We start from the raw sequence: 230686 nt of genomic DNA, 5'->3' as shown, positions 1-230686 counted from the left end.
GATGAAATCGCGGGAAACGAGCCCGGAGGGCCTATCCCGCGATATGAGGCGCCATCAGGCCGCCCCGCGTTCTGATCCTGGCCGATAACGCACTACGGGGCGGGCCGTCCGGTCCGGCCGGACCCGCCCGCCCCGATCAGCCTCCCCGGTTCAGGTGAGGTCGAACTCGCCCTCACGCGCGCCCAGGACGAAGGCGCGCCACTCGGCCGGGGTGAAGATCAGCGCCGGGCCCTCGGGACGGCGGCCGTGGCGCATCGCGATGAATCCCTCGACGAAGGCGATCTCCACATCGCCCACGCCCTGGCTGCTCGACTGCCACTGGGCGCCCGAGAGGTCGAGTTCGGGCTTCTCGCCGCTTCCTGTCAGTGGCTGTTCGGTGGTGGTGGTATCGGCCACGTCGGCTCATCCTCCCGGATCGTCGTCCGCGCCCCACCCTAGCGATCGTGACCGGTGCCGCACAGGCCACGAAAGGAGGAGTGAGCAGGAGACTCAACCGGCGGGTGACGTGTCCGCGACCACCCACATCGAGAAGAACTGCGAGCCTCCGCCATAGGCGTGGCCGAGCGCCTTACGGGCGCCGTCGACCTGGTGTTCGCCCGCCCGCCCGCGCACCTGGAGCGCGGCCTCGGCGAACCGCAGCATGCCGGACGCCCCGATGGGGTTGGTGGACAGCACCCCGCCCGAGGGGTTGACCGGAAGCTCGCCGTCGAGCTCGGTCACCCCCGACTCGGTGAGCTTCCAGCCCTCCCCCTCGTCCGCGAAGCCCAGGTTCTCCAGCCACATGGGTTCGTACCAGCTGAAGGGCACATACATCTCCACCGCGTCGATCTCCCGGCGCGGGTCGGTGATCCCGGCCTGGCGGTAGACGTCGGCCGCGCAGTCCCGGCCGGCCCTCGGCGAGACGAAGTCCTTCCCCGCGAAGAGCGTCGGCTCGCTGCGCATGGCGCCGCCGTGCATCCAGGCGGGCGGATACGGGGCACGGTCCGCGCCCGCGCGGTCGGTGAGCACCATGGCGCAGGCGCCGTCCGAGGAGGGGCAGGTCTCGGAGTAGCGGATGGGGTCCCACAGCATCGGGGACGACCGCACCTGGTCCAGCGTCAGGTCGTGCTCGTGGAGATGCGCGTAGGGGTTGCGCAGCGCGTTGCGGCGGTCCTTGTAGGCCACGAGGGCGCCGATGCCGGAGGGCGCGCCGGTGCGCCGCATGTACGCCCGGACGTGCGGGGCGAAGAAGCCGCCCGCCCCGGCCAGCAGCGGCTGCTGGAAGGGGATGGGCAGGGACAGCCCCCACATGGCGTTCGACTCCGACTGCTTCTCGAAGGCGAGGGTGAGGACGGTCCGGTGGACACGGGCGGCGACCAGGCCCGCGGCCACCAGCGCGGTGGAGCCGCCGACCGAGCCCGCGGTGTGCACGCGCAGCATCGGCTTGCCGACCGCGCCGAGCGCGTCGGCGAGGTACAGCTCGGGCATCATCACGCCCTCGAAGAAGTCGGGGGCCTTGCCGATGACGACGGCGTCGATGTCCGACCAGGTCAACTGGGCGTCCTCCAGGGCCCGCACGGCGGCCTCCCGGACCAGCCCGGCGATGGAGACGTCCCGGCGTGCGGCGGTGTGCTTGGTCTGGCCGATCCCGACGACGGCCACCGGCTCCTTCGTCATGAGGCATCCCCTTCCAGGACGGCCACCAGGTTCTGCTGGAGACAAGGGCCCGAGGTGGCGTGGGCGAGGGCCCGGTCGGCGGCGCCGCGGTGGATGGCGGCGGCGGCCTCGCCGAGGCGGATCAGCCCGGCGGCCATCATGGGGTTGGCGGCCAGCGCCCCGCCGGACGGATTGACGCGTACGTCCTTCCCCAGCCGCAGCTCATGGCGGAGGATCAGCTCCTGCGAGGTGAAGGGCGCATGCAGTTCGGCGAGGTCGACGGGGGTCTCGAAGGCACCCGCGCGCTCGGCGGCGAGCCGGGTGGACGGGGAGCGGGTGAGGTCCCGTACGCCGAGGGCGTGCGCCTCCGTCCGGTGGTCCATGCCGCGGATCCAGGCGGGGCGGCGGCAGAGCCGGCGCGCGGTGTCCCCGGCGGCGAGCACGACGGCGGCCGCGCCGTCGCCGACCGGCGGGCAGTCGTGGCGGCGCAGCGGCCGCACCAGATACGGCTCGTCCAGGAGGGCCTCGGGCGGCGGTGAACCGGCAAGCTGGGCATGGGGGTTGTCCTCGGCCGCGGTCCGGCTGCGCGCCGCGACCCCGGCCAGCGCCCGCTCGTCTGCGACGGTGTCCCCGGTGTCCTCCGCGTCGAGCAGCGCCTGGGCCTGGAGCGCGGCGAGGGAGACCGAGTCCGGCCACAGGGGCGCCACGTAGTACGGGTCGAGCTGGCGGGTGAGGACCTCCCGCAGATCGCCGGGCGAGGACTTGCCGTAGGAGTAGACGAGCGCGGTCTCGGCCTCGCCCGTCAGCAGCCTCGTCCATGCCTCGTACAGCGCCCAGGCGCCGTCCATCTCCACATGGGACTCCGAGATGGGCGGCCAGGCGCCGACGCCGTCGAGGGCCATGGTGAAGGAGAAGGCGCGGCCCGCCAGGTAGTCGCAGGAGCCGGAGCAGGTGAAGTCGATCTCGCCCGCCCGGAGTCCGACGGCGTCGAGCACCCGGTGGAGGACGGGCATCAGCATCTCGACCTCGGAGGTCTCCGCGGTGTCGCGCCGGTGGTCGCTCTGGCCGAAGGCGACGATGGCCACCTCTCGCATCTACAACATCTCCTTGTAGGTGTCGTAGTCGGCGTCGGGTTCGCCGGTGGGGCGGTAGTGGTCGGGGTAGCGGCCGTCCTCGCTCCATACGGGCTCCACGCGCAGCCCCATGCGCACCTCGTCGTAGGGGATGCCGCCGATGCGCGCGTGGAGGGCCAGATCGGCGCCGTCCAGGGCGATGTGGGCGTAGACGTAGGGCACCTCGATGTCGAGGTTGCGGGCCTTGATGTTCACGATGCAGAAGGTGGTGACCGTGCCGCGCGGGCCGACCTCCACCTGCTCGTCGGTGGCGACACCGCAGGTGGGGCAGGCGCCCCGGGGCGGGACGTACACCTTGCGGCAGGACGGGCAGCGCTCCCCGTAGGTGGTGCGGTCGGCGAGGGCCCTCAGATAGCGCGACTGGGCGCGGCCGGGCGCGTAGGTGTAGTCGAGGCGGGCGGGGGCCACGATGCCGCTGACGGGGTCGGTGAACGTACCCCTGTGCGGCACGGCTTCGCCGCCCTCGGCGCCGTCGTACGGCTCGAAGCAGGCGATGTCGGTGATGGCGCCCTCGCGCTCCCCGGCCCAGCGGATCCGCACCCGCATCCCGGTGCGCACGGCGTCGGGGCCGGGTGCGTCGAGGGCGTGGAGGAGGGCGGTGTCCGCGCCGTCCAGCCGCACCAGCACCCAGGCGAAGGGGGTGCGCAGGGGCTGGCCGCGGCGCGGCGAGGGGTTCCAGGCCCAGGTGGTGACGGTGCCGGTGGGGGCGACCTCGACGAGGTCGGACAGCTCGTCGGCGGTGACCGGGTCGTATTCGACGGGCGGCACCAGGACCCGGGAATCGGTGGTGCGCACGCCGAGCACGGTGCGTGTCCGCAGTCCGGTGAGGAAGGCGCTCTGGACCGGGCCGAGGGAGCGGGTGAACGGGAACTCGACGACCAGAGGCGCCTGGAGCACCTCGGGTGAGGGGGCCGGGGTCATGGGGGTGCGTCTCCTTCCGAGCGGCCGCGGGGTGGGTGCGGCGGCCTGAGGTGTGGGGGTCACGCCCGGCGGTAGACCGGCGGCCGTTTCTCCGCGAAGGCTTTCGAGCCCTCCTTGGCGTCGGCGGTGTCGAAGATGGGCCAGCCGCGCTCGAGTTCGGACTTCAGGCCGTCGGTCTCGGTCATCTCGGCGGTCTCGTAGACGGACGCCTTGACCGCCTCGACGGCCAGCGGGCCGTTGGCGTTGATCAGTTCGGCGATCTCCAGGGCCTTCTCCAGCGCCGTGCCGTCCGGGACGACATGGCCGATCAGCCCGATCCGCGCCGCCTCCTCGGCCGGGTAGGGGCGCCCGGTGAGCAGCATCTCCAGGGCGTGGGTGCGGGGCAGTTGGCGGGCCAGCCGTACGGTGGAGCCGCCGATGGGGAACAGCCCGCGCCGGACCTCGAAGAGCCCGAAGGTGGCGCCGCGGCCCGCGACCCGGATGTCGGTGCCCTGGAGGATCTCGGTGCCGCCCGCGACACAGGGGCCCTCGACTGCGGCGATCACCGGCTTGCGCGGCCGATGGTGGCGGAGCATCGCCTTCCAGTGCAGATCGGGGTCGGCCGCGAGGCGGTCGCGGACGTGCTGTCCGTCCATCCGGCCGCCGCCCGCGAGCGCCTTGAGGTCCATTCCCGCGCAGAAGGCCCCGCCGGCGCCGGTGAGCACCACGGAGCGCACGGCGTCGTCCTCGTCGGCCTCGGTCCAGCCGTCGTACAGCCCGACCAGCATCGGCAGCGAGAGCGCGTTCCTGGCCTCGGGCCGGTTCAAGGTGAGCACCAGGGTCGCGCCGACGCGCTCGACGATGAGGTGTTCGGTCCCGCTTGTCACGACGTCCTCCCGTCTCGAGACCTAGAACAGGTTGCAGCAGCCGGGGACCGACTTCAAGAGAAATCTGATGCTCAGTCAGATTTCTTGTTCCGCGGGCCTTCCCACCTCATCCCGGCGCGGCTCTAATGAGCGCCGAGCCGCCGGATCGAGGGGTCAGGAGGAGTCGTGGAGTACAACCTTGCCGACCTGTTCGAGTCGATCGTCGACACGGTGCCCGGCAGAGAGGCGCTGGTCTACCTCGACCACCCCGGCACCGGAGCCGAGCGACGGCTCAGCTACGCCCAGCTGGACGCGGCCGCCAACCGGCTCGGCCACCATCTGATGGACAGCGGTATCGCCCCGGGCGAGCATGTCGGACTGCATCTGTGCAACGGCGTGGAGTACCTCCAGACCGCGCTGGCCTGCCTGAAGATCCGGGCGGTGCCGGTGAACGTCAACTACCGCTACGTCGAAGACGAGTTGGTCTACCTCTACCGCGACGCGGAGCTGGCCGCGCTGGTCTACGACGCCGAGTTCGGCGAGCGGGTGGCCGCCGCGCTGCCCCACACCCGCACCCTGCGCCATCTGGTGCGGGTCGGCCCCGGGGACGGCACCGGCCCGTCCGTGGCGTTCACCGACGCCGAGGCGTCCGGGTCGCCCGAGCGCGGGTTCCCGGCGCGGTCCGCCGACGACCGCTTCATCATCTACACCGGCGGCACCACCGGGATGCCCAAGGGCGTGGTCTGGCGGCAGGAGGACCTCTTCTTCTCCGGGCTTGGCGGCGGCGCCCCGACCGGCCAGCCCGTCGAGCGCCCGGAGGAGCTGGCCGAGCGGGTGGCCGCGGGCGGCGAGGGACTGGTCTTCTTCCCCACCCCGCCGCTGATGCACGGAACCTCCACCCTTACGGCCTTCATCGCCTTCAACTTCGGTCAGAAGGTAGTGCTGCACCGGAAGTTCGTGCCGGAGGAGGTGCTGAGGACGATCGAGAAGGAGAAGGTCACCGCGGCCTCGCTGGTCGGCGACGCGATGCTGCGGCCCCTGGTGGACGCCCTGACCGGCCCCCTCAAGGGCACCGATCTCTCCTCGCTGCTCAGCGTCAGCAGCTCGGGCGCGATCCTCTCGGAGACCGTACGCGCCCAGTTCGCCGAACTCTCCCCGCACACCCTGCTGTTGAACAACTTCGGCTCCTCGGAGTCCGGGTTCAACGGCACGGCCACCGCCGACTCCGGCCCCGAGAAGGGCTTCCGGCTGCGCGTCAACGCCCGGACGACGGTGGTGGACCCGGCGACCCTCGCCCCGGTGGCGCCCGGTGAGCCCGGCCGGATCGCCCAGCGCGGCCATGTGCCGCTCGGCTACTACAACGACCCCAAGAAGACCGCCGAGACGTTCTTCGAGGCGGACGGGGAGCGCTGGGTGCTGCTCGGCGACATGGCGACCGTCGACGAGAACGGTGTGATCACCGTCCTCGGGCGCGGTTCGCAGTGCATCAACACCGGGGGCGAGAAGGTCTATCCGGAGGAGGTCGAACAGGCCCTCAAGGCCCATCCGGATGTGTACGACGCGCTGGTGGCGGGCGTTCCGGACACCCGCTGGGGCCATCGCGTCGCGGCCGTCGTCCAGCCCCGTACGGAGGCGTCCGGACTCACCGCCGACGCGGTCCGCGACCACTGCCGGGAGCGGCTCGCGGGCTACAAGATCCCCCGTACGGTCGTCTTCACCGACCGCATCCAGCGCTCCCCCAGCGGCAAGGCGGACTACCGCTGGGCGCGGGCGGTGGCGGAGGGAGCGGACCAGGACACCCCGTAGGCTGACCGGGTGATCGTTCCCTCTTCTGTGTCCCTGGCCGACGGGATCACGATGCGGACCCCCGTCGAGGACGACGCCCAGGCGCTCGCCGACGCGTACACGCGCAACCGCGAGCATCTGCGCCCCTCCAGCCCACGGCGGGACGAGAGCTTCTTCACCGCCGACGGCCAGGCCGCCCGGCTGCGGGACCAACTGGAGCAGTGGGAGTCCGGCCGGATGGTGCCCTGGGTGCTGGTCGGCGGCGAGCGGATCCTGGGCACGGTCACGCTGTCGCACATCGTCCTCGGGCCCTGGCGCAACGCCCATCTGGGCTACTGGATCGACGCCGGGCACCTCGGCCGCGGGCTGGCCACCCTGGCCGTCCGGTCCGTCTGCCGGACGGCCGATGAGCGGCTCGGACTGCACCGGATCGAGGCCAGCACACTGGTGGAGAACGTCCCGTCCCAGCGCGTCCTGCTGGGCTGCGGATTCACCCGGATCGGCATGGCGCCGGACTATCTGCACATCGCCGGCGCCTGGCGGGACCATCTGCTCTTCCAGCGCGTCCTGAACGACCGCCCCGCGGCCTGACCGCCGCCTTACGGCGCTCCGCGCTCGCACACCGACGGCAGCGAGCGGCCCAGCGCCACGGTGTGCAGCGGGTCCAGATGCCGCCCGTGGACCACGGCGGCGGCCCCGGCCGTGAGGTGTCCCACGCAGGAGGGGGACTCCCGCACGGCCGCCGAGTCCGCGATGGCGCGCACGAGTTCGCCGTTGATCCGGTTGATCTCCAGCCGGACCCGGCCGAGGTCGGGGCGTTCGGTGGGCGCCTGCGCGGGGTCGGCGTCCCAGCGGCTGTACAGGCCGCGCTGGACGACCTTGCTGGCCTCGATCTGGTCGCGGAAGATCCTCGATGTGGCCACGGGGTCGGCGCCCAGCTCCTCGGCCTGCCGCGCCACCGCCTCCAGCACCTCCCGCTCCCGCGCCGGGTCGTCGATCGGACTGTCCGTGCCCCACTTCGCGGCGGCGACCTCATCGGCCACCAGCACCCGCTGCGCGGACAGTTCGACCAGCGGCCGCAGGGTGCCGTGCTGGACACGGGCCGGGCCGGCCGGTGCGGCGACGGCGGCGGTGGCCCCGGTGGCCAGCACGGTGGCGGCCAGCACGGCGATCAGCGCATGACGCGGGGACGGATGCGGTCGCATGGGCGGGGATCCTCTCTCGGCGGTACGGGCGGCCCGCGCCATCGTCCAGGCGGCCCGGGTGGCGGGTTCTGGAACGATAGGGCGCCCACCGCGAGCACGCCACGGGGCCGGTCCCGCGGGGAGCGGAACCGGCCCCGTAAGCGCCGGCCGGTTCAGGCGGGCTGGGGCGGCCGGGCCAGCTCGGCCTGGCCGAACAGCAGGGCGTAGCCCTCGGGCAGTTGGCCGAGGATGCGGCGCAGCAGCTCCGGGCCCGCCACCCGCCCGACGATTCCCAGCACCGATCCGGCGTCCCAGCGGGCGGTCGCCCGGGTGGATCCGGGGGTGTGCGCGGCGATGTCCTTGACGAACCCCCAGCCGGTCAGCCGCTCGGAGCCGGGAATCTCGGCGGCGAGCACCCGCGCCGCCCTCCGGGGCAGTGCCGCGGCGAGGGCGACCCGCTCCTCACCGGTGAGCTGGCGCCCCAGGGCGGCCAGCACCGTGCGGGTGACCTCCTCGGCCCTTTCCCGGGTGGAGTAGAGGCCGTCGTACCGCACCGCCTCGATCAGCTCGTCGTACGTCATACCGGGCTCCTGCCGCCCCGGGCGACGCTGCTGGAACATGGGTGTGAAGGTGCCTTTCTCGTGAAGGGGTGGGGATGCGTCAGGCGGTCAGCTGGCGGGGCGCGCCCGTCCCCTCGCTGATCTTGATCTTGCGCGGCTTGGCCTTCTCCGAGATCGGCAGGCGCAGGGTGAGGACCCCCGCGTCGTACGAGGCGTCGATCCCCTCGGTGTCGAGGGTGTCCCCGAGGATGAGCTGACGGGTGTGGAGGCCGGAGGGGCGCTCCGAGGCGATCATCTCGGCGCCCTCGGGGGCCGGGGAGCGGCGCTCGGCGCGGACGGTCAGCACATTGCGCTCGACATCGAGGTCGATGGTGTCCGGATCGATGCCCGGGAGATCGAAGTGGACGACGAACTCGTCGCCCGCGCGGTAGGCGTCCATCGGCATGGCGGCCGGCCGTACGGCGGTGCCGAGCATCTGCTGGGACAGTCGGTCGAGCTCCCGGAAGGCGTCGGTGCGCATGAGCATCACAGATCACTCCTTTTCGTATCGCGCTGCGTGCGATGCCCTATGCCTTTTTATATAGCGCGACCGACATTAAGTTGACAACCCCACGCTCAATGCGGGGCCTGACCTGCGTCGACCGCGCCTTCCCAGTACGGCTCGCGCAGCCGCCGCTTGTAGAGCTTGCCGTTGGGGTCGCGCGGCATCTCGGCAATGAAATCCACCGACTTGGGGCATTTGTACCTGGCGAGCCGGGTGGTGCAGTGGGCGAGGATCTCCTCGGCCAGGCCGGGCCCCGGCGCATGCCCCTCGGCGGGCTCCACGACCGCGATGACCTGCTCGCCCCAGTCCTCGTGGGGGATCCCGAAGGCGGCGGCGTCGGCGACGGCCGGATGGGTGAGCAGCGCGGCCTCGATCTCGGCGGGGTAGATGTTGACCCCGCCGGAGATGATCAGGTCGATCTTGCGGTCGCGGAGATAGAGATAGCCGTCCTCGTCCAGGAGGCCGAGGTCGCCGACGGTGAAGAAGTCGCCGATGCGGTTCTTCTCGGTCTTGGACCTGTCCTTGTGGTAGGCGAAGCCCCCGGTGCTCATCTTCATGTAGACGGTGCCGAGTTCACCGGCCGGGAGCCGGGTTCCCTCGTCGTCGAAGATGGCGATCTCGCTGATCGGCCAGGGGCGGCCGACGGTCCCCGGCTTCTTCAGCCAGTCCTCGGCGGTGGCGAAGGCGCCGCCGCCCTCGCTGGCCGCGTAGTACTCCTCGACACAGCCGCCCCACCAGTCGATCATTCCCCGCTTGACGTGGTCGGGGCAGGGCGCGGCGCCGTGGATGGCGTGGCGCATCGACGAGACGTCGTACGAGCGCTTGACCTCGTCGGGGAGGGCGAGCAGCCGGTGGAACTGGGTGGGCACCATATGGGTGTGGGTACAGCGGTGGGTGTCGATCAGGCGCAGCATCTCCTGGGGCGTCCACTTGTCCATGAGCACCAGGGGATGGCCGATGTGCAGCGACGAGCTCGCGAACTGCAGGACGGCGGTGTGGTAGAGCGGTGAGCACACCAGATGGACGTGGTCGGGCTCCTCGGCGCGCGGCCTGATGCCGAAGAACCGCAGGAAGCCGCCGAGGTGGCTCTCCTCGGGGAGCTTTCCGGTCAGCGCACGGCGGATGCCGCGCGGCCGGCCCGTGGTGCCGGAGGTGTAGTTCATCACCCAGCCCAGCTCCCGGTCGGCGGGCGGCTCCTCCGGCTGCCCCTCGAGGAGTTCGGCGTACGGGCGGAAGCCGTCGATGGCGCCGACCGCGTAGCGGTGGGACGCGGGCAGCCCGGCCTCGTCGGCGGCCGCGGCGGCCTGCCCGCCGTAGCGCTCATGGGCGATCAGCACCTTGGCGCCGGAGTCGGAGACGATCCAGGCGATCTCGGGGCCGACCAGATGGTGGTTGACCGGCACCAGGTAGAGCCCGGCCTGGGTGGCGGCGAGCGCGGCGACGAAGAACTCCACCCCGTTGGGCAGGACGACCGCCAGGGCGTCGCCGCGGCGCAGTCCGGCGGCGCGCAGCCCGCCGACGAGCCGGTTGCACGCGCTGTGCAGCCGCCCGGCGGTCCACTCCTCGCCGTCCGGGGCGATGAGCACGGTGCGGTCGGGCTCGAGCGCGGCCTGGGCCCAGAAGCCGTTGGGTGTAGGGGACATGGCGGTCCGGTCCTCCTTCTGACGGCGGGGTCAGGGGAATGTCGAACAGGGGTGGACGGGGTGGTGGAACGGGGGTGTGCGGGGCGGGCGCGGTCAGACGCGTCCGGCGATGCGGTTGACGCGGTCGATGGCGCGCTCGAAGCCGCGGGTCAGCTCGTCGAAGACCGCTCGCACCGGGCGGACGGAGTCCATCCGGCCGACGATCTGGCCGACCGGCGTCCCGAGCAGCGGCTCCACCTCGTACTTCTGGATGCGCGAGACGGCCTCGGCCACCAGCAGCCCCTGGAGCGGCATGGGCAGCGGACCCGGGCCGTCCGGGTCCTCCCACGCGTCGGTCCACTCGGTGCGCAGTTGGCGGGCGGGTTTGCCGGTGAGGGCGCGGGAGCGCACGGTGTCCCCGGATCCGGCCGCCAGCAGCTTGCGGGTGAGGGCCGCCGAATGCAGTTCGGCCTCCTCGGTGGTGAGCCAGAGGGAGCCGATCCACACGCCCTGGGCGCCCAGCGCCAACCCGGCGGCGATCTGCTCACCGCTGCCGATGCCGCCCGCGGCGAGCACCGGCAGCGGGTCCACGGCCCGCACCACCTCGGGGGTGAGCACCATGGAGGCGATCTCGCCGGTGTGGCCGCCCGCCTCATAGCCCTGGGCGACGATGACATCGAGCCCCGCCTCCTTGTGGTGGAGGGCGTGGCGGGCGCTGCCCGCGAGGGCGGCCACCAGGATGCCGTGGTCATGGGCGCGGGCCACGACATCGGCCGGGGGTGAGCCCAGGGCGTTGGCCAGGAGTTTCACGGGGTAGTCGAAGGCCACGTCGAGCTGGCCGCGGGCCACCTGCTCGAGCCAGCCGGTGATCCGCCAGCCGGACGCCTCGCCCTCGGCGAGCTCGGGGACGCCGTGCTTGGCGAGGGTGTCCCGGACGAAGGCGCGGTGGCCCTCGGGGATCATCGCCTCGATATCGGCCTCGGTGACCCCCTCCACCTTCTTCGCGGGCATCACGACGTCCAGGCCGTACGGTCTGCCGTCGGTGTGCGCCTCCATCCAGTCGAGGTCGCGGGCCAGCTCCTCGCCCGCGCCGTAGCGGACCGCGCCGAGCACACCGAAGCCGCCGGCCCTGCTGATCGCCGCGGCCACGGCGGGGAACGGCGTGAAACCGAAGACGGCGTGCTCGACACCCAGCCTTGTGCTCAGCTCCGTCTGCATGGGCGGCAGGATGCCGCAGGGCGCCGGACGAAGGAAGAGTTTTTCTGACGCTACGTCAGATTCGGAGCAAGAAAACCGCGCACCGGGCCGTCCGGAGGGACCGCGGGGGGCTCCCGGGGGTCACTTCTCCAGCACCGCCATGGCCGCGTTGTGCCCGGGGATTCCGCTCACCCCGCCGCCGCGCACCGCGCCCGCGCCGCACAGCAGCACATTGGCGTGGCGCGTCTCCACGCCCCAGCGGCCGGTGCCCTCCTGGGCGTACGGGAAGGCCAGGTCCCGGTGGAAGATGTTGCCGCCGGGCAGCCGCAGGTCGGCGTCCAGGTCCAGCGGGGTCTTGGCCTCGATGCACGGCCGCCCGTCGGCGTCATGCGCCAGACAGTCGGTGATCGGCTCGGCCAGATGGGCGTCCAGCTCCGCGAGGGTGGCGCGCAGCAGCGCGGTGCGCGCCGCGTCGTTGTCCTCGGTGAACAGCCGGGCGGGGGTGTGCAGTCCGAACAGGGTCAGGGTCTGATAGCCCTCGCGCGCGAGCTCCGGGCCGAGGATCGACGGATCGGTCAACGAGTGGCAGTAGATCTCCGACGGCGGCCGGTGCGGCAGCTCCCCTGCGGCCGCCTGGTGGTACGCCTCCTCCAGGGCGCCGTACCCCTCGGCGATGTGGAACGTCCCGGAGAACGCCTCGCGCGGGTCCACCTCGCGGTCGCGCAGCGCGGGCAGCCTGCGCAGCAGCATGTTCACCTTGAGCTGCGCCCCTTCGGCGGGCGGCGCGGGCGGCTCCTCGCCCAGCAGCCGGGCCAGCTCGCGCGGTGCGGCCCCGACGAGCACGTGCCGGGCGGCCGCGGTGCCCTCCCCCGCCTCGCCCTCGTACCGCACCTCCGCCGAGGTGCCGTCGGTGGCGATCGACGTGACCTCACGCCCGGTCGCGATCCGCGCGCCCGCCGCGCGGGCGGCGTCGGCGAGGGCGTCGGTGAGCGCGCCCATGCCGCCGACGGGCACGTCCCAGTCGCCGGTGCCGCCGCCGATCACGTGGTAGAGGAAGCAGCGGTTCTGACGCAGCGACGGGTCGTGGGCCCGCGCGAAGGTGCCGATGAGCGCGTCGGTGAGGACCACGCCCCGGACGAGGTCGTCGTCGAACGCGGCCTCGATCGCCTCCCCCAGCGGCCGCTCGAACAGCGCCTGCCACGCCGCGTCGTCCCCGATCCGCGCCCGCAGCTCCTCCCGGCTGGGCAGCGGCTCGGTCAGCGTGGGAAAGACCCGCTCGGCGACGCGCTGGGTCATGCCGTAGAACCGCTCCCAGGACGCGTACTCCCGGTCCGACCCGGTCAGCCGCTCGAACGCGGCGCGCGTCCGGCCGGTGGCGGCGGTGTCCACCAGCAGCCCGGTGGGGCGCCCGCCCCGGACGTCGGGCGTGTACGAGGACACCGCGCGCTTGCGCACCGCGAAGCGCAGTCCGAGGTCGTCGACGATCCGCCGCGGCAACAGGCTGACCAGGTAGGAGTAGCGCGACAGCCGTGCGTCCACCCCGGGATAAGGCCGCGCGGACACGGCCGCGCCACCGGTGTGGCCGAGGCGCTCGAGCACCAGCACGCTCCGCCCGGCGCGGGCGAGGTACGCGGCGGCGACCAGACCGTTGTGACCACCGCCGACGATGACGACGTCGTACGCATCGCTGTGAGACATGCCCTCTGGTTAGCACGCGGTGATCGCCGGGGCCAGGCCGCACCGGGGGCAGCTCCGGGGCCAGGCCGCCGGGGGGGGGGGACGCCTGCCGCGAGGCCGCCGGGGCACGTCTGCCGCCAGACCGGAGGGACGACTGCCGCCAGACCGCCGGGGTCACGCCTGCCGTGCCCGCCGCCCCGCCGTGTCGGCCCTCTCGGCCGTGTCGGCCGCGTCGGCCGTCTCGTCGCCGCGGTGGCCCAGCCGCTCCAGGCAGTGTGCCTCGTCGCCGCGGCTGACGAGGGTGTCGGGATGGTCGGGACCGAGGACGCGGACGCGGGAGCGGGTCACCCGGCGGTAGCCGGCCAGCGCGTCCGACCAGCGGCCGAGCCAGCCCAGGGCGACGGCCACCTCACGACGGCTGACCAGGGTGTCCGGGTGGTCCGGGCCCAGGGCGCGCTCGCGCAGGGCGCAGACCTCCCGCGCCTCGGCGAGCGCCTCCTCCCAGCGGCCGAGCCGACCGAGGCCGACGCCGAGGCCGTGCCGGGCGCGCAGGGTCTCCGGATCGGCCGGGCCCTGGGCGCGGGTGCGGTCCTCGACCAACGCGCGGTAGACCTCGAGGGCCTCCTCGCCCCGGCCCAGCAGACCCAGACCGACGCCGATCTCGTAACGGGCGGCGAGGGTGTCGGGGTGGTGGGGGCCGAGGACGCGGGCGCGGGCGGCGGCCACCTCGCGGAAGATGCCCAGGGCCTCGCCCCAGCGGTCGAGGCGGCCGAGGGCGCACGCCACCTCGTAGCGGGTGACCAGCGTGTCGGGGTGGTCGGGGCCCAGCACCCGGGCGCGGGCCGCGGCCACCCGCTCCGCCATCCGGTACGCCTCCGCCCGGCGCCCCAGACAGCCCAGGTTGAAGGCGAGGTTGTGGCGGCAGCGCAGGGTGTCGGGGTGGTCGGCGCCCATGGTCCGCTCGCGGGCGGCGAGCACGGCGGTGTAGACGTCCTGGGCCTCGGTGAAGCGGCCGAGGCGGCCCAGGGTGAACGCGGTCTCCTGGCGGGCGGCGAGGGTGTCCGGATGGTCGGGGCCCAGGACGCGCCGACGGCCCGCGGCGACCCGCTCGTACTCGCGCAAGCCGTCGCCGGGACGGCCCAGGACCCCGAGGGCGAAGGCGATCTCGTAGCGGCTGGCGAGGGTGTCGGGGTGATCGGCGCCGAGCGCGTGCTCGCGCTCGGCGGCCACCGCGCGGTGGGTTTCCACGGCCTCCGCCCAGCGGCCCGCCCGCCCCAGGTCCAGCCCGGCGCGGTGCCGCTCGGCGAGTCGGGCCCGTACCCCGGGCGGGGTCGACGGGGTGGGACGCACCGTGACGCGGCCGCCGGTCCAGGCGCCGGTGAGCGCGGCCGTCGCGTCGGGCGGGGTCGCCGACAGCAGTCCCGCACCGCCGGTGTGCGCCGTGGACCCGGTGGTCATGCGGCGGGCCCAGGCCGGGAGGCGGGGAGCCGGCGGCCCGGCGGTCAGCAGGCCCGGAGCAAGCGGTCCCCCGGCCGGGAGCGCGCCGCGCGGCCCGGGGAACGGCGGCGGCCGCCGGGATACCCGCCCCGGGGCGATCCGCCCGGCGAACTCGGCGGCGTCGGGGGGACGGTCCTCCGGGGCCTTGGCCAGCAGGTCGAGGACGGCGCGCTCGAACCGCTCGGGGAGTTCGGGCCGGTGGCGGCGCGGCGGGGCGGGCGGGGTGTGGCGGTGGCCGACGAGGATCGCCCAGGCGTCGTCGAGGGCGAACGGCGGCGCCCCGGTGGCCAGTTCGTAGAGCACACAGCCCAGCGAGTACAGATCGCTGCGGTGGTCGACCGGGTCGCCCGCGATCTGCTCGGGCGACATGTAGTGCGGGGTGCCCATGGCGACGCCGGTGCCGGTGAGCCGGGAGGTGAAGCCGACGTCATCGCCGAGGCGGGCGATGCCGAAGTCGCAGAGCTTCACGGTTCCGTCGGTGAGCCGCATGATGTTGGCCGGCTTCAGATCGCGGTGCACCACGCCCTGGTCATGGGTGTAGGCGAGGGCCTCGGCCACCTGTCCGGCGATGTCCAGCACCTCGGGGACCGGCAGCGGCCGGCGCGCGTTGTCGCCCAGCAGCCGGCCGAGGTCACGGCCCTCCAGCAGCTCCATGACCAGGTAGAGCACGCCCTCGTACTCGCCGAAGTCATGCACCACGGTGACCCCGCGGTGCTGCAGCGCGGCGGCGACCCGCGCCTCCCGGCGGAAGCGCTCGCGCACCACACCGGTGAACGAGGGGTCGTGCCGCGACCCCAGCGGCTTGAGGCATTTGACGGCGACGCGGCGGCCGAGCGACTCGTCCCGCGCCCGCCACACCTCGCCCATTCCGCCGCGCCCGATCCGGTCCAGCAGCCGATACCGGCCCTGGATCAGCCTGATGTCCGCCATGCTCCCCCTGCCTCGGCGGAAGTCACCTCCCGCCGCCCCCGTGGAGACCGGCCGTGAACGGCCGCGCCCCCGTCGCATCCCCGCTGTCCAGTATGGCCGCGTTTCTGCGCAGTTTGTAGGGCGAGGGGCGGCTGCCCGGGCCGAGCCGTTCGACCGCCCGCATGATGTGCTTCGGCGGTAGCTGCCAGCGGGCCGTGGGAGGGATGCAGCGCAGCGCCCTGCCCATCGCCCGCAGCCTGCGGGTGACCACCCGCGGCGGGGGCGCCGGGCGCCCGTAGAGCGCATGGGCGTACGGGGGCAGGGTCCCGTAGGCGAGCGAGGCGAAGCGCCCCCAGATCACCTCGCGCGCCGGGACGAGCAGGGCATGGACCGGGGGCCGCCGCAGAAAGGCGTCCACCTCGCGGGCCTCCGGGGTGGCGGCGAGTTCGGGGCGCACCGTCGCGAAGTACGCGGCGAGCGCCGCCGTATCGGCCGGTACGTCGGCGGGGTCGAGGCCGACCAGCCGGGCGGACACCACGTTCTCGGCGACATAGGCGTCCGCCTGGGCGTCGGTGAGCGGATAGCCGGAGCGCCGCATCACATGGAGGTAGGAGTCGATCTCGGCGCAGTGCACCCACAGCAGCAGCTCGGGCTCGTCGACGCCGTGCCGGACCCCGGTGACCGGGTCGGTCAGGGAGAGCCTGTGGTGAATGCCCCGGACCTTGGCGCCCGCCCGCTCGGCCGCCTCGGTGGTGCCGTAGGTGATGGTGGCGACGAACCGCGCGGTGCGCAGCAGCCGTCCCCAGGCATCCTTGCGGAAGTCGGAGTTCTGGGTGACGCCGCGCACCGCGAGCGGATGCAGCGCCTGGAGGTACAGGGCGCGCACGCCCGCGATCCACATCACCGGGTCGCCGTGCATCTGCCAGGTGACCGACCGGGGGCCGTAGAGCCCCGGGTCGCCGTCCGATCCGCCCCGCCGTATGGCCGCCGCCATGGCCACCACCTCCCGGCGGCCAGCCTAAGCGCTCCGCTGGAAGCCCCTGACCTGCCGTCGATCGTCCGCGGCGCCGTCGTGGCCGGTCACCGACCTGCCTGGGCTCGTCGGGCCCCGGGCGGGGAAGGACTCACTTCTTGAGCGGCTGGGTGAAGCGCAGCAGATTGCCGGCGGGGTCGCGGAAGGCGCAGTCGCGGACACCATAGGGCTGGTCCATGGGCTCCTGCAGCACTTCGCCGCCCGCGGTGCTGATGCGCTCGAAGGTGGCGTCGCAGTCGTCCGTGGCGAACAGGACGCCGCGCAGCAGGCCCTTGGCCATCAGCTCGGCCATGGCCTGCTTGTCGTCCTGCGAGGCGTTCGGGTCGGCGAGCGGCGGCTCCAGGACGATGTTCACGTCCGGCTGCGAGGGCGACCCGACCGTCACCCAGCGCATCCCCTCGAACCCGACGTCATTGCGCACCTCGAGGCCGAGCACATCGCGGTAGAAGGCGATCGCCTTGTCGTGGTCGTCGACGGCGATGAAGCATGTGGAAAGGGTGATGTCCATACCGCTCACGCTACGGCCGGGCGGCGGGGCTCGCTTCTCCGTTCCTGACCGGCCGGGTATGGATCTTGGCCATGCACGCCGGGATGGCGGCCCCGTCATCATGGCTCCGGGCCCGGTAGCCGCTCGGGCTCTCGCCGACCAACTGTGTGAAGCGCGAGCTGAACGACCCCAGCGAGGTACAGCCGACCGCGATGCAGACCTCGGTCACCGTGAGGTCGCCGCGTCGCAGCAGCGCCTTGGCCCGTTCGATGCGGCGGGTCATCAGATAGCTGTACGGGGTCTCGCCGAAGGCGGCGCGGAAGCTGCGGGAGAAATGGCCCGGCGACATCAGGGCGCCCCGCGCCAGCGCCGGGACGTCGAGCGGCTCGGCGTAGTCGCGGTCCATCCGGTCGCGGGCCCGCCGCAGCCGGACGAGGTCATCGAGATCCTGCCGTTTCACCGGCTCAGTTTCCCACAGCGGGGGCCGGTGCGGACCACGGGCGACGGTCGTCCGGACCGATCAGGAATGGAGAAGCCCCGGTCAGGGAGGCGTGGCTAGCGTCTGTGCCATGGACCTCACCATTCACTGGACCTTCCTTCCGCATGACGACCCGGACGCCTCCCTGGCCTTCTACCGCGACACCCTCGGCTTCGAGGTGCGCAACGACGTCGGGGACGGCGGGATGCGCTGGATCACGGTCGGCCCCGCCGGCCGGCCCGGGACATCCATCGTCCTGGAGCCTCCGGCCCTCGGCCCCGGCATCACCGACGACGAGCGCCGCACCATCGTCGAGATGATGGCCAAGGGCAGCTACGCCCGTATCACCCTGGCCACCGCCGACCTCGACGGCGTCTTCGAGCGGGTGCGGACCAGCGGCGCCGAGGTCGTCCAGGAGCCGACCGCGCAGCCGTACGGAATCCGCGACTGCGCCTTCCGCGACCCCGCGGGCAACATGATCCGCATCAACGAGCTGCGCTGAGCCGTACCGCGAGAACTGCCATGACCTGCGATTCGGACGTATTGTTCGAAGCCGGTCAGGTCGATTCGGGCGACACCGGCGGGGGCCGCGCGGGCGGCCTCCGCCCGAACAGATGGAGACACGATGAGCAGGGCCACGGACACGGACACGCGGTCGCCTGAACCCCATGCCGCCGACAGCCACGATCTGATCCGGGTGCACGGCGCGCGCGAGAACAACCTCAAGGACGTCAGCATCGAGATCCCGAAGCGCCGGCTGACGGTGTTCACCGGCGTCTCGGGCTCGGGCAAGAGCTCGCTGGTGTTCGACACCATCGCCGCGGAATCACAGCGGCTGATCAACGAGACCTACAGCGCCTTCCTCCAGGGCTTCATGCCGAACCTGGCGCGCCCCGAGGTCGATGTGCTCGACGGGCTGACCACCGCCATCACCGTCGACCAGCAGCGGATGGGGTCCGACCCCCGCTCCACCGTGGGCACCGCCACCGACGCCAACGCGATGCTGCGCATCCTCTTCAGCCGGCTCGGCACACCGCACATCGGCCCGCCCGCCGCGTACTCCTTCAACGTGGCCTCGGTCTCGGCGACCGGTGGCTTCACGGTCGACCGCGGGGCCGACAAGACGAAGACCGAGAAGGTGAGCTTCAGCCGCACCGGCGGCATGTGCACCCACTGCGAGGGCCGGGGCACGGTCTCCGACATCGACCTCACCCAGCTCTACGACGACTCCAAGTCGCTCTCCGAGGACCCGTTCACCATCCCCACCTACACCGGGGACGGCTGGGTCGTACGGGTCATCTCCGAGTCGGGCTTCTTCGACAAGGGCAAGCCGATCCGCGAGTACACCAAGAAGGAGCGGCACGACTTCCTCTACCGCGAGCCGACCAAGGTGAAGATCAACGGGGTCAACCTCACCTACGAGGGGCTGATCCCGAAGCTCCAGAAGTCGTTCCTGTCCAAGGACCGGGAGTCGATGCAGCCGCACATCCGGGCCTTCGTGGACCGGGCGGTCACCTTCGCCGAGTGTCCCGAGTGCGACGGCACCCGGCTCAGCGAGTCGGCCCGGTCCTCGAAGATCGGCGAGGTCAACATCGCCGACGCGTGCGCGATGGAGATCCGCGACCTGGCCGACTGGGTCCGCGGGCTCCAGGAGCCGTCGGTGGCGCCGCTGCTCACCAAGCTCCAGCACACCCTGGACTCGTTCGTGGAGATCGGCCTCGGCTATCTCTCGCTGGACCGGGCCTCGGGCACGCTCTCCGGTGGCGAGGCGCAGCGCACCAAGATGATCCGCCACCTCGGCTCCTCGCTCACCGACGTGACGTACGTCTTCGACGAGCCCACCATCGGTCTGCACCCGCACGACATCCAGCGGATGAACAACCTGCTGCTGCGGCTGCGGGACAAGGGCAACACGGTGCTCGTGGTGGAGCACAAGCCGGAGACGATCGCCATCGCCGACCATGTCGTGGACCTCGGCCCCGGCGCCGGGACGGCGGGCGGCACCGTGTGCTTCGAGGGCACCGTCGAAGGGCTGCGGGCGAGCGGCAGCGTCACCGGCCGCCATCTCGACGACCGGGCCACGCTCAAGGAGACGGTCCGCAAGGCCACCGGCCACCTGGAGATCCGCGGCGCGCGGGCGAACAACCTGCGGGACGTCGACGTCGACATCCCGCTCGGGGTGCTCTGCGTCGTCACCGGCGTCGCCGGCTCCGGCAAGAGCTCGCTCGTCCACGGCTCCATCCCGGCCCCGGAGGGTGTGGTCTCGGTGGACCAGACCCCGATCCGGGGCTCGCGCCGGAGCAACCCGGCCACGTACACCGGGCTGCTGGACCCGATCCGCAAGGCGTTCGCGAAGGCCAATGGCGTCAAGCCGGCGCTGTTCAGCGCCAACTCCGAGGGCGCCTGCCCCACCTGCAACGGCGCCGGTGTCATCTACACCGACCTGGCGATCATGCAGAGCGTGGCCACCACCTGCGAGGACTGCGAGGGCAAGCGGTTCAGCCCCTCGGTGCTGGAGTACCACCTCGGCGGCCGTGACATCAGCGAGGTGCTGGCGATGCCGGTGACCGAGGCCGAGGAGTTCTTCGGCAGCGGCGAGGCGCGCACCCCCGCGGCCCACAAGATCCTTCAGCGGATGACGGACGTCGGACTCGGCTATCTCACCCTCGGCCAGCCGCTCACCACACTGTCCGGTGGCGAGCGGCAGCGGCTCAAGCTGGCCGTGCACATGGCCGACAAGGGCGGGGTCTACGTCCTCGACGAGCCGACCACCGGGCTGCACCTCGCCGATGTCGAGCAGCTGCTCGGTCTGCTGGACCGGCTCGTGGACTCCGGCAAGTCGGTCATCGTCATCGAGCACCACCAGGCCGTCATGGCGCACGCCGACTGGATCGTCGACCTCGGTCCCGGCGCAGGGCACGACGGTGGGCGCGTCGTCTTCGAGGGCACCCCGGCCGACCTCGTGGCCGCCCGGTCCACCCTCACCGGTGAGCACCTCGCGGAGTACGTCGGCGGCTGACCGGGGCAGCCTACATCGGCACCGGGATCCTTACGGGAAGCGCCGCCGTGCGGCGGCTCAGCGGCGCACCCGTGGCATCCCCAGCCCGATCCAGGAGATGATCTCCCGCTGGATCTCGTTGTTGCCGCCGCCGAAGGTGAAGACGACGCTGCTGCGGTAGCCGCGCTCCAGCTCTCCGTGGAGGACCTCGCCCGCCGAGCCCTCCTTGAGCGGACCGGCGGCGCCGACGATCTCCATCAGCCAGGCGTAGGCGTCGCGGCGCGCCTCGGAGCCGTACACCTTGACGGCGGAGGCGTCCTGCGGGGTGAGGGCCTCCCGTTCGAGGGCCTCGACCATCTGCCAGTTGAGCAGCTTCATGGCGTCCAGCCGGGCGTGGGTGCGGGCCAGCCGGGCGCGCACCCAGCCCAGGTCGATCACCCGGCGGCCGTCGGGGAGCTTGGTGTCGGCGGCCCACTGGCGGACGCCGCGCAGGGCGCGGATGGCCATGGTGCCGTGGGCGGCGAGGGTGACCCGCTCGTAGTTGAGCTGGGTGGTGATCATGCGCCAGCCCTCGTTCTCCGCGCCGACGCGGCGGGTGGCCGGGACGCGGATGTTCTCGTAGTAGCTGGCGGTGGTGTCGTGGGAGGCGAGGGTCTTGATGAGGGTGGAGGAGTAGCCGGGGTCGTCGGTCGGGACCAGCAGGATGCTGATGCCCTTGTGGGGTTTGGCGTCGGGGTCGGTGCGGACCGCGAGCCACACCCAGTCGGCGGTGTCGCCGTTGGTGGTCCAGGTCTTCTGGCCGTTGACGACGTAGTCGTCACCGTCGCGCACCGCGCGGGTCTTGAGGGAGGCGAGGTCGGTACCGGCGTCCGGCTCGCTGTAGCCGATCGCGAAGTCGATCTCGCCGGAGAGGACCCTGGGCAGGAAGTACGCCTTCTGCTCCTCGGTGCCGTACCGCATGATCGTCGGCCCGACCGTGTTGAGCGCCATCAGCGGCAGCGGCACCCCGGCCTGGGCCGCCTCGTCGAAGAAGATGAACTGCTCGACCGGGCCGAGCCCGCGCCCGCCGTACTCCTGTGGCCAGCCCACCCCCAGCCAGCCGTCGGTGCCGAGCCGGCGGATGGTCTCGCGGTAGAACCGCTTCTGCCCGGTGGAGTCGGCATAGCGGGCGTAGGCGTCATCGGGGACCAGTTCGGCGAAGTACGCGCGCAGCTCATCGCGCAACCGCCGCTGATCAGGGGTGTATTCGAGGTCCACGGCCCCTCCTGGAGTCTCGCGTGCGCCATGACGGCGGGCTGGGAGCGTCCTGGGATCGAGGGGCACGGTAGAACGTGTTCCAACAATACGGAAGGGCCGTGGACCGGGCCGTCGGCCCGGTCCACGGCCCCAGACAGGCCCTAGGTCTCAGCCCTCCGCCCGGGGCGGGGTGTCGTCGCCGCCCGGCCGTACGACCCGTACCGGCTGGCCCGGACGCCAGGTGCGCAGCACCAGCTGCCCGTTCTCCAGGGCGGTGTGCACCACCTCGGTCACCTCGGCGCGGAAGAGGTGGAAGGGCTCGGGCGGCCGGATCTCCTCGACGAAGCGGGCGATCGTCTCGGGGTCGGTCACCTCGACCGCCCGGCCGCTCACCCGTACGTCGCCCTCGGCCAGGTCCTCGCTCGGGCCGGGGTTGGCCTGCACCGAGAACCGCGGATCGCGGCGCAGGTCCAGCGCCTTGCGCGACTCCGGCATCATGCCGAGCCACAACTCGCCGGAGAGGAAGTTCACTTCGAGCGGGGTCACCCGCGGGGAGCCGTCCTGGCGCAGGGTGGCCAGCACATGGTGGCGGTAGCGCCGGAAGCGGTCCTGGGCGTAGTCGGCGAAGGCGGGCTCGGCCGCCGCGAATCCGGCCCAGCTGGTGGTCGGGTAGGTCATCGTCATGGCGCCCATGCTCGGACCGTTTCCGGACGTCTCCTGTCGGGATTTCCGGGCTTCCCACTCCCGCGCCTGGTCCGGTGGCAGATACGCGTTCCACTCGGTGCCCGGCAGCGGATAGGCGACCCAGGTGCGGGCGTAGGCCGGGGGCCGGGCCCGGCCGCGCCGCAACAGCAGCGCGGTCGGTTCCCGGGCGGCGCGGCGCAGCAGCGCGGGCAGGGTGGTGGACCGGTTGTTCCCGCTGGTCTGGGCGGAGGAGCAGCCGGCGTGGTACGCGACGGGCAGGGCGCGGTCGCCGGTCACCAGGCAGGGCGGCCGCAGCCCCAGCCGCTGGAGCCCCTTGGCGGCGGTGCGATAGCGGCCGGTGGTGGTGTCGGACTGCTCGGCGGTGTGGTTGAGGACGACGACCTGGCTCGCCAGATGGAGCGTGATGATCACCCCGAGGGCGACCGCCAGGTGCTGCGGTGAGCGCGCGGCCCGTACGGCGCGGAACACCAGCCCGGCGATCGGCAGCGCCAGCAGCGCGTAGGCGGGCATCAGGAAGCGCGGTGCGGAGTAGCCGATGAGCAGCAGATAGGGCAGGGCGAGGGTGGCCGCGCAGGCGACGGGCAGCACGGTGAGCGGTACGGCGGGCGGCCGGGCGGCCGGGCGGCCGAGCCCCACCCGCACCCGGCGCAGCTCCTGGCGGTCGCGCAGGGTGGTGTGTACGGCCAGGAGGGTCAGCACGGGCAGCGCCAGCCACCACACGGTCAGCTCCGGGTGGCGCAGCGGCACCTCGCAGGGACGGCACAGCTGGGGCCCGTTGAGGCTGCGCAGCGCGGCCCCGACGCTGAAGTGGAGACCCATGCCGCCCTCGACGTCGCTGGAGGCGGCCAGCCGCTCCCCGATGCCGCCGAAACGGTCGTACGCCTCCCCGATCCACTGGGCGGCGCCGAGCAGCGGTCCGCCGATCAGCGGAAGCAGGGCGGGCCGCCAGGTGCGCACCCCGATCGCGCCGATCAGCAGCGGCAGGGTGAGCCATCCCCCGTCGGGGGTGCGCACCAGGGTGACGCCCGCGAGGACGGCGCCCAGCCACCAGCGGGCGTTCGGTTCGTCCGGCACCCGGAGGAACCAGCCGACGGCGGCGACGGCGCCGATCGCCACCCAGAGGTTGGGCATCACCGCGGGCCCGCTGATCTGGGTGATCCACAGCCCCGAGAACAGCAGCGCGGCCAGGGCCACCTGGGGCGCGGGCAGCAGCCGGGTCCAGACCCGGAAGGCGCCGTAGAGCGCGCCCGCGGACAGCAGCATCAGCAGGATCCGCAGCGCCGGAATGGAGTCGGTGGCGGACACGACGGGCGCGACCAGGAGACTGACGCCGCGCGAGCGGGGTGCGCTGAAGTACGCGGGCGGGGTCCGCGGATCGACCTGGGAGACATACACGGACTCGTCCCAGCCCAGCGCGTGGCCGGTGTGCGGGATCACCATGGCGAGCTGGACCACGGCGTATCCGATGGCGACCAGCCCGAGCCAGGGGGCCGGACGGCGGTACCGCTGCGGCGGGCGGGGCTGGGGGCGCGGGGGCAGGACGGCGGCCGCCGATGCGGCAGTATTCTCCATGCGCGCACCATATGATGTCTATGTACCTTTTTCGTCCTATTAGGCCGTTCGGCTCAGTGTCCAAGGGGTGCCTTGGGCGCGGCGGATCCGTACGCTGTTGCAGCGGTGCACACCCCCATCCGGCGGAGGACGGACACACCTATGAAAATGCTCATCAACGTCCCCGAGACCGTGGTCGCCGACGCCCTGCGCGGACTGGCCGCCTGCCACCCCGAGCTGATCGTCGACGTCGACAACCGGGTGATCGTCCGGCGGGACGCACCGATCGAGGGCAAGGTGGGACTGGTCTCCGGTGGCGGCTCGGGGCACGAACCGCTGCACGGCGGCTTCGTGGGGCCCGGCATGCTCGACGCCGCCTGCCCCGGCGAGGTGTTCACCTCCCCGGTGCCGGATCAGATGGTGCGCGCGGCGGCCGCGGTGGACAGCGGCAAGGGCGTGCTGTTCATCGTCAAGAACTACACGGGCGACGTGCTCAACTTCGACATGGCCGCCGAGCTCGCCGAGGACGAGGGCATCCAGGTCGCCAAGGTCCTGGTCAACGACGATGCGGCGGTCACCGACAGCCTCTACACGGCGGGCCGGCGCGGCACCGGGGCCACCCTGTTCGTGGAGAAGATCGCGGGCGCGGCGGCCGACGAGGGCGCGCCGCTGGAGCGGGTGGAGTCGATCGCCCGGCGGGTGAACGAGCTCTCGCGGAGCTTCGGTGTGGCCCTCAGCGCCTGCTCCACCCCGGCCAAGGGCGGCCCCACCTTCGATCTGCCCGCCGGGGAGCTGGAGTTGGGCGTGGGCATCCACGGCGAGCCGGGGCGTGAGCGGCGGGCGATGATGACCTCCCGCGAGATCGCCGACTACGCGGTGGAGGTGGTGGTCGAGGACCTGCGCCCGGACAACCCGGTGCTGCTGCTCGTCAACGGCATGGGGGCGACCCCGCAGCTGGAGCTGTACGGCTTCGCCGCCGAGGTGCACCGGGCGCTCGGCGAGCGCCGGGTGGCGGTGGCGCGTACGCTCGTCGGCAACTACGTCACATCACTCGACATGGCGGGCGCTTCGATCACGCTGTGCCAGGTCGACGAGGACCTCCTGCGGCTGTGGGACGCACCCGTGCGGACCACCGGGCTGCGCTGGGGCGCCTGAGGCCGGCCGGCCCCCGATCCGTACGCTGTCGCCGTTGGCTACACCCCGAGGAGGCGTCTGTGTCCAGCAGTGAACCCGCCGTCGACGACGTGCTCGACACCCCTTTCTTCCTCCGATGGCTCACCGCCGCCGCCACGTCCGTGAGCCGTGAGGCGGCCCGTCTCACCGACCTGGACTCCGCGATCGGCGACGCCGACCACGGAACCAATATGCAGCGCGGCTTCGCCGCCGTGACCGAGGCTCTGGAGAAGGAGCCGCCGGGCTCGCCCGGGGCGACGCTCATCCTGGCCGGGCGCCAGTTGATCTCCAAGGTGGGCGGGGCCTCCGGACCGCTGTACGGGACGCTGCTGCGGCGCGCCGGCAAGGCGCTCGGCGACGCCGAGCAGATCACCCCGCAGCAGCTGGCGGACGCGCTGCGGGCCGGGGTGGACGCGGTGGCGCAGCTCGGCGGCGCCGCGCCCGGCGACAAGACGATGCTGGACGCGCTGCTCCCCGCCGTCGAGGCGCTGGGCGCGGGCACCGGGTCGTTCGCGGCCGCGGGCGAGGCCGCCGAGAAGGGGGCGCTGGCCACCGTGCCGATGCTGGCCCGCAAGGGCAGGGCCAGCTATCTGGGTGACCGCAGCGTCGGCCACCAGGACCCGGGTGCCACCTCGTCGGCGCTGATCATCGGGGCACTGGCGGAGGCGGCCCGATGACCGAGGAGAGCGGGAAGGTCGGCATAGTCCTGGTGTCGCACAGCGCGGCGGTGGCCGACTCCGTCGCCGAGCTGGCGAAGGCGCTGTCCGGCGGCGGCACGGCGCCGGTCCGCGCCGCGGGCGGCACCGCGGACGGCGGCTTCGGCACCAGCCCGGAGCTGATAGCGGAGGCGGCCCAGGCGGTCGACCGGGGCGCCGGAGTGGCGGTCCTGGTGGACCTGGGCAGCGCGGTCCTGGCCGTCAAGGCGCTGCTGGCCGAGGGCGACGAACTGCCCGACGGCACCCGATTGGTGGACGCGCCGCTCGTGGAGGGCGCGGTCGCGGCGCTCGTCACCGCCTCCACCGGGGCGGATGTGGACGCGGTGCTCCAGGCGGCCTCGGAGGCGTACGACTACCGCAAGGTCTGATACCGCCGCGCGCTATTGAACGGGCCCCGCCGGTGACGGCGGGGTCCGTTCCGTCCGCGCCCTGTTCAGTCCGGGCACAGTTCACTCCGCAACGAACACTCCGGGTCCATATCGCGCTGCCGCTTATTTCACTGATACTCGGCGCGTACGGGGCGAGTTGCCCGGTTTCGGACCGCTCCGGGCACGGTGACAGCACCCCGCCCCTTCGGCCGTCAAGTGATAGGCGAGATACCAGAACGGGCTTCCGAATCCGTCGATCTTGCGTCTAGACTGCTCATGTCCGAGTGGGGGGACCGGCGGCATTCAGGGGGAATAAATGGACGTAATTGAGTGTGCCCGCGTACACCTGGCATCCATCGAACCGATGATGTCGACGCGGGTGTCGCAGCGACCGGGGCCCCTTTGCGGCCCGGCCCGGATTCCACGCGCGGAAATGACCCGCCCGCGCCGACCGCACGATTCCCTCAGCGTCTGAACCTTCGCGCCCGTCACGGGCGTTCGATATATCGACCATGGGGCGGCGGTCGTGTCTCACGTCCGCCTTCATGGTGCCGTACAGAGCACGGACGGCAATCCATCTTTTTCCATACAAAGCAAGGGTTTCCGCGTGCCTGTTTTCTTCTCCTTAATCAACGGATTTCGACATTTCGACGTGGAGGAGTCAGTCGCATGACCACACCCACGCTCAGCCCCGGCCGCTTGGATGCGGATGCCGTCCGTGAGTCGGTGGACGTCGTACTCGAAGATTTTCTGACGGCCAAGGCCCGCACCACCCCACAACACCATCTGCCGTATCTCTCCGGGCTGCTCAGGGATTTCCTGTCCGGCGGAAAGCGCATACGGCCCCTGTTGTGTGTCACCGGCTGGCAGGCCGTCGGCGGCGGCGAGGACACCGAGGCGGTGTTCCGGGTGGCCGCCTGTCTGGAGATGTTCCACGCCTTCGCGCTGATCCACGACGACGTCATGGACGACAGCGACACCCGCCGCGGCCGGCCGACCATCCATCGCACCCTGGCCGCGCTGTGCGCCACCGACCGCAGACCCGATCAGATCGAGCGGTTCGGGGTCAGCGGGGCCGTGCTGCTCGGCGACCTCGCCCTCACCTGGTCGGACGAACTCCTGCACTCGGCCGGTCTGACCCCCGTCCAGTTCGACGCCGTACTGCCGCTGCTGTCGGAGATGCGCACCGAGGTGATGCTGGGCCAGTACCTCGATCTGCAGGCCACCGGGGAGCTGACGGACGACGTCGAGGCCACCCTCACGGTCAACCGGTACAAGACCGCCAAGTACACCATCGAGCGTCCGCTGCACGTCGGAGCCGCCGTCGCGGGCGCCGGCCCGGAGGCCATGGAGGCATTCACCGCCTACGCCCTGCCGCTCGGTGAGGCGTTCCAGCTCCGCGACGACCTGCTGGGCGTGTACGGCGATCCGGAGTCGACCGGCAAGTCCCAGCTGGACGATCTGCGGGCCGGGAAGAACACCACCCTGATCGCGCTCGCCCTGCGCGGCTCCGACAGCGCCCAGGCGGCGCGGCTGCGCAGCCTCATCGGCAATCCGCTGCTGGACGAGCGGGACGCCGCGACCATTCAGGAGATCTTCGCCGCCACCACCGCCCGGGAGGCCGTCGAGCAGATGATCGACGACCGCCGGACGCAGGCCCTGCGGGCCCTCGACGACGCCCCATTCACCGCGGACGCGGTCAACGCGCTGAAGCAGATCGCCCGCCTGGCCACTGTGAGGAACTCATGACGACCGGACTTTCCACGGCCGGGGCCCAGGGCATCGGCCGGAACAGCGTCCGCCCGTACCTGGAGGAGTGCACCCGCCGCTTCCAGGAGATGTTCGACCGCCATGTCGTCACCCGGCCCACCAAGGTCGAATTGACCGACGCCGAACTGCGCGAGGTCATCGACGACTGCAACGCGGCGGTGGCTCCCCTCGGCAAATCGGTTTCCGATGAACGCTGGATCTCCTATGTGGGGGTGGTGCTGTGGTCCCAGAGCCCCCGCCATATCAAGGACATGGAGGCGTTCAAGGCCGTCTGCGTCCTGAACTGTGTGACGTTCGTGTGGGACGACATGGATCCCGCACTCCACGACTTCGGTCTCTTCCTGCCCCAGCTCCGCAAGATCTGCGAGAAGTACTACAGCCCCGAGGACGCGGAGGTCGCGTACGAGGCGGCGCGTGCCTTCGTCACCAGTGACCATATGTTCCGCGACTCGCCCATCAAGGCGGCGCTGTGCACCACGTCCCCGGAGCAGTATTTCCGTTTCCGGGTGACCGACATCGGCGTCGACTTCTGGATGAAGATGTCGTATCCGATCTACCGGCATCCGGAGTTCACCGAACACGCCAAGACGAGCCTGGCCGCGCGGATGACCACCCGGGGACTCACCATCGTCAACGACTTCTACTCCTATGACCGCGAGGTCTCCCTGGGCCAGATCACCAACTGTTTCCGGCTCTGCGATGTGAGCGATGAGACGGCGTTCAAGGAGTTCTTCCAGGCCCGGCTCGATGACATGATCGAGGACATCGAGTGCATCAAGGCGTTCGACCAGCTGACGCAGGACGTCTTCCTCGATCTGATCTACGGCAACTTCGTCTGGACCACCAGCAACAAGCGCTACAAGACGGCCGTCAACGACGTCAACTCCCGCATCCAGTGAGGGAACGGGGATCCGTGACTCCCGCGAAGAGCTCCGCACAGCCGGAGCGCTCCTGGACCACCGGCACGGCACCCGGCTCGGTGCCGCTGCTGGGGCACACCCTGGCGCTCTGGCGCCGTCCGCTGCAGTTCCTGGCCTCCCTGCCCGCCCACGGCGATCTGGTCGAGGTCAGGCTGGGGCCCAGCCGCGCCTATCTGGCCTGCCATCCCGAGCTGGTCCGCCAGGTGCTGCTCAATCCCCGGGTGTTCGACAAGGGCGGGGTCTTCGACAAGGCGCGGCAGCTGCTCGGGAACAGCCTCTCGGTCTCCCGGGGCGAGGACCACCGCTACCAGCGGCGGATGATCCAGCCCGCGTTCCACACCCCGAAGATCGCCGCCTACACCGCCGCGGTCGCCGATGACACCCGTGCCGCGATCGGCTCCTGGGAGCCGGGGCGCACCCTGGACATCAGCGACACCATGCACGCCCTGCTGATGCGGGTGGCCGCGCGGACGCTGTTCTCCACCGGGATCGACGAGGCGACGATCGACGAGGCGCGCCACTGTCTGCGCATCGTCTCGGACGGCATCTACAAGCGCACCATGGCGCCCTTGGGAATCATGGAGAAGCTCCCCACCCCGGGCAACCGGCGCTATGACCGGGCCAATGCCCGGCTGCGGCAGATCGTGGACGGGATGATCCGCGACCGCCGGCGCTCCGGCGCCGACCACGGCGATCTGCTCTCCACGCTGCTGCGCGCCGAACACCCGGAGACCGGGAAGGGCCTTGACGACGGCGAGGTCCTCGACCAGGTGGTCACCTTCCTGGTGGCCGGGAGCGAGACCACCGCCTCGACCCTCGCCTTCGTCTTCCACCTCCTGGGCGCCCACCCGGAGGTGGAGAAGCGGGTGCACGCCGAGATCGACGAGGTCCTGGAGGGTCGCATCCCCACCTTCGAGGACCTGCCGTCCCTGGAGTACACCCGCGGGGTCATCACCGAGTCGCTGCGGCTGTATCCGCCGTCCTGGATGGCGATGCGGGTCACGGCGGCCGAGACCGAGCTCGGCGGCCGGACGATCCCGGCGGGCACGATGATCCTCTACAGCGCCCAGGCGCTGCACCACAACCCCGGACTGTTCCCCGACCCCGAGCGGTTCGACCCCGAGCGCTGGCTCGGCGACCGCGCCAGGGAGGTGGAGCGCGGGGCGCTGCTCCCGTTCGGCGCGGGCAGCCACAAGTGCATCGGGGACGTCCTGGCGCTGACCGAGACCGCCCTCATCGTGGCCACGATCGCGAGCCGGTGGCGCCTCCGCCCGGTGCCCGGGACGACATTGCGCCCCGAGCCGAAGGCGACGCTCGAACCCGGCCCGCTGCCCATGGTGTGCGAGCCGCGCTGACGACGTCCGGTCCGGGGCCCGCCCCGGACCGGACGCCCCGCACCTTCCGTACCCCACCTCGCGAGTGAAGGACATCTTCCGCATGAGGACCGCGCAGCAACCGGCGACGCGCCACTGGCGGCACGCCATCGCTCCCGGCGGGCTTCCGCTGGTCGGCCACGCCCTGCTGATGGGCCGCAAGCCGCTTCAGTTCCTGGCCTCCCTGCCCGCCCACGGCGATCTGGTCGAACTCCGGCTGGGGCCCCGGCCGGTCTATCTGCCCTGTCATCCGGAGCTGATCCAGCAGGTGCTGGTGAACGCGCGGGTCTACGACACCGGCGGGCCGGTCAAGGAGAAGGCCAAGCCCATCCTGGGCAACGGCCTGATCACCTCCGACTGGGCGGACCACCGGCGGCAGCGCCGGCTGGTGCAGCCCGCGTTCCACGCCGCCCGGATCGCCACGTACGCCGAGGTGATGGAGCGGGAGTGCGAGGCCGAGTCGACGGCGTGGGCCGCGCGCCACCCCATCGACGTCAGCCACGAGATGCTCGCGCTCACCGCGCGGGTGACCGCCCGTGCGCTCTTCTCGACCGATATGGCGCCGCATGCCGTGGCCGAGATCCAGCACTGTCTGCCCATCGTCGTGGAGGGCGCCTACCGGCAGGCGATCGACCCCACCGGGCTGCTGGCCAGGCTCCCGCTCGCGGCGAACCGGCGCTTCGAGGACGCGCTCGCCCGGCTCAACCAGCTCATCGACCGCATGATCGACGACTACAAGGCGTCGGACGACGGCGACCGCGGCGATGTGCTGTCCGCGCTCTTCGCGGCACAGGACGACGAGACCGGCGGCACGATGTCGGACCAGGAGATCCACGACCAGGTCATGACCCTGCTGCTGGCCGGGATCGAGACCACCGCCTCCGCGCTGACCTGGACCTGGTTCCTGCTCGGCCGCAATCCCCGGGCCGAGGCCGCGCTGCACGCCGAGGTCGACGAGGTGCTGGGCGGGCGCGCCCCGGCTTACGCCGACGTCCCCCGGCTCGCGTACACCCAGCGGGTGTTCAGCGAGGCGCTGCGGCTCTTCCCGCCCGCGTGGCTGTTCACCCGGACCACCACCGAGACCACCGAGCTCGGCGGGCGGCGGCTGCCCCCGGCGTCGGACGTGCTGATCAGCCCGTATGTGCTGCACCGCGATCCGGCTCTCTTCCCCCGCCCGGAGTCCTTCGACCCGGACCGCTGGCTCCCCGAGCGGGCCAAGGAGGTGACGCGCGGTTCGTATCTGCCGTTCGGCGGTGGCAGCCGCAAGTGCATCGGCGACGTCTTCGGCATGACGGAGGCGACACTCGCCCTGGCCGCGATCGCGAGCCGCTGGCGGATGCGCCCGATTCCGGGGACGAAGATCCGGCCGAGGCCGCAGATGAGCCTCACGGCCGGTCCGCTGCGGATGATTCCGGAGCCACGCTGAACGCCGCGCCCCGCAGACTCGACGGACCGCGGTGGGGGGCCACCGCGGTCCGTCGAGTGCTCCTGGCCGGGAGCTCAGGCGTCCGGAGCGGGGGTGAAACGTACCGGCAGTCGCCGCAGCCCGCGCAGCATCAGGCTGGGCCGCCAGGCGAGTCCGGCCGGATCGGCCTCCAGGGCGAGATCGGGGCAGCGCTCCAGCAGGGCCCGGAAGGCGATGGCCGCTTCGAGCCGGGCCAGCGGCGCACCCAGGCAGTGGTGGACACCGTGGCCGAAGCCGAGATGGCCGCGCGGTGCGCGCCGGATGTCGAAGCGGTCCGGCTCGGCGAAGCGCCGGGGGTCACGCGACCCGGCGGCCAGGGCGACCGCCACCGGCTCCCCGGCCGGAATGGTCGTACCCGCGATCTCCACCGGCTCCCTGGTGAAGCGGAACGCGGCGCTCTCCACCGGGCCGTCGTAGCGCAGCATCTCCTCGATCGCGCCCTCCAGCAGCGACCAGTCGGCGCGCAGCGCGGCCAGCTGCCCGGGGTGGCGGAGCAGGGCGAGGGTGCCGCTGGAGATCAGGTTGGCGGAGGTCTCGTACCCGGCGACCAGCAGCACGAAGGCCATGCCGAGCATCTCCTCGTCGGAGAGCGCGTCGCCGTCCCCGTCCATGGTGCGGACCAGGGCGCTGAGCAGATCGTCGCCGGGGGTGCGGCGCTTGGTCTCGATGAGCTCCGCGAAGTATCCCGTCAGGGCCTGGGCGGCGGCACCGGCGGCCTCCGGGCGGGTCAGATCGGTGCTCTCGAGGTACCAGTCGTGGAACGCCTTGCGATCGGTCTCCGGCACCCCCAGCAGCTCGCAGATGACGGCCAGGGGCAGCGGCAGCGCGTAGTCCTCGACGAGGTCGGCCCGGCCCAGCGGGGCCATCGCGTCCAGCAGTTCGTCCGCGATCTGCCGGACGCGGGGGCGCAGGGCCTCGATCCGGCCCGGGGTGAAGGCACGGGCCACCAGCCCCCGCAGCCGGGTGTGGTGCGGCGGGTCGGTCTGCACCATGTTCCGCCCGATGGCGTTGCCGCCGTCGTCCTGCCACGTGGCCGAGTGACGGACGTCATTGCTCAGCCGGGGGTCGGTCAGCGCGGCGCGGGCCTCCTCGTGGCCGACGACGAGCCAGAACTCCCCGGAGGCGTCGGTGCGCACCCGGTGGAGCGGGCCCCGCTCCCGCAGACGTGCGTAGACCGGATACGGGTTGACGACGAAATCCGCGCCGAGCGCGGACAGATCCTGGGGCATGCGATCCCCTCAGTCGGTTGGCGGCTTCCCCCGAAGCCAGAACCGGGGATCGTTCCCCGCCCTGGCGATGATCTTAACACCTAACCGGAGAGATTCCCCCGGTTAGTGTTAGGGTTGCGGGCCATGGGCAGCCGTGTGGAGAAAGAGACACCGTTGCGCCGAGACGCACGGCGCAACCGCGAGATGCTGATAGCTGCCGCCCGGGAGATCTACACGGATCAGGGTGTGGACGCCCCGCTCGACGACATCGCCCGTCGGGCCGGAGTCGGCAGCGCCACCCTCTACCGGCGGTTCGCCGGCCGGGCGGAACTCATCGAGGCGGTGTTCGGCGATTCCCTTCGGGACATTCTGCGGGCGGCCGAGGAGGCCCGCTCCGCGACCGACGCCTGGGCCGGGCTCACAGCCTACCTGGAGCGCATCTTCGGGCTGCTCGCCGCCGACCGGGGCACCAACGACCTGATGACCACCGGCATCCAGGGCGTCCCCTCGCTCGACGCGCTCCGTAAGGAGAACCACAAGACGCTCGACGACCTTCTGGGCCGCGCCCAGGAGCAGGGCAAGGTCCGGGCGGACGCCACCGCGGAGGACCTCCAGTTCATGCTGGCCGCGCTCGGCCGCGCGGTCCCCGGCTCGACCGTGGCCGCGCCACTGGCCTGGCGCCGCTATCTGGCCCTGCTGCTCGACGGGCTGCGCCCCGAGGGGTCCCATCCGCTCCCGGCCCCCTCGCTCACCCCGGAAGAGCTCAACGCCGCCATGCTCCAGCTCGGCAAGGTACGGCGGCCGCGCGCGGGACGCGCCGACTAGGGTCCTTCTGACGGATCTCCGTGGAGGAAGGAGCGGCGTCCGGGGCGTGCTCTCGGCGTGCCGCGCGGATGCCCTCGTAGCGGAGCTACTTGGGCTTTCGCGCGGTGCGGCGAGAGGGCGTGCCGGGCGTCGCTCCTTCCTCCACGGAGATCCGTCAGAAGGACCCTAGTGACCTGAGTCAGAGGTTCGTCGTTGGTTTGGTGTGAATCGTCGTGGACCGAAGATCCCGCCATTGTCGGTAACGGATGCCCAGCGTGCTGTGCTTGAGGGGTGGGTGCGTCGCCGGTCGACAGCTCAGGCTCTGGCCTTGCGGTCCCGGATCGTGCTGGAGTGTTCCCAGGGACACTCGATCATGGAGGTGTCACGGCGGCTGAAGGTCGCTCCGGACACGGTCCGCACCTGGCGAAGGCGCTTCCTCGACCGCGGTCTGGACGGCCTGTCCGACGAGCCCAGGCCAGGTGTCCCCAGGAAGATCACCGATGGCGATGTGGAGCGGGTCATCGTCAAGACACTGGAGGAGAAGCCGACGAACGCCACGCACTGGTCGACCCGGTCGATGGCGGCAGCGACCGGGATGTCCCAGTCCGCCATCTCAAGGATCTGGCGTGCCTTCGCCTTGGCCCCGCACCGCTCCGAGACGTTCAAGCTGTCCACAGACCCGCTGTTCATCGACAAGGTCCGCGATGTGGTGGGCCTCTACCTCGACCCGCCGGAGAAGGCCCTGGTGCTATGCGTGGACGAGAAGTCCCAGATCCAGGCCCTGGACCGTTCGCAGCCGGTGCTGCCGATAATGCCTGGCGTTCCCGAACGCCGCAGTCACGACTATGTCCGCGCCGGCACCACCACCCTCTTCGCGGCCCTGGAAGTGGCCACGGGCAAGGTGATCGGTTCACTGCACCGCCGACACCGGGCCGCCGAGTTCAAGAAGTTCCTGACCAAGCTCGATAAGGAAGTACCCGCAGACCTCGACGTGCATCTGATCCTGGACAACTACGCCACCCACAAGACGCCCGCCGTCAAGAAGTGGCTGCTGGCACATCCCCGCTTCCACCTGCACTTCACGCCCACCGGCTCATCGTGGCTGAACCTGGTGGAGCGATGGTTCGGCGAACTGACCAGCAAGAAACTCCGCCGCAGTGTCCACCGCTCCGTCCAAGCCCTCGAACGCGACATCCGAACCTGGCTCGCCGACTGGAACGAACACCCCAGACCCTTCGCCTGGACCAAGACCGCCGACGAAATCCTCGACAAAGTCGCCGCCTACTGCCAGAGAATCTCCGACTCAGGTCACTAGGGGGCTCCGGGGCGGGGCGCGGCCGACGCACGGGTCTCCCGGGCGGACGTGTCACCACAGTGGCCGGGTGAAGTATGTCGCCCGCCTACATATCCGAGCCGAACTGCGCATTTCTACGGTGTGGCAACACAAAACCGTCCCCGCACCCCGCTCGGAAGTGGTGACCCATGCCCACCCCGGATTCTCCGGCCTCCGCTCCCCCGACCCCACCCGGCTCCCTGCGCCGTATCGTCGCCGCGAGCCTCATCGGCACCACCATCGAGTGGTACGACTTCTTCCTCTACGGCTCGGCCGCCGCGCTCGTCTTCAACAAGCTCTTCTTCCCGGACTCCGACCCGCTCGTCGGCACACTGCTGTCGTTCCTGACCTACGCGGTCGGCTTCGCCGCCCGGCCGGTCGGCGCCCTGGTCTTCGGCCACTACGGCGACCGGCTCGGCCGTAAGAAGCTGCTGATCCTGAGTCTGCTGATGATGGGCGGCGCGACCTGCGCCATCGGGCTGCTGCCCACCCACGCCACGGTCGGCTCGGCGGCGCCCGTACTGCTCACCGCGCTGCGTCTGCTCCAGGGGTTCGCACTGGGCGGCGAATGGGGCGGGGCGGTGCTGCTGGTGTCGGAGCACGGGGACGCGCGGCGGCGCGGGTTCTGGGCGTCCTGGCCGCAGACCGGCGCCCCCGCGGGGCAGCTTCTGGCCACCGGGGTGCTCTCCGCGCTGACGGCCACGCTCTCCGACGACGCCTTCGAGTCATGGGGGTGGCGAGTGCCGTTCCTGCTCTCGGGGGTGCTGGTGCTGGTCGGCTTGTGGATTCGTCTCTCTGTCGATGAGTCGCCGGTGTTCAAGGCGGCGCTGGCCCGGGCCGAGGCCCGTAAGGCGGCCGCGGGCGGGGAGGACGCCGCCGAGAAGATGCCGCTGGTGGCGGTCCTGCGCCACCACTGGCGGGATGTGCTGATCGCCATGGGCGCGCGGATGGCCGAGAACATCAGCTACTACGTCATCACCGCCTTCGTCCTCGTCTACGCGACCTCCGACCATGTGGGCCTCGGCAAGCAGACCGCGCTCAACGCCGTACTGATCGCCTCGGCCGTGCACTTCGCGGTCATCCCGGCATGGGGCGCACTGTCGGACCGGGTCGGGCGCCGTCCGGTGTATCTCCTGGGCGCGGCGGGCGTGGGCGCGTGGGCCTTCCCGTTCTTCCTCCTCATCGACACCAAGGGCTTCCCGGCCGTGGTGCTCGCCGTGACGGTCGGGCTGATCTTCCACGGGGCGATGTACGCGCCCCAGGCGGCCTTCTTCTCCGAGATGTTCGCGACCCGGATGCGGTATTCGGGGGCGTCGATCGGCGCGCAGTTCTCGTCCGTCGCGGCCGGTGCGCCCGCCCCGCTGATCGCCACCGCGCTGCTGGCCGACTACGACAGCGCCACGCCGATCGCCCTCTATGTGATCGCGGCGGCCCTGCTCACCCTGGTGGCCGTGGGCGTCGCCAAGGAGACCCGGGACCGCGATCTGGCCGCCGTCGAACCGACTTCGGCCCCCTCCCCGCGGTCGGCGACGGAGGCGGCGGAGCGCACGGCCCGTTCGGCCTCGGCTCAGTAGCCCACGGCCGAGGCCAGGCGGTGCAGCCGCAGGGCGAGCTGGATCTCCAGGGAGCGGGCGGGCGACTGCCAGTCGGGGCCGAGCAGCCGCCCGACCCGCTCCAGCCGCTGCGTCACCGTGTTGACGTGCACGTGGAGGGCGTCCTTCGTACGGGCCGGGCTCATCCCGCCGGCGAAGTACGCGTCGAGCGTGCGGATCAGCTCGGTGCCGCGCCGCTCGTCGTAGTCGATGACGGCGCCCACGGTGCGGTTCACGAAGTCCTGGACGCCGGTGCCGTCCGGGGCGCCCTCGCGGGTCCCGGCCAGCAGCAGACCGAGGAACCCGAAGTCCTCGGCGGCGGCGCCCTGTCCGGCCCGGCCCAGCACCCGCAGGGCGGCCAGACAGCGCCGGGCCTCGGCGTAGCCCGCGGCGACCTCCTCGGGTCGCGCGGCGGGCGCGGGGACCGGTGCGGAGGCGCCCACGGTGACCGCGGCGTGCACGGCGGTGCCCAGTTGCCGGGCGGTGCGGCGGGCGAGGGAGTCCGCGGTGTCGCCGTCGGCGAGCGGCAGCAGCAGGACGGTGCCGCCGTCGCGGGTGGCGGCCAGACCGTGCCGGGTGGCCGCCAGGTGGGACGCGGCGGACCACAGGCGCCGACGGCCCGCGGCGTCCTCTGCGGGCGCGCCACCGGATGTGCTTCCGGGCCTGCTTCCGTGGGTGGTGCCGTGGGTGTTGCCGTGCGTGGTGCCGTGTGCGTCGCCGGACCCGGACCCGGCGCCGGGACCGGTGACGGGTGTGCCGGGGCCCGGTGCCTCGATGCCCGCCGCGAGCACCACATGGGGTGTGTCCAGGTCCGCCTGGAGCCGCGCGGCGCGCTCGCGCAGCAGCCGGGGTTCGCGGTCGGGGGCGTCGAGGAGGTCGTCCAGGAGCTCGCCGCGCACCCGCTGTTCGGCCTCGCCCGCCGAGCGGCGGGCGAGCTGAAGCAGCGAGGTGACCATCGCGGCCCGCTCCAGGGTGCGCTGGTCCACGGGGTCGAGCCGGGGGTGGCCGCGCAGCACGAGCGCGCCGAGCAGTTCGCCGCCCGCCGAGACCGCGGCTACCCAGTCCTCCTCTCCGTCGCGCACCGCGTGGCCGTCGGCCCGGGACCGGTCGACGGCCGCCGTGGGCGCCTCGTCGGCCTCGAGGAACTCCACCGAGCCGCTGAGCACCTCGGCCAGGGCGTCGGCGACGTCCTGCACCCCGCCGCCGCGCAGCACCAGCTCGGTGAGCCGGTCGTGGACGTCGGAGGCGCGCTCGATGACCCGGCTGCGATCCCGGATGATCTCGTTTGCGGCCTCCAGCTCGGCGAGCGCCGTACGGGTCTCGGCGAGCAGATGGGCGGTGTCGATGGCCACGGCCGCGTGGGCGGCGAACGAGCCCAGCAGCGCCGTCTGTTCGCGTTCGAACACCCGGGCCCGGCGGTCGGCCGCGAACAGCACGCCGATGACACCGCTGCCGAGCAGCAGCGGCACCCCGAGGATGGCGACGAGGCCCTCCTCCCTGACGCCCGCGTCGATGGCGTGGGTGTGCTGGAACCGCGGATCGTGGAAGTAGCTCTCGGTCACATAGGGGCGGGCGGTCTGGGCCACCAGACCGCCGAGCCCCTCCCCCATGCCGAGCCGCAGTTGCTGGAAGCGGGCCGAGACCGAGCCGTCGGTGACCCTCATATAGGTGTCACCGGCCGTCGGGTCGTTGAGCGTCAGATAGGCCACCTCGGTACCCAGCAGGGAGCGGGCGCGCTGCACGATGGCCTGGAGCACCGCGTCCAGGTCGCGCAGCCCCGCCAGGTCGTGGGCGGTCTCGAAGAGCGCGGACAGCTCGGCCTCGCGGCGCCGTCTCCCCTCCAGCTCACCGCGCACCCGCAGGGCGAGCAGCTTGGCGCGCTCCAGGGCCGCCAGCCGGTCGGCCGGGGCCTTGTCGGCGCGGGCGCGCAGCACCGGGCGCTCGTACGCCTCGGCGGGCGCGCCGCGCGCGAGCAGTTCCAGGTAGGGGGTCTCCGGCCGGTCGTCGGGCATGGGCACAGGCATACTCCCGCCGGGCGCGGCGGCGCCAGCCGTAAGGCGGCCCGGTGCCCTGTCGACGGGGCGGCCGGGCAACAGGCGGTCCGGTGGCTGAGCCAATGGGCCACCGTCCGGAACTGGCTCAGCCAATCGGCCACCGTCCGGAGCTGGCTCAGCCAATCGGCCACCGTCCGCCGGTGGATCGGCCAATCGGCCATCGTCCGCCGGTGGATCGGCCAATCCGCTCTCGTGGTCCGGTGGCTGAGCCAATCGGCCATCACGGGCCGGTGACCGATCCGATGGGCCGCTCAGTGGGCGGTCCATCCGCCGTCCATGCTCAGCGAGGCCCCGGTGATGAAGGACGTGTGCGGACCGCAGAGATACGCGACGGCCTCGGCGACCTCCTCGGGCTCGACCAGCCGCTTGACCGCCGCATCGGCCAGCATCACCTCGGAGACCACCCGCTCCGGGGAGATCCCGTGGGCCTCGGCCTGGTCGGCGACCTGCCGCTCGACGAGCGGGGTGCGCACATAGCCGGGGTTGACGCAGTTGGAGGTCACCCCGTGCTCCGCGCCCTCCAGGGCGGCGACCTTGGAGAGCCCCTCCAGGCCGTGTTTGGCGGCCACATAGGCCGACTTGTACGGGGAGGCGCGCAGCCCGTGCACCGAGGAGATGTTCACGATCCGGCCCCAGCCCTGGGCGTACATGTGCGGCAGCGCGCCCCGCACCAGCCGGAAGGGGGCCTCCAGCATCACGGTGAGCACCCGGGAGAAGACCTCGGGCGGAAAGTCCTGGATGGGCCGGACGAGTTGGAGCCCGGCGTTGTTGACCAGGATGTCGGTGCCGGCGGCGGCCCGCTCGGCGGCGTCGAGGTCGGTGAGGTCCAGGGGGTGGGCCTCGACAGGCCCGGGCAGTCCGGAGGCAGCGGCGACGAGGTCGGTGAGGCCCTCGGCGTCCAGGTCGACGGCCCGCACCCGCGCCCCGGCGGTGGCCAGCCGCAGCGTACAGGCCCGGCCGATGCCCCCGGCGGCGCCCGTGACGAGTGCGGTACGGCCGGAGAGATCGGGGCCGCCGGACGGCCGTGGGTCCGGGCCTGGTGTGGTGGACGCGCTCATGAGGGGCACATTAGGCAGCCGTCGGGCCCGGACCGATGTGGGGGCGGCACATACTTCACTCCTCGACGATGGGCTCGAACCATGTCGGGCCGTCCTCGAGCGCCTGCTTGATCCGGGACAGGGAGAAGTCCTCCATCGCGGGCAGCGCGTCGAGCGGGAACCAGCCGACGTCCAGCGACTCGTCGTCGTTCACCCGCGCCTCGCCACCGACCGCGCGGCAGCGGAAGCAGACGTCCACGAACTGGCACCTGTCGTCGTTGGGGTAGGTCACCGGCGCCAGGGTCCGTACGAGCACGATGCGTTCGGGGACACAGCGCACCGCGGTCTCCTCCTCGACCTCGCGGACCACCGCCGTGGCCGGCTGCTCACCGGGTTCGGGGATGCCACAGATGATGGTCCAGCGGCCGTTGTCGGCCCGGCGGCCCAGCAGCACCCGGTCCTGGTCGTCGAAGACCACGGCGCTCACGCCCGGCAGATAGAGCAGTTGGTGGCCGATGGAGGCCCTGAGGTCACGGATGAAGTCGGGGGTCGGCATGGGCCGAGGGTATCGGGCGGAATCGGGGGCGCGCGCGGCGGCCGTACGGCGCCCTCCACGGCGGGCGTTTCACCACCGACTCATCGTTTCTGCGCACCATATACACATTCCTTACGACAAGCGCTACGGTTTCGGGTGTCATGGCTCGCGCGACGGCCGTAAGGGCGTCGGCGCGGTGCCCGTCACGACGGGGGGTCGACGGGATGACGTCATCAGTGGTGGAGCCTGTCGTGCAGGAGCACGGCGGACCGGCCGCCGGCCGCGCCGGTGCGTCCGACATCGCGGGGGTTCTGATCCTGGCCGGTTGCGCCGTCTGGGCGCTGATCGCGGCCACGGGGCGGCCGGCCCGCCCCGAGGGGGTGCTGCTGGCCGTGCTGGCGGTGGCCGCCGGGTACGCCTGCGGCCGGATCGCCGGATCGCTGCTGCCGGTCGCCGGGGCGGCGGCGGCCGGACTCGCGGGGTTCGGCCTGGCCTGCACCTCGCCGTACGGGCTCACCGGCCATGAGGGGCCGGGCGCGGCCCAGCTCACCCTGGCCACGGGCGCGGTCTGCTGCGCGGCCTGGGCCGCCCCGCGGGTCCTCCGCCCGGCGCTGTGGCTGCCGGCCGTGGCGATCACGCTGACGGCCGTGGTGGGCGGCTCGACGGTCGGCTCGGTGGCGAGCGGCGCCGTCCTGGTGGGCTCGCTCGTCGCCGCTCGGCCGCGGCGGCTGCCGGCGCTCGCCGCGTGCGCGCTGATCGCGGCGGTCGCGGTCGGCGGCACATGGGCGGTCGCCAAGGGCGCGGTCCCGGGCGGACTGCCGCCCTCCCTGCGCGCCCATCTCACCGAGCACCGGATCCGGCTGTGGCAGGACGCCGCCCGTATTGAGGAGACGGACCCGCTGCGCGGTGCGGGCCCGGACCGCTTCGGCGAACTGAGCCCCGCGGCGGCCCAGCCGCTGGGCCCGGAGGCCAAGCCGCATTCGGCGCCGCTCCAGCAGGCAGCCGGTCAGGGGCTGCCGGGGGTGGCCCTGCTGGGCGCGGCCTTCGGCTGGATGCTCCTCGCCCTGTGGCGCTCCCCGCGCCCCACTCCGGTGGTCCTTACGGCGGCCGCGACCCTCACGGCCCTGGCCGTCGAGTCCTGTCTGGGCAACGCCCTCAGCTTCTCCCAGATCACCGCGGGAGCGGGTCTCCTCGCCGGGCTGGCGACCGCCCGCCGCCTGGACGACACCCCTGGAGCGGTGCCGTAAGCGAGCCCCGGATGCCACGGAAGGGAACGCATCCCCCGGAAGAGGGGAACGGGGATCGGCTAGACCTGGGAGGTGCGGGCCGCGATCAGCCGCAGCCGGTCGCGGATGACCCGGACCGCCGCCTCCGCGTCATCCACCGTGACCGTGAAGACGCGGCCGTCCCCGAGGCGGACCACCACGCCCTCGCCCCGGCGCACCACGACGGCGGTGCCCTTCTCGGGGCGCCAACGGTAGCCCCAGCCGCCCCACTGACAGGGGGTGACCTTACGGGCCACATCGGCGTGGACCACGTCGCTGAGCGGGATGCGGCGGCGTGGGAGCCCCATATGGCCGCAGCGGATCTCCAGCACCTCGTCGTCGACCCGTACCGCCACATGGACGAAGGCGAGGGTGCCGAAGAGCATCAGCAGCCCGGCGGCGACACAGCCGATGACGGCCATCAGGAGCGGGGCGATGCCCGAGCCCCAGGACGAGTCGACGGCGAGGTCGACACCGAGCGCCAGGCACGCGGCGCCCGCCACGGCCAGCAGCCACTGCACGCGATTGTGGGCGCGTCCGATCCAGACCGCGGGCGGCTGCCCGTGGGCGGTCGGCTCTCCGGGGTCGTGGTGCCTCATGGTTGGCAGCGTACTCACCTTCCGGCACCACGGCAGCGGGGCGGGTGAATCCGCTGGTGAGGGGCGTTTCGGTCAGCTCACCGCACGAGGCACGGCTGTCAAGCGCGCGTCGGGGCGACGGATGCCAGGAGCGCGCCTTCGGCGTAGGTCAGGGCGACCTCCGGCAGGGCGGCCTCGCGACCGCCGAGGATGACGGTCAGACCGCCCGGGGTGACCGGGCCGTCCGGCGGGAACGGGTCGGCGCCGATCCGGCGCAGGGCCTGGGCGGCGACGGCCCCGGCCGAGCCGTGGAGGACGATCGGCGGCGCGTCCGGCTGCTGTACGGCGGTCCGGATGCGGTCGGCGACGAGTTCGTAATGGGTGCAACCCAGGACGACGGTCGTGACATCGCGCGGGGTGCGGGCCGCCGCGGCGGCCACCGCGGCGTCGATCCCCTCGTCGTCGGCGTGCTGCACCGCGTCCGCGAGCCCCGGGCACGGCACCTCGGTCACCTCGACGCCGTCCGCGAAGTCGCGGATCAGTCCGCGCTGGTAGGGGCTGCCGGTGGTGGCCGGGGTGGCCCAGATCGCGATCGGCCCTCCCCCGGCCGCCGCGGGCTTGATGGCGGGCACGGTGCCGATGACCGGCAGCCCGGGCTCCAGCTCGGCGCGCAGCGCGGGCAGGGCGTGGACGGAGGCGGTGTTGCAGGCGACGATCAGCGCGTCGGGGCGGTGTGCGGCGGCGGCCCGGGCGCAGCCCAGTGCCAGCTCGGTGACGTCCTCGGGGGTGCGCGGGCCCCACGGCATGGTGGCGGGGTCGGAGGAGAGGACGAGATCGGCGTCCGGTCGCAGTCGGCGCATCGCGGCGGCGGTGGGCAAGAGCCCGATTCCGGAGTCCATAAGCGCGATCTTCACCCGGTCACTTTAATGGATCGGTCCCGTGCGCCCGACGGCCGGGCATACCTTCGGGCAGACTTCGGCGGGTGAGCGCGCTGATGTGGATCGCCGCCGGGTCGTTGGCCGCATGGCTGTGGCTGCTGCTGGGCCAGGGCCTCTTCTGGCGTACGGATGTCCGGCTGCCCCGGACCGGCCCGGACGGCTCGGGGCCGCCGGAGCCGGGGCCGCCGGAGCCGGACGGGTTCGGGCCGCCGGAGCCCGTGGCATGGCCCTCGGTGGCCGTCGTGGTGCCCGCCCGGGACGAGTCCGCGGTGCTTCCGGCCAGCCTGCCCTCGCTGCTCGCCCAGGACTACCCGGGGCCGGCGGAGATCTTCCTGATCGACGACGGCAGCTCGGACGGCACGGGGAAGCTGGCCCGTGAACTGGCCGACGAGCACGGTGGGCTACCACTGACCGTCGACTCCCCCGGCGAGCCCGGCCCCGGCTGGACCGGCAAGCTGTGGGCGGTGCGGCACGGCATGGCGCTCGCCACGACCCGCCTCGCCGCGGACCGCGGGAACGCGGACGGTACGGACGGTACGGACACGGACGGCAGGGACGCGGACCGTAAGGACACGGACCGTAAGGACGACGGCGGCGTGGACTACCTGCTGCTGACGGACGCGGACATCGCCCATGAGCCGGATTCCCTGCGGGAGTTGGTGCGCGCGGCCGAGGAGAACGGGCTGGATCTGGTCTCCCAGATGGCGCGGCTGCGGGTGGTGACCTACTGGGAGCGGCTGATCGTGCCCGCCTTCGTCTACTTCTTCGCGCAGCTGTACCCCTTTCGGTGGGTCAACCGGCCCCGGGGGCGCACCGCGGCGGCCGCGGGCGGCTGTGTGCTGCTGCGCCGGGAGGCGGCCGAGCGGGCCGGGGTCCCGGAGGCGATCCGTCAGGCGGTCATCGACGACGTGGCACTGGCCCGAACGGTGAAACGGTCCGGCGGGCGGATCTGGCTGGGGCTGGCCGACCGGGTCGACAGCGTGCGGCCGTATCCGCGGCTGGGCGAACTGTGGCGGATGGTCTCGCGCAGCGCGTACACCCAGCTGCGCCACAATCCGCTGCTGTTGCTGGTGACGGTCGCCGGCCTGGCGGTGGTGTATCTCGTGCCGCCCGCGGCCGTGGCCGCCGGGGCGCTGACGGAGCGTCCCGCGCCGCTGGCGATGGGCGCCGCCGCCTGGGCGCTGATGGCGGGCACCTACATCCCGATGCTGCGCTACTACCGGCAGACGCTGTGGCTGGCGCCGCTGCTGCCCCTGACGGCCCTTCTCTACCTCCTGATGACCGTGGACTCGGCGGTGCGGCACCACCTCGGGCAGGGCGCGGCCTGGAAGGGACGCACCTACGCCCGCCCCAGCGCCGCGCCCTGACGGCCGCGCCCCGTGCACCGGGGTTTCACTTGCGGCCGGGGGTCCAGTTCATGCCCCAGCCGTAGGCGTGGTCGAGGGTGCGCTGCGGGCTGGTGCCGCGCTGCGGCACCAGATAGCGGGCCTCGCGCTGCACGACGAGTTCGCTGCCGGTGTTGGTGATGAGCGCGAGCGCGCAGACCGGGGACGGGACGGTGCACTCGTCGAGCGAGAAGTCGATCGGGGCGCCGAACTGCGGCTGCAGGGTGACCGTGGCGTGGAGGTCGGCGAAGCTGCGGGCGCCCTCGTAGATCGTCACGAAGACCAGGATCCGGCGGAACAGCTTCTGGTGGTCGAGGTTGATGGTGAGGTTCTCACCGGCCGCCCGGGCACCGGTGCGGTCGTCGGCGTCCAGGTGGATGAAGGGCGGCTGGTGCAGCGATCCGAAGGAGTTGCCGAGCGCCTGGACCACGCCCTTGCTGCCGTCGGAGAGTTCGAACAGCGCCCCCAGGTCGAGATCGAGGTCGCTGTGCATGGCCATGGCCCTGCCGAGCTTGGAGGCCCACCCCGAGAACTGCTTGTGCACCTGCCAGTTGAGGTTGATCCGCATGGTGCCGGAGGTGCCGCCCTGCTTGGTCAGCGAGACCGAGGGCGCCTCCTTCGTCAGGGTGACCTTGCTGAGGCTCACCGGCGCCGCGGCGGGCGCGGGAGCCGGTGCGGTGGGCGGGGGCGGCGGCAGGGGCGCGGAGACGGTGGTGGGCGTCGGAGGCGGGTACGCCCCCGCGGGCGGGCCGGACGGCGGCGCGGGGGCCGCGTACGGGTTCTGCGCGGCCGCGTACGGGTTCTGCCCGGCGTTCGGCGGGGCGGCGGGCTGAGCCGGGGCGGCGGGCTGAGTCGGCGTCCGCTGCGGCTCGTCGACCGTGATGCCGAAGTCCGTGGCGAGCCCCGCAAGACCGCTCTCGTACCCCTGGCCCACCGCGCGGAACTTCCAGGCGCCCTGCCTGCGGTACAGCTCGCCGAGGACGAAGGCGGACTCGACGGTGGCGTCCTCGCTGTCGAAGCGGGCGATCTCCGCGCCGCCCGTCGCGTTCAGCACCCGGATGTGCAGACCGGGGACCTGACCAAACGTTCCGCCATCGGCCGAGGCCGCGAGGACCACGGTGTCGACGGCGGGTTCGACCCGGGCGAGGTCCACCGAAAGGGTGTCGGTCACGGTGTCACCCGCGGTCCGCTTCCCCTCGTGGCGCACCGCGCCGGAGGAGTGCGCCGCCTGGTTGTAGAACACGAAGTCCCTGTCGGACCTGACCTTTCCGGACACCAGCAGCAGCGCCGAGGCGTCCACGTCCGGTGCCCCCGGTCCGGCGCGCCAGCCGAGCTCGATCCGCACCGCGTCAGCCGGTACTGGCGTGTTACCGCCCTTGCGCATCGCCATTTCCGTCCCCCTGCCTTTCTGTTCACTCGGATCGGGCCGCTCGGCCGCCGCACAGCGCGGACGACGGGTGGCTACCCGCTGAAAACGCGCTCTTTACACGATCTCAACGTACCCTGACGACCGATTTTCCCTGGTTCGCTCGGATTGGGGATCCACGGCCACTCCGAACACTGAAAACAACCCTCCTACCGGACTCCCCAATCAGCACATGGTGGGCTTAACTTATGGTCTATGACCTCCCCCCGCAGCACTTACGGTGGCGGCTACTACTCCTCGCCGTCCTTCCCGGACACCCCCATCTACGACAGTCTTGTCGCCGAGCGGGGGACACCGCAGATCGCACCCATCAGGGTGCCGTCGGCCTATGACACCGGAAGCCACCTTCCGGCGCTGCCCTCGGCGCTCCCCGCGCTGCCGGCCGCCCCCTCCCCGCAGCCGACGCACCAGGGCTACCAGCAGCACGCGCCGCAGCCCACCGGCCTGCAGCAGGCGCACTCGCCCTACATCCCGCCGCAGCCGACGGGACCGCGGGGCTACCCGGGCGCCCAGCAGCCGCAGATGCAGCGCCCCGCACCGGCCTCGCCGATGGGGTACGAGGCGATGCGCCCGGCCATGACGCGTCCGGTCTCGCCTCGCCCGGCGGCGCCCGCGCCCGCCGCGTACGACGACCCTTACGGGCGTCAGCAGTACCCGGGCGGCCGGTCGCCGCAGCCGGGAGGCGGCTACTGACACACGTCGGGAGGTGATGCGACCGGGCCGTGCCCGGTCGCGGGAAGGTCCGGGCCGGATGGGGTGTCCCCGTCCGGCCCCTGATTCGTTGTGAGGGCCGTCCGTGCCCGACTTATGGGGGCCGTTCGGCCCCTCCCCGGCGGCGGGGCGCACCGCGATGCTGGACCGAGCAGTTCCGCGAGCCATCTCCACCACCGGGGGTGGGCCGGGCTCTCACTCCACTGCGGTGATGAGCATGTCGACCGGTCACGCCCCGTTCGGCGTGGGGCGCGGGGCCGGAAGGGGACCGGTCTCGCGCTCCACGCGAAACGCACGCGGCCACCGTGGCGGCCACCGTAAGGGCGTCATCCGCTCCCGGCCGCACCGCTCACAGGCACCGCCCACGGGTTCACTGACCCGCTTCGCGCTCCTTGATCCGCTCGGCGATCACCGCGGCCTGGATGCGCCGCCCCACGCCCAGCTTGGACAGGATCGAGGAGATGCGGTTCTTGACGGTCTTCTCGGCCAGGAACAGCCGCTCGGCGATCTGCCGGTTGGTCAGTCCGTCGCCGATGAGCTGGAGGATCTCCCGCTCCCGCGGGGACAGCTTCTCCAGTTCCACGGGCCCGCTCGGCGCGGGGCCGCGCAGCCGGGCCATCACCCGGGCGGTGGCGCCGGGGTCGAGCATGGAGCGGCCTTCGGCCACGGTGCGCACCGCCGACACCAGGTCGGAGCCGTTGATCTGCTTGAGCACATAGCCCGCGGCCCCGGCCATGATGGCGTCGAACAGCGCCTCGTCGTCGTCGAAGGACGTCAGCATCAGACAGGCGAGGTCGGGGAGCCGGGCCCGCAACTCCCGGCAGACCTCGATCCCTTCGTGGTCCCCGCCCTCGCCCGAGGAGCCGAGTCGTACGTCGAGCACCGCCACCTGTGGCCGTACGGCGGGAGCGCGGGCGATGGCCTCGCGGGCGTTGGCCGCCTCGCCGACCACCTTCAGATCGGATTCGGCGTCGAGCAGATCACGCAGCCCGCGCCGCACCACCTCGTGGTCGTCGAGCAGAAAGACCCCGATGGGGCCGTCGGGGTCGGCTGTCCGGGGCACGGACTCACCTCCATGGCGCGCGGGTCGCCGGTCGCGATCCGGCTGCCCAGCTTTACGTTCTGGTGCGGGGAAGCGTAAGGGGCCATTCGGCCCCCGGGCCGCCGGCTGCACCTTCCGGCCCGGTCATGGCGAGATTCCGCCCGCGTAGGGCCCGTACAGATCCAGCAGCCGGGTGCGGGCGCTCTGCAGCCGGCGCCCGATCACCTGGGCGCAGGCCAGCGCGAGGGCATAGCCGAGCTCCGGGTCCTCGTCGCACAGCCGGCGCACCGCCTCGGCGTTGAACTCGTGCGCGCGCACGGGGCTGAGCGCCTCCGCGCCCAGGTGCCAGGTGTCCGGCGGGAAGAGCCAGGACCAGCCGATGAGCTCTCCGGGGCCGAGGGTCTCGATCACCGCGGCCCGCCGCCCCGGGACATGCAGATCGAGGGTGACCGCGCCGGTGCGAATGATCCAGAAGCGGTCGGCCTTACGGCCTTCCTCGAAGATGCGGCCGCCCGAGGGGAAGGACACATCGTGGGCGAGCGCCATCAGCCGCTCACGGTGTTCGGTCTTCAGCGCGCTCAGAAGTCCCATCATGACCTCACTCTGCCGTCTCCTCTCCCCCCTCGCCCCTCGGCGGTCACTGTGCGTACGAACTGTGCATACGAGAGGCATCCGATCCAAAGCGATACACCGTCGATCGGGTATCGCTTCACCCTTACCCATTTCCGGTCACGTTTCCGATATGACACGTCATTCGTGGTCGTTATGACCGATGAGACGCCGCTCCCCGTACCCTCGGCTGCTTCACCGACCCTGTGTTGTCGCTCGTACTCGTCACCAAACGGGAGGCACTGGTGCTAGCCGACCCTCGTCGTCGGTCCGCCGACCGAGCCGGAGAACACCTGCTCCACCGTCGTTTCACCGCCGACGAGCTGCCCCGGCTGCGGGTGCAGGTCGAGGAGTGCGCGGCCTGGGCCGGGCTCAGCGAGACCCGCCGCGGGGACTTCGTGCTGGCCGTGGACGAGATCGCCAACAACGCCATCGAGCACGCGGGCGGCACCGGATCCCTGCTGCTGCGGCGGATCGGCGACGAGCTGGAGTGCCGGATCAGCGACTCCGGCCCCGGCTTCTCCGAGGACGTCATCCCGCGGATCCTGCCGGGGCTGGACGGCGCGACCAGCGGCCGCGGGCTGTGGCTGACCCAGATGGTCACCGACCGGCTGGTGATCAGCGCGGGGGCGGTGGGCGCCGTGGTGACGCTGGCCATGCGGCTGCGCTGAGTGAGCCACCGGACTCCCTCGGCGACCGCTTCGGCGGGACAATGGGAAGGGGCATTTCCAAGTGCCGGCAGGAGAGGCGGTGGGCGCGATGGAGCTTCCCGTGGTCGTCGGGGTCGACGGTTCGGACGCCGCCTCGGACGCACTGGACTGGGCGGCCGAGATGGCCGGGCGCCGCGGGCTGCCGCTGCGCGTCGTCCACGCCTCCCTGTGGGAGCGGTACGAGGGCTACATCCCCGGAACGGCCGCCGACCGCCCCGCCGAGCGGCTCCACAGCGAGGCGGTGCTGGCCACCGCGGCCGAGCGGGCCGGGCGGCGGGTGCCGGCCCTGAAGGTGATGACCGACCTGGCGGCGGACGACGCGGTCACCGCCCTGCTGCGCGCCGGGAAGAGCGCCGAGGCGCTGGTGGTCGGCTCGCGCGGGCGCGGCGAGTTCGCCTCGCTGCTGCTCGGCTCGGTCGGACTGGGCATCGCGGCCCGCGCCCAGTGCCCGGTGGTCGTGGTGCGCGGCCGCCCGGAGAACGTGCGCGGCGGGATGAACCGGGTGGTGGTGGGGATCGCCGAGCGCGAGCGCCCGGGCGAGCAGGAGCCCGCGCCGCCCTCCGCCGCCGTCGCGTTCGCCCTCCGCGAGGCGCGGCTGCGCGGCGGCGAGCTGGAGGCGGTGCACGCCTGGCGCTGCGCGGGCCCCGAAGACCACGGGAGGCCCGGGAACCACGGCGGGCGCGAGGCGCACGACGCGCACGAGGAGCAGGGGGTACGTGAGGCGCACGGGACACGTGAGGCTCATGGGGCGCGTGAGCCGCAAAGCGCGCGTGAGGCGCACGAGCGGCGCGCCGCCGAGCTCCTGGACGAGACGCTGGGCGGCGCCACGGCGGCCGGGCTGCCGCCGGTGCCGGTGGCCCACCGCCCGGTCGAGGGCTCGGCGCGCAAGGCTCTGCTGGACGCCTCCGCGCACGCGGATCTGCTGGTGGTGGGGGCCCGGCGGCGGCACGGGCACTTCGGCATGCAACTGGGCCTCGTCAACCACGCCGTGCTGCATCACGCCAAGTGCCCGGTCGCCGTGGTGCCGGTTTCCTAGGCGCCGGTCCCCCAGCGGCGCCCCGCCCCTGGCCGAGTTCCTTCCATCCCCGCCACCACCGGCCCCCGCCCCGGCTACCCTGCTGGTGAGAGGGTCGTGGGGGGATGGAGGCCAGGTGTCGGGCAGTGCGGATCAGGGACGCCATCCGGCCCTCCCCCAACTCCGGCTCGACCAGCTCCTCGACGAACTCCAGGCGCGGCTTGACGCGGCCCGGTCCACCCAGGACCGGATGCACAGCCTCCTGGAGGCCGTGCTCAGCGTGGGCCGCGAGCTGGACCTGGAGCAGGTGCTGGGCCGGATCGTGGAGTCCGCGGTGGTGCTGGCCGACGCGGAGTACGGCGCGCTGGGCGTGGTCGACCGGCATCGGCTCTCGCAGTTCCTGCCGGTGGGCATGTCCGAGGAACAGGCCCACCGCATCGGCCCGTTACCCAGTGGCCATGGGCTGCTCGGCGAGCTGATCCGCCACCCCCAGCCGCTGCGGCTCACCGATCTGTCGGAGCATCCGGCCAGCTACGGCTTCCCCGAGCACCATCCGCCGATGCGCTCGTTCCTGGGCGTGCCGATCCGGGTACGTGACGAGGTCTTCGGGAATCTCTACCTGACCGAGAAGCGCGGCGGCGCCCAGTTCGACGCCGATGACGAGGCGGTGCTGGCCACCTTGTCGGTAGCCGCCGGGGTGGCCATCGACAATGCCCGGCTTTACCACGAGAGCCGGCGCCGCGAGCAGTGGCTGGAAGCGCTCGGCGTCATCACCCGTACGCTGCTGGCGGGCACCTCGGCGGGCGAGGTGCTGAGCCTGATCGCCCGGCTCGCCCTCCAGGTGGCCCTCGCCGACTCGGCGGCGATCCTGCTGCCGGCCACCGGCGCCGACTCGCTGATGGTCGAGGTGGCCGAGGGGCATGACGCGGAGCTCATCGGCGGGCTCGTGGTGCCGTCCGACGGCTCGCTGGCCGGGCTCGCCGCCCGCACCGGGCGCCCCGCGGTCGCCTCGGACGTCACGCTGGACTCCCGGGCCCGATCCTGGCCGCTGCCGGCTCCGGAGAGCGAGTTCGGCCCGGTGGTGGCCGTACCGCTGGTCGCGGGCGAGCGGGCCTCCGGCGCGCTGCGGCTGTGCCGGCTGGCCGGGCGGCAGCCCTTCGACGACCATGAGGTGGAGCTGCTCTCGGGGTTCGCGGCGCAGGCGGCCCTGGCCCTGGAACTGGCCCGGCACCGCGCCGAGTCCGAGCACATGGCGCTGCTCCAGGACCGGGACCGGATCGCCCGGGACCTTCACGATCTGGCCATTCAGCGGCTCTTCGCGACCGGGCTCACCCTGCAGAGCGCGGGCCGGCTGATCGAGCGCCCGGAGGCGGCCGAGCGGGTGGGGCGGGCCGTCGACGACCTGGACGAGACCATCAAGATCATCCGCTCCACGATCTTCGCCCTGCGCACGGTCGGGGACGACGGCGGCGAACCCGACACGCTGCGGCGCCGGCTGGTCAAGGCCGTCCGCTCGGCCTCCGACACCCTCGGCTTCGCCCCGTCGCTGCTGATGGACGGCCCGGTGGACACCGACGTGCCGGACGAGACCGGCGACCATGTGCTGGCGGTGCTGGCCGAGGCGCTCAGCAACACCGTGCGGCACGCCCATGCCCAGCGGGTGGAGGTGCGGCTGACCGTCGGCGCCGACATCACCCTGGAGGTCACGGACAACGGGGTGGGCACCGGGGGCGCCGCCCCCAGCGGAGGACTGGTCAATATGCGGTCCCGGGCCGAACTCCTGGGCGGCACTTTGGACATCGAGTCGCCCGAGGCGGGCGGCACCCGGCTGGTCTGGTGTGTCCCCCTGGACCGCCGACGGCCCGCCGGAACGGCGAAAGGGATGGCCCCGTGATATTGCTCTCTCTCCACCGAATAACGCGCATATCCGGCCCGCCATGCGGTACTCACGAATGGGGAAGGGGGTATGTGATCCATGCGAATGATCTGGGGGCTGTGGCGCTGGCGGCGCAACCCGCTGCGCCGTAAGACGGACGTGATGGAGGCGTGCGCGGCCCTGATCGCCGCGGCGATCATCCTGCTCGTCGCCCCCGCCGTCGGCTGGACATCGGGGTCCCTGGCCCACGGGGCGCTGGTGAAGGCCGCGCAGAAGCAGCGCGCCGAGCGTCATCCGCTCTCGGCCACCGTGGTGAAGGTGCTGCCGCATCCGCCCATCGACTCCGATCCCGAGACCGCTTCCGCGAGAGACGCCCATCGCCGCGTCCTCGCCCGCTGGACGGGGCCGGACGGCAGCAGACACGAGGGCACGCTGGGTGCTCATCCCGGTGCGGATCCCGGTGAGAGGTTCCGGATCTGGACCGACGACCACGGCCGCCCGGTGGGCCGCCCGCTGGACACCGCGACGGCCACCACCCACGCCGTGCTGGCCGGGATCGGCGCGGCCGGGGTGACGGCGGTCCTGGTGGACGGCGCCCGGCGGCTGTTCGTATGGCGGCTCATGCGTCGGCGCTACACACAGTGGGACATCGCCTGGGAGCGGGCCGGTCAGGACTGGGGACGGGCGGACGCCGACAGCTGACCCGTGCGAGCGGGCAACGCCCGGCCGGGAGTTGTCATATGAACGCACAACTCCCCCCGTGCTCCACAGCCAGGTCAACTCATGGCGCCTCGCGCACGCTACGGTGGGGCATTCCATATGCGCAGCGGCAGTCAGCAGCGGCGGTCAGGCGCGCACACCGGCAACGCACGAGGTGGGGGCACAGCAGCACCATGGCACAGGGCTCGGTCGTCCAGGTGACGCACAGCGGAACGTCGCGGTGGCGGCGCCGCACCGGAGAGTACGCCTCCCTCACGGCGGCCCTGGAGGCCGCCGGGGACGGTGATGTGCTCTCCATCTCGCCCGGCACCTACCGCGAGAATCTGGTGGTGGGCCGGGCCGTCACCCTGCGCGGGCCCGAGGGCTCGGCACGCGGTTCGGTGCGGATCGCGCCGGTGGACGGAGTCGCGCTGACGATACGCGCCTCCGCCGTGGTCCAGGATCTGCATGTGGAGGGCCAGGACTCGGCCGCCCCCGCGCTGCTGATCGAGGACGCCACCCCGGAGCTGACGGACGTACGGGTCGCCACGCGCTCGGCGGTCGGCATCGAGGTGCGCGGCGGCGCCCGCCCGACCGTGCGGCGCTGCACCGTGGACAACCCCGCGGGCGTCGGGCTCAGCGTGCTGGACGGCGCGGGCGGGGTGTTCGAGGAGTGCGAGGTGGTGGCCGCCGGGCAGTCCGGGGTTGCGGTGCGCGGCGGCGCCCGTCCGCGCCTGGACCGCTGCCGGGTGCACCACGCGTCCGGTGCGGGGTTCTCGCTGACCGGTGAGGGCTCCTCGCTGGAGGCCGTCGGCTGCGAGGTGTACGAGATCCGGGGCTCCGGGGTGCAGGTCTCCGGGCGCGCGACCGGGCATCTGACCGACTGCCGGGTGCACCGTACGACGGCCGACGGGGTCAACCTGGACACGGACGCGGTGCTCACGCTCGCCGACTGCGAGATCCACGACATCCCGGAGAACGCGATCGACCTGAGGTCGCGTTCGGTGCTGACGCTGACCCGCTCCACGGTGCGCCGGTTCGGGCGCAACGGCCTGTCGGTGTGGGACCCGGGCACCCGGGTGGACGCCAACCAGTGCGAGCTGCACGAGAGCACCGGCGACTATCCGGCGGTGTGGGTGAGCGACGGGGCGACCGCGGTGCTCGACTCGTGCCGGGTGCGCGAAGTGCCGGACGCGTTGTTCGTCCTGGATCGCGGGTCGCGGGTCGACGTGGTCGACAGCGATCTGTCCCAGGTGCGCTCCACCGCGGTCTCGGTCAGCGACGGGGCCATCGTCCAGCTCGACGACTGCCGCATCCGGGAGGCGGCCACCGGGGCGTGGTTCCGTGACCACGGCAGCGGCGGCACCCTCGCCAACTGCACCATAGACGGCGCCGCCACCGGAGTGATCGTCACCAAGGGCGCCGATCCGACGGTCGAGCGCACCACGGTCTCCGGGCCGACCGAGGCCGGGTTCTACGTCTCCGCCGAGGGCCGCGGCACCTTCACCGGCTGCCGGGTGACCGGCAGCGGGGGCTATGGCTTCCACATCATCGACGGCTGCCGCACCACCCTGACCCGGTGCCGTACGGAGCGGTGTGCGCGTGGGGGCTACGAGTTCTCCGAGGCGGGGCCGATCGTCGAGGACTGCACCAGCGACGAGAGCGCCACCACGGCGCTGGGCTCGCCGGGCGTGCCCGCCCAGCCCCAGGTCACCGCGCCCGCCGTGGAGACCGCCTCGACGGGCGGGCTGCTGGGCGGCGTCCCGGCGCAGCGAGCCGCCCAGACCTCCGCACCCGCCACCGAGCCCCCGGTCGCCGTCCGCCCGTCCACGGCGGTGCTGGGCGAACTGGACGCGCTGGTCGGGCTGGAGAGCGTCAAGCGCGAGGTGCGGGCCCTCACCGACATGATCGAGGTGGGCCGGCGGCGTCAGGAGGCCGGACTCAAGGCCGCCTCCGTCCGCCGCCATCTGGTCTTCACCGGCTCCCCCGGCACCGGTAAGACGACGGTCGCCCGGCTCTACGGGGAGATCCTGGCCTCCCTCGGGGTGCTGGAGCGCGGCCATCTGGTGGAGGTCTCCCGGGTGGACCTGGTCGGTGAGCACATCGGCTCCACGGCCATCCGCACCCAGGAGGCGTTCGACCGGGCGCGCGGCGGGGTGCTGTTCATCGACGAGGCGTACGCCCTCTCTCCGGAGGACTCCGGCCGGGACTTCGGCCGGGAGGCCATAGACACCCTGGTCAAGCTGATGGAAGACCACCGGGACTCGGTCGTGGTCATCGTCGCGGGGTACACGGCGGAGATGGAGCGCTTCCTGTCCGTCAACCCCGGTGTGGCCTCCCGTTTCTCGCGCACCATCACCTTCGGCGACTACAGCCCGGAGGAGCTGCTGCGGATCGTGGAGCAACAGGCCGAGGAGCATGAGTACCGGATCGGCGAGGGGGCGGCGGAGGGGCTGCTGAAGTACTTCACGGCGCTTCCCAAGGGCCCGGCGTTCGGCAACGGCCGCACCGCCCGGCAGACCTTCGAGGCGATGGTGGAGCGGCACGCGGGCCGGGTCGCCCAGCTGAGCGACCCGACCACGGACGACCTCACGCTGCTCTATCCCGAGGACCTGCCGGAGCTCATCTGACCGGCGGTCTCCTCCTCCGCCGGTGGCGGCGTCTGCTCCGGGAGCCGGGCCAGCAGCCCGGCACGCTCCCGGTCGAAGACGGGGTCGGCCTGGTAGTCCCCGTGCCCCAGGATCGGCGCGGGCAGCGGGTGATCGGGCGTACGGCCGTAGGCCAGCGGGTCCTTGAGCGCGTCGCAGTCGACCTCGGGGCCGCTGCCGTCGGGCAGCTTGATGGGGCCGCCGATCGGGTCGGTGTAGCGCCACAGATTGCGCCAGCAGCGCACCTCACCGTGGAGCGAGAGCAGTTGCGCGGGCCCGAAGTAGGCGGGGAACCAGCGCCCGTAGAGCCGCTCCAGCGGTGAGCCGTAGGTGAGCAGCGCGACCTGGCCGCGGGTGCGGTGGTCCACCTGCCAGACCGCCGCGGCGGCCAGCACACTGCCCTGGGAGTGGCCGGAGATGACCAGCCGGCCGCCGTACCGGCGGGTCCAGGTCTCCATCCGCCAGGTGAGGTCGGGCACCGCACGCTCGGCATAGCACGGGGGCGCGAAGGGGTGGGCGGCGCGCGGCCAGAAGGTGCCCACGTCCCACAGGATGCCGATGGTGCGGCGGGCGGAGGGGCTGCGGTAGGCCCGGCGGGCCCAGGTGACCAGCATCAGGAAGGCCACCCCCATCAGCCAGGAGCCCAGCGCCTGCGCGGTCTGGGCGGCGGCGTCCACGGCCCCGGGCGCACCGTCGGCGGCCCGCCCCGGCACCTCGTCGGTGACCCAGGCCGCGGTGACGGCCAGGGCGCCGAACAGCAGGGTCAGCAGCGCGACGGGGCCGACGATCCACGGGGCGGAGTCGGTGAGGCCCGCGCGGGCGATCGTGCCCGCGATCCGCCGGGTGCGTACGGCGTCGGGCCGCTCCCCCGGATAGCCGTCCATGATGGTCGGCAGCAGCCGGTCGCGCACCCGCCACACCCTTACGGTGAAGATCACCAGCAGGACGACCAGGACCAGCAGCAGCGCGGGGATGGCCGTGGCCAGCCAGGTCAGCAGGACCGGCGGCGCTATCCCCGGCCCCTCACCGGGGGTGCCACCGCCGTCCAGCCAGTCGGCGAAGCGCTGGGCGACACCGCCCGCGAGCACCGCGCCGAGCCCGCAGGCGAGCACCGCGACGGCGGGCCCGGCGAGCCCGTACAGCGGGGTGCGGCCGGGCGCGGCCCGGTGCAGGACCAGGGCGCACACCGCCATGGTCACGATCAGCGCGCCCTCCCCGATGGCGATGGCGCAGAACGCCTCGTTCCCCGGAAGCTGGCCGGTGGAGACCCAGCCGGGGCGGGACCAGCCGGCGTACAGGACGGAGAGGGCCAGCACCGCGAGGGCCGCACCGGGCAGCGCGGTGATGGTGAGGCGGTCCAGCTCCGCGTCGACCTTGGTCTCGCTGCGGCCGCGGTAGCACACCACGGCCACCACCATGACCGCGCCCGCGCAGAGCAGCGTCAGCATCGCCCAGCCCGCGGTGTCCTGCAGCCCGCTGCCGCCCGGTTCGCGGTCATGGGTGGTGGTGGGCAGGGTCAGGCCCGCCGCGATGGTGAGGAAGCCCGCGGCGGTGTGCGCGGCGCGCAGCCGGGCGACGATCCTGCGGCCGTACCAGAAGCCGGGCAGGCACAGCGCGGGGCGGTTGCCCGCCTCGGGCGCGGACTCGTCGACGGGGCGCTCCAGCGGCGGAGATGCCTCGTACGCGCTCCAGGTGCGGTTGGACAGGTACCACAGCAGTCCGGTGAGCGCGCCGGGCAGCACCGCGGCGAGCGCGAGCCTGCGGCCGGGCTGGCTCCACCAGCCGTGGTTCTCCGGGGACAGGAAGCCGAGCCAGGACTTGCCCCCGGCGCAGTCGGCCGAACCGGCGCACTGCCAGGCGACCAGGTCCAGGGCCACCTCGCAGGCCCCGGCGATCAGCAGCACGGTCAGGGTGAGCGCCACGAGCCGGACGAGCAGGCCGTAGGCGCGCACGGTCCGCTCGCGCCGGTCGGCCGGGGGCCGCATCCAGTGCGCGAGGTTGGCGACCATGAACGGCAGTAAAAGCAGCCACAGGGCGCGGGAGCTGTTGCCCGAGGTGAGGTTGCACCAGACGTACGCCTCGCGGATCGGGCCGTCGCGGTCCGGGCCCTCACGGTCCTCCGGCGGGCGCTGCTCGGCGTCGATGTCGTCCGCCCTGCGGTAGACCGCCGCGGTCTCGTCGCCGGTGACCAGGCTGGTGCGCGGATCGCCCAGCATCTCCTCGGGGGTGGTGCCGCCCACTCCGTGGACGAGGAGTTCCAGATCGGGTGGTGGCGCTCCGCCCTTCCGGGCTGTCATCGCCTGTTCCGTCGCGTCGGCCGGTGTGTCCGTACGCATGGTCGATGGCACCGTGTCCCCCGATCCGGTGTGGTGCGGTCGTTCTGGCTCCAGGATTGTGCCCATCGGCCACCTTCCCCGACCCTGACAGGGCGGGCGTGGCGAAATCGTAACCCCGGGTGCACCGCGCTCGGCTGCCCTCGCCTCATGCGAAGATGAACGCGCGGGCGACGAGGGCCGACCGGAGGGAGACGAGGCAGGGTGAGCGACAACCAGAACCTGCTCGCGGAGCAGCGGCGTGCCCTGATCCTCGATGAGGTCAGGCGGCGCGGCGGGGTGCGGGTCAACGAGCTGACGCGCAAGCTCAATGTCTCGGACATGACGGTTCGTCGCGACCTGGACGCGCTGGCCCGGCTGGGCGTGGTGGAGAAGGTGCACGGCGGGGCCGTGCCGGTGGCCGAGGCGAGCACGTACGAGCCCGGGTTCGAGGCCAAGTCGGGCCTCGAGCTGAGCGCCAAGGAGGACATCGCCAAGGCGGCGGCCGCGATGGCCACGCCGGGCACCGCGATCGCCCTGGCCGGTGGCACCACGGCCTTCGCACTGGCCCAGCAGCTGCTGGAGGTGCCCGATCTGACGGTGGTCACGAACTCGGTCCGGGTGGCCGATGTGTTCTACAACGCCCAGCGGTCGGCGGCGCTCGGCGGGGTGGGCCCGCGCCCGGGGGCGGCCACCGTCGTGCTCACCGGCGGGGTGCGGACGCCGTCGGACACGCTGGTGGGGCCGGTCGCGGACGCGGCGGTGCGCTCGCTCCACTTCGATGTGCTGTTCCTCGGGGTGCACGGGATATCGGTCGAGGCGGGCCTGTCCACGCCGAATCTGGCGGAGGCGGAGACCAACCGCCACTTCGTCAGGTCCGCGCGGCGGGTGGTGGTGGTCGCGGACCACACCAAGTGGGGCACGGTGGGGCTGAGTTCCTTCGCCTCGCTGGACCAGGTGGACGCGCTGGTCACGGACCCGGGGCTGCCGGCGGAGGCGCGGGCGGAGATCTCCGAGTATCTGCCGGAGCTGGTGGTGGCGGGCGAGCCGGTCCGCACCGCAGACATCTGACACCCCGGCAGGTATCGTGTGTCCATGACACACCGGTTGCGTTCCGTCGGACTGGAGTACGCCGAGACCGCCCCGGTGCGGCTCGTCTTCGTCGCCAAGGTCTCGGCCGCTCCGGAGGCGGTGTTCGAGGCGTTCACCGATGTCGAGGGCTGGCCGCGGTGGTTCCGGCAGGTGAGGGACGCCCGCTCCACGGACGGCGGCAAGCGCAGGGAGATCCGCCTCATGGGCGGCACCCGCTTCCGCGAGACGGTCATGGCGGCGGATCCGCACGAGCGCTACGCCTACCGCGTCGACGAGACCAATGTGCCGGGGCTGCGGGCGCTGCTGGAGGAGTGGACGCTGCGGCCCTCGGACGGCGGGACCGTGGTGCGCTATGTCTTCGCGGTGGACGGCACGGCGGTGCTGCGCGGTGCCGTACGGGCGATGCGGCCGGGTCTGCGGCGCGCGTTCCACCAGGCGGTGGGGAACCTGGACCGGATGGTGGCGGCGGTCTGACGACGGCCGTAAGGGCGAGGCGGCGACCGTAAGGGCGTGACGGCAGCCGTGAGGGCCTGGCGGCGGCCGTGCGGGCGGAGGTCAGTCCGTCCAGTTGCCGGTCGTGAGGAAGATGTCGAGCGTCTTCACATACGGCTCGATGTCCAGCCCCTGCTCCTCGAGCCACGCGTCCGAGTAGTACTTGTCCAGATACCGCTCCCCCGGATCGCACAGCAGCGTCACCACGCTCCCGGTCCGCCCCTCGGCGACCATCTCCGCGACGATCCGCAGCGCGCTCCACAGCCCGGTCCCGGTGGAGCCGCCCGCCTTACGGCCGATGGCGCGCTCCAGGGCGCGCACGGCCGCGACGCTAGCCGCGTCCGGGACCTTCATCATCCGGTCGATCGCGCCGGGTACGAAGCTGGGCTCCATCCGGGGGCGGCCGATGCCCTCGATGCGTGAGCCGTGGTCGCTGGAGGCGTGGGCGTCGTGGTGGACCCAGCCGTCGAAGAAGCAGGAGTTCTCCGGATCGGCGACGCACACCCGGGTGTCGTACTGCATGTAGTGGACATAGCGGGCGATGGTCGCCGAGGTGCCGCCGGTACCCGCCGTGGCCACGACCCATGCCGGTTCGGGATAGCGCTCCAGACGCAGCTGCTGATAGATCGACTCGGCGATGTTGTTGTTGCCGCGCCAGTCCGTGGCCCGCTCGGCGTAGGTGAACTGGTCCATGTAGTGACCCCCGGATTCCGCCGCGAGGGCGGCGGACTCCTCGTACATCGTCCGCGGGTCGTCCACGAAATGGCACTGGCCGCCATGGAATTCGATCAGACGGCACTTCTCCCGGCTGGTCGTGCGGGGCATCACCGCGATGAAGGGCACCCCGATCAGCTTGGCGAAGTACGCCTCGGATACGGCGGTCGAGCCGCTGGACGCCTCGATCACGGGCTTGCCCGGCCGGATCCAGCCGTTGCACAGCCCATAGAGGAACAGCGAGCGTGCCAGGCGGTGCTTGAGACTTCCTGTGGGGTGGGTGGACTCGTCCTTGAGGTAGAGGTCGATCCCCCACCGCTCGGGCAGCGGGAAGCTCAGCAGATGGGTGTCGGCGGACCGCTGGGCATCGGCCTGCACCTTACGGACGGCTTCCTTCAGCCACTCGCGGTAGCCGCGGTCGCTGCGGTCCACGTCGATCGTCTCGATACTCCCGCACGCCGTGCCGTCCAACGCCCACTCCTCCTGCTTGTGCCTCATGCCCAGCCCAGGTGGCATACTCATGCCGTTTCGATCCTCATTGTCCCCCAGTGCGCCCTGGTGTCCGGGGCCGGTCACGGGCACACTGCGCAGCAGGGAAAATGAGAGGCGGCGGCACAGTGCCAGTCGGAACCATCGGGGAGGCGGTTGTGATGGCCGATACGGAGTTCAACGCCAGGGGAGTGCGGATCGAGCGATTCCTGCGCTCGGTCACCCGCGCCGGACAGGTCATGATCAAGGACGGCAGGCTGCAGTTGCTGACCAGTTACGGCAGCGAGATCGACAGCGCACCCGTGCAGTCGGTGCGCGCGAGCAAGCCCTGGTTCGTGGACGGGGACCAGGCCATGGCCACCGTGAACGGCACCCGTTACCGCCTCACCCTCGGCTCGCAGGACGCCAAGTCCACCTCGGCCAAGTCCGGCTCGGGCGCCGCCAGCCGCTTCCTCGACGCCGTCCGGTCCGCCCGGGGGCATGCCTCGAAGAGGTGAGGCGGCCGAGTTGCGCATGCGCGCGGTGGGACCGACCCTGGACGAGTATCAGTATCACTGAGGGTCAACAAGCGGTGACGCTGAGAACCGTCCCACCGGTCGCGCCCAGCAGCCACCACTGCTGAACGTGTTCGTCGCCCGCATCTGAATCAGGCTAGCCCCACGTCTTCAGGGAGTCGCAGCCGTGATCAGTCGTCCTAGCAGGCATTGCACGGTGGAGCTGCAGGCCCTGCCGTCGCGGATCGGACAGGTCCGCAGAATCGTGTCGGCGCAGTTGCGCTACTGGCATCTGGATCCGCTCATCGACCCGGCGGCGCTCGGCGTCACCGAACTGCTCACCAATGTCCATCGGCACGCCGAACCGGACAAGCAGTGCACGGTGGAGATCGTTCTCATGCTGGACCGGCTGACCGTTTCGGTCCGCGACCAGGATCCGCGACTGCCTCGCGTTCAGGCGTGCGATCCCTTCGCCACCCATGGCAGGGGGCTCGCGCTGGTCGCGGCCGTCAGCCAGAGCTGGGGGATGCACGCGCGGGACGACGGCAGCGGGAAGGTCGTCTGGTTCACGCTGGCCGTGCCCCGGTCCACCGCCACCGCCAAGCCGCCCTTCGCGTCGCACGGAACGGGCCGCACCGCGCCGCCCCTTCGCACGGACGCCTCCCGTCCGGCGCCGGCGCCCACCGTGCCCCTCACCGGCCCGGCGCCCGCACCCGAGCCCGTCGCCGCCCCGGCACCGACGCCTGTCACCCCGGCACCCATTGCCCCGGCACCGACGCCTGTCACCCCGGCGCCCGTTGCCCCGGCACCGACGCCCGCACCCGTCGCCCCCGAACCCGTCGCCGCGGCACCGGCCCCCGCCGTTGCCACCGCACCGGCACCGGCTGCCGCCGCTCCGGCGCCCGCGGTGCGCGAGCGTGCCCCCGCGGCCGCCCGGTCGGCAGCCTCCCGCTGAGCATGCGAGCGTCCCGCCTCCAGCGAGGCGGGACGGCCCGGATACGCCCGGCGGCCCGTGCCGCCCCGGCCTCCTCTGTCAGAGGGCCCCGCCCTTCGTCGCATGGCGGCCGAACTGCTCGTCCAGGACCGACAGTCGGCGCCAGTACTCGTCCTCGTCGATCTCACCGGCCGCGAAGCGACGGCCCAGCACCGCGATCGGCGATCGCTCACCGAAGTCCACGGGGCCGGGGCCGTGCCGCCGGGGGGCGCGTCCGCGCCATCCGGCGCGCCGCAGCAGGAAGACCGCGCCGCCGACGACCAGCGACCACATCAGCGGAACGAGCAGAATCCACGGTCCGGGGCCATCGCCGTCGGCGAAGCCGTGCGCCAGGGTGTTCATGGTGATCGCGCTCCTCGGGAGTGGGTTTCTCATGGCCCTCGTCTCGTGGCCACTCCCGAGGATCAATCCCTTACGGTGCCCTGGTCGTCGTACGGCCGACGACAGTTCCGGTACCTCCCGGGGAGTACGCGCACCGGCGCGGCCTCCTTCTGTACCTACTAGTGTGTACGATCAAGGGTCGAGAACGACCGCATGCGGACACCCGCCCCGCCGTGACAGGAGTTCACCGATGCTCGCCATGCAGTACCGGATCACCCTGCCCGCCGACTACGACATGGAGATCATCCGGCACCGGGTGGAGACGAAGGGGCCGCTGCTCGACGACTTCTCAGGGCTGGGCCTCAAGGCGTACGGGATCCGGGAGCGGGGCGTGGACGGCTCGCCGGTCCATCAGTACGCCCCGTTCTATCTGTGGACCGCGCCCGAGGCCATGAACCGCTTTCTGTGGGGCCCCGGATTCCAGGGCATCGTCCGGGACTTCGGCAGGCCCCCGGTCGAGCACTGGCAGGGGCTCGCCTTCGAGCGGGGCCCGGCCGCGGGCCGCGCGCCGCGCGCCGCCACCCGCCACGCCGAGCCGGTCCCGGCCGCCGCCGACCCCGCCTCCGCCGTCGAGGCCGCGCTGGCGCGGCTGGCCGAGCGCGCCCGTAAGGACGGCGTCCACACCACGGCCCTCGGCATCGACCCGCGCGGCTGGGAGCTGATCCACTTCACGCTCTGGGAGGAGTCGGCACCGCCCTCGGAGCCCGGCGACCGCTACCAGGTGCTCCATCTGTCGACCCCGGACCTGGACGCGCTCCCCCGGGGGCGGCGCTGGTGACCGCCAGGGCCTATCGTCAAAGGGGGCGCCCGGCCGCGAACAGGGGACACCTCCCAGCGGTAGCCGGGGGAGTCCGGTGTGGTCGATCGCACGGCGGAGCGTCGTCCTCGTACTGGGCGCGTACTCGGGTGACGCGACAACGCGGCGAGCGGCCGCGCCAGGCGTCGGGAGCAGGGCGCCCCCTTTGACGACGGGCCCTGGGCGGGTCAGCCCGCGCCCAGGGCCGCCAAGGGGTCGTCCAGCACCGGCTGCCACGCCAACTCCGCCGCCCCGACCAGGCTGTTGTGGTCCAGCGTGCACGGCAGAATCGGCACGCCCCCGCTCCGGCCCCACAGGCTGCGTTCCGCCACCACCGCGCGCAGCCGCTCCGGGTCGGCCTCCAGGAGCTCACGGTGCAGCCCGCCGAGGATGATGCGGTCCGGGTTCAGGATGTTGACCAGACCGGCGAGTCCGAGGCCGAGGCGGTCGATGAGCTGCTCCGTGGCCGCCCTTACGGACGGCGCCGTGGCGTACTCCTCGCGCAGCAGATCGCGGGCCTGCTGCAGCAGGGACAGCTCCGGGCCCGGGTCGCGCCCGGCCGCCGTGAGGAAGGCGAGCGGATCGGCCTCGATGTCCAGACAGCCGCGACTGCCGCAGTGGCAGGGCGGGCCCTCGGGATTGACGGTCAGATGGCCCACCTCGAGGGCGAGCCCCGCGCTGCCGGTGTGCAGCCGTCCGTCGAGCACCAGCGCGCCGCCGACGCCCCGGTGCCCGGTGGCGACGCAGAGCAGGTGCTGGGCACCGCCGCCCGCGCCATGGCGGTGTTCGGCGAGCGCGGCCAGGTTGACGTCATTGCCCGCGAAGCCGGTGACCGGCTCGCCGTCGTCGCCGCGGATCCCGGCCGCGGCCAGGCTGCGGCTGAACAGCTCGCGCACCGGAGCGCCCGCGGGCCAGGCGACGTGCAGCGGGTTCAGGGCGGTGCCCTCCGGTTCGGCGACCGCGGACGGGACGGCGAGCCCCGCGCCCACACAGCGGCGGCCGGTCTCCCGCAGCAGCCGGGCACCGGCCTCGACGACCGCGTCGATGACATGCGCCGGGTCCGCGGGCACGGTCATGCAGCCGGGGGCGGTGGCCACGGTCTGCCCGCCGAGCCCGACCAGCGCCGCGCGGAAGCCGTCGGCGTGCACCTGGGCGGCGAGCGCGACCGGCCCGTGGGGAGCGATCGACAGCCGGTGGGAGGGACGGCCCTGTGCCCCGGCGGCCCCGAGCGGCCGCGAGTCGACCTGGATCAGGCCGAGCGCCTCCAACTCGGCGGCGACGGCGCCCGCGGTCGCGCGGGTCACCCCGAGTTCGGCGGTGAGCACGGCGCGGGTGGGCGCGCGGCCGGTGTGGACGAGTGCCAGTGCCGGGCCAAGAGCGCTTCGGCCGCGCTCGAGCCTTGTCCGTGTCTGGGTCACGCCTCTATTCTCACTTTGTGCCGACTCCAAACAAAACAAGGACGGCCACTCCGGGCGCGCGCCGCTCCGTCTCCACGGATCGCGACCTCACCCGACTCCGCGCCGCCATCACCGCGTTCTTCTTCCTCGACGGATTCGTGTTCGCCGGGTGGGTCGCCCGGATCCCCGCGATCAAGGACCAGACGAGCGCCTCGGAGGGCGCGCTGGGGCTGGCGCTGCTCGGCGTGTCGGCGGGCGGTACGGCCACGATGATGGCCACCGGACGCCTGTGCCGCCGCTTCGGCAACCATCCGACGACGGTGGCCGCCGGTGTGCTGCTCGCGGGCTCCGTGGCGCTGCCGCCGCTGACCCACTCCGCGCTCGCCCTCGGCCTGGTGCTGCTGGTCTTCGGCACCGGGTTCGGCGCGCTCAACGTGGCCATGAACAGCGCGGCCGTCGACCTCATCGCCGCTCTGCGGCGCCCGGTCATGCCCGGCTTCCACGCCGCGTTCAGCCTGGGCGGGATGGCCGGGGCCGGGCTGGGCGGGCTGATCGCCGACCATCTCTCCCCCACCCGCCATCTGTCGCTGCTCGCGGTCTTCGGGCTGCTGCTCGCGGCTGTCGCGGGCCGGACGCTGATCTCGCTGCCGGTGCCCACGCCGCGGGACGACACGGCACCCACGGCCGAGTCCGAGCAGGCCACCGACCTCGAATCGTCCCCCGGCGCAGGGCGGCCGGGCGGCGCCCGGTGGCTCGTCGCCGTGTTCGGCCTGATCGCGCTCTGCACGGCGTACGGCGAGGGCGCGATGGCCGACTGGGCCGCGCTCCATCTGCACCAGGACCTCGACGCGTCCGCCGGGCTCGCCGCGGCGGGCTACGCCGTCTTCGCGCTGATGATGGCCGTCGGGCGGCTGAGCGGCACCGCGCTGCTCGAACGGCTCGGCCAGACCAGGACGTTGATCGCGGGCGGTGCCACGGCCGCGGCCGGAATGCTGCTGGGCTCGCTCGCGCCCACGATCTGGCTGGCGCTCCTCGGCTTCGCGGTCACCGGGCTGGGGCTGGCCAACCTCTTCCCCGTCGCCATCGCGCGGGCGGGCGCGCTGACCGGGCCGGGCGGGGTCGCCGCGGCCTCCACGCTCGGCTACGGCGGCATGCTGCTGGGCCCGCCGACGATCGGCTTCCTCGCCGACTGGTACTCGCTGCCGGTCGCGCTCACCACCGTCGCGGCGCTGGCCGCCGTGGCGGCAGTGGTCGCGTACGGCACGCGGAACGCCGCGCGCACGGCCGGAGGCTGACATTCCGCCCGTTCCGGCCCGGCGTTGTCGGAGACGGCTGGCATGATTCCGCCATGGAGACTGCCGAGTTGATCGAAATCGTGGCCCGCGAGGGCCGGTTGCTGGCCGACGCCGCGGCCGAGGCCGGGGCGGACGCCCCCGTGCCCACCTGCCCCGACTGGCGCGTCCGTGATCTGCTGTCGCACCTCGGCCGGGTGCACGGCTGGGCCACCCGGTTCGTCGCCGAGGGCCTGACCGAGCCGGTCCGGCCGGCGGTCGAGGCGGCACCGGCCGACGCCGAGCTGGTGGCGTGGTACCGCGAGGTCCATGGCCGGCTGGTCGACGTCCTCACTCATGCCGACCCCGAGGTGAAGTGCTTCACCTTCCTGCCCTCGGAGTCGCCGCTGGCGTTCTGGGCCCGGCGCCAGGCCCATGAGACGGCCATCCACCGGATCGACGCGGAGTCGGCGCGCGGCGGGGACTTCTCCCCGTTCACCCCGGAGTTCGCGGCCGACGGGGTCGATGAACTGCTGACCGGCTTCCACAGCCTGGACCGGTCCCGGGTGCGCACGGACACCCCGCGCACACTCCGGGTGAGGGCCACGGACCAGGGCGCGGTCTGGACGATACGCCTGTCCCAGGACGCTCCGCGGACCGAGCGCGACGGCGAGGGGCCGGCCGACTGCGAGCTCAGCGGCCCGGCCCGCGACCTCTATCTCGCGCTCTGGAACCGGCTGCCGATCACCGCGCTGACCACGGAGGGGGACGAGAAGCTGGCCGAGCTGTGGCGGGAGCACTCGGGGATCTGACCTCCCGACCGCTCGGGGCGCGCCCACCGCTCGGGGCGCGCCCACCGCTCGGGTACGTGCGCCACTTGGCCGCGCCCACCGCTCGGGTACGCCAACCGCTGGGCGTTACCGGCGAGTAATAACCCGTGTTAGCTTCCTGTCATGTCACGTCGATCGATGTCGCCGCGCGGACTGCGCCGCGCGATGAACTGGTGGCCGCCCTACCTCTTCGCCGGAGTGCGGGTGGTCCACCTCGCGGAGGACTGGAGCAGCGCCCGCGTCAGGCTGCGGCTGCACCGCTTCAACTCCAACTACGTGGGGACCCATTTCGGCGGTTCGCTGTTCTCGATGAGCGACCCGTTCTGGATGCTGCTGGTGATGCGACGGCTCGGCCGGGACTACATCGTCTGGGACAAGTCCGGCGAGATCGACTTCGTCTCGCCCGGCCGCGGCGACGTGTTCGCCGACTTCACGCTCACCGAGGAGCGGCTGGAGGAGATCCGCGAGGCCACGGCGGACGGCGGCAAGGCGCTGCCGTGGTTCGAGAACGAGGTGGTCGCCGCGGACGGTACGGTCGTGGCACGCGTGCGGAAGCAACTGTATGTGCGCCGGAAGCACCATGACGGGCAGCGCGAGCCGGCGCCGGGGAGGACCGACCCGGCGGCGGCCACCGGACACCAGGCGAAGGGCTGAGACGAGATGACCGGACCCCGTTCCCAGGACGAACGCGACGCGCTCACCATCGAGATAGTGTTCGCCCTGGTCACGGCCGGTCTGCTGGCGGCCGTGCTCTACGTGGCGGTCGCGAGCCCCGCCCTCTTCGGCGACCTGGGCCGGGCCCAGGAGAGGGCCTGGCAGGGAGCCGCCTTCGCGGTGGCCACCGTCGGATTCGCCGTCCGCCTGGTGCGGGCGCTGTGGCTCTTCTCCCGGCAGCGGCGCTGATGCCCCAGGGCCAGAGCCAGGGTCCACAGCCCGCACGGTGGCAGTGTGCCGGGGCACGCTGGGGCCGCGGCGGGCCCGCGCTGGTCTGGCGCCATCCGGCCCAGGGGGAACGGCTCTCCCCGCTGACGCCGGACCGCCCGCTCTCCTTCACCACCGGCCCCCGGCGCGACTGCGTCGGCGTCCGCAGGGGCGCCCGGCACACCCCGTGCCCGGCCGGGGCCGAGGTCCCGGCCTCCGCCGTATCGGCGCAGTGCCCCGACTGCGCCCGGCTGGACCGCTCGTACTCCGTGGCCGCCGACACCCGTACCGACGATCCGCGCCCTTACGACGTCTATCTCGCCTGGTTCGGCCCGGAGCTGGTCAAGGTCGGGATCACCGCGGCCGAGCGGGAAGGGGCACGGCTGCTGGAGCAGGCCGCGCTCTCGTACTGTCTGCTGGGCCGTGGCCCGCTGATGGCCGCGCGCCGCGCCGAGGCCGTGCTGGGCACCGCGCTCGGCGTCCCGGACCGCTTCCCCTACGCCGCCAAGCGCACCGCCCGCGAGGCCCCGCCGCCTCCTGAGCGGCGTGCCGCCGACCTCGCCGCGCTCCACCAGCGGGCGCGCGGCCTCGGCGGTCTGCCGGAGTCGCTGGCCCTGGCCCCGTTCGAGCCGGTGCACCATGACGCGGCGTTCCACCTGGACCGGGTGCGCCCCGCGCCGGGGCTGGTCCGGCTCGTCCCCGAGGCCACCGTGGCCGGTCGTATCGACGCCGTGGCGGGCCCGGACATCCACCTGACCTCGACGGACGGCCGGGCCCTGCTGCTGGACACCCGGCAGTTGGCGGGCTGGCCGCTGGCGGCGGCCGCGGCGGATGCCCCGACGACGGCACCGGTGGCGCAGCGGGAGCGGGAAGCGGAGGCCCCGGAGGGGCTGTTCTGAGCGGAGGGGCTGTTCTGAGCGGAGGGGCTGTCCTGGGGGCGGAGGGCCCATCCGGGCGAGGGGCCGGGAGATACGAAGCCCGGACCGCGGAGCCTCGCTCAGCCGAGCCAGCCCGGCCGGACCAGGCCCGACTCATAGGCGAGCACGACGAGTTGGGCGCGGTCCCGGGCGCCCAATTTGACCATCGTCCGGCTCACATGGGTCTTGGCGGTGAACGGGCTGACCACGAGCCGCCGGGCGATCTCCTGGTTCGACAGCCCCATGCCGACCAGGGCCATCACCTCGCGCTCGCGCTCGGTCAGCTCCGCCAGCGCCGCCGCGGGCGCGGGCTCCCTGGAGCGGGCCGCGAACTCGGCGATGAGCCGGCGGGTCACCCCCGGCGACAACAGCGCGTCGCCGCCGACGACCGCGCGCACCGCCCGCAGCAGCTCATCCGGTTCGGTGTCCTTGACCAGGAAGCCGGAGGCGCCGGAGCGGATCGCCTCGAAGACGTACTCATCGAGTTCGAAGGTGGTCAGCATGACCACCTTCACCTCGCCGAGGGCCGGGTCCCCGGTGATCCCGCGGGTGGCGGCGAGGCCGTCGAGCACCGGCATGCGGATGTCCATGAGGACGACATCGGGGCGCCGCTCCCGTACGAGCGCCAGCGCCTGCTCCCCGTCGGCCGCCTCGCCGACCACCTCGATGTCCGGCTGCGCGGCCAGCAGGGCGCGGAATCCGGCGCGGACGAGGAGCTGGTCGTCGGCGAGCGCGACACGGATCACGGGCTCGGGCCCGTCCTCATCCCTCATGGGGTCTTCCTCCCACCCTTGAACGGGATCCGGGCCCGGACGCGGAAGCCGCCGTCCGGGCGGGGGCCCGCCTCCACTGTGCCGCCGAGCGCGGCGGCCCGCTCGCACATGCCGACCAGGCCGTTGCCGCCGCCCGTCGCCCCGTCCCCGGTCGCGGGGCCGTCGTCGTCCACCCGCAGCTCCAACTCACCGGGGGCATAGCGCAGCAGCACATGGGCGTTCCGGGAGCCGGAGTGGCGGACGATGTTGGTCAGCGCCTCCTGCACGATACGGAACGCCGCGAGATCGGCTCCCGGCGGCAGGGCCGTCCGTACGCCGTCCACGTCCACCCGCACCGCGAGCCCCGCGTCCGCCGCCTGCCCGGTCAGCTCCGCCAGCCGGTCCAGGCCGGGCGCGGGTGAGCGGGGCGCCGCGCCGGGCGCGCCGGAGCCGGAGGTCCGCAGGGTGTCGAGGACCTGGCGGACCTCGCCCAGCGCCTCCTTGCTGGCCGCCTTGATGGTGGTCAGCGCGGTGCGGGCCTGCTCGGGGTCCTGGTCGAGGAGGGCGAGCCCGACGCCCGCCTGGACGTTGATGACCGAGATGCTGTGGGCGAGGACGTCGTGCAGTTCGCGGGCGATCCGCAGCCGCTCCTCGTCCGCCCGGCGCCGCGCCGCCGCCTCCCGTTCGGCCCGTTCCCGGGCCCACTGCTCACGCCGTACGCGGACGAGTTCGGACGCGGCGACGATCGCCATGGCCCAGGCGGTGACCGCCAGCTCCTGCCCCCATCCGACGGGCCCGTCACCGCCCGGCGGCAGCCAGCGGTAGAGCCAGTGGCCGACGAGCAGATGGCTCCCCCACAGCAGCCCGAGCGCGCTCCACGCGGCGATCCGCCGCCCGGCCACGATGGCCGCCACACAGCCGACGACAACGCTGAGGAAGACGGGCCCGTACCGATATCCGGCGGCGAGGTAGACGGCGGTCACCGCCGCCGTGCCGACCACGACCGTCCCGGGGCGGCGGTGGCGCACGAGCAGCAGCGCGGGCCCGGCGAGCAGCAGCGCGGCGCTCCCGGGCCCGAGGCCCATCCGGTCGGGCTGATCGTGAGCGGCGAACCCGGTGCCCACCAGCTGGATGGCGGCGATGGCGACCGAGGAGCGCCAGGGTACGGCCGAACGCGATGGGTCGAAGCGCGCCCCGCGCCACCATCCGCCTGGCCGCTGCCCCGGGCCGTGCTCCCCCGTGAATCCGTGCATACGGGCAACGCTAAACCGGCCGGACGCCCCCGGCGTCCCCCCTGCGCGGTGCCCGCGCCTACTCCCGGCGGAGTAGGCGCCCATGCCCTGCCGGGCAGCCATGACCACCGCGAGTGGGTCCGTATCCGGGTCCGACACCGATCGCGGGACAGGACGGAGCCGAGTCCGCCTCCCCGCCAGAGCGCGGCGGACGTGGGGAGAGCTGGAACCGAACACCGCCGACACCCGGCGACGAGCCGTGCGAACACGCGCACGGGCAGCAGGTCGCCCAGCATGCCCGCCAGGGCCCTCACGTCGCCCGTCCCCGCCAGCTCCGCTTCTTCCCGTACGGGCGGGACGCCCCGGCATGGCCGTCGCAGCCCCGCGAAGATCAGCCCGACGCGACCGAAGCCGAACCCTACGCGGTGTCCGGCGGACCACGCGGCGGAGCCGCATAGCGTCGCTTCCCCCTCCCCGCCCCTTCCCGCGGACGCTATGCGGCTCCGCCGCCTGGCAGGGGCTCCGCCCCTGGACCCCGGGGGCTGGGGCGGAGTCCCGCACGCGGCGGAGCCGCATAGCGTCAGGTGTCGGGAAGGGGCGCGGAACAGCCCGCCGCAGGCGTCACGATCCGTCGGACACGTCCTAGCCCTGTCCTAGCCCCGGTCCATCGCCGCCAGGGCGCGGCGGGCGGCCGGGTGGGTGCGGACGAGGTCGCCCAGCGTGGTGGTGCCGCGGGTGATCTTCGTGAAGGCGCGCCATGCCGGGCGGAAGCCGGTGATCGCCGCGTGGAACATCCCGGGGCGGCGGGCGAAGACCGTGTGCAGTCGGCGGCCGACGCCCATCTCCACGCCGAGCCCCGCCTTGATCGCGAAGGCGTAGTTCAGGGCCTGACGGCGGGCGTCCACCGCGTCGTGCGCCTCGGCGACGCGCACCGCCCACTCCCCCGCGAGCCGGCCCGAGCGCAGCGCGTAGGAGATGCCCTCGCGGGTCCACGGCTCCAGCAGCCCGGCCGCGTCGCCGCACACCAGGACCCGGCCGCGCGACAGCGGCGAGTCGTCGGCGCGGCAGCGGGTCAGATGGCCGGAGGAGATGCTCGGCTCGAATCCGGCGAGGCCGAGCCGGGCGATGAAGTCCTCCAGGTAGCGCTTGGTCCCGGCGCCCTCGCCGCGTGCCGAGATGACACCGACGGTCAGGGTGTCGCCCTTGGGGAAGACCCAGCCGTAACTCCCCGGCATCGGGCCCCAGTCGATGAGCACCCGGCCCGCCCAGTCCTCCGCGACGGTCTCCGGAACGGGGATCTCCGCCTCCAGGCCGAGATCCACCTGGTCCAGCTTCACGCCGACATGCGCGCCTATGCGGCTCGCGCTGCCGTCCGCGCCGACCACGGCCCGGGCCAGCACCGTCTCACCGTCGGAGAGCACCACGGCGACCGTGCGCCGGTCGGGCACGGCCGGGCCGTGCTGTTCGACGCGGCTGACCGCGACGCCCGTACGGACCTCGGCTCCCGCGTCCTTGGCGGCGTCGACCAGGGCCGCGTCGAACTCCGGCCGGTTGATCAGCCCGAAGAGCGCGTGCTTGGAGCGGCGGGTGCGGGACAGCTTGCCGTTCAGCGAGAACGTGACCGCGTGCACCCGCTCCCGCAGCGGCAGTTCGAAACCCGGCGGGAGGGCGTCGCGCGAAGGGCCGATGATGCCACCGCCGCAGGTCTTGTAGCGCGGCAGCTCGGCCTTCTCCAACAACAGCACCCGGCGCCCGGCGCAGGCGGCGGCATGGGCCGCGGAGGCACCCGCGGGGCCCGCGCCCACCACGACGACGTCCCATACCGTCTCATTGTCCGGGGCTGCGTTGTCGCTGCTCACGTGTGGATCCGCTCCCAATCGACCGACCTGATGCGCCTACCCGGCATCCTACGGCTCCCCGGTGGATGACCCCGCTGTGGGATGATCGGCCACGCGGTCTCAAGCCGTACATACGTGCCCATCGCCGCGCATCCCGCCGCCGGCCCGTCGCACCCCAGGAGGGTCCCCCATGGAGAAGGCGCCTCTGGCCGCCACCGTCGCCGCCCTGCAGCCGCGCGCCAGGGCCGAGCTGGCCGAGCTGGTGGCCTTCGCGTCGGTGGCGGACCCGGCGCAGTTCCCGCCCGGCGAATGCGAGGCCGCCGCCCGGTGGGTCGCCGACGCCCTGCGCGCCGAGGGGTTCGAGGACGTGGCGCTGCTGGACACCCCCGACGGCACCCAGTCCGTCTACGGCTTCCTGCCGGGTCCGGCCGGTGCCCCGACCGTGCTGCTCTACGCGCACTACGACGTGCAGCCCCCGCTGGACGAGGACGCCTGGCACACCCCGCCCTTCGAGCTGACCGAGCGCGACGGCCGCTGGTACGGCCGCGGCGCCGCGGACTGCAAGGGCGGCGTGATCATGCATCTCACCGCGCTGCGCGCGCTCAAGGCGAACGGCGGGGTCCCGGTCAATGTCAAGGTGATCGTGGAGGGTTCGGAGGAGCAGGGCACGGGCGGTCTGGAGCGCTACGCCGAGGCCCATCCGGAGCTGCTGACCGCCGACACCATCGTGATCGGCGACGCGGGCAACTTCCGGGTCGGGCTGCCGACGGTCACGGCCACCCTGCGCGGGATGACGCTGCTGCGGGTCTCGGTGGAGACCCTGGAGGGCAATCTGCACTCCGGCCAGTTCGGCGGGGCGGCCCCGGACGCGCTCGCCGCGCTGATCCGCGTCCTGGACTCGCTGCGCGCCGAGGACGGCTCCACCACCGTCAAGGGGCTCGACGCGGACGCCGAGTGGGACGGGCTGCAGTATCCGGACGAGGAGTTCCGCAAGGACGCCAAGGTGCTCGACGGGGTCGGGCTGATCGGCTCCGGTACGGTCGCGGACCGCATCTGGGCGCGCCCGGCGGTCACCGTGCTCGGCATCGACTGCCCGCCGGTGGTCGGCGCCACCCCGTCCGTCCAGGCGGGCGCGCGGGCGCTGATCAGCCTGCGGGTGCCGCCGGGCGTGGACGCGGCCGAGGCCAACCGGCTGCTCGCCGAACACCTCCGGTCCTCGGTGCCGTGGGGCGCGCGGCTGTCGGTGGAGCAGATCGGCCAGGGCCAGCCCTTCCGCGCGGACACCACGAGCCCGGCCTACGCGGCGATGCGGGAGGCGATGCGCCTGGCGTACGACGGCCAGGAGATGGCGATCGCCGGACAGGGCGGCTCGATCCCGCTGTGCAACACGCTGGCCTCGCTCTACCCGGAGGCGGAGATCCTGCTGATCGGGCTGAGCGAGCCGGAGGCGCAGATCCACGCGGTCAACGAGAGCGTCTCGCCGGAGGAGTTGGAGAAGCTCTCGCTCACCGAGGCGCTGTTCCTGGGGATGTACGCGGCGGGCAAGAGCTGAGCCCCGCTCCACCTCGCACCCGGTCAGCGGGCGGCCCCACGGGCTGGGCCGGCGTGATCAGCCCGTGGGGACGCCCGCTTCGAGATACAGCGGGCGGCCCTGCTCACGGGCGCGCAGCGCCCAGCGCAGCCGGCTCAGCCGCACCGGCGGCAGCAGCGCGGCGGCCTCGCTCTCGGTGACGAAGCGCCAGCCGCGCAGTTCGGAGCCGGGCAGTAGCACCTCCCGGGCGGCCGCGCTGGAGAGCTTGCCGCCGTCGAAGAGCAGCCGCAGGCCCCCGTAGCCGGGCGGCTGGGGGCGCTCCCAGTCGGCCACCAGCAGCCGCAGCGGTTCGTCCAGCCGTACCCCCAGCTCCTCGGTGACCTCGCGCACCCCGGCGCACATCGGGGGTTCGCCCGGCTCGACGACGCCGCCGGGGAACTCCCAGCCGGGCTTGTAGGTGGGGTCGACGAGCAGCACCCGGTCCTCCTCGTCGAAGAGCAGGACCCCGGCGGCCAGCGTCTCCGCCCTCGGCTCCGGGGTCTGCACGATGTCGCAGATCCCGGCGCCCTCGCGGACGGCGTCGGCGATGTGCTGGGCGGTCTGGCGCGGGGTGAGCCCGGTGGTGTCCACGACATGGGCGTCGGTGGTCAGCCAGGTCAGGGCCGCCCGGTAGGGCGCGAGATGGGCCAGGCACCACTGGCGTACGGACTCGCTCGCGTCCGCGTCCCCGGGTATCTCCTCGCGCTCGGCTATGCGCTCGCGAAGGATCGTTTCATCGGTGTGCAGCAGAACATGCCGTACGGGGATGCGGCGGGCCGCGAAGCCGCCGAAGATCTCATCCCGGTACTCCTGTCTGAGGACCGTCATCGGGACCACGAGTGGGCCGCCGACCTCCGCGATCAGCGCCGCTCCGGTGTCCACGACCAGTCGGCGCCAGGAGGGCAGATCCTGGTAGTCGGACACCTGTTCAAGACGTTTCCGCGGGAGCATCATCCGCAGACCGTTACCGACCAGCTCCGGGTCGTAGAACGTGCTGCCGGGCATGAAGTCCACCAATTCGCGGGCCGCGGAGGTCTTACCCGCACCGAACGCACCGTTCAGCCAGACGATCACATTTCCCCCTATTCCATCGCCTCCTGACAGTTGCCCGCATCACCCTGCCACGGAAACGCGCGAAGACGACCGAGTGACGGATCGCGTCGCTCCGGAGCGGTCGGGCGCGGGACGCGGGGCTGGGCTGGGCTGGGCTGGGCCGGTCCGGGCTGGGCGACGGCGCGTGGTCGGGGATCGTGTGGCCCTTGTGCCACAGGGGTCACCGTGGCCACGTGAGCCACAGTGACCCCTGTCGTATCAGCCCTTGCTGGCGCCGAGGGTGAGTCCGGCGATGAAGTGGCGCTGCAACAGCAGGAAGACCAGCACCGTGGGAAGCGCCACGATCACCGAGCCCGCCGCGAGCAGGTTGTAGTCGGTGAAGAACTGGCCGCGCAGATTGTTGAGCGCGGAGGTGATGGGCAGCTTGTCGCCGTCGGAGATGAAGACGAGCGCCCACAGGAAGTCGTTGTACATCCAGGTGAATTGCAGAGTGGCGAGCGCGGCCAGCGCGGGCCGGCACAGCGGAAGCGTGATGTTCCAGTACTGCGTCCAGACCCCCGCCCCGTCCACCCGCGCCGCCTCCACGATCTCATCGGGAATGGTGCGCATGAAGTTGGCGAGGACGAAGACGCAGAATCCCACCTGGAAGGCGACCTGAACGGCGAGCACGGCCCAGTAGGAGTCGTACATCGTCATCGAGTCCGACATCCAATAGGGCAGATTGATCTTGGTGAAGAGCACATAGAGCGGGGTGACGATGACCTGCTGCGGCAGCAGATTGCCCGCCGTGAACACCATCAGCAGCACCAGCCCGCCGCGTATTCTCAGCCGGGTCACACAGAAGGCGACGAACGAGGCGAGAAACAGCGTCAACAGCACTCCGGGCACCGCGATGATGAGCGAGTTGACGAAGTACTTGCCCATCCCGGAGTCATTGAACGCCTTGGCGTAGTAGTCGAACGACAGATGGCGCGGCAGCGAGAAATAGCCGTATTTCGCGGTCTCCTCGTACGGCCGCAGCGAGGCGTAGATGGCGAGCAGCAGCGGGGCGAGGAAGGCGAGCGACACGACCATCAGAAAGGCGTGCAGCCCGAGCCGGCCACGGGTCACCCGGCGCTTGCCGGTGCCGGTCACCGGGGCCACGGTCCGTACGGGGGCGGGCGGAGTGGTGACGGTCATCCCTTCTTCCCCCCTCGCAGCTCCTGGACCAGATAGGTCACGATGAATCCCAGGGACACGGTCAGCAGGACGACGGCGATCGCGGAGCCGAACCCGATCCGGCTGGCCTCGCCGATGATGTTGTCGGTGACCAGCACCGAGAGCAGTTCGAGCCCGTTACGGCCGTGGTTGATGGCGTAGACGATGTCGAAGGCGCGCAATGCCTCGATCACGGTGATGACGCCGACGATGATGTTGACCGGGCGCAGAGTGGGCAGCACCACCCGGAAGAAGGTCTGGGTCTCGCTCGCGCCGTCGATCGCGGCCGCTTCCTTGAGCGAGGGATCGACGGATTTCAGCCCGGCCAGATAGAGGATCATCACATACCCGGTGTGCCGCCAGGCGGCCGCCAGCAGCACCATCCAGATATTGAGGTCCGGGTCTCCGAGCCAGTCCACGGGGTCGTTCTTGTTGGCGAGGATCGCGTTCAGCGCACCCTGGTCACGGGAGAAGACCAACTGTGCGATGAAGCCGACGATGGCGAGGGAGAGCACCACCGGCATATAGAGGGTGGACTGGTAGAAGCGGCTGAACCGGACGCCCTTGTCCAGCAGTACGGCCAGCAGCAGTCCGAAGGGCGTCGCGACCAAGCCGAGAAAGGCCACCCAGAGCAGGTTGTTGCGGACCGCGGGCCAGAACGGCGGATAGTCGGTGAAGAGCGTCTTGTAGTTGTCGATGCCCACCCAGTGGATATCGCCGATCCCGTCCCAGCTGGTGAAGGACAGGCCGATGGAGGCGAGGGTCGGGCCCCAGATCAGGGCCAGGTCGAGCAGGATGGGTATGCCCAGCAGCACGCCGATGACGGCGAGGTCGCGGGAGGTGAATCTCCGCGGACCCCGCCGTTTGGCACGCCGCGCGGTCGTGAGCGGCACGGCGCGAATCTCCTAGTCGCTGGCGAAGATGGTCTTCTTCTGGGACTCGATGTCCTTGGTGAGGCTGTCGATGTCGTTCGGCTTGTTGATGAACTGCTGAATGGCCCGGATCATCACCTGGGACGCGAAGTCCGGCCGGGTGTCGCGGTCCATGAACTGCGATATCTGCTTGGCGTTCGAGACGAGGTCGACGGCCTTCTTCTGCAGCGCGTTGTACGACGAGGTGGACGCCTTGTCGTTGACGGCGATGTTGTTCGGGTCCCGCTTCAGGTAGATCTCCTCGGCGGCGGGGGTGGCGAGGTACTTCATCAGCTCCTTGCCCTCCTTCTGCCGCTTGGACTTCTTCGCCAGCAGAAACCCGTCGATCGGCGCCTCCACCGCGTCCTGCCCGTAGGCGGAGTCGATCTCGGGGAAGGGGAAGAAGTCCAGATCGTCGCGGTCGGCGGCGGAGAACTGCTGCCCGGGGTGGGGCAGTCCGAAGACCGCCATACCGGACTTCTTCTGCGCCAGGCTCTGGGCGGCCTCCTGCCAGGTCCGCCCGTTGGCGCCCTTCTGGTGGTACGGCATCAATCCGCGCCACAGGTCGAAGACGTGTCGGACCTTGGGATCCGTCCAGGACTCCTTGCCGCCCATGAGGGAGATATGGAAGTCGTAGCCGTTGGCCCGCATATTGAGATAGTCGAAGGTCCCCATGGCGGGCCAGCCGTCCTTGTCGCCGAAGGCGATGGCGTCGAGGCCGTCCTTGTCCATCCGCTTGGCGAGCGCCCGGAACTCGTCGAAGGTCTTCGGAACCTCGTAGCCGTGCTGGGCGAAGACGCTCTTCCGGTAGAAGACCGCCCAGGGATAGTAGTAGTACGGCACGAGGTACTGCTTGCCGTCCTTACCGGTGGACTGCGCCTTGAGCGCGTCCGAGAAGCCGTCGAAGCCCTTCCAGAGGTCGCTGATCTCGGCGAGCTGTCCCTGTTCGGCGAAGAACTGCATGCGGTACCCGGCGAACCACATGAAGACGTCGTCGGGGGTGCCCTTCAGATAGCGGTTGATGCCCTCCTGGAACGCCTCGTGGTTGACGGTGTTGACCTTGACCTTCTTGTCCGACTTCTTCTCGTACGCGTCGAACACCTCGGCGAACGCCTTGCGGGGGACGGCGTCGGAGGCATTGGAGCCGATCTTCACTTCGTTGCCCGGACCACCGCAGGCGGTCAGCAGCGTCGGAAGGGCGACCGCGCCGGCTCCGGCCGCGGTACCTCGTAGTAGCGCACGGCGGGAGATCGGATGTCCTGACGATGACGGTGCCATGTGCCCCTCCACAGAGGTTCAATCAAACACAACCGAACGCGAGTGAGGGGATCTCACCCGGCGGCCAGGCAAACCGTCAAGGGTTTTGACGAGATATCGAACAACTGTTATCGCATCTCTTCCAACAGACTCCAACAGGGTCTACCGTAAACGCTCGCATGTGACGCAGCCATGACACTGCGTCACCCCCGTTGAGAACGGAGGACCCGCATCGTGCGCCACCGCTGTTTTCGACCCGCGAGACGAAGAGTCATCGGAGCAATGAGCGCCGGCCTGCTGGCCACGGTCGGCCTGGCCCTCCCGGCCGTCGCCCAGCCCTCGCACCCCGCCGAGGTCACCCCATCGGCCTCCGCCCCGGGCGCCGCGCCCGGTGACGGGCTCGCCCTCACCCCTCCGATGGGCTTCAACAACTGGAACTCCACCCACTGCCGCGCGGAGTTCAACGAGGCGATGGTCAAGGGCATCGCCGATATCTTCGTGGCCAAGGGGCTGAAGGACGCCGGATACCAGTACGTCAACCTCGACGACTGCTGGGCGCTGCCGCAGCGCGATGCCAACGGCAAGCTCGTCCCGGACCCGGTCCGCTTCCCGAACGGCATCAAGGCCGTCGCCGACTATGTCCACTCCAAGGGACTGAAGATCGGCATCTACACCAGCGCGGGCACCAAGACCTGCAACAGCGCCGGCTTCCCCGGGGCGCTCGGCCATGAGAAGTCCGACGCCCAGCAGTTCGCCGACTGGGGCATCGACTACCTCAAGTACGACAACTGCAATAACCAGGGTGTCGACGCCAAGCAGCGCTACCGCACCATGCGCGACGCCCTGAAGGCCGCGACCGAGACCACCGGCCGCCCCATCGTCTACAGCATCTGCGAATGGGGCGAGAACAAGCCCTGGGAGTGGGCGGGGGAAGTCGGCCACCTGTGGCGGACCACGGGCGACATCAGCGACAGCTGGGGCAGCATGCTGTCGATCGCCAAGCAGAACCTGCCGCTCGCGAAGTACGCCGGACCCGGCAACTGGAACGACCCCGACATGCTGGAGGTCGGCAACGGCGGGATGACGGCCACCGAGTACCGCAGCCACTTCTCGCTGTGGTCGGTCATGGCCGCACCGCTGCTGATCGGTACCGATCTGCGCAAGGCCGGCGACGAGACCTATGAGATCCTCGGCAATCGCGAAGTGATCGCCGTCGATCAGGACCCGCTGGGCAAGCAGGGCACCGTGCTCTCCTCCGAGGGCGGGCGCTGGGTCATCGCCAAGGAGATGGCGGACGGCAGCCGCGCCGTCGCGCTGTTCAACGAGACCGACCGGCCGCAGCACATCGCCACCACGGCGACCGGGGTCGGGCTGCCCCGGGCGACCGGGTACCGGCTGCGCGACCTGTGGGCGCACAAGGACTACAACACCGCCGGAGCCATCTCGGCCACCGTCCCGGCCCATGGCACCGTGCTCTACCGGGCCTCGGCCGACACCCGCTGGGCCGCCTACCCGCCCGCCACGGAACTCGGCCTCGACGGCACGGCACTGACCGAGGCCGGGGCCGCGGCCCAGGTCGACACCGCGCTCACCGACCTCGGCCGCACCCCGGCCCAGCAGGTCTCGGTCCGGCTCACCGGCCCCGACGGCTGGCGGATCAAGGCCACCTCCCCGACCCGGGCCGCCTCGCTGCCCAGCGGCTCGAAGCTGGCCACGCGCTGGCAGGTGACCGCGCCCGCCGGTGCCGCGCCCGGTGCGTACGACCTGACGGTCAGCGCCGACTACCGCTCACCCGGAGGCGACAGGGCCACCGCGCGGCTGGTCTCGGCGGTCCATGTGGTGGTCGCTCCGCCGTCCGGCGACTCGTACGCGAGCGATCTGCCCTGGCTGAGCGCGCTCAACGGCTGGGGCCCGGTGGAGAAGAACACCAGCGTCGGCGAGAACGATGCGGGTGACGGCCATCCGCTCACCCTCGGCGGCACCACGTACGACAAGGGTCTGGGCGTGCACGCGCCGAGTGAGGTCACGTACTACACCGGCGGCCGGTGCTCGCGCTTCACCGCGCAGGTCGGCGTGGACGACGAGGAGGGCACCGCCGGGACGGTCGGCTTCGAGGTCTGGGCGGACGACGCCAAGGTGGCATCGTCGAAGACGCTGACCAACGCCGATCCGGCCACCGCCCTCGACGCCGCCATCGGCGGGGCGAAGACGGTCCGCCTGGTCGTCACCGACGGCGGGGACGGGGTCACCAGCGACCACGGGGACTGGGCCGACGCGGCCTTCGCCTGCTGAACCCCCGCTGAGGCCACCAGGTTGAGACGTCTCCACTCCGCCGAGATCCACCGATGAGATCCGCCCCTTCCCGTGGCCGTCCCGGGCTCAGCACTCGGGCGGCCCGGGAAGGGGTTCGTCATTGTCACCGCCCTTGACGTAGACGACGCTCACGCCCTGCCCGGCCGTGGCGCTCGCCTTTCCGCCGCCCGGTGCGGCGATCTTCCCCGGGCCCGCCGGCTCGCTCGGCGGATCCTTCGTCCGCCCCGACGCCGTGGTGTGGCCATCGCCTCCGACCAGCGCGTACGTCAGCCCGCCGCCGATGAGCGCGACGGTGGCGGCCGCGACAGCGGGTCGGGGGGCGGACGGTGACGATGGGGCCTCAGTCGCCGGTGGGACGTGTACCCGCCGCCGGGCCGAACCCCTCCAGCCGTGCCTCCTGCGCCGCCGCGGCGGCCGCGCCCACCAGCCCCGCGTCGGTGCCCATCTGCGCCGGGACGACCTCCAGCCCCTGGACGAACGACAGGGTCGCGTAGTCGCGCAGGGCGCGCCGCAGGGGCGCGAAGAGCACGTCCCCGGCGCCCGCCACGCCGCCGCCGATGACCGCCACCTCGATCTCGACGAGCGCGGCGGTCGCGGCGATGCCGGCGGCCAGGGCCTGGGCGGCCCGTTCGAAGGAGGCCCGCGCGACCGGGTCTCCGGCCCGCGCCGAGGCGGCGACGGCCTCGGCGCTGGTGTCGCCGTCCGGCCCCGGGCGCCAGCCGCCGTCCAGCGCGCGGCGGGCGATGTTGGGGCCGCTGGCGATCCGCTCCACGCAACCGCGTCCGCCACAGGGGCACGGGTCGCCGTTCAGCTCCACGCTGATGTGGCCGATGTGCCCGGCGTTTCCGGTCGGGCCCGGGTGCAGCCGGCCGCCCAGGACCAGCCCGCCGCCCACGCCGGTGGAGACCACCATGCACAGCGCGCCCTTACGGCCGCGCGCCGCGCCCTGCCAGTGCTCGGCGGCCGTCATCGCCGGCCCGTCGCCGACCAGCGACAGCGGCAGCGCGCCGGTGGTCTCCCGGACCCCGGCGACCAGCGGGAAGTCACGCCAGCCGGGGATGTTGACGGGGCTGACGGTGCCCACGGAGGCGTCCACGGGGCCCGCGCTGCCGATGCCGACGGCGGCGACCCGCGACCAGTGCGCGGTGGCCGCGAGTTCCTCGAGCACGGCGGTGACCTGGCGCATCACCGTGGCGCCGTCCTCCTGGGCGCGGGTGGCGCGGCGGGCCCGTACGGCCAGCTTTCCGCTCCCGTCCACCAGAGCGCCCGCGATCTTGGTCCCGCCGATGTCCAGTGCGGCGATGAGGTCACGTGGCATAGGTGTCGACTCTCCTGGTGGGCATGCTGGTGGGCAGGGGCGTGTTCGGTGTGCGGCAATAGTCTTCCCGGCGCTGACAACGTTGTCCAGGGGCTATGCTCGTCACTCCCTCCCCCACGACGACCAGCGACGGGACGAGCGCACTGTGACCGACACCGCCCCGGGCACCGCCAGCCGCACCCCCACACGCCGTTACGGCACCCGGCCCACTATGAAGGACGTCGCCGCACGGGCCGGGGTCGGCCTCAAAACCGTCTCCAGAGTGGTCAACGGCGAGCCGGGCGTCACCCCCGACACCGAGCGCCGCGTCCAGGAGGCCATCACCGCGCTCGGCTTCCGCCGCAACGACAGCGCCCGCATTCTGCGCAAGGGCCGTACGGCGAGCATCGGACTGGTCCTGGAGGATCTGGCCGACCCTTTCTACGGCCCACTGAGCCGCGCCGTAGAGGAGGTCGCCCGGGCCCATGGCGCGCTGCTGATCAACGGGTCCAGCGCGGAGGACCCGGAGCGGGAGCAGGAGTTGGTGCTCGCGCTGTGCGCGCGCCGGGTCGACGGCCTCGTCATCATCCCGGCCGGCCATGACCACCGCTATCTGGCGCCCGAGATGGCGGCCGGGGTCGCCACCGTCTTCGTCGACCGGCCCGCGGGGCGTATCGACGCCGACGCCGTGCTCGCCGACAGCTTCGGCGGTTCCCACGACGCGGTCGCCCATCTGATCGCCCACGGCCACCGCCGGATCGGCTTCCTCGGCGACCTGCCGGGCATCCACACCGCCGCCGAGCGGCTGCGCGGCTATCACGCGGCGATGAGCGAGGCCGGGTTGCCGGTCCATGACGCCTGGGTCTCGCTCGGCCCCACCGATCCCGAGCGGGTCCGGGCCGCGGCCACCGCGATGCTGGACGCCGCCGAGCCGGTCACCGCGCTCTTCGCGGGCAACAACCGGGTCACCGTCACGGTCGTCCGGGTCCTGGCCGAGCGCCCCGCGCCCGCCGCGCCGGTGGCCCTCATCGGCTTCGACGACTTCGAGCTCGCCGATCTGCTCTCCCCCGGGATCACCGTCATAGCCCAGGACTCGGCCCAGCTCGGCCGCAGCGCCGCCGATCTGCTCTTCCGCCGCCTCGACGGCGCGGGCGGGGACCCCCGGCGGCTCGTCCTGCCGACCCGGCTGATCCCGCGCGGCTCGGGCGAACTGCCCCCACCCGCCACATCCTGAGCACCCTCTCCCCCAACGGCACGCCTTCCCCGAACGTCCGATCGACCTTCCCCGAACGGCCCGCTCCGCCCCCCGAACGCCTGAACGGCCCCGCCCTGGTTGCCCCGCTCTCCCACTCCCCCGAGGGTGGAGGCGGAGGGCCCGGGGCCCGTCCGACGGAACGAGGGAGACGCGATGAGCGGGCGCCGAACGCGGACGATCTGCGCGGTGAGCCTCATGGCCGTGCTGGCGCCGGCCGCCGTCGGCTGTTCGGACCACGGGGGCACCCCGTCGTCCCAGGTGTCCCGGGCCTCCGCCGCCATCGCGTCCGCGAGGGCGTCGGCGGAGGCCGAACTGGGCAAGATCAAGGGCGGCTCCCAGGCCAAGCGCGAGGTGAAGGTCGGCCGGGTGAGCCGCGACGGCGCGGGACGGGCCGTGGCACCGCTGACCGTGACCAACGGGGGCAAGCACCCGGCCGGCTACGCCATCGAGGTCAATTTCCGCAACGCGAGCGGGGACTTGGTGGACGCCGTCGTCCTGCGCCTGTCCAAGGTGCCCCCGAACCAGCCCACTCGGGCCACCGCCCGCAGCCACCGCAAGCTCACCGGCCGCATCACGGCGAACGTGGGCACGGCGGTGCGGTACTGACCGCCAGGACCACCGGGACCACGGGGCTCACCGGACCTCTCAGGCGGCGAGCACCTTGGCCTTGGCGCGCTCGTACTCCTCGGGCGTGAGGTCGCCGTGGTTCTTGAGCTCCACGAGGTGCTCGAGCTCCTCCGCGCGGCCCGTGGTGACGGTCGTCCGCATGTACTCCCGGAAGTCCGCCTCCGCCTTCTCGGCGCGCCTCATCTCCCGCATGCCCATCTCCCGGCCACGCGCCACCAGATAGACGAAGACGCCGAGGAAGGGCAGCACCAGGACGAAGACGGTCCAGCCCGCCTTGGCCCATCCGTTCAGCGAGTCGTCCCGGAAGAGATCGGCGAACACGCGGAACAGCAGGAACAACCACAGGACCCACAGAAAGACCCACATCGTGGTCAGGAAAACATTCAGCAGTGGATAGTCCATCGTCTGCCTCCCGTCGGACATGCCCGACGGGGCCGCCAGGGTCCCGCCGGGGCCCACATCTTCAGCTTACGGCGGCCCCCGGTCGGCGCAGCAGCGGATGCCACACGGGCGAGCGGTGCGTACCAATGGAAGGAGGGCGGGGCGTCACCATGCGGCGGATGCCGGAAGGGCGGGTGGGCCGTGGATCTCCAGGTTCTCCCCCTGGCCGTCACCATGATGGCGGGGCCGCAGATCGTGGCCGCCGTCGTCCTCATGACCACCGCGCGGCCGGTGCGGGTGTGCCTGGCGTTTCTGCTGGGGGTGGCGATCGCCACGGCGGCGGGAGTCGCCCTCGCCCGGGGGATCTTCGCGCTGCTGGGGCAGGCGTTCGCACCGGGCAGCTCGTCCGATCGGGGTGTGGCCGCGGTCATCGTCCAGCTGGTGCTGGTGGGACTGCTGGCGCTGGTCGCGGTGAAGAACGTGGTGAAGCGGCGGACGGTCGAGCCGCCGAAGTGGCTCGGCTCGCTGATGGAAGCCGGTCCCCGTAAGGCGTTCACCACCGGTCTTCTGATCATCCTGTGCATGCCGTCCGACATCGCGGTCATGCTGACCGTTGGGGCGAATCTGGAGCAGCACGACGCGGGATGGACGGCGGCGCTGCCGTTCCTCGGCGCCACCGTGCTGATCGCGGCACTGCCGCTGCTGTTCTATCTCGTCCTCGGCGACCGGGCGCGGCGCGCGATGCCCCGGCTCCGGGAATGGCTGGCCACCCACAGCTGGGTGGTCAATGTCGCCGCGTGCCTGATCTTCATCGTGCTCATCCTGGCCCCCTGACGGCGTGTGGACGGGCGCCGGCCGGCCGCGTGGGCGGACGCCGACCGGATTCAACCGCCCCGGCCGTGTGCGCCCGTACGGCCCGTGGCGGCCAGGAGGGCGATCACGGCGAGGGCGGCCAGCAGGATCAGCACCAGGAAGACCACCGTCAGCACGGTGGGCTGGTTCCACAGGGCGAACACCGCGACCGGCACCAGCAGGGCCGTCGTCGTCAGCCCCCGCCGGTGGTCGGCGGTCCAGGTGCCGGCCCGGCCGGTGCTCATCCCGTGGGCCGCGCCCCAGCGGGCCGCGCTGTCGGCGAGGACCTCGGCCCGGCCGCGTACCGTGCTCGGCAGCCGCCCCGGCCCTGCCAGATAGGCACCGAGCGCGACCACGAGGCCGAGCACCAGCACGGTGAGCACGGTGACCCGCAGGAAGCGCACCACCGTGTCGAAGAGGACCGAGGATGCCTCCCGGGACAGCACGCTCGTCGGCACATGGTCGAGGTAGTAGCGGCGGCCCACCACGAGGGCCAGGGCCAGGGCCAGGGAGGCGAGCGCGGTGCCCAGGGCCGCGCGGGCGAGCGCCCGGCGGCGCCGGCGGGCGAGCAGCACCCCGGTGCCGCCGAGAGTCACCGTCAGCGCGGGCAGCCAGTTCCCGGCCAGGTCGAGCAGACGCGCCGACCGTCTGATCGTGTCGAGGCGGTCGGAGTGGAAGAGGACGAGCCGCTGGTGGATGTCGGGGATGCCGGTCACCGCGGGGAGCCCGGCGTCCACCAACTGCTGTCTGACCCGCTCCACGGCGGCGCCGACGTTGAGGGTGACGGTGTGGCCCTCGACGCCGACCGGCCCCCCGCCCTTGCCGGTGAGGGCGCCCACGACGGCGGTGTGCGCGGCTCGGTTGGCGCCGGTCCACACGGCGGGGAACTGCTCGCTGCGCACGATGTGGGCGGCCACCTTCCGCACCGCCTGGTCCAGGGCCGAGTCCAGCTGCGGGGCCAGCCCCTCGATGGTGTCGGCGGCCCGCTCCGGAAGGCCGTGCGCGCGCAGCCAGGAGGCGATGTCGGCGGTGATCTCTTGGCTGTTGTGGCGGATGTCGACGGCCTGGCTGACCTGGTCCACGGCGGTGTCCTGGATCGCCGGGTCCTTCGCGAGCGGGGCGACGGTCGCGACATAGCGATCGGTGTCCAGGACGATGTCGTGGACCCACACCGTCAGCACGGACACCGGTACGAGGAGGCAACCGAGCAGGATCAGCAGGGCCGACACGGCGCTTCTGGCCATGACACCCATCTCCCGCCTTCACCGGCGGGGCCGCATCCCGGGTGACACGTGCGGGTGAGCGGATGTGGCCAAGCGGATCAGCGCCCCGCCGGGACGGGCCGGTCTGCGGGCTCCGGCGGATCGACGGGCTCCTGCGGATCTGGTGATCCGGGGTCAGGAGGCGGCCGGGGCGGCGCGGCCCGCCAGCGCGTCGAGTTCGGCGCGGCCGAGCCCGGTCAGCCGCTCGACCTCGGCGCCGTCGAGGGCCCCGCAGTCCAGCCCGCGCACCAGATGGCCGCTGAGCGCCTTCGCGGTGGCCGGTTCGTCGGCGATGCCGGTGCCTCCGGCCGTACGGTCCACATACGCGGCGAGCCGTTCCGCCGCCGCCTCCAGGCCCTCGCGGTAGAACGCGTAGACGGCGGCGTAGCGGGTCGGGAGGTGGCCGGGGTGCATGTCCCAGCCCTGGTAGTACGCGCGCGCCAACGACCGCCGGACCAGGCGGTGGTGGAGCCGCCAGGCGTCGTGGACCCGCTCGGTGGGGCCGACCGGCAGCACGTTGGTGGAGCCGTCGGAGAGCCGTACGCCGGTGCCCGCGGCGGCGACCTGCATCACGGCCTTGGCGTGGTCGGCCACGGGGTGGTCCATGGACTGATGGGCGGCGCCGACACCACAGGAGGCGCTGTAGTCGAAGGTGCCGTAGTGCAGCCCGGTGGCCCGCCCCTCGGCGGCGTCGATCATCCGGGCGACGGTGGCGCGGCCGTCCGGGCCGAGGATGGCCTGGGTGGTCTCGATCTGGATCTCGAAGCCGATGCGGCCCGGGGCGAGCCCGTGCGCCTTCTCGAACTCCTCGCACAGCCGGGCCATGGCGGTGACCTGCTCGGCGTACGTCACCTTGGGGAGGGTGAGCACCAGGCCGTCCGGCAGCCCTCCGGCCGCCATCAGCCCGGTGAGGAAGATGTCGAGGGTGCGGATGCCGCGGTCGCGTACGGCGGCCTCCAGGCACTTCATGCGGATGCCCGCGTAGGGCGGCGCGGTGCCCCCGGCACAGGCGGCCGCGACGAGCGAGGCGGCGCGGGCGGCCGCGGCGTCCTCCTCGGCGTCGGGGCGGGGACCGTAGCCGTCCTCGAAGTCGATCCGCAGATCCTCCACGGGCTCGCGCTCCAGCTTGGCCCGCACCCGGGTGTGGACGGGCTCGGCGAGCTCGTCGGGGAGGCCGAGGACGGCGGCGAAGGAGGCGGCGTCGGGGGCGTGCCGGTCGAGGGCCGCCAGTGCCTGGTCGCCCCAGTCGCGCACCGTACCGGCGGTGAACAGGTCGGCGGGGACGTAGACGGTGTGAACGGGCTGGCGGGTGCCCGGGTCGCCGGGGTAGCGCCGGGCGAGCTCGGCGTCGACGGCGGCGAGGGAGTCGGCGATGGACGCCCGTACGGCGCCAGGCAGGCTGGTCCGCACCGTCTCCTGGGGCTCAGGCTCCATGTCTGCTCCTCCACCCTTCCTGCCATTTCCGCTGTACGGAAACGATGATCCGTAAGGTGAAGTTAGCCAGCCACGGAACAGCGGGTCAACACCCTCCCGGCGGCCGCGAGGCCCCGCACGCGCATCGCGTACGGGGCCTCGCGGAGTCCGGCGGGCGTCAGCCCTTGCGGGTCTTGACCTCCTCGGTCAGCTGCGGGACGACCTCGAAGAGGTCGCCGACCACGCCGTAGTCGACCAGGTCGAAGATCGGGGCCTCGGCGTCCTTGTTGACGGCCACGATGGTCTTCGAGGTCTGCATACCGGCGCGGTGCTGGATCGCGCCCGAGATGCCCGCCGCGATGTAGAGCTGCGGCGAGACGGTCTTGCCGGTCTGGCCCACCTGGTTGGTGTGCGGGTACCAGCCCGCGTCCACCGCCGCGCGCGAGGCGCCGACGGCCGCGCCGAGGGAGTCGGCGAGGGCCTCGACGACGGGGAAGTTCTCCGCGCCGCCCACACCACGGCCGCCGGAGACCACGATCGCGGCCTCGGTCAGCTCCGGGCGCCCGGTCGACTCACGCGGCGTGCGCGAGACGACCTTCGTGCCGGTGGCCCGCTCCGAGAAGGACACCTCCAGCGCCTCGACCGCGCCCGCGGCCGGAGCGGCCTCCGGGGCCGCCGAGTTCGGCTTGACGGTGATGACCGGCGTGCCCTTGCTGACCCGGGACTTGGTGGTGTACGCGGCGGCGAACACCGACTGCGTGGCCACCGGGCCCTCGGCACCGGCCTCCAGGTCCACGGCGTCGGTGATGATGCCCGAGCCGATGCGGACCGCGAGCCGCGCCGCGATCTCCTTGCCCTCCGCGGAGGACGGGAACAGCACGGCGGACGGGGACACGGCCTCGTACGCGGCCTGGACCGCGTCCACCTTCGGGACGACGAGGTACTCGGCGTACTCGGACGCGTCATGGGTCAGGACCTTCACCGCGCCGTGCTCGGCGAGGGTCGCGGCGGTGTCGGCGGCACCGGAGCCGAGGGAGACGGCGACGGGCTCGCCGATGCGGCGGGCCAGGGTCAGCAGCTCCAGGGTGGGCTTGCGGACGGCACCGTCCACGTGGTCGACGTAGACAAGGACTTCAGCCATGGGAATCGCTCTCCTGCGACATGCGAAAGATCTGGACGGTAGGGGCGGCGGGAACCGGTCAGATGAACTTCTGACCCGCGAGGAACTCGGCGAGCTGCTTGCCGCCCTCGCCCTCGTCCTTGACGATCGTGCCCGCGGTGCGGGCCGGACGCTCGGTGGCGCCGTCCACGGCGGTCCAGGCGCCCTCGAGACCGACCTCGTCCGACTCGATCTCCAGATCCTCGAGGTCCCAGGACTCCACCGGCTTCTTCTTCGCCGCCATGATGCCCTTGAACGACGGGTAGCGGGCCTCACCGGACTGGTCGGTCACCGACACCACCGCCGGAAGCCCCGCCTGGAGCTGCTCGGTCGCGGTGTCCCCGTCACGGCGCCCCTTCACGGTGCCGTCCTCGACCGACACCTCCGACAGCAGCGACACCTGCGGAACGCCGAGGCGCTCCGCCAGCATCGCCGGGAGCACGCCCATGGTGCCGTCGGTGGAGGCCATCCCGCAGACCACCAGGTCGTAGCCGGTCTTCTCGATGGCCTTGGCCAGCACCAGCGACGTGCCCAGCGCGTCGGTGCCGTGCAGATCGTCGTCCTCGACGTGCACGGCCTTGTCCGCCCCCATCGACAGCGCCTTGCGCAGCGCGTCCTTGGCGTCCTCCGGGCCGACGGTCAGGACGGTGATCTCGGCGTCATCGGCCTCGTCGGCGATCTGCAGGGCCTGCTCGACCGCGTACTCGTCCAGCTCCGAGAGCAGGCCGTCCACGTCGTCGCGATCGACGGTCAGGTCTTCGGCGAAGTGCCGGTCGCCGGTGGCGTCGGGCACGTACTTCACACAGACAACGATCCTCAAGCTCACGCCGGCTCTCCTACTGCATCGTCTCTACCGAGCTGCCTTGTTGCTGGCAGCATAGGCGCCTTCGGGGGCGGGACCCGGGCGGTACCGCGGGCGGTTTCCTGCCGGGGCGGCCCATGCACCGCAGCAAAATATTACTCGTCAGTACACCCAGCTCATTCCCCGTACGCAACCCGCGTGAACTGTGACCTTGCCAACGGTGATCAACACGAGGCGTACATGCCAACTACAGAGGCGCGGGCCGGCCCCGGAGCGCGTGGCAGGTCAGTCGCGGAGCGCGTTGAAGCGCCCCTGGTGGTACAGCAGCGGACGGCCGGCCCCGGCCGCGGTACCCGTGGTGACCTCGCCGATCAGCACCCGGTGATCCCCGGCGGGTATCCGGGCCACCACCCGGCACACCAGCCACGCCAGCACCCCGTCGAGCACCGGCACGCCCTCCGGTCCCGAGCGCCAGCCGGTGGCCGGTCCGAAGCGGTCCGCACCGCTGCGCGCGAAGGTCGCGGCCAGCTCCCGCTGGTGCTCGCCCAGAATGTGGACACCGACATACTCGGCCTCGGAGAGCACCGGCCAGCTCGAGGAGCCGGTGCCCACGCCGAAGGAGAGCAGCGGCGGCTCGGCGGCCACGGAGGCGAGGGAGGTGGCGGTGAAGCCGACCGGGCGGGTGCCCTGGGCGGTGATCACGGCGACGCCGGAGGCGTGCCGCCGGAAGACGGAGCGGAAGAGGTCGGACGTCGTCAGCGCGGACGTGCCGAGGTCGTGCGTTGCCGTCATGGAGTTGTCCTTCTGCCGGAGGTACGGGCGGGGGCTGCGCTTGTCCTCGTTCGCTCACCCGCCCGGACACCGTGCGCCGGCGGTCCGCATCAGGTCCACGTGCACACGTCCGTAAAGAAGGGGTCCAGGCCGCATGCCGTTCACCCTGACCACGCCGGGTGCGGACCGTCAAGTGGGGCCGGGGCGCGGTGGCTCACACGGCATCACCCAGAGCGGCGATGACATCGGCCCGGCGCGGCAGCCCGGCGGCCCGCCGTACGACCCGCCCGGCCGCGTCGAGCACCAGCACGGTGGGGGTGCGGGCGATGTCCAGCGCCCTGACGAGCTCCAGCCGCGACTCGGCGTCGATCTCGATGTGCGCCACCCCGTCCACCATCGCGGCCACCTCGGACAGCGTCCGCCGGGTGGCCCGGCAGGGCTGGCAGAAGGCGCTGGAGAACTGGACCAGCGTCGCCCGCTCCCCCAGTTCCGCGCCCAGCTCGGCGGCGCTCAGCCGCCGGCTTCCGTCGCCGTCTCGCACCTGTCTCCTCCCGGTCGGGCCTCCCTGGTGCAGCGTCCTGGGTGGCCCGGGGATTCCCCGGCGGCGCCCCGACGTGATGAGGATCTCTCGGCCGGGCCGCGCCGCGCGGTAGCACAAAGAGACGACATCGGGCACCATCTGCCAGAAGCCGGATACCTACGGCCGCGTAACTTCCCCGCCGGGAGAGCCCTCCCCAGGCATACGACGAAGGGTCCTCAATGGCAGAGCTCGTCTACCCGCCGGTGATCGGCATCGCCCGCACCATGTTCAAGGCGCTCGATCTGCGCTTCGACATCAAGGGCACCGAGAATGTCCCGCAGACGGGTGGCGCGGTTCTGGTGAGCAACCACATCGGCTATCTCGACTTCGTCTTCTGCGGGCTGACCGCCCGTCCGGCCAAGCGGCTGGTGCGGTTCATGGCCAAGGAGTCGGTCTTCCGGCACAAGGTCTCCGGGCCGCTGATGCGCGCGATGAAGCACATTCCGGTGGACCGCGCGGCGGGCATGGACGCGTACAAGCACGCCCTGCGGGCGCTGCGCTCCGGCGAGATCATCGGCGTCTTCCCGGAGGCGACGATCTCGCGGTCCTTCACCCTCAAGAACTTCAAGTCCGGCGCGGCCCGGCTGGCGCAGGAGGCGGGCGTCCCGCTGCTGCCCATGGCGCTGTGGGGCACGCAGCGGCTGTGGACCAAGGGCCAGAAGCGGGCGCTGGGCCGCCATCACTTCCCGATCACGATGCGGGTCGGCGAGCCGATGGAGGCCGACCCGACCGAGCCCTCGGACACCCTGACCGAGCGGCTGCGCGGCCGGGTGCAGGAGCTGCTGGAGGCGGCGCAGCGGGCGTATCCGGTGCGGCCCAAGGGCCCGGACGACACCTGGTGGGTCCCGGCCCACCTGGGCGGCACCGCTCCCACCCCGGCCGAGGCACTGGCCCTGGACCGGGGCCGCTAAGCGCTCCGCTGGAAGTGCCCTGACCTGCCGTCGATCGACACGGGGCGGGCCGTGCGGCCCGCCCGGTGCGCTCACGCCCGGAAGCGGCCTACCGGCCCATCTCCTCCTTGAGGGCCGTGATGAAGCCGTCCACGTCCTCCTCCGTGGTGTCGAAGGAGCACATCCAGCGCACATCGCCCGCGGCCTCGTCCCAGAAGTAGAAGCGGTAGCGCTTCTGGAGGCGTTCGCTCACCTCGTGCGGGAGCCGGGCGAAGACCGCGTTGGCCTGGACCGGGTGGAGGATCTTCACCCCGTCCACCGCGCGCACGCCGTCCGCCAGCCGCTGGGCCATGGTGTTGGCGTGGCGGGCGTTGCGCAGCCACAGGTCGCGGGCGAGCAGGGCCTCCAGCTGGACGGAGATGAACCGCATCTTGGACGCGAGCTGCATGGACAGCTTGCGCAGATGCTTCATGGCGCCCACCGCGTCCGGGTCGAGGACGACGACGGCCTCGCCGAAGAGCATCCCGTTCTTGGTGCCGCCGAACGACAGGATGTCGACGCCCGCCGCGTTGGTGAACGCGCGCATCGGCACGTCCAGCGACGCGGCCGCGTTGGCTATCCGGGCGCCGTCGAGGTGGACCTTCATCCCGCGCTCGTGCGCGTGGTCGCAGATGGCCCGGATCTCGTCCACCGTGTAGACGGTGCCGAGCTCGGTGTTCTGGGCGATCGAGACCACCTGCGGCATCGCCCGGTGCTCATCGTCCCAGCCCCACGCCTGGCGGTCGATGAGCTCGGGGGTGAGCTTGCCGTCCTCGGTGGGGACGGTGAGCAGCTTCAGCCCGCCGACGCGCTCGGGCGCCCCGCACTCGTCCACGTTGATATGGGCGGACTCGGCGCAGATGACCGCGCCCCAGCGGTCGGTGAGGGCCTGGAGGGCGACGACGTTGGAACCGGTGCCGTTGAAGACCGGGAACGCCTGGGCGTGCGGGCCGAAGTGGCTGCGCATGACGAACTGCAGATGCGCGGTGTAGTCGTCCTCGCCGTAGGAGACCTGATGGCCTCCGTCGGCGAGGGCGAGCGCGGCGAGGATCTCCGGGTGGGTGCCCGCGTAGTTGTCGCTGGCGAAGCCGCGCACCTCGGGGTCGTGGTGGCGGCGGGCGTCGGTCCTCACGGCTTGGGGGTCAGCCACTGGCGGGTTCCGTTCACTTCCTGGGCGGGCCGGTCCCAGAGTCCGGTGATGGCCTCGGCCAGCTCCTTGACGTCCGTGAAGCCCGCGAACTTCGCGTTGGGGCGCTCCGCCCGCATGGCGTCGTGCACCAGCGCCTTGACCACCAGGATGGCAGCGGCCGCCGACGGACCGCCCTCGCCCCCCAGTTTGCGGAAGGAGTCGGCGAGCGCGAGCGTCCACGCCTCGGCGGCGGCCTTGGCGGCGGCGTACGCGGCGTTGCCCGCGGTGGGCTTGGACGCGCCCGCCGCGCTGATCAGCACATAGCGGCCCTTGCCGCTGCGCAGCAGGGCGTCGTGGAAGGCGAGGGAGGTGTGCTGGGCGGTGCGGATCAGCAGATTGTGCAGGGTGTCCCAGTCGGCGAGCGGGGCGTCGGCGAAGGTCTTGCTGCCGCGCCAGCCGCCGACCAGGTGGATCAGCCCGTCGACCCGGCCGAACTCCTTCTCGGTGCGGTCGGCCCAGGCGCGGGCGGCGCCGAGGTCGAGCAGGTCGACCGTCTCGCCGGTGACGCTGGCGCCGCCGTGGGCGTAGCGCGCCGCGTCCACGGCCTCGGCCAGCCGCGCCGGGTCGGCGTCGGAGGCGACGACGGTGGCGCCCGCCTCGGCGAGGCGGAGCAGCGTGGCCCGGCCCGCGGGTCCGGCCGCGCCGGCCACCGCCACCACCGCACCGTCCAGCGGCCTCTCGCCCGGCTCGTTCGGGCTTGGGCTCGATGTCGGTGTGGTCATGCTCGCCGCCTCCTCGTCCTGCCCCGCCTGGGGGCTGTGCGCCCGGGCGGTGCTCATGCCGCCGCCGGTAGGTCGCTGCCGGCCGTGATCCCCTTGGTGGAGGCCACCACGTCACGCAGCTTCTTCCCGAGCGCCTCGTAGAACATGCTCAGCGGAAACTCGTCGGGGAGCACGTCGTCGACGAGTTTGCGCGGCGGCTGGCTCAGGTCCAGGGCTTCGGGGCCCTTGGCCCAGACCGAGCCGGGGTGCGGGGCGAGATAGGTGGACACCAGCTCGTACGCCTTGAACCAGTGGACGAGCTTCGGGCGGTCGATGCCGTCGCGGTAGAGCTTCTCGATCTCGCCGCACAGCTGGTTGGTGACCTGCGAGGCGCGGGACCAGTCGATGTGCAGGGTGTTGTCCGTCCAGCGTACGACGTCGTGCTGGTGCAGGTAGGCGAAGAGCAACTGGCCGCCGAGCCCGTCGTAGTTGCGCACCCGCGCACCGGTGACCGGGAACCGGAACATCCGGTCGAAGATCACCGCGTACTGGACGTCACGGCCCTGGGCGACGCCCTCGGCCTCCAGCTTCACGGCCTCCTTGAAGGCGGTGAGGTCACAGCGCAGCTCCTCCAGTCCGTACATCCAGAACGGCTGCCGCTGCTTGATCATGAAGGGGTCGAACGGCAGGTCGCCATGGCTGTGGGTGCGGTCGTGGACCATGTCCCACAGGGCGAACGCCTCCTGGCAGCGGTGCTGGTCGGCGAGCATGTCCCGGATGTCGTCCGGGAGTTCGATCCCCAGGGCCCGGACGGCGGCCTCGCTGACCCGGCGGAACCGGGCCGCCTCGCGGTCGCAGAAGATGCCGCCCCAGCTGAACCGCTCGGGGGCCTCGCGGACGGCGATCGTCTCGGGGAAGAGCACGGCGGAGTTGGTGTCGTAGCCGGAGGTGAAGTCCTCGAAGGCCAGTCCGCAGTAGAGCGGGTTGTCATAGCGGGTGCGCTCCAGCTCGGCCAGCCAGTCCGGCCAGACCATGCGCAGCACCACGGCTTCCAGATTGCGGTCCGGGTTGCCGTTCTGCGTGTACATGGGGAAGACCACGAGGTGCTGGAGGCCGTCGGCGCGCGTGCGGGCGGGCTGGAAGGCGAGCAGCGAGTCGAGGAAGTCGGGGACGCCGAAGCCGCCCTCGGCCCAGCGGCGGAGATCCGCGACGACCGCCCGGTGGTAGTCGGCGTCGTGCGGAAGCAGCGGGGCGAGCTCCTCGATGGCCTCGATCACCCGGGCGATGGTCGCCGCGGCGGTCTCCCGAGTGGGTGCGCCCTCGGCGTCGAAGTCGATGGAACCGTCCTTGGACTGCCACGGGCGAAACGTTTCGACAGCGTCCTTGAGGGTTGGCCAGGCCGGATGATCGACCACACGCTCTGCGGGCAGAACGGCACCTTCAGCTATCGCAGACGAAAGGATTTCCGTCATGACCACTCCTTCACCGGAGAAACTCGCGTATGGCCACCGTATCCATGGACGCTTCCTCGCTCAAGCGACGGTACGGGAAATCATCCTGCGCCACACCCGCACCACCGCAGTTTTTCCTGCCCCCATCGGCTCGACTCATGCCACGGCCCCGCTTGAACGGTCCTGTCATGAGCGGCCGGTATGGTGTGCGCCGGTCCGGGCGGCCCGTCCGCCGCGTGCCGATGAATCAGCCACCCCACTGCCTCCCCCGACCCGACGAAGACGACCCGACGAAGGCCGTCGAGGGCCGTCAGAAGAGCGAGACAGCGTTGACTTTTCTCACCATCGGACACCGCGGAGTGATGGGTGTCGAGCCGGAGAACACCCTGCGGTCCTTCGTCCGCGCCGAGCACGAGGGCATGGACGTCATCGAGCTGGACCTGCACCTCAGCAAGGACGGCGCGCTCGTGGTGATGCACGACGCGGACGTCGACCGCACCACCGACGGCAAGGGCCCGATCAGCGACTTCACCCTCGCGGAGCTGCGTGAGCTGGACGCCGGGGAGGGCGAGCGGATCCCGGTCTTCGAGGAGGTCGTGGACGCCGTGGAGACGCCGCTCCAGGCCGAGATCAAGGACACGGCGGCCGCCCGGGCGCTGGCCGAGGTGCTGACCCGCCGCGATCTGCTGGACCGGGTGGACATCCTGTCCTTCCACGACGAGGCGCTCGCCGAGATCCGCACCCTGCTCCCGGCCGCCCGCACCGCCCTCGTGGCCAGCCGCTACGGCCTCGATGTGATCGACCGGGCGCATGCCGTCGGCGCCGGGATGCTGGTGCTCAACGTCCGCAGGCTGACCCTGGAGCTGGTGGAGAAGGCGCACGCCGACGACCTCAAGGTCATCGGCTGGACCGTGAACACCCCCGACCATCTGAAGCTGGTGCGCGGCCTCCGCCTGGACGGCGCCACCACCGACTTCCCGGAGATCCGGCGGGCGGCGCGCTTCACGGCGTGACGCACTAAGCGCTCCGCTGGAAGTGCCGCGATGCGTCGTCGGCCGTCTGCGGCGCCGTCGTGGCTGGTCGCGCCCGCGCGGCGGAGCCGCACATCGACACAGCCCCGCGCCCCTTCGGGGCGCTGCCGAACCATAGCGGACTTCCTCCGACCTGCTGAGCGGGGGACGTTCACCCGTACGGCGTAAGCGGCGCTCTGAGGGTCCTTGGAGGCTCTCAGAGGGCTCGGCCGAGGGCTTGAGCAGCGGACGCTCAGTCGAGGGGCTTGATCAGCAGCTCGAACTCGAGGTCGGCGCGGCGCGGCACGCCGAAGCGCTCATCGCCGTACGGGAACGGGGTCATCCGGCCGGTACGGGCGTAGCCGCGCCGCTCGTACCAGGCGATCAGCTCCTCGCGGGCGGAGATCACCGTCATATGCAGCTCCTTGGCGCCCCACTCCGCCCGCGCGAACCGCTCGGCCTCGGCGATGATCACTTTGCCCAGGCCCCCGCCCTGGAGCGCGGGCCGGACCGCGAACATGCCGAAGTAGGCGTGGTCACCGCGGTGCTCGAGCTGGCAGCAGGCGATCAGCTCACCGTTCCGCTCGACGATCACCATCCGGCTGTTCTCGGCCCGCACCACGCCCGCGACGTCCTCCGGATCGGTGCGCTGCCCGTCCAGGATGTCCGCTTCCGTGGTCCATCCGGCGCGGCTGGCGTCCCCGCGGTAGGCCGACTCGATCAGGGCCACCAGCGCCTCCACATCGGCCTCGGTGGCCGTGCGGAAGGTGAGTGGTTCGGTGGCTCGTACGGTGGCGTCCGCGGTGTCCATGGCGTCGGCGGGGTTCCCTTCGGTGACGGCCGGGTGGCCGGTGGCCGGGTGGCCGGTGTGGCGACCGGCGGTCGGTGGCCGGTGTGGCGGTCGGTGGCGGTCGGTGGCGGCGAATAGACCTTAACCTGCCCCGAAGGGGTCAGGTTGCGTAGGGTCGCGGGCATGGTTCACGTACTGAGCAGCCGCATCCTGCTGCGGCCGACGGACCCCGAGCGCTCCCGGGCGTTCTACGGCGAGGCCCTGGGCCTGGCGGTCTACCGGGAGTTCGGGACGGGCCCCGAGCGCGGCACGGTCTACTTCCTCGGCGGGGGCTTCCTGGAGGTCTCCGGCCGCTCGGACACCCCACCCGCCCCGGGCCTCCAGCTGTGGCTCCAGGTGGCGGACGCGGCGGCGGCGCACAAGGAGCTCACCGCGCAGGGGGTCGAGGTGCTGCGGCCGCCGAAGAAGGAGCCGTGGGGGCTGGTGGAGATGTGGATCGCGGATCCGGACGGACTCAAAATCGTTATCGTCGAGGTGCCGGAGGATCATCCGATCCGTTACCGGCCAGCGATCTAGCAGCGGATCGCGGATCCGGACGGCGTGCGGATCGCGGTCGTGGAGGTCCCCGAGGACCATCCGCTGCGGTACCGCCCCTGATGACTCCATCCCGGGATCGCCAGACGATGCCGGGATCGGCAGACGGTACGGGATCGCCGGACGGCACCGGGCTCGCCTGACGCCGTCCGCCCGCCACGGCTCGCGGTGGCCGGAGGCGGTGGTGGGGCGGACGGCGGACGGTGCCGGAGGGGAGATCAGCCGGGCTGGCTGTTCTCCTTGTGCTCGCCCCAGCCGTGCCAGCGGTCGATCTCGATCCAGGCGCTGACCCGGCCGCGGTCCCGCCGCGGGTAGTCCTTGCCCAGGTATTGCTGGGCCAGCCGGTCGATTCCGGCCAGGTCCTTGTCGTCCTGGATCTCCACGACCCGGCCGATGAGGGTGATGTGGTTGTACCAGTTCGCCTCGTCGATCACGGTGAGCGTGACCCTGGGGTCGTTGCGGATGTGGTCGAGCCGCTTGCGGCCCTCGTCCATGTTGACCAGGACCCGGCCGTCGTCCCAGAGGTACCAGGTGGCCGTGGACACCGGCTGACCGTCGGACCGGATCGTCGCGATCACGGCCGGATTGGGCTTCTCGAGCATGGCGACCGCGGCCTCGGGAAGCGGTGGATTCGACACGGGCTCTCCTCCTCTTTGGACAGCTGTTCACGTCCCGTGGTGCGGCTGGGGCCTGCGTGATCCACGGACCGTATCTCTCACCGTGCCATACCGCTCCTCGCGCTCCCCACTACTCCGCACGCCTCGCGCTCCCCCACTGCGCCCGTGCGCTCCCGTGGGTGGTGCCGCGGCAGGGGATGTCTCCTGGTATTACGTCCCCCTTCGGGAGGTGTGGCCGTGCACGGACCTCCACTCATCGGCTGGCTGTTGGTCGCGCTGTGCGCCGCCACGGGTGGCTACTGTCTGCTGCAGATGCGCGGTGAGCCGCCCGGGCCGGGGCGGCGGATCGCGGGCGCCGAGGCGCTGATGGGGTGGGGGATGGCCGTGATGGCGGTGCCGTCCACCGTGCTGGACCCCCGGCCCTGGGGTCCGCCCGCCTTCGCGGCGGTCTTCACCGTGGCCGCCGTAAGGGCGCTACTGCCGGTGCCACACGGCACCGGGCTTCCGGGGCACCGTCTGCACCACGCCGTCGGAGCGCTGGCGATGGTCTATATGGCGCTCGTGATGATGGTGGGCACCACAGGCGGCCACCATCACACCGGCGAGATGGCCCCGGGCCGGATGGCGGGCGGGGTGCCGCTGCTGACCGGGGTGCTGCTCGTGTACTTCGCGGTCTACGTCGTACGGTCCGGGCTGCGGCTCGTACCGATGACGGACGGGGCCGTGGACGCGGCCGTCGAGGGGGCCGCGGCCGGCGCGGGGGCGGGGCCGCCCGGCGCCGGGTGGTCGCGGCGGCCCGAGCTGCGGCATGCCTGCAGGCTGTCGATGGGGATAGGGATGTTCGCCATGCTGCTGGCCCTGTGAACGGGCGGCGGGCCGGGCCGTGGCGCGATGCGTAGCCGCGTCCGCGGTCGCACCGTGGTATGCGTCACTTCCCCGCCGTGACCGTACCCGGGCCGAGCGTCGCGATCATAGGCTGACGGCCATGATGGTCCCGTTCGCGCTGATGGGCCTCGGCGCACTGGCGGCGGCAATGGCGCCGCGCCTGTTGTCCCGCTCCGACTGGATCGACCGCGAACCCGTGCTCGCCCTCTGGGTGTGGCAGTGCGTGGTCGTCGGGGTGCTGTTGTGCTGCGCGCTGACCATGGCGCTCACCGGGGCGGCCGCCTGGGATGCCGTGCGCGGCAATGTCTTCGCCCCCGCGCCCAAGGGCGTGGTGGAGGCGTACGCGCTGTCCGGCTACGGGCCGTTGGCCGCGCCCGTCGCCCTCGTGCTCGCCTTCGGGGCCGTCTGGAGCGCGGTGATGCTCACCCGCGAGATCGGTCGCGCCCGCTCCTGGCGCAGGCAGCACCGCGCCGAACTCCTCGTCCGCTCCCCCGCCTTGCCCGGTGAGGAGCCCAGCGGGGAGCGTCTGGTGGTCCTGGAGAGCGACAAGCCGGATGCCTGGTGGCTGCCGGGCACCATGCCCCAGCTCGTCATCACCACGGCGGCGCTGCGCCGCCTCAAGGGCCGTCGGCTGGACGCCGTCATCGCCCATGAGCAGGGCCACGCCCGCGCCCGCCACCACTGGCTGCTGCACTGCTCGGGCGCGCTGGCCAGCGGCTTTCCGCAGGTGACCATGTTCGCGGCGTTCCGCGACGAGGTGCACCGGCTGGTCGAGCTGGCCGCTGACGACTCCGCGTCACGGCGCTTCGGGCGGACGACCACCGCGCTCGCGCTGGTCGAACTCAACGAGGACCGCGGGGTGTTCGGCCCCTGCCCGAGCGCGCTCGCCCAGGTCCCGCGGCGGGTGGACCGGCTGCTGGCCCCGGCCTCCCGCCTCTCGGCGGCGCGCCGCTGGCGCCTTACGGCCACCGCGGCGCTCGTCCCGGCGGTCCCGCTGCTGGTCACGTTCGTCCCGGCGCTGCGGGTGCTGGGGTAGGCGTCCCCGGCGTCCCCGGCGTCCCCGGCGTCCCCGGCGTTCCCGACGCAACAGCGGCTCCTGGCTCCGGGGAGATCGACGGCCTCCTGGCCCCGAGGCCCGCCCGTCGGCGATCATCGACCCATGCAGCCGGCAACCCTCCACCGCCGAGCCGCCCGCGCCGCGGCCGTGTTCACCGTGCTCTTCCTGGTGCTGCTCGCCCTGGTGGCCGCCCGTTGGGGGCCCCTGTGGACCGTCGACCGGGACATCGTCGTCACCCTGCACGACTCCGCCGTCCGGCACCACGGGTTCACCCGGGCCAACAGGGTGCTCACGGACTGGTTCTGGGACCCCTGGACGATGCGTGCGCTGCTGGCCGTGGCCGTGGGGTGGCTGCTGTGGCGCCGGGAGTGGCGGCTCGCCCTCTGGGTGGCCGTCACGGCGGCGGTGGGCACGGCGCTGCAACAGGCGGTGAAGGCCGCGCTCGGCCGGGAGCGTCCCCGGTGGACGAACCCGGTGGACTCGGCGCACTACGCGGCCTTCCCGTCCGGCCACGCCCTGACCGCGACCGTCGCCTTCGGGCTGCTGCTGTGGCTGCTGACGCTGCACGGGGCACCGGCGAAGTGGCTGCGGCTCACGGCCGCCGTAGGGGCCGTATCCGTGCTGGGCGTCGGCCTGACCCGCCTCTATCTGGGCGTCCACTGGCCCAGCGACGTCCTGGCCGGCTGGCTGCTGGGCGCGGCGCTGGTGTACGGGGCGATCGCCTCGTACGGATACGTCCAGAGCCGTACGAGCGAGCGCGAGGCGTCCCCCGAGGGAAGAGTGCGCTCATGACCCCGAAACCCCGTACGACCAGCGGGAACGGTCGCTGCGCCCGGGTGCTAGCCGAGCCGCACGCCGGCCAGGATCCCGTGCGCGACCGGCAGGCGCAGCGAGAGGTAGCCGCTCGCGGGGTCGGCGAGGTACTCCCGCATCTCCCGGTGCATGTCGAAGCCGAAGTCCATGTCCATGTCGTCCACGAGCACCAGTGCTCCCCGGCGCAGCCGGGGTTCCACCACCTTGAGCACCTCCCGGTTGAGGTTCGGCCAGCCGTCCATGAGCAGCAGGTCCACCGACTCGGGCAGGTCCCGCAGCGTCTCCCGCGCGTCGCCGACGCGGACGGTGGCGATGTCGGAGAGCCCGGCGGCGGCGATGGCCTCCGTGGCCTTGGCCACCTTGTCCGCCTGCAGCTCCGTGCCGATCACCTGCCCGCCGCCGTTGTCCCGCACCGCGCTGGCCAGGTAGAGGGTGGACACGCCGAAGGAGGTTCCGTACTCGACGACGGTCCGCGCGCCGGTCGCACGGGTGAGCAGGTAGAGCAGCTCACCGCCCTCCTTGGACACCGACATGGAGGCGTCCTTGAACGTCTCGGCCATCTGGCCGGCGTCCAGCTCGGCCCAGGCCGACTTGGGATCGGTCACACCGGTCTCGGCGAACGCGCGCTCGTCGCCTTCGCGCTCGGCCTCCAGCAGTCCGTCCAGGACGGTCGCCACGGGCTCGGTGTGCAGTGTGGACGGCATGCGATCTCCTTCGGGGTCGGTGCGGTCACCGGATAGATTCTTCTTCGGGCGGCGATCCGACCGCCCCCTAAACATCCCCCTCGCTCCCCCTGAGCTGCCCGGGGCGATGGGAGAGTGCGGTCATGAGCAATCTCGAACTGAGGCCCGCGCCGACCCTGTGCGGCGGCCGCCAGGACGTCACCGCCCAGCCGGTCCGCGAGCTGCTGGCCGCCAAGCAGGTCCCGCTGGGCGAGTCCACCCTGGTGCGCCGGCTCCTGCCGAACCTCGGGCGGCGCATGGTCGGCGCCTGGTGCTTCATCGACCACTACGGCCCGGACGACATCGCCCAGGAGCCGGGCATGCAGGTCCCCCCGCATCCGCACATGGGGCTCCAGACGGTCAGCTGGCTGCACGACGGCGAGGTGCTGCACCGTGACAGCGTGGGCAGTCTGCAGACGGTGCGCCCCGGCGAGTTGGGGCTGATGACCTCGGGCCGGGCCATCGCCCACTCCGAGGAGTCCCCGCGCGAGCATGCCCGGCTGCTGCACGGGGCACAGCTATGGGTCGCGCTGCCCGACGGCGACCGCCATATCGCCCCCATGTGGGAGCACCACGCCGAGCTGCCCCGGGTGACCGGCGGCGGAGGGCTACGGGCGACGGTCGTCCTCGGCGAACTGGACGGCGCGGCCTCGCCCGGCACCACGTTCACCCCCCTGATGGGCGCGGACATCGCCCTCGCGGCCGGGACCGACACCCGGCTGCCGGTGCGGCCCGACTTCGAGTACGCGGCCCTCACCATGTCCGGCGAGGCCGAGGTCGACGGGGTGCGCCTCGCGCCCGGCTCCCTCCTCTACCTCGGCTGCGGACGCACCGAACTGCCGCTGCGGGCGGACGTGGACAGCGCGTTCATGCTGCTGGGCGGGGAGCCCTTCGAGGAGAAGATCGTGATGTGGTGGAACTTCATCGGGCGCTCCCACGACGAGATCTCCCAGGCCCGCGAGGACTGGACGTCGGGCTCCCGCTTCGGCGAGGTCCACGGCTACGACGGCAGCCCACTGCCCGCCCCCGAACTCCCCCCGGTACCCCTCAAACCCCGGGGCCGCACACGCTGACCCGCAACGTCGTCACCTCGCGCGGCGGTCGCCCCGGCACGGGCCCCGAACGCCGACTCGACCCTGATGTGCCCTTCGGCGTACGCGTCCTGCAGGCGCCGCACGGCCGTGTCGCGGTGGTCCTCACTGACAAGTGACGGCGGGTTTTCCGGCGGAGAAGTCACCGCTTCACTCTACTGCCGTGCCGGAGCCGCGGTGATGGCCCGGCACGGCGAACCCGCGCGGTCACGGCGCTAGCCATGGGCAGGAGGGGTGTCCTGCGGTTCGGAGTCGGAGGGGGCGAGGAGGTAGGTGTGGAGCTGCCCGAGCAGTTCGGCGATGCCTTCTCTGTCGGCGCGGTAGCGGACCAGTTTGCCGCTGCGCGTGGACTGGAGCAGGCCGCCGCGCCGGAGGACCGCGAGGTGCTCGGAAGTGGTCGACGGGCCGAGTCCGGCACGCTCGGCGACCTCGCCGACGGTCAGTTCCTCCCCGTCGGCGAAGTGCGCGAAGAGCTTCTGGCGGGTTCCGCTGGTCAGCGCCTTGAGGAAGACCTGGAGGTCGTCGCCGGGTACGGCGGCCCCGGGGCGTATCGCCCGTCCCGTACCGGAGTCCGCCCGCCCGGACACCCGGTCGCCGGCCGCCTGTGGGAGCTCGTCCGGGGCCTTGTACGGGCGGGGGACGCGGAGGGGGCGATGGAGGTCGAATTCGGTCGGGGGAATGTCCAGGGCCGAGCACGCCTCGCGGACCACGTCCCGTTCGCTGTCGTCGAAATAGCCGTCGGCGCAGCCGATGACGATGCCGATCTGGATGACGGCCCGCGCCTCGGCGGGCCTCCTCTTCGCCTTGCCGATCTCCCGCACGGCGCTCGCCCTGCCGAGGGCGAAGTCCGTGGTGAGCTCGTCGAGGCGGTCCTCGAAACGGCGGTGCAGATCGTCCGGGGGGAAGTTCTGGAGCACGTCGTTGGTGGCGATGAGCTGGGCGACGCGCTGCCGCTCGGACGGGTCGATCGTGCCGTCCGCCGCCGCCACCAAGGCGCACATCGCCATGCTCGCGTCCCGGAACGCCCCGCTCTGCAACTCGTGCTTCTTCGCCGTGAGCTGAGCCTGCATCGTCTGGACCGAGTCCCTGAGGCGGTCCCACAGCGTCATCTGCATCTCCTTCTCAGTAATACCTCCATTGTGGGGAGAAACAGAATCTACAGGTTTGTAGAGTCCCCTCGCGGGCGCCGCCCCGACATCCTCGGCGGCGTCCAGCGTGGCACACGGCCGGTGGCGCCCATGATCCCAGCCCCGCCGCGTCGACCGGCGTACGCCCCACAGCGCCATTCCTCCTGACCGCCGCTGCCGCCACCGTGGTCAGGGGGAATGAGGGGGATGTTTAGGGGACGGCCCGCTCGCTGCCGGAACAAGAATTTCAACAACAGCGGCGAGCTTCTTCGAGCTCGTTCGAGCTTTCTCTCCCGGGCCTTCTTTCCCTCAGGCCGCGCAACCGGAGCGCGGCTGTCCCGCGCACGGGGCGATCCCGCGCGGGCCGGTCGCTCCTCCCGCGCGCCCTGCTTCGAACCGAGAGGTGTGGCGGCATGCTACGGACTGACCTGATCCGGCCGGTGCCGGAACTGCTCCAGGCCAACGCGGATCGCTTCGGTGACAAGCCGGCCTGTTCCGACGGCCACCGTACGGTCAGCCATGCCGAACTCGAGCGCCGTACCCGGCGGCTGGCCGGTCATCTCGCCGGGCTGCGGCTGCACCCCGGCGACCGCGCGATGATCTGCCTGGGCAACCGCGTCGAGATGCTGGAGAGCTACTTCGGCGTTCTGCGCGCGAACGCCATCGCGGTGCCGGTCAACCCGCGCTCGACCGATGCGGAGCTCTCGTATCTGCTCGCCGACAGCGGCGCCCGGCTGGTGCTCACCGACATCGCCCACGCGGACCAGTTCGACCGGCTGCGGGAGCAGTTCCCGGAGCTGAGGGTGGTGGTCAGCGGTGACGGCCCGCTGCCGAAGGGTTTCGTCGCGTTCGAGCCGCTGCCGGACACGGAGCCGGAGCTGGCGGCCCGCGACGACCTGGGCCTGGACGAGATCGCGTGGATGCTCTACACCTCGGGCACCACCGGCCTGCCGAAGGGCGTCCTGTCCACGCAGCGGAACTGCCTGTGGTCGCTGGCCGCCTGCTACGTACCCGTGACGGGGCTGACCGCCGAGGACCGCGTGCTGTGGCCGCTGCCCCTCTTCCACAGCCTTTCGCACATCGTATGTCTGCTGGCGGCGACCGCCGTCGGGGCCAGCACCCGGATCGTGGACGGGGTGTCGACGGCCGATGTGCTGGAGGCGCTGCGCGAGGACCGGTCGACCTTCGTCGCCGGAGTGCCGACGCTCTACCACCACCTGATCGAGGCGGCGCGGGAGCGTGACTTCGCCGCACCCCAGCTGCGCATCGCCCTCGTGGGCGGAGCGGTGGCCACGGCGGACCTGGTCAGGTCGTTCGAGTCCACCTTCGGGGTACCGCTCGTCGACGCGTACGGCAGCACCGAGACATGTGGCGCGATCGCGGTGAACTGGCCCACCGGCCAGCGGGTCGAGGGCTCGTGCGGGCTGCCGGTACCGGGGCTGACGGTGCGGCTGGTGGACCCGGACACGGGTGTGGACGTTCCGGCCGGGCAGGAGGGCGAGTTCTGGGTGTCCGGGCCGAACATCATGGCCGGGTACCACAACCAGCCGGAGGCGACGGCCGCGGCGCTGCGCGACGGCTGGTACCGCACCGGGGACCTCGGCCGCCGCGACAAGGCCGGGTTCTGCACGGTGACGGGCCGGATCAAGGAACTCATCATCCGCGCCGGGGAGAACATCCACCCGGGCGAGGTCGAGGCCGTGCTGCGCACCGTGCCCGGTGTGGCGGACGTGGCCGTGGTGGGCAAGCCGCACGCGGTGCTCGGCGAGGTGCCGGTGGCCTTCGTGGTGCCCGGCCCGGACGGCTTCGACCCGTCGGCGCTGCTGGCCATGTGCCGCGAGCGGCTGTCGTACTTCAAGGTCCCGGAGGAGATCTACGAGATCGCGCGGGTGCCGCGCACCGCCTCGGGGAAGATCACCCGGCATGTGCTGCTGGAGCTGCCCGCACGGCTGCGGGCCGCCGGGGACGGCCAGTACGACTCGCTGCTACGGCTGGACTGGGTTCCGCAGGCGGCGCTGCCGGACGCCCCGGCGGGGAACGGCACTTGGGCGCTGGTGGACGCCGACGCGCTCGGCCTCGCGGAGGGACTGCGGGGCGTTGGGGTGGACGTACGGGTGGTGGACAGCGCTGTTGTGGCGGACGGCGGCCCGAGCCCGGATGTGGTCGTGGTGGCGCCCGCGGTGCGGGACACGCCCGACGAGGGGCAGGATCCGACCGGCGAGTTGTCGGCCCGGCTGGGCGCGTGGCTGGCCGACGACCGGCTGGCCGGGACGAGGTTCGTGGTGGTCACGGCGGGCGCGACGGCCACCGGCGCCGAGGACGCCGCACCGGAGCCCCTGGCGGCGGCGCTGTGGGGTGTGGTGCGGTCGCTGCAGGCCGCGTACCCCGGCCGTCTGACGCTGGTGGACGTGTCCGGGGACGCGGACATGGACGTGTCCGGGGACGGGGACGTGTCCGCGGACGGGGGCAGGGACACGTCCGCGGACGGGGGCAGGGACACGTCCGCGGACGGGGGCAGGGAGGACGGCCGGGAGGCCGCGCTGCGGCGCGCCGTCGAGGACGGACACGACCAGGCGGCGATCCGTACCGGCGTACTGCTGGTGCCGCGCCTGACCCGGATCTCGGTCCCCCCGGAGCCGGACCCCGCCCCGGCCCTGGACCCGGACGGACTGGTCGTGATCACCGGTGGCGACACCGCCCGCGGCACCGCGCTGGCCCGCCACCTGGTGACCGCGTACGGCGCCCGCCACCTGCTGCTGCTCAGCACGAACGGCCTGCCGGAGGAGGCGGCGGCCGCGTTGCGCACCGAGTTGGGGCGGGACGGGGCAGAGGTCTCGATGGCCGTGTGCGACCCGGCCGACCGGACGGCGCTGGACGCGGTGCTGGACTCGGTGCTGGACGCCCAGGACCGGCCGGTGACCGCCGTGGTGCACATCGAAGAGCCGGGCCCGGATCGGTCGCTCGACGCGTCGCTGCGCGGCATGACGCACCTGGAGGAGCGGGCCCGGCGGGCCGACCCGGCGCTGTTCGTCGTCGTCACCTCCGCCGCGGGGGTGCTGGGCTCGCCGGGCCGCCCGGAGCGGGCGGCCGCCGATCAGTTCGGCGAGGCCCTGGTGCGGCGGCGCCGGGCGCTGGGCCTGGGCGGGCTGGCCCTGGCATGGGGCCCGCTGCCGGGCGAGCCCGGTACGGCGCCGGTGGCCGGTGCCGTGCCTCTGCCCGAGGCGCTGGCCCTCTTCGACGCGGCGCTGACCGCCGACCAGGGCCCGCTGGTGCTGCTCAGGCCGAGCACCACGGGGCTGCCGGGCGGCGAGCCGGTGCCCGCGGTGCTGCGCCACCTGGTGGACGCGCCGTCCGGCGTACCGGCCTCGGACGACTCCGCCACCGCGGAGTTCCGGCGGCGGCTGGAAGCCGAGAGCGAGTCCGGCCGACAGCGCACGGCGCTGGCGCTGGTGCGCGAACACGCCGCGGCGACGCTGGGGTTGGCCTCGGCCGACGCGGTCGAGGCGGAGCAAGCGTTCAGCGCGTTCGGCTTCACCTCATTGACCGCCGTCGCGCTGAGGAACCGGCTGAACGCGGCCACCGGGGCGCGCCTCGCCGCCACGGTGGTCTTCGACCATCCGACCCCCGCCGCGCTGGCAAGCCATCTGGTACGGGAGGTCACCGGGAGGCGGAGCGAGCAGGCGCCGGTGCGGGCGCGCGGGGTGTCCGACGAGCCGGTGGCGATCGTCGCGATGGGCTGCCACCTCCCGGGCGAGGTCAGGACGCCCGAGGATCTGTGGCGGCTGGTGGCCGACGGCCGGGACGCGATCGCCGGGTTCCCGGACGACCGGGGCTGGGACCTGGCCGGGCTGTTCGACTCCGATCCGGACGCGGTGGGCACGTCCTATGTGCGCGAGGGCGGTTTCCTCAGCGACGCGGGCGGTTTCGACGCCGCCTTCTTCGGCATCTCGCCCCGTGAGGCGCTGGCCATGGACCCGCAGCAGCGGCTGCTGCTGGAGACGGCGTGGGAGACCTTCGAAAACGCGGGAATCGACCCGACGTCGCTGCACGGCACCGACGTCGGCGTGTTCAGCGGGGTGATGTACCACGACTACGGGGCCGACGCCGGGAGCGCGGCGGAGGGTCTGGAGGGCCATCTCGGCGTGGGCAGCGCCGGGAGCGTCGTCTCCGGACGCGTGGCCTACGCGCTCGGTCTGACCGGGCCCGCGGTGACCGTGGACACGGCCTGCTCGTCCTCGCTGGTGGCGCTTCACCTGGCGGTTCAGGCGGTGCGCACGGGCGAATGCTCGTTGGCGCTGGCCGGGGGTGTCGCGGTGATGAGCAGGCCGACGTCGTTCATCGAGTTCTCCCGCCAGCGCGGCCTCGCCCCCGACGGCCGCTGCAAGTCCTTCGCGGAGGGTGCCGATGGCACCAACTGGTCCGAGGGTGTTGGTCTGGTGCTGCTGGAGCGGCTGTCGGACGCCCGCCGCAATGGGCATCAGGTGCTGGCCGTCGTACGTGGCACCGCCGTCAACCAGGACGGGGCCAGCAACGGCCTCACCGCGCCCAACGGCCCCTCCCAGGAACGGGTGATCCGGCAGGCGCTGGCGAACGCCGGTCTGACGGTGGCCGATGTGGACGCGGTCGAGGCCCACGGCACCGGCACCAGTCTCGGCGACCCGATCGAGGCCCAGGCCCTCCTGGCCACGTACGGGCAGGAACGTCCGGCCGAAGAGCCGCTGTGGCTGGGTTCGTTGAAGTCCAACATCGGACATGCGCAGGCGGCGGCGGGCGTGGCCGGTGTGATCAAGATGGTGCTGGCGATGCGGCACAACACGCTGCCGAAGACACTCCACGCCGACGAGCCCACCAGCAAGGTGGATTGGTCTTCGGGTGCGGTCTCGCTGCTGTCCGAGGCCCGGACGTGGCCGGAGACGGGCCGCCCGCGCCGCGCCGGGATCTCCTCCTTCGGCGTCAGCGGGACGAACGCACACGTGATCCTGGAGCAGGCACCGGAAGTCACCGTGGCTGAGGCGGACACGGACGAGGCGAGTACGCCTGGGCTGGTGGCCACCGGCGGGGTGGTGCCATGGATGCTGTCCGCCAAGACCCCGGCAGCGCTACGGGCGCAGGCAGAGCGCCTGGTCAGCCACCTGGAAGCGGGGGACGCTCCGCGTGCGGTGGACGTGGGCTGGTCACTGGCCACCACCCGCGCCGCCCTGGAACACCGCGCGGTCATCCTCGCCACGAACACAGAAAGCGGCACGGCAACCGCCCGCGCCCTGGCGGAGGGACGGCCCGACCCACTCCTGATCACCGGACACACCGGGGCAGAGGGCAAGACCGTCTTCGTCTTCCCCGGTCAGGGGGCCCAGTGGGTAGGGATGGGGGCACAGCTCCTCCAGACTTCTCCGGTCTTCGCCGCCCGGCTGCAGGAATGTGCTGAGGCCCTGGCCCCGTACACCGACTGGTCGCTGATCGACGTCATCACCGGCGCACCCGACGCGCCCTCGCTCGAGCGTGTCGATGTCGTCCAGCCCGCCACCTTCGCCGTCGTCGTCTCCCTCGCCGCCCTCTGGCAATCCGTGGGCATCCACCCCGACGCCGTCATCGGCCACTCCCAAGGCGAAATCGCCGCCGCCTGCGTCGCCGGGCACCTCACCCTCGCCACCGCCGCCAAAATCGTCACCCTGCGCAGCCAGACCATCGCCCACCACCTCGCCGGACACGGCGGCATGATGTCCCTCGCCGCCCCCGCCGACACCATCGACCTCACCCCCTGGCACGGCAAACTCTGGATCGCCGCCCACAACGGCCCCAACGCCACCGTCATCGCAGGCGACACCGACGCCCTCCACCAACTCCACACCCACTACACCGACCAAGGCACCAGGGCCCGCATCATCCCCGTCGACTACGCCTCCCACACCGGACACGTCGACACCATCAAAGACCAGCTACACGAGGTACTCGCGGACGTCACCACCCAACCCGGCACCACCCCCTGGCTCTCCACCGTCACCGGCCAGTGGATCGAACCCGACACCCTCGACCACGGCTACTGGTACCGCAACCTCCGCCAAACCGTGCAATTCGAGCACACCATCCGCACCCTCGCCGACAACGGCTACCACACCTTCATCGAAGTCAGCCCCCACCCCGTCCTCACCACCGCCATCCAAGAAACCCTCGAAACCACCAACACCCCCCACACCACCGTCACCGGCACCCTCCGCCGCGACGACGACACCCCCACCCGCTTCCTCACCCACCTCGCCCACCTCACCACCCACGGCCACACCCCCAACTGGACCACCCTCTACACCACCACCAACCCCCACCCCACACCCCTCCCCACCTACCCCTTCCAACACCAGCACTACTGGCTCCCCCGAGGCAGCAGTGCGGGCGACGTCCGTGCCGTGGGACTGGAGGACACCGGCCACCCGTTGGCCGGGGCCGTGGTGAGCGTGCCCGACACCGGCGGTGTGATGCTCACCGGGCAGCTGTCACTGGCCACCCACCCGTGGCTGGCCGACCACGCGGTGTCCGGAACGGTGCTGCTGCCCGGCACCGCGATGGCCGAACTCGCCATCCGCGCCGGAGACGAGACCGACACCCCCACTCTGGAAGAGCTGGTCATCGGTCAGCCGATGACACTGCCCGAAGACGGCCCGCTGCAGGTCCAGGTACTGGTCGGCGGCGAGGAGGGCGGGCGCCGGGGCGTGCGGATCTACTCCCGCGCCGACGCGGCCCAGGAATGGCTGGAGCACGCCTCGGGCACACTCGCCCCACAGCCTGACGGCTCGGCCGGGGACGGCATGCGGGACGGCACGGAGGACGGCACGGCCGAGTGGCCGCCGCCCGGTGTCGAGCCGGTCGCTCTGGACGACTTCTACGACAACCTCGCCCAGGCCGGGTACGAGTACGGGCCCGCGTTCCGCGGCCTGAAGGCGGTGTGGAAGCGCGACGGCGAGGTGTTCGCGGAGGCCACGCTGCCGGAGGAGCAGTCGGAGGTGGCCGGCCGGTTCGGCATCCACCCGGCGCTGCTGGACGCCGCACTGCACGCGAGCAACTTCTGTGTGCCCCCGGCCCCGGGCCAGACGCCACTCCCCTTCGTATGGAACGACGTACGGCTGCTGGCGGCGGGAGCCACCGCCGTCCGTGTGCGCGCCCGCGCCACCGGCACCGACTCGTTCACCATCAGCCTGTTCGACGCCACCGGCGCCCCCGTCGCCTCGGTGGACTCCCTGGTGCTCCGGGCGATCAGTCCCGAACAGCTCGCCTCCGCCTCCAGCGGCGCCGATCGTTCCGCTGACTCGCTGTTCAGGCTGGACTGGACCGAGCACCCGGCCACCGCCGGGGCCGAGGTCTCCTGGACCACCCTCGACGACGCCCACGGCGACGCCCACACCGACGTGGACGCGCTCGTCGCGCGCATCGCGGGCGAGGACCGGTCCGAGGCCGTGGTCGTCGACACCACGGCCTGGGCCACCGAGGGCACCGGCCTGCCAGCGCGCGCCCGGGACCTGGCCACCCACGCGCTGGACCTGGTGCGGCGGTGGGTCGACCAGCCCGAACTCGCGGATGTCCGGCTGGTGTTGCTCACCCGTGGCGCGGTGTCCGTGCACGACACCGCCGAGGTCACCGATCCGGCCACCGCCGCGATCTGGGGCCTGGTCCGCTCCGCCCAGTCCGAACACCCCGGCCGTATCACCCTGGTGGACGCCGACGACGCATCGCGGGAGGCCCTGCCCGCCGCGGTGGCGTCCGGCGAACCGCAGTTGGCGCTGCGCCGTGGGCTGCTGTGGGTGCCACGTCTGGTGCGGTCGCCGCAGGGTCTCGCCGTACCCGAGCACGAGCACTGGTACCTGGACGTCTCGGAGCAGGGCAGCCTGGAGAACCTGGTGCTGCGGCCGGACCCCGAGGCCACCGCGCCCCTGGCCACCGGTCAGGTCCGGATCGAGGTCCGCGCCGCCGGCCAGAACTTCCGGGACGTGCTCGTCGCGCTCGGCGGCGTGGCGGGTCAGGAGGGCCTGGGCGGCGAGGGTGCCGGTGTGGTGACGGAGGTCGGCCCGGGTGTCGAGGGCCTGGCCGTGGGCGACCGGGTGATGGGCCTGTTCCCCCGCTCGTTCGGCCCGCTGGCCACCGCGGACGCGCGAACCGTGGCGCCGATCCCCGAGGGCTGGTCGTACACCACGGCCGCCGGAGTGCCGGTGGCCTATCTGACGGCGCTGTACGGGCTGCGGGACCTGGGCGACATCCATCGGGGTGAGACGGTGCTGGTGCATGCCGCCGCAGGCGGGGTGGGCATGGCCGCCGTCCAGCTGGCGCGGCACTTCGGCGCCACCGTGTACGCCACCGCCCATCCGTCGAAGCACCATGTGCTGACCGCGCTGGGAGTGCCGGAGGAGCGTCTGGCGTCCAGCCGCGACCTCGGCTTCGCCTCGGCGTTTCCCGCGCTGGACGTGGTGCTGAACTCCCTCACGGGCGAGTTTGTGGACGCCTCGCTGGGGCTGCTCGGCACCGGTGGCCGGTTCGTGGAGATGGGCAAGAACGACATCCGCGATCCCGCCACCATCGCCGAAGCACATCCCGGCGTGGGCTACCAGGCGTTCGACCTGGGAGGCGACGCGGGGCCGGACCGCATCCGGGAGTTGCTCGCGGAGCTGGTGGAGCTGTTCCGACGGGGTGCGATCCAGCCGCTGCCGGTACGGCACTGGGACATCACCCGTGCGCCCGAGGCGTTCCGGTGGATGAGTCAGGGCCGTCACACCGGCAAGATCGTGCTCACCATCCCCCGCGCCCTGGACCCCGACGGCACCGTCCTGGTCACCGGTGGCACCGGAACCCTCGGCGCCACCATCGCCCGCCACCTCGTCACCCACCACGGTGCACGCCATCTGCTCCTGCTCAGCCGCCAGGGCCCCGACGCCCCCGGCGCCACGGACCTCACCACCGAACTCACCGAACTCGGCGCACACGTCGACATCGCCGCCTGCGACACCGCCGACCGCGACCAACTCGCCACCGTCCTCGCCGGCGTCGAGGCCGGCCATCCCCTCACCGTCGTGGTCCACACCGCGGGAACCCTGGACGACGGCGTCCTCACCGCACTCACCCCCGACCGCCTCGACACCGTCTTCCGCCCCAAAGTCGACGCCATCTCCCACCTCCACGACCTCACCCGGGACCACGACCTGGGGGCGTTCGTCATCTACTCCTCCGCCGCCGGAACGCTCGGCAACGCGGGTCAGGCCAACTACGCCGCGGCCAACGCCTTCCTCGACGCCTTCTCCCAGTGGCGGCATGCCCACCACCAGCCCGCCACCTCTCTGGCGTGGGGGCTGTGGAGCGACACCAGCACGCTCACGGCGACGATGGACGCCACCGACGTACGCCGCACCCGGCGCGCGGGGGTGCTGGGCATGGACAACGCCGAGGCGCTGCGGGTGTTCGACACCGGGCTGCGGTCCGGACTGCCCGCGCTCGTGGCCGCGAAGATCGACCTCGCCGCCCTCCGCGCGCCGGACGCCGAGGTGTCCCCGCTGCTGCGCGGGCTGGCACGGCCGGTGCGGCGCACCGCGCGTACCGTGGCCGCGGCCCCCGCGGCCGGTGGTCTGTCGGGGCAGCTGGCCGGGCTGTCCCCCGCCGGGCAGCAGGAGTTCCTGCTCAACCTGGTACGGGCGGAGGCCGCGGTGGTCCTCGGCCACACCGGTCCGGAGGCGATCGAGCCGACGGTGGCGTTCAAGGAGATGGGCTTCGACTCGCTGACGGCGGTCGAGCTGCGCAACCGGCTCAACTCGGCGACCGGACTGCGTCTGCCCGCCACGTTGCTCTTCGACCACCCGACCCCTGCCCTCCTCGCCGAGCTGCTCCACACCGAGCTGGGCGGCGGTCCGGCGCCCGCCGCGGCGGCCCCGGTGACCGCGCGCACCGCCGCGGACGAGCCGATCGCCGTGGTGGCGATGAGTTGCCGACTGCCGGGCGGGGTGACCGACCCGGACGGGCTGTGGGACCTGCTGCTCGGAGAGCGCGACGGCATCACCGACTTCCCCCGCGACCGGGGCTGGGACCTGGAGGCGCTGTTCGACGCGGACCCGGACCGCAGTGGCACCTCCTATGTGCTGCGCGGCGGGTTCCTCGAGGACGCGGCCGGTTTCGACGCGGACTTCTTCGGCATCTCACCACGTGAGGCGCTGGCGATGGATCCGCAGCAACGGCTGTTCCTGGAAGCCTGCTGGGAGGCGTTCGAGCGGGCGGGCATGGACCCGACGGCGGTGGGAGGCCAGGACATCGGCGTGTTCGCCGGTGTCATCAACCAGGACTACGGCGTGCGCAGCGGGCCCGCCCCCGAGGACCTGGAGGGCTACCTGCTCACCGGCTCGGCGACGAGTGTCGCCTCCGGCCGGGTGGCGTATGTGCTGGGCCTGGAGGGCCCGGCGGTCACGGTGGACACGGCGTGCTCCTCCTCGCTGGTGGCCATGCACTGGGCCGTACAGGCGCTGCGGCAGGGCGAGTGCTCGATGGCGCTGACCGGGGGTGCCACGGTGATGGGGCGGGCCTCGGCGTTCGTGGAATTCTCGCGCCAGCGCGGTCTGGCGCCGGACGGCCTGTGCAAGGCGTTCGGCGCGGGTGCGGACGGCACGGCCTTCAGTGAGGGCGTCGGCGTGCTGCTGCTGGAACGGCTGTCCGACGCCCGCCGCAACGGCCACGAGGTGCTGGCCGTCATCCGCGGGACGGCGGTCAACCAGGACGGGGCGAGCAATGGCCTCACCGCGCCGAACGGGCCCTCGCAGCAGCGGGTGATCCGGCAGGCGCTGGCGAACGCGGGGCTGTCGGGCGCCGACATCGACGCGGTCGAAGCCCACGGCACCGGCACCGCCCTCGGCGACCCCATCGAGGCCCAGGCGCTTCTGGCCACCTACGGGCAGGACCGCCCGGGGGACGAGCCGGTGTGGCTCGGGTCGCTGAAGTCCAACACCGGACACACGCTGGCCGCGGCAGGCGTGTCCAGCGTCATCAAGATGGTGCTGGCCATGCGGCACGGCACGCTGCCGCGCTCCCTGCACGCCAATGAGCCGACGCCCGAAGTGGATTGGTCCCAGGGCGCGGTGTCCCTGCTGACCGAGGCCCGGCCCTGGCCGGAGACCGGACGCCCCCGCCGAGCCGGGATCTCCTCCTTCGGTATCAGCGGCACCAACGCCCACCTCATCCTGGAGCAGGCACCCGAACCGGAACCCGGAGCCGCGCCGAAGCCGGACGACGGTACGGACGCCCCCGGACTCGTGGCGACCGGCGGGACCGTGCCCTGGGTCCTGTCCGCCAGGACCCCCACAGCCCTACGGGCTCAGGCCCAACGCCTGCTGGACCACCTGGAATCCGGCGTGGACGCACACCCGGTGGACATCGGCTGGTCCCTGGCCACCACCCGCACCCTCCACGACCACCGCGCCGTCATCATGACCGACACCGAGGGCGGTGAGGCCACGGCCGCCCTCACCGCCCTCGCGACCGGACAACCCCACCCCCGCCTCACCACCGGCCACGCCACCACCCACGGCAAGACGGTCTTCGTGTTCCCCGGCCAGGGCGCCCAGTGGACGGGGATGGGAGCCCAGCTCCTCGACACCTCCCCTGTTTTCGCCGCCCGCCTCCACGAGTGTGCCGAGGCCCTCGCCCCCTACACGGACTGGAACCTCATCGACGTCATCACCGGCGCACCCAACGCCCCCTCACTGGACCGCGTCGACGTCCTCCAGCCCACCACCTTCGCCATCATGGTCTCCCTCGCCGCACTCTGGCAGGCCAACGGCATCCACCCCGACGCCGTCATCGGCCACTCCCAAGGCGAAATCGCCGCCGCCCACGTCGCCGGACACCTCACCCTCCCCACCGCCGCCAAAATCGTCACCCTCCGCAGCCAAACCATCGCCCACCACCTCACCGGACACGGCGCCATGATGTCCGTCCTCACCACCCAAGAATGGGCCCAGGAAGCCCTCACCCCCTGGCAAGGACGCCTGTGGATCGCCGCCGTCAACGGCCCCGCCTCCCTCTCCATATCCGGAGACCCCGACGCCCTCAACGAATTCGGCAAAACCCTCTCCAAAGCCAAAATCTACCGATGGCAACTCCCCGGCGTCGACTTCGCCGGACACTCCGGACACGTCGACACCATCAAAGACCAGCTCCACCAACTGCTTGACGACGTCACCGCCACACCCGGCGAAGTCGCCTGGATGTCCACCGTCGACGCCGACTGGACCAACCCCACCCACATCACCCCCCACTACTGGTACCGCAACCTCCGCGACACCGTCCGCTTCCACCAAGCCACCCAAGCCCTCCTCAACCAGGGCTACCGAACCTTCATCGAAGTCAGCACCCACCCCGTCCTGACCACCGCCATCCAAGACACCACCGAAACCCACCCCGACACCCCCACCACCATCACCGGCACCCTCCGACGCGACGACGACACCCCCACCCGCTTCCTCACCCACCTCGCCGAACTCTCCACCAACGGAATACCGGTGAACTGGGCCACCGCCTACGCCGGAACCGCGCCCTCCCGAGTCCCCCTGCCCACCTACCCCTTCCAGCACCAGCACTACTGGCTGGCCGCCACCGGCCACCCCGGAGATGTCGGCTCCGTCGGCCTGCGCGAAGCGGCGCACCCGCTCCTGGGGGCCGTGGTCAGCGTGCCGGACACCGGAGGCGTACTGCTCACCGGGCGGCTTGCGCCGTCGGCGCAGTCCTGGCTGGCCGACCACATGCTGTCGGGCGTCGCCCTGGTGCCGGGTACGGCGATCGTGGAGCTGGCCGTACGTGCCGGGGACGAGACCGGCACTCCGGTGCTGGAGGAGCTGGTCCTCGGCCAGCCCATGCTCCTGCCCGAGGACGGCGCGCTTCAGGTGCAGGTCCTGGTCGGCGCGGCCGAGGACGACGAGCGCCGTGCGGTGCGTGTCTACTCACGCGGCGACGAGTCCGAGCCCTGGGTCGAGCACGCCTCGGGCGTGCTGTCCGCGCAGGTGGCCGCTCCCGTCGAGGCGGAGCGGCAGTGGCCGCCCGCCGGGGCGGAGCCCGTTGCCCTGGAGGGCTTCTACGACCGCCTGGCCGAGGCGGGTTATGAGTACGGGCCGGTGTTCCGCGGGCTCACCGCCGCGTGGACCCGCGACGGTGAGGTGTTCGCCGAGGTCACCCTCGGCGAGGAGCAGCACGAGCTCGCGGGCCGCTTCGGTATCCATCCGGCGCTGCTGGACGCGGCGCTGCACGCGAGCAACTTCTGCCCAGGCAACGCGCCCGGTGGCGCGACGTATCTGCCGTTCTCGTGGAACGGCGTGCGGTTGCACGCCGGCGGCGCCACCGCCCTGCGGGTGCGGGTGACCTCCACCGGGCCGGACAACCTGTCACTGCACGCGACCGATCCGCACGGCGTGCCCGTGGTGACCGTCGGGTCGCTGGTGCTGAGGGAGACCTCCGCCGAGCAGCTCCGCAGCACATCGCCCTCGTCCAGCGCGGACACGCAGTTCACCGTGGAGTGGACCGAGCATCCCCTTGCCCGGCACGAGGTGTCGTGGTCGGACCTGGACGCCGTACGCGACGGCGGCGCGTGGCCGCCGGTGGTCGTGGCCGACACCCGGGCGTACGGCGCGGAGGCCGGCGGACTGCCGGAGCGCGCCCGTGAGCTGACCGGCCGGGCACTGGCCGCGATACAGCGTCTGATCAGCGACGACGGACTCGCCGACAGCCGCCTGGTGGTGCTCACTCAGGGCGGCATGGCGGTGCATGACGACACCGAGGTCACCGACCCGGCCGCCGCCGCGGTGTGGGGCCTGGTGCGCGCGGCGCAGGCCGAACACCCGGGCCGGGTGTGCGTGATCGACACCGATGACCAGTCGGCCGAAGCCCTGCCCGCCGCGCTGGCCACGGAGGAATCCCAGCTCGCGCTGCGTGGCGGAACCGCGTGGCTGCCACGCCTGGTACGGGCGCGCCCGGGACTGGCGGTACCGGCGACCGCCGCGTGGCATCTGGACGTCACCGAACACGGCACGCTGGAGAACCTCGCCCTGGTGCCCCACCCCCGGGCGGAGGCGCCGCTGGAGGCGGGCCAGGTGCGGATCGCGGTGCGCGCCGCCGGCCAGAACTTCCGCGATGTGCTCATCGCCCTCGGGATGTACGAGGCGGAGATCGGCACGGAGGGCGCCGGTGTGGTGACCGAGGTCGGCCCGGGTGTGGCGGACCTGGCCGTGGGCGACCGTGTGATGGGCATGCTGCCCGGTTCGTTCGGGCCGCTGGTGGTGGCGGACCGGCGGACGGTCGTACGGATGCCGCGCGACTGGTCGTTCACGGCGGCGGCCGGGGTGCCGGTCGCCTATCTCACCGCGCTCTACGCGCTGCGGGACCTGGGCCACGTCCAGCCGGGCGAGACGGTGCTGGTGCACGCCGCCGCCGGTGGTGTCGGCATGGCCGCCGTACACCTCGCCCACCACTTCGGCGCCACCGTCCTCGCCACCGCCCACCCCGCCAAACACCACACCCTTGAGCAGCTCGGGGTGCCCGAGGAACGCCGCGCCTCCAGCCGCGACCTCACCTACGCCCGGACCTTCCCCACCGCCGACCTCGTCCTCAACTCCCTCACCGGCGAACACATCGACGCCTCCCTGGGACTGCTCAGCCCCGGCGGCCGGTTCATCGAGATGGGGCGCACCGACATCCGGGACGCGGACGAGGTGAGCGCCGCACACCCGGATCGCACATATCGCGCGTTCGACCTGGGCGCGGACGCGGGGCCGGACCGCGTCCAGGAGCTGCTGGCCGAGCTGGTGGACCTGTTCGAGCAGGGCCTGATCCCCCCGCTGCCCACCCGGCCGTGGGACATCACCCGCGCCCCCGAGGCGTTCCGCTGGATGAGCCAGGGCCGCCACACCGGCAAGATCGTACTCACCCTCCCCCGCGCCCTCGACCCCGAGGGCACCGTCCTGGTCACCGGCGGCACCGGCACCCTCGGCTCCGCCATCGCCCGCCACCTCGTTACCCACCACGGCGTACGCCACCTGGTCCTGGCAAGCCGCCAGGGGCCGAACGCCCCCGGCGCGGCCGACCTCCACGACGAGCTGACCGCACTCGGCGCGCGGGTGCGGATCACCGCCCGCGACATCGCCGACCGCGGCCAACTCGCCACGCTCCTCGCCGACATCCCGGCCGCACACCCCCTCACCGGCGTCGTGCACACCGCCGGCGCCCTCGCCGACGGCACCGTCACCACCCTCGACCCCGACCGCATCGACACCGTCTTCCGGCCCAAAGTCGACGCGGTCACCCATCTGCACGACCTCACGCGCCACCACGACCTGGCCCTCTTCGCCGTGTACTCCTCCGCCGCCGGAATCCTCGGGAACGCGGGCCAGGCCAACTACGCCGCCGCCAACACCTTCCTCGACGCCTTCGTGCAGCAGCGGCGCGCGGCGGGACTGGCCGGGCTGTCACTGGCTTGGGGCCTGTGGGCGGAGACCAGCGACCTGTCCGCCGCGCTGGTCACGGCGAATCGGGATCGCGCCAAGCACGGTGTCGTCCGCCCGATGAGCACCGAACACGCCCTGAGCCTCTTCGACCGCGCCCTCGGCCTGGGGTTGTCCCTCGTGGTACCGGCGAAGCTGGACACCGCGAAGCTGGATTCCGGCGCGCTGCGGGACGAGCCCGCCCCGGGTGATGTGTCGCCGCTGCTCACCGGCCTCGTCCGGCCGACCCGGCGCACCCTGCGGTCCACGGCGGGCCCCTCGGCCGAGGGAGGTCTTACGGCCCGGCTGGCGGCGCTGTCCGAGGCCGACCAGCACCGGCTGCTGCTGGACCTGGTACGGGACCACACGGCGACCGTACTCGGGCACACCGGGAAGGACGCCGTGGACGCCCGGCGTGCGTTCAGCGAGATCGGGGTGGACTCGCTCATCGCGGTGGAACTGCGCAACCGGCTCTCCGGCGCGACCGGGCTGCGCCTGCCCGCGACGGTCGTGTTCGACTACGCGACACCGGAGGCGATGGCCACGCATTTGCGGTCCGTGGTGGCCGGGGACACGGCCTCGCCGTCGACGTCGGCGGTGGTGCGGGCCGCGGCGGTGGACCCGGCGGACGACCCGGTGGCCATCGTGTCGATGAACTGCCGGCTGCCCGGCAAGGTCACCGACCCGGAGGAGCTGTGGGATCTGGTGTTCCAGGGCCGGGACGCGATCGGCCCGTTCCCCTCGGACCGGGGCTGGGACCTGGAGACGCTCTTCGACCTCGATCCGGACGCCGTGGGCACGTCGTATGTGCGCGAGGGCGGATTCCTCAGCGGCGCCGGCGACTTCGACGCCGAGTTCTTCGGCATCTCACCGCGTGAGGCGCTGGCGATGGATCCGCAGCAGCGGCTGCTCGCCGAGACCTCGTGGGAGCTGTTCGAGCGGGCGGGCATCGACCCGACGTCCGTGCGCGGACAGGCCGTCGGGGTGTTCGCCGGGGTCATCGACCAGGGGTACATCGGCCACTCCGAGGCGTCCCCGCCCGAGTTGGAGGGGTACCTGATGACCGGCAGCACCACGAGTGTGGCCTCCGGTCGCGTGGCCTATCTGCTGGGCTTGGAGGGCCCCGCGGTGACGGTGGACACGGCGTGCTCGTCGTCGCTGGTGGCGCTGCACCTTGCCGTACAGGCGCTGCGGGCGGGCGAGTGCTCGATGGCGCTCGCCGGTGGCGTGACGGTGATCGCCAAGCCCAGCGGTTTCATCAGCTTCTCCCGCCAGCGCGGGCTCGCCCCCGACGGCCGCAGCAAGTCCTTCAGCGAGGGCGCCGACGGCACCACCTTCAGCGAGGGTATTGGGCTGGTGCTGCTGGAACGGCTGTCCGACGCCCGCCGCAACGGCCACGAGGTGCTGGCCGTCATCCGCGGGACGGCGGTGAACCAGGACGGGGCGAGCAATGGCCTCACCGCGCCGAACGGGCCCTCGCAGCAGCGGGTGATCCGGCAGGCACTGGCGAACGCCGGGCTGTCGGCGGCCGATGTGGACGCGGTCGAGGCCCATGGCACCGGTACGAGTCTCGGCGACCCGATCGAGGCCCAGGCGCTCCTCGCCACCTACGGGCAGGGGCGCACGGGGGACGAACCGCTGTGGCTCGGATCGCTGAAGTCCAACATCGGCCACACCCAGGCCGCCGCGGGCATCGCGGGCCTGATCAAGATGGTGCTGGCGATGCGGCACGGCACGCTTCCGCGGTCCCTGCACGCCGAGGAGCCCACCACCAAGGTGGACTGGTCACAGGGTGCGGTCTCGCTGCTGTCCGAGTCGCGGGCGTGGCCGGAGACAGGCCATCCGCGTCGCGCCGGGATCTCCTCCTTCGGTATCAGTGGGACGAACGCGCACGTGATTTTGGAGCAGGCACCGGAAGTCGCCGAGGCTGAGGCGGAGTCGGATGGCACGGGCACTCCTGGGCTGGTGGCCACCGGCGGGGTGGTGCCATGGATGCTGTCCGCCAAGAGCCCTGCGGCGCTGCGCGCCCAGGCAGAGCGCCTGGTCAGCCATCTGGAGTCCGGGAGCGACGTCAACCCGGTCCATGTGGGCTGGTCACTGGCCACCACCCGCGCGGCCCTGGAACACCGCGCGGTCATCCTCGCCGCGGATACGGAAGGCGGCACGGCAACCGCCCGCGCCCTGGCGGAGGGACGGCCCGACCCACTCCTGATCACCGGACAGACCGGGGCAGAGGGCAAGACCGTCTTCGTCTTCCCCGGTCAGGGGGCCCAGTGGGTAGGGATGGGAGCTCAACTCCTCAACACCTCACCGGTCTTCGCCGAACGCCTCCACGAATGTGCCGAGGCCCTGGCCCCGTACACCGACTGGTCGCTGATCGACGTCATCACCGGCGCACCCGACGCGCCGAGCCTCGAGCGTGTTGATGTCGTCCAGCCCGCCACCTTCGCCGTCGTCGTCTCTCTGGCCGCCCTCTGGCAGTCCGTGGGGATCCACCCCGACGCCGTCATCGGCCACTCCCAGGGTGAAATCGCCGCCGCCTGCGTCGCCGGGCACCTCACCCTCACCACCGCCGCCAAAATCGTGGCCCTGCGCAGCCAGACCATCGCCCACCACCTCGCCGGACACGGCGGCATGATGTCCGTCCTCACCTCACGAGCAGAGGTCGAGGAAACACTCTCCCCGTGGCAGGGCCGACTCTGGATCGCCGCCCACAACAGCCCTCAGGCAACGGTCGTCGCAGGCGACACCGACGCCCTCCACGAGCTCCACGCCCACTACACCGACCAAGGCACCAGGGCCCGCATCATCCCCGTCGACTACGCCTCCCACACCGGACACGTCGACACCATCAAGAACGAACTCCACCAGACCCTGGCCGACGTCGCCACCGAGCCGGGCACCACCCCCTGGCTCTCCACCGTCACCGGCCAATGGATCGAACCCGACACCCTCGACCACGGCTACTGGTACCGCAACCTCCGCCAAACCGTGCGATTCGAGCACACCATCCGCACTCTCGCCGACAACGGCTACCACACCTTCATCGAAGTCAGCCCCCACCCCGTCCTCACCACCGCCATCCAAGAAACCCTCGAAGCAAACAACACCCCCCACACCACCGTCACCGGCACCCTCCGCCGCGACGACGACACCCCCACCCGCTTCCTCACCCACCTCGCCCACCTCACCACCCACGGCCACACCCCCAACTGGACCACCCTCTACACCACCACCAACCCCCACCCCACACCCCTCCCCACCTACCCCTTCCAACACCAGCACTACTGGCTCACGCCCTCCGAGGTGCCGGAGGCGGTGGCCGACGGTGTGTTCTGGGACGCCGTGGAGCGGGGCGACCTGTCCTCCCTCGCCGATTCGCTCGGCGTCGAGGAGAAGGCGCTGGAGCCCGTTCTGCCGGGCCTGACGTCGTGGCGGCGGCGCAACCAGGACCAATCCACCGTCGACGGCTGGTCGTACCGCATCGCGTGGGATCCGGTGGCGACCGGGGAGCCGCCGGTACTGCCGGGAACGTGGCTGGTGGCCGTCCCCTCACCACAGGTGGGCGACGCCGCGGTGACGGGCTTCGTCGCCGCGCTGGCCGAGCACGGCGCCGACCCCGTGGTGGTCGAGGTGGACACCGTGGAACAGGCGGAGCTGACCGCGCGTCTGCGGGAGCGGATGTCCCACGACTCCGATGACGAGTACGCCGGAGTGGTGTCCCTGCTGGCATGGGACGAGCGGATCTGCGAACCCGGCACCCTCTCCCGGGGCGTGGCGGCCACGGTGGCGCTGATGCAGGCCGTGGAGGAGATCGGGCTCGCCGCTCCCCTGTGGTGCGTGACCCGTGGCGCGGTCGCCGTGCGCGAGCCGTCCGAGGTGACCAGCGAGTTCCAGCCGCTGGTCTGGGGAATGGGCGTGGTGCAGGGGCTGGATCAGCCGTCCACCTGGGGCGGGATCGTGGATCTGCCGCAGACACCGGACGGGACGGCCCTCGCACGGCTGTGCGCGGTCCTCGCCGGAGTGGACGCGGAGGACCAGGTCGCGGTGCGCGCGTCGGGGGTGTTCGCCCGGCGGATGCGGCGCGAACCGGTGGCATCGGCACCGGTGTGGCAGCCACGGGACACGGTGCTGATCACCGGTGGCACGGGCGGGCTCGGCTCGTACGTAGCCCGTTGGGCCGCGGGCCACGGCGCCCGGCACGTGGTGCTGCTCAGCCGTCAGGGTGCGCAGGCCCCGGGCGCGGCGGAGCTGGAAGAGGAGCTGACCGCGCTGGGCGCGGCCGTGACCATCGCGGCCTGTGATGTGACCGACCGCGAGCAGCTCGCCGCCGTACTGGCGGAGCTCCCGGACGGCGCGCCACTGTCGGCCGTGGTCCACGCCGCTGGGCTGGCGCTGCCGGAGAAGCCGCTGTCGAAGATGACACTCGCCGAGTTCGCCGACATCGGCCGGGCGAAGATCGCCGGGGCGCGACACCTCGACGATTTGCTGTGGGAACGGGAGTTGGACGCCTTCGTCCTCTTCTCGTCCGGTGCGGCGGCCTGGGGCAGCGGCGGCCAGAGCGCCTACGCGGCCGGCAACGCCTACCTCGACGGGCTGGCGCAGCGGCGCCGCGCCCGGGGGCTGGCGGCCACGTCGGTGGCGTGGGGCGCCTGGGGCGGCGGCCTCGGCACGATCGACGAGATGATGGGCGCGCAGTGGCGCCGCACGGGTCTGATGACCATGGACCCGCGGCTGGCGGCGCTGGCGATGGCACACACCGTGGGCAGCGGCACCGCCCACGGTGTGGTGGCCGACATCGACTGGGAGCGGTTCGCCCCCGGCTACACCATGGCCCGGTTCCGGCCACTGCTGCGGGGACTGCCCGACGTCATCGACCTGCTGACCGAGGACGCACCCGAGGACGGCACGGGACAGCCGGAACTGGTCGCCCGGCTGGCCGGGCTGAGCCCCGAGGACCAGGAGCGGCTGCTCACCGAGCTGGTGCAGGCGGAGGCCGCGGCCGTGCTCGGACACGCGAGCGCCGACGCCACCGGGGACCGTCCGTTCAGCGAGATCGGATTCGACTCGCTGACCGCGGTGGAGCTGCGCAACCGCCTCAACGCCGCTACGGGGCTGCGACTGCCCGCCACGATGGTGTTCGACCACCCGCGGCCCAGTGTGCTGGCCCGTCGTATCCGCAGCGAACTCGGCCAGACCGACACCTCGTCGGTGGACTCGGTGCTGGCCGAGCTGGAACGGCTGGAGGCCAGTCTGGTGGCGCTGCCGAAGGAGAAGATCGAACGCGCCCGGATCACCTCGCGGTTGCAGCGGATGACCACCAAGGTCGCCGAGATCGAGGCGGTCGGCGCGAATGGCGAAACCGTCACCGAACGGCTCGACACGGCGAGCGCCGACGATGTGTTCGCCTTCATCGACCAGGAGTTCGGCGTGGACTGATTCCCCCTCTCGTCTCCGCTCACCGATTTCACCCACGAGGCTCTTGGCGAGGTCCAGATGGCGAATGACGAAAAGCTCCTCAACTACCTCAAGCGGGTCACCGCCGATCTGCACCAGACGCGGGAGCGGTTGCGCAAGGCCGAGACGGCGACGGAGGAGCCGATCGCCATCATCGGCATGGGCTGCCGCTACCCGGGCGGTGTGACCACCCCCGACGGGCTGTGGGATCTGGTGGCCGACGGCCGGGACGCGATCGGCGGGTTTCCGGAGGATCGCGGCTGGGACCTGGAGAACCTTTTCGACGCCGACCCGGACGCCATCGGCACCTCCTATGTGCACGAGGGCGGCTTCCTCGCCGACGCGGCGGAGTTCGACGCCGAGTTCTTCGGCATCTCCCCACGGGAGGCGCTGGCCACCGACCCCCAGCAGCGGCTGCTGCTGGAGACCGCGTGGGAGACCTTGGAGAACGCGGGTATCGACCCGAGTTCGCTGGCGGACAGCGACGTCGGTGTGTTCACCGGCGTGGCCAACGGCGACTACGCGCTGACCGTCGACCAGGTGCCGGATGGATTCGAGGGGTATCTGGGGATCGGGGGCGCGGGCAGCATCGCGTCCGGGCGTATCTCGTACTCGCTCGGTCTGCTCGGCCCGGCGGTCAGCCTGGACACCGGCTGCTCCTCGTCGCTCGTGGCGATGCACCTGGCCGGCTATGCGCTCCGGTCCGGGGAGTGCTCCATGGCGCTCGCCGGTGGTGTGATGGTGATGGCCACCCCCGGTGGCTTCGTCGGATTCTCCCGGCAGCGCGGACTGGCGCGCGACGGGCGCTGCAAGTCCTTCGGCGAGGGCGCGGACGGCACCAACTGGTCCGAGGGTGTCGGTCTGGTGCTGCTGGAGCGGCTGTCGGACGCCCGCCGCAACGGCCACGAGGTGCTGGCCGTCATACGTGGCACCGCCGTCAACCAGGACGGGGCCAGCAACGGCCTCACCGCACCCAACGGCCCCTCCCAGGAACGAGTGATCCGGCAGGCACTGGCGAACGCCGGTCTGACAGTGGCCGATGTGGACGCGGTCGAGGCCCACGGCACCGGCACCAGTCTCGGCGACCCGATCGAAGCCCAGGCCCTCCTGGCCACGTACGGCCAGAACCGTCCGGAGGACCTGCCCCTCTGGCTGGGCTCCATCAAGTCCAACATCGGCCACACGCAGGCGGCGGCGGGTGTCGCGGGCGTCATCAAGATGGTCCAGGCCATGCGGCATGGCGTACTGCCCAGGACACTCCACGCCGACGAGCCCACCAGCAAGGTGGATTGGTCTTCGGGTGCGGTCTCGCTGCTGTCCGAGGCCCGGACGTGGCCGGAGACGGGACGCCCGCGCCGCGCCGGGATCTCCTCCTTCGGCGTCAGCGGGACGAACGCACACGTGATCCTGGAGCAGGCACCGGAAGTCACCGTGGCTGAGGCGGACACGGACGAGGCGGGCACGCCTGGGCTGGTGGCCACCGGCGGGGTGGTGCCATGGATGCTGTCCGCCAAGACCCCGGCAGCGCTACGGGCGCAGGCAGGGCGCCTGGTCAGCCACCTGGAAGCGGGGGACGCTCCGCGTGCGGTGGACGTGGGCTGGTCACTGGCCACCACCCGCGCCGCCCTGGAACACCGCGCGGTCATCCTCGCCACGAACACAGAAAGCGGCACGGCAACCGCCCGCGCCCTGGCAGAAGGACGGCCCGACCCACTCCTGATCACCGGACACACCGGGGCAGAGGGCAAGACCGTCTTCGTCTTCCCCGGCCAAGGCGCCCAATGGGTAGGGATGGGGGCACAGCTCCTCAAGACCTCGCCGGTCTTCGCCGAACGCCTCCACGAATGCGCCGAGGCCCTGGCCCCGTACACCGACTGGTCGCTGATCGACGTCATCACCGGCGCACCCGACGCGCCCTCGCTCGAGCGTGTCGATGTCGTCCAACCCGCCACCTTCGCCGTCGTCGTCTCCCTCGCCGCCCTCTGGCAATCCGTGGGCATCCACCCCGACGCCGTCATCGGCCACTCCCAAGGCGAAATCGCCGCCGCCTGCGTCGCCGGGCACCTCAGCCTTACGACCGCCGCCAAAATCGTCACCCTGCGCAGCCAGACCATCGCCCACCACCTCGCCGGACACGGCGGCATGATGTCCCTCGCCGCCCCCGCCGACACCATCGACCTCACCCCCTGGCACGGCAAACTCTGGATCGCCGCCCACAACGGCCCCAACGCCACCGTCATCGCAGGCGACACCGACGCCCTCCACCAACTCCACACCCACTACACCGACCAAGGCACCAGGGCCCGCATCATCCCCGTCGACTACGCCTCCCACACCGGACACGTCGACACCATCAAAGACCAGCTACACCACGTACTCGCAGACGTCACCACCCAGCCCGGCACCACCCCCTGGCTCTCCACCGTCACCGGCCAATGGATCGAACCCGACACCCTCGACCACGGCTACTGGTACCGCAACCTCCGCCAAACCGTGCAATTCGAGCACACCATCCGCACCCTCGCCGACAACGGCTACCACACCTTCATCGAAGTCAGCCCCCACCCCGTCCTCACCACCGCCATCCAAGAAACCCTCGAAACCACCAACACACCCCACACCACCGTCACCGGCACCCTCCGCCGCGACGACGACACCCCCACCCGCTTCCTCACCCACCTCGCCCACCTCACCACCCACGGCCACACCCCCAACTGGACCACCCTCTACACCACCACCAACCCCCACCCCACACCCCTCCCCACCTACCCCTTCCAACACCAGCACTACTGGCTCCCCCGCGCCTCCAACGCAGGCGACATCGCCTCGGCCGGTCTCCACGACCCCGCGCATCCGCTGCTCACCGCCGCCGTCCACCTCCCCGACACCGGGGGCACCGTCCTCACCGGGCGCCTCTCCCTGGCCACTCACCCCTGGCTGGCCGACCACACCGTGTCCGGCGCCGCACTCCTCCCCGGCGCCGCGATGGCCGAACTCGCCATCCGCGCCGGAGACGAGACCGACACCCCCACCCTGGAAGAGCTGGTCATCGAGCAGCCACTGGCCCTGCCGGACAGTGGCTCCCTGGACATCCGGGTGGTCGTGGGCGGCCCCGACGAGTCCGGACGCCGGGACGTACGCATCTACTCGCGCGCCGAGGAAGGTGCCCAGTGGACGGAGCACGGCACCGGCACGCTGACTCAGGACACCACCGCTCCCCCGCCGCCCGCCGTGGCCGAATGGCCGCCCGCCGGCGCCGAGCCGGTGGCCGTGGAGGGCCTGTACGAGCAGATGGCCGAGGGGGGCTACGACTACGGGCCGACCTTCCAGGGCCTGAAGGCGGTCTGGACCCGCGACGGCGAGGTGTTCGCGGAGGCCACGCTGCCGGAGGAGCAGATGGAGGCCGCCGGCCGGTTCGGCATCCACCCGGCGCTGCTGGACGCCGCACTGCACGCGAGCAACTACTGCCTGCCCGGGGAGCCCGGCAGCCGCATGCTGCTGCCGTTCGCGTGGAACGACATACGCCTGCACGCCACCGGTGCCACCTCGGTGCGCGTCCACGCCCGTTACACCGAGGACAGCGGACTCTCCGTGGGCCTGGTCGACGCGGCCGGAGGGCTGGTCGCGTCGATCGGCTCGCTGATACTGCGGGAGGTCGACGCAGGGCAGCTCGAAGCGCTGACCTCCACGTCGCTGAACGACGCTCTGTGGACGGTCACCTGGACCCAACACAGCACCGCCACCGCCACCGCCACGGACGAGGTCCCGTGGGGCACCCTCGGGGACGTCTCCCCCGCCCTCGCTCCCGCCGAAGCCCCGGCCTTCGCCGATGTCACAGAGGTCGCCGAGGCCGAGGACCGGCCCACCCTGATCGTCGCCGACACCACCGCGTGGGATGCGCGCGGCACCGACCCCACCATCCGCGCACGCGAGTTGGCCACCCGGGCGCTGGACCTGTCGCAGGAGTGGGTGACGCTGCCCGAGCTGTCGGACACACGGCTGGTCATCCTCACCCGCGGTGCGATGGCCGTACACGACTCCACCGACGTCACCGACCCCGCCGCGGCGGCGATCTGGGGTCTGGTCCGCTCGGCCCAGTCCGAACACCCCGGCCGTTTCCACCTCATCGACACCGACGGCCACTCGGACCAGGCACTGCCCACCGCGCTCACCACCGACCAGCCCCAACTGGCTCTCCGCGACAACATCCTCTGGGCGCCTCGGCTCACCACCGCACCACCCACCACCACTCCGGCCCAGCCACTCCCCCTCGACCCCGAGGGCACCGTCCTGGTCACCGGCGGCACCGGAACCCTCGGTGCCCTCACCGCCCGCCACCTCATCACCCACCACGGCGCCCGGCACCTGGTGCTCACCAGTCGCCAGGGGCCCGACGCCCCCGGTGCGGCCGAACTCGCCACCGAACTCACCGAACTCGGCGCACACGTCCGCATCGCCGCCTGCGACACCGCCGACCGCGACCAACTCACCACCCTCCTCGCCGACATCGAGGCCGGCCATCCCCTCACCGCCGTGGTCCACACCGCGGGAACCCTGGACGACGGCATCCTCACCGCACTCACCCCCGACCGCCTCGACACCGTCTTCCGCCCCAAAGTCGACGCCGTCACCCACCTCCACGACCTCACCCGCGACCACGACCTGACCGCCTTCGTCGTCTACTCCTCCGCCACCGGCACCCTCGGCACCCCCGGCCAGGCCAACTACGCCGCCGCCAACACCTACATCGACGCCCTCATCCAGCAACGCCACGCCGCCGGGCTCCCCGCCACCTCACTCGCCTGGGGCCTGTGGGAAACCACCAGCGCCCTCACCGCCACCATGAACACCGAGGACCGCCGGCGCACCCACCGCGGCGGTGTCGCACCCCTCACCGACGACGAGGGTCTCGCCCTCCTCGACCGGGCCCTGGCCACCACCGACCCCCACCTCGTCCCGATCAAGATCAGCCCGGCCGCGCTTCGGGCCGACGACAAGGCACAGCCCGTTCCCCCGCTGCTCCGCCATCTCGTACGGCGCCCCACGCGCCGTACGGCCCACACACCGGCTCCCGCCGACACGTCGTCGCTCATGCAGCGGCTCGCCGCCCTCGACCACGGCGAACGGCTGCGCCGCCTCACCGAGCTCGTCCGCACCGAGGCCGCCGCCGTGCTCGGACATACGACGATCGACAGCATCGGGCCGGACCAGCCCTTCCGGGAGATCGGGTTCGACTCGCTGACAGCGGTGGAACTGCGCAACCGCCTCAACGCGGCCACGGGGCTGCGGCTCCCCGCGACCGTGGTGTTCGACTACCCGACCGCCGCGGTCACCGCCGGGTATCTGCGGGACGAGCTGTTCGGGTCGACGCAGGCGGCTCCGGCCGCCGTCAGCGGGCCGGGGGCCGACACTGACGACCCCGTGGTCATCGTCGGCATGGCCTGCCGGCTCCCCGGACGGGTGACCGACCCGGACGGGCTGTGGCGGCTGGTGGCCGACGGGGAGGACGGTATCGGGGCGTTCCCCACCGACCGCGGTTGGGACCTGGACACGCTGTTCGACCCGGACCCGGACCGGGTGGGCACGACCTATGTGCGCGAGGGCGGGTTCCTGGAGGGGGCCACCCGGTTCGACGCGGACTTCTTCGGCATCTCCCCACGTGAGGCCGTGGCGATGGACCCGCAGCAACGGCTGCTGCTGGAAACCGCGTGGGAGACCTTCGAGCAGGCCGGTATCGCCCCGGGGTCGGTGCGGGGCAGCGACACGGGTGTGTTCGCCGGGCTCATCTACCACGACTACGCGACGAACGCCGGTGAGCTGCCCGAGGGGTCGGAGACCTATCTGAGCACGGGGAAGTCGGGGAGCGTGGTGTCCGGGCGGGTGGCCTACGCACTGGGCCTGACCGGCCCCGCGGTGACGGTGGACACGGCGTGCTCCTCCTCGCTGGTGGCCGTCCACTGGGCGGCCAAGGCAGTGCGCGAGGGTGAGTGCTCGATGGCCCTGGCCGGGGGTGTGACGGTGATGTCGACTCCGGACGGGTTCGTGAGCTTCTCGCACCAGCGCGGCCTCGCGCCGGACGGCCGCAGCAAGTCCTTCAGCGAGGGCGCCGACGGCACCACCTTCAGCGAAGGCGTCGGGCTGGTGCTGCTGGAACGGCTCTCCGAGGCTCGCCGCAACGGCCACGAGGTGCTGGCCGTCATCCGCGGCACGGCGGTCAACCAGGACGGCGCCAGCAACGGCCTCACCGCACCCAACGGGCCATCGCAGCAACGCGTCATCCGGCAGGCCCTGGCCAACGCCGGACTGTCCCCCTCGGACATCGACGCCGTTGAAGCGCACGGCACCGGCACCGCCCTCGGCGACCCCATCGAAGCCCAGGCCCTCCTGGCCACCTACGGCCAGAACCGCCCCGCCGACCAACCCCTCTGGCTGGGCTCGCTCAAATCCAACATCGGCCACACCCAGGCCACTGCGGGGATCGCGGGCGTCATCAAGATGGTGCAGGCCATGCGGCACGGCGTACTGCCCAAGACACTCCACGCCGACGAGCCCACCACCAAGGTGGACTGGACATCGGGCGCGGTATCCCTGCTCACCGAGGCCCGGCCCTGGCCGGAGACGGGACGGCCCCGCCGCGCCGGTGTCTCTTCCTTCGGCGTCAGCGGCACCAACGCCCACCTCATCCTCGAACAGGCCCCGGAAGAAGCGGCGGTCGAAACGGAGACCACGGAACCGGAGGTCCCCGGGCTGGTGGCCACAGGAGGTGCGGTGCCGTGGGTGCTGTCCGCCAAGAGCCCGGCGGCGCTACGGGCGCAGGCCGAGCGGCTGATCACCCACCTTCGCGCCCACCCCGACACCGACCCGGTGGATGTGGGCTGGTCACTCGCCACCACCCGCGCCGCGCTGGAACACCGCGCGGTCATCCTCGCCACCGATCTCGACCAGGCGACGGCCGCCCTCACCGCCCTCAGCGAAGGGCAGCCCCACCCCAACCTGGTCACCGGGGAGACCGGCACCGACGGGAAGACCGTGTTCGTGTTCCCCGGCCAGGGCGCCCAGTGGACGGGGATGGGAGCCCAGCTCCTCGACACCTCCCCTGTTTTCGCCGCCCGCCTCCACGAGTGTGCCGAGGCCCTCGCCCCCTACACGGACTGGAACCTCATCGACGTCATCACCGGCGCACCCAACGCCCCCTCACTGGACCGCGTCGACGTCCTCCAGCCCACCACCTTCGCCATCATGGTCTCCCTCGCCGCACTCTGGCAGGCCAACGGCATCCACCCCGACGCCGTCATCGGCCACTCCCAAGGCGAAATCGCCGCCGCCCACGTCGCCGGACACCTCACCCTCCCCACCGCCGCCAAAATCGTCACCCTCCGCAGCCAAACCATCGCCCACCACCTCACCGGACACGGCGCCATGATGTCCGTCCTCACCACCCAAGAATGGGCCCAGGAAGCCCTCACCCCCTGGCAAGGACGCCTGTGGATCGCCGCCGTCAACGGCCCCGCCTCCCTCTCCATATCCGGAGACCCCGACGCCCTCAACGAATTCGGCAAAACCCTCTCCAAAGCCAAAATCTACCGATGGCAACTCCCCGGCGTCGACTTCGCCGGACACTCCGGACACGTCGACACCATCAAAGACCAGCTCCACCAACTGCTTGACGACGTCACCGCCACACCCGGCGAAGTCGCCTGGATGTCCACCGTCGACGCCGACTGGACCAACCCCACCCACATCACCCCCCACTACTGGTACCGCAACCTCCGCGACACCGTCCGCTTCCACCAAGCCACCCAAGCCCTCCTCAACCAGGGCTACCGAACCTTCATCGAAGTCAGCACCCACCCCGTCCTGACCACCGCCATCCAAGACACCACCGAAACCCACCCCGACACCCCCACCACCATCACCGGCACCCTCCGACGCGACGACGACACCCCCACCCGCTTCCTCACCCACCTCGCCGAACTCTCCACCAACGGAATACCGGTGAACTGGGCGGCCCTGTTCGCCGGGTCCGGAGCCCGTAGGGTGCCGCTGCCCACGTACGCCTTCCAGCACCGGCACTACTGGCTGGAGCCCGCCAGGACACCGACGCGGGCCGAGACCGCCGACAGCTCCCTGTGGGCGGCCATCGAGGACGGAGACGCGCAGTCCCTGGCGCGGGATCTCGAGGTGGACGCGGCGGCCCTGGGCACGGTGCTGCCCGCGCTGGCCTCCTGGCGCCGGCGCAGCCGGGAGGACAGCCTCACCGACGCGTGGCGGTACCGGGTCGGCTGGACCCGGGTGGCCGCGGCCACCCCGCGACTGTCGGGAAGGTGGCTGGTGCTGGTCCCGGCCGTACGGGCCACCTCGGCGCGGGTCCGCTCGGTGCTGGACGGACTGGCCGCGCGGGGCGCGGAGGTAGTGGCCGCCGAGGTCTCCGAAACCAGCCGGGAGGCGCTGGGCGACCAGGTCAAGTCGGCGGACGGCTGCGCCGGGGTGGTGTCCCTGCTCTCGTGGGACGACCGCGCCGACACCGAGTACGGCACCGTGTCCGTGGGCACAGCGGCCACGCTGGCGGTGGCGCAGGCGCTGCGGGACCACGGCGTCACCGCACCGCTGTGGTGCGTCACCAGTGGCGGGGTCGCGGTGGCCGGTGAGGCGGCCGACCCGGTGCAGTCGGCGGTGTGGGGATTCGGCGCCGTGCTCGGGCTCGACCACCCGGACACCTTCGGCGGCCTGATCGACCTGCCGGCCGAAGGGGAGGGCGACGACGAGGAGTTGCCGGACGGACTGTTCGCGGCGCTGTGCTCCCCGGAGGGGGAGGATCAGCTCGCGGTGCGCGCCGAGGGGCTGTTCGCCCGCCGGATGCTGCGGGACCGGGACGGCTCGGGCAGCGCCTGGAAGCCGCGTGGCACCGTGCTGGTCACGGGCGGCACCGGCGGGCTCGGTTCGCATGTGGCGCGCTGGCTCGCCGCGAGCGGGGCGGACCATGTGGTGCTGCTCAGCAGGCAGGGCGGTGACGCGCCGGGCGCGGCCGAACTGGTGGCGGACCTGGCAGAGGTGCGGGTCACGGTCGCGGCGTGTGATGTGACCGACCGGGACGCCGTGGCCGCGGTGCTGGCGGAGGCCGAGCGGACACATCCGCTGACCGCGGTGGTGCACACGGCCGGTGCGGGTCTGCTCCCGGCTCCGGTCACCGAGGTGACCGCCGAGGAGTTCGCCACGGTGACGGGTGCGAAGGTGCGTGGCGCGCTGGTGCTGGACGAGCTCGTCGGCGACCGGGAGCTGGACGCGTTCGTGTTGTTCTCCTCCGGCGCCGGTGTCTGGGGCAGTGGCGGCCAGGCCCCGTACGCGGCGGGCAATGCGTTCCTCGACGGGCTGGCGCAGCGCCGCCGCGCCCGGGGTCTCGCGGGCACGTCGGTGGCGTGGGGCGGCTGGGGCGGCGGTCTCGGCATGATCGACGCCGACGGCGGCGACCAGTGGCGTCGTATCGGGATCCTGCCGATGGACCCGGCACCCGCGCTGCGTGCGATGGCGCGTGCCGTGGGCGGTGGCCCGCCGAATGTGATCGTCGCCGACATCGACTGGGCGCGGTTCGTACCGGGATACACGATGGCCCGGGAGCGGCCGCTGCTGCGGCAGTTGCCCGAGGTCGCCGAGCTCCTGGCGGCGGACACGCCGGGCGGGGGCACGTCGCGGCGCGAGGTGCTCCTGCACAGCCTGGCCGAGCTGACCGGCCCGGAGCAGGAGGCGTTCCTGACCGACCTGGTGCGGCGCGAGGCGGCGGCCGTGCTCGGGCATGCCGACGGTGACGCGGTGGAGCCGGAGCGCGCGTTCAAGGACACCGGGTTCGACTCGCTGACCGCGGTGGAGCTGCGCAACCGGATCAACGCGGCCGCCGGGCTCCAGCTCTCCCCCACAGTGGTGTTCGACTATCCGAAACCCACCACGCTGGCGAGGAAGCTGCGTACGGAGCTGGTGCCCACCGCGGACGAGACCGTGGACGGGATCGGGGGCGGGCTCGGAGGCGGCGGAGCCACCGACGCGGAGGGCCGCGAGCGGAAGATCCGGCGGGTGCTGGCCTCCGTGCCGTTGCGCCGATTCCACGAGCTGGGGGTGCTGGACGCGCTGGTGCGCCTCGCGGACTCCACGGCCGGTGAGCCGGGCGAGCTGAGTGGCCTGACCGATATGAGCAGCGCCGCCGAGGCGGAGAACGCCGCGATCGCGGAGCTGGACGCCGACGAGCTGGTGAGCCGGGCGATGCGCGGCACGACCTTCGGAAACGACTGACGCCGCGGTTGCGGAGAGGAGTACACATGGCTGCGTCCCGGGAAGACCTGGTCAAGGCGCTGCGTACCTCGCTGATGGACGTCGAGCGGCTGCGGCGGGAGAACGACCGGCTGATCGCCGAGTCCACCGAACCCGTGGCGATCGTGGCGATGGCGTGCCGGCTGCCGGGCGGGGTGACCGACCCGGAGTCGCTGTGGGAGCTGGTGGCCGAGGGGCGGGACGCGATCGGCCCGTTCCCCACGGACCGCGGCTGGGACCTGGAGACGCTCTTCGACTCCGATCCGGACGCGGTGGGCAAGTCCTATGTGCGCGAGGCGGGATTCCTGGAGGGTGCGGGCGGGTTCGACGCCGCGTTCTTCGGCATCTCCCCGCGCGAGGCCCTGTCGCTGGACCCGCAGCAGCGGCTGCTGCTGGAGACCGCGTGGGAGACCTTCGAGCGGGCGGGGATGGATCCGCGGTCGGTGGAGGGCCGGGACATCGCGGTGTTCGCCGGGGGCAGCGGCCAGGGGTACGGCGGCGGTCCGGGTGAGGCGCCCAAGGGCCTGGAGGGCTATCTCGGGGTCGGCGCTTCCGGCAGCGTCATCTCCGGACGCGTGTCGTACACGCTCGGGCTGACCGGGCCCGCCGTGACCGTGGACACCGCCTGCTCCTCCTCGCTCGTGGCCACCCATCTCGCCGTGCAGGCGCTGCGGTCCGGGGAATGCTCCATGGCGCTGGCCGGTGGTGTCGCCGTCATGGGCCAGCCCACCGCCTTCGTGGAGTTCTCCCGCCAGCGTGGCCTGGCGCCGGACGGGCGCTGCAAGTCGTTCGGCGAGAGCGCGGACGGCACCACCTGGTCCGAGGGTGTCGGGCTCGTGTTGCTGGAGCGGCTCTCCGACGCCCGCCGCAACGGCCACGACGTCCTGGCCGTCATCCGGGGCACGGCGGTCAACCAGGACGGGGCGAGCAACGGCCTCACCGCGCCCAACGGCCCTTCCCAGGAGCGGGTGATCCGGCAGGCGCTGGCGAACGCCGGGCTGACGGTGGCCGATGTGGACGCGGTCGAGGCGCACGGCACCGGCACCGCCCTCGGCGACCCGATCGAGGCCCAGGCGGTTCTCGCCACGTACGGCCGGAACCGTCCGGAGGACCAGCCGCTGTGGCTGGGGTCGTTGAAGTCCAACATCGGCCACGCACAGGCCGCCGCCGGGATCGCCAGTGTCATCAAGACCGTCATGGCGTTACGGCACGGCCGGCTGCCGAAGACCCTCCACGCCGAAGAGCCCACCTCCAAGGTGAACTGGGCCACGGGCGCGGTGTCCCTGCTCACCGAGGGGCGGGCGTGGCCGGAGACGGGACACCCACGCCGCGCGGGCATCTCGTCCTTCGGCGTCAGCGGAACGAACGCGCATGTCATCCTCGAGCAGGCCCCGGAGGAGAACACCGCCCCACAGCCGGAGGAGTCCGCCGAGCCCGGTCCGGTCGCCACCGGCCACGTGGTGCCGTGGGTGCTCTCGGGCCATACGCCGGAGGCGCTGCGGGCCCAGGCCGCCCGGCTGCTGACCCAGGTGCGGAAGACGGACGCCGATGGCCCACGGGACGTGGGCTGGTCGCTGGCCACCACCCGGACCCGGCTGGACCACCGCGCGGTCGTGCTGTGTGCCGATGCCGAGGAGGCCGTCGCGGGGCTGGAGGCGGTGGCCGCGGGCGCGTCAGCCCGGTCGGTGGTCACCGGGTCCGTGGCGTCCGGGAAGGTCGCGGTGCTGTTCACCGGCCAGGGCAGCCAGCGCGCCGGAATGGGCCGGGAACTGCACGGCCGCTACCCGGTGTTCGCGCGGGCCTTCGATGACGTATGCGCCCAGTTCGGCGACCTGCGCGCCGGAGACGGGGACGGGGACGACAAGGTCTCGCTCGCCGAGGTGGTGTTCGCCGAGGAGGGGTCGGCCAGGGCGGCACTGCTGGACCGGACCGAGTTCACCCAGCCCGCGCTGTTCGCGCTGGAGGTGGCGCTGTTCCGGCTCGTGGAGTCGTGGGGGGTGCGCCCCGCGTATGTGCTGGGCCACTCGATCGGCGAGGTGGTCGCGGCCCATGTGGCCGGGGTGCTGTCCCTGCCGGACGCCTGCACACTGGTGCGGGCGCGCGGGCGGCTGATGCAGCGACTCGACGCGACCGGGGCGATGGTCGCGGTGGAGGCGGCCGAGGACGAGGTCATCCCCCTGCTCACGGGGAAGGAGCACCGGGCCTCCATCGCCGCGGTCAACGGCCCGACGTCCGTGGTCGTCTCCGGGGACGAGGACGTGGTCACGGCGGTGGCGGAGACGCTGGCGCGGCAGGGCCGCAAGACCAAGCGGCTCGTGGTCTCGCACGCGTTCCACTCCCCCCACATGGACGGAATGCTGGACGCGTTCCGCGAGGTGGCGTCGCGGCTGACCTACGCGCCGCCCCGGGTGCCCGTGGTGTCGAACCTGACGGGCGGGGTCGCGGATCCCGAGGAGCTGTGCACCCCGGAGTACTGGGTGCGGCACGTGCGGGGCGCGGTGCGGTTCCTCGACGGTGTCCGCACACTCGCCGACGCGGGCGTGCGCACCCATCTGGAACTCGGCCCGGACGGGGTGCTGACCGCGATGGGCCAGGACTGCCTGCCGGATACGGACGCGGTGGCGGACGGGGCCTTCGTACCGTCCCTGCGTCCGGGCGTCCAGGAGGCCCAGGCGGTGCTGGCCGGGCTCGCCGGTCTGTACGTACGCGGTGTGCCGGTGGACTGGGACGCGTTGTTCGCCGGGTCCGGCGCCCGGCGCGTCGCCCTTCCGACGTACGCCTTCCAGCATGAGCACTACTGGCTGGAGCGGGCCGCCGGGTCCGGCGATGTGGGCGCGGTGGGCCTCGGGGAGGCGGGCCACCCGCTGCTGGGCGCGGTGGTGCAGCTGCCGGAGACGGGCGGTGTGCAGCTCAGCGGGCGGCTGTCGGTACGGGCCCAGCCGTGGCTGGGCGAACACGTCATCTCCGGTGCGGTGTTGGTGCCCGGCACGGCGATGGTGGAGCTGGCGGTGCGCGCCGGGGACGAGACCGGCACCCCGGTGCTGGAGGAGCTGGTGATCGGGCAGCCGATGATGCTGCCCGCCGACACCGCCCTGAGTGTGCAGGTCGTCGTGGGCGCGGACGAGGGTGGGCGGCGCACGGTGCGGATCTACTCCCGCGCCGACGGGGGCACGGACTGGACCGAGCACGCCACCGGCACGCTCACCGCGCAGGTACCGGCACCGCAGGACGGGGCGGTCGGCGAGTGGCCACCCGCGCAGGCCGAGCCGATCCCGGTGGTGGACTTCTACCGCTCGCTCGTCGACGCCGGATACGCGTACGGACCGGCCTTCCGCGGGCTCGTCGCCGCGTGGCGCCGGGACGGTGAGATCTTCGGCGACGTGGCGCTGCCGGAGGCGTACGCCACGGAGGCCGAACGGTTCGGCATCCACCCGGCGTTGCTGGACGCCGCGTTGCACGCGGGCAGCTTCTGCCTGCCCCCCGACCCGGCGCGACAGGTGACCCTGCTGCCGTTCGCCTGGAACAACGTGCGTCTGCACGCGGGCGGAGCGACCGCGGTCCGGGTGCATGTCCGCCCGGTCGGCGACGACGCCTTCGCGGTACGGCTGACCGACGGCTCGGGCCAGACGGTGGCCTCGGTGGACTCGCTCACGCTGCGGGCGGTGGACCCGGCCCAGTTGGAGAGCGGCGCGGCCGACGACGCGCTGTGGACGGTCCGCTGGAGCGAACACGCCGTGCCGGACGGCGGCGCGGTCTCCTGGGCGCCGCTGGGCGAAGCGGAGAGCGACGGAAGCACCCTTCCCGACGTCCTCGTGGTCGATACGCGCGCGTGGACCGACGACCTCACCGAACCGCTGCCCGCACGGACCCGGCAGCTCACCGCCCGCCTGCTGGCGGAGATCCAGCGGTGGGTCGGCGACGACGCGATGACCGGGACGCGGCTGGCCGTGGTCACCCGCGGGGCGGTCGCCGTGCACGGGGACGCCGAGGTCACCGACCCGGCCGCCACCGCGGTCTGGGGCCTGGTCCGTTCGGCCCAGGCCGAACACCCGGGGCGACTGGCCCTGGTGGACGCCGACGGCACGTACCAGGACCTCCCCGAGCTGCCCCCCGGTGTGTGGTCCGGGGACGAGTCCCAGCTCGCGGTGCGCGGTGGCGCGGCGTGGGTGCCGCGCCTGGCCCGGGTCGAGCCCGGCCTGCGGGTGCCCGCGCAGCCGTCGTGGCACCTGGACTCGGCCGAGTACGGCACCCTGGACAACCTCGCGCTGCTGCCCGACGAGGCCGGAACCGCACCGCTGGAGGCCGGTCAGGTACGGATCGAGGTCCGCGCCGCCGGGCTCAACTTCCGCGATGTCCTGGTGACTCTCGGCATGTATCCGGGCCGGTCGGTGATCGGCACCGAGGGCGCCGGTGTGGTGACCGAAGTCGGCCCGGGCGTGACGGACCTGGCCGTGGGCGACCGGGTGATGGGCCTGTTCTCCGGCTCGTTCGGCCCGCTGGCCACCGCCGACGCCCATACGGTGATCCGGATGCCGGAGGGCTGGTCGTTCGGCACGGCGGCCGGGGTGCCGGTGGCCTATCTGACCGCACTGTACGCGTTGCAGGACCTCGGCAGGGTCCAGCCGGGCGAGACGGTCCTGGTGCACGCCGCCGCGGGCGGGGTGGGCATGGCGGCCGTCCAGCTCGCACAGCACTTCGGCGCCACCGTCCTGGGCACCGCCCACCCCTCCAAACACCACGCCCTGCACCGGCTCGGCGTTCCCGCCGAACGCCTCGCCTCCAGCCGCGACCTCGCCTACGCCGACACCTTCCCCACCGCCGACGTCGTCCTCAACTCCCTGACCGGCGAGCACATCGACGCATCCCTCGGACTCCTCCGCCCCGGCGGCCGGTTCCTGGAGATGGGGAAGACCGATCTGCGGGAGTCCGATGAGGTCGGGGGGCGGCATCCAGGGGTCACCTACCGTGCGTTCGACCTCGGTGGCGAGGCCCCTGCCGAGCGGGTACGGGAGTTGCTGCGCCAGCTGGTAGAACTGTTCGAGGCGGGCCGGATCGAGCCGCTGCCCGTACGGCACTGGGACATCACCCGTGCCCCCGAGGCGTTCCGGTGGATGAGCCAGGGGCGGCACACCGGCAAGATCGTGCTCACCCTTCCCCGCACCCTGGATCCGGACGGCACGGCCCTGGTCACCGGCGGCACCGGAGCGCTCGGCGCCACCATCGCCCGCCACCTCGTCCGCCGGCACGGCGTACGCCATCTGCTGCTGCTCAGCCGGCGAGGGCCGGACGCCCCCGGTGCCACGGACCTCAGCACCGAACTCACCGAACTCGGCGCGCACGTCGACATCACCGCCTGCGACACCGCCGACCGCGACCAACTCGCCGCCGTCCTGTCCGGCATCCCGGCCGACCGGCCGTTGACCGCCGTGGTCCATACGGCCGGGACCCTGGACGACGGCATCCTCACCGCACTCACTCCCGACCGCCTCGACACCGTCTTCCGCCCCAAGGTCGACGCCGTCACCCACCTCCACGACCTCACCCACGACAACCACGACCTGGCGGCGTTCGTGGTGTACTCGTCCGCCGCCGGAGTCCTCGGCGGGCCCGGACAAGGCAACTACTCCGCCGCCAACGCCTATCTGGACGGCCTCGCTCAGTGGCGGCGGGCGCGCGGGCTTCCCGCCACCTCGCTGGCGTGGGGCATGTGGGCGGAGGCCAGTGGCATGACGGCCGGGCTCGGCTCCGGCGATCTGCACCGGATGCGGCGCGGCGGCATCGTCGGGCTGTCCACCACGGAGGCGCTGGGCCTGTTCGACCGGTCGGTGGAGTCCGGTCTTTCGGTGCTGGTGCCGATGAGGTTCGACCTCGCCGCCCTCGGCGCGGAGGCCACTGAACCCCCGCCGCCGCTGCGGGGGCTGGTCCGGCCGGCGCGGCGTACCGCCCGGCCGGTGCCGAAGGCCGGTGAGGGCGGCCTCGTCGAGCGGTTGGCCGGGCTGTCGGCGGCCCAACAGGAGCGTGTGCTCGTCGAGTTGATCCGCGAAGAGGCCGCTTCGGTGCTCGGGTTCCCCACGATCGACCCCATCGGGCCGGAACAGGCGTTCCGCGACATGGGATTCGACTCGCTGACCGCGGTGGAGTTGCGCAACCGCCTCAACACCGCCACCGGGTTGCGGCTACCGGCAACCCTGGTATTCGACCATCCGAGCCCCGTGGCCACCGCCGGCTTTCTGCGCGACCAACTGGGCGGGCGTACGGCCGAGGCCATGCCCCGGCCGGTGCGGCGTGACCGGACCGCTCGTGACCAGGCCGAGGATCCTGTGGTCGTGGTCGGCATGGGCTGCCGCCTGCCCGGGGACGTCCGCACCCCCGAGGACCTGTGGCGGCTGGTCGCCGCCGGAGCCGACGCGATCGGGCCGTTCCCGCAGGACCGGGGGTGGGACCTGGCCGAGTTGTTCGACTCCGATCCGGATGCTCTGGGCAAGTCCTACGTACGCGAGGGCGGTTTCCTCACCGACGCGGGCGGATTCGACGCCACCTTCTTCGGCATCTCCCCGCGCGAGGCCCTGTCGATGGACCCGCAACAGCGCGTACTGCTGGAGACCGCCTGGGAGACCCTGGAACGCTCCGGGATCGTTCCGACGTCACTGCGCGGGCAGGAGGTCGGGGTATTCGTCGGGGCCAGCGGTCAGGGGTACGGCGTCGGTCCGGGCGCGGCGCCGGAGGGCTTGGAGGGCTACCTCGGGGTGGGCGGCGCGACGAGCGTGGCGTCGGGTCGGGTGTCGTACACCTTCGGGCTGACCGGTCCGGCGGTGACGGTGGACACGGCGTGCTCCTCCTCGCTGGTGGCTCTCCACCTCGCGGTACAGGCCCTGCGCTCCGGCGAATGCACGATGGCACTCGCCGGGGGTGTCGCCGTCATGGGCCAGCCCGGCGCGTTCGTCGAGTTCTCTCGCCAGCGCGGCCTCGCGTCGGACGGCCGTTGCAAGTCCTTCGGCGAGGGTGCGGACGGCACCAACTGGGCCGAGGGTGTCGGTCTTGTGCTGTTGGAACGGCTCTCGGAGGCCCGTCGCAACGGGCACGAGGTGCTGGCCGTCGTCCGTGGTACGGCGGTCAACCAGGACGGGGCGAGCAACGGCCTCACCGCGCCGAACGGGCCCTCGCAGCAGCGCGTGATACGGCAGGCACTGGCGAACGCCGGACTGTCCCCCTCGGACATCGACGCCGTCGAAGCCCACGGCACCGGCACCGCCCTCGGCGACCCGATCGAGGCCCAGGCACTCCTGGCCACCTACGGGCAGGACCGCCCGGGGGACGAGCCGGTGTGGCTCGGTTCGCTGAAGTCCAACATCGGCCATGCCCAGGCCGCCGCAGGCGTGGCCAGCGTCATCAAGATGGTGCTGGCGATACGGCAGGGCACGCTTCCGCGGTCCCTGCACATCAACGAGCCGACCACGCAGGTGGACTGGACGTCGGGCGCGGTGTCCCTGCTGAGCGAGACCCGCCCCTGGCCGGACACCGGCCATCCACGCCGCGCCGGGATCTCCTCCTTCGGCGTCAGCGGGACCAACGCCCACCTCATCCTGGAGCAAGCACCCGAACCCGAACCCGAACCGAAGGCGGACGAGGGCACGGACACCCCTGGGCTGGTCGCCACCGGCGGGATCGCCCCCTGGATCCTGTCCGCCAAAACCCCCACAGCCCTACGGGCTCAGGCCCAACGCCTGCTGGACCACCTGGAATCCGGCGTGGAGGCACACCCGGTGGACATCGGCTGGTCCCTGGCCACCACCCGCACCCTCCACGACCACCGCGCCATCATCCTCGCCGACACCGACACCGGCGCCAGCACCGAGGGCACTGAGGCCACGGCCGCCCTCACCGCCCTCGCGACCGGACAACCCCACCCCCGTCTCACCACCGGCCACGCCACCACCCACGGCAAGACGGTCTTCGTCTTCCCCGGCCAAGGCGCCCAATGGGTGGGCATGGGAGCCCAACTCCTCAAGACCTCGCCGGTCTTCGCCGAACGCCTCCACGAATGCGCTGAGGCCCTGGCCCCGTACACCGACTGGTCGCTGATCGACGTCATCACCGGCGCGCCCGACGCGCCCTCGCTCGAGCGTGTCGATGTCGTCCAGCCCGCCACCTTCGCCGTCGTCGTCTCTCTGGCCGCCCTCTGGCAGTCCGTGGGCATCCACCCGGATGCGGTCATCGGCCACTCCCAGGGTGAAATCGCCGCCGCCTGCGTCGCCGGGCACCTCAGCCTTACGACCGCCGCCAAAATCGTCACCCTGCGCAGCCAGACCATCGCCCACCACCTCGCCGGACACGGCGGCATGATGTCCCTCGCCGCCCCCGCCGACACCATCGACCTCACCCCCTGGCACGGCAAACTCTGGATCGCCGCCCACAACGGCCCCAACGCCACCGTCATCGCAGGCGACACCGACGCCCTCCACCAACTCCACACCCACTACACCGACCAAGGCACCAGGGCCCGCATCATCCCCGTCGACTACGCCTCCCACACCGGACACGTCGACACCATCAAAGACCAGCTACACCACGTACTCGCAGACGTCACCACCCAACCCGGCACCACCCCCTGGCTCTCCACCGTCACCGGCCAATGGATCGAACCCGACACCCTCGACCACGGCTACTGGTACCGCAACCTCCGCCAAACCGTGCAATTCGAGCACACCATCCGCACCCTCGCCGACAACGGCTACCACACCTTCATCGAAGTCAGCCCCCACCCCGTCCTCACCACCGCCATCCAAGAAACCCTCGAAACCACCAACACCCCCCACACCACCGTCACCGGCACCCTCCGCCGCGACGACGACACCCCCACCCGCTTCCTCACCCACCTCGCCGAACTGTCCACCAGGGGAACACCAATGGACTGGCCCACCGCGTACACCGGATCACAACCCTCCCAAACCTCGCTCCCCACCTACCCCTTCGAACACGAGACGTTCTGGCTGGACCGCGGCGGTCCGGGCGACGTCCGTGCCGTGGGGCTGGAGGACACCGGCCACCCGCTGGTCGGGGCCGTGGTGAGCGTGCCCGACACCGGGGGTGTGCTGCTCACCGGACGTCTCTCCCTGCGCAGCCACCCCTGGCTGGCCGACCACGCCGTCTCCGGCACCGTCCTGCTTCCCGGTACGGCCATGGTCGAGCTGGCGGTGCGCGCCGGGGACGAGGCGGACACCCCCACCCTGGAAGAGCTGGTCATCAGCCGGCCGATGACGGTGCCGGACGAGGGCACTCTGCACGTCCAGGTGCTCGTCGGCGGCGAGGAACGCGGGCGCCGCAAGGTGGGGGTCTACTCGCGCCCGGAGGGCACGCGGCAGTGGACCGAGCACGCCACCGGCACCCTGACCGGAAAGGCGAACGGCACCCTGACCGCAGGGGCCACGGACCCTGCGCCCGAGGCCGCTCAGCCGTGGCCGCCCGAGGGCTCGGAGCCCGTCGCCCTCGAGGGGTTCTACGAGCATCTGGCCGAGGTCGGGTACGAGTACGGCCCGGCGTTCCGCGGTCTGAGGGCGGTGTGGAAGCGGGACGACGAGGTGTTCGCCGAGGTGTCCGTGCCGGAGGAGCAGACCGGGGTGGCCGGGCGGTTCGGCATCCATCCGGCGTTGCTGGACGCCACCCTGCACGCCGGGAACTTCTGCTTCCAGGCCGATGGTGAGCGGCCCACGATGCTGCCGTTCGCGTGGACCGATGTGCGGCTCCACGCCGTGGGTGCCACCGCCGTGCGGGTGCGGGCGACGGTGTCCGACGGGGACGGGCTGTGCGTACGGATCACCGACCCGCAGGGCGTGCCGGTCGCCACGATCGGCTCCCTCCAGCTCCGGGAGACCACACCCGACCAGTTGCGCGCCCTGTCGGCCGCGTCGGGCGGCAATGCCCTGTGGGCGGTCGACTGGGCCGAGTGCGGGCTCGACGCCACGGAAGCGCGGTGGGCCACGCTCGGGGAGAGCCGACTCCCGGATTCCCCGCCGGGCTATGCCGATGTCTCCGAGGCCGTGGCGGCCGCGGAGATCGCGGAGGCCGGGGAGCGGCCCGCCGCGCTCGTCGCCGACGTGTCCGCCTGGGTGCCGGAGAAGACCGGGCCCATCGACCGTACGCACGCGCTCTGTGCCCGGGTCCTGGATCTGCTGCGGCAGTGGGTGGACCGGCCCGAACTGGCGGACACCCGTCTGGTCGTCCTCACCCACGGCGCCATGGCCGTCCACGACACCGCCGAGGTCACCGACCCGGCCGCGGCCGCCGTCTGGGGCCTGGTCCGCTCGGCCCAGTCCGAGCACCCCGGCCGTATCCAGCTCATCGACACCGACGACCACTCCCACCAGGCCCTGCCCATCGCGCTCGCCACCACGGAGGCCCAGCTCGCCCTCCGCGACGCCACCGCCTACACCCCCCATCTGACGCCCGCGCCCGCCACCGCGCCCGAGCCCCTCACCCTCGACCCCGAGGGAACCGTCCTCATCACCGGCGGCACCGGAACCCTGGGCGCCCTCACCGCCCGCCACCTCATCACCCACCACGGCGCCCGGCACCTGGTGCTCACCAGCCGCCAGGGGCCCGACGCCCCCGGTGCGGCCGAACTCGCCACCGAACTCACCGAACTCGGCGCACACGTCCGCATCGCCGCCTGCGACACCGCCGACCGCGACCAACTCACCACCCTCCTCGCCGACATCCCGGCCGGCCACCCCCTCACCGCCGTCGTCCACACCGCGGGAACCCTCGACGACGCCCTGCTCACCGACCTCACCCCGCAACGTCTCGACACCGTCTTCCGCCCCAAGGTGGACGCCCTCACCCACCTCCACGACCTCACCCGCGACCTCGACCTGGCCGCCTTCGTCGTCTACTCCTCCGCCGCCGGCGTCCTCGGCACCCCCGGCCAGGCCAACTACGCCGCCGCCAACACCTACGCCGACGCCCTCGCCCAGCAACGCCACGCCGCCGGGCTCCCCGCCACCTCCCTGGCCTGGGGCCTGTGGGAAACCACCAGCGCCCTGACCGCCGGAATGACCACCACCCAGCAGCAACGCACCCGCGACAGCGGCGTCGTCCCCCTGACCGACGCCGATGGCATGCGCCTCCTCGACATCGCGCTCGCCACCGCCCACCCCCACCTCGTCCCCCTCAAACTCGACCTCGCCGCCCTGCAGCACAACACCGGCCCGCGCGCCCTCCCGCCCCTGCTGCGCACCCTCATACGCGGCCACCACCGCCCCACCGCCCACACCACGGCCCAGCCCGAGGACGACGCCCCGTCCCTCGCCCAGCAGCTGGCCGCCCTCGACCCGACCCAGCGGCACCAGCGCCTCACCGAACTCGTCCGCGCCGAAGCCGCGGCCGTCCTCGGACACGCCACCCCGGACGCGGTGGGGCCGGACGACGCCCTCTTCGAGATCGGGTTCGACTCGCTGACCGCGGTGGAGCTGCGCAACCGCCTCAACGCGGCCACCGGCCTCCAGCTCGCGGCGGCGATGCTCTTCGACTACCCCACCCCGTCGATGGCCGCCGAGCACCTCCAGGACCAGCTCGCGCTGGAAGCGACCACCACGGACCCACACGTGGCAGCCCGGAAAGCGGCGGAAGACGACGACCAGAGCACGGAGAGGTGACTCACAGCATGTTCGACGTGGCGAAGTATCTGCGGCGCATCGGGGTGGAGGGGACGCCCCCACCGACCCTCGACACCCTCCGTCATCTGCACAAACGGCATCTCATGGCGGTCCCGTACGACAACTCCACGGCCCCCGACCGGCTCCCGGCCTCACGGCACCTGACGAACGTCCCGCTGGACCTGGTGTTCGAGCATGTGGTGACCGAGGGCCATGGCGGAGTGTGCTACGAGCTCAACCGGCTGTTCCACACGCTGCTGGCGGAACTCGGCTACGACGTGCGCATGGTGGCCGCGGCGGTGCGGCAGGCGAACGGGACCTTCGGCCCGGAGCGGGAGCACACCTTCGACCTGGTCCACCTCGATGGCCGGACCCACCTCGTGGACGTCGGCTTCCCCGGGCCGTCGTATTCGGAGCCGCTGTACCTGTCCGAGGAGGAGCAACACCAGTACGGCTGCTCGTACCGCGTGACCGAACACGACGGCTACCGGGTGGTGGAACGGCGGCCCAAGGAGAGCGATTGGCAGCCGGTGTACCGGTTCCGGCCGGAGCTGGCCGACCCGTCCGGCTGGGACGCGGTGCGGCTGGACAGCCTGGACGACTACGCACAGGACTCGGTGCTCGCCGGGACCACCTTCCGCAGCCGGGCCACGGACAACGGAAAGATCGTGCTCATCGGCAGGCGCTACTTCACCGTCGAGGACGGGGTGGAGCGCACCAAGGTGCTGGTGAAGGCGGACGAATTCCAGGACGCGGTCGAGCTGATCCTGGCGGGCGCATGAGCGGGAAGGAGACGGCGGTGGACACCGCGCGAGAAACGGACGGCCTCGAGGCCGAGGTGCTGATCGTCGGATACGGACCGGTGGGCCAGCTGCTGTCGGTGCTGCTGGCCCAGCGCGGCCGGCGGGTGACGGTGGTGGAGCGCTGGCCGGAGCCGTACCGGCACCCCCGGGCGGTCGGGTTCGACAGTGAGGCCGCGCGCATCCTGGCCTCGGCCGGGATCGGCGACTCGCTCGACAAGTTCACCGAACCCGCGCGGGACCACGCCTGGCAGAACACGAAGGGCGAGACGCTGATCGACCACGAGGTGGCCGACCGGGGCCACTGCACCTGGCCGGAGGCGCTGTCGGCGTATCAGCCCGCTCTGGAGTCGGCGCTGATCGAGCACGGGGCGACGCTGCCGCCGCTGCGGATCCTGCGCGGATACGAGGCGGTGGGACTCGCGGACGACGGCGACCACGTGACGTTGACCGTGGTCGGCCCGGACGGGGAGAAGACGGATCTCACCGCGCTGTGGGTGGTCGGCTGCGACGGCGCGAACAGCCTGGTGCGGACGGGTGTCGGCACCACCATGACGGACCTCGACTTCTCGTACGACTGGCTGATCTGCGATGTGCGGTTGCACGAGCACCGCGAGTTCCGGCCGAACAACCTGGAGATCTGCGATCCGGCGCGCCCCCGGACGGCGGTGTCCGCGGGCCCCGGCCACCGGCGGTACGAGTTCATGCGGGTGCCCGCGGACGACCCCGAGCACTTCGGCACCGTGGAGAGCGCCTGGGAACTGCTGCGGCTGTTCGATGTGACACCCGAGAACGGTGTCCTGGACCGGCACGCGGTCTACACCTTCCAGGCCCGCTGGGCGGAGCGCTGGCGGGCCGGACGGATGCTGCTGGCCGGGGACTCGGCACACCTCATGCCGCCGTTCGCGGGGCAGGGCATGTGCTCCGGATTCCGTGACGCGGCCAATCTGGCCTGGAAGCTGGACCTGGTCCTGGGCGGCCAGGCGGCGCCGACGCTGCTGGACACCTACACCACCGAGCGGCGGGCACACGTGCGGCACGCGGTCGAGATGTCGGTGGGCCTGGGCCGGGTGGTGTGCATGGCGGACCCCGCCGCGGCGGCGGACCGCGACGCGGCCATGCTGGCCGCGCGCAAACGCAACATCGGCCCGAGCGCCGCCCGCCGCTCCGTGGTGAAGCCGCTCGTGGACGGGCTGCTGCACCGGGACGACCAGGGCCGCCCGGCACCGTACGCCGGCCAGGCGGGCCCCCAGTGGCGAGTGCGCCGCGCGGGGACCACCGGCCTCTTCGACGACGTGGTGGGCACCGGCTTCGTCCTCCTCTACGCCGAGGACGTGGTCCCGGCGCTGGACGCGCGACGCCTGAAGTTCCTCGACAGCATCGGCACCCGACTGGTGCGCCTGGTCCCCGCGGACACGCCCACGGACTCCTTGAGCCCACGGGACACGCTGGACGTGGAGGGCCGGTACCTGCCCTACCTGTCGGAGATGGACGCGCTGGCGGTGCTGGTACGCCCCGACTTCTACCTGTTCGGCATCGCGAGGGACGAAGACGGACTCCCCGCGCTGGTGGACGACCTGGCGACACAGCTGAGCCCGGCCCCCGCCCTGTCGTAAGACGCTCCCCCGCCTGGAGATGACTGGTCCCTTCCCCCGAGCCGCTCGGGGGAAGGGACCAGTTGGTTTCGCGCCCCGAAGGGGCGCGGGGCTGTGTCGATGTGCGGCTCCGCCGCGTGGGCGCGATCAGCCACGACGGCGCCGCGGCCGTTCGACGGCATGACGGGCATGGCGGCATACCACGGCACTCCCAGCGGAGCGCTAGGTGACGCTCTCCCCCGTCCGTGCCGCGCGGCGGCGTTCGTCGCCCGCCTTGACCAGGGCGTATCTGATGGCCAGGGCCGCCGCGTTGACCGCGTGCAGCGCTTCTTGGGCGCCGGTGTCCGGCTGTTCCTGGCCGGTGGCGGCGGCCGAGGTGCACTGGGCGGCCTCCAGGCAGGCCACGCACGCCTCCACGAGGGCGTCCGGGCGTGTGCCGGAGGACCGGCCCAGTTTCGTCAACAGCCGGGTGATCTCCCGGTGCACTTCGGTGATCGGGTCCGCCGCCATCGGGTCAGCGCCCCCGCGCAGCGTCGTCCACCGACGGCCCGGTGCCCCCGGCCGGGGCCAGGATGAGGAACCGCTGCTCCCACAGGGCGAACACCTCGGTGGCCAGCGCCTCCGACAGCCCGCCCACGACGGTCTTGGCCAGGTCCCCGAGCGTGGTGGTGCCGTCCACCGCGCCGAGCAGTTCGTACAGTTCGGGCGACACCTTCGCGGTCGGGCCGCCATCGTAGTCGAGGGAGATCTCGTGGGTCCGCGCTCCCGCCGAGGCGTCGGGACCGGCCGTCCTGCGCTCGGCCAACCGGGTCACCGGGCGGAATCGCGGTACCAGGGCGCCCAGGTCGGGCGAGGGCTTGGCGCGCACCAGGCAGTCCTCCACCACCAGGGCGTCCAGGTCGGTGGTCAGGAAGCTGGTCACCACGTCGTCGAGGCTCTGCACGATGGGTTCGGCGTTGTTGTTGAAGGAGGTGTTGAGGAGCACCGGGGTGCCGGTCAGCTCGCCGAACCGCCGCACCAGGCGGTGGAACCGCTCGCCCGACTCGGTCGAGACGACCTGGACCCGGGCGGTGCCGTCCACGTGGGTGACCGCGCCGAGTTCCGTACGCCGCCGCGGCAGCACCGGCACCACGAAGGACATGAACTCGTGGTGGCCCTCCGCGCCGGAGAGGTCGAAGTAGTCGGGGGCGGCTTCGGCGGTGACCACCGGGGCGAACGGGCGGAAGCCCTCGCGCTTCTTCACCATCGCGTTGATGCGGGTGCGGTTCTCCTCGGGGCGCGCGTCCGCGACGATGCTGCGGTGGCCCAGGGCGCGGGGCCCGAACTCGGACCGGCCGTACGCCCAGCCGAGCACTTCTCCGTCGGCGAGGAGTCCGGCCGCGGTCTCCACGGCGTCTTCGGGGAATTCCACATCGATCAGCGGCGCCCAGTCGGCCAGCCGGGACCTGATCTGCTCCCGGTCGCCCAGCGCCGGGCCGAGGCTCGCGCTGAGCAGTCGCTTCTTCGGCCGTTGGAGGGTGCCGAGGCTCGCCGCCGCGGCATAGGCGGCGCCCTCGCCCGCGCCCGCGTCGTGCGAGGCGGGGTGCACGAACACCTCGTCGAACAGCCCGGATTTGAGGATCAGGCCGTTGAGGCTGGAGTTGTGGGCGACGCCGCCGCCGAAGCACAGGCGCGACAGGCCACTGGTCTTGGCCCAGTGCTGGAGGATGTGCAGCACGATCTTCTCGACCGTCTCCTGGAGCGCGGCGGCGAAGTCGCGGTGTGCCTGGGTGAACGGCTCGCCCTTGCGGCGCGGGCGGAAGCCCTCGGCGTAGAACAGCGGGCTGACCAGGTTCGGCACCATGATGTTGCCGTGCAGCTCGTACTCGCCGTTGTCACGGAGGGTGTAGAGCTTGGAGAAGGTGTCGCGGTAGGTCTCGGGGTTGCCCCAGGGGGCCAGGCCCATCACCTTGTACTCGTCGCCGAAGCCGTAGCCGAGCAGATAGGTGGCGTTCAGATAGAGCCCGCCCAGCGACTTGGGCACGGGGTAGTCGGCCAGCTTCTCCAGATGTGTGCCCTCGGCGCGGTAGACGGTGCCGGAGTGCAGCTCGCCACGCCCGTCCAGCACCAGGACCAGGGCCGAGTCCATGCCGGAGTGCAGATACGAGGAGTACGCGTGTGCCTCGTGGTGCGGTACGTACACCAGCTTCTCGTCCGGCAGGTCCCAGTCCAGGCCCTCCTTCAGCCGCTCCCGGATCAGCTCCCGGGAGTAGCGCAGCGGCACCCGCGGATATTCGGTGTAGAGGTGGTTGAGGACGGTGTCGATGTGGTTCTCGGGAAAGTAGTAGCCGACCGCGTCGACGTCCTCGGGCCGCGCACCGGCCAGGGCCAGGCATTCACGGACCGCGTTGAGGGGAAATTTCGTCGTCTTTTTGATCCGGTTGAGCCGCTCCTCCTCCACCGCGGCCACGAGTTCGCCGTCGCGGATCAAGGAGGCCGCCGAGTCGTGGAAGAAGACCTCGCCCAGCTGCGGCACCACATCGGTGTCCGCGGCGGAGAAGTTGCCGTTGAGCCCGAGCACAAGCACAGTGATCACCCAAACCAGTCAGAGGCGAACGCGAGGATCCGGGGCGGAAGCGCCGGCCGGTCAGCGGGAGTGCGGCAGCGCCGCGTCGGCGAGCTCAGGCGCCGTCAGCCGCAGCGTCGTCGGGGCCGGCTGGAACGCGGGGGTGAGGTGGAGGCGTTCGACCCCCTCCTCACCGGGGACCGCGAGGGCGGCGGTGCACCCGCAGGTGGCGTCGGCGAACCCGGCGAAGCGGTAGGCGACCTCCATCATCCGGTTGCGGTCGGTGCGCCGGAAGTCGGCGGCCAGGTGCACCCCGGCCCGCGCCGCCTGATCGGCCAGCCAGTTCAGCACGGTGGACCCGGCGCCGTAGGAGACCACCCGGCAGGAGGTGGCGAGCAGTTTCAGGTGCCACACCTTCGGGTGCCTCTCCAGCAGCACGATGCCGACGGCCCCGTGCGGGCCGAACCGGTCGGCCATCGTGATGACCAGCACCTCGTGGGCGGGGTCGGTGAGCAGTCCGCGCAGTACGGAGTCGGGGTAGTGCACACCGGTGGCGTTCATCTGGCTGGTGCGCAGGGTCAGTTCCTCGACCCGGGACAGCTCCCGCTCGGTGGCGCGGGCGATGTCCATCCGGATGTCCAGGGTGCGCAGGAACTCCTCGTCGGGGCCGCTGAATTCGGCCCGCTCGGCGTCCCGGCGGAACCCCGACTGGTACATGGTCCGGCGCTGTCGCGAGTCCACGGTGACCACGGCGGGGCTGAACTCGGGCAGTCCGGTGAGCCCGGCCACGTCCTCGGCCGTGTAGCAGCGCACCTCGGGGAGCTGGTAGGCGACCTCGGCCCGTTCGGCGGGCTGGTCGTCCACGAAGGCCATGGCGCGGTGGGCGAAGTTCAGCCGCTCCGCGATGGCGCGCACCGCCTGCGACTTGGGGCCCCAGCCGATGTGCGGCAGGACGAAGTACTCGGCGAGGCCGAGCGCCTCCAGGCGCGCCCAGGCGTGGTCATGGTCGTTCTTGCTGGCGACCGACTGGAGGATGCCACGTCCGTCGAGCGTGGTGATGACATCGCGCACCCACTCGAACGGCAGCACCTCGCCGTCCTCGAGCAGGGTGCCGCGCCACAGGGTGTTGTCCAGGTCCCAGACGAGACATTTGACGGCCGTCGGCGGCTCGCTCCCGCTCACGGGCTTCCCCTCCGTCATGCTTGCACCTTCCTCCGCGTGTGCTGGGTCGGCTTCCGCGTGTGCTGGGCCAGGATGAGCTGGCAGATCTCGCTGGTGCCCTCGATGACTTCCATCAGCTTCGCGTCGCGGTACGCCCGGGCCACCACATGACCGTCGGAGGCCGCGGCGGACGCCAGGAGCTGTACGGCGCGGGCCGCGCCCTCGGCCGCCTCGCGCGAGGCCACGTACTTCGCGTGCACCGCGTCCACCGCCATGTCGGGCGAGCCGGTGTCCCAGGAGGCGCTGGCGTGTTCGCAGGCCCGGGTGGCGTGCCGCTCCGCGACATACAGCTCGGCCAGGTGCCGGGCCACCAGCTGGTGCTCGGCGAGTACGCGGCCGGACTGCTCCCGGGTGGCGGTGTGCGCCGCGGCGGCGTCCAGACACGCGCGCAGGATGCCGACACACCCCCACGCCACGGACATCCGCCCGTAGGTGAGCGCGGCGGTGGTCGCGAGCGGCAGCGGCAGCCCGGTGCCACCGAGTACGTGATCGGCGGGCACCCGGACCGCGTCCAGGGTGATGTCCGCGTGGCCGGCGGCCCGGCAGCCCAGCGGGTTCGCCACCCGTGTGATGCGGACTCCGGGGGCCCGGGCGGGCACGACCACGGCCGTGGCGCCGCCCCGGTATTTCCCGAACACCACCAGCAGATCGGCGTAGTGGGCGGCGGTGATCCACACCTTCCGCCCGGTGACGACCACCTGGGCGCCGTCGTCGGCGATCTCGGTCTCCATCGCCGACAGGTCGCTGCCCGCCCCGGGCTCGCTGAACCCGACCGCGGCCAGGTCGCCGGAGGTCAGCCGGGGCAGGAAGGTGTCCCATTGCTCCGCGCCGCCGAGCCTCCGCACGGTCCAGGCCGCCATGCCCTGCGAGGTCATCACGCTGCGCAGGGAGCTGCACCGGGCGCCGACCCGCGCGGTGAGCTCCCCGTTGGCCCGGCTGTCCAGTCCGGTGCCGCCGTGTTCGGGGCCGACCTGTGCGCACAGCGCTCCGGCGGCGCCGAGTTTGACCAGCAGGTCGCGGGGCAGCTCCCCGGCCACATCCCAGGCGTCGGCCCGGTCGCCGATCAACCCGCTGACCAGCTCCGCGTGGCTGGTGGCGGCGTCGGTCACGGCTGTGCCTCGCGCAGGCGCAGGACCATCGCGGTCATCGCGTTCACCGTGCGGAAGTTGTCCAGCGCCAGGTCGGGGCCGCTGATCACCACGTCGAAGGACGACTCCAGGTGCACGACCAGCTCCATGGCGAACATCGAGGACACGGCGCCGCTGCTGAACAGATCGGTGTCCGGGTCCCAGGTCTGCTTGGTGCGCTGTTCGAGGAACTGCTGCACCTCCTGCGCCACCGTCTCGGCGGTGTGGCTGCCCGGCTTCGATGAGATGGTCACGCCAGTTCCTTCCCGTATGCGTAGAACCCGCGGCCCGACTTGCGGCCCAAGTGGCCGTCGCGGACCTTCTCCAGCAGCAATTCGCTCGGCGCGCACCGGGAGTCCCCGGTACGTTCGTGCAGCACGCGCAGCGAGTCGGCGAGGTTGTCCAGGCCGATCAGATCCGCGGTGCGCAGCGGCCCGGTGCGGTGGCCGAGGCACTCCCGCATGAGGTCGTCCACGGCCTCCGCCGTCGCCGTGCCCTCCTGCACCACCCGGATCGCGTCGTTGATCATCGGGTGCAGCACCCGGCTGGTGACGAACCCCGGCCCGTCGCCGACGACGACCGGCTTGCGCTCCAGCGCACGCAGCAGTTCCGTCACGGCGGTCATCACCGCCTCCCCGGTACGGGGGCCACGGATCACCTCCACCGTGGGGATCAGATACGGCGGGTTCATGAAGTGGGTGCCGACCAGCCGCGCCGGATCGGCGATGAACCCGGCCAGTTCGTCGATCGGGATGGACGAGGTGTTCGAGATCAGCGGCACCTGGGCTCCGGTGAGCCCGGCGACCGCCTCGAGCACCTTGGCCTTGGTGGGGGTGTCCTCGGTGACGGCCTCCACCACGGCGGTGGCGTCCCGGCCGTCGGCCGGGGACGCGGTGACCGTCAGTTCGCCCCGCGTCCGGCCGGCCGGCAGGGCTCCCATGAGCTGGGCCATGCGCAGCCGTTCGGTGACCGCGGCCCGCGTCCGGCCGGCCCTGGCCTCGTCCACCTCGACGACCGTCACCGGGATTCCGTGGCCGACGGCGAGCGAGGTGATTCCCAGTCCCATCGTTCCTGCGCCAAGCACCATGAGCCGCGGCGCTTCCGCATGTCCGCTCATTCATCGCCTCCGCAGCGCGTTGAGAACAACGTGCCGACCATGACACGCGCTTCCGCGTTCACGATATTGTCCGGGCGCTCGCGCACATCCCCTAAGGATCCCCCCTATACCCCCCTCAGCCGGAATATGAGTGCCGGAATTCTGGAAGAGGCCATTGCGTGCCGCGTCAGCGGATTCTTAGCATCGATCGTATTGACTTTCCCGGGACCTTTCCCTTTCACCTTTGCGGGGTGCGGCAATCCGATGGCTCAGCAAGTCGATGTGACCGAAGAAATTCTCGGCTATGTACGGGAACTGTCCCTGCGCGATGACGAGGTCCTGGCCGGGCTGCGGGCGGAGACCGCCGGTCTGCCGGCCGCGCAGGCCATGCAGGTGATGCCCGAGGAGGGCCAGCTCCTCGGGCTGCTGGTGCGGCTCGTCGGCGCCCGTTCGGTGCTGGAGATCGGCACCTTCACCGGATACAGCACACTGTGCATGGCGCGGGCGCTGCCGGCCGACTCCACGCTGATCACCTGCGACATCACGCCGAAGTGGCCGGGGCTCGGCCGCCCGTTCTGGGAGCGCGCCGGCGTGGCGGACCGCATCGATGTGCGCATCGGTGACGCGAAGGACACCCTTGCCGGACTGCGGCGGGAGGGCCGGGAGTTCGACCTGGTCTTCATCGACGCGGACAAGACCGGATACGCCCACTACTACGAGGAGTCGCTGGCGCTGCTCCGGCGCGGCGGCCTCATCGTCCTGGACAACACCCTCTTCTTCGGCCGGGTGACCGACCCGGCCGCGCAGGACGCCGACACCGCCGCCCTGCGCGAGGTGAACAAGCTCCTCCGGGAGGACACGCGCGTCGAGATCAGCATGCTCACCATGGGTGATGGCATCACGCTCGCGGTCAAGCGCTGACACCGCCCGAACCGCACGCCCACGACGGCCATGCCCCGGGGTCCTCCCGGGACATGGCCGTCCGCCGTCACGCCAACTCCATGCGGTCGGCGTAGAGTTCGGTGGGCAGTTGCTCCCGGTGCTTGATGTCCAGCTTGCGGAACACCCGGGTCAGATGCTGCTCCACGGTGCTGGCCGTGACGTACAGCTTCCCGGCGATCTCCCGGTTGGTGTAGCCCATGGCGGCCAGCGACGCGACACGCCGTTCGGAGTGCGTCAACCGCTCGATCCCAGTGTCCGACTTCGGCATCAGCGCCGTGGCCTGGGACGGGTCGTCGGCCGGCAGCCACTCCTCGTACAGCGACGCCGCGTCGCACATCTTCGCCACGTGCCAGGCCCGGCGCATGGTCCGGCGGGCCTGCTTCTTCTCGCCGAGCGCGTGGTACGCCTGGCTGAGGTCCCACAGCGTGCGGGCCAGCTCGTACTTGTCCTCCTGCTCGGTGAACAGCCCCACCGCCTCGCCCAGCAACTGCGGCCGCCGCTTGGCCGAGCTGGTGGCCGCCAGGAGGCGCAGCGACTGCCCGCGGGCCCGGGCGCCGTCCGTGTGCGGGCGGCTGAGCTGCTGGTAGACCAGGATCCGGGCCTGGTCGTGGTTGCCCTGTGCGAGCCATGCCTCCGCCGCCCCGATCCGCCACGGCACCGGGTCGCAGCCGCTGCTCAGCCCCCAGTCGGTGAGCAGCTCACCGCACAGCAGGAAGTCCGCGAGCGCCGCCTGGTGGCGGTTCGCCGCCAGGAAGTAGTGGCCGCGGGCGTACAGGTAGTGCAGCCCGTAGGAGCTCTTGAACATGGCGTTGGGCACGGTCTGCGCGACGTGGAACCCCGCCTCCTCGTGCCGGCCCATCCGCGTGCACGCCAGGATGAGGGAGCCGAGCGGCAGCCCGACCGCCACGCCCCACGCGCCGGGGGAGGCGTGGGTGAGGGCGGCCCGGGCCCGCTCCGCGGCCTCGGCGAGGTCACCGCGGCGCAGGGCGATCTCCGACCGGGCCGCCGCCAGCACCGCCTGCCGCATGGGCACGTGCGGTCCTCCGCCGGTCTCGCCGAGCGCGCCCTCGCACCAGGCGGACGCGAGGTCGATCCGGCCGCCGTAGACCAGCGCGAGCAGGGCGAACAGCCCCGCCTGCTCCTGGCATGCCGGGTCGTGGCCGAGTTGTAGTTCGCGCAGTACCTCCTCGGCGCGCCGTACGGTGTCGTGGGTCTGCCCGCCGGTGAGCACGTCCGCCAGCACCGTGCCGGCCCGGGGCCACACCGCCGCCCGCGTGGCCGCGGAGCCGCCGTGGTGCGCCGGGGCGGTCCGCCGCTCGGCCAGCCAGGGGTAGGTGCAGGTGAGCGCCGCCTCGATGGCGTGGAGCTGGTCCGTGGCGGCGGGGTCGTCGCGCAGATGGGCGAGCAGCCCCTCCACATCGGTCAGACCGCCCTTCCACAGGAGCTGCATGAGGAGGGTGACGCTGTCGGGGAGACCGAGCCGGCCGGCGCGGACGGCGGCGTGGAGCGGTGCGTGGTGCCGGGTGGCGGTGGAGGGGTTGATCTTCCATTCCGCCTCGGCGAGTTTGGCCTGGAGGGCGGCGCGCCGCTCTTCGTGCGGACACTGCTCGAAGGACTGCTCCAGCAAGTCGACGGCGATGGACGGCTCTTCGCTCACCGCCACCTGCTCGGCCACCTCCAGCAGCACCTCCGCGGGCCAGGAGTCGGGGATCTGCCCGGCGCGCACCAGATGGCGGGCGATCGTGGTGGCGGGCCTGCCCTGGTCGTGCAGCAGCCGCGCGGCCCGCTGGTGCAGGGTCCGGCGCGCCTGCGCCGGCATGTCGTTGAGCACGCCGAGCCGCGCCGCCTCGTGCCGGAACGCGCCCTCGTCCATCAGCCCGGCCCCGGTCAGCGCCGCCAGCACCTGGCTGATGGGCTCGGGTTCGTGTCCGGTCAGCCAGGCCAGGTCGGCGGCGGGTAAGGAGGCGCCCACCACGGCCAGCGCGCGCACCACGTCCAGGAAGATCGGCTCGTTGCGGTGCAGACAGCTCAGGAAGGACTGGCCGTAGCCCGTCTGGCGGGGCTCGCCGTGCTCGCGGTAGTCGGACAGCAAAGTGTGCAGCAGCAGCCGGTTGCCACCGGTGGCGGCGTAGACGTCGCCTGCGCGGTGGCTCGCGGTCTCCCCCAGCTCCGCCACGACCACGTCGGCCACTTGGCCGGGGGTGAGCGGGCCCAGGCCGATGCGGTGCACGCTCTGGGAGCGCAGCAGTTCGTAGCGGAGCGGCAGGGACGGCGCGGGCAGGCTCAGGTCGTCGGTGAACACGGCCGCGATCCGTGCCGAATCCAGGCGTCGCACCAGTTGGAGGAGGAAGTGCGCGGAAGGCCCGTCGCTGTGCCGCACATCGTCCACGGCGAGCAGCAGCGGAGTGTGCTCAGCATGGTCGATCAGCGAGGTGCACAGCCGATGGCACAGCCGGGCGATCTCGGCCTGGTCCGCCGGATCGCTGGTCCCGTGGAGGATGGCCGACAGCCCCGGCACCTCGGGCAGCCCGCCCGGTGACTTCCAGACGGCGCGGGCCAGTTGGGAGACGACGCCGAAGGGGAGGTCCCGCTCGCTGGGAGAACACGTCGCCGTGACGGCGAGACAGTCGGCCTCCGAGGCCCGCTCGGCGAACGACCGGAGCAGGGTGGTCTTTCCGCATGCCAGCGGTCCGTCCACGAGAAGGGCCTGCCCGGGCCGCACCGAAGAGTCACCGAATGGCTGTCCGAGGTGCGCCGCGGCATTCCATATCCTGTCCGTCGGACCGGAATTCCGCTCGGTATTCACCGGCATGGCATAGCTGTAGGGCATGTTCATGGTCCCCGATCGAGGTCGACGAATTGCGGACTCGCGGCCCTTGAGTCAGACCAAACGTTGATCGGGAAACGATTCCATCAGCACGCCGTACCGGCATCAACCCCTACCGGAACCTCCGCCCCCTAACCGACCCCAACGCATCTCGTTTTACGCGCCGGGCTGTTCTGTTATCCAGGGAGCGCGCCGCACGGTCAACCCCCTATCGGGACTGTGTGCCCCTAAAGCGAACGGGCCGAATACCCGTGGCGCAGGGCGATTCCGGCTCGGCACATCACCCCTCCGGCTCGCGGCGTATCATCCTTCCGGCTCGCGGGGCATCTCCGCGAGGGTGGCGCTGACGGTCTCCTCGGCGATCCCGCGCACCAGTCCGGGCCCCTCGGGTCCGTCCAGGACGAACGTCAGCCCGTCGGTGGCCTTCTTGTCCAGACGCATCAGCTCGACCAGCTCGGGGACGGAGACATGCGGGGGCAGCCCGGTCGGCAGACCGTAGCGCGCGACCACCTCCCGGTGCTCGGCGACCCGCTCCGGGCCGATACGCCCCAGCGCGCCGGCGAGCCGCCCGGCGAACACCGTGCCGATGGCCACGCCCTCCCCGTGCCGCAGTGCGAACCCGGTGGCACGTTCCAGCGCATGCCCCAGGGTGTGGCCGTAGTTGAGGAGGTGGCGCAGGCCCGAGTCGCGTTCGTCCGCGGCGACGACGCCCGCCTTCAGCGTCACACTGGCCGCGATCTGGTCGAGCAGCGGCAGCCGGTCGAGATCGGGCGCGCCGATGAAGTGGCAGCGGGCGATCTCACCGAGGCCGTTGCGCCACTCCCGTTCGGGCAGGGTGTCCAGGTGGTCGAGGTCGCAGAGCACGGCCGCGGGCTGCCAGTAGGCGCCGACCAGATTCTTGCCCTCGGGCAGATTGACCGCGGTCTTCCCGCCGACGCTCGCGTCCACCTGGGCCAGCAGCGAGGTCGGCACGTGGACGACCGGTGTGCCCCGGTGGTAGAGGGCGGCGGCCAGGCCCACCGTGTCGGTCGTGGTGCCGCCGCCGCAGGACACCACCACATCCGAGCGGGTCAGCCCGAATCCGACGAACCGGCGGCACAGGTCCGTCACGGCGGCCAGGTCCTTGGCCTCCTCCCCGTCGCGGGCCCGCACGACGAGCGAGGGCACACCGGGGTCGGGGGTCCGCTCGGGGGGCCGCGCGGTGACCACCACCGCCTTGCGCGCCCCCAGGGCGGCCACCACCCGCGGGAGCAGCCGCTGCACACCGTGTCCGATGTGGACGGTGTACGAGCGTTCGGCCAGCCCGACGGTGACCTGCCGGGAAGCAGACGCGGAACTGGCGGCCGGACTGGAAGTCGACGTGGTCAAGACTGCCTTCCCCTCGCTTGCGCGGCCCCGGCGAGAGGCGTCTCGCCGGGGCCGCGATCGGGTGTGGAGCGCTTGCTAATCCTCTACCGCTATCGCGGCTGCCGGACAGAGGAACGACGCCTCGGCGACGCTGTCGCGGAGCGCGAGCGGGGGGTTGGGGTCCAAAAGGACGACGGCCCCGTCCTCCTCCCGTTGGTCGAACACCTCCGGCGCGGCCAGCGCGCAGTGTCCGGCCGCGCAGCACTTCTCCTGATCCACCGAGACCTTCACCATGGTGCTCCCCTCTCCTTCTGTTGTCCGCCCGGCCGGTCCGCGCTCACCGCTCACCGCTCACGGGTCATCGGTCATCGGTCATCGGTCATCGGTCACCAGGCGACGGGCACACGGGCGACGCCGAAGTTCATCGACTCGTACAGGAACGCCAGGTCCTCGAACGGGACCTCCAGGCGCAGCGTCGGCAGCCGGCGCAGCAGGGTCTCCAGGGCGATCTGGAGCTCGACCCGGGCGAGGGTCTGCCCCAGGCACTGGTGCACGCCGAAGCCGAACGCGACATGCTCGCGGGCGTTCGCCCGGCTCAGGTCCAGCTCGTGGGCGTCCGCGAAGTGGGGGTCCCGGTTGGCGCTGGGCAGGTTGATGATCACCCCTTCACCGGCCGGGATGAGCACGCCGCCGACCTCGACGTCCTCGATGGCCACCCGTCCGGTGCCCTCCTGGACGATCGTGATGTACCGGAGCAGTTCGTCCACCGCGTTGGGCATCAGCCCGGGGTCCGCCCGCAGCCGGGCGAGCTGGCCGGGGTGGCGCAGCAGCAGGACGGCGGACAGGGCGATCATGTTGGCCGTGGTCTCGTGCCCGGCCAGCAGCAGCACCAGGGCGGTGGCGACCACCTGCTGCTGGGTGAGCGCACCCGTCAGCTCCTGGTCGACGATGAGCCGGCTGAGGAGGTCGTCTCCCGGGGCGGCGCGCTTGGCCGCACACATCCGGGAGACGTAGTCCACCATCACGCCGAGCGCGGCGCCCATCTCCTCGGTCGACACGGTGAAGTCCATGACGCCCTGCGAGGCCCGCTGGAACTCCGCGAAGTCGGCGTCCGAGACCCCCAGCATCACGGCGATCACCTGGGACGGCAGCGGGAAGGCGAAGTCGGCCACCAGGTCGGCCGGCGGCCCCTCGGCGATCAGCCGGTCCAGGAGGCCGTCCACGATGTCCTGGATCATCGGCCGCATCGCCTCGGTGCGCCGGATGGTGAAGTGCGCGGTGAGCATGCGGCGGATCCGGGCGTGCTCCGGATCGTCCATCCTCCCGAGGTTGAACACATCGGCCGGCACCTCGAACTTCACGAAGCGGGGCATCGCCTTGTGCGTGCCGTCGGCGCTGAACCGGTCGTCGCCGAGCACGGTCCGCGCCTCGTGATAGCCGGTGACGAGGAACGGGGTGCTGCCGTCCCACATCCGCACCCGCGTGACGGCGGAGCGCTCGCGCAGCTCCTCGTATCCCGGCGGGGGTGAGAACGGGCATGCAGCAGCCCGCAGTTCGGGGTAGTCGCGTATCTCGTCCATACCTGTCCGTCCCGTCAGTCGCTCCATCGCCACCACTGCGCCGCCCTACGGATTGCCAAGTCTGGTCCGCGCGCCCGCTCCCCAGTCCCCTAACCACTCCCCTATCCCCCCTTGCCTCGGAGCGGTGCCATCAGCGGGAGCGCGCTCAGCAGGAGGACGCTCCCGTGGCACCGATGAGCAGCCACAGACGACGTGAGAGCTCCTGCCGGTTTCCCACCGAGAGCTTGCGGTAGACGCGGGTCAGATGCTGCTCCACGGTGCTGACGGTGATGTACAGACTCTTGGCGATCTGCCGGTTGGTCATGCCGGACGCCGCCAGCGTGGCCACGCGCCACTCGGCCTCCGACAGCACGGGTTGCTCGGCGCTCTCGACCGCTGTGCCCGCGGCTTCGTCGTCCTCGGCGTGTTCGGACTCCCCCGCGTCCTCGAGCAGTTGAGAGCTCCCGCCGCTCTCATCGCCGTCCACCACGAGCTCCCGTCGGCTCTCGTGCTGGGCGCTCATCCCGCACTCGTCCATCAGCCTCTGCACCTCGTGCCAGGTGGTGCGCGCCTGTTGCGTCTCCCCGGTGCTGAGGTAGTCCTGGCTGAGCTCGGTCAGCGTGCGGGCGAGTTCATAACGGTCACCCTGCTCACGCAGGCACTTGGCGGACTGGTAGAGGAGCAGCCTGCGCTTGTCCGGGTCCTCGGCCATGGCCAGGATGCGCAGCGCTCTGCCCCGGGTGCTCAAGGGCCGGTCGGGCGACAGCTTGAGTTCCTCCAGGGCGAGTCTCTTGGCCTCCGCCGGCTCCTGGACCCGCAGATACACCTCGGCGGCGTCGATGCGCCAGGGCGCCAGGTCACCGAAGTCCACCGGCCACTGGTCGATCAGCATCCCGCTCACCATGAAGTCGTTCAGCGCGGCGTACGGGCGGTTGGTGGCCAGGCAGTACTGCCCCCGGGCCCGGAGGTACTCCAATCCCACGACGCTGTCGAACATTTCCTTCGGCACCCAGTAATGCAGATACCGCTGGGCCTCTTCCAGTCTGCCCATGGCGGTGTGGGCCGCCACCAGCACGGACAGCGGCAATCCGATGGCGACGCCCCAGCCGCGCGGCGGGATGGACCGCAATGCCGTACCCGCGAGATCAATGGCGGTAGTGAAGTCCCCATAGCGGCACCGGATATAGGCGCGCATGGACAGGGCGACGGCGCACGGGGTCTTCATGTTCAGCTTGTCGGCCGCGGTGAAAAGCGCCCCGCACAGCCGGTCCGCCGCTTCCGATTCTCCCCTGGCGGCCAATGCCCAGACGATCCGGCAGGCGTATGCGTAAGCGAACCAGAAATGGTTGGAGGGCGACAGCAGGTGCATGGTGTCCGGGGAGAAGTCCGCCATCTGCCGAGGATCCTGCAGACGCCCGATCTCCATTCCCAGTTCGTCCACGGAGAGCTGGAGACCGTGCTCCAGATTGGCCGCCCACAAACCGTCGACTTCCCCGTCCGGGGCATCCTGCCCGGGGAAGTCGTGGATCAGCATCGGTTTGAGGAAGGTGACCCACTGCCGGGTCACCCGCAGAGCGGCCGTGCTGGACGCGGTATTGGTGTCACCACCCGACGACCATTTGAAGGTCTCTTCCGCGTCGCCGTACCGGCCGAACCACAGCGCCATGAAGAGCAGGAAGCACTGGTACTGCTCCGGGATGTCCGCCGGGGATTCCGCCCGTATCGCGGCCAGCAAGCGGTCCAGTTCGGGTTCTGCGGTCGCCGGATTGCTGGACCATAACGCGCCGACCAGCGCCATGAGGATGTCCATGTGCTCCCGCCCGCTGAGGTCCGCGCGGTCGGCGAGGCGCAGACTGGCGATCGCTTCCTCCGTGCACCCCTCGTCGAGATTCTTCTGGGCGGCCTGCCAGAGCACCGCCACGCCCTTTTGATCCGGCGTTTTGTCGGCTATGACCAAGAGCTCCGCCACCGCGATCGGGTCGGCCCCGTCGGCATACAGGAGTTCGGCCGCTCTCGCGCTGAGGCGGGCCCGGTCCTCCGCCGCCAGCGTCTCCAGCGCGACGGAACGGGCCGCGGGGTGCCGGAAACGACCGTCCTCCAGCAGGCCCGCGGAGTTGAGGAGGTCCATCGCCCGGGACGCGCGTTCCTCACCGTATTCGAGCAGACTGGCCACTCGCCCGGGGCTGCCGTACGGCCCGAGCACCGCGAGCGCCTGTGCCACCTGGAGCAGCGCCTGATGATTCAACAGGCACCGTTGATAGGACTCCTGGAATTCCGCTCCGACCGTGATATCTCCACCTGCCCCGCTCCGAGCGGCCTTGAGGTGGTCCCGCAGCAGGGCCTTGACCAGCCTCGGGTTGCCACCGCTGATGGCGTGGCAGGAGGCGCGGATCCGGTCGGCCAGGTCGGCGTCGCCGTGCCGCTCCAGCAGGCGCCCGACCCCGCACTCCGAGAGAGTGCCGATATCGATCTTGTAGAGGTGGTGGAAGCTGTGAACGCGGATGCCCAGGTGGTGGGTCTGCCCGCTGGTCATCACGACGAGGGTGCGGGTGCCGGACGCATGCCGGGCGATGTGCAGAAGGCACATCAGGGAGGGGTAGTCGGCATGCTCGGCATCATCGACGGCGAGGATCAGTTGCCTGCCGCCCGCGATGCGGTGCAGCACATCGGATATCTCCCGGACCAGACTTCTCAGCAGGTCGTGTTCGGCCTCCGCGTACCGCTCTCCGGCGGTCCTCCAGCGTGCCACGACATCCAATGCGCCGGTGGCCGCGGAGGATCGGATCAGCTGTTCCACGATATTGAACGGAATGGCGGCGTCGTCCGCGAATCCGGACGCCGTGAGACAGACCGCGCCCGATGCGGCCGCCTGCTCCTTCAGACTTCGTAATAAGGTGGTCTTCCCGACACCGGGCCCCCCGATCACTTGAAGAAGCCCGCCATTGCCTTTTGCTGCCGTGCCGAGAACATCGCTGAGCTCGGATTGATAATCTGTCAGTCCCATACTCATCAGTCCTCGCTGTGGGGGTTGCGTTTGAGCGATGAGTTGATCTCCGCAATCATCCCAGTCTGCGGAAGATAAATTTTCTGACGAGACAGATATCCGCTGCGTCGGCGGCGGCGAATTCTCTGATGTGGATCACCTCCGGTGGGAGCCAGCGCCCTTGACGGTCATATAAGCAGAGACACAACCGGAGCGATACCTTCCACCGGCTGTGACCTCAGCCACGGTTACCTTCCCCCGTGTGCCCCCGTGTGATCATGCTTGACTGAGCGGGCGGCCTGTCCGCACACCCCGGAAAGGGCGGGACGCCACCGGCGCCGACGCGCAGGGAAAAGGAGAGTGCGGCATGCCGACGCGAATACACCTCAGCCTATGAACCGGTTGTGGAACCGGCACTTCTTTGCTTTTTGCAAAGCTGGCGTTTACCAGCAGCCACCCCGGCCGGTAGCCGCTCCACGCCCGCCGCGGCGGACTCCGGATCGGCATGCCCCCAACCCGTGGCCATCCCCCGGTTGCCTCAACGTCATGTCACGCACCATTACCGGCAACCTCCTCGCGCTCAGCAGATATCGTCTGCCCCGACTCGGTCGCGGAGTTGCGGGGATTGACCCCTGTATGATCACCACGACAGCGAGACCGTAAACGGCCCCCGCCTCATGATTCCCCTAAACCCTGCGCCTTGATTCGGCCGGGATTTATCTGCCAGCAAAACGGCCGAAACGGATGCGCCGGTGGCCGAACGGGGCCGGACCCACGGCATACGATGCCGGAAGTCCTGGCTCCTGGCCACATCAAAGATGAGGGAGCGTCAACTGTGACCATCAAGGGCGCCCTGTTCGACTTCTCGGGGACGCTGTTCCGCATCGAGTCCACCGAGTCCTGGCTCCGTGCCGCGCTGGAGCGGAGCGGGACCGCCGTCCCGGACGAGGCGGTCGTACGGTACGCGCGGGACCTGGAGGACGCCGGGGCGCTTCCCGGCGGCGCCCCGCCGCTCGCGGTGCCGCCGCACCTGGAGGACGTGTGGCGCGTACGGGACCGCGGCGCCGAGCTGCACCGGGCCGCCTACACCGGTCTGGCCCGCCAGGTGCCGCTCCCCCGCCCCGAGCTCTACGACGCCCTCTATGACCGCCATAGGGAGCCCGCCGCCTGGCGGCCCTACCCCGACGCCCCCGAGGTGCTGGGCGAGCTGCGCCGACGCGGTGTGCGGATCGCGGTGGTCAGCAACATCGGCTGGGATCTGCGCCCGGTCTTCCGCGCCCACGGTCTGGACGGGCTGGTGGACGCCTATGTGCTCTCGTACGAGCACGGCGTCCAGAAGCCGGATCCACGGCTGTTCCAGGCCGCGTGCGACGCGCTGGGGCTGGAGCCGGGTGACGCCGTGATGGTGGGCGACGACCGCCGGGCGGACGCGGGAGCGGCGGCCCTGGGCTGCCGGGTCCATCTGGTGGACCATCTCCCGGTGGACCGGCGCCCGGACGCCCTGCGGGCGATTCTCGGCCTGCTGCCGGACGCCGCCACGGCTCCCAGGCAAGGCGCGGACGATCCAGTCACGGGGTCCGGTCGCCCCCGGTGAACATGTTGATCAGGCCGTGGGGCGCGTCGTCTCCGTAGAACAACTCGTGTACGTGGGTGCCTTCGGTGGCGGCCGCGGCGCTGCGGGGGAACATGGCCTGCTCGTACTCGGCGAGCGCGGCCTCGACGTCGTCGGGGTGCGCGGCGAGGGCCTCGCCGAGTTCGGCGCCGTCCAGCATGGCCAGGTTGGCGCCCTCGCCGTTCTGCCACCCGTACCGTCGTCGGCCCGGTCGAACAGAACGCTCCCGTCCCGGTCGAGGACCCGCATCGCCTGGCGGCCCTCCAGGACGAGGCCGCGGAACTCGTCCATCAGGCCGGCCGCCCGCAAAGCCGGCTGTCCGCTGTCCTCGTGGATGTCGAGCATCCCGCCCTGCGTGCGCGCCGTCGCAGAGGGCTCCGCCTCGTGGACGGTGGCCGGTATGCCGTGAACGTGCGGGGCGAACCCACCGGTTCGGGCGATCCCCCCGTGTCGCCCGAACCGGCGGAGACATGCGGCCGCCCTCAGGGGAACGGCGGACAACCGTACGTCCCCTGAGTATATTGGCTGACAGCCAGCCAACGCAGGAGTTACAGCATGGTCCCCCGAAGCCCGTCGGTCAATGAGGAGTTGCGGCGCCGATCCCAGGTCCGTCTGCTGGAGGCGACGGTCGAGCTGATCGGCGAGCACGGCTACGAGGCGACCACCCTCGCCGATATCGCCGACCGGGCCGGGGCGGCCCGCGGTCTGGTGTCGTACTACTTCCCGGGCAAGCGGCAACTGCTGCAGACGGCCGTGCACCGGCTGATGCACATGGAGCTGGCGCGGGGGCTCGAGCGGGAGCCGCGGCCGGAGGGCGAGGAGGCCGGGCGGGAGCTGCTGGCGCGGGCGATCGACGCGATCCTGGGCCTGGCCCGGGACCGGCCCCGGCTGATGCGGACGCACATGGCCGGGATCCTCACGGCCGAGGGCTTCATCCAGTGCCCCGAGCAGCAGCGGCTGGCCGGCCTGCTGCGGGACACCATCACGCGGTACGGCTCCGAGGACCCCGAGACCGACTACCGGCTGCTGCGTGCCCTGCTGATGGGTGCCGTGGTCGCGGTGCTGCTGCCGGGCGCGCCGATGGCGCCCGAGCGGCTGCGGGCGGAGCTGTTCCACCGCTACGAACTGGACTGGGAGCTGGGGCTCCCGCCGGGCGATGAGCCGCCCGACGGGAGCCGGATGAGCGCTCTGGGCTAGGGAGCCCGCGCTCAGCGGTAGTCGGGCTGCGTCTGCGTGTTGAGCTCGGGCAGCCGGACCGACTCGGCGCTGTCGGTGCGCCGGTCGTGGATCTTCAGGACGTCGAAGCCCTTGTTGATGTCGTTGGAGTAGATGTAGCCGTTGTAGTAGTACGCGGACCAGGAGCCGCCGGTGATGAGCGTGTCGCTGGAGAGCGGCCCGCGCTCGAAGTAGCCGATCTCCTTGGGCTTGTCGGAGTCGGTGAAGTCCCAGATGGACACGCCGCCCTGGTACCACGCCTGGACCATGATGTCGCGGCCCTTGGCCGGGATCAGCGAGCCGTTGTGGGCGACGCAGTTCTCGGTGTCGGCCTGGTGGCGCGGGATCTTGAAGTAGCTCCGGAAGACCAGCTTGCGCTTGTCGCCCTTGCCGACGATGTCGTAGATCCCGTCGGCACCGCGGTCCGGGCCCACCTCAGCGTTGCAGGTCGCGGCGCCGCCGCCGCCCAGCTCGTCGGTGAACACGACCTTGGTGCCGCCCTCGTTGAAGGTGGCCGAGTGCCAGAAGGCGAAGTTGACGTTGTCCTCGACCCGGTCGATGACCCGCGGCTTCGCGGGGTCGGCGATGTCGAGCAGGATGCCGTCGCCCATGCACGCGCCCGCCGCCAGCTTCAGCTTGGGGAACGTGGTGAGGTCATGGCAGCCGGTGGTCTGGGAGACGCCGGGGTTGGTGGGCGCACCCGGGTTTCCGCCGTCCGGGAAGAGCACGGGGAAGTCGATGACCGCGGCCTTCTCGGGCGCCGAACGGGGCACCTTGATGACGGAGATGCCGTCGTGCGGGGGCTGGCAGTCCGGGAAGGTGGCGCTGGGCGAGTACGAGGAGACGTAGATGTACACGTCCTTGCGCTCGGGCACCAGGGTGTGGGTGTGCGAACCGCAGGAGGTCTCGACGGCGGCGACGTACTTCGGGTTCCGCTTGTCGCTGATGTCGAAGACCTTCATGCCCTCCCACGAGGACTTCTCGGTCGCGGGCTGGGTGGTGCTGTTGCAGGAGTTGTCGCTGCGCGAGGAGTCGGTGGACAGGAAGAGCAGGTCTCCTGAGACCGACACATCGTTCTGCGAGCCCGGGCAGAGCACCTGGCTCACGACCTTCGGGCTCTTCGGCCGGCTGATGTCGTAGATGACGAAGCCGTCGTAGTTGCCCGCGAAGGCATACCTGCCCTGGAAGGCCAGGTCGGAGTTGGTGCCCTTGAGGTCCTGCTTGGGGATGTTGGTGAGGTGGCTGACATTGTCGCTGTGGACGATCTGGTCCACACCGGGGATGTCGCCGTTCTCGATGGCGGCCCTGGCTTCCGACTGCTGGCTCTTGGTCACCCGCTCCTTGTGGGGAGCGTCACCTGGATCGGGCGTCGCGGCCGCCGGGCCCGCGGCCAGCAAAGTGGCCACCAGTCCGAAGGCGGCCGCGGCCGCGCCCAGGTATCCGCGCCGCTGCGGAGGTCTTTCCCACGGCTTCACTACGTCCTCCCTTTGTCGCCGTCTCCGTTCGGAGTTGAACGGTTGACGGACCGGGGGAAGTATCGCTCTATCCATGTACACCACAACAGGTAGCAACATGTTCGTAAAGAGATTTTCCCAACTCGCCCGGACCGGGAGCGCCGCTGACGTGCTAAGACGGTCTGCGGATCCCAAGCGCCCCAGGAGGCCACGGTGTTGAACCGCCGTACGACGCTCCACTCCGCATCCCTCGCGGCCGCCGCGGCGGCGGCCGCCCTGGCACTCGTCCTGACCGGCTGTGACACGGAGAGCGGCGGCGGGGCCGACGCGGGGAAGGACAGGGACGGAAAGCCCTCGGTGATCGCGCCGGGCAAGCCCGGCGAGGCGGCGAAGAAGCTGTCGGCCGAGGAGGCGGCGAAGGCGGGCGACGACGACTCCCCCAACTCCGCCGACCGCTCCTACGTCCGCATGATGATCGAGCACCACCGGCAGGCCCTGGTGATGACCGACCTGGCCGCCGACCGCGCCAAGTCGGCGAAGGTCAAGCGGCTCGCGGAGCGCATCGCGTCCGGGCAGAAGCCGGAGATCGAGGCGATGCGCGCCTGGCAGAAGACCGATGGCGGCGAGCCGAAGGGCGGCGACGGGGACGGCCACGGGGGCCATGCCGCGAAGATGCCGGGGATGGCCACCGAGGCCCAGCTCGCGCGGCTGCGCGCCGCCGAGGGCGCCGACTTCGACGCGCTCTTCCTCGAGCTGATGATCGCCCATCACCGGGGCGCGGTCTCCATGGCCACGGATGTGCTGGCCCAGGGCAACAACGTCCGGGTGGAGGAGATGGCGAACGACGTGATCGCGCAGCAGAGCAGCGAGATCCGGCGGATGCGGCAGATGTCGTAGCGGGCGGCGCACGGAGCCCTCGGGGACCGTTGGACCGGCTTGGAGCCGGGCTCGCGGCGCGGTCGCGGGCCCGTGGACCGGCGGCCGGGCGGTGTCACCCGGGACGGTCCCTCGGCGCGTAGTGCCGGACAGGGCGCCCCGCCGGGTGGGATGCTGGAGACATCCTGCGGAAGGAGCTCCTCGTGCTTCGCGTCGCGGTCGTCGGTTCCGGGCCGAGCGGGGTGTACGCCGCCCAAGCGCTCGTCCAGCAGCAGGCTGTCCCCGAGGTGTCGGTGCATGTGCTGGACCGGCTGCCCTGTCCGTACGGGCTGGTGCGCTACGGTGTCGCGCCCGACCACGAGAAGATCAAGTCGCTGCAGAACACGCTGCGCGCGGTCCTGGAGCACCCCCGGGTCAGCTTCCTCGGCAATGTGCAGGTGGGCCCGCCCCCGCTGGTGCCCGAGCGACTGCTGGGGCTCTACCACGCGGTGGTCTACTGCGTGGGCGCGGCCACCGACCGGCGGCTCGGCGTTCCGGGCGAGGAACTGCCGGGCAGCTTCTCCGCGACCGAGTTCGTCTCCTGGTACAGCGCCCATCCCGACGCGACCGTCGACACCTTCGCGCTCGGGGCGAGTTCCGCCGTCGTCATCGGGGTGGGCAATGTGGCGGTGGACGTGGCGCGCATTCTGGCCCGTGGGGCGGAGGAGCTGAGGCCCACCGATGTGCCGCACGCCGCCCTCGGGGCGCTGTCCGAGAGCCGGGTCTCGGACATCCACATGGTCGGCAGGCGCGGGCCGTCGCAGGCGAAGTTCACCACCAAGGAGCTGCGTGAGCTGGGCGCGCTGACCGGTGCCGATGTGCTGGTGCGCCCCGAGGAGCTGGCGCTGGACCCGGCGTACGCGGACCCGTCGGGGCTGCCGGGGATCAACCGGCGCAATGTCGAGGTGCTGCGCGACTGGGCGCGACGCGAGCCCACGGGCCGGCCGCGCCGGATCCATCTGCGGTTCTTCCTCAAGCCGGTGGCGCTGCTGGGCGAGGGCGCGGTGCGCGCGGTGCGCTTCGAGCGGACCGCGCCGGACGGGCGCGGCGGAGTGGCGGGCACCGGGGTGTTCGAGGACATCGAGGCGCCGCTGGTGCTGCGGTCGGTGGGGTACCGGGGTGTGCCGCTGCCGGGGCTGCCGTTCGACGAGGAGCGCGGCACGGTCCCCAACACGGCGGGGCGGGTGCTGCGCGGCGGCGAGCCCTCGCCCGGGGAGTACGTGGCGGGGTGGATCAAGCGCGGCCCGACCGGGGTGATCGGCACCAACCGGCCGTGTGCGAAGGAGACCGTGGCCTCGCTGCTGGCCGACGCGGACGCGCTCGCCGCCCGCCCGGTGGTGGCGGATCCGCTGCGGGCGCTGCGCGAGGCCGGGGTGGAGCCGGTGGAGTGGACCGGCTGGCTGCGGATCGAGGCGGCCGAGGAGGCGCTCGGGGAGGCGCTGGGGCGCACGAAGGTGAAGATCCCGGACTGGACGGGGCTGCTGGGCGCGGCGCGCGGGCAGGAGTGATCCGGGTCGGGCGCCGGTCGGCTTCCACCGGCGGTCCGCGGGTCCGCGCGGTCCAGAGGGTTGACACAGGGCGGCAACACTCCTGAAATCAACAGATTGTTTAAGCCTTCTACGGTCGCCTCACCCCGATCCGCCGCCCAACCCCGCGCCGCGCGAGGAGCCGCCATGACGTCCGTACGCCATCCCGTGGACGAGGTGCCGCCGCCCGGCCGGCTCGCCGCCTTCGGACTCCAGCATGTGCTGGCCATGTACGCGGGCGCGGTGGCCGTGCCGCTGATCGTCGGCGGGGCGATGAAGCTGTCCCCCGCCGATCTGGCGTATCTCATCAACGCCGATCTGCTGCTGTGCGGTATCGCCACGGTCCTGCAGTGCGTGGGGCTGTGGCGGTTCGGCGTCCGGCTGCCGATCATGCAGGGCTGCACCTTCGCGGCGGTCACCCCCATGGTGCTGATCGGCACGGAGGGCGGCGGGCTGCCGGCGATCTACGGCTCGGTGATCGTGGCCGGGGTCGCGATGATCGTGCTGGCACCGGTCTTCGGGCGGCTGCTGCGGTTCTTCCCGCCGCTGGTCACCGGCACGGTGATACTGATCATCGGCCTTTCGCTGCTGCCGGTCGCGGGCAACTGGGCGGCGGGCGGCCAGGGCGCGCCGGACTTCGGTACGCCGAAGAACCTGGGCCTGGCCGCCGGGGTGCTGGTCCTCGTCCTGGCTGTGCAGCGCTTCGCGCCCGGGTTCCTCGGCCGGGTGGCGGTGCTGGTGGGAATCGTGGCCGGGACGGCGGCCGCGATACCCATGGGCTTCACCGACTTCTCCGGGGTAGGCGACGCCGACTGGGTCGGCGTCTCCACCCCGTTCCACTTCGGCGCCCCCTCGTTCGAGACGCCGGCCGTGGTGTCCATGCTGGTCGTCGCGCTGGTGACGATGACCGAGACCACCGGCGACTTCATCGCGGTGGGCGAGCTGACCGAGCGCCCGGTCGACGGGCGGCGGCTGGCGGACGGACTGCGCGCGGACGGCGCCGCGACCGTGCTCGGCGGGGTCTTCAACACCTTCCCGTACACCGCCTTCGCGCAGAACGTCGGCCTGGTGGGGATGACCCGGGTGCGCAGCCGCTGGGTGGTGGCGGCCGCGGGCGGCCTGCTGGTGCTGCTCGGGCTGGCCCCGAAGCTGGGCGCGGTGGTGGCGGCGATCCCGGCCCCGGTGCTGGGCGGGGCGGGTCTGGTGATGTTCGGTACCGTCGCGGCGAGCGGGCTGCGCACCCTGGCCGGGGTGGACTTCCGGGACAACCACAACCTGACGGTGGTGGCGGTGTCGGTCGCCGTGGGGCTGCTGCCGGTGGGCGTGCCGGGGATCTACAAGGAGTTCCCGGACTGGTTCCAGACCGTGATGGACAGCGGGATCAGCGCCGGGTGCGTCACCGCGATCGCGCTCAATCTGCTCTTCAACCACCTGCCGGGCGGGCGGACTTCAGCCCCGGTCGCCGCCGAGGCGCCCCTCCTGGAGGGCCGCGGCGGCGAGGACGCTGTCGAGCAGTCCGGGGAACAGCGCGTCTAGGTCGGCGCGGCGCAGCGCGTTCATCTTGGCGGTGCCCCGGTAGATCTGGTGGATCACACCGCATTCGCGCAGCACCCGGAAGTGGTGGGTGGTGGTGGACTTGCTGACCGGCAGGTCGAAGACCGAACAGGACAGCTCGCAGGTCTCCTCGGCGAGCGTCCGCACCACCCGCATCCGCATGGGGTCGGAGAGCGCGTGCAGCACGTCCTCGAGGCGGATCGCCTCGCGCCGCGGATGCTCCAGCGAGCGCCCGGACGCCTGGGGCTGGGACGACGCCTGGGGCTGGGACTGGGGCGCGGTCGGCGTGGTCTGCGTCTGCACGGCTGCTCCTCATCGCCTCGTTCCGATGCCTCCAGTGTAGTTTGACGATCGCCGTACTACTTCGGCTCCGAACCACGTGAGGCCCCGGACGGGACGGCGACAGCGTTCAGGGGCTAGGGTCCTTCTAGCGGACCGCGCGGTGGTACTGGTCCGGGTTGTGCACCTGGCCGCCCAGCTCGGCCGCCGCATGGCGAGCGAAGTAGGGGTCCCGGAGCAGCTCGCGACCCAGCAGCACGGCGTCCGCCTCGCCATTGGTGACGATCTTCTCGGCCTGCTTCGCCTCGGTGATCAGCCCGACCGCGGCCACCGGCAGCCCGGTCTCCCGGCGCACCCGCGCGGCGAACGGCACCTGGTAGCCCGGCTCCACCGGAATGCGCACACCGGCGGCGTTGCCTCCGCTGGAGACGTCGAGCAGGTCCACGCCGTGGTCCTTCAGCAGGGCGGCGAGCCGGACGGTGTCATCCGGGGTCCAGCCGTTCTCCTCCAGCCAGTCGGTGGCCGAGATACGGAAGAACAGCGGCAGTTCGTCCGGCCAGACCGCGCGGACCGCGTCGACGACCTCCAGGGCGAAGCGGACGCGGTTGTCGAAGGAGCCGCCGTAGCCGTCGGTGCGGTGGTTGCTGTGCGGGGAGAGGAACTCGCCGATGAGATAGCCGTGGGCGCCGTGGATCTCCGCCACCTCGAAACCGGCCGCGAGCGCGCGCCGTGCGGCGTCCGCGAACTGGCGGGTGATCTCGCCGATCCGCGCCTCGGACAGCTCGTCCGGCACCGGATGGCCCTCGTCGAACGGGACCGGGCTCGGCCCCAGCGGCTGCCAGCCCCACTGGTCGGCGCCGAGCGGGGCACCGCCCCTCCAGGGAGCGTCGGTGGACGCCTTACGGCCGGCATGGGCGAGCTGGATGCCCGGCACGGTGCCCTGCCCCTTGAGGAAGCCGACGATCTTGACGAACGCCTCGACCTGGGCGTCGTTCCAGATGCCGAGGTCTCCGGGGCTGATGCGGCCCTCGGGGGACACGGCCGTCGCCTCGACCAGGATCAGTCCGGTGCCGCCGGTGGCGCGGGCACCGTAGTGGACGAAGTGCCAGTCGTGCGGGACCCCGGCGCCCTTATCCGGGTCCGCGCTGTACTGGCACATGGGCGACATCCAGAGGCGGTTGGGGATGGTCAGCGACCGCAGGGTGAAGGGTTCGAAGAGGGCACTCATGAACGTCTCCGTTTCTCCTCGTGGGGTCCGGCCGGACCGCCGCTTAGTACGGTAAACATCGTAGTACGACGATCGTCAAATTACGAAGCCCTCGTATGACGCGCATGACCTTGTGTGGCGCATGCGCCCTCGCGTGACGCGGCTGCTTCCGGTCCGTTGTCAGTGGGTGGGTGCAGACTCTGTGACGACGGACACATCCATCCGTTCCGCCGTCCCGTCTCGCACTCCAAGGAGTGAGCCGTCATGAACGATGTCCTGCTCGCCGTCGGCACCCGCAAGGGTCTCTTCCTCGGCCGCCCCGGCGGCGGGGGCTGGGACTTCACCGGCCCCCACTTCCCCATGCAGGCGGTGTACTCCGTCGGCATCGACACCCGGGGCGACCGCCCCCGGCTGCTGGCCGGTGCGGACAGCTCGCACTGGGGCCCCTCGGTCTTCCGCTCCGAGGACCTCGGGGCGAGCTGGCACGAGCCCGCCAGGCCCGCGGTGAAGTTCCCCGAGGGCACCGGCACCTCGCTGGAGCGGGTGTGGCAGCTCGAGCCCGCCGGGCCCGACGAGCCGGGGGTGGTCTACGCGGGCACCCAGCCGGGCGCGCTGTTCCGCTCCGAGGACGGCGGGGAGACCTTCGCGTTCGTCCGCAGCCTGTGGGACCACCCCCAGCGGCCGGAGTGGGGCGAGGGGTTCGGCGGGCAGGCCGTGCACACGGTCGTCACCGATCCGAGGGACCCGCGGGCGCTCATGGTCGCCGTCTCCTCCGGCGGGGTGTACCGCTCGGCGGACGGCGGGGAGAGCTGGGCGCCGTCCAACAGCGGGCTCAAGGCGGAATTCCTGCCGGATCAGTATCCCGAGTTCGGGCAGTGCGTCCACAAGATCGCCCGGGATCCGGTCGACCTCGACCGGCTCTATCTGCAGAACCACGGCGGGGTGTACCGCAGCGACGACGGCGGGGCGCACTGGGCCGAGATCAGCGAGGGCCTCCCGGCCGACTTCGGCTTCGCGGTCGCCGTCCACCCGCGCCGGGGCGGCGTCGCCTACGTCTTCCCGGCCGCCGACGGCTCGGACCGCTACCCCCCGGGCTACCGCTGCCGGGTGTTCCGTACCGAGGACGCGGGCGCCACCTGGGAGGAGCGGTGCGCCGGACTGCCGGGCGAGCCCCACTACGGGGTGGTGCTGAGAGACGCGCTGCGCACCGATGACGCCGATCCGGCCGGGGTCTACTTCGGCAATCGCAACGGCGAGGTGTACGCGAGCGCCGACGAGGGCGAGAGCTGGCGGCAGATCGCCCGCCATCTCCCCGATGTGCTGTGTGTCCGGGCCGCGGTGATCGGCTGAGAGCGGCCGCCGTGATCGGCCGAGGGCGATCGCCGTGACCGGCCGAGAGTGATCGTGAGGTGGCACGCGGCGACCCGCTGAGCCACTAGAGTGACGCGGTGTGGCAGCACGACCCTTGAATGAAATTGTGGAAGCGGGCTGGGCCAAGGCACTTGAGCCCGTCGAGGAACGCATCGCGGCGATGGGCGACTTCCTGCGGGCCGAGATCGCGGCAGGCCGCACCTATCTGCCCGCCGGGCCGAATGTGCTGCGCGCCTTCCAGCAGCCCTTCGACGAGGTGAAGGTGCTGATCGTCGGTCAGGACCCGTATCCCACGCCCGGACACGCGGTGGGGCTCAGCTTCTCGGTAGCGCCCGAGGTCCGGCCGCTACCCGGCAGCCTGGAGAACATCTACCGCGAGCTGCACACCGACCTCGGGCTGCCGCGCCCGTCCAACGGCGATCTGACGCCCTGGACCCAGCAGGGCGTACTGCTGCTCAACAAGGCGCTCACCACGGCCCCGCGCCGTCCCGCCGCCCACCGCGGCAAGGGCTGGGAGGAGGTCACCGAGCAGGCCATCCGGGCGCTGGCCGGGCGCGGCCGCCCCCTGGTGGCCATCCTGTGGGGCCGCGACGCCCGTAACGTACGGCCGCTGCTGGGCAGCCTTCCGGCGGTCGAGTCCGCACACCCCTCCCCCATGTCCGCCGACCGCGGGTTCTTCGGCTCCCGCCCCTTCAGCCGCGCCAATGAGCTGCTGGCGCAGCAGGGGGCCCAGCCCGTGGACTGGCGCCTTCCCTGAGCCCATCGTTCCAGGTGGGCGAGGGGTAGTCTGCCCGCCATGACATCACCTACGAACACCCCTGCGGGCTGGTACGCCGACCCCCAGGGCACGCCGGACCAGCTGCGCTGGTGGGACGGTGCCCAGTGGACCGCCCATACGCACGCGGGCCGGCCCGGACAGCCCCCGCCGCAGCAGGCCGCCCCGCCCAACCCCAACCCCGCCAAGGTCCAGCACCAGGTGCAGCAGCAGGCGCATGTGGGACCCGCGGCGGGCGGCGGCGGCACGCTGTTCACCGAACCGGTGCTGGTGGTGAACCAGAAGGCCAAGCTGATCGAGCTCACCAATGAGTACAGCGTCTTCGACCAGCACGGGCGCACCATCGGTTCGGTGGTCCAGGTCGGCCAGAGCACGCTGAAGAAGATCGCGCGGTTCATCTCGAGCCTCGACCAGTTCATGACGCACCGGCTGGAGATCCGCGACGCCAACGGGCAGCCGCATCTGGTGCTCACCCGGCCCGCGAAGTTCCTGAAGTCCAAGGTGCTGGTGACCCGTCCGGACGGACAGCCGGTCGGTGAGATCGTCCAGCAGAACGTCTTCGGCAAGATCAACTTCGGCATTCACGTCAACGGCCAGCAGGTCGGCGCCATCAAGGCGGAGAACTGGCGGGCCTGGAACTTCGCCATCGTCGACCACACGGACGCCGAGGTCGCCCGGATCACCAAGACCTGGGAGGGCCTGGCGAAGACGATGTTCACGACGGCGGACAACTACGTCCTCCAGATCCACCGCCAGCTGTCCGATCCGCTGCTGAGCCTTGTGATCGCCACGGCCCTCACCGTGGACACGGCGCTCAAGCAGGACTCGCGCGGGTTCGGCTGAGCCGGTGACCGACGACACGATGCTCGACGCCGCGGCGACGCATGTGCTCGGGATCGATTCGGGCGGCTCCGGCGTACGGGTGGGGGTGGCCCGCGCGGACGCCTACGGCGGCTCCGCCGCGGAGAACGCACTGGCCGGGTCCCCACCGCTTACCTCGTCCACGCCGCTGAGGTGGTCCTCGCCGCCGCTGACGTGGTCCTCGTCCACGCCCGCCGTCGTCGGCGACCGGGGCATCGACGCGGAGGACCTGCTGGCGCGGGTCCTGCCCGCCGCCCGGGAGCTGCTGCGCGAGGCCGGGGCCCGGCGCCTCGGCGCGGTCTGCGTCGGCGCGGCGGGCATGGCCACACTCGGCGACGACCTGCGCGCCAGGCTCCCGGAGGCGCTCGCCGACGCCTTGGGCGTACGGCGACTCGCCCTGGCGGCCGACGCGGTGACCGCGTACGCCGGGGCGTTGGACCAGCGCCCCGGCGCGGTGGTCGCGGCGGGGACGGGGCTGATCGCGCTGGGGGCGGTGCCGGAGGGGGTTGCGGAGGGCTTGGCCGGCGCGGACTGTGTGTCCGGCGCGGGCGGCGCGTCCCGTACGGGTGACCTGCCCGGCACGGGCGGTCCTGGCGGTGCACATGGCTCATCCGGCACGGGCGGTGTGTCCAGCGCAGACGCCACGGCCCCAGGCGGGGACACCCGCCGGGTCGCCACCGGCTGGCGGCGTGCCGACGGGTGGGGCCATCTGCTGGGCGACTGCGGCGGCGGTGCGTGGATCGGCCGGGCGGGCCTGGAGGCGGCGATGCGCGCGTACGACGGCCGCGACGGCGGCTCGAAGCCGTTGCTGGCCCGCCTGGAAGCCGTCTTCGGCCCCGCGGCCGGGCTGCCGGGGAAGCTGTATCCGCGCCCCGACCGCCCCGCCGTCCTGGCCTCCTTCGCCCCCGAGGTGGGCCGGTGCGCCGCCGAGGACCCGGTCGCGGAGGCGATCCTGCGGACCGCCGCCCGCCATGTCGCCGAGGCCGCCGAGGCGGTCTGCCCCCGGCTGGAGTCGAGCGAGGTGGCGCTCACCGGCGGGCTGTTCCGCATGGGCGCGCCGCTGCTGACGCCCGTGCGCGAGGAGCTGGCGGCGCGGCTGCCCGGGGTCCGGGTCACCGAGGCGGCCGGGGATCCGCTGGACGGGGCGCTGTGCGTCGCGGCGGCGCTGGCGGCGGACGAACTGCGGCTGCCACGGGACCCGGCGCTGCTCAGCGTCGTCTGACCTCACGCCCCGTACGGAAAACGACACGCGCCGCGACGCGGGAGGCCCGGCACGGACGCCGGCACGGACGCCGGCACGGACGCCGGCACAGGACACCGACACGGACGCCGGCACAGGACACCGACACGGGCGTCCCAAACGGGTGCCCAATACGAGTCCACCCATATCGAACGCCATGACCGACCATTCCGGACACATGACTGATTCTTCGACCAAGTATGGCCGCTGAGCGCACATCAACACACAACACCGGTCGACAAAGCGGGACACATGCCCCCAGTCACCCCCTCCCGAACAGCCGAGCCCATTGAGCGACTAACATGCGGCGCCATGAGCTCCCCCACAGGGCCCGCGTCCGGCCTGCCTGTACGAATGCCGCGTCCCCGCCAGCCCGGACGGCACCGCCGACCGGAGCCCGCCGCCGTACCCCTCGGCGCGCCTCCGCTGGTGCTGGCCGTCCCCGGTGCGCCGAATGACGGTGCCCGGCGCCTGGCCGAGGAGCTCCTGAGCATCGCCCGCTCCGAGATGCCCGGGCTCGACGCCCAGATCGGTTTCCTGGACGGGGACGGCGAGGAGTTCCCGCAGCTCGAGACCGTGCTCACGCGCGCCGCCCAGGAGAACCCCGAGCGCCTGCGGCAGGCGGCCGAGGCCGCCAAGGCCCTCGCCGACGAGGCGGCGGAGGCGATCGCCGCGGCCGAGGCCGCGGGCGAGGTCGTCGACGAGGTCCCGCCCGTCCCCACGGTGCCCACGGACGGCCCGGCGGCCGTCGTGGTCCCGCTGCTCGCGGGCCCGGACAGCGCCCAGCTGCGCCGCATACGCCAGGCCGTCATGAGCAGCGGCTCGGCGGCCGAACTCACCGACGTCCTCGGCCCGCATCCGCTGCTCGCCGAGGCCCTGCACGTACGTCTGTCGGAGGCGGGCCTGGCCCGCGCCGACCGCGCGCGCCTCTTCACGGTCGCGACCGCGGCGGACGGCATCATCCTCGCCACGGTGGGCGGCGAGGAAGCGGCCCAGGCCGGTGGCATCACCGGCATGCTGCTCTCCGCGCGCCTCGCGGTGCCGGTGATGGCCGCCGCGCTGGACGTGGACGGGGCCGTCCTCCGCGTCGCCGAGCAGCTGCGCTCGGCCGGCTCGGCCCGGCTCGCCCTCGCGCCGTACCTCATCGGCCCGGAGGTCTCCCCCGAGCTGATCTCGGCGGCGGCCGAGGAGGCGGGCTGCTCGGCGGCCGAGGCGCTGGGCGACTACCCGGCCGTGGGCAAGCTGGCGCTGGCGAAGTACGCGGCGGCGCTGGGCATCACGCTGCAGCAGGCTTCGCCGGTGATGCGCTGACGCGACGGACGACGGAACAACGGACGAAGCAGCGGGGGCGGTGACCACCAGGTCACCGCCCCCACTCACGTCCGCCGCGCCGCCCAGCGTCACCCGAAGACCACACAGGACGCCGCCGGGGCCGGAACCGAACCCCCACGACGCGGCACCCCGCTCGAGGGGTCGATGTCGAACCAGGTGACATCGCCCGAGCGCTCATTGGACACGTAGAGCCGTCGTCCCGACGGGCCGAGCGTCAGATCGCGGGGCCAGTGGCCGCCGCAGGGCGTGGTGGTGACCAGCTCCACGCGGTCGCCCGACGCATCGAGGGTGAGCGTCGCGATGCTGTCATGGCCACGGTTCGCCGCCCATACGAAGCGGCCGTCCCCGGAGACCACGACCTCGGCGGGGTAGGTCTCGACGTCCGTGCCGTCGGGCACCAGACGGGTCTCGCCCAGCGGTTCCAGAACGCCGGACGCCGCGTCCCAACGGCAGGCCGTGATCGTCGGTTCGAGCTCGTTGACGACATACGCGCGGTCGCCCCGCGGATGGAACGCCAGATGGCGCGGACCGCTCCCCGGACGCAGTGGGACCTCACGATGCGGACGCGGCCCGGGCAGCGCGTACACCTGCACCGCGTCGGTCCCCAGGTCCACGGCGAGCAGCCAGCCGCCCGACGGATCGACCGCCACGGCATGAGCGTGCGGACCCCGCTGCCGCTCCGGATGCGGCCCACTGCCCTCGTGCCGCAGCACGGCCACCGACTCCCCGAGCCGGCCGTCCGCCAGCACCGGCAGCGCGGTGACACTGCCGGACCCGTAGTTGGCCGTCAGCAGTTGCCCACCGGCAAGCGCCAGATGAGTAGGCGCCGCACCGAGCACCGGCACAGCCTCCCCGACCAATGAGGGCGGATCCTGCCCGACGTCCAGAGCGGCGGCCGCCCCCTCATCGGTCTCACTCACCGCGTACAGCACGCGCCCACCGGGCGCGAGCGCCAGATAGGACGGATTGACGACCACATCCGTAGAGTTCCGGATCCGCAGCGCCCCGGTTTCATCGTCGACATCCGCGACGGTGACCCCGGCACCGCCCTCCGACGTGAACGACCCGATGTACGCCCGCCACCCACTCCCTGTCACACCCACCGCACTGTCCTTCCGCCGACTCCGGTTCGGTATCCGCTCGGGGCCGACGCTAACAGAGCGGTCTAGACCAACACGCCGTCATGCGAACCCTCGCCGAGCACGGCGGCCGCGGAGTTCCGGCGATGGCACGGGCGAACTCTTGGCATGCTGTCCTCATGAGCACCATGCCCGCCGTGATCTTCGACCTGGACGGCACGCTTGTGGACAGCGAGCCCCTCTACTACGAGGCGAGGAGGCGGACCCTCGAGCGGTACGGCGTCGCCGGCTTCAGTTGGGAGGAGCACACACAGTTCATCGGGATCGGGACCCGCGAGACGCTGGAGACGCTGCGCGAGCGGTACGGCATCGAGGCGCCCGTGGCGGAACTGCTCGCCGTCAAGAACCGGCATTATCGGGAGCTGGCGGCCACGACCGAGATCTTTCCCGAGATGCGGGCCTTCGTGGAGCGGCTGAGGGCCGCCGGGCATCCACTGGTCGTGGCCTCCGGCTCGTCCCGTTCCGCGATCGAGACCGCGCTGAAGGCCACCGGGCTGGACGCGTTGCTGCCCGTCTACGTGTCCGCGGAGGACGTGGGCCGTGGCAAGCCGGAGCCGGATGTGTTCCTGGCCGCGGCACGGCTGCTTGCCGTCGAACCGGGGCAGTGTGTGGTGGTCGAGGACGCCGGCCCCGGGGTGGAGGCGGCGCGGCGGGCCGGGATGCGGTGTATCGCCGTTCCGTACGCGGGCGGGCCGTCTCCGGACGGGGAGCTGTTCGCCTCGGCGGGGCTGCTCTTCCGGGGCGGGCAGCCGGAGTTCGACGCCCGGCGGGCCTATGAGTGGGTCATAGGTGAGTGGTTCACGGATGAAGGGGTCGCAGACGGTCGTTGATGCCCGCCCCGGCAACGCGGTTGCCGTTGGCACCCCGGGACATCGCTATCCGCCCTCCAGTGAGACGATGCGCGCATGCCCGGACATTCACCGGCATGTCATAGGAGAAACGGAGGGCGTATGGAAAGACGTGGGGGTAAGGCGATCCGCCGCTGGGGGACGGCGGTCATCGCCTCGGCGGCGGCCTTGGCGGTCGCCGTGCCGGCGAGCGCCGCTCAGGACACCGAGGCCGCGCGCGGGCCGTCGGGGGTCAGCGCCAAGGGCGCTTATCTGCTGGACAACGGCACCAACAAGCAGTTGTGGGCCAAGGCGGCGGACACCAAGCGGCCGATGGCGAGCACCACGAAGCTCATGACGGCGATGGTGGTGCTCGACAGCCGGGGGCTGGATCTCAACAAGAAGGTTTCCGTCAAGCAGTCGTACATCGACTACACCGCGCGCGTCGGCGGCAGCAAGGCGGACCTGCAGAAGGGGGACAAGCTCACCGTCAAGCAGTTGCTGTACGGCCTGCTGCTGCCGTCCGGCTGCGACGCGGCCATGGCGCTCGCCGACACGTTCGGCACGGGTGACACCACCGCCAAGCGCACCAAGTCGTTCATCACGCAGATGAACAAGAAGGCGTCCGCGCTGGGGATGACCAGGACCCACTACGACACCTTCGACGGCATCTCGGAGGGGGGACAGAACTACACCACGCCGCGCGACATGGCCAAGCTGGCCAGGCACGCGCTGCGCAACGCCACCCTCGGGACGGTCGTCAAGTCCGTCGACACCATCCAGAAGGCCCCGGCCGCCAACGGCAGGACCAGGACGTACTACTGGAACAACACCAACCGGCTGCTGGGCTCGTACAGCGGCGCGATCGGCATCAAGACGGGCACCGGCACGGCGCCCGGCAGGTGCCTGGTCTTCGCCGCGAAGCGTGACGGACGCACCGTCGTGGGCGTGATCCTCAACGCGCCCAAGCGCTACCCGGACGCGAAAAAGATGCTCGACTGGGCGTTCCGGGCCCACACCGAGGTGACGTGGCGGCAACTGCCCAAGGGCACGCCCCAGGACTGAACCACACATGGGCGGTGCCCCGGCCGGACCTGAAGTCCGGCCGGGGCGCCGGGCCTTGCGGGCAGCGGCTGTCAGCCGCACTTGCGCCCGGTGTTGATGCACTTCACGGCCTTCTTCATCAGCGAGTCGGACATCACGTTGATGAAGTCGCCGTGGTCGGTCACCGGCTTGTGCAACTGCTCGGGGAAGCTGTCGACCGCGAAGAGCGAGCCGGGCGCGACCTTGTAGGTGATCCGCTGGATCAGCTGCGGGATGGCCTTGAACCCCTTGGCGCACGCGCCCTTGGCGTCCGCGAACGCCACATGGGTGCGGTGGTTCGCGCTGTCGGCGTTCTTGCCGTCCCAGCAGCTCTGGAACTTGAACGTACGGACCACCTTGCTGCCCTTCGGGCAGAGCGGGTACTTGTCCTTCAGCTGCCGGTTCTCGAAGCCGGTGCAGCTCCAGGAGGCGTTGGCGTTGGCCGTGCCGTTGGTGAATGCCTTGGCGTCGCCGGTGATGATGCGCAGGAACTTGGGCATCGCCACGACCTTGGACACCGCGCTGCCGCGGAAGGTGATCGACGCGGTGGTCGGCCGCAGGATCCGCCCGATGTTGCCCTCGGTGCCGCCGCCCGGCGCGTCGGCGTCGACCTCCTTCGTCCCGTCCTGGAGCCGCAGGACCGGCCAGTAGTGGGTGGAGCGGTCACCATTGGTGCAGGTGGTCCCGGCGGCGGCGAGGCCGTCGTTGGTGGAGAAGGCGTCGGTGTCGAGGTTGCCGACGTAGTCGTGCATGTGGTGGGCGCCGTTGGACACACCGGGGGCGACGATCACGTTGTCCGAGTTGAAGTGCTTGTTCTCATTGCGTCCGCAGCGCGAGGAGAAGGTGCCGCGGGAGGCGTTGCCCCGCGTGCGGGGGTTCTTGACGTTCGGCTTCACCTTGCGGATGTCCACGAAGTCCGCCCGGACCGGGCCGGACCGCGCCTGGCCGCCCGCGGCCGGAGCGGCGGGGGCGGCCGTTCCCGCGGCGGGGGTGGCGCCCGCCGACGCGGCGGCGGGTGCGGCGGCGGGGTTGGGCGCTTCCTGCACGCTGCAGGACGCCAGCGCGTCCAGGCCGGACGGGCGGCTCGCCACCCGGCCGATCTCGTTCCCGATGCGGTCCAGCGCGCCACGCCGCTGGGCGGACAGCGGCTCCAGCACCCGGGTGCGCACCCAGTCCCGGTCGGCGCCGGGGCCACGCGCGGCCAACTGCTTGTAGGCGTCGGCCACCTGGCTGTCCATCGTCGCCAGTTCCTTGTCCACGGTGGGCCGGGCCTGCTGCGGAACACTCGCCAGACGGGTCGCGGCATCCGGGCACTTGACGGTCATCGCCGTCCGCGCCGACGCCTGCTGCCCGGCCGACTGGCGGGCGGCGGAAGCATCGTTGTCGGTCATCAGGAGAGCCCCGCCACCCACGGCCAGCGCGGTCACGCCGACCACGGTCAGCCCGATGACCCTGGATCGCTTGTGTCTCTTCTTGTTCCTCATCCTTCGCCCCTCATCGGCAGTCTTCATACGCCGGGGACGCCTTGCCCTCGGCCACGTCGGAGCGCGCTCCCTCACCCGTCCCGGAGTGGAGGGCACAGCCCGACACCGATGGATACGGACAGCGAGCCGATCGTTCTCAACAGTGGTCGCAACATCTCGTAAATAGCCGGAGGAGTCGGTGCGATGACGTATCTCCGCGTCGGCTTCACCACATGTCCACGGACGGACGGGACGAAGACGATCAGCTACGGCTAAAGTGAGTGCCTCGCTTCACCACCCCCCATGTCCCTCTACGCGCCCCGGAGCCCCCCATGTCCAGCGCGACCTCGTCCCAAGGGCGTCATCGCAAAGCCAAGCCCATGAGCCTCGCCGTGCGCTGCGCGTTCATCGTCGCGGCCGTCCCGGTCACCGGCGCGCTGCTGTCCGCTCCGTCGGCGCTCGCCGCCGACAAGAGCACCAAGACCACCACGACGGCCCAGTCCGTGGCCGCCGACGGGCTGGACCCCGCCGAGCAGCGGATGGCGGAGAACCTCGACACCCGCGCGCAGAACGCGAGTCTCGGCGACACCTTCAGCGGCATCGTGCTGGACTCCGCGTCCGACAAGGTCATCTGGGGGCATGACGCCGACTCCGCGCTGATGCCCGCGTCCAACGCCAAACTGGCCACCGCCACGGCGGCGTTGACGGTGCTCGGCCCCGAGCACCGGTTCACCACCAAGGTGGTCTACGGCGACGGCACGCTCACCCTCATCGGCGGCGGCGACCGCATGCTGACCACGGCCGATCTCACCGAGCTCGCCAAGACGGCCGCCGCCGGGGTGAAGCTCGGGGGCCTGGACTCGGTGAAGGTCCGCATCGACGACAGTCTCTTCGCCGAGCCGACCCTCGCCACCGGCTGGAACGACTCCTACTACGACGACCAGGTGTCGCCGGTGCGTTCCCTGGTGGTGGACGGCAAGCTGTCCGCGGACACCTCCATCGACGCGGGCAAGGTCTTCGCCCAGCAACTCGCCGACCAGGGCGTCACCGTCGACGGCGAGGTCACCCGCGGCACGGCCTCGGCGACGGACGTCCCGGTGGGGCAGCACCTGTCCCCCACGCTGGCCGAGACGATCAAGAAGATGCTCAAGAAGAGCGACAACGACATCGCCGAGACGGTGCTGCGCATGACCGCGCTCGGCGCCGGCAGGCCCGCCACCTTCGAGGACGGCACGGCCGTGGTGCGGGACGTCCTCAGCCGGCACTACGGGGTCTCGATGGCCAACTTCGAGATCCACGACGGCAGCGGGCTCTCCCGCGCGGACCGCATCCCGGCGCGGACCGTGGCGGACATCCTCGACCTGCTCACCGACCCGCGCTACCGCGGCCTGCTGCGCTCCGTCGACGAGGGCCTGCCGGTGGCGGGCGAGGCGGGCAGCACCCTGGGCCCCGAGTGGGGCCGCTTCGACACTCCGGACTCCGAATGCGCCGTCGGCCAGGTCAAGGCCAAGACGGGCACGCTGACCGGCGCCATCGCGCTCAGCGGCCTGACGAAGGCGGAGGACGGCCGGTGGAAGGTCTTCTCCTTCATCGAGAACCAGTCCTCCGCCGACCCGGCCGCCACCAAGGACACCCTCGACGGCCTCGCCGCCACGGTCAACGGCTGCTGGGCGTAGCCGCACGGCCTTGATCCCCGGCACCGCGGATCACCTGCGGTGGACCGCGTGGCCGGGGGCTCGGGCGGCGGCTCTGCGGCCGGACGCTGGACGCCGCCAAGCACGTCATCCGCCCTGCCCGGATCCTCCGGCTCACGCCCGCAGGTAGGCGAGGACCGCCAGCACCCTGCGATGTGTCTCCTCCGCCGGAGGAAGGTCCAGCTTGCTGAGGATGCTGCCGATGTGCTTGCCCACGGCCGCCTCGGACACGACCAGTTCACGGGCGATGGCACCGTTCGACCTGCCCTCCGCGATCAGCCCCAGCACCTCCCGCTCCCGCGCGGTGAGCCGTTCCAGCGGATCGCGGCGTCGGCGCAGCAACTGCCGCACCACTTCGGGGTCGACGACGGTGCCACCGTCCGCGACATCGCACAGGGCGGCCACGAAGTCCGCCACCTGCCCGACCCGGTCCTTCAGCAAGTAGCCGACGCCCGTGCCGTCACCGGAGTCCAGCAGTTCCGTGGCGTACGTGCGCTGCACATACTGGCTGAGGACCAGGACGGGCAGCGTGGGCCGCTTCTCGCGCAGCCGCACCGCCGCGTGCAGGCCCTCGTCCTGGAACCCCGGGGGCATGCGCACATCCGTCAGGACGATGTCGGGAGCGTGCTCCTCGACCGCGGCGAGCAGTGCCGGAGCGTCGCCGACGGCCGCGACGACGTCGTGGCCACAGCGGCCGAGCAGGCCGATGAGCCCCTCCCGCAGCAGCACGCTGTCCTCGGCCAGTACTACGCGGAGCGGTCGGTCCGTACGCAAGGAAACTCCACACGCAACAGGGTCGGTCCGCCCGGCGGACTGGACAGGGAGATTCTGCCATCCAGCGCCGCAACCCGGTCCGCGAGTCCGGTCAGCCCGGTCCCGGCGCCGGCGTCCGCACCGCCCCGGCCGTTGTCGCGCACCTGGAGGAACAGCCGTCCGTCCCGGTGTCCTCCGCTCACCTCCGCGCGGCTCGCCCCGCTGTGCCTGGCGACGTTGGTGAGGGCCTCGCGGACGACGAAGTACGCGGCGGCCTCGACCGCTTGGGGCAGCCGTCCGGACAGGGCCAGATCCACGTCCACGGGGATCGCGGAGCGGTCCGCGGCGTCGGCGACCGCCGCGGGGAGGCCGTGGTCCGACAGCACCTTGGGGTGGATGCCGCGGATGAGTTCGCGCAGCTCCGCGAGCACCTTGTCCGCCTCCTCCTGGGCCTTCGCGAGCTGATCGGCGACCGGCCCGGGAGGGGCGTCCAGGCGGGCCAGGCCGAGCGCGGCGTCCGGGTCCTCATCGGGCAAGGACGCCGCCTCGCCGACCCCGACCCGGACCGGGATCGCGAGGCCCTCGCGGCGATGAACGCGATGTTCGGCACGGCCGGGGGTGTCGCCGTCTTCGTGTCGGCGTTCGTGGTGGCCTCCACCTTCGCGTTCGCGGTCGCCCAGCGGCGCCGGGAGTTCGGGCTGCTGCGCGTGGCGGGGGCGACCCCGGGCCAGATCCGCCGGATGGTCTTCGCCGAGTCGCTCGTGGTCGGTGTGCTCGCCTCGGCCACCGGCTGTCTGCTCGGCGCGTACGGGGCGCCGCGGCTGGCGGACCGAGTGGTCGACGGTGGTCTCGCGCCGCGCTGGTTCACCATCGGCCACCACATCTGGCCGTACCACATGGCCTTCTGGACGGGGCTGTTCGTCGCGCTGTGCGGCGCGGCGGCCGCGTCCTGGCGGGCGGGCCGCACCGGCCCCGCCCAGGCGCTGCGCGAGGCGTCCGCGGACAGCGGCACGGGCGGGATGATGACCTGGGGCCGCCGGCTGTCCGGCCTGGCCCTGCTGGTGACCGCCGCCGTGACGCTGTGCCTGACGCTGCTCACGGACCCGGGCGACCTGCTGCACCGGAAGACCTATGTGAGCCGGCCGATGCCGCTGATCACCTCGGTCGCGCTGCTCGCGCCGGTGGCGGTGCGCCCGCTGACCCGGCTGATCGCCTGGCTCCCGGCCCGGCTGCCCGGTGCCGGTGGCATGCTGGTGCGGGAGAACGCCGCCGCCGGTGTGCGCCGCACGGCCGCGATCGCGGCGCCCGTACTGGTCACCGTCGCCCTCGCCGGTTCCCTCCTGGGCGCCACCGCGACGCTGAACCGGGCGCGGGCCGCCGAGACCCGTCAGCGGACGGCCGCCGACTTCGTCATCACCCCGGCCGGGGGTGCGGGCTTCGATACGGCGACGCTGCGCAGGCTGCGCGCCGTGCCCGGTGTCGAGGTGTCCGCGACCTCGACGAGCGCCGTGTACGTCCTGGAGGACGGCGGGTCGCTCCTGAAGTCCGACGCCCACGCCGCCGATCCGGGACCGCTCGCCGCCACGTCCCGGTTGCCGATCGAGGCCGGGAAGGCGAGCGATCTCGACGACGACTCGATCATCGTCAATGGCGAGTGGCAGCGGCACACCGTGGGCGAGCGCGTGCGGGTGTGGCTCGGCGACGGCACGGAGAGGTCGCTGCGGATCGCCGCGGTGATGGCCACCGGCACCGGCGACAACGGCGTCTACGTCACCCCGCGCAACGCCTCGGGCGCGACCGTGGACCGGATCGACATCGCCCTCGCGCACGGCGCCGACGCGGACGCCGCGGCCACCGGGCTGCGTGCGGCGGTGCGCACCACCGGCGGCCACGTCCTCACCAAGGACCAATGGGTGAAGGCGACTTATCCCGAGACCAACCGGACGACCCGGCTCGGCTTCCTGCTGGTCCTCGGCATCGCCCTCCTCTACACGGGCATCTCGGTGGCCAACACCATGGTCATGGCCACCTCCGACCGCGTCCGCGACCTGGCCGTCCTCCGCCTGGCCGGAGCCACCTCAGGGCAGGTGCTGCGGCTGGTGGGCGCCGAGGCGCTGACGGTGGTCGCGGTCGGCGCGGTCCTGGGCCTCCTGGTCACCGGGCTCAACCTGGTGGGCATGTGGAGTGCCCTGGCCCTGCTGTCGGTGCGGACCACGATCGACGTCCCCTGGACGGCCATCGGCGCGGCCGTGGCCGCCTGCGCGGTACTCGCCGTGGTCTCCTCGGTCGCTCCCGCCGCGTTCGCCCTGCGCCGCCGGGCGGTGGCACTGGCGGGCTTGCGGGAGTGACCACGTCAGCCCACGTCGGCCCACATCAGCCCAGGAAGCTCAGCCGCACCTGGCGGTCGGGGTTGTCCCGGTTGGTGTCGACCAGGCACACCGACTGCCAGGTGCCCAGCGCCGGCCTGCCGCCGATGACCGGGATGGTGGCGTGCGGAGGTACGAAGGCGGGGAGGACGTGGTCGCGGCCGTGGCCGGGGCTGCCGTGGCGGTGGCGCCAGCGGTCGTCGGCGGGGAGGAGGTCGCGGAGGGCGGAGAGCAGATCGGTGTCGCTGCCGGCGCCGGTCTCCAGGATGGCGATCCCGGCCGTGGCATGCGGGACGAAGACGTTGAGCAGGCCGTCGCCGCCGCCCGCCACCTCGCGCAGGTACGCCTCGCAGTCGGCGGTGAGGTCGGCGACGGTCTCGGTCGATCCGGTGGTGACGCTGATGGTGTGGGTACGGAATGTGCTCATGGAACCATCCTGATACGCCGTCGCGTAAAACTCCCGCAACAAAGGTCCGAGGGGCAAGACACCGTTGACCGGTTCCGGACGTCCTCGCTAGTTTCGAGGGCATGTCTACGTCAGCCCTGCTCACCACGCGCGGTCATATCGACCTGCTGCGGGTGGCGTCCGCCGCGTGTCCCGGCCTCCGCTGACCTTTCTCCTCCCCCGCCTCTCCTCCCCCTCGCCTCGGTCTCGTTCCGCCGTACCGTGCTGATCGTCGTGTCGTACGAGCGCGTACGGGCCGGTGCGGGCGTCGAGGCGTACCCCTTTTGTGGAGCCCCCATGTCCCCGGTTCTCGAACCGGTCGTGCCGCTCTCCGCACGCCGCCGCACCGTGCCGCGATGGCTGCGCCGTACGACCGGACCCCTTCTGCTGCTGGTGCTCTGGCAGGTGTCCAGCGCCACCGGTGTGCTGCCCTCCGACACCCTGGCCTCCCCCGGCACCATCGCCGGTACCGCCTCCGACCTGCTCAAGGACGGCACCCTCCCGCACGCCATGCTGGTGTCCGTACAGCGGGTGCTGATCGGGCTGGCGCTCGGCGGTGTCATCGGCGTCGCGCTCGCGCTGGTCTCCGGACTCTCCCGGCTCGGCGAGGACCTCGTCGACGCGAGTGTGCAGATGCTGCGCAGCATCCCCTGGGTCGGCATGATCCCGCTGTTCATCATCTGGATGGGCATCGGCGAGGCCCCGAAGATCGCGCTCATCGCGCTGGGCGTCACCTTCCATCTCTATCTGAACGTCTACGCGGGCATCCGCGGCGTGGACGCCCAGCTCATCGAGGCCGGGAACGCGCTCGGGCTCGGCCGCTGGGGGCTGATCCGCCATGTGGTGCTGCCCGGGGCGCTCCCCGGCGCGATGACCGGGCTGCGCTACTCCCTCGCCACCGCCTGGCTGGCGCTGGTCTTCGGCGAGACCATCAACGCCGATGACGGGATCGGCTTTCTGCTCAACCGCGCACGGGAGTTCTTCCAGACCGATGTGATCGTGGTCTGCCTGATCGTCTACGCCGCCCTCGGCCTGCTCGCCGATTTCATCGTCCGCACTCTGGAGAGGCTGCTGCTGCAATGGCGACCGAACTTCACCGGCAAGTGAACTCCCTGGAGAAGGAGTTGAGGGGGCAGGAGTTGGCGCGGGAGACGGGCGACGAGAGCGGCGGTGCCGCGGTGCGGGTGCGCTCGCTGACCCGCTCGTTCGACGGCCGCGCGGTCATCGACAACCTCCGACTCGACGTTCCGGCGGGCGAGTTCGTGGCGCTGCTCGGCCGCAGCGGCTGCGGCAAGTCCACGCTGCTGCGGGTGCTCGCCGGGCTGGACCGGGAGATCGAGGGCGAGGTGCTGGTGCCGCGCCGCAAGGCCGTCGCCTTCCAGGCGCCCCGGCTGATGCCCTGGAAGCGGGTCTGGCGCAATGTGCTGCTCGGGCTGCCCGGCCGCCCCGGGCGGGCCGTGGCCGAGCGGGCGCTGAAGGAGGTCGGTCTCGGGCATCGCGTCGACGCCTGGCCCAAGACCCTCTCCGGCGGTGAGGCCCAGCGCGCCTCGCTGGCCCGTGCGCTGGTGCGCGAGCCCGATCTGCTGCTGCTGGACGAGCCGTTCGGCGCGCTGGACGCACTCACCCGGATCACCGCCCAGCAGCTGGTGGCCGAGCTGTGGCAGCGGCGCGGCTGCGCGGTGCTGCTGGTCACGCATGACGTGGAGGAGGCGCTGCTGCTCGCCGACCGCGTCCTGGTGATGGACGGGGGCGTCATCGCGCATCAGGTCCGGGTGGACCGGGACCGGCCGCGCGACATCGCCGATCCGCTCCTCGCCGAGCTGCGCACCGAGCTCCTGGACCGACTGGGTGTGAAGGCGCCCGAACCGGCCGTCCACAAGGTCGCCTGACGGCCGCCTGGCCCCTCCCGAACCGCCAAGCGCGTTCCGAACTTCTCCGGAACTACCCGTACCTCCCGTACCTCCCGAACGGACCCTGCTGACATGAGACGGCGTATCGTCCCCGCCCTGTCCCTCCCCTTCGCCCTGCTGCTGTCCGCCTGCGTCAGCTCGCACGCGCAGAACAACTCCGGTTCCTCCGGCAACACCGATGGCAAGGGCGATGTGACCCTCAACGTCGGTGACCAGAAGGGCAATGACGAGGCGGTGCTGCGCGCCGCCGGGCAGCTCAAGAACCTCCCCTACAAGATCAAGTGGTCGACGTTCACCTCCGGTCCGCCGATCCTGGAGGCCGTGAGCGCCAAGGCCGTGGACATCGGCGGGGTCGGCAACACCCCGCCGGTCTTCGCCGCGGCCGCCAAGTCCCGCATCAAGGTCGTCGCCGCCAAACACGGCACGGCCGACGGGGAGGCGATCCTGGTCAAGAAGGGGTCGCCGGTGAAGAGGACGGCCGATCTCAAGGGCAAGACCGTGGCGGTCGCGCAGGGCAGCTCGGCCCACTACCAGCTGGTCGCCTCGCTCGCCAAGGCCGGGCTCTCGATCAAGGACGTCAAGGTCAGCTTCCTGCAGCCCGCCGATGCCCTGGCCGCCTTCAGCCGCGGCAAGGTGGACGCCTGGGCCGTCTGGGATCCGTACACCTCCCAGGCGCTGCGCCAGTCGGACGCGCGGGTCGTCACCACGGGCCAGGGCGTGGTCAACGGCCTCAACTTCCAGGTGGCCAACCCCTCCTCCCTCGAGGACGAGAAGAAGGTGAAGGTCATCAAGGACTATCTCGGGCGGCTGCGCCGGGCCCAGGACTGGGTCTACAAGCACCCCGAGGAGTGGGCCAAGGTGTGGGGCAAGGAGACCGGGCTGCCGTACCAGGTGGCGCTGGACTCGGTGAAGCGGACCAACGGCACCCGGGTGTACGTCGCCGTCGACAAGCCCGCCATCGCCTCGGAGCAGGAGATCGCGGACACCTTCGCGAAGCTGAAGCTCACCCCGCGCCGCTATCAGTTCGCCGACTATGTGGACACCCGCTTCAACGGCGATCTGCCGCCCTCCACCACCGCACCGCGCACCTATGGAAAGGGATCCTGAGGACACCCCTTTTGGGGAGCGCCGCATCGGGTAAGCGCGTGGAAGCCGCCAACCGCGCGATACCTACCCGATGAAACGAGGTGAGCGTCATGCACACCGCCACGGCCCAGCGGACGGCCGCCGCGCCGTCCGCGGTGCGGGAGACCCTGGAATGCCGCCCCGAAGCAGCCGCGCGCGCACGACACCTCACCAGCACCTTTCTGGAAGCCTTGCGCCCGGCGCCCGATCAGGGCGCCGCCGACGCGGTGCTGCTGGTCGTCTCGGAGCTGGTCACCAATGCCGTACGGCACTCGGGCGGCCGGTTCTGCTCGCTGCGCGTGTCGGCCGACCCTGACGCCATCACCGTCGCCGTCGGCGATGCCAGCAGCGTACCGCCGCACCTGCGCACTCCGGATGTCCGCGGCGAGGGCGGCGGGTTCGGCTGGCCGATGATCAGCGGCTTGGCCACGGCCACGACCGTCAGCGAGGAGCCGGGGGGCAAGACCGTGAGCGCGATCTTCGCCCGAAGAGGACGGGTGTCGGGGCGCGCCGCCGCGCCGACATCGAGCTGACCCCCTCTCCGTGCCCTCGCGTGACGTCATCGCCACCTGGCCCGTCCCCTTCTAGCCCGTCCCCGTCTCCGTCCGCGCACGGTCCACGGCCACGGCGATTCCGTCGAGGACGCGTTCGAGGCCGAAGACGAAGTCATGGTCGGTCGCCGGATCGTCGTACGCCCCGTCGGGCGCCGCCTCGAACAGGCCCGAGGAGAACAGCAGCGCCACCTGCGGAAAGCGGTCCGGGGTGATGAGCCGCGCCAGGGTCCTGCCGTAGGCCCGCTCGGTCTCCTCCTGGCTCAGCCCCGTTTCGCTCCTGCCCTGCGCGTGTTCCTGGGACAGCAGGGAGGCGTGGCGCACATAGCCGCTGAGCAACGTCAGACTGCCGACCTTCGCGGCCCAGTCCAGCTCCGTGCCGCTCAGCGCGCTCAGACCCGCTTCCATCCAGGCGATCTCATGAGGCCCCACCGGCGGCCCCGCGATGGGGAGGCGGGGGAGCCAGGGGCGGTCGTGGTGGACCAGCCGCTGGGCGACGGTCCACTGCCGTAGCCCCTCCCGCCACCGGCCCGGCGCGGTCTCGACCTCGGGCGGAGAGCCGAGCGCCAGGTCCCGCATGAGGACGAGGAGCTCGTCCTTGGATCCCACGTGGCGGTAGAGGGACATCGGGGAGACGCCCAGCTCCTTCGCGATCTTCGGCAGCGTCGCACCCGCCAGCCCGTCGCGGTCCGCCAGTTCCACCCCCGTCCGCACCACGCGCTCGGTGTCGAGCGCCGCGGGCCGGCCGAGGCCCGAGGCCGGGACCGGGAGCCTCCACAGGCGGGCCAGCTCGGCGGGCGCCTCCTCCTGCTCGGCCGACATGGCGCTTCTCCTTCTCGTACCTCGGTTGCTCACCAGGTACATCATGGCCTACCGCTACTTAGTATCTGCCATATAGATTATTGCCTATACTAAGCCGGATGCCGAGGGCTCGCCCCTGCTCCCTGCCCGCTGGGCCCTCATGTCAGGACGGAGAGAGATCCAGGTGACAGCCATAACGCAGTCCCATGCCCCGGGCCCCGCACGGGGCCCTGTCCGCCGGACCGAACGGGCCCTGGCCCCCGATCTGGCCCGGGGCTCCATGCTGCTGTTCATCGCGCTCGCGAACGCCGCGGTGTTCACCTTCGGCAACCAGCCGGGCGCCGAGGCGTCGCCACACGGCTGGGAACGCCCGTTCAACCTCGCCATGTTCGTCTTCGTGCACGCCCGCGCCTATCCGATGTTCGCCGTGATGTTCGGCTACGGGCTGGTGCAGCTCACCCGCAGACAGGACGCGGAGGGGTCCGGGCCCGGCGCGGCCCGCTCGGTGCTGCTGAGGCGCAACGCATGGCTCGTCGCCTTCGGCCTCGTCCATGCCACGCTGCTCAACTTCGGTGACTTCCTGGGGGCTTACGGCATCGTCGGCATCCTCTTCACCCTGCTGCTCCTGCGCCGCGGCGAGCGCGTGCAGCGCGTCGTGCTGTGGTTGTGGGGCTGCACGGCGGTGTACGCCGCCGCCCTGGGTGCCGTGGCCGTGTACCGAGCCACGCACGGCGGCTCGGGGTCCGCCGCCGTGCCGACGGACGATGTCGATTCGCTCTCGGCCCCCGACTACCTCACGTCCGTGGCCGACCGGCTCGGCGAGTGGCCGATCCACACGCTGACCGTGCTGCCGTTCATCGTGATCGTCTGGCTGGGGGCGTGGGCCGCGCGGCGTGGCGTCCTGGAGGACCCGGCCCGCCACCGGCGGCTGCTGGTCCGCACCGCGGTGGTCGCACTCGGCGTCGCCTTCGCGGGCGGGGTCCCGATCGGCCTGGTCAGCGGCGGCTTCGTGCATGTCGACGACGCCACCGCGGACGCGTTCCTGAGCCTGTACGAAGTGAGCGGCCAGTTCGGCGGCCCGGGATATGTGGCGCTCTTCGGGCTCCTCGCCCTGCGCCTGTCGAAGGCCCGCTCCGCCGCGCGGCGGAAGCTTCCCGTGGAGGTGCTGGCGGCCCTCGGCCAGCGGTCGCTGAGCGGCTATCTGTTCCAGTCCCTCGCGTGGGTGGTGCTGCTCTCCCCCTTCGCGCTCGCGCTCGGAGAGCGGACCGGCAGCCCGACGCTCGCCGCGTGTCTGAGCGCCGTGCTGGTCTGGCTCGCCACGGTGGCCGGGGCCCATCTCCTGCAGCGCCGGTCACTTCCGGGGCCCGCCGAGAAGCTGCTGCGCAGGCTTACGTACGGCCCCCGATAGCCGAGCGCCATGCGTATCGCGCACACGGCGACGCCGAGGGCCGGCCGCCCCAGAGGCGACCGGCCCTCGGTGTTCAACCGCCTGCGTTCACACCGCCCGCGGTCAGCCGCCGATGTTCACATCGATGCAGGCATAGAAGGCGTTGGCGGTGTCCGCGATGTTCCAGACCGCGAGAACCTTCTGCTTGCCCTTCAGGCCGCCGAAGTCCACCTGATGGGTGACGGTCTCGCCCGGCTGCGCCCCGCCGTCGTCGACCTCCGCGACCTTCTGGCCACCGACGTAGTACTGCCAGGTGTTGGTCGCGTGACGCGCGGTCAGTTTCCAGGTGAAGTCGGCCTTGGACGGGATGGGCGTGACCGCCCAGCCCTTGCTGTCGTCGTCGAGTTCGGCGAACTTCGCATTGCCGCCGCTGCAGCTCGTCAGCCCCTTGGGGCCTTCGACGCTCTGCGGCTCGTACTTGATGTCGCCGCAGGCCACGGTCCCGGCCGCACACTGGGCCTGGCGGCTCGGCGGAGTGGAGATGTAGCCGTGCGCGCCGGCCTCGCTCGCGGGGAGGCTCAGGGCGACCAGGGGGGCTATCCCCGCGCCGACGACAACCGCCAACTTTCGTTTCATGTTCATGCCAACTCCTTCGCGGCGAGGCCCCACGCCAGACGGGAAGTCCTTGCCGAAGGTGAGGATGTGGGGGGATGTGGGGGGTGGCTGCACGGAACGCTTCATCGGCCGCAAGGGGCGGCCGTGAATCAGCGCCGCACTAGGTCTAGACCATACCGTCTGTCCGTTCACGGTCAAGACATGAGACGGAAGTGGTCTGGTCCACTGTCATCCCCACCGATGTCACCGCCCCGGCCCGGGAATCGGGCCGGGGCGCGCGGGAGTCGGAACGAGAGGAGTCGGAACGAGAGGGCGGTCAGGAGGAGAGGGCGGTCAGGAGGAGAGGGCCGTCAGGACGAGAGGGCCGCCAGCCGTCGCCGGTCGTGGGGAGAGGAACGCCGGTCCAGGCGCTCCTCCAGGCGATCCCGGGCCGCCTCGCACCGGCCCGCGGACACCAGCGCGTACAGCAGGGCCTCCTCCACGACCTCGCGCTGCGCGGCGCTGCCGCCCACAACGGGGAGCCGTGGCAGGAGGCGCTCCAATCCGCGTGCCGCGTCGGTCCAGCGCTCTTCCAGGATGTCCTCGAACGCCGCGCACAGCGGGGCGATGACACGTCGCTGCACCTCGTCGGCGCGCAGGGCGTGGACTCGCAGCCGTCGCAGCCCCGGCAGGTCGTCCGCGGCGGTGAGGGCGATGGCGGAGTGCAGGGCGACGAACGCGGTGGCCGGACGCTCCAGGACGTCGGCGGGCGCCGTGTCCAGGACGTCGCCGATCGGGAACGGGCCCTGCCACGCGCCCGCCAGCCGGGCGCGCCACAGCAGGGAGCCGGAGTCGACCAGGGCGCGGACCCCGTCCACCTTCCCCGGCGACAACTGCTCCGCCCACCGGCGGCGGACCGCCGCCGCGTCCTCGAGGGCGAGTTCGTGCAGGGCGGCGTGCCAGGAGAAGTGCGCGCGGTGTGTTCCGCCCCGGCCCTGGTGGGCCAGCCATCGCTGAAGTCGCTCACGGCCCGCCTGGTGGTCGCCGGATTCGTACGTCACGTGGGCGAGGGCGTGCATGGCGTGGCCGGAGGCGGGCTCGGCGGCCAGGGCCCGCTCGGCCAGCGCTCCGGCCTCGTCGTAACGCCCCTGCTCCTGGCGCATGAAGGCGAGCAGGGAGGTGTGGAACCAGCCTCCCCCGTGCGCCGGGGCGGTGCGCTCGACCACGCGGAGCGCGGTGGTGCCGTCGAGATCGCGCAGACCGGAGAAGGCGATGGTGGGCACGGCGACGGCGAGCGCCAGCGCGTCACCCGGGTACTCCTCCAGGTGGCGCAGGAGGGCGGCGTCGCCATCCGCGGGCGGGTCCAGGACGCGGCGGGAGACGACGTCCACGAAGGAGCGTTCGAAAGTGTCGGCGCGCTCGCGCACCGCGCGCCGGGCGTCGGCCAGGGCGCGCGAGACATCCACGTCGGCCCCGCACTCATGGCCGATGAGCGCGAGCGCCGCATGGCCGACGGCGAATCCGGGGTCGAGCGCCACGGAGCGGCGGAGCGCCTGTGCGGCCCCGGCCCGGACCTTCAACAGCCGGTCCACGCCGAGGCGGTAGGCGGTGGCGGCGGCCGCATGGGTGCTGAGGGGGAAGCCCGAGGTGTCCGTCGGCCGACGTGTCCGGCGCCGGACGGCGCCGCCGGTGGCGGGGAGCACGGGGGCCGTCCACGGGTCGAGGACGGCCTCGGCGATGGTGGCGGCCTGCGCCCGGATCTCCGGGATGGCGGTGGTTTCCCACAACTCGCCGCGGCGGGGCGCGCCGAGGGTCCACAGGGGTCGTGTGGTGCCGCCGTCGGCGCCGCGCAGCCGTCCGTGGTCGGTGGCGACGCCCATGCTGAGCGGGCCGGGCAGCGCGGCGCCCTGGTCGAGCAGGCTCCGCCACAGCGGGTCCGCCGTGTCGGAGAGCCGCAGGCCCGGCCCCGTACAGTCCACCACCCAGCCCACGGGCAGCGTGCGCGGGCCGTCGGCGGTGGTGAGGGAGACCGTCAGGGAGCCGTCGGGCCGGGTCGAGGCCGAGGCGAGCCGCCCCTGGTACGTCCGCATCCGCCGGGTGCGGCGCATGCGCCCGACCGCCTCGGCGGTGGCCGGGGGCATGCGGTGGCGGTGGGTGTTCCACAAGGAGCCGTCCCGCTCCACGAACTCGGCCCGTTCCGCGGTGGACATCGACGCCCAGATCTCGGCCGTGACCGGGCGCAGCCCGTCCACCGCGGGCCGCCAGTCGCCGTGGGTGCGCAGCACACGGCCGATGTGCTGACGCACCGCGGCCCGCAGCGCGGCCAGGGAAAGACCGCGCAGTGGCGTCGCACACGCGGCGGCGGGCAGCGGGTCCACGGCATGCGCCTGGGGCAGCCTTCCGCCACGGGACACGCTGTGCACCGTACGGCCGGGGCGGTCGAGCGTCATGGCGATGTCCACCGAGGTCAGCCCGGTGCCGACGAGGAGTACATCCTCTTTCTGCCCGTCCTGGAGGGCGGCGTCCAGGGCGCCCGGCGCCCAGGGGTCGGCGATGAAGCGGTCGTTGCCACGCAGGTCCTCGGGGGCCCAGGCGGCGGTGGCGCGGGACGGCCCGGTGGCCAGCACCACGCGGTGCGCCTCGACGGTACGGCCGTCGGCGAGCTCCAGCCGGGCCCGCGGGTCCCCGCCGGGGAGGGTGGTCCAGTGGCAGCCGGTGGCCCGGGTGCGCAGTCGGCGGACGGTGACGACGCCCTGGGCCGCCATGATGGCTCGGCCGAGGGTGTCGGCGAGGTAGGCGCCGTAGCGGTAGCGCTCCGCGAAGTCGCCGCTCCGCACGCCCGGTTCACCGTGGTGGCACAGCCACCGCACGAAGTGTCCGGGATCGTCGGGGTAGCAGCTCATCTTGCCGGCCGGCACATTGAGGCGGTGGCGCGGGTCGAGGGTGGAGTAGGCGATGCCGCGACCGGCCTCCGGGGCCGGGTCGATCAGCAGGAGTTCGAACGGGACACGGCGGCGTGCCGCGGTCTCGCAGAGCTGGATCGCCACCAGCGCGCCGGCGGCCCCCGCCCCCACGATGGCGACCGTCCTCGTACACGGCCCTGACGTGCTACACGGCTCTGGCGATGCCATGTGATACCTCCTGCTTCCCCGGAACCGGCGGCGGAGCAGAACCGATGCCCCGCTCACGCAACCGGTACCGTAGCCATCTAAGTTCACCAATTCAATGAACTTGGTGAACTCATGGCGGAACAACGAGGCGCCCTTGGCGCCACCAGGGTGGATGCCCAAGCCGGTGGTATGGGGCCCGGCCCCATGAAACGGACGTGCGTGATAACTTGCCCAGGTGCGGATCACAGCCAAGTCGGACTATGCCGTCCGGGCGATGGCCGAACTGGCGGCCGCGGAGGGCTCAGCCCTGACCGCCGAGCAGGTGGCGACCCGGCAGGACATTCCCCTGCGTTTCCTCTTCGGCATCCTGCGCGAGCTGCGCCTGGCCCACCTGGTGCGCAGTGTGCGGGGCCCGGAAGGCGGATATCTGCTGGCGCGCCCGGCGAAGGAGATCACCCTCGCGGACGCGATCCGCGCCATCGACGGCCCGCTGGCCAACGTGCGGGACGTGGGCCTCAGCGGTCTGGAGTACCCGGGAGCGGCGGCGGTGCTCCCGGATGTGTGGCGCGCGGTGCGGGCGAGTCTGCGGCAGGTGCTGGAGAAGACCACCTTCGCGGATCTGGCCGCCGGGGAACTGCCCCCGCTGGTCCGGGAGCGGGCGCGCGAATACCTCGACGACGTCCGCCACTACGACACGTGACCGGCCGGGGCTGACGGCGTCGGTCCCACCAATCCCCCGCCCCCGGGCCCGCGTTGGGCGTTCGCGGGAGCGGGGAGGAAATCGTTCGCCCGGCGGGCCGCGCGGTGCTAGCTTGCGGCCGTGGATCTCTTCTCACGCTCGTGGACGGCATTGCGCACGGCGGTCGCCGAACTCCCGGACGAGGACTTCGCACGACCCTCCGGCTGCGCCGGCTGGCTCGTACGGGACCTGGTGTGCCACCTGGTCATCGACGCCCAGGACGTCCTGATCACCCTGGCGACCCCCACCGACGCGGAACCGACGCGCGACGCGGTGACCTACTGGGAGGTGGCCGACACACCGCCGACCGGCGACGACCCGCTCGACGCGCTGATCGTCCGGCTGGCCGCCGCGTACGAGGACCCGTGGCTGCTGAAGTTCCACCTCGACGACGTGGGCTCCGCCGCCGGACGCGCGGCCGGGCTCGCCGACAAGGCCCTCCGGGTCAGCACCCGCGATGTGGTGCTCACCGCGGGCGACTACCTCTCCGCGTACGTCATGGAGTGGACCCTGCACCATCTCGACCTGATCGCCCACCTCCCGGGCCTGGCGGAGCCTCCCGCCGAGAGCCTCGCCGGGGCGCGCGAGATGCTGGAGAGGATCGCCGGGGCGGCGTTCCCCGCGTCGTGGTCCGACAAGGACACGCTGCTGGTCGGCACCGGGCGACGCGCCCCGACCGCCGAGGAGCGGGCCGACCTGGGCGAACTGGCCACGAAGCTTCCGCTCGTCCTCGGATAGTCCGGCCCTCCGGCCGGAGGGCGCGGCGCGCGGAGCTGGGATCAGCGGGTGTCCCGGGCCGCCGGGTTGCCCTGGTGGGTGAAGGCGGCCCAGAGGTGGATGTGGTCGAGGTCGGTGCGGGTGGCCTCGCCGCGGAGTTCGCCGCGGAGGGCGGCCGGGGGCTCGCGGCGCGGGTTGAGCATCCAGAGCTGGGCGGCGCGCAGGGCGTCCACCGGGGCGAGGCCGTGTGTGGTGACGAAGTCGTGGAAGACGGCCATCATCAGGGCCGTCGGGGCGTCGTTCACGGCCCAGCGCGAGCCGATCACATCGGCCGCGCCGCGGGCGACGAGGGCGGTGGACAGGGTCAGGGCCTCGTCGTGGTCGCGGGTGCTGAGGTCCGTCTCACAGGCGCTGAGCACCACCAACGGGCCTGCGGCGCCCGGCCGTTCGGTGGCGGCGCCGTCCAGGATGCGGGCCACGGTCAGGCGTCCGGCGTCCTCGGGACCGGTCGGCGGGGCGGCGAGCCGGAGTGCCGAGCGCGTGGGGTCCGGACCGGCCAGGGCGTGGCAGCAGATGTGCAGCACGGCCACCGGTGAGCCACCACCGGGCAGGGCGGCGAGGATGTCCTCGGGTGTCCCCGGCGCGTCGCTGACGTCGGCCGTGGGGAACTCGCCGTACCGGAGGCCGTCGGGGTAGCAGGCCGTGTGCAGCGCCTCCGCCTCGATCTCGGCCCATACGAGGCTGAGTTCGGGGTCGGCGACCAGGACCTGCCCGGCGGTGGCGGGCAGCCGGTCCCGGGCCGCGGCCCGCAGGAACTCGGCGCCGGAGGGGGCGTAGCTGAGCACCGCTTCCTCGCAGGCGTACCGGTGCTCGCGCCCGTCGCTCCCGTACGGGGTGCGGGCCGCGTGCCAGGCGACGGCGCCGAGGGGGCCGCACGGCACCAGCACGATCCGCGGCGGCCGGTGGAGCGGGCCCACGGCGGCCAGGACGGGGCCCATCGCGGCGGGCCAGGCCCAGTCGCACAGCTCGCGCAACGCCGCTTCCCACTGCCCGTCCCACTCCGTCCGACGGCCCGGATCGGCCGTGGCGCCGGCGGCTGTTCCCGAACGCCGGGCGGTGACGTCGAGGTAGCGCTCCAGTGGCGGGCTGCCAGGGGTCAGCAGCGGCAGCTTCAGGACGGCGGGCTGCGCCTCGTCGGTGCCGGGGCGGACGATCAGGGCGAAGCCGGGCATGCCGGGGCGCTGCCCGGGGACGAGGTGGACGAGCGCGTCGGCGCCCGCGGCGGTGAGCCCGGCCCTCAGTGTCCTCAGGTCCGGTTTGCCGAGCAGTTTCGAGGCGTCCGCGCCGCTGCCGGCGCCCAGCGCCTCAAGGGCCCTGCGGCGCAGGCTGCCGGGGATCTGCGGCCCGGTGGCCCGGCCCGGCAGCGCGCCCCCGGCGTCGAGGTGGAGCGGGTCCGCGGCGGCCTCGGCGCGCCACTGCCGGGCCAGCTCCGGGTACCCCCGGGCTTCGAGGAGTTCGGGAATGCCACGGGACGCGGCGGCGGCCCGCAGCACCAGCGCCCGGCCCAGTTCCAGCGCGTCCACCGCTTCGGCCGGGCGGCCGCACACGGTGGCCCAGTAGGCCAGCCACAGCGCCTGTGCCGACGCGAAGCGGGCCACGAACAGGCCGTGCTCGGAGCCGAGTTGGAGCAGGACGTCGGCGGACAGCCTGGCCAGTGCCTCGCCTCTGGCGGCCAGGGCGGCCTCGCGGTCCGCGGCGGCGCGCGGACCGCCCCGCCCGCGGCGCAGCCAGTGGGCTTCGGAGAGCTGGGTCAGGGCGTCCGCGGTGTGCGGCAGGCCATCGCCCCGGACGATCAGCTCGCGGACCCGGGACAGCTCGGTGACGCAACTGTCGAGCAGGTCCGGGTCGTCGAGGCGGCGGGCCGCGTCCAGCAGGGCCCGGCCGAGCTGATACCGCAACCGGAGTTCCTGGTGGGGAGTGGGCTGCGGTCCCTCGAGGACCCGGTGGACCTCCGCGATGGCCTCGTCGGCGGCGTCCCGGCCGGGCTCGATCATGATCAGCTGGGTCAGCGCGGAGGCGCGCAGGGCGGGGAAGTACCCTGCGAGCATGGGGGCGATCCCCCGTGGGTCGGTCTCCACCACCTCCCTCAGATACCGGGCCGCGGCGCGGAATTCGGCCGGATCCCGGGTGAGGGCGGCCTGTTCCCGATGGACCTCGGCCAGGGTGGCGGCGAGGGCGAAGCGGTTCTCCTGGTCGGGCGGCAGGACGGCGTACAGGCCCGTCAACTCCTCGACCAGGCGCGGCAGTACGCCGAGGTCCCCGCTGCGGCGGGCCAGACCCAGCTCGTGCTGGGCGGCGAACACCACCGTGTTGAGCGTGCCCGTGGGCGGCACCGAGCCCTCGCGGTCGTAGGCGGCGCGCACTTCCCTGGCCATCGTCAGGGCGGCGTCGGCGGCCCGGAGGCCGCCGCCGAGCGTGGCCGCCTCGTGGAGGCGCCCGGCCATGCCGATGGCCAGGGCACGGCGGGCGGCCGCGGCCTTCTCGCTGTCCGCGGACAGCGAGTCGGTGATCTCGCGGAGCCGGGCGGCGCTGGTCTCCAGGTGTGCCAGATCGCCGGTCTGGGACACCCGTACGGCATCGACGAGGGTGGCAAGCTGCTGCTCCAGGCCGACGTGCTCCGGGCCGCCGGGACGGTCGTCGGGGTGCGGCCCCGGCTCCGACATGGCCTCGTCCACCTCGTCGAAGTCCATCGTGCCGGGCACCAGGAAGTTGGCCCACACCAGCAGGATGGCGTGCAGCTTGGCGAGGCGGGCCCGCTCGGGGATGCGCGGGGGCAGCTCCCGCAGCGCCCGCCGGATGGCGTCCGCGCCGCGACGGACGCCCTGGGCCAGCGCCCGGGGGTCGCCCTCGCCCGACCTGAGCCCGGTCAGCAGCTCGCGCAGGGTTGCGAAGGCCGGTCGGTCCAGGCCCAGGGCCGCCACTTCCGCGTGGGCCTCCTCGGGGGAGATCGCGGTGCGGTCGACGGCCCGGTACAGCCACACCAGGAGCTCCGTGAACCGCGGTATGTCGTCCGTGGCCCAGCCCAGCACGCCCCGGACGGCCTCGGCGAGCGGGTCGCCGACGTGGTCACCGGCATCGCCGTCGCCGTGGCGCCGTTCCTCGTCCACCCCGCGCTCCTCCCCCGTGTCCTGTCCCCCGTGCGCTCTCCCCCGTGTCCGAACCGCGCCCTCAGGCGTCCGGCAGCACTCCCGGCCGGAACTTCTCCACGCCCACGACGCGGTGGACATGGTGGGGCTCGATGTAGACCGCCACCCGCACCTCGCCGGGGGCCAGCCAGGGGAACGTCTCCGTGCCCAGGTACTTCCGCGCGAGACGGTCCATCACCCGTACGGCCGGATCGCCCTCGACGAAGCGGACGGCGCTGCCCCGGATCTCCACCCGGTGATACGGGTCCTCGGTGTCCATACAGCACAGCGACACGCGGGGATCACGCCGGAGGTTCTCCTCCTTGACCCGGCCCGCCGAGGTGTTGATCACCACCAGGCCGTCCTCCAGATCGGCCCACATCGGCGTCAACTGCGGCGAACCGTCCGGGTTCAGCGTGGCCACCTGCCAGAACCGGGGTTCCCGAAGCCAAGTGCGTGTGATCTCGTCCAGCGTGGCAGCCATGCGGTCTCGCTCCTCTTTCGTGGGCCAAACCGTCAACGCATACCCTGACCACCGGGGTTCCGAACACCCGGAGTCGGGGAAGTGCTGCCGCACACCACCGGCACTCCGTATGCTCACAGCATGATCGATGTGCCGCTCTCCGCGCTGGAAGTCGCCATGGTCCAAGCTGGTACGCGAGCCGTGGACACGCTACGTGACACCACCGCCTTCGCCCAGCGTCTCGACGCCCTCGGCTACCGCCGGCTCTGGTACGCCGAGCACCACCACTCCCCCGCCATCGGCGCCTTCCCGCCCGTGGTCCTGACCGCCCACGCCGCCGCGTCGACCTCGGCCATCCGGCTGGGCTCCGGAGGCGTACTGGCCCCCAACCACGCCCCCATCATGCTGGCGGAGCAGTTCGGCACCCTCGCCGCGCTGCACCCCGACCGGATCGACCTGGGCATCGGCCGCGGTCCCGGCACCTTCGACGAGGCCACGGCCCGGGCGCTGCGGCGTGGCGCCGGTCCGACGACGGACGACGAGTACCTGGACGATGTGGCGGCGACGCTGCGGTTCCTGGTCGAGGAGGTCGCGCTCGGCACGCTCCCGGAGCCGTGGCTGCTGGCCTCCAGCAACGCCGGTGCGGCACTCGCCGCCGAGCTGGGCCTGCCCCTCGCCTTCGCCCATCACATCCGCCCCGACAACACCCTCGCCGCGCTCGACCACTACCGTGCGCACTTCTCCCCCTCCCCGTGGTGCGAGAGCCCCCGGGTGCTGGTGTGCGTGGAAACCATCTGCGCCGAGACCGAGGACGAGGCCAAGTGGCTGGCGGGCCCGATGAACGTCGTCAAGGCCGGGCTCCTCAAGGGGCACAGCGAGGTCCCGTTCCCCTCGCCCGAAGAGGCGTCGGCGCATCCGTTCACCGCGGAGGAGCGGGCGGGGGTCGCGGCGTTCGGGGCCCATCAGGCGTACGGCACTCCCGAGACGGTCCTCGGCCGTCTGGCGGAGGTGGCGAAGGCGACCGGCGCGGAGGAGTTGATGCTGGTCACACCGGTCTACGCGCTGGCCGCACGCCTGCGCTCCTACGAACTCGTCAAACGGCACGCCGCCCTGCCGTAGGCGACTCACAAGAATCACACAAGACCGCCTCCTACGGTTCCCGGCGACGAAGACGCACAACTCGTAGGAGGTTGCGCCATGTTCGGCAGTCGCCGTCCACGTGTCCTCGCCGCCCTGTGTGCGGCCCTGGCCGTCGCGATGTTGGCCTCGTGTGACAGAGGGGTGAACACGGCCGAAGGTGCCACCTCTGACACCGACGCCTCGGCTTCCGGCAAGAAGCCCAACATCGTGTACGTCCTCACCGACGACCTGTCATGGAATCTTGTGAAGTACATGCCGCACGTACAGGAGATGCAGAAGAAGGGGACGACCTTCAGTAACTTCTTCGCCACCGACTCGCTGTGCTGCCCGTCGCGTACATCCATCCTCACCGGTCAATTCCCGCACAACACCGGTGTCTTCACCAACAGCGGCGACGACGGAGGCTACCGCGCCTTTCTGAAGAACGGCAACGAAAAGAAGACCTTCGGGCCCGCGATGCAACGCGCCGGCTATCGCACCGGATTCATGGGCAAGTACCTCAACGGATATCAGCCGGGTGACAAGAACGGCACCGACAAGCCCTATGTGCCCGCCGGCTGGGACGAGTGGGACGTCGCCGGGGAGGGCTACCATGAGTACAACTACGAGCTGAACGAGAACGGCAAGGTCGTGCCCTATGGCAAGGACCCCCAGGACTATCTGACGGACGTCCTGTCGAAGAAGGCCACCTCGTTCATCGGCTCCTCGGCGGAAGAGAAGAAGCCGTTCATGCTGGAGGTGGCCACGTTCGCACCGCACGGCCCCTACACGCCCGCGCCGCGCCACAAGGGCAAGTTCCCGGGGCTCAAGGCTCCGCAGACCGATGCCTATGACAAGGCGACCGTTAACGCGCCGGAGTGGCAGCGCTCATTGTCACCGCTGACATCGAAGGAAAAGCAGGGGATCGACCGGAATTTCGCCAAGCGAGCGCGCTCGGTCCAGGCGGTCGACGAAATGATCGGTCAGCTGGAGAAGACGCTCGAGGACAATGGCCTGGCGGACAACACCTATATCGTGTTCGGGTCGGACAACGGCTTCCACATGGGCGAACACCGGCTCCGCACCGGAAAGCAGACCGCCTACGACACCGATATCAACGTGCCGCTGATGGTCACCGGACCCGATGTTCCGGCGGGTAAGAAGGTGTCCCAGCTCGCCGAGAACGTCGACCTCAACCCGACCTTCCAGGACCTCGCGGGCGTGGATCCGCCGTCGGGCGTGGACGGGCGCAGCCTGGGCGGCCTGATGCACGGCCGGACCGAGGACGAGTGGCGCGATGCCGTCCTGGTCGAGCACCATAAGGCGGCGTCCAAGAAGGGCGATCCCGACGCGGCGCCCAAGAACGCGGGCGATCCACCGACCTACGCGGCGATGCGGACCGATGACTCCCTCTATGTCGAATACACCGATGGAGAGCGGGAGTTCTACGATCTGGACTCCGACCCCGAGCAGCTGACCAACCGGGAGGCGTCCCTCTCGGCCGGACAACGGGCCGCCCTGCACCGCACCCTCACCGCGCTCCAGAAGTGCAAGGGCGCGGAAAGTTGCCAGGACGCGTCCCGGACCGGGAGCAACAGCGACAGCTAGCGGCACCCCCGGCGTGGCGGACCCTCAACGGCCCGCCACGCCGGGGCATATGAACTCCACCCGGACCTCGTCGGCCAGCTTCAGCGCGCCCAGGAACGCGGTGTACGGCTTGATGCCCCAGGTGGACTGCGTGAAGGACGCCGAGCCGCGCAGCGTCCCGTCCGGATCGGCGCTCCCGTGCACCGTCACCGGGTGAGTCCGGCCCTTGATGGTGAGGTCGCCCGTGACCTCGAAGGACTCGGGCGTTCCGGTGATGTGGGTGGAGCGGAAGGTGATCGTGGGGTGCTCCGCGGTGTGCAGCTGCCCCTTGCCCTCCAGCGTCCGTTTGATGTCGGCCCGGTCGCCGTCGGTGAGTGGTTTCAGCCCGCCGGTCCCCTCCCGGACGTCGAGCGAGTCCGTCTCGATCGTCACGCTCACCGACGACCGCTCAGGGGCGCTCGCGGCAACCGCCAGGTCCCCGGACCATCGGGTGGCCTCCAGCGTCAGATCGTGCCCGGCCCTCCGGCCGAGCCCGGTACGGCTGGTCTTGATCAGCAGCCGGGCGTCCGGCGGGCCTATCCGATACGTTCCGTCGCTCAGGGTCATAGCACTCACCTCAGTGTCATGGCACTCACCTCAGTGTGCGAGAGCCGGGATGATACCGCCCGCGAGTACCGCTTCCCGCTGCCGGGGCGAGAGGCGGTGGCGGACGGTGTACTCCTCGTCCCGGGTCGCGTTGCGGACGCGGAGGGTCGGTTCGCCGCCCGGTGCGAGGGCGTCGCGCAGACCGGGCACATGCAGCCGGTCGTCGGGGCCGATCCGGTCGTAGTCGGCGGGGTCCTCGAATTCGAGCGGCAACACGCCGAAGTTGACCAGGTTCTGCCAGTGGATGCGGGCGTAGGACTTGGCGATGACGGCTCGCAGTCCGAGGTAGCGCGGGGCGATGGCGGCGTGTTCGCGGGACGAGCCCTGTCCGTAGTTCGCACCGGCGACGATGAGGTGCCCGGTGTCCTCCCGGACCGCCTCGGCGCGCCGTGGATAGTCGGGGTCCAGCCGGGTGAGGGTGAATCCCGCCAGCTTGGGGATGTTGGAGCGGTAGGGCAGGGCGTCCGCCCCGGCCGGGGAGATCTCATCGGTCGAGACGTCGTCGCCCGCCTTGAGGAGCACGGGGCCGTGAATGCTGTCCGGCAGCGGATCCAGCTCCGGCAGTGCGGAGATGTTGGGGCCGCGTACCAGCCGGACGCGTGCGGCCTCCTCCGGTGGCAGCGGTGGTTCCAGCATGGCGTCGTTGTTCGAGGGCGGGTCGGGCGCCTCCGGCGCGGGAGGGGCCGCCGCCGAGATGCGGTCGGCCCAGTCGCGCGGGTCAGCGATGGCGCCGGTCAGCGCGGAGGCCGTGGCGGTCTCCGGTGAGCACAGCCACACCGCGTCGTCCGCGGTGCCGGAGCGACCGGGGAAGTTGCGCGGGAAGGTGCGCAGGGAGTTGCTTCCCGAGGCCGGGGCCTGCCCCATGCCGATGCAGCCCAGACAGCCCGACTGGTGGATGCGGGCACCGGCGGCGATCAGGTCGAACGTCGCACCGCAGCGCGTCAGGTCCTGGAGGATCTCGCGGGATGTCGGGTTGATGTCGAAGCTCACCCCGGCCGGGACCTGGCGCCCGGCCACCATCGCGGCCGGGACGGCGAAGTCGCGGAATCCGGGGTTGGCGGAGGAGCCGATGACGGCCTGGGCGATGGGCTCCCCGGCGGCCTCCCTGACCGGCACGACGTTTCCCGGGGACGTGGGCCGTGCGATGAGCGGCTCCAGTGTCGACAGGTCGATCTCCTCGTCGAGGTCGTAGGAGGCGTCCTCCTCCGCGGTGATCTCGACGAAGTCGTCGCCGCGCCCCACCCCGTCGAGGAAGCCGCGCACCGCCCCGTCCGAGGGGAAGACGGTGGTGGTGGCGCCGAGTTCCGCCCCCATATTGGCGATGACGTGGCGGTCCATCGCGGTGAGGGAGGCCAGACCGGGCCCGTGGTACTCCAGGACACGGTGGACGCCTCCCTGCACTCCGTGGCGGCGCAGCAGCTCCAGGATCACGTCCTTGGCGCTGACCCACGGGGGCAGCTCCCCGGTCAGTCGGATGCCCCAGACCTTCGGCATGGTGAGGTGGAGCGGCCGTCCGGCCATGGCGAGCGCCACTTCCAGGCCGCCGGTGCCGATCGCCAGCATGCCCAGGGAACCGGCCGCACAGGTGTGCGAGTCCGAACCGGCCAGCGTCTTGCCGGGGGCGCCGAAGTGGTGCATATGGGTCGGGTGGGAGACGCCGTTGCCGGGCTTGGAGAACCACAGGCCGAACCGGCGGGCGGCCGAGCGCAGGAAGAGATGGTCCTCGGCGTTGCGCTCGTCGGCCTGGAGGATGTTGTGGTCGACGTACTGGACGCTGGCCTCCGTACGGACCCGGTCCAGGGCCAGCGCTTCCAGCTCCTGCATCACCAGCGTCCCGGTGGCATCCTGCGTCAGCGTCTGGTCCACCCGCAGCGCGATCTCCTCCCCCGGCTCCATCCGGCCGGACAACAGATGATCATCGATGAGCCGCTGGGTCACGGTGCCGTGCGCACGGGCACGGGGCAGTTCCATGAGCCACCGCCTTTCCGGGCGGAGCGTCCGGACCCTCCGGGCGCCCCACACCGGGTACCCGGTCCGCGCCGCGTCATCTTTTTTCCCGGCTCTTGACGAAAATCGATGGGGGTTCGCATGCTGTGCTCATGCCAACCAGCTCCGAGAACAGGTCGCCCATCCACAGACGCACATTGCTGGCCGGAGTCGCGGGTTCCCTGGGCGTGGCGGCGGGACTGCCCGCGGCCGCCGCCCAGGCATCGCCCCCGGAGGCCGCCGCGATGCGGCGGTACCCGTCGAACTGGCCCGACCTCGACCCCTACGGCCTCGCGGACACCCGCCCGGACCTGTGGCCGCGCGAGGACAACTCCTTCGTCCTCCCGCTCGAGCCGCGCCCCCGCGACCGGGAGCGCGGCCTGGTCTGGATGCGGGACACCTACGTCAACTGCTTCGTCGTGGACGGCCGCCCGGTCTACGTGGCCACGGGCACCACCCGCGTACCCGGGCTCACTGCCGCCGGCCCGTGGAACGACGGCATCTTCGTGTGGGTGGCCCCGTCCCTGCGGGGGCCCTGGAGGCTGGCCGACACGACCGGCATCCGGCCCGGCGCCGAGCGGGGGAAGGTGTGGTCGCCCGAGTTCGTCGGCGAGAACCGGCCCGGACGCACCGTCGTCGCCCCCTGGCAGGAGTACTGGTACGACGACCGGTTCGGCAAGCGCGGCCAGGTCTGGGCCCCGGAGCTGCACCACTTCCGCGGCACCTGGTACATCGTCGCGTGCATGGGCGACCACTCCCGGAAAGTCGGTTCGTTCCTGCTGGTGAGCGAGGGCGGCATCGAGGGCCCGTACCGGCTCGTCGAGGGCAACCTCGACAAGCCCTTCGGCGAACCGTTCATCGGAGGGCCGGAGTTCATCGAGCCCGGCGCGTACCACCACATCGACGGCAGCCTCTTCACCGAGGGCGACGACGCGTGGCTCGTGCTGCACAACAACCTGTACGCGACGTTCCGCGACGACATGGAGGACATCGTCCCGACGAGCGGCCTCCCGACGTTCCGGCAGCGGCCCTACTCCCCCGAGCCGTATCTCGAGGGTGCGTACGTGTTCAAGTACGAGGGCGCGTACTACCTCCTCCAGGCGGCGTGGAACCGGACGTCGGTCAATCCCGACGGCAGCACGCGCTACGCCTACGACCCGCCCGGTCCGGGCCGTGTGCAATACCACTACGACGCCGTCATCGCCGTCTCGGACAGCTTCGAGGGGCCGTACTCCAAGCGGTGGACCGCGGGTGTCGGCGCAGGCCACAACAACGTCTTCGTGGATCACGGCGGCCACCTGTGGGCCACGTTCTTCCGCAATCCGAACTTCGGCTACTGGTCCGACCCGTCGCGCATCGCCGACGCCGCCGTGCCCGGTGTCGTACGGCTGGAGTGGACCGGCCCGGAGGGTCGTCGCCTCTACGTCCGGCGCCGCCGGCGGTGAACGGCGGGGTGCTCGTCAGCGCCCGTCGCCGTCGTCCGTTTCGCTCGTGGTGCCGTCGGTGGCGACGACCTCCTCGTCCTTGTCGGTGTAGTCGAAACGGGCGAGCACACTGCGCATGGCCTCCACGCGCGCCCGCTTCTTGTCGTTGCTCTTGACCACCGTCCAGGGCGCGTGCTCCGTGTCCGTCTCGCGGAACATGGCGACCTTCGCGGCGGTGTAGTCGTCCCAGCGGCCCAGCGAGGCGATGGTCGGCTTCTCCAGCGCCACGACCCGCGCGCCACGCGGGTTGAGGTGACAAGCTCAGGCCAATTCTCGGCGAACTCGAGGCAAAGGCAGTACAAGGGCGACGCGCGCAGGTCGTGGGAATCGTTGTCGGCGTGGCGCAACCCTGGTGGATCGCCTGCTTCACCCGGTCGGACGCTGCCGCGCGGCCCCGCGCCGCGGGTCCGGCGAACGTTGAGGAGCCACAGCCCTCACGCGAAGACCTCAGGGAAGCGAGGACACCATGGCGGCCTCTCCGGCTCTCGGCTCCGGACGCGGACGGTTCCGGGCGCGCGGACGGCTCCGGTCACGCGTCGCGGCGGCCGGATGCGCCGTGGCGGTGTGCGCGGCGCTGATGGCCCCGGCCGCCGCGGAGGACGACGCGGCGGGCGGTAAACCCACGGTGGTCCTGATCCACGGCGCGTTCGCGGACGGCTCCAGCTGGAACGGTGTCATCCAACGGCTGGAGCGCCGCGGTTACCCCGTCATCGCCCCCGCCAACCCGCTGCGCGGCCTCACCACCGACTCCGCCTACATCGCCTCCGTACTGGACAGCGTCAAGGGCCCGATCGTGCTGGTGGGCCACTCCTACGGCGGCGCGGTCATCAGCACGGCCGCGGCGGGGAACTCCCGGGTGAAGTCGCTGGTGTACGTGTCCGCTCAGGCGCTCGACAAGGGGGAGAGCGGGCAGTCGCTGGCCGCCCGGTACCCCAGCGAGCTCGCCACCGCCATCAAGGCGGTCCCCTACCGGGCCGGTGGCGGGGCGCGGGGCACGGACCTGTACCTCAAGCGGGACAAGCTCCACCGGGTCTTCGCCGCCGACCTGCCCGCCAGTACGGCGAAGTTGCTGGCGGCGACCCAACGGCCCGCCAGTACGGCCGCGTTCTCGGAGAAGGCCAAGGTGGCGGCGTGGCGGCAGATCCCGTCGTGGTTCCTCGTCGCCCGGCAGGACAAGACCATCAACCCCCGGCAGGAGCGGTTCGAGGCCAAGCGCGCCCACGCGCACACGGTGGAGATCAACTCCTCCCACGTGGCCATGATCGCCCACCCCCAGGCGGTCACCGACCTCATCGTCAAGGCCGCCACGGCCACCGGTTCGGCCCGGCCGTCGCCCGCGGCCAACCCCTCCGAATCCCGCGCCAGGGCGGAGTCCCGGCCCGCCGACACGGCCGCCGCGTGGGTGACCGCGGGCGCGGCGGCGCTGCTCCTGGGCGGTGGCGCCGTCCTCGTCGGCCGCCGCCGACGCCGGCGTCCGCGCTGACCGACTGGCGGCGCCCGCGCTGACCGACTGCCGAGGACTGTTGTCGGCGCGAACCCCCTACAGCCATCCGCGCTCGCGGGCGATCCGCGCCGCCATATGGCGGTTCTCCGCGCCGAGTTTGGCCGCGGCAGCGGACAGGTAGTTGCGCACCGTCCCGCGCGACAGCCCGGCGCGGGACGCGATCTCCGCCACCGGTGCCCCGTCCTCGGCCAGCGACAGCATCTCCGCCTCGCGGGGAGTGAGGGGCGACTCGCCCGCGGCGATCGCGTCCGCCGCCAGTTCGTGGTCCACGTAGCGGCCGTCCGTGTGCACCGTACGGATGATCTCCGCCAGGCGCCGCGCGGACACCGTCTTGGGCACGAAGCCGCGCACACCCGCCGCCAGCGCCTGCTTCAGCGCCCCGGCCCCGGCGTGGCTGGTGACGATCATCGAGGCGCACTCCGGCACCTCGTCGCGCAGCCGCGCCGCCACCGACACGCCGTCACGTCCGGGCATCCGCATGTCCAGGACGGCCACGTCGGGGCGGTGTGCCCGGGCCATGGCCAGCGCCTCGTCGCCCGATCCGGCCTCCGCCACCACGGTGATGTCGTCCTCCAGCGCGAGGAGGGAGGCGAGCGCACCCCGGATGAGGTGTTCGTCGTCCGCCAGCAGAACCCTGATCATTCGCCCGCCTCCCACGGGATCCTCGCGGTCAGGCGGAAGATCCCGTCCGGGCGCCGCTCGGTGGCCAGGGTGCCGTCCACCTCGGCCAGGCGCTCGCGCAGCCCCGGCAGTCCGCTGCCGGTGCCCGGTCGGGGGTCCGCGTCCGCCCCGTCGTTCTCCATCAGCAGTGCCACCGAGCCCGCGACCGTGGCGCGCACCGACACCTCGCAGCGGGACGCGCCCTGTGCGTGGCGGAGCACGTTCGTCGTCCCCTCGCGGACCACCCAGCCGAGCGCCGTCTGCGTCTGCGCGGGCAGCCGCGCCGCCGGGCCGTTCTCGATCCGGCAGTCGATCCCGGCCGCTTCGAGGACCGACCGGGCCCCGGCCAGTTCGGCGTGCAGATCGGCGGTGCGGTAGCCGCGTACCACCGCGCGGATCTCCCGCTGGGACTCCTGCGCGATCCGCTGCACCTCCTCCATCTGGGCCACCGCTTCCTCCCGGCCCCGCCGCGCCAGCTCCACCGCGAGTTCGCTCTTCAGCGCCACCACCGCGAGGTTGCGGCCCAGCACATCGTGCAGATCGCGGCCGAAGCGCAGCCGCTCCTCCGCCACGGCGAGGCGGGCCTGTGTCGCCCGCGCCCTGGCCAGCTCCTCGATCAGCCGCACGCTCCACCCCGAGAGCCGTAGCGCGGTGGCCATGAACGGAACCATGAGCAAGCCGGCGCCGACCGCGAGGGCCAGCGGCTCGCCCGACAGCCCGCTCGCCGCCGCCGCGCCGAGCGCCACCACCGGCACCGCCCCGACCAGCACCGCCCCGGCGCGGCGCGGCAGCGCCAGCATCGGCGGGCCGGCGTAGTACATCAGCAGCCAGACCAGATACGGCGCCAGGTCCGCCTCGCCGATGCGGCCCGAGGCCAGTAGCGCGCAGCCCAGGGCGGCCATGGCCACGGTGACGGCGGCGTACAGCGCGACCAGCCGGACCGGGCGCGGTCCAGCGCCGAGGTAGTGGAGCAGGGCGGGGCGGGAGAGCAGCCCCTGGACGGCGACGTGCACCGTGCCCACGCCCGCCACCAGGGCCGACCCGAGCGGGCCGGCCTCCGTCATCACGATCCAGAACGCCCACAGCGCCGCCTCGGTGGCGGCGAGGAAGACGACGGTGGCGATGGTGTAGCGGCGGTAGCGCTCGGGGCCGTCCGGGCCCCCGAGCCGCTCCACCCAGTCATCCACGCTCAGGCTCATCGTCTCCATCACCGTCGGCTCCGCCGTCCTCAACCTCGCGGTCCCCAGCGGAACCACCGGCGCACACCGAACACTGCCAGGCCCGTCCAGGCCAGCGCGAGGAGCGCCGCCCGGAGCTGGTCCACACCGTCCAGGTCGCCCGTCCAGCCGCCCCTCAGCAGATCCATCACCGGCGAGAACGGCAGCCAGGCGGCGATGTCGGCCATCGTGTCCGGCATCACCTCACGCGGCGCGTAGACCCCGGAGGCGGCCATGGTCACCAGCAGGAAGGGCAGGAACGTCAGCTGTGCGCTCTCCGCGGTCCGGGTGAACGCCGCCGTCAGCGCTCCCGCGGCCACCAGCATCACCACGCCGACGAGCAGGCCGAACACCGCCAGATGCGGGGCGGCCGGCGCGTCCGCGTCCAGGAACACGGTCATCCCGATCGCCAGCAGCACGGACTGCACGGCCGCCAGCAGGAACGCCGGGAGGGCGTTGCCGACGAGGATCTCCCAGTCGCGCACCTCGCCGGTGCGCAGCCGCTTCAGTACGAGGGTCTCGCGGCGCAGCACATACACGCCGACCAGATTCGTGTATACGGAGAAGAACAGCGCCATCGCCAGCGCGGCGGGCAGCATGACGGTGGCCACCGACAGGCCGGTGCCGCCCAGGTCCAGCTCCTTGACCACGCCGCGCATCGCGAAGGCCATGATGCTCGGCAGGACCACCGCGGTGACCAGGGACGCCTTGCTGCGCAGGAGCAGCGTCAACTCGGCGCGGCCGAGGGCGACCAGCCGGTCCATGGCGGTGACCCGGGTGGGCGTGGCCGCGTGGGCCCGTCCCGTAGGGGCTGTTGACGTCGTCATCGTGCCCCCTCGCTCTCCAGGCCCTTCGCGATCTCCATGAACGCCTCCTCCAGCGTGGCCGACCGGGCGTCGAACCCGCGCAGCACCACATCCTTGTCCCGGGCCCACAGCAGCAGCGCCGTCGCCGTGCGCTGGAGATCGACGGTCTCCAGCCGGACCGTCCGCCCGGCCTTCTCCTGCCTGGTCACCCCCAGCGGTGCCAGCGGTGGCAGATCGCCGAGGAAGTGGTCCACGGGCAGTTCGAAGCTCATCCGCGAGGGCCGCTCGGCCACCACGTCGGCGACCCGCCCCGAGGTGGCGATCCGCCCGGCGTGCATGATCGCCAGCCGGTCGGCCAGTTGCTCCGCCTCCTCCAGATAGTGGGTGGTGAGCAGCACCGTCGTGCCCTGCTCCTTGAGCTCCCGGATCAGCTCCCAGGTCTCGTGGCGGGACTGCGCGTCCAGGCCGGTCGTCGGCTCGTCCAGGAACAGCACCTCCGGCCGCCCCAGCAGGGCCAGGGCGAGATCGAGGCGGCGGCGCTCGCCACCGGAGAGCTGCTTGACCCGCACCGCCCGCCGCTGGGTCAGCCGGGTCAGCTCCAGGGCCTCGGCCACGGGGCGGGCGCCGCTGGTGCACCCCGCCCACATGCGCGCGGTCTCGGTGACCGTGAGCTCGGTCGGGAAGCCGCCCTCCTGGAGCATCACCCCGATACGGGGGCGTACGGCGGCGCGGTCGCGGTACGGGTCGCGGCCGAGCACCCGAACGCCCCCGGAGGTGGGGATGGCCTGCCCCTCCAGGACCTCGAGGGTGGAGGTCTTACCGGCCCCGTTGGTCCCCAGGAGCGCGAAGAGCTCACCACGGGCGACCGTGAGGTCGACGCCGCGCACGGCCTGGAAGCCCTTGTAGTGCCGCCGCACGTCGGCGGCTTCAATAACGGTGTCCATGCCTTCCAGGTTTCCGGCGCGGCGGGGCCGGGAGGAGTGCGGTGTGTCATGAGTCCGCATGACAGATGTCATGCGGACTCACGAGATGGCGTCAGGCGGACTCATGACGCGGCGTCAGAGATCGCGGACGGCGTCGGTGAGTGCCTGGTCGAGGATGGCGACACCGCGGGCGATCTCGTCGTCGCCCGCGGTCAGCGGGGGCGCGATCCGGAAGGTGCCGCCCATGCCGGGCAACTGGACGATGTTCATGTGCAGCCCGAGTTCGAAGCAGCGCCGGGTGACGGCCGCGCCGAGCCGGTCGGCGCCACCGGTGCCCAGCACCTGGTCGCCGACCAGCTCCATCCCCAGCAGCAGCCCACGGCCGCGGACGTCCCCGACGACATCGTGGCGGGTGGCGAGCTCATCGAGCTGACCGCGCAGTGCCGTGCCGAGTTCGCGCGCACGCTTGTCGAGGTGGTCGCGGGCCAGAACGTCGAGGACGGTGTTGCCGACGGCCGCCGGCAGCGGGTCGCTGACATGGGTGGTGAAGAACAGGAACCCCCGGTCGTACGCCTGCTGCTCGATCTCCGGGCTGGTCAGCACGGCGGCCAGCGGCAGCCCCGCGCCGAGCGTCTTGGACAGCGTGAGGATGTCCGGGACGACGCCCTCGTGTTCAAAGGCGTACCAGTCGCCGGTGCGGCACAGCCCGGTCTGCGCCTCGTCCAGGATCAGCAGCATGTCCCGCTCCCGGCACTTGTGGGCCAGGGCGGCGAGATAGCCCGGCGGGAGCTCGATGACGCCGCCGGAGCTGAGGATCGGCTCGACCAGGCAGGCGGCGAGACTGCCGACCGACTGGGCGTCGATGAGGTCGAAGCCCAGGTCGAGCTGGCGCCGCCAGTCGAGCACCCCCTCGGCGTCGACGATGTCGGGGTGGAAGCGGTCCGGTACCGGCAGCGCGAAGTTGCCCGGCGCGGCGGGTCCGTAGCCCTTGCGCCCGGCGCTGTAGGTGGCGTTCGCGGCGGCCTGGGTCATGCCGTGCCAGGACCGGGCGAACGAGACGATCTCATGGCGCCCGGTGACGAGTTTCGCCATTCGCACCGCGGCCTCGTTCGCCTCCGCCCCGGTGGTCAGGAGCAACGCCTTCTCGAGGGGGTCGGGCAGGGTCTCGGCGAGCCGCCGGGTGAGGTCGATGACCGGGCGGCTGAGCATGCCGCTGTGCAGATGATCGAGGTGGCCGACCTGTTCGCGCACCGTGGCGACGATCTCCGGATGGGAGTGGCCGAGGATCGCGCTCATCTGGCCGGAGGTGAAGTCGAGCAGCTCGCGGCCGCTCTCGGTGAACACCGAGGTGCCCGCGGCGCGGGCGATGACCTCGGGGGTGAACGCGGCTCGGCCGGAATAGCGGATGAGGTGGCGCTCCACGGCGCCACCGGCTGTCTCGGGATCCATGCCACCGACGTTAGGGATGCGCCACTGCGCGCGTCCATCGCACAGATCCGACCGTTCTGTTCGGTGAAACCGGACAGCGGAACCGTAGAATCGCGCCCATGCTCAACTCGGGTCGGCTGCGGCTGCTCAGCCTGCTGGAAACCCTGGGCACCGTGCGCGCGGTCGCCGAGACGCTGCACCTGAGCGCGTCGACGGTGTCCCAGCAACTGGCGGTCCTCGAGACCGAGACTCGGTGCCGGCTGATCGAGCGGACCGGGCGGAAGGTGCGGCTGACCCCGGCAGGACTGCTGCTGGCCCGCCGGGGCCGGGAGATCCTGGACCAGATGGCGGAGGCCGAGGCCGAGCTGCACGCCCTGAACGACGAGCCCATCGGCACCGTCCGGCTCGGGGTGTTCCAGAGCGCGATCTACACCCTCGCGGTCCCGGCGACGACGCGCCTGGCCACCACCCATCCGCGGCTGCACCTCGAACTGATCGAGCTGGAGCCGCACGAGGGCGGACCGGCCCTCCGCTCGGGCGAGGCGGACGTCATCGTCACCACCACCGACTACGTCGGCCTCTCCTGGGGCGCGGACCTCGAGATCATCCCGCTGGGAACCGACCCGATCGTGCTGGTGCTGCCGCGCGACCACCCGCTCACCAGCCGTACGACGGTGAACCTCGCGGCGTGCGCGGAGGAGACGTGGGCGTGTGACCGACCGCGGTCGTACATGGCGGATCTGACCGTACGGCTGTGCCGCGAGTCGGGCTTCGAGCCCCGGGTGGCCTGCCGGTTCAGCAACTATCTGATGCTGCTGCGACACGTCGAGTCGGGCCGGTCGATCACCCTGCTGCCCGCGCTCGCCATCACCCCGGACCACGCCGTCGCCACCCGCGAGCTCAGCGCACCGGTGCACCGCAACATCACCATCGCGGTGCGCCGCGGCACGACGCGGCGCACCGCGGTGAACGCGGTCGTGGCGGCCCTGCGCGACCACCCCGAGATCCCGGCCCTGTCCGCCCCGAACCAACGGAACCAGCAGTACGGCGCTGAGCGCACCCGCGGCCACTGACCGGTGCTCCACGGTGCCGCTCACGCCCGTCGTGATACTTTCAGTGCCGCCGTGCGCTGCCGCGAACCGAGGAGGTGAGACCGATCAACGCTGTGACAGGTCGGGCCCCCTTCTCCCGCATGGCCTAGGGAGTGCCCGCGGAAGGCATCCCGAAAGGCTTGCGACGCAATGCGCTTCACCTCTGAAACGTCGTCCGACGGTGTCCGCGAACAGCTCTTCACCCTCGGTGAGATTCCCGGCGTGCTGTGGACGCCGGAAGGTATCGCCGGTGCCCGTCCCCTGATCCTGCTGGGGCACGGCGGCGGTCAGCACAAGAAGGCCCCGGACATTCTGGCCCGTGCGCACCGCTTCGTGGCCGAGTGCGGTTTCGCGGCGGTGGCGGTCGATGTGCCCGGGCACGGCGACCGGCCGCTGGACGAGGAGTACAACCGGATCGCCACCGAGAACCAGGCTCGTGTGGCTGCCGGAGCGGAACGGGCTCCGCTGATCGCCGAGTTCCAGGCGCTGGTGGCCCGCCAGACCGTCCCGGAATGGCAGGCGGTCCTGGACGCGGTGCGGCGGCTCGATCACGTCGGCGCCGGTCCGGTGGGCTACTGGGGGATCTCGCTGGGCTGCGGGCTCGGCGTTCCGTTCGTCGCCGCCGAACCCCGGGTCCGCGCGGCGGTGCTGGGCCTGGGCGGGGCCCTGGCCTCGGCCGAGGACGCCGCGCGGATCACCGTCCCGGTGGAGTTCCTGGTGCAGTGGGACGACGAGCGGGTGCCACGTGACCAGAGCCTGGCGCTCTTCGACGCCTTGGCCTCGGCCGAGAAGACGCTGCACGCCAACCCCGGCACACACGGGGAGGTCCCGGCCTTCGAGCTGGACAGCACGCTGAGGTTCTTCTCCCGGCACCTCGTCTGAGACCGCCGACGCCCTGGGGAGGGCCCGCCTTACGCTTTCTGCCCGGCTGCCCGGCTGCCCGACTGCCAGGCCAAGGGCGGGGGGCTCAGATGAGCCGCGCGTACTCGCGGAACTCCCAGTCGGTGACGTACCGCTGGAACCTGGCCAGCTCATCGCGCTTGAAGGTGAGGAAGGCGTCGACGAAGGGCTTGCCGAGCGCATCGGTGAGCCGGTCGTCGCCTTCCAAGGCGTCGAGGGCCTGGCCGAGGTCCGTCGGCAGCAGGGCGGCGGTGCCCCTGTCGCGGCCTTCCCCGGTCATCGGCCCCGAGGGCTCCTCGGCGGCGGCGATGCCCAGATGGGCCGCGGCGAGCAGACCGGCGATGGCGAGGTAGGGGTTGGCGGTGGCGTCGCCGAGGCGGACTTCCAGGCGGGCGGCGCCGCCGCGCTCGGGCGGGACGCGCACCAGGGCGTTGCGGTTGTCCAGGCCCCAGTTGACCAGCCAGGGGGCCGTGGTGTCCGGGCCGAAGCGCTTGTACGAGTTGATGGTGGGGTTGAGCAGCGCGGAGAGCGCGGGGGCGTGGGCGAGCACTCCCGCCAGGGCGTGGCGTGCCGAGGCGGACAGCCCGTAGGGGTCCCGGGGCGCGTCGAAGACGTTACGGCCGTCCGCGTCCACGAGGGACAGATGGACGTGGAACCCCGAGCCACCTCCGTCGTTGAACGGCTTGGCCATGAACGTGGCCAACCTGCCCTCCGCATGGGCGAGTTCCTTGATCGCGGCCTTGAAGCGAAAGGCCCGGTCGGCGGCGTCCAGCGCCTCGGAGTGGCTGAGGTTGATCTCGAACTGACCGCTGTCGAACTCCCGGTTGCCGCCGCTGACGTCGAGCCCGAGGGCGTGCAGCGCCCGGAGGGTGCGCAGCAGGTGCCCGTCCGGGTCGCCCTTGCGGCCGGTCGTGTAGACATGGCCGGGGGCGGGGGCGTAGCGCCGCCAGCCGACGGGCGAGGCCGGGTCCGGGTCCCGGTCGAGCAGGACGTACTCCAACTCCGGGCCCACGACCGCGGTCAGGTCCGCGTCGAGCAGCCGGCCGATGACCTGACGCAGCAGGTCCCGGGGCGATTCGGGCACGGGCAGCCCGGTGGCCGGGTCCCGGACGTCGCCGATGCACCAGGCCACGCCCGGTTCCCACGGCAGGGCGACGAGCGTGGTCGGGTCGGGGCGGACGAGGAAATCCGGCATACCGGCTTCGAGGCCGCCGGGGAGGTACGAATGATCGCCCAGCGCCGCGGTGTGGTACACGGCCCGGCTGAAGGCGAGCCCGTGGCCGACCGCGTGCGGCAGCTGGTGCAGCAGGATGTCCCGGCCGCGGTCGGAGCCCATCATGTCGGGATAGGCGACCCGTATGACGTCGATGCCCTCGGCCGCGAGCGCCTCGGTCCTCCGGCGGATCCGGTCGGCTGTCTCGGCGCTCAATGGTCGCTCCCTGGAAGTGGGCCGGGACGGTGTGCTCCGTTCTGGCCCCTTGCTCTGTTCCGGCCCCCGTGGGTGCCGGGATTATTTGACACCAAACGAGAGGGCCACACGATACGAGGCGGCCGGGCCGTCCACAAGGGTTGCCGAGATACGGCCCGGGCGCGGCCGTCGCCCGGCCCCCGGCGCGCCCGGGGCTACATTTGAGCGCGAACGAATCACCCGGCGGCCCAGGCCGCCCGAAGCCGAGGAGGATCCACCGTGCCCGGGCGCCGCCGATCCATCGCCGAGACCGAACAGGCCGTCCAGGAACGACTCGGCGGCTTCGCCTTGCAGCGTGAACAGATGGCCGCCGTCGCCAATATCCACCGCGCCGCCGCGGCCGTCCGCCAGCACCTGGAGAACTCCGCGCTGCGCCCGCACGATCTGACCTGGACCGGCTTCGTGGTGCTGTGGGTGCTGTGGATCTGGGGCGAGGCCGAGACCTGGTCGGTCGCGGAAGAGGCGGGCATTTCGAAGGGGACGCTGACCGGGATCGCGCGCACTCTCGAATCGCGTCACCTCGTGGCCCGCGCACCCCACCCGGAGGACGGGCGGCGCGTTCTGCTCTCGCTCACGCCGGAGGGCGAGGAGCTCATGGAGCGCCTCTTCCCCGCGTTCAACGCCGAAGAGGCGTTCGTCGCCACGCCGCTGAGCGCCGAGGAGTGCCTGCGGCTGGCCAACGGGCTGCGCGCCATCGTGGCGCAACTGGAGGAGCACGGCGAGGAGCGCCGACGGCAACTGCTCGACGGAAGGGATCTCGCCCCGCGACGCTCGGGCCGCCGCTCCCGCCAGTGACCACGCCCCGGACACCTCCCCGGAGCAGCTCCCCAGGGCCCCGGCCACCGAGGCGACCTTGACCCGGCCCCGCGGCACGGTTAGCTTGTTTGGGGTCAAACAAAACGGAGGACCGGGACATGCCCCAACAGCCGGACACAGCTGTGAGCGAGGCACGGATCGCCGGTGTCGCCGTCGACACCCGGCACTGGATCGGCGGCCGGCGCGTGGCGTCCACCGACACCTTTCCCGACATCTCACCGATCGACGGCAGCACCCTCGCCCGGATCGCCCGCGGCGGTCCCGACGAGGCCGAGGCCGCCGTGGCCGCCGCCAAGGCCGCCTTCCCCGGCTGGGCCGCCACTCCCCCGGCCGAGCGCGCCCGCGTCCTCCACGCCATCGCCGACGGTGTGGAGGAGCGCCTCGAGGAGCTGGCGATCGTCGAGACCACCGACAACGGCGCGCTTCTGCGCTCACACCGCCGGGGTGTCATCCCGCGCGCCGCCCACAACTTCCGCTTCTTCGCGGACTGGCCGCTCGCCCTGGGCCACGAGGACTTCACGACGCACACCGGCGGCCCCACCGGCCCGGGCCACACCAACCACGTCAGCTGGGACCCGGCGGGCCCCTGTGTGCTGATCACGCCGTGGAACGCCCCGCTGATGCTGGCCACGTGGAAGGTCGCCCCGGCCCTGGCCGCCGGGAACACGGTGGTTCTCAAGCCCGCGGAGTGGTCCCCGCTGACCGCCTCGCTGCTCGCGGACATCGCGGCCGGGGCGGGGCTGCCGCCCGGTGTCCTCAATGTCGTCCAGGGCTACGGCTCCGAGATCGGCGACGACCTCACCTCCCACCCGGACGTACGCCGGATCAGTTTCACCGGCTCGGTGCCGACCGCCCGGCGCATCGCCGCCTCGGCCGCCCGGAACCTGACCCCGCTGAGCCTCGAACTCGGCGGCAAGTCCCCGCTGTTGGTCTTCGCGGACGCGGATCTGGAGCTGGCCGTCGACCTGGCCGTGGAGCAGTTCGACAACGCCGGGCAGGTGTGTCTGGCCGCCACCCGACTCCTCGTCGAGGAGTCGATCGCGGACGAGTTCACCGACCGCTTCCTGCGGAAGGCCGCCCGGCTGACACAGGGTGATCCACGCGAGGAGGCCACCGACATCGGGCCCACCATCCACCCCCGCCAGATCGAGAGGGTCGACGGTTTCGTACGGCGGGCGATCGCGGCCGGGGCCCGCGTGGTCTTCGGCGGCGGCTCCCACCCCCGGCTCGGCGGTCTGTACTACCGGCCCACCCTCCTCACCGACGTCGCCCAGGACTCGGAGATCGTGCAGGAGGAGGTCTTCGGCCCGGTGCTGACCCTGCAGACCTTCGCGGACGAGGCGGAGGCGATCCACCTCGCCAACGACACCCGCTACGGGCTGGCCGCCACCGTGGCCACCGGCGACCGCCGGCGCGCCGAACGCGTCACCACCCGGCTCGTGGCGGGCACGGTCTGGGTCAACTGCTTCTTCGTACGCGATCTGCGGGCGCCCTTCGGCGGCTCCCGGCTCTCCGGCGTCGGCCGCGAGGGCGGCACCTGGAGCTTCGACTTCTTCTGCGATCTGAAGAACCGCGTGACCGCCCCGAAGGGGTTCGGCGACCATGGGTGAGATCGTCGGGGCGGGTCTGCTCGCCCATGTCCCCACCATCGTGCTCCCCGAGGAGACCCGGCGCGAGCTCAACGAGGGCAAGGAGATCACCCTGGTCACCGGCCTCCGGCAGCTCCGCGAGGACGTCTTCGGGCGCGATGACTACGACACCGTCGTCGTCCTGGACTCCCACTGGGCCACCACGGTCGAGTTCGTCGTGACGGCCCACTCGCGGCGCGCGGGGCTGTTCACCTCCGACGAGCTGCCGCGGGGCATGTGCCGGATGCCGTACGACTTCCCCGGCGATCCCGAACTCGCCCACGCCGTCGCCCGGTTCGCCGAGGCACACGGCACCTTCATCACCCCGATCGACGACCCCTGCCTGCCGATCCACTACGCCACCGTCAACCTCTGGACGTTCCTGGGCGAGGGGCTGCCCGGCAAGCGGTGGATGACGATCGGGGTCTGCCAGACCGGCGACGTGGAGGACCACTTCCGGCTGGGCCGGGCGCTCGCCGACGGCATCGCCGCAACGCCCGGCCGCCGTGTGCTCCTGATCGCCTCCGGCGCCCTCTCGCACACCTTCTGGCCACTGCGCGAGATCCGGGACCACGAGGCCAGCGACCCCCGCCATGTCTTCACCCCGCAGGCGAGGGCGGCCGACGAGGAGCGCATCGCCTGGCTCAAGGAGGGCCGCCACGACAAGGTTCTCGACACCATGGACGAGTTCTGGACCCACCAGCCCGAGGCGAAGTTCTTCCACTATCTGATGATGGCCGGTGCCCTCGGCGAGCGGGCGTGCGTGGCCCCGGCCCGGCAGTACGGCGCGTACGAGAACTCCGTGGGCACCGGCCAGGCCCACCTCTGGTTCGACCGCCCGGCCGACGGCTGGACCGGCACCGGCTCGGCCACGTCCGCCACCACCCCGCCCAGCCCCGTCTGAGGAGAGCCGACATGCCCGAGTACCGCCGCATCCTCCTCGACGGCGCGGTCGTGGAGACCGTCCGCGAGGGCGACGCACTCCGCACCGGCGACGGCCGCCGGGTCACGATCCGGGAAGCACACCACCTGCCTCCCGTGGTCCCCTCCAAGGTGGTCGCCGTCCACCTCAACCACCGCAGCCGCGTCGCCGAGTTCCAGGTCCAACTCCCCGCCGCCCCCACCTACTTCCACAAGCCGACCTCGGCCCTCAACTCCCACCGGGGCGCCGTCGTCCGCCCCGAGGGCTGCAAGTGGCTCAACTACGAGGGCGAGGTGGCCATCGTCATCGGGACGACCACGCGGAACATCGCGCCCCACCAGGCGGCGGAGCACATCGCCGGTTACACGATCGCCAACGACTACGGGCTGCACGACTTCCGGGACACCGACGCCGGTTCGATGCTCCGTGTGAAGGGGTCCGACACCCTGTGCCCGCTGGGTCCGGGGCTGGTCACCGACTGGGACTTCCGGGACAAGTATCTGCGCACCTACGTCAACGGCCGGCTGGCGCAGGACGGGTCCACCGACGAGATGGAGTGGGACATGCACTATCTCGTCGCCGACATCGCCCGCACCATCACCCTCCACCCCGGTGATGTGCTGCTCTCCGGGACACCCGCCAATTCCCGCCCCGTGCGGCCCGGCGACGTGGTCGATGTGGAGGTGGAGGGCCTGGGGCGGCTCACCAACCACATCGTCACCGGACCGGCCCCGATCCGCGGCGACATCGGCGCACAGCCCACCGAGTCGGAGGAGGTCCTGTCCACCGCCCTGGGCGGAGACTGGGAGTTCCGCGGCATCCGCCCGCCCAAGCGGCCCTGACCGCCCAAGCGACCCTGACCGCACCAGCGACCCTGACCGCACCAGCAGCCCTGAACAGAACCTCCGGCCCGACCAAGGAGTGGACCACATGGATCTGAATGCCTGGCTCGCCACGGCCGTGGCGTCGGACGCCGACTGGGTGAAGAGCTTCGGCCCGTACCAGGCCCATCCGGCGCTCGCGGTCGACGACGCCCGGTTCGCCGCCGCGTTCGAGGTCTTCACCGAGCGGCTCAAGGACAACTACCCGTTCTTCCACCCCCGTTACGCGGGCCAGATGCTCAAGCCGCCGCATCCGGCGGCGGTCGTCGGCTACCTCACGGCGATGCTGATCAATCCCAACAACCACGCCCTGGACGGCGGCCCGGCCACCGCCGAGATGGAGCGGGAGGCCGTCCAGCAGCTCGCCACGATGTTCGGCTACGACACCCACCTCGGCCACCTGACCACCAGCGGCACCATCGCCAACCTCGAGGCGCTCTTCGTGGCGCGCGAACTGCACCCCGGCAAGGGCGTCGCCTACAGCACCGAGGCCCACTACACCCACGGCCGGATGTGCGGTGTCCTGGGGGTGGAGGGCCATCCGGTCCCGGTGGACGACCTGGGCCGGATCGATCTCGACGCGCTGGAGCGGGTCCTGCGGACCGGCCGCGTCGGCACCGTCGTACTCACCGCGGGCACCACCGGGCTCGGAGCCGTCGAGCCGATCCACGAGGCGCCGGCGCTGCGCGAGCGCTACGGCGTGCGCGTCCACGTCGACGCCGCCTACGGCGGCTTCTTCACCCTGCTGGCCGGGGCGCCGGGCCCGGAGGGCCTGCCCGAGGAGCCGTGGCGGGCCATCGCCGAGGCCGACTCCATCGTCGTGGACCCGCACAAGCACGGCCTCCAACCGTACGGCTGCGGCGCCGTCCTGTTCCGTGACCCCTCGGTGGGCCGGTTCTATCTGCACGACTCGCCGTACACGTACTTCACCTCCGAGGAGCTGCACCTCGGCGAGATCAGCCTGGAGTGCTCCCGCGCGGGCGCGGCGGCCGCCGCGCTGTGGCTCACCTTCCAGCTCATACCGCCCACGCGCGAGGGGCTGGGGCAGTCGCTCGCGGCGGGTCGGCGGGCTGCGCTGCGCTGGGCCGAACTGATCGAGGGTTCGGAGCACCTGGAGCTGTACCAGGCCCCGGAGCTGGACATCGTGAGCTACTTCCCGGTGACCGGGGCCGCCACACTGTCGGGGATCGACGCGGCCAGCAACCGTGTCCTGCGGGAGGGGATGACGGACAGCGACCCCGTCTTCGTGAGCACGCTCCGCGTCGGCGCCGATCGCCTGACGGCCCTCCATCCGAAGCTCGTCCGGGACGCCGACGGGGCCCGCATCCTGCGCAGTGTGCTGATGAAGCCGGAGTCCGAGGGCTATGTCGACGATCTCCACGAGCGTCTGGAGCGGCTCGCGCGTGCGTGACGGCCGTCCCATGCCCCCTCGGCCCAGCCGCGGCCCAGCCGCAGCCATCCGCGTCAGGAGCGTGACGGCATGACCAGCGTCCGAGGCTACTTCCCGCCCAAGACCGCCACCGGCGCCGCATCCCTCATCCCCTCCCCACCGTGGCACTACTCCGGCGATCTGCTCACCATCGAGTACCGCACCGACCCCGCGCGGGTGCGCGAACTCCTGCCCGAGCCGCTGGAGCCCGCCGAGGAGGATCCGGGGGCGGTCGCGCTGATCTGGGCCGACTGGCAGTCCTGCGCGGCCGGCGGACGCGAGCTGCTGGATCCGGTGCTCTCCCAGTACAAGGAGACCTTCGCGGTCGTCCGCTGCACCTACCGGGGGCGGACGTACTCCCGCTGTGTCTACATCTGGGTCGACAAGGACTTCGCGATCGCCCGTGGGGTGCAGCAGGGCTATCCGAAGAAGCTGGGCTCCATCCATCAGACCCGCCCCCACCCGTACGGGCCCGCCCCGCGCATCGAGCCCGGCGCCCGGTTCGGCGCGACCCTCGCCGCGGCCGACCGGCGCCTCGCCCAGGCCGTGGTGACCCTGCGCGAACCCTCCGAGACCGGCGGCTTCGTCAACGGCCATCCCATGGCCCACCACCGCTGGCTGCCGTCGATCGAGAACGGCGAGGGCCTCGCCCTCGACGAGCTGATCGAGTCCGGCGCCGCCTCCTTCGAGGGCGGTCGGCCGTGGGTCGGCGACGCCGAGCTGGAGCTGTTCGAGACGCCCACCGAGGAGCTGGCCCGGCTGGAGGTCCGCGAGCCGATCGCCGCGTACTACCGCCAGGTCGGCGTGGTCTGGGACGGCGGCCGGCTGCTGGAGTCCGGCACCTCGGGGGCCCGGTAGCCACCCGCGCCGAGCCCCCGATCAGGCGGGACGGACCACATACGTGGCGCCCGCGTTCGCGGTGAAGGCCGTGACCCCCGGCTCCGGCCGGGTGGTGGCGACGGATGCGTCCCCGGAGGTCACCCGCACGGCCTTCGCCGTACGCAGCCGTGTCGGGCCTCCGGCCCGGGCCCTCAGCCGCGCCTCACTCAGCGCACCGCCCACCCAGTTGACGTCCACCTCGAAACCGCCCCGCGCCAGCAGGCCCCGCACGCTGCCGTCCGGCAGATTCGGCGGGAGGGCGGGCAGCAGGTGCAGTTCGTCGTGCTGGCTCTGCAGCAGCCATTCGGTCACTCCGGCGCAGGCGCCGAAGTTGCCGTCGATCTGGAACGGCGGGTGCAGGTCGAAGAGGTTGGGGGCGGTGCGCTCGGGGGTGAGCAGATCGGTGAGCAGCTTGTAGGAGCGGTCCCCCTCCTGGAGCCGCGCCCAGAAGTTGATCTTCCAGGCGAGCGACCACCCGGTCCCCGCGTCACCGCGCTGTACGAGAGTGGTGCGCGCCGCGGCGAACAGGTCCGGGGTGCGCGTCCGGCTGATCTGGTTGCTCGGATGCAGCCCGTACAGATGGGAGACGTGGCGGTGCTGCTGCTCGGGGGCGCCCGCGTCCCAGTCCTGCTGCCACTCCTGGAGCTGGCCCCGCGCGCCGATCTTCATGGGGGCGAGCCGTCCGCGTGCGGCGAGCACCTGGTCCCGGAAGGCGGCGTCCACGCCGAGGAGGTCGGCGGCCGAGGCCACCGCGCCGAACAGGTCGCGCAATAGCTGCATGTCCATCGTCGGCCCGGCGCACAGCGAGCCGCCGCCCCCGCCGTGGTGGGCGTTCTCCGGGGAGACGGAGGGGCAGGTGACCAGCGCGCCCGTGGTCGGGTCGGTCACCAGCGCGTCGAGGAAGAACTCGGCCGCGCCCTTGAGAACGGGGTAGCGCGCCCGCAGTTTCGCCGTGTCGCGGGTGTACCGGTAGTGCTCCCAGATGGCCATGGACAGCCATGCGCCACCCATGGGCCACATGCCCCAGAAGGCGCCGTCCACGGGCGCCGTGCCGCGCCAGGCGTCGGTGTTGTGGTGGGTGACCCAGCCGTCCGCGCCGTACTGGGTGCGCGCCGTGGACCGCCCGGCGACGGCCAGCTCGTCGAGCAGCGCGAAGACCGGGTCCCAGCACTCCAGGAGATTGGCGGGGGCGGCCGGCCAGTAGTTCATCTCCGTATTGATGTTGATGGTGTACTTCGAGCCCCAGGGCGGGCTCGTCAGGTCGTTCCAGATGCCCTGGAGATTGGCCGGCTGGGTGCCGGGGCGGGACGCCGCGATGAGCAGATAGCGGCCGTACTGGAAGTGGAGTTCGATCAGTTGCGGGTCGCCGCCGGAGGCGAAGCGGGCGACGCGCTCGTCGGTGGGCAGGGCCGCCGCGTCGCTGGTGCCCACGTCCAGCGAGGTACGGCGGAACAGCGCGCGGTGGTCCTCGACATGGCGACCGCGCAACTGTCCGTACGGGCGGTTCGCCGCCGGATTGAGGTCCCCCGCCGCCCGGCCCGCCGCGTCGCCATGGGCGTTCTCCCAGTTCACGTACGTGGTGCCGATGGCCACCAGGACGGTGGCCGCGTCGGCGCCCCGCACGGTGACGGTCCCGCCCGCGCTGGTGGTGGTGCCGCCCTCGGCGAGCACCCGCACCAGCGCGCGGAACCCCACCGCGCCGTCCACCCCGCCGGTGGCGTCGCCGGTCCCGTCGAGCGCGGCGGTGAGCGGGTCGGGCGAGGACGGGGAAGTGTGCAGCGGGCTGTCGAACGTGGCGCCGAAGGACAGGGCGCCCTTCTTCGAGGCGGACAGCCGGACGACGATGACGCGGTCGGGAGCGCTGGCGAACGCCTCGCGGGTGAACGTCACACCGTCGCGGGTGTAGGTGGTGGTGGCGATCGCCGAGTCCAGGTCCAGCTCCCGCCGGTAGCCGGACACCGTGCCGCCCGTCGGCAGCTTCAGGAGCAGGCTGCCGACGGTCTGGTACTGGGCCTGGCCGCCGGGCACGCCGAGGAAGTCGGAGTTGATCAGCGTCTCGGCCTCGGGCCACTTGCCGTCGAAGACGAGCTGCCGGATGCGGGGCAGGGCGGCCAGCCCCTTGTGGTTGTCGTATTCGTGCGGCCCGCCCGCCCAGAGGGTGTCCGCGTTGAGCTGCAGCCGCTCGGTCTCGGTCCCTCCGAACACCATCGCGCCGAGCCGCCCGTTGCCCAGCGGCAGGGCGCTCAGCCAGTCGGCGGCGGGCGCGCGGTACCACAGCGCCAGCGGCCGGTCCGCCGCCTGGTGCCCGCCGTGCTGCGCGGCGTGGGCGGACCCGGCGGGTAGGCCGGTGGCCGCGAGGCCCGTGGTGGTCGTGGCGGCGAGGGCCATGAACTGCCGGCGCGGGACGTCAGCGGTCACTTGGCCACGCCCATGGCGTAGGTGATGCCGCCGAGGAGGTGCTGCCGGAAGGCGGGCTCGGCGTAGGACTCCTTGGTGTGGCCGAGTCCGGTGTAGAAGGCCCGGCCGCCCTTGTACGCCTGGTACCAGCTGATGGGGTGATCGCCGTTCATGGTGCCGCCGCTGTACGAGGACTCGTCCAGCGAGGCGAGCACGTGCACGGTGGCCGTACCGCGGGGGTTGGTGCGGTAGTTGTACCACTCGTCGGTGCGGACCCAGGTGTTTCCGAGGTGGGCCGTCGCCGGGTGGGCGTGGTCCTCGACCTTCACCGTGGCCTGCTGGATCGCCGGGTGGGACTGGAACCACGCACCGCACAGGCCGCCGTAGAACGGCCAGTCGTACTCGGTGTCGGCGGCCGCGTGCACCCCCGCGTAGCCGCCGCCCGCC

Annotated in this window: 168 protein-coding genes and 7 pseudogenes (1 of these 175 cut by a window edge); 84 read left to right on the top strand and 91 right to left on the bottom strand. The window is 72.1% G+C overall.

The window, feature by feature from the left end; genetic code table 11:
• Positions 1 to 150: 150 nt before the first annotated feature.
• The 5 genes from ACZ6TD_RS40315 to ACZ6TD_RS40295 all read right to left on the bottom strand — a co-directional run bounded on the left by ACZ6TD_RS40315 (position 151) and on the right by ACZ6TD_RS40295 (position 4555).
• A complete protein-coding gene (locus tag ACZ6TD_RS40315) occupies positions 151 to 396 on the bottom strand; it encodes a DUF397 domain-containing protein (protein WP_037958670.1) in 246 nt (81 codons plus the stop codon).
• A gap of 93 nt (positions 397 to 489) precedes the next feature.
• Positions 490 to 1656, bottom strand: a complete 1167-nt coding sequence (locus ACZ6TD_RS40310) for a thiolase domain-containing protein (protein ID WP_020873529.1) — start codon at positions 1654 to 1656, stop codon at positions 490 to 492.
• Complete coding sequence (locus tag ACZ6TD_RS40305) at positions 1653 to 2729, bottom strand: thiolase domain-containing protein (RefSeq protein WP_471346125.1); 1077 nt, start codon at positions 2727 to 2729, stop codon at positions 1653 to 1655. Before ACZ6TD_RS40305 ends, ACZ6TD_RS40310 begins: the two co-directional genes overlap by 4 nt.
• A complete protein-coding gene (locus tag ACZ6TD_RS40300; protein ID WP_471346123.1) occupies positions 2730 to 3689 on the bottom strand; it encodes a Zn-ribbon domain-containing OB-fold protein in 960 nt (319 codons plus the stop codon).
• Positions 3690 to 3748: 59 nt separating this feature from the next.
• The gene (locus tag ACZ6TD_RS40295; RefSeq protein ID WP_471346121.1) at positions 3749 to 4555 is read right to left on the bottom strand and encodes a crotonase/enoyl-CoA hydratase family protein; all 807 of its coding nucleotides are present in this window, start codon (positions 4553 to 4555) and stop codon (positions 3749 to 3751) included.
• Positions 4556 to 4720: 165 nt separating this feature from the next.
• Here ACZ6TD_RS40295 and ACZ6TD_RS40290 point away from each other — a divergent pair, with 165 nt between their 5' ends.
• Together ACZ6TD_RS40290 and ACZ6TD_RS40285 are read left to right on the top strand one after the other, a co-directional pair.
• Positions 4721 to 6340, top strand: coding sequence for an acyl-CoA synthetase (locus ACZ6TD_RS40290; RefSeq protein WP_471346119.1), 1620 nt, complete (start codon positions 4721 to 4723; stop codon positions 6338 to 6340).
• A 51-nt stretch (positions 6341 to 6391) separates the two neighbouring features.
• Entirely contained in the window at positions 6392 to 6910 is a 519-nt protein-coding gene (locus ACZ6TD_RS40285; RefSeq protein ID WP_471358483.1) for a GNAT family N-acetyltransferase, read from the top strand.
• Between the two features lie 8 nt (positions 6911 to 6918).
• Here ACZ6TD_RS40285 and ACZ6TD_RS40280 read toward each other — a convergent pair whose 3' ends face one another.
• From ACZ6TD_RS40280 to ACZ6TD_RS40235, 10 genes are all read right to left on the bottom strand, one after another.
• Positions 6919 to 7524: a chorismate mutase gene (locus ACZ6TD_RS40280; RefSeq protein ID WP_471346117.1), complete on the bottom strand. Its 606-nt coding sequence runs from the start codon at positions 7522 to 7524 to the stop codon at positions 6919 to 6921.
• 152 nt (positions 7525 to 7676) lie between these two features.
• Positions 7677 to 8123, bottom strand: coding sequence for a DUF2267 domain-containing protein (locus ACZ6TD_RS40275; protein WP_471346116.1), 447 nt, complete (start codon positions 8121 to 8123; stop codon positions 7677 to 7679).
• A 40-nt stretch (positions 8124 to 8163) separates the two neighbouring features.
• Positions 8164 to 8589: an Hsp20/alpha crystallin family protein gene (locus ACZ6TD_RS40270; protein ID WP_471346114.1), complete on the bottom strand. Its 426-nt coding sequence runs from the start codon at positions 8587 to 8589 to the stop codon at positions 8164 to 8166.
• 89 nt (positions 8590 to 8678) lie between these two features.
• On the bottom strand, positions 8679 to 10250 hold the full coding sequence (locus ACZ6TD_RS40265) for an acyl-CoA synthetase (RefSeq protein WP_471346112.1): 1572 nt from the start codon (positions 10248 to 10250) through the stop codon (positions 8679 to 8681).
• A gap of 93 nt (positions 10251 to 10343) precedes the next feature.
• Positions 10344 to 11447 (bottom strand): NAD(P)H-dependent flavin oxidoreductase, encoded by a 1104-nt coding sequence (locus tag ACZ6TD_RS40260; protein ID WP_471346110.1) that lies wholly within the window; start codon positions 11445 to 11447, stop codon positions 10344 to 10346.
• Positions 11448 to 11567: 120 nt separating this feature from the next.
• A complete protein-coding gene (locus ACZ6TD_RS40255) occupies positions 11568 to 13124 on the bottom strand; it encodes a phytoene desaturase family protein (RefSeq protein WP_471346108.1) in 1557 nt (518 codons plus the stop codon).
• Between the two features lie 153 nt (positions 13125 to 13277).
• Positions 13278 to 15530, bottom strand: coding sequence for a serine/threonine-protein kinase (locus ACZ6TD_RS40250; protein WP_471346106.1), 2253 nt, complete (start codon positions 15528 to 15530; stop codon positions 13278 to 13280).
• Between the two features lie 22 nt (positions 15531 to 15552).
• Positions 15553 to 16503: an oxygenase MpaB family protein gene (locus tag ACZ6TD_RS40245; RefSeq protein ID WP_471346105.1), complete on the bottom strand. Its 951-nt coding sequence runs from the start codon at positions 16501 to 16503 to the stop codon at positions 15553 to 15555.
• Positions 16504 to 16633: 130 nt separating this feature from the next.
• Positions 16634 to 17050, bottom strand: a complete 417-nt coding sequence (locus tag ACZ6TD_RS40240) for a VOC family protein (RefSeq protein WP_471346104.1) — start codon at positions 17048 to 17050, stop codon at positions 16634 to 16636.
• Between the two features lie 10 nt (positions 17051 to 17060).
• Positions 17061 to 17489 (bottom strand): helix-turn-helix transcriptional regulator, encoded by a 429-nt coding sequence (locus tag ACZ6TD_RS40235; RefSeq protein ID WP_201855797.1) that lies wholly within the window; start codon positions 17487 to 17489, stop codon positions 17061 to 17063.
• Positions 17490 to 17598: 109 nt separating this feature from the next.
• Here ACZ6TD_RS40235 and ACZ6TD_RS40230 point away from each other — a divergent pair, with 109 nt between their 5' ends.
• Positions 17599 to 18009 (top strand): VOC family protein, encoded by a 411-nt coding sequence (locus ACZ6TD_RS40230; RefSeq protein WP_471346102.1) that lies wholly within the window; start codon positions 17599 to 17601, stop codon positions 18007 to 18009.
• Positions 18010 to 18132: 123 nt separating this feature from the next.
• Positions 18133 to 20526, top strand: coding sequence for an ATP-binding cassette domain-containing protein (locus tag ACZ6TD_RS40225; protein WP_471346100.1), 2394 nt, complete (start codon positions 18133 to 18135; stop codon positions 20524 to 20526).
• Positions 20527 to 20583: 57 nt separating this feature from the next.
• Here ACZ6TD_RS40225 and ACZ6TD_RS40220 read toward each other — a convergent pair whose 3' ends face one another.
• Both ACZ6TD_RS40220 and ACZ6TD_RS40215 read right to left on the bottom strand, forming a co-directional pair.
• Complete coding sequence (locus tag ACZ6TD_RS40220) at positions 20584 to 21762, bottom strand: acyl-CoA dehydrogenase family protein (protein ID WP_471346098.1); 1179 nt, start codon at positions 21760 to 21762, stop codon at positions 20584 to 20586.
• Positions 21763 to 21909: 147 nt separating this feature from the next.
• Positions 21910 to 24018 carry a pyridoxamine 5'-phosphate oxidase family protein gene (locus ACZ6TD_RS40215; protein WP_471346096.1) on the bottom strand — a complete coding sequence of 703 codons (2109 nt, stop codon included), beginning with the start codon at positions 24016 to 24018 and terminating at the stop codon, positions 21910 to 21912.
• 141 nt (positions 24019 to 24159) lie between these two features.
• Between ACZ6TD_RS40215 and dhaK the strand changes: the two genes are divergently transcribed.
• The 7 genes from dhaK (at position 24160) to ACZ6TD_RS40180 (ending at position 31743) form a co-directional block, all read left to right on the top strand.
• A complete protein-coding gene (gene dhaK, locus ACZ6TD_RS40210) occupies positions 24160 to 25152 on the top strand; it encodes a dihydroxyacetone kinase subunit DhaK (RefSeq protein WP_471346094.1) in 993 nt (330 codons plus the stop codon).
• Positions 25153 to 25211: 59 nt separating this feature from the next.
• Positions 25212 to 25847: a dihydroxyacetone kinase subunit DhaL gene (gene dhaL, locus ACZ6TD_RS40205; RefSeq protein ID WP_470014138.1), complete on the top strand. Its 636-nt coding sequence runs from the start codon at positions 25212 to 25214 to the stop codon at positions 25845 to 25847.
• Positions 25844 to 26254 carry a dihydroxyacetone kinase phosphoryl donor subunit DhaM gene (dhaM, locus tag ACZ6TD_RS40200; RefSeq protein ID WP_471346092.1) on the top strand — a complete coding sequence of 137 codons (411 nt, stop codon included), beginning with the start codon at positions 25844 to 25846 and terminating at the stop codon, positions 26252 to 26254. The genes dhaL and dhaM overlap by 4 nt, the downstream gene beginning before the upstream one ends.
• Before the next feature lie 669 nt (positions 26255 to 26923).
• Positions 26924 to 28003, top strand: a complete 1080-nt coding sequence (locus ACZ6TD_RS40195) for a polyprenyl synthetase family protein (protein WP_471346090.1) — start codon at positions 26924 to 26926, stop codon at positions 28001 to 28003.
• Positions 28000 to 28923, top strand: coding sequence for a terpene synthase family protein (locus tag ACZ6TD_RS40190; RefSeq protein WP_471346089.1), 924 nt, complete (start codon positions 28000 to 28002; stop codon positions 28921 to 28923). The genes ACZ6TD_RS40195 and ACZ6TD_RS40190 overlap by 4 nt, the downstream gene beginning before the upstream one ends.
• A gap of 14 nt (positions 28924 to 28937) precedes the next feature.
• Positions 28938 to 30299 (top strand): cytochrome P450, encoded by a 1362-nt coding sequence (locus ACZ6TD_RS40185; protein WP_471346087.1) that lies wholly within the window; start codon positions 28938 to 28940, stop codon positions 30297 to 30299.
• An 82-nt stretch (positions 30300 to 30381) separates the two neighbouring features.
• Positions 30382 to 31743 carry a cytochrome P450 gene (locus ACZ6TD_RS40180; protein ID WP_471346085.1) on the top strand — a complete coding sequence of 454 codons (1362 nt, stop codon included), beginning with the start codon at positions 30382 to 30384 and terminating at the stop codon, positions 31741 to 31743.
• A 74-nt stretch (positions 31744 to 31817) separates the two neighbouring features.
• On the opposite strand, the gene ACZ6TD_RS40175 is transcribed toward ACZ6TD_RS40180, so the two are convergent.
• Positions 31818 to 33011, bottom strand: a complete 1194-nt coding sequence (locus ACZ6TD_RS40175; RefSeq protein ID WP_471346083.1) for a cytochrome P450 family protein — start codon at positions 33009 to 33011, stop codon at positions 31818 to 31820.
• A gap of 123 nt (positions 33012 to 33134) precedes the next feature.
• Here ACZ6TD_RS40175 and ACZ6TD_RS40170 point away from each other — a divergent pair, with 123 nt between their 5' ends.
• The 3 genes from ACZ6TD_RS40170 to ACZ6TD_RS40160 all read left to right on the top strand — a co-directional run bounded on the left by ACZ6TD_RS40170 (position 33135) and on the right by ACZ6TD_RS40160 (position 36701).
• Entirely contained in the window at positions 33135 to 33815 is a 681-nt protein-coding gene (locus ACZ6TD_RS40170; protein ID WP_471346081.1) for a TetR/AcrR family transcriptional regulator, read from the top strand.
• 202 nt (positions 33816 to 34017) lie between these two features.
• The gene (locus ACZ6TD_RS40165; protein WP_471346079.1) at positions 34018 to 35109 is read left to right on the top strand and encodes an IS630 family transposase; all 1092 of its coding nucleotides are present in this window, start codon (positions 34018 to 34020) and stop codon (positions 35107 to 35109) included.
• A 167-nt stretch (positions 35110 to 35276) separates the two neighbouring features.
• On the top strand, positions 35277 to 36701 hold the full coding sequence (locus tag ACZ6TD_RS40160) for an MFS transporter (protein WP_471346077.1): 1425 nt from the start codon (positions 35277 to 35279) through the stop codon (positions 36699 to 36701).
• On the opposite strand, the gene ACZ6TD_RS40155 is transcribed toward ACZ6TD_RS40160, so the two are convergent.
• From ACZ6TD_RS40155 to ACZ6TD_RS40145, 3 genes are all read right to left on the bottom strand, one after another.
• Entirely contained in the window at positions 36695 to 38743 is a 2049-nt protein-coding gene (locus ACZ6TD_RS40155) for a helix-turn-helix domain-containing protein (protein ID WP_471346075.1), read from the bottom strand. The two genes, ACZ6TD_RS40160 and ACZ6TD_RS40155, sit on opposite strands and share 7 nt — an antisense overlap.
• A 281-nt stretch (positions 38744 to 39024) precedes the next feature.
• Positions 39025 to 39831: a 3-hydroxybutyrate dehydrogenase gene (locus ACZ6TD_RS40150; RefSeq protein ID WP_471346073.1), complete on the bottom strand. Its 807-nt coding sequence runs from the start codon at positions 39829 to 39831 to the stop codon at positions 39025 to 39027.
• Between the two features lie 55 nt (positions 39832 to 39886).
• Entirely contained in the window at positions 39887 to 40366 is a 480-nt protein-coding gene (locus ACZ6TD_RS40145; RefSeq protein WP_470014154.1) for an NUDIX hydrolase, read from the bottom strand.
• 215 nt (positions 40367 to 40581) lie between these two features.
• Between ACZ6TD_RS40145 and ACZ6TD_RS40140 the strand changes: the two genes are divergently transcribed.
• Entirely contained in the window at positions 40582 to 41592 is a 1011-nt protein-coding gene (locus tag ACZ6TD_RS40140) for an O-antigen ligase family protein (protein ID WP_471346071.1), read from the top strand.
• A 59-nt stretch (positions 41593 to 41651) separates the two neighbouring features.
• Here the strand turns inward: ACZ6TD_RS40140 and ACZ6TD_RS40135 are convergent, their stop codons facing one another.
• Positions 41652 to 42209 (bottom strand): hypothetical protein, encoded by a 558-nt coding sequence (locus ACZ6TD_RS40135; RefSeq protein WP_471346069.1) that lies wholly within the window; start codon positions 42207 to 42209, stop codon positions 41652 to 41654.
• Between the two features lie 98 nt (positions 42210 to 42307).
• The gene (locus ACZ6TD_RS40130; RefSeq protein WP_471346067.1) at positions 42308 to 43102 is read right to left on the bottom strand and encodes a glutamate racemase; all 795 of its coding nucleotides are present in this window, start codon (positions 43100 to 43102) and stop codon (positions 42308 to 42310) included.
• An 80-nt stretch (positions 43103 to 43182) separates the two neighbouring features.
• On the opposite strand from ACZ6TD_RS40130, the gene ACZ6TD_RS40125 reads away from it, so the two are divergent.
• On the top strand, positions 43183 to 44493 hold the full coding sequence (locus tag ACZ6TD_RS40125; protein WP_471358480.1) for a glycosyltransferase: 1311 nt from the start codon (positions 43183 to 43185) through the stop codon (positions 44491 to 44493).
• Positions 44494 to 44518: 25 nt separating this feature from the next.
• Here ACZ6TD_RS40125 and ACZ6TD_RS40120 read toward each other — a convergent pair whose 3' ends face one another.
• Entirely contained in the window at positions 44519 to 45895 is a 1377-nt protein-coding gene (locus ACZ6TD_RS40120) for a TerD family protein (protein WP_471358476.1), read from the bottom strand.
• A gap of 237 nt (positions 45896 to 46132) precedes the next feature.
• Here ACZ6TD_RS40120 and ACZ6TD_RS40115 point away from each other — a divergent pair, with 237 nt between their 5' ends.
• Positions 46133 to 46630, top strand: a complete 498-nt coding sequence (locus ACZ6TD_RS40115) for a DUF6643 family protein (RefSeq protein ID WP_471346065.1) — start codon at positions 46133 to 46135, stop codon at positions 46628 to 46630.
• Positions 46631 to 47018: 388 nt separating this feature from the next.
• Here the strand turns inward: ACZ6TD_RS40115 and ACZ6TD_RS40110 are convergent, their stop codons facing one another.
• Entirely contained in the window at positions 47019 to 47711 is a 693-nt protein-coding gene (locus ACZ6TD_RS40110; protein WP_471346064.1) for a response regulator, read from the bottom strand.
• A 123-nt stretch (positions 47712 to 47834) separates the two neighbouring features.
• Positions 47835 to 48284, bottom strand: a complete 450-nt coding sequence (locus ACZ6TD_RS40105) for a Crp/Fnr family transcriptional regulator (protein WP_020873493.1) — start codon at positions 48282 to 48284, stop codon at positions 47835 to 47837.
• Between the two features lie 260 nt (positions 48285 to 48544).
• Here ACZ6TD_RS40105 and ACZ6TD_RS40100 point away from each other — a divergent pair, with 260 nt between their 5' ends.
• The 5 genes from ACZ6TD_RS40100 (at position 48545) to ACZ6TD_RS40080 (ending at position 55229) form a co-directional block, all read left to right on the top strand.
• Positions 48545 to 48970, top strand: coding sequence for an ATP-binding protein (locus ACZ6TD_RS40100; RefSeq protein ID WP_471358473.1), 426 nt, complete (start codon positions 48545 to 48547; stop codon positions 48968 to 48970).
• 79 nt (positions 48971 to 49049) lie between these two features.
• Complete coding sequence (locus tag ACZ6TD_RS40095; RefSeq protein WP_471358471.1) at positions 49050 to 50045, top strand: universal stress protein; 996 nt, start codon at positions 49050 to 49052, stop codon at positions 50043 to 50045.
• Positions 50046 to 50160: 115 nt separating this feature from the next.
• Entirely contained in the window at positions 50161 to 51918 is a 1758-nt protein-coding gene (locus ACZ6TD_RS40090; RefSeq protein ID WP_471346063.1) for a GAF domain-containing sensor histidine kinase, read from the top strand.
• Positions 51919 to 51999: 81 nt separating this feature from the next.
• Positions 52000 to 52602: an Rv1733c family protein gene (locus ACZ6TD_RS40085; RefSeq protein ID WP_471346060.1), complete on the top strand. Its 603-nt coding sequence runs from the start codon at positions 52000 to 52002 to the stop codon at positions 52600 to 52602.
• A gap of 191 nt (positions 52603 to 52793) precedes the next feature.
• Entirely contained in the window at positions 52794 to 55229 is a 2436-nt protein-coding gene (locus ACZ6TD_RS40080) for a right-handed parallel beta-helix repeat-containing protein (RefSeq protein WP_471346059.1), read from the top strand.
• Here the strand turns inward: ACZ6TD_RS40080 and ACZ6TD_RS40075 are convergent.
• Entirely contained in the window at positions 55199 to 57544 is a 2346-nt protein-coding gene (locus ACZ6TD_RS40075) for a hypothetical protein (RefSeq protein WP_471346057.1), read from the bottom strand. The two genes, ACZ6TD_RS40080 and ACZ6TD_RS40075, sit on opposite strands and share 31 nt — an antisense overlap.
• Positions 57545 to 57784: 240 nt before the next feature.
• Between ACZ6TD_RS40075 and ACZ6TD_RS40070 the strand changes: the two genes are divergently transcribed.
• Together ACZ6TD_RS40070 and ACZ6TD_RS40065 are read left to right on the top strand one after the other, a co-directional pair.
• Positions 57785 to 58630: a DeoR/GlpR family DNA-binding transcription regulator gene (locus tag ACZ6TD_RS40070; protein ID WP_471346055.1), complete on the top strand. Its 846-nt coding sequence runs from the start codon at positions 57785 to 57787 to the stop codon at positions 58628 to 58630.
• Positions 58631 to 58654: 24 nt separating this feature from the next.
• Complete coding sequence (locus ACZ6TD_RS40065) at positions 58655 to 59125, top strand: SRPBCC family protein (protein ID WP_471346053.1); 471 nt, start codon at positions 58655 to 58657, stop codon at positions 59123 to 59125.
• Positions 59126 to 59206: 81 nt separating this feature from the next.
• Here the strand turns inward: ACZ6TD_RS40065 and ACZ6TD_RS40060 are convergent, their stop codons facing one another.
• Positions 59207 to 60355 (bottom strand): PLP-dependent cysteine synthase family protein, encoded by a 1149-nt coding sequence (locus ACZ6TD_RS40060; RefSeq protein ID WP_471358468.1) that lies wholly within the window; start codon positions 60353 to 60355, stop codon positions 59207 to 59209.
• Positions 60356 to 60507: 152 nt separating this feature from the next.
• On the opposite strand from ACZ6TD_RS40060, the gene ACZ6TD_RS40055 reads away from it, so the two are divergent.
• Positions 60508 to 60843: a hypothetical protein gene (locus tag ACZ6TD_RS40055; RefSeq protein WP_020873483.1), complete on the top strand. Its 336-nt coding sequence runs from the start codon at positions 60508 to 60510 to the stop codon at positions 60841 to 60843.
• Positions 60844 to 61027: 184 nt separating this feature from the next.
• Positions 61028 to 61483, top strand: a pseudogene (locus ACZ6TD_RS40050) (ATP-binding protein); the annotation flags it as partial.
• A gap of 390 nt (positions 61484 to 61873) precedes the next feature.
• On the opposite strand, the gene ACZ6TD_RS40045 reads toward ACZ6TD_RS40050, so the two are convergent.
• Positions 61874 to 62176 (bottom strand): SHOCT domain-containing protein, encoded by a 303-nt coding sequence (locus ACZ6TD_RS40045; RefSeq protein WP_471346051.1) that lies wholly within the window; start codon positions 62174 to 62176, stop codon positions 61874 to 61876.
• Between the two features lie 229 nt (positions 62177 to 62405).
• Between ACZ6TD_RS40045 and ACZ6TD_RS40040 the strand changes: the two genes are divergently transcribed.
• The gene (locus ACZ6TD_RS40040; protein ID WP_471346049.1) at positions 62406 to 62993 is read left to right on the top strand and encodes a DUF4865 family protein; all 588 of its coding nucleotides are present in this window, start codon (positions 62406 to 62408) and stop codon (positions 62991 to 62993) included.
• Between the two features lie 206 nt (positions 62994 to 63199).
• Here the strand turns inward: ACZ6TD_RS40040 and ACZ6TD_RS40035 are convergent, their stop codons facing one another.
• Entirely contained in the window at positions 63200 to 64429 is a 1230-nt protein-coding gene (locus ACZ6TD_RS40035; RefSeq protein ID WP_471346046.1) for an ROK family protein, read from the bottom strand.
• Between the two features lie 17 nt (positions 64430 to 64446).
• On the opposite strand from ACZ6TD_RS40035, the gene ACZ6TD_RS40030 reads away from it, so the two are divergent.
• The 5 genes from ACZ6TD_RS40030 to ACZ6TD_RS40010 all read left to right on the top strand — a co-directional run bounded on the left by ACZ6TD_RS40030 (position 64447) and on the right by ACZ6TD_RS40010 (position 68329).
• Positions 64447 to 65703 (top strand): MFS transporter, encoded by a 1257-nt coding sequence (locus ACZ6TD_RS40030; RefSeq protein WP_471346045.1) that lies wholly within the window; start codon positions 64447 to 64449, stop codon positions 65701 to 65703.
• A 53-nt stretch (positions 65704 to 65756) separates the two neighbouring features.
• Positions 65757 to 66491, top strand: a complete 735-nt coding sequence (locus tag ACZ6TD_RS40025; RefSeq protein ID WP_471346044.1) for a maleylpyruvate isomerase family mycothiol-dependent enzyme — start codon at positions 65757 to 65759, stop codon at positions 66489 to 66491.
• 141 nt (positions 66492 to 66632) lie between these two features.
• Positions 66633 to 67163: a DUF4442 domain-containing protein gene (locus ACZ6TD_RS40020; RefSeq protein WP_471346042.1), complete on the top strand. Its 531-nt coding sequence runs from the start codon at positions 66633 to 66635 to the stop codon at positions 67161 to 67163.
• Positions 67164 to 67169: 6 nt separating this feature from the next.
• On the top strand, positions 67170 to 67412 hold the full coding sequence (locus ACZ6TD_RS40015; RefSeq protein WP_471346040.1) for a DUF6332 family protein: 243 nt from the start codon (positions 67170 to 67172) through the stop codon (positions 67410 to 67412).
• Positions 67412 to 68329 (top strand): DUF2797 domain-containing protein, encoded by a 918-nt coding sequence (locus ACZ6TD_RS40010; protein WP_471358466.1) that lies wholly within the window; start codon positions 67412 to 67414, stop codon positions 68327 to 68329. Before ACZ6TD_RS40015 ends, ACZ6TD_RS40010 begins: the two co-directional genes overlap by 1 nt.
• Before the next feature lie 98 nt (positions 68330 to 68427).
• On the opposite strand, the gene ACZ6TD_RS40005 is transcribed toward ACZ6TD_RS40010, so the two are convergent.
• The 3 genes from ACZ6TD_RS40005 to ACZ6TD_RS39995 all read right to left on the bottom strand — a co-directional run bounded on the left by ACZ6TD_RS40005 (position 68428) and on the right by ACZ6TD_RS39995 (position 72190).
• Entirely contained in the window at positions 68428 to 69093 is a 666-nt protein-coding gene (locus tag ACZ6TD_RS40005) for a response regulator transcription factor (protein WP_470014222.1), read from the bottom strand.
• Between the two features lie 23 nt (positions 69094 to 69116).
• Positions 69117 to 70352 (bottom strand): sensor histidine kinase, encoded by a 1236-nt coding sequence (locus tag ACZ6TD_RS40000; RefSeq protein WP_471346039.1) that lies wholly within the window; start codon positions 70350 to 70352, stop codon positions 69117 to 69119.
• 632 nt (positions 70353 to 70984) lie between these two features.
• The gene (locus ACZ6TD_RS39995) at positions 70985 to 72190 is read right to left on the bottom strand and encodes a geranylgeranyl reductase family protein (RefSeq protein WP_471346037.1); all 1206 of its coding nucleotides are present in this window, start codon (positions 72188 to 72190) and stop codon (positions 70985 to 70987) included.
• Positions 72191 to 72359: 169 nt separating this feature from the next.
• Here ACZ6TD_RS39995 and ACZ6TD_RS39990 point away from each other — a divergent pair, with 169 nt between their 5' ends.
• Positions 72360 to 73721, top strand: a complete 1362-nt coding sequence (locus ACZ6TD_RS39990) for a M20/M25/M40 family metallo-hydrolase (protein ID WP_471346036.1) — start codon at positions 72360 to 72362, stop codon at positions 73719 to 73721.
• Positions 73722 to 73778: 57 nt separating this feature from the next.
• Here ACZ6TD_RS39990 and ACZ6TD_RS39985 read toward each other — a convergent pair whose 3' ends face one another.
• From ACZ6TD_RS39985 to ACZ6TD_RS39970, 4 genes are all read right to left on the bottom strand, one after another.
• On the bottom strand, positions 73779 to 74813 hold the full coding sequence (locus ACZ6TD_RS39985; RefSeq protein WP_471346034.1) for an NUDIX hydrolase: 1035 nt from the start codon (positions 74811 to 74813) through the stop codon (positions 73779 to 73781).
• A 237-nt stretch (positions 74814 to 75050) separates the two neighbouring features.
• Positions 75051 to 75971, bottom strand: a complete 921-nt coding sequence (locus tag ACZ6TD_RS39980; RefSeq protein WP_471346032.1) for a carbohydrate ABC transporter permease — start codon at positions 75969 to 75971, stop codon at positions 75051 to 75053.
• Positions 75968 to 76882, bottom strand: coding sequence for a carbohydrate ABC transporter permease (locus ACZ6TD_RS39975; RefSeq protein WP_385207945.1), 915 nt, complete (start codon positions 76880 to 76882; stop codon positions 75968 to 75970). The genes ACZ6TD_RS39980 and ACZ6TD_RS39975 overlap by 4 nt, the downstream gene beginning before the upstream one ends.
• 12 nt (positions 76883 to 76894) lie before the next feature.
• Positions 76895 to 78178 carry an ABC transporter substrate-binding protein gene (locus tag ACZ6TD_RS39970; protein WP_471346029.1) on the bottom strand — a complete coding sequence of 428 codons (1284 nt, stop codon included), beginning with the start codon at positions 78176 to 78178 and terminating at the stop codon, positions 76895 to 76897.
• A gap of 261 nt (positions 78179 to 78439) precedes the next feature.
• Here ACZ6TD_RS39970 and ACZ6TD_RS39965 point away from each other — a divergent pair, with 261 nt between their 5' ends.
• The gene (locus ACZ6TD_RS39965) at positions 78440 to 80449 is read left to right on the top strand and encodes an NPCBM/NEW2 domain-containing protein (protein ID WP_471346027.1); all 2010 of its coding nucleotides are present in this window, start codon (positions 78440 to 78442) and stop codon (positions 80447 to 80449) included.
• Positions 80450 to 80810: 361 nt separating this feature from the next.
• On the opposite strand, the gene ACZ6TD_RS39960 is transcribed toward ACZ6TD_RS39965, so the two are convergent.
• Complete coding sequence (locus ACZ6TD_RS39960; protein WP_471346025.1) at positions 80811 to 81788, bottom strand: ROK family protein; 978 nt, start codon at positions 81786 to 81788, stop codon at positions 80811 to 80813.
• Positions 81789 to 81933: 145 nt separating this feature from the next.
• On the opposite strand from ACZ6TD_RS39960, the gene ACZ6TD_RS39955 reads away from it, so the two are divergent.
• Both ACZ6TD_RS39955 and ACZ6TD_RS39950 read left to right on the top strand, forming a co-directional pair.
• Complete coding sequence (locus ACZ6TD_RS39955; protein ID WP_471346024.1) at positions 81934 to 83001, top strand: LacI family DNA-binding transcriptional regulator; 1068 nt, start codon at positions 81934 to 81936, stop codon at positions 82999 to 83001.
• Between the two features lie 174 nt (positions 83002 to 83175).
• Complete coding sequence (locus tag ACZ6TD_RS39950; RefSeq protein WP_471346022.1) at positions 83176 to 83628, top strand: hypothetical protein; 453 nt, start codon at positions 83176 to 83178, stop codon at positions 83626 to 83628.
• A 39-nt stretch (positions 83629 to 83667) separates the two neighbouring features.
• On the opposite strand, the gene ACZ6TD_RS39945 is transcribed toward ACZ6TD_RS39950, so the two are convergent.
• Positions 83668 to 84051, bottom strand: a complete 384-nt coding sequence (locus tag ACZ6TD_RS39945; RefSeq protein WP_471346020.1) for an SHOCT domain-containing protein — start codon at positions 84049 to 84051, stop codon at positions 83668 to 83670.
• 180 nt (positions 84052 to 84231) lie between these two features.
• Here ACZ6TD_RS39945 and ACZ6TD_RS39940 point away from each other — a divergent pair, with 180 nt between their 5' ends.
• Positions 84232 to 84864, top strand: coding sequence for a GAP family protein (locus tag ACZ6TD_RS39940; protein ID WP_471346018.1), 633 nt, complete (start codon positions 84232 to 84234; stop codon positions 84862 to 84864).
• Between the two features lie 50 nt (positions 84865 to 84914).
• Here ACZ6TD_RS39940 and ACZ6TD_RS39935 read toward each other — a convergent pair whose 3' ends face one another.
• From ACZ6TD_RS39935 to ACZ6TD_RS39905, 7 genes are all read right to left on the bottom strand, one after another.
• On the bottom strand, positions 84915 to 86126 hold the full coding sequence (locus ACZ6TD_RS39935; protein ID WP_471346016.1) for a hypothetical protein: 1212 nt from the start codon (positions 86124 to 86126) through the stop codon (positions 84915 to 84917).
• A 153-nt stretch (positions 86127 to 86279) separates the two neighbouring features.
• Positions 86280 to 87578 (bottom strand): DUF6986 family protein, encoded by a 1299-nt coding sequence (locus ACZ6TD_RS39930; RefSeq protein ID WP_471346015.1) that lies wholly within the window; start codon positions 87576 to 87578, stop codon positions 86280 to 86282.
• Positions 87579 to 87735: 157 nt separating this feature from the next.
• Positions 87736 to 88698, bottom strand: coding sequence for an electron transfer flavoprotein subunit alpha/FixB family protein (locus ACZ6TD_RS39925; RefSeq protein ID WP_471346013.1), 963 nt, complete (start codon positions 88696 to 88698; stop codon positions 87736 to 87738).
• A 58-nt stretch (positions 88699 to 88756) separates the two neighbouring features.
• Positions 88757 to 89542, bottom strand: a complete 786-nt coding sequence (locus ACZ6TD_RS39920; protein WP_471346011.1) for an electron transfer flavoprotein subunit beta/FixA family protein — start codon at positions 89540 to 89542, stop codon at positions 88757 to 88759.
• 261 nt (positions 89543 to 89803) lie between these two features.
• The gene (locus ACZ6TD_RS39915; protein WP_471346009.1) at positions 89804 to 90310 is read right to left on the bottom strand and encodes a flavin reductase family protein; all 507 of its coding nucleotides are present in this window, start codon (positions 90308 to 90310) and stop codon (positions 89804 to 89806) included.
• A 54-nt stretch (positions 90311 to 90364) separates the two neighbouring features.
• Positions 90365 to 90445, bottom strand: coding sequence for a putative leader peptide (locus tag ACZ6TD_RS39910; RefSeq protein WP_317259516.1), 81 nt, complete (start codon positions 90443 to 90445; stop codon positions 90365 to 90367).
• 58 nt (positions 90446 to 90503) lie between these two features.
• Positions 90504 to 90863: a TlpA family protein disulfide reductase gene (locus ACZ6TD_RS39905; protein ID WP_471358461.1), complete on the bottom strand. Its 360-nt coding sequence runs from the start codon at positions 90861 to 90863 to the stop codon at positions 90504 to 90506.
• A 185-nt stretch (positions 90864 to 91048) separates the two neighbouring features.
• Here ACZ6TD_RS39905 and ACZ6TD_RS39900 point away from each other — a divergent pair, with 185 nt between their 5' ends.
• Positions 91049 to 91780: a lysophospholipid acyltransferase family protein gene (locus ACZ6TD_RS39900; RefSeq protein WP_471346007.1), complete on the top strand. Its 732-nt coding sequence runs from the start codon at positions 91049 to 91051 to the stop codon at positions 91778 to 91780.
• A gap of 88 nt (positions 91781 to 91868) precedes the next feature.
• Here ACZ6TD_RS39900 and ACZ6TD_RS39895 read toward each other — a convergent pair whose 3' ends face one another.
• From ACZ6TD_RS39895 to ACZ6TD_RS39885, 3 genes are read right to left on the bottom strand one after another with little or no spacing between them, the layout of a single operon-like run.
• Positions 91869 to 92930, bottom strand: a complete 1062-nt coding sequence (locus ACZ6TD_RS39895) for a threonine aldolase family protein (protein WP_210945996.1) — start codon at positions 92928 to 92930, stop codon at positions 91869 to 91871.
• Positions 92927 to 93709: an SDR family NAD(P)-dependent oxidoreductase gene (locus ACZ6TD_RS39890; protein ID WP_471358458.1), complete on the bottom strand. Its 783-nt coding sequence runs from the start codon at positions 93707 to 93709 to the stop codon at positions 92927 to 92929. Before ACZ6TD_RS39890 ends, ACZ6TD_RS39895 begins: the two co-directional genes overlap by 4 nt.
• Positions 93710 to 93762: 53 nt before the next feature.
• Positions 93763 to 95160: a DUF6421 family protein gene (locus ACZ6TD_RS39885; RefSeq protein WP_471346005.1), complete on the bottom strand. Its 1398-nt coding sequence runs from the start codon at positions 95158 to 95160 to the stop codon at positions 93763 to 93765.
• Positions 95161 to 95468: 308 nt separating this feature from the next.
• Here ACZ6TD_RS39885 and ACZ6TD_RS39880 point away from each other — a divergent pair, with 308 nt between their 5' ends.
• The gene (locus tag ACZ6TD_RS39880) at positions 95469 to 96152 is read left to right on the top strand and encodes a glycerophosphodiester phosphodiesterase (RefSeq protein WP_471346003.1); all 684 of its coding nucleotides are present in this window, start codon (positions 95469 to 95471) and stop codon (positions 96150 to 96152) included.
• A 250-nt stretch (positions 96153 to 96402) separates the two neighbouring features.
• Here the strand turns inward: ACZ6TD_RS39880 and ACZ6TD_RS39875 are convergent, their stop codons facing one another.
• Positions 96403 to 96960, bottom strand: a complete 558-nt coding sequence (locus ACZ6TD_RS39875) for a GNAT family N-acetyltransferase (protein WP_471346001.1) — start codon at positions 96958 to 96960, stop codon at positions 96403 to 96405.
• Positions 96961 to 97122: 162 nt separating this feature from the next.
• On the opposite strand from ACZ6TD_RS39875, the gene ACZ6TD_RS39870 reads away from it, so the two are divergent.
• Positions 97123 to 97515: a VOC family protein gene (locus tag ACZ6TD_RS39870; RefSeq protein ID WP_471345999.1), complete on the top strand. Its 393-nt coding sequence runs from the start codon at positions 97123 to 97125 to the stop codon at positions 97513 to 97515.
• A 236-nt stretch (positions 97516 to 97751) separates the two neighbouring features.
• Here ACZ6TD_RS39870 and ACZ6TD_RS39865 read toward each other — a convergent pair whose 3' ends face one another.
• A complete protein-coding gene (locus ACZ6TD_RS39865) occupies positions 97752 to 98171 on the bottom strand; it encodes a PPOX class F420-dependent oxidoreductase (protein WP_471345998.1) in 420 nt (139 codons plus the stop codon).
• 216 nt (positions 98172 to 98387) lie between these two features.
• On the opposite strand from ACZ6TD_RS39865, the gene ACZ6TD_RS39860 reads away from it, so the two are divergent.
• The 3 genes from ACZ6TD_RS39860 (at position 98388) to ACZ6TD_RS39850 (ending at position 100884) form a co-directional block, all read left to right on the top strand.
• The gene (locus ACZ6TD_RS39860; RefSeq protein ID WP_471345996.1) at positions 98388 to 99014 is read left to right on the top strand and encodes a DUF5134 domain-containing protein; all 627 of its coding nucleotides are present in this window, start codon (positions 98388 to 98390) and stop codon (positions 99012 to 99014) included.
• A 121-nt stretch (positions 99015 to 99135) separates the two neighbouring features.
• The gene (locus tag ACZ6TD_RS39855) at positions 99136 to 100071 is read left to right on the top strand and encodes a M56 family metallopeptidase (protein WP_471345994.1); all 936 of its coding nucleotides are present in this window, start codon (positions 99136 to 99138) and stop codon (positions 100069 to 100071) included.
• A gap of 123 nt (positions 100072 to 100194) precedes the next feature.
• Positions 100195 to 100884 carry a phosphatase PAP2 family protein gene (locus ACZ6TD_RS39850; protein WP_471345992.1) on the top strand — a complete coding sequence of 230 codons (690 nt, stop codon included), beginning with the start codon at positions 100195 to 100197 and terminating at the stop codon, positions 100882 to 100884.
• Positions 100885 to 100931: 47 nt separating this feature from the next.
• Here ACZ6TD_RS39850 and ACZ6TD_RS39845 read toward each other — a convergent pair whose 3' ends face one another.
• Positions 100932 to 101609: an O-methyltransferase gene (locus ACZ6TD_RS39845; protein WP_471345990.1), complete on the bottom strand. Its 678-nt coding sequence runs from the start codon at positions 101607 to 101609 to the stop codon at positions 100932 to 100934.
• A gap of 122 nt (positions 101610 to 101731) precedes the next feature.
• On the opposite strand from ACZ6TD_RS39845, the gene ACZ6TD_RS39840 reads away from it, so the two are divergent.
• Positions 101732 to 102700 (top strand): pirin family protein, encoded by a 969-nt coding sequence (locus ACZ6TD_RS39840; RefSeq protein WP_471345988.1) that lies wholly within the window; start codon positions 101732 to 101734, stop codon positions 102698 to 102700.
• A gap of 233 nt (positions 102701 to 102933) precedes the next feature.
• On the opposite strand, the gene ACZ6TD_RS39835 is transcribed toward ACZ6TD_RS39840, so the two are convergent.
• Both ACZ6TD_RS39835 and ACZ6TD_RS39830 read right to left on the bottom strand, forming a co-directional pair.
• Positions 102934 to 103305, bottom strand: a complete 372-nt coding sequence (locus ACZ6TD_RS39835; protein ID WP_471358456.1) for an ArsR/SmtB family transcription factor — start codon at positions 103303 to 103305, stop codon at positions 102934 to 102936.
• Between the two features lie 69 nt (positions 103306 to 103374).
• Positions 103375 to 103827, bottom strand: a pseudogene (locus tag ACZ6TD_RS39830) (tellurite resistance TerB family protein); the annotation flags it as partial.
• A 431-nt stretch (positions 103828 to 104258) separates the two neighbouring features.
• Here ACZ6TD_RS39830 and ACZ6TD_RS39825 point away from each other — a divergent pair.
• The 5 genes and pseudogenes from ACZ6TD_RS39825 to mhpA all read left to right on the top strand — a co-directional run bounded on the left by ACZ6TD_RS39825 (position 104259) and on the right by mhpA (position 149150).
• On the top strand, positions 104259 to 124766 hold the full coding sequence (locus tag ACZ6TD_RS39825; protein ID WP_471345986.1) for a type I polyketide synthase: 20508 nt from the start codon (positions 104259 to 104261) through the stop codon (positions 124764 to 124766).
• Between the two features lie 96 nt (positions 124767 to 124862).
• Positions 124863 to 135065 (top strand): annotated as a pseudogene (locus ACZ6TD_RS39820) (type I polyketide synthase); the annotation flags it as partial.
• Between the two features lie 26 nt (positions 135066 to 135091).
• Complete coding sequence (locus ACZ6TD_RS39815; protein WP_471345984.1) at positions 135092 to 146734, top strand: SDR family NAD(P)-dependent oxidoreductase; 11643 nt, start codon at positions 135092 to 135094, stop codon at positions 146732 to 146734.
• 8 nt (positions 146735 to 146742) lie between these two features.
• Positions 146743 to 147516, top strand: a complete 774-nt coding sequence (locus tag ACZ6TD_RS39810) for an arylamine N-acetyltransferase family protein (protein WP_471345982.1) — start codon at positions 146743 to 146745, stop codon at positions 147514 to 147516.
• A 17-nt stretch (positions 147517 to 147533) separates the two neighbouring features.
• Entirely contained in the window at positions 147534 to 149150 is a 1617-nt protein-coding gene (gene mhpA / locus ACZ6TD_RS39805; protein WP_471345981.1) for a bifunctional 3-(3-hydroxy-phenyl)propionate/3-hydroxycinnamic acid hydroxylase MhpA, read from the top strand.
• 201 nt (positions 149151 to 149351) lie between these two features.
• Here the strand turns inward: mhpA and ACZ6TD_RS39800 are convergent, their stop codons facing one another.
• Genes ACZ6TD_RS39800 through ACZ6TD_RS39775 form a run of 6 tightly spaced genes read right to left on the bottom strand, consistent with a single transcriptional unit; the run spans position 149352 to position 155139 of the window.
• On the bottom strand, positions 149352 to 149639 hold the full coding sequence (locus tag ACZ6TD_RS39800) for an O-linked N-acetylglucosamine transferase (RefSeq protein WP_471345980.1): 288 nt from the start codon (positions 149637 to 149639) through the stop codon (positions 149352 to 149354).
• Between the two features lie 4 nt (positions 149640 to 149643).
• On the bottom strand, positions 149644 to 151704 hold the full coding sequence (locus ACZ6TD_RS39795; RefSeq protein ID WP_471345978.1) for a carbamoyltransferase family protein: 2061 nt from the start codon (positions 151702 to 151704) through the stop codon (positions 149644 to 149646).
• Between the two features lie 51 nt (positions 151705 to 151755).
• Complete coding sequence (locus ACZ6TD_RS39790) at positions 151756 to 152874, bottom strand: HAD-IIIC family phosphatase (protein ID WP_471345976.1); 1119 nt, start codon at positions 152872 to 152874, stop codon at positions 151756 to 151758.
• Complete coding sequence (locus tag ACZ6TD_RS39785) at positions 152871 to 154004, bottom strand: acyl-CoA dehydrogenase family protein (protein WP_471345974.1); 1134 nt, start codon at positions 154002 to 154004, stop codon at positions 152871 to 152873. The genes ACZ6TD_RS39790 and ACZ6TD_RS39785 overlap by 4 nt, the downstream gene beginning before the upstream one ends.
• Entirely contained in the window at positions 154001 to 154276 is a 276-nt protein-coding gene (locus ACZ6TD_RS39780; RefSeq protein WP_470013901.1) for an acyl carrier protein, read from the bottom strand. Before ACZ6TD_RS39780 ends, ACZ6TD_RS39785 begins: the two co-directional genes overlap by 4 nt.
• Positions 154273 to 155139 (bottom strand): 3-hydroxyacyl-CoA dehydrogenase family protein, encoded by an 867-nt coding sequence (locus tag ACZ6TD_RS39775; RefSeq protein WP_471345973.1) that lies wholly within the window; start codon positions 155137 to 155139, stop codon positions 154273 to 154275. Before ACZ6TD_RS39775 ends, ACZ6TD_RS39780 begins: the two co-directional genes overlap by 4 nt.
• Positions 155140 to 155382: 243 nt before the next feature.
• On the opposite strand from ACZ6TD_RS39775, the gene ACZ6TD_RS39770 reads away from it, so the two are divergent.
• The gene (locus ACZ6TD_RS39770) at positions 155383 to 156039 is read left to right on the top strand and encodes an O-methyltransferase (RefSeq protein ID WP_471345971.1); all 657 of its coding nucleotides are present in this window, start codon (positions 155383 to 155385) and stop codon (positions 156037 to 156039) included.
• Between the two features lie 67 nt (positions 156040 to 156106).
• On the opposite strand, the gene ACZ6TD_RS39765 is transcribed toward ACZ6TD_RS39770, so the two are convergent.
• The 5 genes from ACZ6TD_RS39765 to ACZ6TD_RS39745 form a co-directional block, all read right to left on the bottom strand.
• Complete coding sequence (locus ACZ6TD_RS39765; RefSeq protein WP_471345969.1) at positions 156107 to 158758, bottom strand: helix-turn-helix transcriptional regulator; 2652 nt, start codon at positions 158756 to 158758, stop codon at positions 156107 to 156109.
• A gap of 432 nt (positions 158759 to 159190) precedes the next feature.
• On the bottom strand, positions 159191 to 160255 hold the full coding sequence (locus ACZ6TD_RS39760; RefSeq protein ID WP_471345967.1) for a 3-dehydroquinate synthase family protein: 1065 nt from the start codon (positions 160253 to 160255) through the stop codon (positions 159191 to 159193).
• Positions 160256 to 160330: 75 nt separating this feature from the next.
• Positions 160331 to 160525: a ferredoxin gene (locus tag ACZ6TD_RS39755; protein ID WP_037961789.1), complete on the bottom strand. Its 195-nt coding sequence runs from the start codon at positions 160523 to 160525 to the stop codon at positions 160331 to 160333.
• Positions 160526 to 160620: 95 nt separating this feature from the next.
• Complete coding sequence (locus ACZ6TD_RS39750; protein ID WP_471345965.1) at positions 160621 to 161814, bottom strand: cytochrome P450; 1194 nt, start codon at positions 161812 to 161814, stop codon at positions 160621 to 160623.
• A 145-nt stretch (positions 161815 to 161959) separates the two neighbouring features.
• Complete coding sequence (locus tag ACZ6TD_RS39745; protein WP_471345963.1) at positions 161960 to 164797, bottom strand: helix-turn-helix transcriptional regulator; 2838 nt, start codon at positions 164795 to 164797, stop codon at positions 161960 to 161962.
• Between the two features lie 814 nt (positions 164798 to 165611).
• Between ACZ6TD_RS39745 and ACZ6TD_RS39740 the strand changes: the two genes are divergently transcribed.
• The gene (locus ACZ6TD_RS39740) at positions 165612 to 166370 is read left to right on the top strand and encodes an HAD family hydrolase (RefSeq protein ID WP_471345961.1); all 759 of its coding nucleotides are present in this window, start codon (positions 165612 to 165614) and stop codon (positions 166368 to 166370) included.
• Here the strand turns inward: ACZ6TD_RS39740 and ACZ6TD_RS39735 are convergent.
• Together ACZ6TD_RS39735 and ACZ6TD_RS39730 are read right to left on the bottom strand one after the other, a co-directional pair.
• Positions 166345 to 166548: a hypothetical protein gene (locus ACZ6TD_RS39735; RefSeq protein ID WP_471358867.1), complete on the bottom strand. Its 204-nt coding sequence runs from the start codon at positions 166546 to 166548 to the stop codon at positions 166345 to 166347. The two genes, ACZ6TD_RS39740 and ACZ6TD_RS39735, sit on opposite strands and share 26 nt — an antisense overlap.
• 23 nt (positions 166549 to 166571) lie before the next feature.
• Positions 166572 to 166802 (bottom strand): annotated as a pseudogene (locus tag ACZ6TD_RS39730) (FAD-dependent monooxygenase); the annotation flags it as partial.
• Between the two features lie 141 nt (positions 166803 to 166943).
• Between ACZ6TD_RS39730 and ACZ6TD_RS39725 the strand changes: the two are divergent.
• Positions 166944 to 167585, top strand: a complete 642-nt coding sequence (locus ACZ6TD_RS39725; protein ID WP_471345959.1) for a TetR/AcrR family transcriptional regulator — start codon at positions 166944 to 166946, stop codon at positions 167583 to 167585.
• Between the two features lie 11 nt (positions 167586 to 167596).
• Here the strand turns inward: ACZ6TD_RS39725 and ACZ6TD_RS39720 are convergent, their stop codons facing one another.
• The gene (locus tag ACZ6TD_RS39720) at positions 167597 to 169078 is read right to left on the bottom strand and encodes an LVIVD repeat-containing protein (RefSeq protein WP_471345957.1); all 1482 of its coding nucleotides are present in this window, start codon (positions 169076 to 169078) and stop codon (positions 167597 to 167599) included.
• Between the two features lie 192 nt (positions 169079 to 169270).
• Here ACZ6TD_RS39720 and ACZ6TD_RS39715 point away from each other — a divergent pair, with 192 nt between their 5' ends.
• The 3 genes from ACZ6TD_RS39715 to ACZ6TD_RS39705 all read left to right on the top strand — a co-directional run bounded on the left by ACZ6TD_RS39715 (position 169271) and on the right by ACZ6TD_RS39705 (position 173034).
• Positions 169271 to 169954 carry a DUF305 domain-containing protein gene (locus ACZ6TD_RS39715; RefSeq protein WP_471345955.1) on the top strand — a complete coding sequence of 228 codons (684 nt, stop codon included), beginning with the start codon at positions 169271 to 169273 and terminating at the stop codon, positions 169952 to 169954.
• Positions 169955 to 170136: 182 nt separating this feature from the next.
• Positions 170137 to 171480: an FAD-dependent oxidoreductase gene (locus ACZ6TD_RS39710; protein ID WP_471345953.1), complete on the top strand. Its 1344-nt coding sequence runs from the start codon at positions 170137 to 170139 to the stop codon at positions 171478 to 171480.
• 165 nt (positions 171481 to 171645) lie between these two features.
• Positions 171646 to 173034 (top strand): nucleobase:cation symporter-2 family protein, encoded by a 1389-nt coding sequence (locus tag ACZ6TD_RS39705; RefSeq protein WP_471345951.1) that lies wholly within the window; start codon positions 171646 to 171648, stop codon positions 173032 to 173034.
• On the opposite strand, the gene ACZ6TD_RS39700 is transcribed toward ACZ6TD_RS39705, so the two are convergent.
• Together ACZ6TD_RS39700 and ACZ6TD_RS39695 are read right to left on the bottom strand one after the other, a co-directional pair.
• Positions 172948 to 173277: an ArsR/SmtB family transcription factor gene (locus ACZ6TD_RS39700; protein ID WP_210948560.1), complete on the bottom strand. Its 330-nt coding sequence runs from the start codon at positions 173275 to 173277 to the stop codon at positions 172948 to 172950. The two genes, ACZ6TD_RS39705 and ACZ6TD_RS39700, sit on opposite strands and share 87 nt — an antisense overlap.
• Before the next feature lie 202 nt (positions 173278 to 173479).
• Positions 173480 to 174559, bottom strand: coding sequence for an NADH:flavin oxidoreductase/NADH oxidase (locus ACZ6TD_RS39695; RefSeq protein WP_471345950.1), 1080 nt, complete (start codon positions 174557 to 174559; stop codon positions 173480 to 173482).
• Between the two features lie 243 nt (positions 174560 to 174802).
• On the opposite strand from ACZ6TD_RS39695, the gene ACZ6TD_RS39690 reads away from it, so the two are divergent.
• The 5 genes from ACZ6TD_RS39690 to ACZ6TD_RS39670 all read left to right on the top strand — a co-directional run bounded on the left by ACZ6TD_RS39690 (position 174803) and on the right by ACZ6TD_RS39670 (position 180096).
• Entirely contained in the window at positions 174803 to 175888 is a 1086-nt protein-coding gene (locus ACZ6TD_RS39690) for a WD40/YVTN/BNR-like repeat-containing protein (protein WP_471345949.1), read from the top strand.
• A gap of 100 nt (positions 175889 to 175988) precedes the next feature.
• Positions 175989 to 176666 (top strand): uracil-DNA glycosylase, encoded by a 678-nt coding sequence (locus ACZ6TD_RS39685; protein WP_275559067.1) that lies wholly within the window; start codon positions 175989 to 175991, stop codon positions 176664 to 176666.
• A gap of 39 nt (positions 176667 to 176705) precedes the next feature.
• Entirely contained in the window at positions 176706 to 177527 is an 822-nt protein-coding gene (locus tag ACZ6TD_RS39680; RefSeq protein ID WP_471345948.1) for an LURP-one-related family protein, read from the top strand.
• Positions 177528 to 177546: 19 nt separating this feature from the next.
• A complete protein-coding gene (locus ACZ6TD_RS39675) occupies positions 177547 to 178767 on the top strand; it encodes an N-acetylglucosamine kinase (protein ID WP_471358453.1) in 1221 nt (406 codons plus the stop codon).
• 330 nt (positions 178768 to 179097) lie between these two features.
• On the top strand, positions 179098 to 180096 hold the full coding sequence (locus tag ACZ6TD_RS39670; protein WP_471345946.1) for a sirohydrochlorin chelatase family protein: 999 nt from the start codon (positions 179098 to 179100) through the stop codon (positions 180094 to 180096).
• An 89-nt stretch (positions 180097 to 180185) separates the two neighbouring features.
• Here ACZ6TD_RS39670 and ACZ6TD_RS39665 read toward each other — a convergent pair whose 3' ends face one another.
• Complete coding sequence (locus tag ACZ6TD_RS39665) at positions 180186 to 181220, bottom strand: lactonase family protein (RefSeq protein WP_471345945.1); 1035 nt, start codon at positions 181218 to 181220, stop codon at positions 180186 to 180188.
• A 155-nt stretch (positions 181221 to 181375) separates the two neighbouring features.
• Here ACZ6TD_RS39665 and ACZ6TD_RS39660 point away from each other — a divergent pair, with 155 nt between their 5' ends.
• Together ACZ6TD_RS39660 and ACZ6TD_RS39655 are read left to right on the top strand one after the other, a co-directional pair.
• Positions 181376 to 182086, top strand: coding sequence for an HAD family hydrolase (locus ACZ6TD_RS39660; RefSeq protein ID WP_471345944.1), 711 nt, complete (start codon positions 181376 to 181378; stop codon positions 182084 to 182086).
• A gap of 120 nt (positions 182087 to 182206) precedes the next feature.
• Positions 182207 to 183148 carry a D-alanyl-D-alanine carboxypeptidase family protein gene (locus tag ACZ6TD_RS39655; protein ID WP_471345942.1) on the top strand — a complete coding sequence of 314 codons (942 nt, stop codon included), beginning with the start codon at positions 182207 to 182209 and terminating at the stop codon, positions 183146 to 183148.
• Positions 183149 to 183219: 71 nt separating this feature from the next.
• Here the strand turns inward: ACZ6TD_RS39655 and ACZ6TD_RS39650 are convergent, their stop codons facing one another.
• Positions 183220 to 184650, bottom strand: a complete 1431-nt coding sequence (locus ACZ6TD_RS39650) for a DUF1996 domain-containing protein (protein WP_471345940.1) — start codon at positions 184648 to 184650, stop codon at positions 183220 to 183222.
• A 311-nt stretch (positions 184651 to 184961) separates the two neighbouring features.
• Here ACZ6TD_RS39650 and dacB point away from each other — a divergent pair, with 311 nt between their 5' ends.
• Entirely contained in the window at positions 184962 to 186305 is a 1344-nt protein-coding gene (dacB, locus tag ACZ6TD_RS39645) for a D-alanyl-D-alanine carboxypeptidase/D-alanyl-D-alanine endopeptidase (RefSeq protein ID WP_471345939.1), read from the top strand.
• Positions 186306 to 186437: 132 nt separating this feature from the next.
• Here the strand turns inward: dacB and ACZ6TD_RS39640 are convergent, their stop codons facing one another.
• Together ACZ6TD_RS39640 and ACZ6TD_RS39635 are read right to left on the bottom strand one after the other, a co-directional pair.
• Entirely contained in the window at positions 186438 to 187097 is a 660-nt protein-coding gene (locus ACZ6TD_RS39640) for a response regulator (RefSeq protein ID WP_471345937.1), read from the bottom strand.
• Positions 187070 to 187588: pseudogene (locus ACZ6TD_RS39635) on the bottom strand (sensor histidine kinase); the annotation flags it as partial. The gene ACZ6TD_RS39640 and the pseudogene ACZ6TD_RS39635, both read right to left, overlap by 28 nt.
• 78 nt (positions 187589 to 187666) lie before the next feature.
• On the opposite strand from ACZ6TD_RS39635, the gene ACZ6TD_RS39630 reads away from it, so the two are divergent.
• Positions 187667 to 189424: an FtsX-like permease family protein gene (locus tag ACZ6TD_RS39630; RefSeq protein ID WP_471345936.1), complete on the top strand. Its 1758-nt coding sequence runs from the start codon at positions 187667 to 187669 to the stop codon at positions 189422 to 189424.
• Positions 189425 to 189449: 25 nt separating this feature from the next.
• Here the strand turns inward: ACZ6TD_RS39630 and ACZ6TD_RS39625 are convergent, their stop codons facing one another.
• Positions 189450 to 189869, bottom strand: coding sequence for a YjbQ family protein (locus ACZ6TD_RS39625; protein ID WP_471345934.1), 420 nt, complete (start codon positions 189867 to 189869; stop codon positions 189450 to 189452).
• A gap of 101 nt (positions 189870 to 189970) precedes the next feature.
• Between ACZ6TD_RS39625 and ACZ6TD_RS39620 the strand changes: the two genes are divergently transcribed.
• The 5 genes from ACZ6TD_RS39620 to ACZ6TD_RS39600 all read left to right on the top strand — a co-directional run bounded on the left by ACZ6TD_RS39620 (position 189971) and on the right by ACZ6TD_RS39600 (position 193455).
• Positions 189971 to 190054 carry a putative leader peptide gene (locus tag ACZ6TD_RS39620; protein WP_350203233.1) on the top strand — a complete coding sequence of 28 codons (84 nt, stop codon included), beginning with the start codon at positions 189971 to 189973 and terminating at the stop codon, positions 190052 to 190054.
• A gap of 130 nt (positions 190055 to 190184) precedes the next feature.
• Positions 190185 to 190994, top strand: a complete 810-nt coding sequence (locus tag ACZ6TD_RS39615) for an ABC transporter permease (protein ID WP_471358448.1) — start codon at positions 190185 to 190187, stop codon at positions 190992 to 190994.
• Complete coding sequence (locus ACZ6TD_RS39610; RefSeq protein WP_471345932.1) at positions 190967 to 191776, top strand: ABC transporter ATP-binding protein; 810 nt, start codon at positions 190967 to 190969, stop codon at positions 191774 to 191776. Before ACZ6TD_RS39615 ends, ACZ6TD_RS39610 begins: the two co-directional genes overlap by 28 nt.
• 93 nt (positions 191777 to 191869) lie before the next feature.
• Entirely contained in the window at positions 191870 to 192904 is a 1035-nt protein-coding gene (locus ACZ6TD_RS39605; protein WP_471345930.1) for an ABC transporter substrate-binding protein, read from the top strand.
• Between the two features lie 89 nt (positions 192905 to 192993).
• A complete protein-coding gene (locus tag ACZ6TD_RS39600; protein ID WP_471345928.1) occupies positions 192994 to 193455 on the top strand; it encodes an ATP-binding protein in 462 nt (153 codons plus the stop codon).
• Between the two features lie 51 nt (positions 193456 to 193506).
• Here the strand turns inward: ACZ6TD_RS39600 and ACZ6TD_RS39595 are convergent, their stop codons facing one another.
• A complete protein-coding gene (locus ACZ6TD_RS39595) occupies positions 193507 to 194295 on the bottom strand; it encodes a TetR/AcrR family transcriptional regulator (RefSeq protein WP_471345926.1) in 789 nt (262 codons plus the stop codon).
• Between the two features lie 163 nt (positions 194296 to 194458).
• Between ACZ6TD_RS39595 and ACZ6TD_RS39590 the strand changes: the two genes are divergently transcribed.
• Positions 194459 to 195682, top strand: coding sequence for a DUF418 domain-containing protein (locus ACZ6TD_RS39590; protein WP_471345924.1), 1224 nt, complete (start codon positions 194459 to 194461; stop codon positions 195680 to 195682).
• Positions 195683 to 195784: 102 nt separating this feature from the next.
• Here ACZ6TD_RS39590 and ACZ6TD_RS39585 read toward each other — a convergent pair whose 3' ends face one another.
• Both ACZ6TD_RS39585 and ACZ6TD_RS39580 read right to left on the bottom strand, forming a co-directional pair.
• Positions 195785 to 196303 (bottom strand): lytic polysaccharide monooxygenase auxiliary activity family 9 protein, encoded by a 519-nt coding sequence (locus ACZ6TD_RS39585; RefSeq protein WP_471345922.1) that lies wholly within the window; start codon positions 196301 to 196303, stop codon positions 195785 to 195787.
• 323 nt (positions 196304 to 196626) lie between these two features.
• Positions 196627 to 199386, bottom strand: coding sequence for an FAD/NAD(P)-binding protein (locus ACZ6TD_RS39580; RefSeq protein WP_471345920.1), 2760 nt, complete (start codon positions 199384 to 199386; stop codon positions 196627 to 196629).
• A 214-nt stretch (positions 199387 to 199600) separates the two neighbouring features.
• Between ACZ6TD_RS39580 and ACZ6TD_RS39575 the strand changes: the two genes are divergently transcribed.
• Both ACZ6TD_RS39575 and ACZ6TD_RS39570 read left to right on the top strand, forming a co-directional pair.
• The gene (locus ACZ6TD_RS39575; RefSeq protein WP_471345918.1) at positions 199601 to 200065 is read left to right on the top strand and encodes an RrF2 family transcriptional regulator; all 465 of its coding nucleotides are present in this window, start codon (positions 199601 to 199603) and stop codon (positions 200063 to 200065) included.
• Positions 200066 to 200185: 120 nt separating this feature from the next.
• On the top strand, positions 200186 to 200842 hold the full coding sequence (locus tag ACZ6TD_RS39570) for a maleylpyruvate isomerase N-terminal domain-containing protein (RefSeq protein WP_471345917.1): 657 nt from the start codon (positions 200186 to 200188) through the stop codon (positions 200840 to 200842).
• A gap of 41 nt (positions 200843 to 200883) precedes the next feature.
• Here ACZ6TD_RS39570 and ACZ6TD_RS39565 read toward each other — a convergent pair whose 3' ends face one another.
• Both ACZ6TD_RS39565 and ACZ6TD_RS39560 read right to left on the bottom strand, forming a co-directional pair.
• Complete coding sequence (locus ACZ6TD_RS39565) at positions 200884 to 203988, bottom strand: CHAT domain-containing protein (RefSeq protein ID WP_471345915.1); 3105 nt, start codon at positions 203986 to 203988, stop codon at positions 200884 to 200886.
• A gap of 61 nt (positions 203989 to 204049) precedes the next feature.
• Positions 204050 to 204490, bottom strand: coding sequence for a PPOX class F420-dependent oxidoreductase (locus ACZ6TD_RS39560; RefSeq protein ID WP_471345913.1), 441 nt, complete (start codon positions 204488 to 204490; stop codon positions 204050 to 204052).
• A 120-nt stretch (positions 204491 to 204610) separates the two neighbouring features.
• Between ACZ6TD_RS39560 and ACZ6TD_RS39555 the strand changes: the two genes are divergently transcribed.
• Positions 204611 to 205588: an MsnO8 family LLM class oxidoreductase gene (locus ACZ6TD_RS39555; protein WP_471345911.1), complete on the top strand. Its 978-nt coding sequence runs from the start codon at positions 204611 to 204613 to the stop codon at positions 205586 to 205588.
• A gap of 162 nt (positions 205589 to 205750) precedes the next feature.
• Positions 205751 to 207196, top strand: a complete 1446-nt coding sequence (locus ACZ6TD_RS39550; RefSeq protein WP_471345910.1) for a sulfatase family protein — start codon at positions 205751 to 205753, stop codon at positions 207194 to 207196.
• Between the two features lie 24 nt (positions 207197 to 207220).
• On the opposite strand, the gene ACZ6TD_RS39545 is transcribed toward ACZ6TD_RS39550, so the two are convergent.
• Entirely contained in the window at positions 207221 to 207781 is a 561-nt protein-coding gene (locus tag ACZ6TD_RS39545) for a YceI family protein (protein ID WP_471345908.1), read from the bottom strand.
• Between the two features lie 30 nt (positions 207782 to 207811).
• Complete coding sequence (locus ACZ6TD_RS39540) at positions 207812 to 209791, bottom strand: aconitate hydratase (RefSeq protein WP_471345906.1); 1980 nt, start codon at positions 209789 to 209791, stop codon at positions 207812 to 207814.
• A 128-nt stretch (positions 209792 to 209919) separates the two neighbouring features.
• On the opposite strand from ACZ6TD_RS39540, the gene ACZ6TD_RS39535 reads away from it, so the two are divergent.
• The gene (locus tag ACZ6TD_RS39535; RefSeq protein ID WP_471345905.1) at positions 209920 to 211251 is read left to right on the top strand and encodes a family 43 glycosylhydrolase; all 1332 of its coding nucleotides are present in this window, start codon (positions 209920 to 209922) and stop codon (positions 211249 to 211251) included.
• Positions 211252 to 211266: 15 nt separating this feature from the next.
• Here the strand turns inward: ACZ6TD_RS39535 and ACZ6TD_RS39530 are convergent.
• Positions 211267 to 211497: pseudogene (locus ACZ6TD_RS39530) on the bottom strand (hypothetical protein); the annotation flags it as partial.
• Positions 211498 to 211756: 259 nt separating this feature from the next.
• On the opposite strand from ACZ6TD_RS39530, the gene ACZ6TD_RS39525 reads away from it, so the two are divergent.
• Positions 211757 to 212773, top strand: a complete 1017-nt coding sequence (locus ACZ6TD_RS39525; RefSeq protein ID WP_471345903.1) for an alpha/beta fold hydrolase — start codon at positions 211757 to 211759, stop codon at positions 212771 to 212773.
• A gap of 57 nt (positions 212774 to 212830) precedes the next feature.
• Here ACZ6TD_RS39525 and ACZ6TD_RS39520 read toward each other — a convergent pair whose 3' ends face one another.
• From ACZ6TD_RS39520 to ACZ6TD_RS39500, 5 genes are all read right to left on the bottom strand, one after another.
• The gene (locus ACZ6TD_RS39520; RefSeq protein WP_471345902.1) at positions 212831 to 213436 is read right to left on the bottom strand and encodes a response regulator transcription factor; all 606 of its coding nucleotides are present in this window, start codon (positions 213434 to 213436) and stop codon (positions 212831 to 212833) included.
• A complete protein-coding gene (locus tag ACZ6TD_RS39515; protein WP_471345900.1) occupies positions 213433 to 214662 on the bottom strand; it encodes a sensor histidine kinase in 1230 nt (409 codons plus the stop codon). The genes ACZ6TD_RS39520 and ACZ6TD_RS39515 overlap by 4 nt, the downstream gene beginning before the upstream one ends.
• Positions 214663 to 214682: 20 nt before the next feature.
• Complete coding sequence (locus ACZ6TD_RS39510; RefSeq protein WP_471345898.1) at positions 214683 to 215498, bottom strand: ABC transporter permease; 816 nt, start codon at positions 215496 to 215498, stop codon at positions 214683 to 214685.
• On the bottom strand, positions 215495 to 216421 hold the full coding sequence (locus ACZ6TD_RS39505; RefSeq protein WP_471345896.1) for an ABC transporter ATP-binding protein: 927 nt from the start codon (positions 216419 to 216421) through the stop codon (positions 215495 to 215497). Before ACZ6TD_RS39505 ends, ACZ6TD_RS39510 begins: the two co-directional genes overlap by 4 nt.
• A 114-nt stretch (positions 216422 to 216535) precedes the next feature.
• Complete coding sequence (locus ACZ6TD_RS39500) at positions 216536 to 217849, bottom strand: aspartate aminotransferase family protein (protein ID WP_471345894.1); 1314 nt, start codon at positions 217847 to 217849, stop codon at positions 216536 to 216538.
• 98 nt (positions 217850 to 217947) lie between these two features.
• On the opposite strand from ACZ6TD_RS39500, the gene ACZ6TD_RS39495 reads away from it, so the two are divergent.
• Positions 217948 to 218901: a LysR family transcriptional regulator gene (locus ACZ6TD_RS39495; RefSeq protein WP_471345892.1), complete on the top strand. Its 954-nt coding sequence runs from the start codon at positions 217948 to 217950 to the stop codon at positions 218899 to 218901.
• Between the two features lie 168 nt (positions 218902 to 219069).
• Positions 219070 to 219801 carry a dienelactone hydrolase family protein gene (locus ACZ6TD_RS39490; RefSeq protein WP_471345890.1) on the top strand — a complete coding sequence of 244 codons (732 nt, stop codon included), beginning with the start codon at positions 219070 to 219072 and terminating at the stop codon, positions 219799 to 219801.
• An 85-nt stretch (positions 219802 to 219886) separates the two neighbouring features.
• On the opposite strand, the gene ACZ6TD_RS39485 is transcribed toward ACZ6TD_RS39490, so the two are convergent.
• On the bottom strand, positions 219887 to 221248 hold the full coding sequence (locus tag ACZ6TD_RS39485; protein ID WP_471345888.1) for a glutamine synthetase family protein: 1362 nt from the start codon (positions 221246 to 221248) through the stop codon (positions 219887 to 219889).
• A gap of 258 nt (positions 221249 to 221506) precedes the next feature.
• On the opposite strand from ACZ6TD_RS39485, the gene ACZ6TD_RS39480 reads away from it, so the two are divergent.
• The 6 genes from ACZ6TD_RS39480 (at position 221507) to ACZ6TD_RS39455 (ending at position 227821) form a co-directional block, all read left to right on the top strand.
• The gene (locus ACZ6TD_RS39480; protein ID WP_471345886.1) at positions 221507 to 222082 is read left to right on the top strand and encodes a MarR family winged helix-turn-helix transcriptional regulator; all 576 of its coding nucleotides are present in this window, start codon (positions 221507 to 221509) and stop codon (positions 222080 to 222082) included.
• Between the two features lie 119 nt (positions 222083 to 222201).
• Positions 222202 to 223713 carry an aldehyde dehydrogenase gene (locus ACZ6TD_RS39475; RefSeq protein WP_471345884.1) on the top strand — a complete coding sequence of 504 codons (1512 nt, stop codon included), beginning with the start codon at positions 222202 to 222204 and terminating at the stop codon, positions 223711 to 223713.
• A complete protein-coding gene (locus ACZ6TD_RS39470) occupies positions 223706 to 224635 on the top strand; it encodes a 3,4-dihydroxyphenylacetate 2,3-dioxygenase (protein ID WP_471345882.1) in 930 nt (309 codons plus the stop codon). Before ACZ6TD_RS39475 ends, ACZ6TD_RS39470 begins: the two co-directional genes overlap by 8 nt.
• A gap of 11 nt (positions 224636 to 224646) precedes the next feature.
• On the top strand, positions 224647 to 225495 hold the full coding sequence (locus ACZ6TD_RS39465) for a fumarylacetoacetate hydrolase family protein (RefSeq protein ID WP_471345880.1): 849 nt from the start codon (positions 224647 to 224649) through the stop codon (positions 225493 to 225495).
• An 88-nt stretch (positions 225496 to 225583) separates the two neighbouring features.
• On the top strand, positions 225584 to 226945 hold the full coding sequence (locus tag ACZ6TD_RS39460; RefSeq protein WP_471345878.1) for a pyridoxal phosphate-dependent decarboxylase family protein: 1362 nt from the start codon (positions 225584 to 225586) through the stop codon (positions 226943 to 226945).
• A gap of 69 nt (positions 226946 to 227014) precedes the next feature.
• Positions 227015 to 227821 (top strand): acetoacetate decarboxylase family protein, encoded by an 807-nt coding sequence (locus tag ACZ6TD_RS39455; protein WP_471345876.1) that lies wholly within the window; start codon positions 227015 to 227017, stop codon positions 227819 to 227821.
• 21 nt (positions 227822 to 227842) lie between these two features.
• On the opposite strand, the gene ACZ6TD_RS39450 is transcribed toward ACZ6TD_RS39455, so the two are convergent.
• Positions 227843 to 230230 (bottom strand): glycoside hydrolase family 95 protein, encoded by a 2388-nt coding sequence (locus tag ACZ6TD_RS39450; RefSeq protein WP_471358443.1) that lies wholly within the window; start codon positions 230228 to 230230, stop codon positions 227843 to 227845.
• A 29-nt stretch (positions 230231 to 230259) separates the two neighbouring features.
• Positions 230260 to 230686: pseudogene (locus ACZ6TD_RS39445) on the bottom strand (ThuA domain-containing protein); its annotated part runs 317 nt beyond the window's last position; the annotation flags it as partial.

The organism is Streptomyces yongxingensis (assembly GCF_055597465.1).
The sequence above is the reverse complement of the archived record's forward strand: the minus strand, read 5'-3'. Positions and strand labels throughout refer to the sequence as shown.

Excerpts from the sequence above, each read along its gene's own strand:
- ACZ6TD_RS40310 (WP_020873529.1), bottom strand. The coding sequence starts at position 1,656 with ATGACGAAGGAGCCGGTGGCCGTCGTCGGGATCGGCCAGACCAAGCAC.
- ACZ6TD_RS40305 (WP_471346125.1), bottom strand. The coding sequence starts at position 2,729 with ATGCGAGAGGTGGCCATCGTCGCCTTCGGCCAGAGCGACCACCGGCGC.
- ACZ6TD_RS40300 (WP_471346123.1), bottom strand. The coding sequence starts at position 3,689 with ATGACCCCGGCCCCCTCACCCGAGGTGCTCCAGGCGCCTCTGGTCGTC.
- ACZ6TD_RS40285 (WP_471358483.1), top strand. The coding sequence starts at position 6,392 with ATGCGGACCCCCGTCGAGGACGACGCCCAGGCGCTCGCCGACGCGTAC.
- ACZ6TD_RS40280 (WP_471346117.1), bottom strand. The coding sequence starts at position 7,524 with ATGCGACCGCATCCGTCCCCGCGTCATGCGCTGATCGCCGTGCTGGCC.
- ACZ6TD_RS40275 (WP_471346116.1), bottom strand. The coding sequence starts at position 8,123 with ATGTTCCAGCAGCGTCGCCCGGGGCGGCAGGAGCCCGGTATGACGTAC.
- ACZ6TD_RS40270 (WP_471346114.1), bottom strand. The coding sequence starts at position 8,589 with ATGCTCATGCGCACCGACGCCTTCCGGGAGCTCGACCGACTGTCCCAG.
- ACZ6TD_RS40265 (WP_471346112.1), bottom strand. The coding sequence starts at position 10,250 with ATGTCCCCTACACCCAACGGCTTCTGGGCCCAGGCCGCGCTCGAGCCC.
- ACZ6TD_RS40260 (WP_471346110.1), bottom strand. The coding sequence starts at position 11,447 with ATGCAGACGGAGCTGAGCACAAGGCTGGGTGTCGAGCACGCCGTCTTC.
- ACZ6TD_RS40255 (WP_471346108.1), bottom strand. The coding sequence starts at position 13,124 with ATGTCTCACAGCGATGCGTACGACGTCGTCATCGTCGGCGGTGGTCAC.
- ACZ6TD_RS40250 (WP_471346106.1), bottom strand. The coding sequence starts at position 15,530 with ATGGCGGACATCAGGCTGATCCAGGGCCGGTATCGGCTGCTGGACCGG.
- ACZ6TD_RS40245 (WP_471346105.1), bottom strand. The coding sequence starts at position 16,503 with ATGGCGGCGGCCATACGGCGGGGCGGATCGGACGGCGACCCGGGGCTC.
- ACZ6TD_RS40240 (WP_471346104.1), bottom strand. The coding sequence starts at position 17,050 with ATGGACATCACCCTTTCCACATGCTTCATCGCCGTCGACGACCACGAC.
- ACZ6TD_RS40230 (WP_471346102.1), top strand. The coding sequence starts at position 17,599 with ATGGACCTCACCATTCACTGGACCTTCCTTCCGCATGACGACCCGGAC.
- ACZ6TD_RS40225 (WP_471346100.1), top strand. The coding sequence starts at position 18,133 with ATGAGCAGGGCCACGGACACGGACACGCGGTCGCCTGAACCCCATGCC.
- ACZ6TD_RS40215 (WP_471346096.1), bottom strand. The coding sequence starts at position 24,018 with ATGGAGAATACTGCCGCATCGGCGGCCGCCGTCCTGCCCCCGCGCCCC.
- dhaK (WP_471346094.1), top strand. The coding sequence starts at position 24,160 with ATGAAAATGCTCATCAACGTCCCCGAGACCGTGGTCGCCGACGCCCTG.
- dhaM (WP_471346092.1), top strand. The coding sequence starts at position 25,844 with ATGACCGAGGAGAGCGGGAAGGTCGGCATAGTCCTGGTGTCGCACAGC.
- ACZ6TD_RS40195 (WP_471346090.1), top strand. The coding sequence starts at position 26,924 with ATGACCACACCCACGCTCAGCCCCGGCCGCTTGGATGCGGATGCCGTC.
- ACZ6TD_RS40190 (WP_471346089.1), top strand. The coding sequence starts at position 28,000 with ATGACGACCGGACTTTCCACGGCCGGGGCCCAGGGCATCGGCCGGAAC.
- ACZ6TD_RS40180 (WP_471346085.1), top strand. The coding sequence starts at position 30,382 with ATGAGGACCGCGCAGCAACCGGCGACGCGCCACTGGCGGCACGCCATC.
- ACZ6TD_RS40175 (WP_471346083.1), bottom strand. The coding sequence starts at position 33,011 with ATGCCCCAGGATCTGTCCGCGCTCGGCGCGGATTTCGTCGTCAACCCG.
- ACZ6TD_RS40170 (WP_471346081.1), top strand. The coding sequence starts at position 33,135 with ATGGGCAGCCGTGTGGAGAAAGAGACACCGTTGCGCCGAGACGCACGG.
- ACZ6TD_RS40160 (WP_471346077.1), top strand. The coding sequence starts at position 35,277 with ATGCCCACCCCGGATTCTCCGGCCTCCGCTCCCCCGACCCCACCCGGC.
- ACZ6TD_RS40155 (WP_471346075.1), bottom strand. The coding sequence starts at position 38,743 with ATGCCTGTGCCCATGCCCGACGACCGGCCGGAGACCCCCTACCTGGAA.
- ACZ6TD_RS40150 (WP_471346073.1), bottom strand. The coding sequence starts at position 39,831 with ATGAGCGCGTCCACCACACCAGGCCCGGACCCACGGCCGTCCGGCGGC.
- ACZ6TD_RS40145 (WP_470014154.1), bottom strand. The coding sequence starts at position 40,366 with ATGCCGACCCCCGACTTCATCCGTGACCTCAGGGCCTCCATCGGCCAC.
- ACZ6TD_RS40135 (WP_471346069.1), bottom strand. The coding sequence starts at position 42,209 with ATGAGGCACCACGACCCCGGAGAGCCGACCGCCCACGGGCAGCCGCCC.
- ACZ6TD_RS40125 (WP_471358480.1), top strand. The coding sequence starts at position 43,183 with ATGTGGATCGCCGCCGGGTCGTTGGCCGCATGGCTGTGGCTGCTGCTG.
- ACZ6TD_RS40120 (WP_471358476.1), bottom strand. The coding sequence starts at position 45,895 with ATGCGCAAGGGCGGTAACACGCCAGTACCGGCTGACGCGGTGCGGATC.
- ACZ6TD_RS40115 (WP_471346065.1), top strand. The coding sequence starts at position 46,133 with ATGACCTCCCCCCGCAGCACTTACGGTGGCGGCTACTACTCCTCGCCG.
- ACZ6TD_RS40105 (WP_020873493.1), bottom strand. The coding sequence starts at position 48,284 with ATGATGGGACTTCTGAGCGCGCTGAAGACCGAACACCGTGAGCGGCTG.
- ACZ6TD_RS40085 (WP_471346060.1), top strand. The coding sequence starts at position 52,000 with ATGCGAATGATCTGGGGGCTGTGGCGCTGGCGGCGCAACCCGCTGCGC.
- ACZ6TD_RS40080 (WP_471346059.1), top strand. The coding sequence starts at position 52,794 with ATGGCACAGGGCTCGGTCGTCCAGGTGACGCACAGCGGAACGTCGCGG.
- ACZ6TD_RS40075 (WP_471346057.1), bottom strand. The coding sequence starts at position 57,544 with ATGACAGCCCGGAAGGGCGGAGCGCCACCACCCGATCTGGAACTCCTC.
- ACZ6TD_RS40065 (WP_471346053.1), top strand. The coding sequence starts at position 58,655 with ATGACACACCGGTTGCGTTCCGTCGGACTGGAGTACGCCGAGACCGCC.
- ACZ6TD_RS40060 (WP_471358468.1), bottom strand. The coding sequence starts at position 60,355 with ATGAGGCACAAGCAGGAGGAGTGGGCGTTGGACGGCACGGCGTGCGGG.
- ACZ6TD_RS40055 (WP_020873483.1), top strand. The coding sequence starts at position 60,508 with ATGGCCGATACGGAGTTCAACGCCAGGGGAGTGCGGATCGAGCGATTC.
- ACZ6TD_RS40045 (WP_471346051.1), bottom strand. The coding sequence starts at position 62,176 with ATGAACACCCTGGCGCACGGCTTCGCCGACGGCGATGGCCCCGGACCG.
- ACZ6TD_RS40040 (WP_471346049.1), top strand. The coding sequence starts at position 62,406 with ATGCTCGCCATGCAGTACCGGATCACCCTGCCCGCCGACTACGACATG.
- ACZ6TD_RS40025 (WP_471346044.1), top strand. The coding sequence starts at position 65,757 with ATGGAGACTGCCGAGTTGATCGAAATCGTGGCCCGCGAGGGCCGGTTG.
- ACZ6TD_RS40020 (WP_471346042.1), top strand. The coding sequence starts at position 66,633 with ATGTCACGTCGATCGATGTCGCCGCGCGGACTGCGCCGCGCGATGAAC.
- ACZ6TD_RS40015 (WP_471346040.1), top strand. The coding sequence starts at position 67,170 with ATGACCGGACCCCGTTCCCAGGACGAACGCGACGCGCTCACCATCGAG.
- ACZ6TD_RS40010 (WP_471358466.1), top strand. The coding sequence starts at position 67,412 with ATGCCCCAGGGCCAGAGCCAGGGTCCACAGCCCGCACGGTGGCAGTGT.
- ACZ6TD_RS40000 (WP_471346039.1), bottom strand. The coding sequence starts at position 70,352 with ATGCACGGATTCACGGGGGAGCACGGCCCGGGGCAGCGGCCAGGCGGA.
- ACZ6TD_RS39990 (WP_471346036.1), top strand. The coding sequence starts at position 72,360 with ATGGAGAAGGCGCCTCTGGCCGCCACCGTCGCCGCCCTGCAGCCGCGC.
- ACZ6TD_RS39980 (WP_471346032.1), bottom strand. The coding sequence starts at position 75,971 with ATGACCGTCACCACTCCGCCCGCCCCCGTACGGACCGTGGCCCCGGTG.
- ACZ6TD_RS39970 (WP_471346029.1), bottom strand. The coding sequence starts at position 78,178 with ATGGCACCGTCATCGTCAGGACATCCGATCTCCCGCCGTGCGCTACTA.
- ACZ6TD_RS39965 (WP_471346027.1), top strand. The coding sequence starts at position 78,440 with ATGAGCGCCGGCCTGCTGGCCACGGTCGGCCTGGCCCTCCCGGCCGTC.
- ACZ6TD_RS39960 (WP_471346025.1), bottom strand. The coding sequence starts at position 81,788 with ATGCCACGTGACCTCATCGCCGCACTGGACATCGGCGGGACCAAGATC.
- ACZ6TD_RS39950 (WP_471346022.1), top strand. The coding sequence starts at position 83,176 with ATGAGCGGGCGCCGAACGCGGACGATCTGCGCGGTGAGCCTCATGGCC.
- ACZ6TD_RS39945 (WP_471346020.1), bottom strand. The coding sequence starts at position 84,051 with ATGGACTATCCACTGCTGAATGTTTTCCTGACCACGATGTGGGTCTTT.
- ACZ6TD_RS39935 (WP_471346016.1), bottom strand. The coding sequence starts at position 86,126 with ATGGCCAGAAGCGCCGTGTCGGCCCTGCTGATCCTGCTCGGTTGCCTC.
- ACZ6TD_RS39930 (WP_471346015.1), bottom strand. The coding sequence starts at position 87,578 with ATGGAGCCTGAGCCCCAGGAGACGGTGCGGACCAGCCTGCCTGGCGCC.
- ACZ6TD_RS39925 (WP_471346013.1), bottom strand. The coding sequence starts at position 88,698 with ATGGCTGAAGTCCTTGTCTACGTCGACCACGTGGACGGTGCCGTCCGC.
- ACZ6TD_RS39915 (WP_471346009.1), bottom strand. The coding sequence starts at position 90,310 with ATGACGGCAACGCACGACCTCGGCACGTCCGCGCTGACGACGTCCGAC.
- ACZ6TD_RS39910 (WP_317259516.1), bottom strand. The coding sequence starts at position 90,445 with ATGCGGCCTGGACCCCTTCTTTACGGACGTGTGCACGTGGACCTGATG.
- ACZ6TD_RS39900 (WP_471346007.1), top strand. The coding sequence starts at position 91,049 with ATGGCAGAGCTCGTCTACCCGCCGGTGATCGGCATCGCCCGCACCATG.
- ACZ6TD_RS39890 (WP_471358458.1), bottom strand. The coding sequence starts at position 93,709 with ATGACCACACCGACATCGAGCCCAAGCCCGAACGAGCCGGGCGAGAGG.
- ACZ6TD_RS39885 (WP_471346005.1), bottom strand. The coding sequence starts at position 95,160 with ATGACGGAAATCCTTTCGTCTGCGATAGCTGAAGGTGCCGTTCTGCCC.
- ACZ6TD_RS39875 (WP_471346001.1), bottom strand. The coding sequence starts at position 96,960 with ATGGACACCGCGGACGCCACCGTACGAGCCACCGAACCACTCACCTTC.
- ACZ6TD_RS39870 (WP_471345999.1), top strand. The coding sequence starts at position 97,123 with ATGGTTCACGTACTGAGCAGCCGCATCCTGCTGCGGCCGACGGACCCC.
- ACZ6TD_RS39855 (WP_471345994.1), top strand. The coding sequence starts at position 99,136 with ATGATGGTCCCGTTCGCGCTGATGGGCCTCGGCGCACTGGCGGCGGCA.
- ACZ6TD_RS39850 (WP_471345992.1), top strand. The coding sequence starts at position 100,195 with ATGCAGCCGGCAACCCTCCACCGCCGAGCCGCCCGCGCCGCGGCCGTG.
- ACZ6TD_RS39845 (WP_471345990.1), bottom strand. The coding sequence starts at position 101,609 with ATGCCGTCCACACTGCACACCGAGCCCGTGGCGACCGTCCTGGACGGA.
- ACZ6TD_RS39840 (WP_471345988.1), top strand. The coding sequence starts at position 101,732 with ATGAGCAATCTCGAACTGAGGCCCGCGCCGACCCTGTGCGGCGGCCGC.
- ACZ6TD_RS39825 (WP_471345986.1), top strand. The coding sequence starts at position 104,259 with ATGCTACGGACTGACCTGATCCGGCCGGTGCCGGAACTGCTCCAGGCC.
- ACZ6TD_RS39815 (WP_471345984.1), top strand. The coding sequence starts at position 135,092 with ATGGCTGCGTCCCGGGAAGACCTGGTCAAGGCGCTGCGTACCTCGCTG.
- ACZ6TD_RS39810 (WP_471345982.1), top strand. The coding sequence starts at position 146,743 with ATGTTCGACGTGGCGAAGTATCTGCGGCGCATCGGGGTGGAGGGGACG.
- ACZ6TD_RS39800 (WP_471345980.1), bottom strand. The coding sequence starts at position 149,639 with ATGGCGGCGGACCCGATCACCGAAGTGCACCGGGAGATCACCCGGCTG.
- ACZ6TD_RS39790 (WP_471345976.1), bottom strand. The coding sequence starts at position 152,874 with ATGACGGAGGGGAAGCCCGTGAGCGGGAGCGAGCCGCCGACGGCCGTC.
- ACZ6TD_RS39775 (WP_471345973.1), bottom strand. The coding sequence starts at position 155,139 with ATGAGCGGACATGCGGAAGCGCCGCGGCTCATGGTGCTTGGCGCAGGA.
- ACZ6TD_RS39770 (WP_471345971.1), top strand. The coding sequence starts at position 155,383 with ATGGCTCAGCAAGTCGATGTGACCGAAGAAATTCTCGGCTATGTACGG.
- ACZ6TD_RS39750 (WP_471345965.1), bottom strand. The coding sequence starts at position 161,814 with ATGGACGAGATACGCGACTACCCCGAACTGCGGGCTGCTGCATGCCCG.
- ACZ6TD_RS39745 (WP_471345963.1), bottom strand. The coding sequence starts at position 164,797 with ATGGGACTGACAGATTATCAATCCGAGCTCAGCGATGTTCTCGGCACG.
- ACZ6TD_RS39735 (WP_471358867.1), bottom strand. The coding sequence starts at position 166,548 with ATGCTGGACGGCGCCGAACTCGGCGAGGCCCTCGCCGCGCACCCCGAC.
- ACZ6TD_RS39725 (WP_471345959.1), top strand. The coding sequence starts at position 166,944 with ATGGTCCCCCGAAGCCCGTCGGTCAATGAGGAGTTGCGGCGCCGATCC.
- ACZ6TD_RS39705 (WP_471345951.1), top strand. The coding sequence starts at position 171,646 with ATGACGTCCGTACGCCATCCCGTGGACGAGGTGCCGCCGCCCGGCCGG.
- ACZ6TD_RS39695 (WP_471345950.1), bottom strand. The coding sequence starts at position 174,559 with ATGAGTGCCCTCTTCGAACCCTTCACCCTGCGGTCGCTGACCATCCCC.
- ACZ6TD_RS39690 (WP_471345949.1), top strand. The coding sequence starts at position 174,803 with ATGAACGATGTCCTGCTCGCCGTCGGCACCCGCAAGGGTCTCTTCCTC.
- ACZ6TD_RS39680 (WP_471345948.1), top strand. The coding sequence starts at position 176,706 with ATGACATCACCTACGAACACCCCTGCGGGCTGGTACGCCGACCCCCAG.
- ACZ6TD_RS39675 (WP_471358453.1), top strand. The coding sequence starts at position 177,547 with ATGCTCGACGCCGCGGCGACGCATGTGCTCGGGATCGATTCGGGCGGC.
- ACZ6TD_RS39670 (WP_471345946.1), top strand. The coding sequence starts at position 179,098 with ATGAGCTCCCCCACAGGGCCCGCGTCCGGCCTGCCTGTACGAATGCCG.
- ACZ6TD_RS39660 (WP_471345944.1), top strand. The coding sequence starts at position 181,376 with ATGAGCACCATGCCCGCCGTGATCTTCGACCTGGACGGCACGCTTGTG.
- ACZ6TD_RS39655 (WP_471345942.1), top strand. The coding sequence starts at position 182,207 with ATGGAAAGACGTGGGGGTAAGGCGATCCGCCGCTGGGGGACGGCGGTC.
- ACZ6TD_RS39650 (WP_471345940.1), bottom strand. The coding sequence starts at position 184,650 with ATGAGGAACAAGAAGAGACACAAGCGATCCAGGGTCATCGGGCTGACC.
- dacB (WP_471345939.1), top strand. The coding sequence starts at position 184,962 with ATGTCCAGCGCGACCTCGTCCCAAGGGCGTCATCGCAAAGCCAAGCCC.
- ACZ6TD_RS39630 (WP_471345936.1), top strand. The coding sequence starts at position 187,667 with ATGAACGCGATGTTCGGCACGGCCGGGGGTGTCGCCGTCTTCGTGTCG.
- ACZ6TD_RS39625 (WP_471345934.1), bottom strand. The coding sequence starts at position 189,869 with ATGAGCACATTCCGTACCCACACCATCAGCGTCACCACCGGATCGACC.
- ACZ6TD_RS39620 (WP_350203233.1), top strand. The coding sequence starts at position 189,971 with ATGTCTACGTCAGCCCTGCTCACCACGCGCGGTCATATCGACCTGCTG.
- ACZ6TD_RS39615 (WP_471358448.1), top strand. The coding sequence starts at position 190,185 with ATGTCCCCGGTTCTCGAACCGGTCGTGCCGCTCTCCGCACGCCGCCGC.
- ACZ6TD_RS39610 (WP_471345932.1), top strand. The coding sequence starts at position 190,967 with ATGGCGACCGAACTTCACCGGCAAGTGAACTCCCTGGAGAAGGAGTTG.
- ACZ6TD_RS39605 (WP_471345930.1), top strand. The coding sequence starts at position 191,870 with ATGAGACGGCGTATCGTCCCCGCCCTGTCCCTCCCCTTCGCCCTGCTG.
- ACZ6TD_RS39600 (WP_471345928.1), top strand. The coding sequence starts at position 192,994 with ATGCACACCGCCACGGCCCAGCGGACGGCCGCCGCGCCGTCCGCGGTG.
- ACZ6TD_RS39595 (WP_471345926.1), bottom strand. The coding sequence starts at position 194,295 with ATGTCGGCCGAGCAGGAGGAGGCGCCCGCCGAGCTGGCCCGCCTGTGG.
- ACZ6TD_RS39585 (WP_471345922.1), bottom strand. The coding sequence starts at position 196,303 with ATGAACATGAAACGAAAGTTGGCGGTTGTCGTCGGCGCGGGGATAGCC.
- ACZ6TD_RS39580 (WP_471345920.1), bottom strand. The coding sequence starts at position 199,386 with ATGGCATCGCCAGAGCCGTGTAGCACGTCAGGGCCGTGTACGAGGACG.
- ACZ6TD_RS39560 (WP_471345913.1), bottom strand. The coding sequence starts at position 204,490 with ATGGCTGCCACGCTGGACGAGATCACACGCACTTGGCTTCGGGAACCC.
- ACZ6TD_RS39555 (WP_471345911.1), top strand. The coding sequence starts at position 204,611 with ATGATCGATGTGCCGCTCTCCGCGCTGGAAGTCGCCATGGTCCAAGCT.
- ACZ6TD_RS39545 (WP_471345908.1), bottom strand. The coding sequence starts at position 207,781 with ATGACCCTGAGCGACGGAACGTATCGGATAGGCCCGCCGGACGCCCGG.
- ACZ6TD_RS39540 (WP_471345906.1), bottom strand. The coding sequence starts at position 209,791 with ATGGAACTGCCCCGTGCCCGTGCGCACGGCACCGTGACCCAGCGGCTC.
- ACZ6TD_RS39535 (WP_471345905.1), top strand. The coding sequence starts at position 209,920 with ATGCCAACCAGCTCCGAGAACAGGTCGCCCATCCACAGACGCACATTG.
- ACZ6TD_RS39525 (WP_471345903.1), top strand. The coding sequence starts at position 211,757 with ATGGCGGCCTCTCCGGCTCTCGGCTCCGGACGCGGACGGTTCCGGGCG.
- ACZ6TD_RS39520 (WP_471345902.1), bottom strand. The coding sequence starts at position 213,436 with ATGATCAGGGTTCTGCTGGCGGACGACGAACACCTCATCCGGGGTGCG.
- ACZ6TD_RS39515 (WP_471345900.1), bottom strand. The coding sequence starts at position 214,662 with ATGGAGACGATGAGCCTGAGCGTGGATGACTGGGTGGAGCGGCTCGGG.
- ACZ6TD_RS39510 (WP_471345898.1), bottom strand. The coding sequence starts at position 215,498 with ATGACGACGTCAACAGCCCCTACGGGACGGGCCCACGCGGCCACGCCC.
- ACZ6TD_RS39505 (WP_471345896.1), bottom strand. The coding sequence starts at position 216,421 with ATGGACACCGTTATTGAAGCCGCCGACGTGCGGCGGCACTACAAGGGC.
- ACZ6TD_RS39500 (WP_471345894.1), bottom strand. The coding sequence starts at position 217,849 with ATGGATCCCGAGACAGCCGGTGGCGCCGTGGAGCGCCACCTCATCCGC.
- ACZ6TD_RS39495 (WP_471345892.1), top strand. The coding sequence starts at position 217,948 with ATGCTCAACTCGGGTCGGCTGCGGCTGCTCAGCCTGCTGGAAACCCTG.
- ACZ6TD_RS39490 (WP_471345890.1), top strand. The coding sequence starts at position 219,070 with ATGCGCTTCACCTCTGAAACGTCGTCCGACGGTGTCCGCGAACAGCTC.
- ACZ6TD_RS39475 (WP_471345884.1), top strand. The coding sequence starts at position 222,202 with ATGCCCCAACAGCCGGACACAGCTGTGAGCGAGGCACGGATCGCCGGT.
- ACZ6TD_RS39470 (WP_471345882.1), top strand. The coding sequence starts at position 223,706 with ATGGGTGAGATCGTCGGGGCGGGTCTGCTCGCCCATGTCCCCACCATC.
- ACZ6TD_RS39465 (WP_471345880.1), top strand. The coding sequence starts at position 224,647 with ATGCCCGAGTACCGCCGCATCCTCCTCGACGGCGCGGTCGTGGAGACC.
- ACZ6TD_RS39460 (WP_471345878.1), top strand. The coding sequence starts at position 225,584 with ATGGATCTGAATGCCTGGCTCGCCACGGCCGTGGCGTCGGACGCCGAC.
- ACZ6TD_RS39455 (WP_471345876.1), top strand. The coding sequence starts at position 227,015 with ATGACCAGCGTCCGAGGCTACTTCCCGCCCAAGACCGCCACCGGCGCC.
- ACZ6TD_RS39450 (WP_471358443.1), bottom strand. The coding sequence starts at position 230,230 with ATGGCCCTCGCCGCCACGACCACCACGGGCCTCGCGGCCACCGGCCTA.